Origin of the sequence: Ewingella sp. S1.OA.A_B6 (assembly GCF_049889095.1) — a bacterium.
In the GTDB taxonomy this organism is placed as follows: Bacteria; Pseudomonadota; Gammaproteobacteria; order Enterobacterales; family Enterobacteriaceae; genus Ewingella.
The window spans coordinates 171,782-402,467 of the sequence record NZ_JBLJFK010000001.1 but is presented as its reverse complement, the minus strand read 5'-3'; the positions used below and the strand labels follow the sequence as shown (position 1 = coordinate 402,467).

Here is a 230,686-nt window from a genome sequence, read left to right as displayed (position 1 = left end):
CCCTGTGATGAAAAAATGTTGTAAATAAAATAACCTGAATAATAACCCTAGACCCATCATAAAACTTTTGCAATGGCGACAGCCTTGCCACTGCCCGGTTTGAAAATGCGCCTTTCGGCTGTTAAGTTTATGGAGTAACGTCAACGTAATTGAACGGCTAAAAGCGACGAGGCGCGCAAACTCAACCCTTCAGACAACTCAACGAGGCGGTAACATGGGCAATCTGTTTTCCACGGCGCAAGCCAGAAAAGAAACCAGCTACAGACCGATCATTGGGGTAGTAATGTGCCAGAACACTATCGACGGAAATCCGGCACTCACGGTTCATGAGAAATATCTCGACGCCATTTTCAACGCCAATGCCTTACCCGTCTGTCTTCCTCACGAACTGGCTTCCCGCGAAGGAGCGATCAACGAGGTAGTGTCACGCCTCGACGGCATCTTCCTGACCGGTAGCCCGAGCAATATCGAACCCCATCTGTACGGTGAAGACGGCATTGAAGACCTCGCCGATCCCGGCCGCGACAAACTCAGCCTGGCATTAATCCGCGCCGCGCTCGATCAACGCATTCCACTTTTCGCCGCCTGTCGCGGAATGCAGGAGTTGGTCGTCGCCACCGGTGGTAGCCTGTATCGTAAGGTGCAGGAGCAACCTGGGTTTATGGATCATCGCGAAGACACTTCACTGCCGCACGACGCACAGTATGATTTGGTGCATAGGGTGAGTATCGAACCCGGCGGCTTGCTGGCTGAATTACTGCCAGACTATCAGCAGTTTCAGGTGAACTCCCTGCACGGTCAGGGCGCAAAATGTCTGGGCGCTGAACTGAATATTGAAGCACGCGCGCCAGACAATCTGGTCGAAGCGGTCAGTGTACGTAGCCACCCCTTCGCACTTGGCGTGCAGTGGCATCCGGAATGGCACAGCCTGACTGACGAGGTGTCGCGCCAGCTGTTCGAATCTTTTGTGGATGCCTGCCGTAAATATCACCACCACCTGGCTCCCCGCTAAGGGATCGGTCAGGGGTTTCCCCTGACAACCCCTTTCAACTTGAATACCTTGGGTTGCCACCCAAACCCACTTTAAATTCAATTTCAAGGTCGTGGGCTCGCCGCCCACACTGGCTTTTTAAATTCCACGTCAAGATCGTGGGCGCCGCGGCCCACACCGGCTTTTTAAATTCCACGTCAAGATCGTGGGCGCCGGCCCACACCGGCTTTTAAATTCCACGTCAAGATCGTGGGCGCCGGCCCACACCGGCTTTTAAATTCCACGTCAAGATCGTGGGTGCCGGCCCACACCGGCTTTTAAATTCCACGTCAAGATCGTGGGCGCCGGCCCACACCGGCTTTTAAATTCCACGTCAAGATCGTGGGCGCCGGCCCACACCGGGTTAAGGGCCATAAACGTGGCCCTTAACAATCCTGCGTTTTTACGCTGCAAGATCGAGACTTCGCAAGTCACAATGGCCGTGTTTCAGGTATCTCGGTGATAGCCGCAAACTTCGCCGCTGCGCGGTACTCTCCGTTCGGGCTTCAACCCGCGTAAACCCCACGCGGTTTTGCGCCTCTCCCTCGACGTCGTTTTGAATGCGGCCCCGGCATTTTAAAAAACAAAACAGATTTGGATTTGGATTTGGATTTTAAAAAAGTCTCGGCCGTATTCAAAATGTCACCGGCAAGTCGGTGGAGAGACAACATCTTCACCGTTGGCTCGAACACGCAGCCGGGGATCGCGGAGCGATGACATTTTACGGCTATCACTTCAGCCCCTGAAACACGGCCATTGTGACCAGCGCAGCAGCTGTTTTTAAAAGAGCTGGGGATTCTGAAGGGGTGTGGCGATAGACACTCCTTCAGGCCAGTTTGGGTGGCAACCCACGGTCTTGACCTTAGATTTGAAATTGAAATTAAAAGCCAGTTTGAGCGGCCGCTCAAAACTTCCCTGAACCGCATAAATGTTCAATACATTCCTATTGCTACTTTCTCGCTATCCATAGCAATAATCCTTCGTTTATATCCTTTTCAAAAAGGTTTGATATAGAACCACCACTTTAGTTCTAAAACCCTCACGGCGAACTTCAGTGACGTTCACTTGCTAATAAGAAAAAGGATACGTTGATGCATACCATTCGCCGTTTGAACGCGGTTTCCCGCGCTCTGGCTTTAGGCCTTTTAATTTCTACCACCAGCGCTGCATTTGCTGCCGAGGAGACGCCGGTTCAGGGCGGAACCTTGGTGTATCTGGAACAACAGGCACATACCAATTTATATCCACCCGCGGGTGGATTTTACCCCAATGGCGGCATACTCAACCAAATTACCGACAAGTTAACCTATCAGAATCCTCAGACGCTGGAGATTGAACCATGGATCGCCGAATCATGGAGCTTCAACAGCAACAAGACTGAATACACCTTCAAAATCCGTCCTGGTGTGACCTTCTCTGACGGTACGCCGCTGGACGCCAACGCCGTGGCGAAGAACATCGACACCTATGGCTTGGGCAATAAAGAGCACAACCTGCCTGTATCAGAAGTGATCAACAACTATGACCACAGTGAAGTCGTCGATCCGCTGACCGTGAAGTTCTTCTTTAAAAAACCTTCACCGGGATTCCTTCAGGGTACGGCCACCATCGGCTCAGGCCTGGTGTCATTAAGTACGTTGAACCGCAACTTTGACTCGCTGGGCGACGCCACCCACATCATCGGTTCGGGGCCGTTTGTCGTCAGCAGAGAGACGCTGGGACGCGAAGTCGATTTGACAGTGCGCAAAGATTACAACTGGGGACCGAAGCATCTCAAACAGCAGGGCCGAGCGAATCTGGATGGCATCAACGTGATTGTCACCAACGAAGACAGCGTACGCATTGGCGCGCTGCTGGCCGGTCAGGCGGACTTCATCCGTCAGGTACAGGCCTATGACGAGAAACAAGCCAAAGACCAAAATTTCCCGATTTACGCCGCGCCAACCAAAGGTGTAAACGACGGTATTGCCTTCCGTCCAGACAATGCGCTGGTGTCGGATCTCAAAGTCCGTCAGGCACTGCTGCACGCGACCAACGCCAAACAGGTTGTTGATACGCTGTTCTCGCCAAATTATCCGCAGGCCACCTCAGTCGTAGCGAAAACGGCTGCCGGATATACCGATTTAGCCAGCAAACTGACTTACGACCCTGCGCAGGCCAAAAAGCTGCTGGATGAAGCTGGCTGGAAAACCGGGGCAAATGGCATCCGCCAGAAGGACGGCAAAACACTGTCGCTGACGGTGTATGAATCCCTGCCGCAGCCGCAGAACAAAGAAGTGTTGCAACTGGTGTCGCAACAATGGAGTCAGGTGGGCGTCAAGCTCAACATTCTGGCCGGTGATGCAGGTAGCCGCATCGCAGACAACCTTGATCCGGAAAAAACTGCCGCTTACGTGGTTGAAGTGGGCCGTGCCGATCCGGACGTGATCAAAAGCGCCTTCTACCCAACCAACCGCGACGTTTTACTGCAAAAAGGCGGTTCCAGCAGCAAGGTGAAAAACTTCCGCGACGACAAACTTAACGATTTGCTGATTGCCGTTTCTGCCGAAGTGGATCCGCAAAAACGCCTTGCCCTGACGGCTGACGTGCAGAACTACCTGCTGGATCAGGCCTATGTGATCCCCATTTTCGAAGAGCCGCAGGTATTTGCCGGTGCGCCATACCTCAAAGGCATTAACTTTGAAGCGGTCGGCCGCCCGAGCTTCTATGGCGCATGGCTGGAAAAACATTAATCAGGCAGGAGTAAACCATGAGCCGATACTTTAGCGGACGCATCGGGCAGGCAATTTTGGTGTTGTGGGCAGCATTTACCGTCTCCTTTATCCTGTTGCAGGTGTTGCCCGGCGACGCCATCCTGATCAAGTTCCAGAACCCTGATATGGGGCTAAGCCCGACCCAAATCGCCGATATGCGCGCGGCCTACGGGGCAGATATGCCGATGTGGCAGCAGTATTTCCACACGCTGGGCAATTTCCTGCGTGGCGATTTAGGCTATTCAATTCAGGCGGGCGTGCCGGTAACAGAGTTGCTAAACAGTAACTTCACTCCGACGCTGCGTTTGGCGGTGCTCGGTTTTGTGCTGGCGACGGCGGTGGCCGTCGTTATCGCCTTCCTCTCCAGTCTGCTGCATTTCGGCTGGCTGAAATCACTGTTTCAGTCGCTGCCCTCGCTATTCATCTCCATTCCCACCTTCTGGCTGGGTATCGTGCTGATCCAGTTTTTCTCCTTCTACCTGCGCTGGATCCCGGTGATAAACCCCGGCGAATGGGTCGGGTTGATTCTGCCGATCGTCACGCTGGCGGTACCGATTTCAGCCCCGCTGGCGCAAATTCTGATCCGCAGTATTGATCAGGTGCAAACTCAGCCATTCGTCGCCGTGGCCCGTGCCAAAGGGGCATCGCGCAGCGGTGTATTGTGGCGGCACGTGGCGCGTAACGCCCTGCTTCCTGCATTGACCATCGCCGGTCTGCTGCTTGGCGAACTGATTGCAGGTGCGCTGATCACCGAGACAGTATTTGGCCTCAACGGTCTGGGCCAACTGACTCAGCAAGCGGTGAATAATCAGGACGTGGCAGTCTTACAGGCGATTGTGGTGATATCCGCTGCCGCCTTTGTCGCCATCAATTTGCTGGTTGATCTGGTGTTTCCTCTACTGGATCCGCGCCTTACGGGAGCGCATGCATGAGCAGTTTACCGATTGATCAACTTCAGACTGTTTCTGCGACCAAATCGACAACCAGAAGCAATCCGTTCACCCGTATTCAGCCTGGTCTGGCTCTGGCCTGGGCGGTGATGATCGTAGTGATTCTGTGGGCCATTGCGCCTGGTTTATTCACCTCTTACAGCGGCACGGAAGGCATTGCCGGGGCACAGCGTCTGGTACCGCAAGCCGGCCACTGGCTGGGGACCGACCAACTGGGACGCGATGTTTACGCCCGCATTGTCTACGGTGCATCGCATTCCCTCTCCGGCGCGCTGGTCGCTGTCGCCCTCGGGCTGGTGATCGGTACGGCGCTTGGTTTGTTCGCCGGTGCGGTCGGCGGCTTTGCCGATACCCTCGTCATGCGTATTGTCGACGTGCTGCTGTCGATCCCCGGCCTGCTGCTGTCGCTGTCGGTGATTATTTTGCTCGGCTTCGGCACGGTTCACGCGGCGATTGCGGTCGGGGTTACCTCGATTGCCAACTTCGCCCGCCTTGCCCGCTCGGAAGTCGTACTGGTGAGACACAGTGATTATGTCGAAGCGGCCTACGGCAGTGGCGGCACGTTTGCTGCCGTGCTGTGGCGACATATTTTACCTAATTCTCTGACGTCAGTGATTGCTTTTTCAGCCCTGCAATTTGGCAGCGCAATCCTGGCGATTTCCACCCTGAGCTTCCTCGGTTACGGCACCCCGCCACCCACGCCAGAATGGGGATTACTGATCGCCGAAGGCCGTAATTACATCTCCACCGCTTGGTGGCTTACCACCTTCCCCGGCATTGTCGTGGTGGCGGTGGTCCTTTCCGCCAACCGGATCAGTCAGTCATTTCGCAGGAGCCGCCGATGAGCTTGAATGTCAGCCTTAATCACACCGTTGCCGAACAGGTCGCACCGGTGTTGGCACTAGAAGATGTCTCCATTGCCTACAGCAGCGGCGCTCAACGTCAGTGCGTGGTGCACAACGTATCGTTCTCAGTTTATCCGGGTGAAGTGGTGGCGCTGGTCGGTGAGTCAGGCTCAGGCAAAACCACCACTGCGCAGGCGATTATTGGCCTGCTGGCGGAAAATGGACATCTGCAACAGGGGGCTATACGCCTCAACGGCACAGATATCAGTCAATGGTCGCAGCACCGTTTGGACGCTCTGCGCGGTGCACGTATCAGCCTGATCCCGCAGGATCCGACCAGTTCGCTTAACCCGGTGAAAACCATCGGTACGCAGGTCGCTGAAATTCTGAATATTCACCGTCGTTTGCCACGTAAACAGCGTGATGGGCGGGTGGTCGAACTGCTGGCTCGAGTCGGTTTATCACATCCGGAACTCCGGGCAAAACAGTTCCCACACGAGCTCTCCGGTGGCATGAAACAGCGGGTGCTGATCGCCATCGCCATTGCCCTGCAACCCGCTTTAATTATCGCCGACGAACCTACCAGCGCGCTGGATGTGACAGTGCAAAAACGCATTTTAGATTTGATTGATGAACTGCGGCATGAGTTCGGCACCGCCGTACTATTAATTACCCACGATCTGGCGGTCGCCGCAGAACGCGCTGACCGCCTGCTGGTCTTTCGCCATGGCAAAGTGCAGGAACAGGGCATCACGGCTGAGGTGCTGAGCGCACCGAAAAGCGACTATACCCGCCAGCTATTTGCCGATGTGCCTGCGTTGTCGGGTAAGCACCGCGCCAGTGTGAACAAGGCTTCTACTGAAAATGTGCTGCGCGTTGAAAACATCATCAAAGATTTCACCCTCGGCGGTAAAGGCAAACCGGCATTTCGCGCCGTTGATAATGTCTCTTTCAACATTGCACGCGGCACCACGCATTCGCTGGTCGGGGAATCCGGATCAGGGAAAACCACGCTGGCGCGCATTCTGCTTGGTTTTCAGCGACCGGATTCCGGCCACGTGTTTATTGGCGAACAGGATATCACCCAACTTAAAGGGGAAGCCCTGCGCCAGATGCGCCGTAAAATCCAGTTGGTCTATCAGAATCCTTTCGCTTCGCTGGACCCGTCACAAACGCTGTTTAGCGTGATTGAAGAACCGCTGCTTAATTTCGACCGCTTAAATACGGAGGCGCGCCGCCAGCGGGTCCATCGCATTGCCGGGCGCGTGGCTCTCCCGCTGGAGTTGCTGAGCCGCAAACCACGTGAACTTTCCGGCGGCCAGCGCCAGCGCGTAGCCCTGGCCCGCGCACTGATCCTCGAGCCGCAAGTGTTGGTGCTAGATGAAGCCACCTCGGCACTCGACGTCACGGTGCAGGCGCAAATTCTCAGTTTGCTGCAGGAGTTGCAGGATTCTCTCGGTTTGACTTACCTGTTTATTTCCCATGACCTCGCCACCGTCCGGCAGATTTCGCACAGCGTCTCGGTGCTTAACAGTGGACAGCAGGTGGATTCCGGCGACGTCGAATCAGTGTTTGCACGTCCGGGCAGCGATTACACCAAAGAATTGATTAATGCGATCCCCGGCGCTGGCCGCCATCACGTCGCATAACTGAAAGGTTTAAGGAATAGCTATGAGTGCTAAAAAACTGGGCTTTTTTACCCGCTTATTGGATAACACCAGCCCGCAGGAGCGTTACCGGCTGGCAACCGAACAGATTATTCACGCCGAGCAGCAGGGTTTTGACTCGGCCTGGGTCGCGCAGCACCATTTCCACGAGGCGGAAGGCGGCCTGCCCGCACCGCTGGTATTTCTGGCCCAGGTAGCGGCGCACACCCGCTTTATCCGTTTAGGCACCGGCGTTATTACGCTGGCGATGGAAAATGCCCTGCGCGTAGCCGAAGACACCGCCGTGCTGGATTTACTCTCCGGCGGTCGTTTGGAAATCGGCCTCGGCTCGGGTGGCACACCGACCTCTTTCCCGCCGTTCGGGTTGGAGAGCAGCGAGCGCGGGGCGGTATTTGGCGAGAATCTGCGCGTACTGCTACAGGCCTGGCGCGGCGAAGCGCTGGCCGGAACAGAGAATCGCTTATACCCGGGAGCACCACAGCTGACGAGTCGCATCTGGCAGGCAACATTTTCCGTTGAAGGCGGTACCCGTGCAGGCCTCGCTGGCGATGGCTTGATGCTGTCACGCACCCAACCACGCCCCGCCAGTACGCCAAACCTGACGCTGGCGGAGATTCAAAACCCGATTATTGATGCCTATCTGGCCGCACTTCCGGCCGGCATTGAGCCACGTATTCTGGGTTCGCGTACCGCGTTTGTGGCGGAAAATGGAAATGAAGCCCGACGACTGGCAGAAAAAGGCCTGCGTCGTCAGGCAGAAAACCACCGAGTCAGCGGCCAGACGGTGGATGGCGATACGCTCAATGACCATATCCGCGCCTTCGACGTGCATCTTGGTACACCTGAACAAGTCATTGCCTCATTGAAGCAGGACAGTGCGCTGGCACGGGTCACCGATCTGGCGTTCCAGGTGCACTCTATCGATCCGCCGCATCCCTATATTTTGCGCTCTATAGAGCTTATCGCCCGTGAAGTCGCACCAGCACTGGGCTGGATACGACGTACCCCAAAAATTGTGACATCCCTTCTGCCAGAACTGACTAAGGAAACGTTATGACCGCCAACACACAAGCCACCGATCTGCTGGATCAGCTGGCCGCTATTGAAGCCAATTCCGAACTGGCACAGGCGAGGACAACCCGCGATGCCGCAACGCGTTATACCCAGGGCAGTTACGACATAATTTTCAACGCAAATGACAACGTGGATTTTACGCTCACCGAACGCCTGCTGCTGGCCGAAAACGTCGCGCGCTGGCACGGGGATAACGTATTGGCATCGCATTACGCGGAGCGTTTATCAAGCGTCAACGGCGATGGCAACAGCGACAGATTGCAGACGGCATTCGACCACGCAGAGCGTCTGAGTTTTAAACCAGCCAGCGCCACGGCGGCCCATTTGCAAACTTTGCAGCTGGCAGGCTGGACGTTCGATGCCATCGTCACGCTGTCACAGCTGATTGCTTTTGTTAGCTATCAGACCCGCGTACTACGCAGTTATCGTTTGGTTGGCCGCCAGCCAGTAGAAAACGCCAGTGATAAACCAGCAGGTGCAGCTTTCTGGCGCACTGAGGGCAAAACTCACAGTGGCCGTTCTGCGCCAAAGGCATTCACGCAGGAAGAACTGGGTTGGGAGCCGTGGATCGCCGCAAAGAAATTGGCCCAGTTTGATACCGAACAACAGGCAATTCTGGCGCGCTTCGGTCACACAGATTCCGACTACTTCCGTTTGCTCGGGCGCAATCTACCGGTGCTCGAACAGCGCACGTTGACCGACAAAGGCATTTTCTACACCAGCAGTGGTTTACCGCGCAAAGAGCGTGAATTAGCGGCCACCGTTGCCAGCAAAATTAACGGCTGTATCTACTGCGCTTCCGTGCATGCGCGCAAAGCCGCCCAACTATCAAAACAGCCTGATGAGGTGCAAAAACTGATCGACACCCCGCCGGGCGGCATTCTGAGCCAAGGCCAGTCACCCCGCTGGCAGGCTGAAATCGACTTCGCCGCCGCACTCTCTGCCACACCGCCGACCGCCAGCGACACTCATATCGTCCGCTTGCGCGAACAGGGCCTGAGCACGCTGGAAATCGTCGACCTGGCGCAATCCGCCGCCTTCTTCGCCTGGGCTAACCGCCTGATGTTAACGTTGGGAGAACCGTTCAATGACTGAATTATCTATCAATGATCTGGCTACGCCCGAGCACGCCACCGCCGCTGTGACAACCCGCATTACACCGCATCTGGACCATGCAGTGGTCAATGTGGCAGGCAGGCTGGATCACGCCGAACAGCAGTTCCGCCGTCTGGGTTTTCAGCTCACACCGCGCGGACACCACTCGCTCGGATCGAGCAATCATCTGGCAATCTTCGGCGAGAATTATCTTGAGCTGCTGGGTTATGAAGTGGCAAACGAACATACCCGTAAAAACTTATGGCTTGCCCCGCTCGGTTTAACCGGACTGGTGTGGAATAGTGGTGAGGGCCGAGGAGGCGCTCGGCGTCGCCCTAGCGTTTGGGTTGCGGACCGAAAACGCTTCTTAAATGCAACGTCAAGATCAAGACCTTGGGTTGCCACCCAAACCGGCCTTAAGAGGCGCCTATCGCCGCGTAGGCGGTCCCTTTGCTACGGGTTCGAGCCATAAGTCTCGAACCTCTTGCTCAGCGCCATTTTTGAATGCGCCTGAGGATTTACAACAATAGAGAAGGTAGGGATGGGGTGCGGGTTTTGAATTTAGAAAAGTTTCGGCCGTGTTCAAAACGACGTCGAATAAGAGGTGAAAAACCGCGAGTGTGTTTCCGCGGGTTGTAACCCGCAATGAGAGCACCGCGCAGCGGCGGAGTTTGCGGCTATCATCTTGGCCCCTGAAACACGGCCATTGTGACCCGCGCAGCTGCTGTTTTTAAAAGAGCCTGGGAGTCCAGAGGGCGGCGGCGATAGGCCGCCTTCTGGTCGGTGTGGGCCGATGCCCACGGTTTTGAAGTTGAAGTTGAAGTTGAAGTTGAAGTTGAAGTTGAAGTTGAAGTTGAAGTTGAAAATTTTAAAGGGGCCTGGGGCCCCCCTCAACACTTCAAGGATTGAAAATAAGTTGCTTAAATCCCTGTGTATGTTAAAACTTTGTCACTGCACGCTGTAGACGGCTAAACGTCTATAACGCTATTCACACCAACCCAGATTATTTGCATAAGGCCAACCCCAGCGTGAACTCCTCAACCCTTGAGATGCGTAATATCTCAATTTCTTTTGCCGGATTCCCTGCCCTGCGCCAGGTGGATTTCACCCTGCAAGGCGGCTCGGTTCATGCTCTGGTGGGTGCCAATGGCGCGGGAAAGTCTACACTGATGGCCATGCTGTCGGGAACGCATGAGCATTACACCGGCCAGATAAGCATCGACGGTCAGCCAGTGACAGTGAAATTACCACATCAGGCGCGGGCGCTCGGGATCCATCTGGTGCAGCAAGAAGTCGATGTCGCACTAGTGCCGACGCTCAATGTGGCCGAAAACATCATGCTGGACTCGCTGGCAGAGCCGGGTCACCTGCATAACTGGTATGAAATTTACCATCATGCACAGCGTCTTACTGACCAGCTTGGGCTGAAAATCAATCTGCGCGCCCGTATCGAAAGCTGTACGCTGGCGGAAAAACAGCTCATTTTGCTGGCCCGTGCGCTGTCGCACAAATGTCGCTTCCTGATCCTTGATGAACCGACCGCCCCGCTCGATCAGGCCGAAAGCGAACGTCTGTTTGCTCTGGTGCGCAAGCTTAAAGCAGCAGGGATGGCGGTGGTGTTCATTTCGCACCGGATCCATGAACTGCGCAATGTCTGCGACCGCATGACCGTGCTGCGCGATGGACGGCTGGTCAGCGATGACAGTATGGACGGCCTGACCAACGAACACATTATCGAGAAAATGATTGGTCATCAGCTCGACGATATTTACCCGCCACGTCGCCCGCCGCACGGTCATGAAACCCTGCTGCGGATTCAGGGTATGCACGACAGGCACAAACTGCGCGATATTTCCCTGAGCCTGCATCGCGGGGAAATTCTCGGCATCGCCGGTCTGGCGGGTGCCGGAAAAACCGAACTCTGCAAGGCATTGTTTGGTGCCACGCCGAGTCAGGTGGAGTGCGGCGAACTCAACGGTCAGCCCTGGAAGCCGAAAGAGCCTTATCTGTCGGTTGAGCAAGGGTTGGCGCTGGTGCCGGAGGAGCGGCGCAAAGAGGGGATTTTTATCGACGAAGACATTCCGATGAACCTCAGCGTTACCGCCGATGACAGTTTTTCACGCTTTTCGCTATTCAATTCCCGTCAGGCACTGCGCTGGGCAAAAGATATTATTGGCCGTTTAGGTATTCGCACTTCCGGGCCAATGCAGAAACTGGCGCGGCTTTCTGGTGGCAATCAGCAGAAAGTCGCTATTGGTAAATGGCTACGCAGCGAGAGTCAGGTGTTAATTTTTGACGAACCGACCAAAGGCGTAGACATCAAGGCAAAGACGGATGTTTTCAGGCTAATTGACGGCCTCGCGCAACAGGGAAAAGGCATTATTTATGCTTCCGGTGAGTTCGCCGAACTGGTCGGTTTATGCGACCGCATTCTGGTGTTATGGGATGGCCGTATCGTGGCTGAACTTAACGCCGCCGACGTCGACGAAGAGACTTTATTAATGTATTCCACCGGAGGAACACCCGCGTGAGCAAAGCTGTTATTAACGATCAGAATGTCGCGGTGAATCAGCCATGGCGTCATCAGCTATTCGAATTTCTCTATAAATGGGGCATGTTACTCACCGTAGTGCTGCTGATTGCCGGTTTTGGGATCGCGTCGGACAACTTTTTAGAACCCTCAAATATCATTAATATTTTGCGCTCGATTGCCATCGTCACGGTGATCGCGATCGGCGTGTCCATTTCGCTTTCGGTGGGCGGTTTTGATTTGTCCGTCGGTTCGACCGCGTCACTGGCCAACGCGCTGGTGATTTCAATGTTCGTTTGGCACGGTTTTAATACCACTGAAGCCATTCTAATCACCCTGGCGCTCTGTACACTGGTCGGGCTGTTCAACGCCTTCTTGATCGTTATCCTGAAAATTCCTGACATGCTGGCGACACTCGCCAGTCTATTCGTTATTCAGGGTGCGGCGATGACCTACAGCTATGGCGGTTCGATTACCGAAAATATGATGCTGCCAAACGGCGATATGGCCGAAGGCACGGTGCCTGCGGTATTCAACCTGCTCGGTCAGGTGCCGGTAATTGTTATCGTAATGGCGGTGGTCACCGTGGTGGTGCAGCTGTTTATGTCGCTGACTAAGCATGGGCGGCGCATGTATGCCATTGGTGGCAACCCGCTGGCGGCGCGTCTGGCCGGGATCCGCACCGCACGCTATCGCGTAACGGCCTACGTTATCTCTTCTTTGCTGGCCGGTTCAGGCGGAATTTTGCTGGCATCGCGTATCGGCTCATCACAGGTGAATGCCGGTAGCGGATATCTGATGGACGCCGTCGCCGCAGCCTACATTGGCTTCTCGCTGGCCGGTTCCGGCAAACCGAATGCGCTCGGCACCCTGATTGGCGCGGTGATTTTGGGCGTACTGTCGAATGGTCTGGTCATGCTGTCCGTGCCGTACTACGCCATGGATATCATCAAAGGTCTGGTGCTCGCCATCGCGCTGGCGCTGACCTATATTCAGAAGCGGTAAGCACTTTTGCACTGCGCATTATCGCTGGAATGAAGGTCATACTCGGATACAACTGCGAGTAACTCGCAGTAAAAAAGACGCAGGATTGGAAAGGGGCGCATCTCTTGTACGCCCCTTTCGAGCAGTGTGTGGGCGGCGAGCCCATGACCTGCAGCTTATGATGTCAGCACATCATCAGAAACTATAATCAACCGCCATAAAGTAACGGCGTCCTTCTTCGTTATAGCTGTAATCATCACGGCTGAGATCTTTGTCGGTCAGGTTTAATACCCCGGCGCGGATCTTCACAGCTTTGTTTACGTTGTATGAACCACCGGTATTCCAGAGGGTGTAACCCGCAGGCGTGGTGCCATCGTTATTTACGGTGCGGGATCGCCCTTTTAGGTTGGCGGAAATATACAGGCCCCAGTCCTCTTGCAGTACCCAGTCCAGCGTTGCGTTGGCGGTGTGAAATGGCAGCGAGCTGAGCGGTTTGTTGCCGCCGTCGCTGAGATCACGCCCGTCGTTGTAGGTGTAATTCAGTTTCAGATCAACTTCCTTGCTCAGCGGCAACTTCAGCTCCGTTTCGAGACCACGGATGCGTGCTTTATTGACGTTGAAGTAGCGGAAAATTGGATTGCCCGCCGCATCAAAACCTACGAAGTTCTCGTAACTCGGTGCCTGCGCGCGATTGGCTGTGCGGTTAATATTGATCATGTCATCGATGTCATTCTGGAAAACAGTAGCGCTAGCAGTGACGTCTTCCAGCAGGCCCTCTTCCCCGGCGTAATAGAGGCCAAACTCCACATTTTCACTGGTTTCTGGCTCAAGATCCGGGCTGCCTATGACCTTGCAACTGCCACGGCAAGAACCGGTCTGCCAGTCCGGGCTGAGCTGCAACAGGGACGGTGCTTTGAATGCCGTCGCCCACCCTCCTTTAACCGTCACTGTGTCGGTAGCGTTGTAGACCAAATAAGCCCGCGGAGACCAGTTAACGCCGTAGTTCTCGTGGTCATCCATACGCACGCCAGTGGTCAGCGCCAGACTTTCAAAAATCCGCCATTCATCTTCCACAAACAGCGCGTATTGGTTGGTCTGCGTGCTGCTGCTGTTGACCAAATTAACGCTATCTTCCAGTTTGTCGTTGCGGTATTCACCGCCAAAGCTGAAAAGCTGGTTGTAGTCACCCAGCGGCACGACGATTTTCCCGTCAAGCGAGTTACTTTTCGAGGTAATGGCGCTGCCGTTTTTGTTCTCGATGTTTTCACCGTAGAAGCGCAATTCAGTATTGGCCCAGTCCCAGCGGCCATTATGGCCCAGCGAATAGTTTTCGCGCTCAATGCGGTTTTTATCCAACGTATCGGAATCACGATCCTGACGGTCAAGGCCATAGCCGAAGGTCATGTCCTGGTTGTCGGTCGGCGTCAGCGCAAATTCAACATTGCTATTGCGCGAGGTGTATCCCTCAATACGCGGCAGGCCAGTTTCGCTGCTGGATGACTGCGCCTGATCTTTTTCACGTTTGCCGAGGGCGCCATTAACTTTCACCCCGAGCAGGCCGTCGATTAGCGGGCCGCTGGTGAAAAAGTTACCGTTGTAGCTGTCACCGCGATCGCGATGTTCCTGCACAGTAGTATCTGCACTCAGGGTACCGTGCCAGGCGGTACCGATTTTCTTGGTGATGATGTTGACTACGCCACCCAGTGCATCAGAGCCATACAGAGACGACATCGGCCCGCGCACCACTTCGATACGCTCGATAGACTCAGTTGGGATCCAGCTCAGGTCAAAGTCATTATGCCGAAAAACTGCATTGCGCGAGTTAACGCGTTTGCCATCCACCAGAATCAGCGTATAGCCGCTGTCCAGACCACGGATACTGACGCCCTGCCGGTTGTCGCCTTCGCTGGTAAGCTGCACGCCCGGGACATTTTTCAATACTTCTTTGAGGTTTTGCACCGGCTGCCTGTCCAGATCCTTGCGGGTTATCACGCTGATACTGGCGGGTGCATCTTTGAGATTCTGTTCTACCGAAGAGGCAGTAACAACGATCTGATCTTCCTTCTCTTTTACGTCCCTGGCCTCCTCAGCAAATACTGGGAAAGCAGCGGTGAATAGCTGTGCGATAAGCCCGACTTTAAGCGCCGGTGTCAATGTAACCTTAACCATGATCTTCTCTCCATGAGATAAAAATAACAAACTGACTTGTTATTAAATTTTCTCACTGACCGGATAAAAGACGAGCGCATCCTGCCCGGATCAGTGGGACTGTTTTTAGTTTTAGGCTCACAAGTTGAAATACGTGGCCGCTACATTGGCGACCACGCTTTTTATAGCTGTATATCGTTGCTTATAAAAATGGGGCGGCACGACTTAAATAGAGGGGTCGCCGACCAGTCCGTCGATCAGTATTTGCGGCGTTCCCTGCGAGCAGCGTTCAATGCGCCCACGCACGCCATAGACGCGCGCCAGACTTTCCGGAGTGATCACCTCTGAAGGCTCCCCGTCAGCAATTAGATCACCCTGTTTGAGCATCAGCACGCGATCGCCGTGGCGCAGTGCGATGTTGATATCATGCACCACCACGACGGTGACAATATTGCGCTTCTGTGTTTCCTTACGCACCAGATCCATCACGTGAAACTGATAGTTCAGGTCGAGCGCCGACAAAGGTTCGTCGAGCAGCAGCAATGACGGTTGACGGATCAGCGACTGCGCCAGACCCACCAGTTGTTTCTGCCCGCCGGAGAGTTGGTCGAGGTAACTCAGTGCCAAATGTTCAATACCCAGCTGTTTCAGCAGTGTCATTACCTGTTCAGTAGTTTCGCGCTGTTTACTGTGGCTGCCGGAGGCGCGCTGGGCCACGATAATGGACTCCAGCACATGCAGATGCACGCCCGCAGGTAGCGACTGCGGCAGGTAAACGACCTGTTCGGCTCGACGGGCAAACGGCATGGGCATCAGGTCATGGCCATCGAGAAGCAACTGCCCTTCGGCACGGTTTAGCCCAGCCATAGAGCGTAATAACGTGGACTTTCCGCTGCCATTTGGCCCAAGCAGGACGGTAATTTTTCCGCGAGGCAACATCGGAACATTGAGATGCCGAATCACCGGGCGTTTCGGATATCCGGCGTTGAAATCACGAATTTGTAGGCCCTGCGTTGCCGCATTGAGATCGGGCTTGAACATCAGACACTCCCCCGATGGCGCAAAATAATGCTCAGGAAGAACGGCACGCCGACCAGCGATGTGACGATCCCCACCGGTATAATGACACCCGGCACCAGATTTTTCGAGGCCACGGACGCCATCGACAGCACCAGCGCACCAATCAATGCACTCGCTGGCAGGTAGAAACGGTGATCTTCACCAAACATCAGGCGGGCGATATGCGGTGCCACCAGACCGATAAAGCCAATCGGCCCAACAAAAGCGACCGCCAGTGCGGAAAGAATACTGATACGCAGCAAGGTCGCAAGGCGTAAACGGCGCACGTCGATACCAAAACTTATGGCGCGATCTTCGCCCAGGCGCAACGCGGTCAGCTTCCACGCGCTCATCATCGACCACGGCAGCAACACCAGGAACGCCAGCAGCATTACGCCAAGTTTGACCCACGACGCACGTGCCAGACTGCCCATGGTCCAGAACACCAGCCCCTGCAAGGTATCTTCAGTGGCAATAAACTGCATCAGCGATACCAGTGCGTTGAAGGTAAAGACCAGCGCAATACCGAACAACACCACACCGGAACTGGCGACACGCGTCCAGCGGGTGATGCCATCGAGCATTAATGCGGCCAGCAATGCAAAGATGAAAGCATTCGCGGAGATAAACCACTGATCCGGAACGCCCGGAATACCAATACCAAGCACAATCGCCAGCGCCGCACCAAAGGCCGCTGCCGAAGAGACGCCAAGAGTAAATGGCGAAGCCAGTGGATTATTGAGGATGGTTTGCATCTCTGCGCCAGCCAGGCCGAGCGACATACCGACGGCAATAGCCATCAACGCATAGGGTAAACGGATGTCCCAGACAATCACGCGAGTACCGGCATCGGCCGATGCGGCATCAAACAACGTTTGCCACAGTGTGCCAAGCGATAACCCCGACGGCCCCATAACGAAGTCGATGATCAATGAGATGACAATCGCCACCACCAGCACCAGCATAAGCAACAGACGGCGGCGGACAATACTCTGGTAGCGGCCCATCACGCTGTTGTCAGCCTGCGGGCTGCCAGTCAGTAGGGGATCAGTGGTTGTGCTCATGTGTCTCAACATCTCAGTAATTGATAAAACAAAACCTGCAACGGGTTACTGCACGTTTTCCGGGTTTTTGGCACCGATCCAGTAGGTGCCTGTCGATTCTACGGCCAGGAACTGTTTGTACATCTGTTTCTGGGTCTGCTCAGGGTCCAGATCGGTAAATTTCTGCGGGTAGAACCATTTGGCAAACGCCTGCACTGCCATGACGTTATATGGCGAATTGTAATAGTTGTGCCAGATGCCGTAGCTGCGGCCCTCTTCCAACGCTTTCAGGCTGGAAATCCCTTTACGCTGCAAAAGCGGCGTCAAGCTGGTTTGTGCCTGCTGTGGCGTAACCAGTGCGCCCAGCATCAGGCTGGTCGTCGGGTTGGCATCACCGGCTTTCTGCGGCGATGCTGCGCCGCTGACGATGTAAACATCAGGCTGCGAGGCAATCACCTTTTCCAGATTTACCTGACCCAGCGGCCCTGGCAACAGCGGTTTGGCAATGTTAATCCCACCGGCCAGATCGATAAAGTCTCCCATGTTACCTTTACCGGCCGACCGGCAGCACTCGTCTGCGGTTGAGGCGCGCATTTCGATAAATACCTTCGGCTTGTCCTGCTCAGGAATATCGCCGATCACATCGGTGACGCGTTTGATATTCTCCTGATAGAACGCAATGTAATCCCGAGCCGGTTTCTCGCGGTTCAGCACTTTGCCCAGTAACGCCATGCTCGGCAGGGTATTTTTCAGCGGTGAGGTACGGAAATCGACAAACACCACCGGCACACCGGCTTTCTGTAACTGTTCAACCAGGGCACTCTCTTTACCCGGCCCGTGGCCTGATAAACCGAAAATCGCCACTTGCGGCTTTAACGTCAACACTTTTTCCGGGCTGATACTGTCAGCACTGGTATTGCCGATCAAAGGAATTGCATCAATTTGCGGGAATTTTGCTTTATAGACGGCGTATGTTTGCGGGTCGAGTTTGCGTAAATCACCCTGCCAGCCGACAATGCGGTCGAAAGGCTTCTGCCCTTCCAGCAGTGATAACGCAAAGAATAACCGCCCCTCGCCGAGCACAATACGCTCTACATTATCCGGCACGGTGACAATACGGCCGGCGATATCCGTGACGGTCACGGCCTGAGCCGCGGCGCTTACCAGTCCTGCAACCACGCTCAGCGTGATTGCTGTTAAAAATTTGTTGCTGATTTTTCCCTGTATAATCATCTTCTTGTCATTCCTTTACGTTTCCCTGAAGAGGCATAAGAATAATTCAAACGATAATAATTATCAATGCGATACGCGAAAACGACCAAGGGTACAGGATGTCACGACGGGAACGAAACGATGTGGAGTAACAACCCGTTAAGGTCTATTACCAAAAAATTCATAAAAAAAGCGGAGGCTTAGCTCCGCTTATTCCGATTGATATCATCAGGGCCAGTGATTACATCCACAACCTCATCAGCGGCCAGCCCACCAACAGCAGCATTGAGATGTAGAGCACGCCCATGATCCCACCGAGACGCCAATAGTCTTTTGATTTGACGTAGCCGCAGCCATAAATAATCACTCCGGGTCCGGTCGCATAAGGTGTCAGGACGCCCATAATACCAATCGACAACACCAACAACATAGACAACTCAGCCATCGGCAAGCCCGGTAAGCCCATGGCCACCGCCAGAATGACCGGCATCATGGTGGCGGTATGCGCCGACAGGCTGGCGAACAAGTAATGGGAGAAATAGAACACCAGTACCAGCGCGACCACCGTCATATTCGGTGAGAAACCGCTGAGGTGATGGCTCATGGTGTCAGCAAACCATTTGATAAAACCTGAACGGGTCAGCCCGCTGGCCATCACCACCAGCGTGGCGAGATTGACCAACGTATTCCACGCGCTGGAGTATTTGGTGACATCTTTCCACGCCACTACGTGCAGGATCAGCATCAGCGACACGGCCAACAAGCCGACGGCGGTGGCGTCGATAAAGCTATTGCCGAATACCCACAAACAGAGACTGAACAGAACCAGCACAATCAACGTCAGCTCTTTTTTAGTCAGCGCGCCCATCTCTTTGAGCGCCCCTACAGCCCAGACTGACACCTCATTGCTTTTGGTCACGCCCGGTTTGTAAAGGATGTATGACAACCAAGGTGCCACCACCAGTAAAATCAAACCCACCGGCAGAAACGCCAGGAACCACTGCATCCAGCCAATGTGCACACCGGCAATTTTACTGACAAACTCTACGCCCAGAATGTTAGGTGCCGCGCCGGTAATGAACATCGAGGAACTGAGGCTGGTACTGATCACCATCATCCACATCAGATACCCGCCGATGCGGCGCGAAGAGGGATCATTTGGATAGGATTCAAACAGCGCAGGCAGATTTTTCACCACCGGAAAAACCGTGCCACCGGTACGCGCAGTATTAGAAGGCGTGAACGGTGCCAGCAGAATATCGATAATAACGATAGCGTAGCCGAGCGTCAGGGTACGTTTACCCATAAACTTAACCATAATCAATGCAATACGGCGGCCAAGCCCCGTGGCTTCATAGCCGAGTGCAAAAATAAATGCCCCGAATACCAGCCAGACTGTCGTACTGGAGAAACCAGCCAACCCCCATTTCAGCGCCTGTTTTCCGGCTTCGAAATTCGGATCAGCCAGCTCTTTGACATCAAACAGCACCCAGTTAGAGCCTATAACACACACCGTCATAGCGATGAAGCTGATCGCCGTCGCCGGGATAGGCTCGAGGATCATACCGACAATCATCGCGACGAAAATAGCAAAGTAACGCCATGCTTGTGGCGGCATACCGTCCGGCGTAGGGATGCATAGCAGAACAGCCAGCACCACCAGCGGCAGCATAGCTTTTCCGATGAATTCCTTTGAAATGACCATAAATGGTCTCCTGTGGATACGGGTTGAGGTGATAAATATCACCAGGGCTTGTTAATTATTTATTCCGGGAACTGCGCCAAAAACCAGGTAAGGATCAGCAGATCGGCGCTGCCTCCGGGACTGAGGTTGCGAGTGATACATTGTTGGTCGAAGCCCTGTAATAAAGGGGCTGCGCATCGCTGGCGGCACTCACGCAGTACCTCGCGGGCGCGGGCCTGTAACCAGGTCAGTCCGGCAATTCCCCCGCGCGACACCACATTGGTGTCAGCATTCAGACTCATCAGCAGTAGCAGCGTCTGGCTTAGGGCTTGATCCTGCCTTCTGCCCTGTGCCATCAGCCGCCGATAAAAAGGCAGGCTGAGTTCAAGCACCGTGACAAAGCCGGACTGTGCCTCTCCGCGCGCGCCGGTCAAACCATACAGATGAAACAGCCGCTGACCGGCGGTTTGCAGCAGCGGCGCAGGCAGGCGTGACAGCTCCTTTTCAACCATACCCTGACAAAAAAGGGCCACCTGGCGGCAAAGAGAAGTGGCCGTGATCGCCCTACTGAGGCCATGCAGACGCCCCAGAGCACAGCACAACAGCCCCATAGAAAATACCGTGCCTTTATGCGTATTCACTCCGCCAGTGGCCGTAAACATGTCACTTTCACAGCCCATGCCCAATGGCCGCAGACGGCGCAATATTTCAACCGCTGACTGCTGACAACTCGCCTCTCCTTCGGCAATAAACCGGGAGAACCAGGGCGTTATCGCTTCAGTGCTGCGATAAAAGTGCTGCAGAGTCATGTCCCGATGTGCACCGTTATTGGCACGATCCACCAACCCCGGTTTTGGGGTCAGATTGACTTCCTGCAGTAACGCCTGACGGGCCAGTTCTGCCCATTCAGCCTTCTCATTAACAGCCTGAATCCGCGTTTTATTTATCCGCTGCGGCATGAAACAACGCCTCCATCTGGCTGAGCAGTTGTGCCGTACTGTGTTTCTGTTCACGGCTACAGAGATTGGCGGGTTGTTGACAGATAAGGCAGCGGCGTGCTGGCAGGCCAAAATCCTGGCGCGACAAAATCGTTCCGCTGGCATCAAGCACGTCGATGTCCCACAGGCGCCCGAGCGGATGGTTATCTTCCAGCGCCAGCGTCGCCTGTTTGATCTCTTGCGCGGGAAAGTCGAGAGCGATCAGCCCTTCGCAACCGGTATCCTGTGGCAGGCAACGCCATGCCAGCCAAGACCATCCATGCTGTTGGCTGAGGGTTTCCAGCGCCTGCCAGGCGAGACAAAATAACTCCCGGCTGAGCACGGTGTCTTTCACCGCACCCGGGACCACCATCGTCAGGGAAATTAACGTACAGTGATGGCGCGCCAGCCATGCCCGCTGCCGGGTCTGACGAGATTCACGGCGGGTAAGAAGCTCCGACAAACTGACGGCGCGGCTGGCGGCCAATACAGGGGAGACAGCACGCATCGGCTACTCCTCAATCTGATGAATAACATCGATAACTGAGCCGTCGCGATAACGCACCACGGCCACCACACGGTCGGTAAAGGTCAGGGCTGCAGGTTCGCCACTGAGCAGGCGGGCCCGCTCATAAAGCCAGTCGATGGTGACGGTTTTGATCCCGGCCTGTTGCAGATTTTTGGTCAGATCCGGCCGCGCTGGGTTAACGGCGATACCGTGGTCAGTAACCAGAATATCGATGCTGGAACCCGGCGTTACGCAAGTTATAACCTGCTTAACCAGCGTAGGAATACGCCCGCGCACCAGCGGTGCCACGATGATAGCCAAACGCGCCGCGGCGGCGGTATCGCAATGACCGCCGGATGCCCCACGCAGTACCCCGTCAGAGCCGGTCAACACATTGACGTTAAAACCGGTGTCTATTTCCAGCGCGCTGAGCACCACCACGTCCAGTTGTTCTACCGACGCACCTTTCGAACCCAGATTGGCATACTGGTTGGCACTGATTTCGACATGGCCGGGATTACGGTCCAGTGATTCTGCGGCCTGACGGTCAAAGCTCTGCACGTCGAGCAGGCGTTCGATCAACCCTTTCTCATGCAAATCCACAATCGTCGCGGTAATGCCGCCGAGGGCAAAACCGGCGGTGATCCCCTGACGGCGCATACTATTTTCCAGAAAACGCGTCACCGCCAGCGATGCGCCGCCGGTGCCAGTTTGTAGTGAAAAACCCTGTCTGAAATAGCCGGAGGCGACGATCACGTCAGCAGCACGGCGGGCGATCAGGAGTTCGCGCGGATTAGTGGTCATACGGGTGGCGTCGGCGCCTATCTTTTCGGCATCACCGACTTTGTCCACCTGCACAATCAGATCAACACGGTCCTGCGCGATGCTGGCGACGTGCGGATAAGGCAGCAACTGTTCGGTCAGCAAGACCACCTGACGTGCGTACTGAGCGTCTACCTGCGCATAGCCGAGCGAACCGCAGCGCGCCGTGCCACTGTGGCCGTTGGCGTTGCCGAACATGTCACAGGCCGGGACCCCCAAAAAAGCGACGTCTATACTCAACTCACCGCTTTCGATCAGGTTGACCCGTCCGCCGTGGGAATGGATCTGCACTGGTGGTAATTCAGGTAGCGCACCGTGCGAGAGAGCTTCGGCTAACGGGCCACGCAGGCCGGAGGTGTAAATACAGCCAATCACGCCGTGACGAATATGTTCGATCAACGGCCCATGGCACTCACTTAGCGAGCTGGATGCCAGCGTAAGATTTTTAAAGCCCATGACGGCCAGCGTATCGACCACCTGATTAAGGGTTAAATCCCCGCCACGGAAAGCATGGTGAAATGAAATGGTCATGCCGTCCTGTAATCCACTGCGGCGGATAGCATTTTCAAGCGATGAACACAGTTTGTGGTCACGCGGTTTGGCTGCCTGAAGGTTGGGTTTGGAAACCGGCGCGAACGGGGTGAACGCCTCCGCTGAGGTTGCGCTGAACTGACTTAAGCGCTGTTGCCTTTGCATGTCATTACTCATCTTATTCATCCCTCAGGCCGGACAGTGCCGCCCGCTGCAATACCAGACGCGCCCGTTCAATCACCGGACTGTCGACCATTTTTCCATTCAGTGACACCACGCCGAGCCCTTCGGCTTCTGCGGCAGCGGCAGCGTCAACCACCGCCTGTGCGTGGTCTCTCTCAGCTAACGTCGGGGCATACAGGTTATGGAGCAGTTCGATCTGACGCGGATTGATCAGGGACTTGCCGTCAAAACCCAGCTGTTTGATATGTGCTGCTTCGTGAAGAAAACCTGCGTCATTGTTGGCTTGCGAGTAGACCGTATCAAAAGCCTGGATACCGGCAGCGCGGGCAGCCTGTAAAATAGAGCAGCGCGCGAACAGCAGTTCAGTCCCCTCCGGCGAGCGCTCAGTACGTAAATCACGCACGTAGTCTTCTGCACCGAGGGCAATACCTATGAGTCTGGCTGACGCATTGGCAATCTGGACCGCCTGAGTAATACCGCGCGCGGATTCGATCGCAGCCAGCATGCCGGTGCTGCCCAACGGCCGACCGCACTGCACCTCAATACGGGCAATTTCGGTTTCCATATCGCTGACGTCCTGCGCGGTGTCAGTTTTAGGCAGGCGCACAATGTCAGCGCCACCGCGAACGACGGCTTCGAGATCGGCCAGGCCATAAATGGAATCCAGTGCGTTAACCCGTACGATAGTTTCGGTTTCGCGATAAAGCGGATGTTGTAGGGCATGGAAAACCAGACGGCGGGCGGCGTCTTTTTCGCGCAGGATCACCGAGTCTTCGAGATCGAACATCACCGCATCAGCCTGATAAATGAACGCGTTACTCACCATCGCCGCGTTGGCTCCGGGCACGAACAACATACTGCGGCGCATTTTAAGTTTTTGTTGTGTCAATGTCGGCATCAGCATGCCTCCCACTGGTGAGGATTTTGATCGCTGGCGCGGATCAGCGCCGTCTCGAGACGAGCGCGCAACACACAATCCAGCGCACCTTTGTCATCCACCACCAGCGTGACAGTTTCAATCTGCAAATCCTTCAGGACCTCAGCAATGCGCAGGCGGATCTGCTGGCCGAATTGCTTCTCTACGGTGCTGCTCAGTTGCAGGTCGATGTGGGTGGCATTGGGTGCAACGCGCACCATGACATCGCTGGACTCCAGCGTGCCGGCAAGGGTTTCACGGATAATATTCATTGTTCACCTGTCTGGTTGACGGTTGCCATGGCCCGATCTGCGGATTTTCCAGCGCGCACGGCAAGGAGGTTTTCGAGGTAGTGGCTGGTTGCGGGGGGAACCAACTGGCGGATAGTATCGATGTCTGACTGCGCCAGTAATTTGCGCACCCACGAGGCAGAAATGGCGGTGCTCTCCCAGGTGAGGCGCAGTATCTCGACCAGTGCTATCGGCGGGCTTGCCAGCGTTTCGGTTTCCAGCCAGTAACGCATATCCTGATTATACTTAGCGGTCACCTCGCAAAAAGGTTCGGTGCCGACAAACCGGTGGGTAATTCCCAACGCAGGTGCCAAATACTGACGAAATATTTTTAGATCAATTTCGGTATAGCAATCATCCGCGACACCCTGATCCTTGATGAAATAACAGGGAAAGGTAGCCCGGGAGATCATATATTCTGAACCAGCATGCAGAGTGACATGGTTAATATCCGCAACACCCTGGCGTACTAATTCATAACGGTCTTCATAGGAGAAACGGGAGTTATTCTCTTTGACCAAAAAGACGTGTAGCCAATCGCACTCCTTAGCCGCCTGACGGACCAGATATTGATGGCCAAGCGTGAAGGGGTTAGCATTCATAACAATACAGCCAATACGTTTTCCAGGCTGGTAAAGCTGGCGTAATTCATTAGCATAACGACTTAAACGGCAGGCGCTATTTTCCATTAACACAACAATTTCTGGCACGCTGGCAATAGGATAAAAACCGCAGCGCTTAAATAACACCTGGTTTTGCGTTTTAGTGTAGATAAACAAATGACTATGATGGCGCTCATACGCCAGGTTAACCAGTTCGGTCGCCAGCTTCAGTGCCAGCCCCTCGCCGCGCACGCTCTCACTGATGGCTACACACTTGATAATGTTGCCCGCAATACCGCCGCAGGCCAGTAGCAGCCCATCACGGCGCAGGGTGATAAATATTTCGACCGTGGTATCTATATTTAAGCCATTAGCACGCAAGAAGGCCGTAATTTCTGCTATGCCGGCATGATTGGTACGCGTTACCTGACTGAATAGCCCATCCATGAATCACCTGATGATATTTTAATGCAACAAATCAGAAACAATATTTATTATAAATCCCAACAGAAGCCTATTTAATTAATGCTCAAACAAACCACAAAGGATAAAGATAAAATAAATCAGCTTTAGTAGTGCTGCATGTTAAACAAAAAAAATTGAAATTAATTGACCTATTTCACATTTAATTGAATGGGTAGAATAAATTTATTTTTGAAATTCTTTGTGGAGTTAATGGTTTTAATTACACGAACGGTGCCAATGGAGTTTATGGAGTTAATTAGTTTTAAATTCTTAAATAAAAAAGGCAGAGCCTAAGCCCTGCCTTATAAAATAACATGCAACCTTACTTATCAATATGTATCGGGAATTCCATTTCACTGTATTTCACCACTTTGGTCTTGCGAGTCAGCTTATAGCCGAACCAAATGATGAGGAATAACGGCAGACCGATGTAGGTTGCAGCCACTCCGTACCAGTCAATCGTGTCTTTCAGGAATGCCTGATAGTTCTGACCCAATGTGATGGTCAGACACAGCACAAAAGCAAAGATCGGTCCAAACGGAAAGAAACCGGATAAGTACGGCAGGGCTTTCAGGTCACGTCCCTGAGAAACATAACCACGGCGGAAACGATAATGACTGATCGCTATCCCCAGCCAGGCAATGAACCCCGTCATGCCTGAGGTATTGAGCAGCCACAGATAAACGGTCTGGTTGCCAAACATTGAGCTCAGGAAGCACAGTGCAGCGACCACGGTGGTCGCATACAGTGCGTTACGCGGCACACCACCTTTGGACAATTTAGCAAAAATGCGTGGCGCTTTACCTTCTGATGCCAGGGTATAGAGCATGCGGGTGGAGGCATACATACCCGAGTTACCGGCGGACAGTACCGCCGTCAGGATAACGGCATTCATGATCGCAGCCGCTGATAACAGACCCGCGTTACGGAACACCAACGTGAATGGACTGACGCTAATATCACCGACTTCGTTACGCAGTAGACTCGGATCGGTGTAGGGGATGATCAGGCTGATGACCAGAATCGCCAAAATATAGAACAGCAGGATCCGCCAGAATACCTGACGTATTGCACGGGGAATATTCTTGGCAGGATTTTCCGATTCACCCGCAGCCACACCGATCAGTTCCGTGCCCTGGAAAGAGAAACCGACGATCATCGCCACGCCAATCATTGAAGCAAAACCACCGGCAAAGGGCGCATCACCCATCGTCCAGTTGTGCCAGCCCGCCGTTTCACCGCCGCGCATAATACCCGTTATCATCAGTACGCCAACGGCGATAAAAATGATCACAGTGACCACTTTAATCATTGAGAACCAGTATTCGGCTTCGCCGAAACCGCGCACCGAAATATAGTTAAGCAGGAAGATCAGGCTCATGAACAGCGCGCTCCAGATCCACCCTGGGGTGTCCGGAAACCAGTAGTTCATCACCAGTTGCGCAGCGACCAGATCAACAGCAATTGTCACGGCCCAGTTGTACCAGTAGTTCCAGCCCAGTGCGAAACCAAAGCCCTCTTCCACGTATTTCGAACCGTAGGTTGAGAACGAGCCGGAGACTGGCATAAAGGCCGCCAGTTCGCCGAGGCTGGTCATCAGGAAGTAAACCATGATGCCGATTAGCGTGTAAGAGAGCAGTGCTCCCCCCGGACCTGCCTGGGAAATCGTAGCCCCCGAGGCAACAAATAAACCGGTACCAATAGAACCGCCAATAGCGATCATGGTTAGGTGGCGCGCTTTCAGCTCGCGGCGCAGTCCGCCCGGAGCTGGCTGCGAAGTTTTAGTCGATGATTGAGCCATTTTTGCCCTGTTTCCGCTGTCATATGGATTTTTACGCGCGGATTGTAACAAAAAGAGCTGGCCTGAATAGCATGAACCCCCTTTTATAAGACACCTTCATAATCGGCCACGGATCATTAGTAAAAGACGTTTATACCGATTCGCGGCAATACGTTAAGAACCTTGATAACGCGTTGGAAATATGTTTTTGCCGATGATAAATTAAGTATAGTTTGCGTAACAACGTTACCTGCGGCAAGTGGATCTCCACCAGCGCCCCGCTGCTAAGCTGCTCGGCGATCACCCGACGCGACAGGCAGCTGATACCGATACCATGGCGAACCGCGTGTTTAATCGCCTCCGAATTACCCAGTTCCATCACCAGATTGAAATCTGGCATTTGCGGTAAGAGCAAATGATCCAGCACCTCGCGGGTACCGGACCCACGCTCACGTAAGATCCACGGTGCCTGCGCCAGTATTTCCGGTGTCACGTTTTGGCCAGCCAATGGGTTATCCGGCGCGCAGAAAACCACCAGTTGGTCTTCAAGCCAGGGCTGAGTGACGAGTTCTGGCACGCTGCATGGGCCTTCGATAAGACCTAAATCCACACGAAATTCGGTTACAGCGTTAATCACGTCACGGGTGTTACCTACTTTCAGCTCCAGCGGCGTGGTGGGGAAATCCAGCCGGTAGTCAGCAATCATCCCAGGCAGCATATAGTTGCCGATGGTGCTGCTGGCACCGATACGCAGCGAACCATGGTCCTTGCTAAATAGCCGCTCAATCTCGCCAGCCTGCTCCAGCAGCGCCACTGCTTTGGGATACAACAGACGCCCATGCTCATTGATCACCAGCCGCTTACCCACACGGTCAAATAACTGTACGCCGAGTTGCCCTTCAACATCCGCCAGGGCTGCACTCACCGCAGATTGCGAGAGTGACAGCACGATCGATGCCTGGGTGGTTGAGCCGCTTTTCAGCACTTCGGCAAAAACTTCAAGTTGTCGCAATGTAATGTGCATCAGTAATGTGTCCGCCACACGTGCCATATCGCTCGTGTTTGTGTAGCCCAGAGTTAACGATAATCGCAGATTGCCCGATCGTCGCCATCCCTTTTATTTGAGTTAAGTGTAGCCCACTATCAGGACGCCTGACGCAGATTTGAAGCTGCTTACAGCGACTCTTTTAGGGGCGAGTCCCACAGATGAGATGAGTCATTCAGCCAGCACATTTGCAATTTGCAGTATAACGGGGGTATACCTCTTTTATAGATAGGTTATAAAGTTATAATCTATTTCGTTTTTATATAAGGCGGCGTTAGGCTTATCGGTAATGAAACCTCACCGAGGGCAAACAGCATGAATATCATGATAAAAGATCTCACTCGCTCACATTTTCTTAAGCCTGACGGGTTTGGACGGATTTTGCCGGGTTTACTCCTCACCGGCGCAGTGACGAGCGTTGCTATCTGGCTGAGTGAATTCCCGCAGCTAAGCCATCTGGGCCTCAGTGCACTGACGCTGGCGATCGTCATCGGTATGGTACTCGGTAATACGCTCTATCCGGCAGTACGTCCGCTGTGTCAGGACGGCGTGAATCTCGCCAAGCAGCGCCTGTTGCGCCTGGGCATTATTCTTTATGGCCTGCGCCTGACGTTTGCACAAATCGCTGATGTTGGCGCAACCGGCATTATAATCGACGCCCTGATGCTCAGCTCAACCTTCGCTCTCGCCTGCTGGCTGGGCAAAAATGTCTTCGGGTTGGACAGCGATACCGCCATGTTAATTGGCGCAGGCAGCAGTATTTGTGGTGCCGCTGCCGTGATGGCGACAGAACCGGTACTCGACGCAAAAACAGAGAAAGTGACAGTGGCCGTCGCCACGGTGGTGATCTTCGGTACCGCAGCCATCTTCCTTTATCCGTGGTTATGGCAGCTAAACCTGCAACATCAATGGATTAATTTCAGTGCCGTTCAATTTGGCATTTATACCGGCTCAACGGTGCACGAAGTCGCACAGGTAGTTGCCGCCGGTCAGGGTGTAAGCCCGGACGCAGAAAATGCGGCGGTGATTGCCAAGATGATCCGCGTGATGATGCTGGCACCTTTTCTGCTGCTGTTATCTGGCTGGAAGAGCCACAGGAATGCGCAGAAAACGCAAAACTCAGGCTTGCTGCGTAGCATCACCATCCCGTGGTTCGCTTTGCTGTTCATCGCGGTGGCGGCGTTCAACTCGCTGAATATTTTGCCACACAACTGGATCCCACCTCTTATCACGCTTGACACCCTATTGCTGGCAATGGCGATGACCGCCCTGGGCCTGACCACACATTTCAGCGCACTGCGTCAGGCCGGAGTGAAACCGATTCTGCTGGCTGCGATACTGTTTATCTGGCTGATCGTCGGTGGCGCGGGAATCAACGTGCTGCTACAGCATATATTGAGCTAACCTGTACCCGGGGGGACTTTTAACACTTCTCTGCTGCATACCCGCCCTCAAGACGCTATCATCCTGGGATAAAGCACCAACCGCAGAGGAGTGAACATGAAGTATATTGGAGCACATGTCAGCGCCGCAGGTGGGGTCGATCAGGCCGTCATCCGCGCACACCAACTGGAAGCCACGGCGTTCGCGCTGTTTACCAAGAACCAGCGCCAGTGGAAAGCCGCACCGCTGCCCGAGGATGTGATTGAAAAATTCAAAGTAGCCTGTGAAAAATATGGCTACAGCAGTAATCAAATCCTGCCACACGACAGCTATCTGATTAATCTGGGCCATCCGATTACCGAAGCGCTTGAGAAATCCCGCGAGGCATTTCTCGACGAGCTCCAACGTTGCGAACAGCTCGGTCTGTCGTTGCTGAACTTCCATCCCGGCAGCCATCTGATGCAAATCGATGAAGACAAATGTCTGGAGAAGATCTCTGAATCACTCAATATTGCGCTGAGCCAGACAGAAGGCGTGACCGCCGTTATCGAAAACACCGCGGGTCAGGGCAGTAATCTGGGGTTTCGCTTCGAGCACCTGGCAAAGATTATCGATGGCGTAGAAGATAAGAGTCGCGTCGGTGTCTGTATTGATACCTGCCACGCTTTCGCCGCCGGATATGACCTGCGCACTGAAGAAACCTGCATCGAAACCTTCCGTGAATTCGAAAAAATCGTGGGTTTTAAATACCTGCGCGGTATGCATCTCAACGATGCAAAAAGTGAGTTCAACAGCCGTGTCGACCGCCACCATAGTCTGGGCGAGGGCAACATTGGCAAAACAGTGTTCAGTTGGATGATGCGCGATACGCGATTCGACGGTATTCCGATGATCCTGGAAACCGTTGACCCGGAAATCTGGATTGATGAAATAGCCTGGCTGAAGTCGCAACAAAAAGCGCAGAGTGACGCTGCGGCATAAGTAAAATGTAAGCATAAAAAAAGGGCGCACATTGCGCCCTCAGATTGGCTGAAACTCGGTAATTACTGCGTTACAGTTTTAACGGCAACCACAGCGTCTGAACGTTTCAGAATCGCATAAGCGCCACCGGCCAGTACCGTACCCGCAATGATAGAGATCAGATAACCCAGAATCGGTGTAATTGCGCCCGGGATTAACAGGACGAACAGACCACCGTGCGGAGCCATCAGTTGTGCGTGGAAGGCCATCGACAGAGCACCCGTTACCGCGCCGCCAATGATACAGCAAGGCAGAACACGTATTGGATCACGCGCCGCGAATGGAATCGCACCTTCGGAAATAAAGCACAAACCCAGAACCAGCGCCGCTTTGCCCCCTTCACGTTCACTCTCTTCGAACTTATGACGCGCCAGCAGCGTTGACAGGCCCATCGCCAGCGGTGGAACCATACCGGCAGCCATGATGGCAGCCATAGGTCCGTAGACGGAAGAACTCAGCAGTGCCACGCCGAACGCGTAAGCCGCTTTGTTTACCGGGCCACCCATATCGGTACACATCATCGCACCAAGGATTGCGCCAAGCAGTACCGCATTCGCTGTCCCCATAGATTGCAACCAAGCAGTCAGACCCGCCATGATTTTAGCGACCGGTCCACCGACCACGTAAATCATCACCAGGCCGGTGATCAAACTCGCGACAAGCGGGATGATCAGGATCGGTTTCAGCGCTTCCATACTGCGCGGTAATTTCAGCTTGCCGCTGATGGCTTTCGCCACATAACCCGCCAGGAAACCAGCAATGATACCGCCAAGGAAACCAGCCCCCGTGCTGACAGCCAGCATACCGCCAATAAGACCCGGCGTCAGGCCAGGACGGTCAGCGATCGAGAAGGCAATGAAACCAGCCAGTATCGGAACCATCAACGCGAAGGCTGAAGCCCCACCGATTTGCATCAGGGCTGCGGCCAGTGTGCCTTTCACTTCAAATGCTTTGATACCGAACACGAACGAGAGCGCGATACACAAACCACCCGCCACCACCATTGGCAGCATATAAGATACGCCGGTCAGCAGGTGACGATATGGGCCTGCGCCGCCCGCGTCTTTCTTCTTCGTACCCGATGCAGCACCGGTTTTGGGCTCGAAAACTTCAGCTTCAACCAGCGCTTTGTCTAACTCTTGCTTGGTCTTTTTCAATGCCAGACCCGTAGATGTACGGTACATCGGCTTACCGGCAAACTTCGCTAAATCCACTTCAATATCAGCCGCCACAATCACCAGATCGGCCTGCGCGACTTCTTCTGGCGTGATGGCGTTACCTGCACCCACGGAACCGCGAGTTTCAACCTTCACCCACCAGCCGCGCTTTTTCGCTTCGGCTTCGATGGCTTCTGCCGCCATAAAGGTGTGCGCCACACCAGTCGGACACGCGGTGATCGCCACTATGCGTTTCGGACCTGCAGCAACCGGTGCAGAAACAGCAGCAACCGGGGCCACGTAAGACGTCGCGTCAGCAGCAGCATGTTGCAGGAAAACGGCCGGTTCACGGATAGCCAGCGCAACATCACCAATGAACACTTTTTTACCGGCCAGTGCGGATTCAGCAGGTACATTTTCACCCGCTATAATCACCAGTTCGGCTTCAGCGGCATTTTCTACCAGAGTATGTCCAGCGTTCGCCGCAGCAGCAGCGAGCATTTTTTTCGCCAGTTGGCTACGAGCCTGTCCCAACGAACTGTCTATCATCAGCAGCGTTTTCATTCTGCCTCCTGCGGTCAGTTAAAAGGTTTCAAATCGACACGGGCCATCATCGCCGCGAGTTGCGGACGATCGGTGACGCCGACATTGCTCTGGCTTACAGCCAAAGCAGCCACAGCGGTGGCCAGTCGTAAGGTGTGTTCGCTTGATTCACGCATCAGCAGGCCATAAATCAGCCCACCGACCATTGAATCGCCTGCACCAACGGTGCTGACCACTTCACAAGCGGGAGGTTTGGCAATCCATGCGCCGGACGCGTTAACCCAAAGTGCACCTTCGGCACCAAGAGAAATCACTACGTGAGCGATACCCTGATCGCGTAGTGCATGCGCTGCTTCCACTACATCACTTAACTGCGGTAATTTACGGCCAGCCCAAATTTCAAGCTCGCGGCGGTTAGGTTTGACTAACCATGGTGAAGCTTTCAGACCCGCCACCAGCGCTTCGCGGCTGCTGTCGAAAATGATGCACGGACACTGACTGCGCAGGCGGATCATCCAGTCGGTGAAAGCGTCAGGGTCAACGCCAGCTGGCAGGCTGCCACATACGGCAACCATATCGAACTGGCCAAGCCACGACAGTGAGTCGGTTACAAAACGTTCCCAATCTTGTGGCGTGACATTAAAACCGGAGAAATTGAAGTCGCTGACTTCGCCGTCTTTTTCGGTAAGTTTGACGTTGATACGGGTACGACCTGACACCACCTGAAAACGGTTAGCAATACCCAGATCGCTGAACAGATGCTGGAAACCATCCTGATTGTCTTTGCCAAGGAAGCCACCTACGGTGACGTCGATGCCTAAATCTTTCAGCACTTTAGCAACGTTGATGCCTTTACCTGCTGCGTGCAAACCGGCAGTCTGCACCAGATTCACTTCGCCGCGTTCGATTTCAGGACAGAAACCGACCAGATCATAGGCAGGATTTAAGGTAATTGTGGCGACTCTGCGGCTCATGCGCCCTCCCCAAGCCCTGCAGCAATGGTTTCGCCGATAGTTTTCAATGCCACTTCTGCTTCTTCTCCGGTCGCGGTGAAACGCAGGCGATGACCTTTCTTCACACCCAGCGCCACGACTTTCATCAGGCTGCGTCCGTTGGCCGGTTTACCACTGCCATCAAGGTTAGTCACGGTGATGTCGCTGTTGAACTGTTTGATCACGTTCACCAGCGCCGTGCCAGGACGCGCATGCAGGCCGTGTTCGTTTCTGATAACGAATTCAGCTGACAACACGTTTTCCTCTTCAGCGACGTCGCTGGTCAATAGTGCTAAAACGCCTACGGCATCAGCCGTCAGCAAGCGTTCAGCTTTCTGCGCGATCAGTAGGTCACTTAAGTAGTTCAGTATGTTAAGAGGCTCATCATCGGCCACAGAAATCGTCAACAGCGCGGCGACAGACTCTCCTTCGTGTTCGAAAGGATGCGTCGCACGGCTGAACGTTGCTGCGCTTTTCAGGTTGCCTTCAGTGCTGTCGCTGAGCCAGATGCCCTGCCCTAGGTTAAGTGGTTTACGGCTGATAACATCGCTCACAAACGCGGTATCTACCGCGCCAATCTGCTGCAGCCGGCCCGCGTTCAGCGCTTGTAAGGTCATCAGGTTGTCGGCGGCCACATCAACGTTGATCAGTTGGGTGTCGAAAATGAATTCGGCAGCATTCTTCTCGCCCATCAGCAGGCTGCGCAACTCTTCGGCTGAGTCAGTTTTCGCCATACGTGCTGACACGCTGTCATCGCTCAGGACGTGGGTCAGTTGACGCAACAAACCGAGGTGTTCGTCGGAACGTGCGGCAATACCGATAACAATATAGGCAGTTTGATCGTCGCCCCATTCAATCCCCTGTGGGAACTGGAAAACCTGCACGCCGGTATCCAGTACCAGATCGCGGGTATCGGTGGTGCCATGAGGGATAGCGATGCCATTACCGAGGTAAGTGGATGTCTGCAACTCGCGCTGCAACATACCGTCTACATAGCCTTCGCTGACACGGCCTGCCTGAGTCAATGCAGCGGCGACCTGACGAATGGCCTCCTCTTTATTGTTGGCGAGCGCACCGAGATGAATATCTTGCTGTGACAACTGGAACATAATTCTCCTCTCCTGCTGAATTTGAATCGTTTCAGCTTCACTGAGAAAAAAGGAGCGTTGTTCGATCGAGACGCTTGTCGGACAACGCTGAAACGTTTCAGGCAATTTTATTCCAGGCGATGTTTAAATCAAGAACTCCCTTCTTTGGCGTGACGATTTTATGATGTTACGCACAGTTTGCCTGGTAGAAACACATCTCTGAGCCTTTTTACCGGTAAAAGCTGAACATTAGCTGACGCGAAAATAATTCCTGTGAAAAAGCCAATTCCACCTGCGTCGCGCCCTGGGTTGCTGACCATTTTTTAACACAAGGTGCGATTTCATTGATGAGTATGGCAAATAAGCAGCTATTTACCTTTTTACTGATTAAAACGGGTTTTCGTTTTTTTTAAACAAGCGTAATATTTGCGCAAAATCCCTCCATCTTACTACCGGTTCAACAGCACAACATGTCGACATCCACCGCTTCCGCACGCCGTTTACCTGACGTCACTTCCACTGCGTTTCTAATCATTGCATTTCTTTCCGGCATTGCAGGCGCGCTACAAACGCCGACGCTAAGTCTGTTCCTGACCTCCGAAGTGCATGTCAGTCCCTTTATGGTGGGCATCTTTTTTACGGGCAGCGCGGTGATCGGCATTTTCGTCAGCCAGTTGCTGGCCAGTTGGTCAGATAAACGCGGTGACCGCAAAACGCTCATTCTCTATTGCTGCCTGCTTGGCGCCGCGGCCTGCGTGCTGTTTGCGTTCAACCGCAATTACTTCATCCTGCTATTTATTGGCGTGCTGCTCTCCAGCTTCGGTTCCACCGCCAACCCGCAACTCTTCGCGCTGGCACGTGAGCACGCAGACAAAACCGGCCGTGAAGCCGTGATGTTTAGCTCTATTCTACGTGCTCAGGTTTCACTGGCATGGGTGGTCGGCCCGCCGCTGGCGTTCGCACTCTCCATGGGTTTTGGATTCACATTCATGTACACCGCCGCAATGCTGGCATTTCTGCTGTGCGGACTCATGGTCTGGATGTTCCTGCCCTCCATGCCAAAAGCAACGCTAAAAACCACCGCCACCCTGGAAGCACCCCGCCGTAACCGTCGCGATACCCTGCTGCTGTTTATCGCCTGTACGCTGATGTGGGCGGCCAACGGTATTTACCTGATTAACATGCCACTTTATGTGGTGAATGAACTGAACCTGCCGGAAAAACTGGCGGGGATCCTGATAGGCAGCGCAGCCGGTCTTGAGATCCCCACCATGCTGATCGCCGGTTATCTGGCAAGGCAACTGGAGAAACGCTTTTTGATGCGTCTCGCCGTGGTCGCCGGTGTGGTTTTCTACGGGGGTATGCTGCTTATCACCGGGCCGATGGCGCTGATTGCTTTACAGCTGCTGAACGCCATTTTCATCGGCATTCTGGCGGGTATCGGTATGCTCTATTTTCAGGACTTGATGCCAGGACAGGCGGGAGCCGCTACTACGCTGTTCAGCAACTCAACGCGAGCGGGATGGATTTTAGCCGGGTCATCAGCCGGTCTGGTGGCGCAGTTCTGGAGTTATCATGCCGTGTTTTACGCGGCATTCGCCATGGTAGTCGGATCCGTATTTTGTATTTGGCGGGTAAAAAATGTCGATGAAAAACCGGCCGAAGCAGCAAACGCAGCGGCTTAAGGCGCGGTATCGATTTCCAGTTGCGTCAGATAAATCAGGGCATCATCACGGTGGTTGTGACACATCTCCCGGCTGGCCTGTAAGCTGGCGCAAACCTTCGGGCGCAGCGGCGACGTAAAAATGTTGCATAAGAAGTTATCTGCCAGGTGAATACAACGGGTATTCGCTGGCTTGCCGTTCGGCATTCCGGGGATCGGGCTGGAAATAGACGGCGCAATACAGCAGGCTCCGCAGTGGGTACGACAATCCATCAGTGACTCCCACAGGCGTTTGTGTATCCGTTAAAGCCAGTCACCAAAGTGCTTACGTGCAGCTTCACTATCATACTTGTCTTCACCTCGCCAATAGGCGGCAGCATCTGACCAATCGCTCTTACCATGATTAGGCCGTTCGAATGACGTGGGGGCGAGAACACCTAAGTGAGCAAGGATATCAATGATCACCTGTCGTTGCCCCTTTGAAGACTTCACGACAGAAGCCAGTCGCTTCTCCAGCGCACCCGCATAATCGTTCGGTTGACTTGACTCGATTATGGCGAAGATGGCTTTGAGGATGGCGATGTCCTCTTCAGTTGGGTCAGAAATATCGGTGCATTCCAGTTCCCGTAGGTCAAACCACGTGTAGATCAATTGACCGTGCCGCACTCCCCCCCACTTAATGCGCTCAAAATTGAGAACATTAAGATCCACATCCAGATATTGCTCACTGCCGATAGTGACGCCAGGCATGACATCACGACAAACCAGGCATGTATGGCTCTTACTGTGGAGAGTCCCGTCTGGGCAAAAACGCCTTCCACTGATCACTGGTGTATATTCATGATGGCTCATTCGGCAGGCGAGGTGATAAGAAGCAACGCCCGAACGCAACTCCAACCTTCTGGTGGAAAGACTGGAAACAAAGGCATGTGCCGCTTTAAGCGGAGGGATACACTTAGCCAACCCGAGAGTTTCACCCAGACACTCATTGTGAGTGAAGCTAACAGGATCGAACATCAACCCCTGAGACTTGGCGTACAAGAAGTCCTGAGGTTCGGTCTTTTTCTCAGAAAGCCAGCCGTCACTGCCCCAATAGGTTTTGAAAAGTATATTTTTGGCTTTTTTATCCATAATGGCTGCTACGAATATGAAGACTATTTATATATACAGTAGGTTCTGCACTGGATACGACAATCCATCAGTGCGCCTCCCGCAGGCGTTTGTGAAACGCGACAATAGCAGTAGCTTAGATGCGCCACCAGTGAAATATTCCCACATTGAAACTTATTGGTTACGCTGTTTTTTAATCCGCGTAACGCAAAAACGCAACCCGTTAACAAACGCCGCAACGGCGGGCTTTTCGTCACTCTTTTTTCGCGAGAGGCTTGCCTGAAATTGGCGGCGCGAGTAACGTGTCGCAAAATATTTTCTTTTCTTTTTGGACGGGTATTTATATGGCACGTGCTAATGAAATTAAACGCGGTTTTGTCGTTAACTACGACGGTAAGCTGCTGCTGGTAAAAGACATAGATGTTCAAAGCCCAAGCGCGCGCGGTGCCAGCACCTTGTATAAAATGCGTTTTGCTGACGTGCGTACTGGCGGCAAAGTGGAAGAACGTTTCAAAGGTGACGACATCCTCGATACCGTCAGCCTTACCCGCCGCCGGGTAAACTTCTCATATGTCGACGGCGATGAATATATCTTTATGGATGACGAAGACTTCACCCCGTACACCTTCAACAAAGCGCAAATTGAAGAAGAGCTGTTGTTCATCCCTGAAGAAGGTTTGCCAGGTATGCAAGTGCTCACGCTGGACAGCCAACTGTTGGCGTTAGAAATGCCACAGACTGTGGATCTGGAAATCGTTGAAACTGCACCGGGTATTAAAGGTGCATCCGCGAGCGCACGTAACAAGCCTGCCGTCATGACCACAGGTCTGAGCATCCAGGTACCGGAATACCTGAGCCAGGGCGACAAAATTCGCATTCATATTGCGGAACGCCGTTATATGGGCCGCGCAGACTAAAGACAATGCACCTGGGTTGATTAAGAGAGCGCTAAAGCGCTCTCTTCTTTTGTACCACGTATTCGTATAAAACTTTATCCAAACACCGCCACAACGTCCTCTCTTTCGATCTCCCTCACAAAAGTGCATTGAATCCGGACTAACCAATTTTCATTTCTGTCATATGACTTTACACTCAAAAACCTGTTTTATGATTGAAATGCCGCCAGCCAGTTCGCTTGCCGCACAAAAATCATGACAAACTCATTTTTGGCCTGACCAATTTTGGCTGTTCTAACGTTATGGAGTAGTGCATGAAAACTATCGCTACAGAGTCACTGCCTGCCGGTGTGCAATTACCGACTTACGACCGCAACCTGCTAAAAACCCGCATTGTTCACCTAGGTTTTGGCGCTTTTCACCGCGCGCATCAGGCATTGCTGACCGATCGCGTGCTAAACAAGCTGGGAGGCGACTGGGGGTTTTGTGAAATCAGCTTATTTGGTGACCCGACTCTGATTCAGTCCCTGCAGCGACAGAACCATCTGTTCACCGTGTTAGAGAAAGGTGCGGAAGGCAATCAGGCTATTGTGGTCGGCTCTGTCCGCGAGTCAATGCACGGCAGCGTTGATGGACTGGCGGCGGTCATAGAGAAAATGGCCGAACCACAGGTGGCCATTGTATCGCTGACGGTCACAGAGAAAGGCTATTGCATTGAGCCTGGCAGCGGCGAACTGGACCTGAACCATCCGCAAATCAAACAAGATTTAACCGGCGAGCATCCTCCATCCACGGCACCTGGCGTGCTGGTCGAAGCGCTGCGCATCCGCCATCAGAGGGGATTGCCAGGCTTTACCGTACTCTCATGTGACAACATTCCGGAAAATGGCCATGTGGTGAAAAAGGCCATTCTGGGTATGGCCAGAGCAAGATCGCCCGAGCTCGCTGACTGGATCAACAACAACGTCACCTTCCCGAGCACCATGGTTGACCGTATCGTCCCGGCAGCCACTGATGACACATTGCAGGAGATCACTGAGGCGCTGGGAGGGGTGACCGATCCCTGCGGTATCGCCTGCGAACCCTTCATTCAATGGGTGGTAGAGGATAATTTCGTCGCAGGACGCCCGGCGTGGGATGAGGTTGGCGCGCAACTGGTAGCCGATGTTTTACCGTTCGAGCAGATGAAACTGCGCATGCTTAACGGCAGCCATTCATTTTTGGCTTACCTCGGGTATCTGGCGGGTTATCAGTACATCAATGAATGTATGGAAGATAGCCATTACAAGCAGGCAGCGCATCGCCTGATGATCCTAGAGCAGGCACCGACGCTAAGCGTTGAAGGTGTTGACCTGAAAGCCTATGCCGACAGTCTTATCACCCGCTATTGCAATACTGCGCTCAAACACCGGACCTGGCAGATTGCCATGGACGGGACCATGAAGTTGCCGCAGCGCATGCTCGACTCCGTGCGTTGGCACCTCGACAACGGCGGGCCATTTGAGTGTCTGGTATTGGGCGTGGCCGGTTGGATGCGCTATATCAGCGGTATTGATGATTCGGGTTCGGCCATTGAAATCAAAGACCCGATGGCGAACCAGCTGGCAAAAATTGTCGCCTCTACCGAAGACGGCGAACAACGAGTCAATGCGCTGTTGGCATTAACATCAGTATTTGGTGAGGCGTTATCGCAGAACGCGAAAGCAGTGCAAGCAATTCAACAGGCGTATGCCAGTTTACAGAAATATGGCGCTAAACAGAGCGTCGCCAGACTGGTGGGATAAACACAAAGTTTGGTATATAAAACATTATATAAAGGCTGCCGCTGGCAGCCTTTATTCATTCAATTATTCAATACAGCCGGAACAGATTCAAACAGAAAACCGTCGAACGTTGGGTCTTCAGCATCGGAGACTTCCAGCAGCATCATTTTCACATTTTCCAGATGTTGCCACATAGCTTGCTTGGCAGCTTTGGGATCACGCCTTAGCACTGCCTGCAATATTTTCTGATGGTCCAGTAGCCACTGTTGATCGTGGCAATTTTTATCAACATGCTGCTGAATGCTCTGCCACATCGGGCTACGTTTACGCACCTGCCATAAATCCACTACCATATTCGCCAGCACGCTGTTCTGCGAAGCCTGAGCCAGCAACGTGTGGAATAACTCGTCAGCGGTTTCATCCATCTCACCACGCTCAATAAACCCACGTTCCTGCTCGATGGCATCGCGCATCTTCATAATATCGGTCTTAGTCGCCTGCATCGCCGCGAATGCTGCTACTTCGCTTTCCAGCAACTGCCTGGCCTGCAAAAGCTCGAACGGACCATAGCCGCTGTCCCCCAGAAAGATATTCGCTTCGGGCTGACGGGGAAGCACATAGACGCCAGAGCCCTTGCGCACATCAACGATTTTTTCCAGCTCCAGCATGATTAATGCTTCCCGCACCACGCTGCGGCTGACCGAAAAGGTTTCAGCAATATCCCGCTCGGGCGGCAGGCGGTCGCCGACCAGATAGTCACCCGCCTCAATCGCGCTGCGTAATTTTCCGCCGATCTCCTGATAAAGTCGCATAACATCGCCCTGAGAATAAGGAATTGGTCAGGCAAATAAAGCGCGGGATACCGTTACTCATTGCCGGAAACGAGGGGAAAGTATATCACGCGGCTTAGATGTTACTGCGGACAGGGGCTGGAAAGTGTCGATGGAGTCACCATTGGATAGACCAAATAAAGCAAGGTATCAGACCATTTATAGCGCAGAGAAACCGCCCTGCGCCATTGATTATAAAAATTACTTATTTAACATTACGTACTAATTATACGTGACAGTCATAATAGCCAGATGAGGATCGTTATTGACATGCCGAGTGGTTACTTGTCCTAAAGACATAGGCAACGAAAAGTCGGGTAGGTTACGGCTCACCATTACATGGTTTTGAACGATACCTATGCCACCTCTAAAGCATTGAGTTTTAACACCATTAAGGGTCGTAGTTAAGCTGCATGCGTCTTCTACAATCGCGCCATAGAAATGAAGGGTTCCCGATGATGGGGTTATGGCCGCCTGCGTCATCCCTGAGATAAAAAATCCAAAAAACAGGAGCATTACTAATCTGTTCATGGCTACCTCGTTATTGGTATCTACTCATCATTAACATTAGAGTAACTTTACTAAAAAACACGGAATTTTCTTGCAACGAAAATAAAATATCTTAAATAACATTAACGTTACGTGCGGTAGGTACATATGTAATCGGCACAAAAGTGGATTTTCTTAAGCACTGGGGGCATCTTATTGATCATATTTTTTGATATCTGGCCGTTAATTTATAAAAAATACAATATTTTCAATCATATAAGTTGCATATGATAAAAGGAGTTTTTGATGACCAACACCAATCTCATTACTGGTTTTCTCGGCAGCGGTAAAACCACGACCATTCTCCATTTGCTGGCGCAGAAGCCTGAAGGCGAAAAGTGGGCCGTATTGGTGAATGAATTCGGCGAAGTGGGTATTGATGGCGCCCTTCTGGCAAACAGCGGTGCAGTGATCAAAGAGATTCCCGGTGGCTGCATGTGCTGCGTAAACGGCCTTCCAATGCAGGTTGGCCTGAATATGTTATTACAAAAGGTCCGGCCAGATCGTCTGCTGATCGAACCCACCGGGCTGGGTCATCCTAAGCAAATTCTCTCTTTGCTGACCTCTGAGATTTATAACAACTGGCTGACGCTTAGTGCGTCACTCTGCTTGCTCGACGCTCGCAATCTCAGCGATCAGCGCACGATAGAGAATGAAAACTTCCGCGACCAGCTGGCAGCGGCTGATGTGATTGTGGCCAACAAGGCCGACACCTATTCAGAACAAGACCATCAGGCCCTGGACGCATGGCAAAACCAGTGGGCAGCAGGCCGGGAAATCGTGATCGCCTCACACGGCACTGTCGACGTAAATCTGCTGGACCGCCCGCGTCAGAATCAACGTCCTTTACCGGATGGTCGACACCACCATGCTCATGCCGCGCCGCGCGGGCTGGCAGCACTGAGTTTGCCGGAAAAGCAGCGATGGCGTCGGGCGCTAAATCAGGCGGGGGGTTATTCAAGCTGTGGATGGATTTTCGATGGGGAAACGGTATTCGATACCGTGGCGTTGCTAGACTGGGCACGTCTGGCACCGGTGGATCGCGTTAAAGGTGTGATGCGCATTAATGAAGGCACACTGCTGGTGAATCGCCAGGGGCAGGACCTGAGAATTGAAACGCGGCCTATCGCCCCACTGGACAGCCGGATTGAGCTTATTACCCGCGACGAAGCCCAATGGAACGCATTGCAATCTTCTTTGTTGAAGATTCGTTTAGGTTAGGCGGATTAATGTATCGCCCTTTCTACAATAGTTAACATCTGCTAAATAACAGGTTTATATCAATGTGGCGTCGCAACCTCCCCGCAATTATGCTGCTCAACGCATTGGGCATTGCCCTTTTTCTGTCATATTACCTGCCCGCTAACCACGGTTTTTGGTTTCCGATAGATGCTTCGATTTTTTTCTATTTCAATCGACAACTCGCCACCAGCGAAACGTTTTTGCACCTGGTTGCTATTACGAATAACCGTGCTTTCGACGGAATTTCACTGCTGGCAATGGGGCTGCTCTATTTCTCATTCTATATAAAGCGTGATACCGCTGAACGACGCCGCATGATTATTATTGGTGTTGTGATGTTGCTCACCGCAGTGGTACTTAACCAGTTGGGGCATCTGTTGCCCGTCAGCCATAAAAGCCCGTCGCTGAGCTTCCCCGGCGTCAACCGCGTGAGTCAGTTGATTGGTATTCCGACCAAAGATGCCTCGGCCGATAGCTTCCCCGGCGACCATGGGATGATGCTGATGGTATTCTGCTGTTTCATGCTGCGTTATCTGGGTAAAGGGGCGTTTTCGGTGGCAGTACTGATCACCCTTATCTTCTCATTGCCTCGGGTAATGATTGGGGCGCACTGGTTTACCGATATCGCGGTAGGCTCAATGTCCGTGGTGCTGGTGGGAGCCAGCTGGTGGCTGATGACACCAGCAAGTGATGTTGGGGTGAACTGGCTGGACCGGCATTTGCCGCAAATGCGTCGGCGCTGAGCCATTTTTATAAAAGTGTATATTTTTAACATCTATATTTAAACATTATGGCCCGAACTGTTTTTTTTCGCATTATCGGGCCATTTATAGAGTTTACGTTGTGTCAAAACATCGGCACTTTTTTGCCTCGGAGGCCCGTTTCAAGCGGTTTGATGCTAAATACGTACAAGTAACGCTCATCATTTATTACAATAACGCTAATATCACGTCACATCTCAATTTCATATAACAAATCCCATAAAAGCTCTCGCAATCCCCTATTCATTCCGGTAATCTCCAAAGCGTTTACACAGAAATGTGGCATAAACGGCTTGATCCCAGAAAAAGTGTGCGCTAAAGCACGTTTCCCTGACCAGGCGTTTGCTGCCTCTGTGTGCGGCAAGTAGTCTCGCTACGTTTGGCAATTTATAACGATTCAATCGTTAAGGACATCAAGGGATAACAACAACAATGGTCAAGTCTCAACCGTTTATGAGATATATCACGCGGATAATTCCCGCGATTGGCGCAGCAATTATTCTCACTGCGTGTAGTGGCACACATTCTTCGAACACAGTAAACGCGCAAACTGATATGCGTGCAGTAAATGACAAAAATGGTCTTCTACTGCAAGCCTCTCAGGATGAATTCGAAGCAATGGTTCGCAGCGTCAATGTAAAATCCAAAATTATGGATCAGTACGCTGACTGGAAAGGCGTTCGTTATCGGTTAGGTGGTGACAGCAAACGTGGTATCGATTGCTCAGCCTTCGTTCAGGTAACATTCCGCGAACAATTTGGTATGGACTTACCTCGTTCAACTTATGAACAGGAAGAAAAGGGCAAGAAGATCCAGCGCACTAAACTGCGTGCGGGTGATCTGGTTCTGTTCCGTGCAGGTTCAACAGGCCGTCACGTCGGTATTTATTTAGGTAACAATCAGTTTGTTCATGCTTCTACCAGCAATGGTGTGATGATTTCAAACATGAACGAGACCTACTGGAATACCCGTTTCCGTGAAGCAAGACGTGTTTTAGCAAGTGGCGAACATAGCTAACTAATACATGTACTTTTGTTGTCCTAAGCCAAGCGAATAAAAAACGTCATCCCAGGATGGCGTTTTTTTTGCCTTTTTATCCCCCTCTTCTTTCAAAAAAACCACCTAAGTTTAATTAATGACTGCTATTCACTACGCTGAGTTATACTTTGAATTCCGCAATATAATGAGTGAAGGTTGATGATATGGAATTGAAATCGGCTCTCACCCACGCCGTTTTACCCAGACGCAATTCTCTGATTAAAAGTCTTATCATCGCCACTCTGCTTTTTTTTGTTTTCAGCACAGCCACCCTCTACATTATTGCCTTAAAGAATGAACAACAGATGCAGCTTATCGGTGCACGTATGGCTCATTTCAGCAGCTTTTTTTTTCAAAACCTCACCAATACCATGAAGCGACTGAGCCAACTGCCGGACAAAAGCTGTAATGTTGCCGAAGACCAATTGAGCCGTGACGCAGCGATAACACTGGGCATACGTGATTTTCTGCTGGTCCGCGCAGGACAGATTTATTGTTCATCCGCCACGGGAAAAATGACTCTCGCCGTTGACGATCTCTTCCCGGGGTTGGACTGGCATAAGTCTTTCGATATTCGGCTGGAGCGAGGTACCCGCTTTGTCCCTAATCGACCTGTCATCGCCATCTGGTATGGTTCAGCAGGCAATGGCATCCTCTCGACAATAGAGCTGACGCTATCGCCCTACATGCTCTTTGTTAAACCCGAGGAAGGGTATCATGGCATTGCGCTGATCATTGGTGATAAAGCCCTGACATCTGACAACGCCAGGTTGATAGAAGTAAAGGACCTGTCTGGCTCTCATTATTCCGAAACCAAAATGGTTGACTATCCTTTAACCCTACGGCTTTACGCGCCTCAAATCACGATTGAAAACATCCTGTTTACGCTGCTGGCAACCTTGCTGTTAAGCCTGATGCTCGGCGCGCTAATCTATTTCACCCTGTTGAGCCGCCACAGCCCGGAACGTGAAATTATTCGCGGATTAAGGGATGGGCATTTTTTCGTTGAATATCAGCCCGTGATGGAAACCCAAAGTCTGAAAGTCGCCGGACTTGAAGCCCTGATGCGCTGGCAGCATCCGTTTGAAGGCCGCATACCCCCCGAAGTGTTCATCAGCTACGCTGAGTCACATGGCATGATTGCGCCCCTGACGCAGCGAATGATGCAGCTCGCGGCCGAAGATGCGCACCATCTCATGCAGGTGATGCCGTATAAATCCAAGTTCGGTATTAATATCTCCCCACACCACATGAATAAAATTAGTTTCCGCGACGATGTGATGAATTTTATCTTCGCCATGCCGGCAGACCATTTCCAGATCGTTTTTGAGATCACTGAACGCAGCATGATTGATAATGAAAGTGCCGTGCGGGAATTCAACTGGCTACGCCGTCAGGGGATAGAAATTGCCATCGATGATTTTGGAACCGGACACAGTGCACTGATTTACCTGCAGAAATTTACTCTGGATTATCTGAAGATCGACCGCGGATTTGTCATGTCTATCGACCAGAAAACCCTAATTGCGCCAGTGCTGGACACCGTTCTTAAGCTAACGGAGGAGCTGCAACTGAAAACGGTAGCCGAGGGCGTCGAAACGGTGCAGCAGGCAGAATATCTGCGCAAACACGGCGTCACCCTTATGCAGGGATATTTGTACAGTAAACCACTGTCGGTCGAAGATCTGATACGTTTTACACTGGAAGTCAATAATGGGGATCGGGTATTGGAAAAATGACCCATCACCGCACAGACCGCTGCTGCACAATGTTTCCGGCTACGCTTTTGTATTAACGCCTGTTTCATATTATGGTACAACAGCCGAAATCAGAGAAAAGAGCGCTACCGATAATTATTTCAGATACTTTATCTGCGCGTCCCTCATTATTATTTACCGGCATATTGCCGCGCAGCCAGCAAGCAGTTGCGACGAAACTCCGTCATTTTAGCAGGAGCCCTCCCAGGATGTTTTTGCGTCTTTTTATCGCTGCTTTACTGTCCATGCTGAGCCTGAATGCTCAGGCCGAGACCATTGAAAGCAGCTACGCTTTTGCAATTTTGGGTGAGCCTAAATACGTCTCCCACTTCACCAGTTTTGACTATGTCAACCCCGCGGCTCCCAAAGGCGGGGCAATCCGCCTTGCGGCTATCGGCACCTACGACAATTTCAATCGTTACGCGTCTCGCGGTAATGCGGCAGCACGTACCGATACCCTGTATGACAGCCTATTTACGACATCAAGTGATGAGATTGGCAGCTATTACCCACTGATTGCTGACTCAGCACGCTATGACAGTCAATTTCGCTGGGTAGAAGTGGATATCAACCCGCATGCCCGCTTTCATGACGACAGCCCGATCACCGCTAATGACGTAGCCTTTACCTTTAAAAAATTCATGACTGAAGGCGTTCCGCAATTTCGCGTGGTTTATAAAGGCGCCGAAGTGAAAGCTATCTCGCGCCTGACCGTCAGAATCGTTTTGCCACGTGCAGACAAGGACATGATGCTCGGCCTGCTGGGGCTGCCTATTTTGCCGCAAAAATTCTGGGAAAAGCATAAGTTCAACGAGCCTTTGCCGATACCGCCGTTAAGCAGCGGGCCTTACCGTATCAGTGACTACAAATTGGGACAGTACGTCACCTATTCGCGAGTGTCGGATTACTGGGCCGCCAACCTGCCGGTAAACCGCGGGCGATATAATTTCGACACCATCCGCTATGACTACTATCTTGACGACAATGTTGCTCTGGAGGCCTTCAAATCAGGCGCGTTCGATTTCCGAATGGAATCCTCGCCGAAAAATTGGACGGCACAGTATCAGGGCACTAACTTCAGCAAGAATTACATCGTAAAACAGGATCTGGAGAACCAGGCAGCGCAAGGTACACGCTGGCTGGCTTTCAATATTCAGCGGCCCCAGTTCAGTGATCGGCGAGTGCGGGAAGCCATTACGCTGGCGTTTGACTTTGACTGGATGAATAAAGCGCTTTATTACAGCGCTTATCAGCGTGCTGACAGCTATTTCCAAAACACTGACTATATGGCAAAGAATTACCCTAATTCGGCAGAACTGGCGTGGCTGGCGCCCCTAAAAGGTAAAGTGCCTGACGAAGTATTCAGTCAGCTGTATCAACCGCCCCATTCTGACGGTAGTGGTAATGACCGCACCAATCTACTTAAAGCCACCGACCTGCTGAAACAGGCCGGCTGGACAGTGCAGAACCAGCAACTGGTCAGTCAGACCACCGGCAAGCCATTCCTCTTTGAACTGCTGCTACCCAGTGGGGGCAATTCGCAATATGTCCTGCCCTTCCAGCACAATTTACAGCGGCTGGGTATCACCATGACGATCCGTGAAGTTGACAGCTCACAGTTTGTCCAACGTATGCGTCAGCGGGACTACGATATGCTGCCGACAGTTTATCCTGCCACACCTTACCCGAGCGCGGATTTGCAAATCGTCTGGAACAGTAAATATATCAACTCGTCCTATAACAAACCGGGCGTAAAAGACCCTGCCGTTGACCAGTTGACTGACCAAATTGCGGCCCACCAGGGGGAACCGGATACTCTGCTGGCGCTCGGCCATGCGCTGGACCGCGTACTGACCTGGAATCGCTATATGATCCCGATGTGGTACAGCAACCATGAACGCTATGCCTACTGGGACAAGTTCTCTATGCCCGCAATCCGACCGACCAATGGTCTGGAGCTGGATACCTGGTGGTATGACATGAACCGGGCAGCACGACTGCCGGCACAGCGTCGTTGAGGAGCCTGCCGTGACCCGTTATCTATTTCGACGCCTGCTGCTGGTGATCCCCACGCTCTGGGCCATCATCACCATTAACTTTTTCATCGTACAGATTGCCCCTGGCGGCCCGGTTGATCAGGCCATTGCCGCCATTGAAATGGGCCAGAACAGCGTTTTACCTGGCAGCGGAGGGGGGAGTGGCGCTGGCAAAGCCGCGCCCGGCGTTGCGCAAGTAGGCGACAGCCATTATCGCGGCGCTCGCGGGCTGGATCCGGAAGTCATTGCTGACATTACCCATCGGTTTGGTTTCGATAAACCGCTGCATGAGCGCTATGTCGATATGCTGTGGAGCTATATACGCTTTGATTTCGGCAACAGTCTGTTTCGGGGAGCTTCGGTGATGCAACTGGTGAAAAGTAGCCTGCCGGTGTCAGTCAGCCTTGGCCTGTGGAGTACGCTGATTATCTATCTGGTGTCGATCCCGCTCGGCATTCGCAAAGCAGTACAAAACGGCAGCACGTTCGATAACTGGAGCAGTACGCTGATCATCGTCGGTTATGCGGTGCCCGCCTTCCTGTTTGCCATCCTGCTTATCGTGCTGTTCACCGGTGGCAGTTATCTCGACTGGTTCCCCCTGCGCGGCCTGACCTCGGCCAATTTCGAGCAGTTGCCGTGGTATGCCAAAGTTACCGACTACCTGTGGCACATTACGCTACCGGTGCTGGCAACGGTGATTGGCGGATTCGCGACCCTGACTATGCTGACCAAAAACGCCTTTATAGATGAAGTCAGGAAACAGTATGTCGTGACCGCGCGAGCCAAAGGGCTGAGTGAGAAAAAGATCCTCTACCGACACGTCTTTCGCAACGCCATGCTGTTGGTGATCGCCGGTTTTCCGGCCACGTTTATTAGCATGTTCTTCACCGGTTCACTGCTTATCGAAGTGATGTTCTCGCTGCACGGGCTGGGTCTGCTGGGCTATGAAGCCATTGTGCAGCGCGACTTCCCGGTGATGTTCGGTACACTTTATATTTTCACCCTGATTGGCCTGCTGCTGAATATCATCAGTGATATCACCTACACGCTGGTCGACCCGCGTATCGACTTCGAGAGCCGCCAGTAATGACCATTAGCCCCCTGAATCAGGCCCGCTGGGCACGTTTTCGCGCCAATTCACGCGGTTTCTGGTCGCTGTGGATTTTCCTGCTGATGTTTATCCTGTCGCTACTATCAAATGTGATCGCCAACGAGAAACCGTTACTGGTGAACTATCAGGGTCATGTTTATGCCCCTTTCATGTTCAATTACAGCGAAACCACCTTTGGCGGCCAACTGGAGACCCCGGCAGACTATCAGGATCCCTTCGTTATTAAGCAGATTGAGCAACACGGTTGGGCTGTCTGGGCGCCCATTCGCCACAGTTTTAATTCGATCAATTTCAATACTCAGCGACCCTTCCCTTCGCCACCGTCCGTGCAGAACTGGCTGGGGACCGACAGCAATGGTCACGACGTGCTGGCTCAACTGCTGTATGGCCTGCGAATATCGCTGTTCTTCGGCATCCTGCTGACTCTACTCTCATCGCTGATAGGCGTGATAGCGGGCGCAACTCAAGGCTATTACGGTGGTCGGGTTGATCTGTTGGGGCAGCGCCTGATCGAGGTATGGTCAGGCATGCCAACGCTGTTTTTAATCATCATGCTCTCGAGCGTGGTACAGCCCAACTTCTGGTGGCTGCTGCTTATAAGCGTGTTCTCCGGCTGGATGATTTTGGTGGGCGTGGTGCGGGCCGAATTCCTGCGAACAAGAAATTTCGATTATATTCGTGCCGCGCAGGCCATGGGCGTCAGCGATCGCATGATCATGCTGCGTCATATGTTGCCGAATGCCATGGTAGCCACCCTGACTTACCTGCCTTTTATTCTCTGCGGCTCCATTACCACGCTGGCGTCACTGGATTTTCTTGGCTTCGGCCTGCCGCTAGGTTCACCGTCGCTTGGCAGTCTGTTGATGGAAGGCAAAAATAACCTGCAAGCCCCATGGCTGGGCATCAGTACCTTTGTTTTGTTAGCTTGTCTGCTCTCATTGCTGATTTTTATTGGTGAAGCGGTGCGTGATGCCTTCGACCCGGCTTCGCAGCCGCAAAACTTTTCCAGAAAGGCACGCTGAGATGACGACGTTACCGCTGTTGAGTATTCAGAATTTGAGCGTGGCCTTTCATCAGGGTAATACTCTGCACGAGGTCGTCAGCAACGTTTCGCTCAATATTGACGCGGGTGAAACGCTGGCACTGGTCGGTGAGTCCGGCTCAGGTAAGAGTGTTACCGCCCTCTCGGTGCTACAGCTACTGCCTGCGGTGAGTTATCCGCAGGGTGACATTCTTTTTGCCGGTCAGTCACTCCTGCAGGCCACAGAGAGCCAGCTGCTGAGCATTCGTGGCAACCAAATTTCGATGATTTTTCAGGAACCTATGCTGTCACTCAATCCGCTGCACAATATCGGGAAACAGTTGGCGGAAGTGCTATCACTGCACCGGGGAATGCGCCGTGAGGCCGCACACGGTGAAATCATTAGTTGCCTCGACCGCGTGGGGATCCGCAATGCGAAATCCCGGCTGGGCGATTTCCCGCATCAGCTCTCCGGGGGAGAGCGTCAGCGCGTCATGATTGCAATGGCCGTGCTGACACAGCCTAAATTGCTGATCGCCGATGAGCCCACGACGGCGCTGGATGTGTCGGTTCAGGCGCAAATTCTTAAACTGCTGGACGAGCTAAAGCAGGAACTGGGAATGGCGATGCTGTTTATTACCCATAACCTGAAAATTGTACGTCAGCTGGCAGATAATGTGGCGGTGATGCAACAGGGACGCGTGGTCGAACAGCAGCCACGCAGCGCGTTGTTTAGTCAGCCTCAGCACACTTATACCCGGCAGCTTTTACAGGCCGAGCCTCAGGGCCGCCCGCGTCCGCTGTCCCCACATCAACCGGTGCTGCTGGAAGTAAAGAACCTGAGCGTCAGCTTCGTTCAAAAACGCGGCCTGCTACGCCGGACCGTCAGTGAAAAAAAAGCGATCAGCCAACTTAGCTTCAGCCTGCGGCGTGGAGAAAGTCTCGGTGTGGTTGGCGAGTCGGGTTCCGGCAAAAGTACCACGGGTCTGGCACTGCTGCGCCTGTTGAGTTCGCAAGGTGAGATCCTGTTCGACGGCCAGCCGCTGCACCTCTTTAACCGCCGCCAAATACTGCCTTTTCGACGCCGGATTCAGGTGGTGTTTCAGGACCCTTTCTCAGCGCTCAACCCACGTTTTAACGTCACGCAAATCATCGCCGAAGGATTGTTGGTGCATCAGCAACTCAGTGAGCAACAGCGTGAGCAACGGGTCATTGAAGTGATGCAGGAAGTCGGGCTTGATCCGGCTACCCGCCACCGCTATCCGGGTGAGTTCTCCGGCGGCCAGCGCCAGCGTATTGCTATTGCGCGTGCGCTTATTCTGCAACCGGAACTGCTGATCCTCGATGAACCGACGTCGTCGCTGGATAAATCCGTGCAAGCACAAATTTTGGCGATCCTCAGCGATTTACAACAGCGCCTGGGATTATCCTATCTGTTTATCAGCCACGACCTGCAGGTGGTGCGCACACTGTGCCATCAACTGATTGTTTTACGCGAAGGGAAAGTGGTGGAACAAGGCGAATGTGAGGCAATTTTCAACGCACCTGCGCATGCCTATACCCAAGAGTTGCTGTCGCTGTCGGTATTAACAACCTGAGTGGGAGGAGTGGAACGTTAGAAGGGGTAAACCGCTGAAACCGTTTCAGCAATCGCCGCGCCGGTGTTTTTCAGGCGACACATGGTGGCGCTTTCATCATCACGCTTAACGAACAGGCAAGGCTCGCCGTCGCACTCTACCACGGCGCTTTCAACCTGAATTTCCTGCAGGCACTCGGTCAGCCGGTGCATCACCTGCCAGGCAACATCCCCTTCATGGCTCAATAATCTGAGTCCAATAAGGTTGCTGCCTTCTTCGCTGCCGGGCAGCGGAATCGGTTCAACTTTGATACCAGCAAAACCCGATAACCATCGGTAACTTTGCGGCAAACGATGTACTACCGAAAGTTGGACATTATTCACGTCAATCCCCAGATGATGATTTATTCCAACAAATAATTCACACAAAAACTACATACATACCAAGTTATAGTTGATTAGCACTGAATATGCTTGTGCGATGTCAAAAATTCTTAACATATTTGCAACTTTACAGCACGCAGTACAAGGCCAATCGCTTACTTTATGTCCGGCCCACCTTCCTTCTGCGAGCCAGATCTCATTTTTGGTTACTTGTAACCTTTTCCATCTCATATCTCAACCAATTTCACGCATTGGCGCTACTATTTGGGTCTTTTAAATTTACAATTTAAAAACAATTCAGCGCGAGCAGAAACATCATGATTTATATTAAATAATTATATATTAATTAGTTATGAGTAATCTCATGAAATATACTCAGCGGTTCCTGCTCTCTTGGTCGATAACAATAAACCTTTTTCCAACTCCTGCTGTTGCGTATAAATGGTTAAAATTGTGATCGGATGTTAAATAATTCGCACGATTTGTTTGCATACTTTCTCGCATTTAGGATTATCATCCGCACCGTTTTTAATGGTTTTCCCTTCCCGGGGCCACTTTGGCTCACACCCCAATACCAGCGAGATATGAGATGGACAACAATCCTTCACTTATTGAGAGCAATACAGCAGAAAATGGTACCGGTTTCAGTCGTCGTGACATGATTAAGGGCCTCACCTCTGCAATGGTCGCCACTAGCCTGCTCAGCTTCCCATTTTTATCGCAGGCGGAAAAAGAGCGCGCGACCACTTCCCCGGTTATTTTTGGCCAGTTCTATCTGGTCTCTCAGGCCGTTACCGAACATAAGAACCTGAGCGAAGGCGCATCAGCGCAAATATTCAATGCCTTCTTCCGCAGCCATCCGGACTTTCCGGTTCAGGTAAGCAAACTGCATGCGCTGGTCACGAACGATCAATCGGCCGCTCAGCTACAGGAAGTCGCAAAACAAAAAGGGTTAGGCGAACTACTGACCAGCATCGTCACCGCCTGGTATACCGGCACAGTAGGGCATGGTACCGATTCTATTTTAGTATCTTATAAAGACGCCCTGATGTATCGCCCAGTGAGCGACGGCCTGATTGTGCCGACTTACTGCGGCAACGGCCCATTATGGTTTACCGCCGCACCGCCTGCCGCCACGATGCCTGAATCGATGAATGCCGACCGGTTCGGCCCCGCGACACCCAAGACTGATGAGAGCAAAGCCTGATGAAAAAACCAGAATTTATGGCGAATGGTGATGCGTCCGCTGATGTGATTGTTGTCGGTTCCGGCGTGGTCGGCGGTATGATTGCCGATCAATTGGTCAGCCAGGGATATTCCGTATTGGTGCTGGAAGCCGGCTTGCGCATAGAACGCGCGCGCGCAGTGGAAAACTGGCGCAATATGCCCTTTGAGAACCGTGCAGGTTCTGATTATCAAGGGCTATATCCGCAGTCTGAAAATGCGCCTGCACCGCTCTACTTCCCAGAAAATAACTATGTGCATCTGACCGGCCCAAGCGCCAGCAGCTTCAAGCAAGGTTACCTGCGCACCGTCGGAGGTACGACCTGGCACTGGGCGGCTTCCTGCTGGCGGCATGTTCCTAATGATTTCAAAATGAAGACGCTGTACGGCGTGGGTCGCGATTGGCCTATCTCCTATGACGAGCTCGAACCCTATTATTGCCGCGCAGAAGAAGAGATCGGTGTTGCCGGGCCGAATGATCCCGCGCTGCAGTCACCCGTTGAACGCAGCAAACCCTACCCGATGGAACAAGTGCCTTACGGCTATGGCGATACGCGCTTCGCCGAAGTCGTTAACCCGCACGGTTACCGTTCGGTGCCGATCCCGCAGGGACGCAGTACCCGCCCGTGGAACGGACGCCCGACCTGCTGCGGCAATAACAACTGCCAGCCAATTTGCCCGATTGGCGCGATGTACAACGGCATTGCCCACGTAGAACGCGCCGAAAATAAAGGTGCCGTGGTACTGGCCGAAGCCGTGGTCTACAAAATTGACACCGATGCCAACAACAACGTCACCGCCGTTCACTGGCTCGACAATAAAAAGCAGTCACATAAAGCCACCGGTAAAGTGTTTGCGTTGGCCTGTAACGGCATCGAAACGCCGCGTCTGTTGCTGATGGCCGCTAACGACAAAAACCCGAACGGCATTGCCAACTCTTCGGATCACGTTGGCCGTAACATGATGGACCATTCCGGTTTCCACTGTACGTTCATCGCGCAGGAACCGCTGTGGATTGGCCGTGGTCCGGCGCAAAGCAGCTGCCTGGTTGGCCCGCGCGACGGTGAATTCCGCAAAGAGTACTCCGCCAACAAGATGATCCTCAACAACATCAACCGGGTTATTCCGGCCACCTCGAAGGCGCTAAAAATGGGTTTGGTGGGTAAAGCGTTGGATGAAGAGATCCGCCGCCGCACAATTTTTGGCGTAGATTTATCCATCAGCCTCGAACCGCTGCCCGACCCGAACAACCGACTAACGCTGAGCACCACCCGTAAAGATCCCCATGGCCTGCCGTGTCCGGATATTCATTACGACGTGGGAGACTATGTACGTAAAGGGGCCGAGGCAGCGCATAAACAACTGGAGCACATCGGTCAGCTGTTTATGGCCGATGAATTCAACATCACCACCAGCCTGAATGCCAACAACCATATTATGGGTGGCACCATTATGGGTAACGATCCGCAGGACTCCGTGGTTAATGGCAACTGCCGCACCCACGATCACCCCAATCTTTGGTTACCGGGCGGCGGAGCAATCCCCTCTTCCAGCGTGGTAAACAGCACGCTGACCATGGCGGCTCTGGGCCTGAAAGCCGCGGATGATATGGCCAAGAAACTGGCAGGTGACGCATGAGAAACCTGATGTTTAAAGGCGTCATTACCGCGCTGCTGAGCCTGATGCTTAGCGGTGTCACACTGGCCAGCGACAATCGGGCTGAGCTGGCACGCCAGGGCAAACAGGTGGCGACCGCCGCCGACTGTCAGGCCTGCCATACCCATCCCGAAGGTGGCCAGCCGTTTGCGGGAGGTTATGCGATCCATTCACCGATGGGCACGATTTTTACGACTAACATCACGCCGTCGAAAGCTTTTGGTATCGGTAATTACACCGAAGAGCAGTTTGCTCGCGCAGTACGCCAGGGCGTTCGCCCAGACGGAAAAAATCTCTATCCGGCGATGCCGTACACCTCATATAGTCATATGAGTGACCAGGACATCAACGCGATGTACGCCTATTTCCAGCAGGATGTTAAACCGGTTGAAACCCCGACTGAAGAGACTGCCTTGCCGTTCCCGTTCAATATGCGTATCGCAATGGCGGGCTGGAACATGATGTACCTCGACAGTGCGCCATTTAAGCCGGATGCCAGCAAAAGTGCCGAATGGAACCGTGGAGCCTATCTGGTTAACGGTGCCGGACACTGCGATACCTGTCATACGCCACGTAACCTGATGATGGGTTCGGTGAGTGACAAACCGCTGGCGGGCGGCATGGTCGGCCCGTGGTATGCGCCGAATATCAGTTCGGATCCGGTCAGCGGTATCGGTAACTGGTCACAGGCGCAACTGGTGGAATACCTGAAAACCGGCCGTACCGCTGGTAAAAACCAGGCTGCCGGCGGCATGGCGGAAGCGGTGCAAAACAGCCTCCAATACATGCCAAATGAAGATCTGAATGCCATTGCCTTCTACCTTAAAAACAGCCCACCGATGCGTGACCCCGCAGATACCCAGGCCGCCGATACCTTCGGCAAGCCGGTCAATGTCGAAGAAGGTTTACGCGGTACGCATCCAGCCAACGCCAACAACACCCTCGGCAGCGGTGCGGCGTTGTTCAGCGGCTATTGTGCCAGCTGTCACCAGCCGGACGGTTCGGGCAGCAAAAATCAAGCCTATCCGTCGCTCTACAACAACACGGCTACCGGCATGGGAAATGCGTCTAACCTCGTCTCCGCCATTCTCTACGGCGTGGACCGTCAGGTCGGTAATGAGCATGTGCTGATGCCGAAATTTGGTGAAGGCTCTTATGTCGGCCAGCTTGATGACCAGCAGATTGCCGATATCTCAAATTACGTGCTGAAGCATTACGGCAATGCGGCCATTCAGGTCGATGCCCACGACGTCGCGGTACTGCGCGCGGGCGGACCTGTGACCCTACTGGCCAAACTGCAACCCTATATGGCGCCTGCGATGGTGGCGGGAGTGGTTATTCTGCTGGTGTTGATTTTCTGGTTGGGCAGGAAGCGTAAAATCAAAACTGAATAATCTTTCGCTTAAGGTTATGCAATGTAAAACGGCCCAATGGGCCGTTTTACTATTTTTGATTCAAGACCTTATCCCCGCCCGACCAGTGGCATAGCGGTTGCCATCATTGTCATGCTTAATATATTGGCGTCGAGCGGTAAACCGGCCATATAGGCTATCGCCTCTCCGATACGTTCCACCGGGATCACCGGCTCTTCGGCAATGTCACCATTGGCCTGCACTCTGCCGGTTAACGCCTGATTACCCATATCGGTGGCTGCATTACCAATATCAATCTGCCCGCAGGCAATATTAAAGGCGCGGCCGTCCAGCGAGGTCGATTTGGTCAGGCCAGTAATGGCATGCTTGCTGGCAGTATAGGGCGCCGAGTGTGGACGCGGCGACTGCGCCGATACCGAACCGTTATTAATAATGCGCCCGCCCATCGGGCTTTGCTGCTTCATCAGAGCGACTGCCGCGCGAGTACATAAAAACGCACCGGTCAGGTTGGTATTGATAACGTCCAGCCAATCCTCCACCGCCAACTGTTCGATAGGCACATCTTTAGCGTTGGTTCCGGCATTGTTAAACAGCAGGTCCAGCCGACCAAAGGTGGCTTTGATATCGGCAAACAGTGCCTCTACCGACTGCGGGCTGGTGACATCCAATTGGCGCGCCACCGCCTGCCCTGAAGGAAACTGTGCCACGGCTTGCTCAAGTTTAGGCAGATTGCGTCCGGTAAGGATCACGGTGAAACCGCCTGCTGCCAGCGCCTTCGCCGCGCTCAATCCAATACCGCCACCGCCGCCGGTGATCAGTGCCACTTTGCTCATTTTCATTCCTTTTTATACGGCTGCCAGCATGCCGCCATCAATAAATAACAGATGGCCGTTAACGAAATCAGAGGCTTTAGATGATAGGTAAACCGCGCCGCCAATCAGCTCTTCCGGATTGCCCCAGCGCGCCGCCGGGGTGCGTTTGCACAACCAGTCGGAGAACTCTTTGTTGTCCACCAGCGCCTGTGTCATATCGGTTTTGAAATAACCAGGCGCGATGCCGTTAACCTGAATATTATAACGCGCCAACTCAACGCACATGCCGCGTGTCAGCATTTTCACCGCGCCTTTGGATGCGGCATAAGGCGTAATGGTGTCGCGTCCCAGTTCGCTTTGCATCGAACCGATATTAATGATTTTGCCGCGTTCGCGTTTCACCATATAGCGCGCCACCGCCTGCGACACTAAAAATACGGATTTCTGATTGACCGCGATGATGTCATCCCAGTCTTTTTCCGGAAACTCGGTAAATTTGTGACGACGCTGAATACCGGCGTTGTTGACCAGCACGTCAATCGCACCGATCTCCTTTTCGATATGATCAATGGCCTGATTCACCGCCTGGCTGTCGGTTACATCGAACGAGACCGGATGCACAATAAAACCTTCCGTCCGCAATGCTTCAGCGGCGCGATCGGTAGTGTCTGCTGATGTTCCGTTAACAATAATTTCCGCCCCATGCTGTGCCAGCCCTTTGGCCAGCAGGAAGCCCAGGCCGCGCGTGGAGCCGGTAACCAGAATTTTTTTGTTATCAAGGGAGAAGAGGTTTGTCATGATCAATGTCCATAGCAAAAAGTTACTTCACACTTAAGCGGTTTATCGGCGGCCAAACTGTGACGGAGATCACCCTACTCCGTGTTAACAAACTCTGTTACCACAAGCGTGATCCCTATCATTTTGCTAACATGTTTCCTGCATAACCATGCTTCACGCTCCATTATTCACACAGGACCTGCGCGGATGAGAAACCAACGCGTCACACTGCAAGATATCGCGTTACTCGCCGACGTGACCAAAATGACCGTCAGTCGTTTTTTGCGTACCCCGGAAAAGGTATCGCCGGAAACCCGCGAGCGTATTACCAAAGTCATGGAGGAAGTAGGTTATCCGCTGGAAGACGCCGAGCGTCCGCAGAAAACGCCCCGCATCGGTATTCTGGTCCCCTCGTTCAACAACCAGATTTTCTCGGATCTGCTGGCAGGCATTGAGTCCGTCACGTCTCAGCAGGGCTATCAGACGCTGGTGGTCAATTACGAATACAGCAAAGAGCGCGAAGAAGAACACATCATCAATTTGCTGACTTACTCGTTGGCAGGCCTGATCCTCACCGATTCAGTGCACACCCTGAAAGCCGATAAGTACCTTAATGCTGCCGCTATTCCAATCGCACAAGTGATGGATCTCGATGACACTCACGGACGCATTGCCGTTGGTTTCGATAACTTTCAGGCCGGTTATGACATGGCGACTACTCTGCTCGCCAGCGGCAAGCAACACGTGGTGTATTTTGGCTCGATGTCAGATGCCCGTGATAAGAAACGCTATCAGGGATACAGCCGGGCGATGCAGGAACGCCAGCTTGAACCGATGCACATCACGCCAAATAAAGTCTCTTCGGTCTCTATCGGCGCCGGTATGCTGGCGCTGGCCCGACAGCTCGATCCACAGGTCAACGCTGTGTTATGTACCAATGATGATATTGCGGTCGGCGTGTTACAAGAGTGCCTGAAGTCCGGCATCAGAGTTCCCGAAGAGATGGCGATTTCCGGCTTCCATGGTCTGGACATTGGGCTGGCCACCACGCCGCTATTAGCCAGCGTTATCACACCTCGTTATGAAATGGGCAAAGTCGCTGCCGAAATTATCCTCAAAAAAATCAAAAACCTGCCAACCATTGAGCGCGTTGATTTGCATTATCAGATTTCGATGGGCGGGACAATTTGAGCGTCACCTCGTCTTTATGGTTCATCAATACGCATCGGCGAATTGTGGTTTAGGATCACGTTACAAGTAACACCCTTTTTTAACATGATCCAACGTGATGCCGGTCACAAAATAGTTTCCTGAAAATGCTTTTATTAGAACATCGATTCTGAGAAGCAAACTTTGACAGGTAACGACAATGACCCAACAACAAAAATCACGCGTATTAATTCTGGCTCCGGTCATGGATAGCCTGACTGAAAAACTGCAACAGCAGTTTTCCGTAGATAAATATGTCGACCAACAGAATAAACCGACTTTTTTAGCCTCCAGCGGCCAAGGTATTCTCGGACTGGTGACGCGCGGTGATGTCGGTGTCGATAATAGCATTCTGGAGTGCTTACCCGATTTAAAGGTTATTTCCGTTTTTGGCGTCGGCACCGATGCTATTGATTTGTCCTACGCGGCCAAACATAATATTCAGGTTGAAATAACCAGTGGTGTATTAACTGATGACGTCGCTGATATGGCAATGGCTTTAATGCTCGCAACATCACGTCATGTTTGTCAGGCCGATAAATTTGTTCGTGAAGGAAAATGGCTGGAAGGCGGTTTCTCGCTATCGACCAAAATTAGCGGTAAGCGCTTGGGAATATTTGGTATGGGCCAGATTGGCCAGGCAATTGCCCGGCGCGCCAGCGGCTTTGATATGCACATCAGCTATGCCAGCAATAACGAAAAATCCGAACTGCCTTACCACTTCTACTCTGACGTTAAACAGCTCGCCGCACAGGTTGATGTGCTGGTTGTTGCTGTGTCTGGCGGACCGCAATCTGCCGGCGTTATTAATGAATCGGTATTTAACGTCATGCATGATAATGCTCTGATTATTAATATTTCCCGGGGTAGCGTGATCAATCAAAAGGATTTAATTACTGCATTGCAGAATAAGCACATCGGTGGTGCCGGGCTGGATGTATTTGCCGAAGAACCTCGGGTTCCCTGCGAATTAATCACTATGGAAAATGTGGTCTTACAACCGCATGTGGGTAGTGCCACCCATGAAACTCGTCAGGCAATGAGTGAAAAAGTATTGGCGAACTTACACAAACATTTGGATGAGTAATAAGCTTTAAACTTTCATTTTTTAATCCATTTTTTAAAAAATAATATAGATGTTTTATCAGTAATAATTTTTATTGGTAAATATTCCCTGTATATACCCAAAATAATTCGAGTTGCAGCAAGGTGGCAAACGAAGGAATCCCGATGAGCTTACTCAGGTAAGTGATTCGGGTGACTAAGTGCAGCCAACGCATCTGCAACTTGAAGTATGAAGGGGATAGTCGAGGTGTTAACAATGGATAATACAATCCCTAAAGCCCGCTGGTTACGCGTTATTACGCCAATATTGATTGCCTGTATTATCTCCTTTATGGACAGGGTTAATATCAGTTTCGCTATGCCTGGTGGAATGGACGCTGAATTAGGTATCACCTCGTCGATGGCCGGTCTGGCAGCGGGTATCTTCTTCATCGGGTATCTGTTTTTGCAAGTACCTGGCGGCAGTCTGGCGGTACACGGCAGCGGACGTAAGTTTATTGCCTGGTCTCTGGTAGCGTGGGCCGTCATTTCGGTGCTGACCGGTCTGGTGACCAATCAGTATCAATTACTGTTCCTGCGCTTCGCGCTGGGCGTGGCCGAAGGCGGGATGCTGCCGGTGGTGCTGACGATGGTCAGCAATTGGTTCCCGGACAAAGAGCGTGGCCGCGCCAACGCCTACGTACTTATGTTTGCGCCACTCGGCGGTATGATCACCGCCCCGCTGTCTGGGGTGATCCTGGACGCACTCGACTGGCGTTGGCTATTCATCATTGAGGGTCTGCTCTCGGTGGCCGTGATGGTGTTCTGGTGGTTTACCATCAGTGACCGCCCAGAAGAGGCCAAATGGTTATCTGACCGCGAACGTGATTATTTGGTCACCGAGCTGAACCGCGAGCGTGAGGCGCTGAGAGCCCTGGCACCGGTACAAAACGCGCCGCTGAAAGAGGTGTTCCGCAACAGCTCAATCAGAAAGTTGATCATCATTAACTTCTTCTACCAGACCGGAATTTACGGCTATACCCTGTGGCTACCGACCATCCTTAAAAACCTTACCGGCGGCGATATGAGTTCGGTCGGGATGCTGGCCATCATCCCTTACGTTGGCACGATGCTGGGGATCCTCGCGATGTCCGTGCTGTCGGATAAAACCGGCAAACGCCGTATGTTCATCGTGTTACCACTGTGCGGGTTCGCCGCCTGTCTTGCAGCCTCGGTGAGCGTCAGCCACAACATTATGGCGTCATACGGTTTCCTGGTCGGCGCGGGTTTCTTCCTGCAAGCTGCCACCAGCGCCTTCTGGACCATACCAAGCAAGATCACTACGCCGGAAGTGGCAGGTAGCGCACGCGGCGTGATCAACGGCCTGGGAAATTTGGGCGGCTTCTGTGGCCCGTATCTGGTCGGTGTACTGGTCAATTTCTACGGTCAGAGTACAGCGATTTATGCGCTGGTCGCATCACTGCTCATTGCCGCGCTGGTCACTACGTTATTACCGAAAGAGTGTGATATGGCCCTGATACCGGGCGCGAAAGCCAAAGCGATGGCCGATGAGTATGCAAGGGCGCGGAAAATGCGCAAAGCTGAGGGGATTAAAACACCGGTTATTGGTTAAGGTATCGTTCTCCCCCTTCTCAGGGGGAGAAACTAACAGATATCAGGCCGTTTCAGCCCTGACTTTCACCGGACGGCTGGCGTACAGAAACAATAAGACGGCGGCAATAACACAAAACGCCATCGACCCTACCATCGGCCAGGCGCTTTTGGCAGTAAACAGTGACAGTATGGAGCCAATCGCAGCACCGGTGCCAAAGCGGATTGTCCCCGCCAGAGAAGCCGCTGTTCCAGCCATATGCGGAAAGTCATCCATAATCACCGCCATCGCATTTGACGTCACCATGGCTATCACGCCAACGTAACCCGCCACGCCAAGCACCAGCGCCCAGAACGGCAACCCAAGGGCACACACCACCAGCAACCAGAAGCCCATAATCAACTGCACAACCAGCCCGAAACGGAACATCTTCACCGCGCCCATCCGGCGCACGTTACGGCTGTTGATCAGCGTAAGGATCACCAACGCAACAATATTCAGCGCAAAGTAAAAGCCGAAGTTCTGCGGTAATACGCCGTTTAGTTCGATATAGACAAACGGACCGGCGCTGAGAAAGGAGAACAATCCGGCGAAGGAGAAACCACTCGCCAACATATAACACAGCACGCGCTTATGGCGGAACAGCGAGGCAAAGTTGCCAATACTGGCGCGCAGATGGAATTTCTGTCGTTTCTCTTTGGGTAGCGTTTCTTTGATGTAAACGCCAACCAACACAGCAGCGATCAACGCCGCAATGGCCATCGCCCAAAAAATGGCATGCCAGCTGAAGGCGACCATCAGCATACCACCAAGCATCGGAGCCAGCAGCGGCGCGACGGTCATGACCAGCACCACAAAAGACATCATTCGTGAGAATTCATCTTTAGTGAACATATCGCGCATCAGGGCATTGATCACCACACTCGCCGCCGCCGCCGCTAAGCCATGCAGGAAACGCATATAGACCAGTTGCTCGACCGATTGTGCCAGTGCGCAGGCCGCGCCCGCGACCGCAAAGATCAGCACGCCCCAGAAGATAACCGGTTTACGCCCGAGGCTGTCCGCCATAGGCCCGTAAAACAGCTGCCCGACGGCAAAACCCAGCACATAGGCACTGAGCGTCATTTGCACGCTGCCCGCAGGCACGCCAAATTCCTGAGCAATCACTGGCATACTCGGCAGATACATATCGATAGCCAACGGCATCAGCATCGATATCAATCCGAGGATAAAGATCAAACCTATGTGAGATACCCGGTTCTCTTCCACTTGCACGTTCACCACCAAATGAATATCAGATAATGAGAAAACTAACGGCCTGGCATTTCAACGCTGGCAACTTCCTCTTCGGTCAGGCGACGGTATTCGCCTGGCTCCAGATCATCGTCCATGGTAATCCCACCGATGCGTTCACGGTGCAACGCAACAACGCGGTTGCCGACAGCGGCAAACATACGTTTCACCTGATGATAACGGCCTTCGCTGATAGTCAGGCGCACGACACACTCTTCGAGTTGCTCAAGTACGGCCGGTTTGGTCAAAGAATCTTCGTTATGCAGTTGTACCCCTGCGGTGAACTGTGCGGCGGTATCGTCAGCCAGCGGTTGCTCCAGGGTCACCAGATAGGTTTTTTCGCAATGATGTTTTGGCGAGGTAATACGGTGCGACCACTGACCGTCATCGGTCATCAGCACCAGACCGGTGGTGTCGATATCCAGACGCCCTGCCGCATGCAGTTTGTAGGCTACCGGCTCTTCGAGGAAATACAGCACGGTCGGATGATCGGGATCGTCAGTGGAACAGACATAGCCCTGAGGTTTATTGAGCATGAAGTAGCGCGGGCCATCAATTTGCTCCAACACGTTGCCGTCAAACTCCACGCGGTGCTGCGGTTCCAGTTTCAGCGAACCGGTTTTGATAATTTCACCATCTACCGTGACGCGTTTATTACGGAGTTCACGCAGCGCGATTGCACGGCTGACTCCCAGTTGCTGAGCTAAAAATTTATCGAGACGCATTGAATCTGCTTAACCTTTGATGGCGATCTGAGAGATCGCATTTCTGATAAAACACAACACCCCGCCGTACACCAAGGTAACTGGCAGGGTTGAGCGTGATTAATACCTGGCGGGGCAGACAAGGCTGCCTATAAGTGAACAGGCAGTATAGCCGCGCTTGGCGCATCATCATAGAAGCTTGTGACACAGATCGACAAAAGTGAGCCGGGTTTGATGATCGCCATCAACGCCAATTTTTGGCATACTTAACCCCTGTATTTATCAACAGTGAATATTGCCCGTGACTGCTTTCACCCTTCGCCCCTATCAGCAAGATGCCGTTGACGCTACGCTGCGCCATTTTCGTCAGCATGATGAACCGGCAGTGATCGTCCTGCCGACCGGCGCGGGAAAAAGCCTGGTGATCGCCGAGCTGGCACGTGTTGCCAGAGGCCGCGTGCTGGTGCTGGCGCATGTCAAAGAACTGGTGGCGCAGAATCACAGCAAATACCTCTCTTACGGGCTGGAAGCCGATATTTTCGCCGCCGGGCTGAATATCAAACAAAGCAGCGGCAAAGTGGTGTTTGGCAGCGTGCAGTCGGTTGCACCGAATCTTGCCGCCTTCGGCGGTGAGTTTTCCCTGCTGATCATCGACGAATGCCATCGCATTTCCGACGATGAAAACAGCCAATATCAGCAAATCATCAGCCATCTGCGCGCCACCAATCCGCGGCTTCGTCTGCTCGGCCTGACCGCCACCCCTTACCGACTGGGTAAAGGCTGGATTTATCAGTATCACCATCAGGGCATGGTCCGTGGCGATGCAGGCAGCCTGTTCCGCGACTGTATTTATGAGCTGCCGCTGCGTTACATGATCAAAAACGGCTTTCTGGTACCGCCGGAGCGTCTGGACATGCCGGTGGTGAGCTACGACTTCAGCCGCCTGCAGGCTAACAGCAACGGCCTGTTCAGTGAGGTCGATCTTAATGACGAACTGCGCCAGCAAAAACGCATTACTCCGCACATCATCAGCCAGATTGTTGAGTTTGCCGCCGACCGCAAAGGGGTGATGCTTTTCGCCTCTACGGTAGAGCACGCCGGTGAGATATTCGGCCTGCTGCCAAAAGGTCAGGCGGCGCTGATCAGCGCACAGACTCCGGCGCCAGAACGCGACCGGCTCATCGGTGAGTTTAAACAGCAGCAATTGCGCTTTCTGGTCAACGTCTCCGTGCTGACGACCGGTTTCGATGCGCCACACGTTGATCTTATTGCGATTTTGCGACCGACCGAGTCCGTCAGTTTGTATCAGCAGATTGTTGGGCGTGGGCTGCGCCTGTCACCCGGAAAAACCGACTGTCTGATCCTTGATTACGCCGGCAATCCACATGACATTTTCACTCCGGAAGTTGGCAGCCATAAACCGGGCAGCGACAATATACCGGTACAGGTCTTTTGCCCGGCCTGCGGTTTCGCCAATATTTTCTGGGGTAAAACCACTGAAGACGGCACGGTGATTGAACATTTTGGCCGCCGCTGTCAGGGCGTGCTGGAAGATGACGACGGTGAGCGTGAGCAGTGTGACTATCGCTTTCGCTTCAAAAACTGCCCTCACTGCGGCGCGGAGAATGACATCGCCGCACGGCGATGCCACCAGTGCCAGGAGATTCTGGTCGACCCAGACGATATGCTTAAAGCCGCACTGCAACTCAAAGATGCGTTGGTGCTGCGCTGTGGGGGCATGAATCTGGAAAACGGCCGAGATGATAAAGGCGAATGGCTCAAAATCACCTATTACGATGAAGACGGTGCGGATGTCTCAGAGCGTTTTCGCCTCAGCACGCCCGCCCAGCGAATGGCTTTTTTGCACAACTTCCTGCGCCCGCACCAGCGTGCGCCGGGCGTAGTGTTAGAATGGAAAACGGCTGCTGACGTGATAGCACAACAAATTCTGCTGCGGCATCCTGACTTTGTGGTCGCAAGGATAAAAGGCCAGTTCTGGCAAATTCGCGAGAAGGTATTTGATTATCAGGGGCGTTACCGCCGCGCCAATGCGCTGCGCGGTTGAACAAAAAATGACGTAATTGATTGCTGATACAGCCCCACTTCGGTATCATACCGCCCGCTTTCGCCTCGCGCGGGAGTAAATACCATCCACTGGGTCGCCTGTGATGGGATTAATTTTCTTATTAGAGAAAAAACAATGTTTACTATCAATGTAGAAGTACGCCCACAGGGTGAGCAGGGTAAGGGTGCGAGCCGCCGCCTGCGTTTAGAGAACAAATTCCCAGCTATCATTTATGGTGGCTCAGCTGCTCCAGTTTCTATCAAACTGGACCATGATTCTGTAAAGAACATGGAAGTTAAAGAAGAATTTTACTCTGAAGAAATTATTTTGGTTATCGACGGTACAGAAACCAAAGTTAAAGTTCAGGCAGTACAGCGTCACCCGTTCAAGCCAAAACTGGCTCACATCGACTTCGTTCGCGTTTAATCTGTTAGATTAAGCAACAATGAGTTGATGCGCATCGGGACGCCGTGCGTGAACAATAAAAAACGCCGCCTATGCGGCGTTTTTTATATTCTCCATGCTTGAAATTACTGCTGCGTTGGCTGCGCCCGCAAACCCGAATCACTGACCTGTGTCAGCTCATCGGGAATTTACTCACTTGCCGCCTGGCTTCAATTTCAATTATTTCGGCTATACCGGTTACTTATTTCCAGACCGGCGCTGCAGTTGGTCGCGCAAATTGGGCGGCGTGCCTTTAATCGTCAACGTATCCGTCGCCGGATCCCAAAAAATACGTTCACCCATCAGCATCGCATCAAAGTTAATACTCACACCGCCCCCGCTTCCTGCAAACTTAGTCAGCTGACGCAAGGTGCTGCGGTCAGCCGGGAAAGTGTCTTCCAACTGATAACCCTGTTCCTGAGTAAATTCTTTAAATTTCTTGTCATTCCACGGTGGCAGTTCTTCGGACAGATCATCGAGCGCGATCTCTTCGCCCGTCTGCAACTGCTCATTGCAATAAGTGTAAACCTGCTGACGGTAGTTCTGGCGTTCGTTTTTGTCGAGCTGAGCCTCGGCACAGAAATCGTCAACCGCCTGCAACAAGCCCCGGTTTTGAGCTTTGGTATCCAGACCTTCGGCTGCGCCAAGAAAATCCATAAAAAAGTCAGAGACTTTGCGCCCGACCCGACCTTTGAGAAAGGTTAAATAGCGCGTGGATTCAGGGCTGGTTTCCCACTCGGTCAAATCAATGCGCGCCACGATATCGGCATGGTTGATATCAAGGTAGTGAATGCTGCTGACATCCAGCTGTTCATTCACCCGCATGCTGCTGCGGCTGTTAAGCACGGCAATCAGCAAGTAATCTACTGCCAGGAAGCGGTAATGGCAGAACAGCACCACGCCGCCTTCGGCAAACGGATACTTCGACAATTCGTCGCGCAAACGTCCGGTGGCAGCACGGCTGAAACCGAGAAAATCCTCTTCGCCCTTACGGCAGTTACGTAGCGCCACGGCCAGTTCGCTGTCCTGATTAAATAACCCGTAAGCTTTGCTCTTGGCGCTGTAAACGCGATGCAACTCGGCCATCATCTCTTCAACCGCCGCATTCGGGGTTAACAGAGTATCGCGCAGCACAACATCAAGGGTCTGCTCGTCACGCTTATTCAACTGGTGCAGAGCAATCTGCTCGATATCCAGGCTCATGGGGTTTCTCCGGTTAGGAATTTGATGGAATTGGGATCGATATCCAATGCAATGGCGCGTATTCAAACATTGAATATGTGATGCTTGCAACCGCAAAGCCTTGCTTGCTGAAACACATACAAATACATCTCATCAATATCTCAACGCCCACCACGTTATAAAAATGCAGAAACTGATGCCACGATACGTTAAGATATTGCACTTTGTCAGGCTTTGAGCACATTAATCCATGCCACAATCATCTCGTTACAGTGACGAACACGTTGAACAGCTCCTTTCTGAACTGGTCAATGTACTGGAAAAACACCGCACCCCAACCGATCTTTCACTGATGGTTTTGGGTAATATGGTGACCAACTTAATCAATACCAGCGTCGCACCTGCGCAGCGAAAAGCCATTGGAGGCTCTTTTGCTAGTGCACTGCAAGCATCGATAAGAGAAGATAAAGCCCATTAATCCAACATTTGCCCAAAACCTCTCATGGTGACAAATAGTCCGCAATATCGCGAAAAAGTATCCCAGATGATCAGCTGGGGGCACTGGTTCGCCCTGTTTAATATTCTGCTCAGTCTTGGACTCGGCAGCCGCTATCTTTTTGTCTCTGACTGGCCCTCTTCGCTTGAAGGGCGACTTTACGCGCTGGTCAGTTGGCTTGGGCATTTCAGTTTTATCGGTTTCTCCACTTATCTGTTGATCATCTTTCCGCTGACCTTTGTGGTGATGTCACAACGTCTGTTGCGTTTCCTGTCGGCGATTTTAGCCACGGCCGGGCTGACGTTGTTATTGGTCGATACCGAAGTATTTACCCGCTTCCACCTGCACATTAATCCGGTAGTGTGGGAACTGGTGGTCAACCCAGGTCAGGGGGAGCTGGCCCGCGACTGGCAACTGATGTTTATTTGCGTGCCGGTGATTTTCTTAATCGAAATGTTATTTGGCACCTGGGCGTGGCAAAAGCTACGCAGTCTGAATCGCCGTAATTTCGCCAAACCGCTGGTTGCACTGTTTATTGTCAGCTTCTTTGCTTCACATCTGATGTACATTTGGGCAGATGCCAACTTCTATCGCCCAATCACCATGCAGCGCTCAAACCTGCCATTATCTTATCCGATGACTGCCCGTAAGTTCCTTGAGAAGCATGGTTTGCTCGATGCCCAGGCCTATCAAAACCGTCTGATTGAGCAAGGTAATCCGGAAGCGTTGTCGGTCGAGTATCCCCTCAATGACATCAATTTCCGCGACTCAGGCAGTGGCTATAACTTATTAATGATCGTGGTCGATGGCCTCCATGCTTCGACTGCGACTAAAGACATGCCTGCCCTGACCGAATTCGCCCGGCAGAATGTCAGTTTTAACCAGCATTACAGCTCAGGAAACCGCGTTGATACCGGCCTTTTCGGCCTGTTCTATGGAATATCGCCCACCTATATGGAAGGCATTATTGCAGCGCGTAAACCTTCTGTGTTGATGACATCACTGGCGAAGCAAGGCTACGAGTTTGGCCTGTTCTCGTCCGATGGGTTCAACAATCCGCTTTATCGTCAGGCTTTGCTGGCCGATTTCTCGTTGCCGGCGCCAAACAATCAGCCTGATTCGCCGGTTGCACAGCAGTGGCAGCAGTGGCTGAATGCACGTAGTGCGCGTCCGTGGTTCTCCTATGTCAGCCTGAATGGCGTCTCGGCTTCACTGCTGCGTGGAAATGAGGCGGTGCCAACGGGCAAAGCCTTCGTCGACCGTTACCAGCAAGGTGCAAAGCAAGTCGATCAGCAAATTGCGGAAATTTTACAGGGGTTGAAAGATCGCGGCGTTCTGGATAAAACAGTGGTGGTGATCACCGCTGCGCATGGTGTCGAGCTGAATGAAAATGGGACCTGGGGTTCAGGCAATACCATGAACCGCGATCAGATGCGGGTGCCGTTAGTGATCCACTGGCCAGGCACACCGACGCAGTCCATCAACAAACTGACCGACCACGAAGACGTGATGATAACCCTGATGCAGCGCATGTTACATGTCACCACCTCGCCTGCTGATTTCTCCCAGGGTGAAGACCTGTTTGCGGCCAAACGCAGGCATAACTGGATCTCCACCAGCAAAAACGGCACGTTAATCATCACCACGCCAACCCAGATATTACAGCTAGAAAGGAATGGGGATTACCGCGCCTATGACCTTGATGGCAAACGTATCAAGGATCAAAAACCGGATCTCGGACTGCTCTTACAGGTTCTGACCGATGAAAAACGGTTTATTGCTGATTAAACTACGGGTGATAGCGCGGCCAACCATAACCGCACTTTCATCCCGTAATAAGACGTCCAACCTGTCGTCGTGCTTACCACCCTGCCCTTGTCAATAATCACAAACGTTGGCGTAACGCCGATATCCCACTGCGCCGAAATATCGCCATTCGGATCATTAACCACGGATATATCAATACCTTTGGCCTTAAGATACCGCTCCAGTTGAGTACCATCGCCTGAGCGCAGCGCCACCGTCAGCACGTTTTCACCGTTAGCGGCCAACTTGCCGATATCAGGCGTGGTCATTTTGCACACGCCGCACCACGTCGCCCAAAAATAAACCAGCAGCGGCCGCTGCTGGCTTTTCTCGTTGAGGGTGACCGTGTGGCCATCCAATGTTTGCAGTGGCTGCTTACCAAAGTCAGCCGGTGCCTGCGGTGCCCGCAGGAAATCCATGCCCAACAGCACCGCCATCACAAGCAACACGCAGATAATCAGTTCGCGTGCCCAACGTTTAACTTTTGTCATTTTTTCGCCTTCGCAAGCTGCGCTTCCACCAACATATTGAGATCATCCCAAGAGATAGCACCCGCGATCAGCTGATCGCCAATAATAGTAGCAGGCGTACCTTGGATCCCCAGGACTTCCGCCACTTCAACATTGGTTTTCAGTTGTAAGTAACTTTCCGGCGTGACTTTCACCGGTGCCAACCCGACTTTGGCAATCGCAGCATCAATGCTTTCTTCATCCTGCGGTCCCTTTTTCGCCATCAGCCGCTGGTGCAACGCCATGAACTTGTCCGGCTGCTGCTCCCAAACCGTCAAGGCAGCTCGGCCTGCACTGATAGAACTCGCACCACGAAATGGCAGTAATTTAATGACCACCGCCACGTCGGGGTTTTCCTTCACTACTCGCTCCAGCAGTGGGTCAAACTGTTTGCAGTACGGACAGTTGTAATCAGTAAAAGATACCAGCGTCAACCGGGCATCTTTTGCCCCAAAGCGTGGACTAGCAGGATCGCTAAACAAAATCTGCTCGGGCGTCTGCGCCAGTAAAACCGGCGATACAACCATCATTAAAATCAGCATTAACGTTTTCATTGTTTATCTCCTTGGGCATTTTTCAGCCCCTGTAAAACAGCATCACGGGTCAGCAGCGGTGATAAGATTTCACCAGAGGTCATACCCGGACCATAAATTTGGTTAAAAGGAACCGCGATGCTGCCGCGCATTTGCAAGAACTTATCGATAGATTTCGACGGACGACTCCAGTCGCCGCGCAGTGCCACAACCTGTTGATCACTCAGTGCCTTTTGCACATCGTCGCGTAACAGTACGTTGAATTTATTAGCCTTACAGGTAACGCACCAGTCAGCGGTGACATCAATAAACACCACTTTATGTTCGGTTAGAGCATCCTTAATCGCTTGCTCGGAGAGGGGTTGCCAATTCACTGCATCCTGCAACGGCCTGCTGTTACCGCTGAAAAAGAACGCAGCTATCAGCATCAGCAGACCACCCAGCAGCATCCCGATACAGAGCACCACTGCCGTATTACGTCCGCCGTAGCGCCTCAATGACCCCACCACCAGTGCCAGCAGTATCATCAAAGCAATACCAATAACGGTTTCGATACTCAGATGGTTTTGCATCAGACTTAGCAACCACAGACAAGCCGCCAGCATCAGCACGCCCAGCGCTACACGCAGACGTAGCATCCAGCGTCCTGGTCGCGGCAGGCTCATTGCCAACCCCGGCCAGAGGGCAATTAACCACCACGGCAGGCTCATGCCAATACCCAACATAAGGAATAATCCCCATAGCACGGGTAACGGTGCGGCCAGCGCAAACGCCACCGCGGTACCAAGAAAGGGAGCTGAACACGGCGTTGCCAGTAAGGTGGCAAAAGCACCTTCGGCAAAATTACCCGCCAATCCGCTGCGTTTTTGCGTGGCAATTCGAGTGGTCATGCCAGAAGACAGATTGATTTCAAACAGTCCCAGTAAATTGGCCGTGAACAGCGCAGTCACCACCACCATCACCCCAATGAACCACGGGTTCTGAAACTGAATACCCCACCCGAGAGTTTGATCGGCATAACGCAGCACCGTCATCAGCAGTGCGAGGGCCAGAAACGAGGTGATAATACCTGCCGATGAGGCGAAGAACTGCATCCGCACGCTTTTTCGGTCACGCTGCTCAACCTGTAAAATACTCCCCAGTTTCATGCCTAATACCGGCATAACACAGGGCATCATATTGAGGATCAGCCCTCCTGCCAGCGCCATGAGTGCGACCTGCCAAAGAGCAATGCCGTCGCCAGTGCTGTCTGCGATTTGACCAATTGGCAGGGCTAACTGCTGCGCCATTCCGCGGTCTGCGAGTACCAGGCTCACCTCCTTTCCGCTAATGTCCCCCGCAACATCGCCCCACTCGTCAGTAACGGGTACGGTCACGGACAACTGCTCACCGTGCATTTTTATAAGCGGTTTACCAAAAGCACTGCCTTCCACCCCATCAATAAACAGTGCAGGACTTTGCCAGCCCTGCGCGCGGGTAGCTGAAATCAGTAAACTGCCCTGACGGTAAGCAGCAGAAGCGCTGTCAACTAATCCCTGTGTAATCGGAATCTGCCCCATAGCAATAGTGAACTGCTGCGAGAAATCGGTGGGATCCTGCACAGAAGAGAGGTCAAGACGGAAAGGAAAATCAGTAAGAATGCAGACGTTACTGCAGGTAGGCAGAGTCAGGGTACCGGACAAAGAAGCGGGAGACTTCCCCTGAATTACGATAGGGAAAGTTACGTCGTCGTGGTAACCCTGGGTGGTTAATCCAGCAACATCAAAACGGGACGGAGTGGGCCAGAACCACTGCGCTGACGTGGTGCCCTTTTGCCATTCGATGACGGGCGGCACCCCGCCTTCACCGGGCGAACGCCAGTAGGTTTTCCAGTTTTTTTCCAGACTGACAGAAAGCAGCAGTTGGGTTTCAGTATCCGACGGATATGCCTGAAAACGCACTTTAACGTGGGTATTATGTGGGCTTTGCACCCAGCCCGAATCAGCCGCGTGAAGCTGCGGCAACCAAAACAACAGGCAGGCAATGACCGCCCTGAAGGCACTTTGCATATATTTTCTCCAAAAATAAAAACTTCACATCCGAATCAATCACGGAGGTGTGTTTTTATTCACGGAAGATGCACAGTCTCAGATGTATCCGCAAGCGGGGAACAGGAACGACATCAGGCAGATATAGGCGGATAGCGGCCAGATTGCCCGCAGACAAAAATGCCAGTAATAACCCCAGGGCCAGCAACGCAAATTCAAGAATAACAGGAGGAACTGACAACAGGGATTTACTGCCCAACTCGCATGGCGTAGGGATTGCAGCGGCTTCAGAAGAGTTATCAGTGGTCAGTGAGGAGTCAGATTGCGTGATCATATCGGACTGCAGGGCTGTAGCCAACGCGTTCAGCCCGGCGATGCGCTGGGTCATACATGTCAGTATGACCAAAGCTGCCAGGCAGAAAAAAATCAGTGCGGAACGGCGTTGTTTATTCATTAGCCCTCATCATATCGGCCGCCATTCTAGCTTCCAACAAAAAATTAACAAACCCTCCGTGCTATGTATTACAGGAATTTACGTTCAAACTGTTGGAGCAATTGCTAATTTTACTGTATATTTAGCCAGTTAATTTTACTTGCAGCAAGCAAAAGCGGCTAACGCCGCTGTAACGTGAAGGGGATGAGTAATGCTGGTTGAACTGGTTTATGACAAACGAAATGTGGCAGGTGTCCCTGACGCCAGCGAAAAAATCAAGGCTGAGCTGACCAAGCGCGTCCATCGCCTGTATCCTGATGCTGAAGTCAAAGTAAAACCGATGCAGGCAAACGGCCTGAACACATCGGGTGCCAGCAAGCAGGATCGTTCACATCTCAATCAGATGCTGGAAGCGATGTTCGACGAAGCCGATGAATGGCTATCGGTTGAGTAAATCCTTTTCGCCGCTGCGGCGTGAAGGATGCAGAGCTGCTCAAAATTATTCGTGTTGCAGCAAGGCGGCAAGCTGCCGAATCCCGGTGAGCTGACATCGGTCAGTGATTCGGGTGAGAAAGCGCGGCCAACAACGCTGCGGCGCGAAGGATGCAGAGCATTTGTATTTGCTTACAAAGCGCAACTCAAATAAACATAACCCGGCAACCGCTTATTATAATATGGGCACGATACAAAATTCATTATCAATCAGAATGATGAGTGCCGGGTTTATGCTGCATTAATAAGCTTATTTACCGTCTGGTTCTTCGTTCTTTGGCAACATCAGCGTCAACGACTTGCGAAGCGACCATGCCCCCGAAAAAACCCAATGCACAACCTCATTTCTATTCCAAACGTTTTGCCCTGATTTGCCTGGGTATCGTCTGTTGCATGGTATTTCTGCTGGCTCGCGTGGGTTATTTGCAATTACTTAACCGCCCTATGCTGGAACGCCAGGCGGATCAACGCTCGCTGCGCTCCACGATCATTCCCGCCGATCGCGCGACCATCGCTGACCGCAACGGGCATCCACTGGCACTGAGCGTCGCGTCAAAAGATATTATCGCAGACCCCTTCCGCATCCTGCAGTTACACAGCGACCTTAACAGCCCGAAATGGCAGTATCTGGCCTCGGCGCTGAATATGCCGCTGTCACAACTACAGCAGACTATCACCAGCGACCCACAGCGCCGCTTTGTCTATCTTGGGCGCAAAGTGGAACAGGGTATCGCCAATGATATCGGTCAGTTGCATCTGGGCGGCGTCACCAGCCGACATGATGACAGCCGGTATTATCCAATGAGCGAGGCGGCAGCCAACCTGGTCGGTGTCGTAGGTACTGATAATGAAGGCCTGAACGGTATAGAGAAAGGTTTTAACTCGCTGCTGGAAGGCAAGCCGGGTATGCGAGAGTACCGTCAGGATGGTCATGGCAATGTGATTGGTATCCTGAAAGAGGTTCCACCACAACAACCTCCCACGATCAATCTGAGTATAGACAGCTATATGCAGTACGTGATGTATTCGCGCCTGAGCGCCGGTGTGATACAGAACCAGGCCGATTCTGGCGCAGCGGTGTTGGTGGACGTAAATACCGGCGAGATCCTCGGCATGGCCTCCTATCCATCCTACAATCCAAACAACTATGCTGGCGTGCAGCCCAAAGACATGCGCAACGTCGCGATCAGTGACAGCTTTGAGCCCGGCTCAACGGTGAAACCACTGGTGGTGATGGCCGGTCTGGCGCGCAAGATGATACGTCCTGACTCGGTGCTCGATACCCATCCCTACAGCGTCAACGGTCACCTGATTAAAGATGTCGGCCATTGGCCAGCCTTAACCATTACCGGCGTGCTACAGAAATCCAGTGACATTGCGGTGTCACATATCGCCCTGGCCATGCCTGCGCAGGTGTTGGTGCAGCTTTATCAGTCATTTGGCCTTGGCAAAACCACCGATCTCGGTATTGGTGGCGAGAGCAGCGGTTATTTTCCACTGCACCGTGAACGCTGGGCAGACATTGAACGCGCGACTTTCTCGTTCGGCTATGGGCTACGCGTCACGCCGCTGCAAATCGCCCGCGAATACGCCACTATCGGGGCGCTCGGTATTTATCGGCCCCTGTCGATCACCAAGGTTACTCCGCCTGTACTGGGTACCCGGGTGATGTCTCAGGATGTGGTGCAAACCGTGGTACATATGATGGAAAGCGATGCCCTGCCCGGTGGATCGGGCCTCAGCGCCGCCGTGCCCGGCTATCGTCTGGCGATCAAAACCGGTACGGCTGAAAAAATGGGCGCCAGTGGCAAATATGATGGCGGCTACATCAACTACACGGCCGGTGTTGCACCGGCCAGTAACCCACGTATCGCTCTGGTGGTTATGGTTAACAACCCGCAGGCAGGTAAACACTTTGGTGGTTCCGTTGCCGGTCCGATATTCGGCCAAATTATGGGGCAAGTACTCAACCATATGAACATCGCCCCGGACGCGCTGGTGCCTGAAACTCCTCCGGATACTGTTATCAAAAATGGACAGAAAACCAATCTAATCCGGCGCAGCGCAGCGGCAGGATAATTTTTCTCCCTGCATGCTAGATTTCTCGCGCTATTCTGGGTAACGTTTCACGGGTTTCGCCCGTAAGGGTGCTGCTGTGAGGAAGAGCTAAGGCTCTCAGAAAGAGATTATGAAGCGGATTTTTATCGTTTTTGTGGTGTTTATTATAGTATGCGCAGCCGTCATTGCATTGAATATGCAAGGAACCGGTCCCTGGTAACAGGATGGTATGAGATCTCAAGGAAGCTGATTTTGCCTACAGGTAAGCGATTCGTCATTCTGATCATCGGCATTCTTATCGGAATTGTCGTGCTCGACGATGTTATTGCCAGGCTTATTCACTGGATCTTGCTGCGTTAGTCAATAACCCATCGGGTGCAGTAAACGTGCTGCCCCACGGTGGGTAATAGCCTTACTGACCATCAACGCAAAATTCGAAGCCGTATGCCTTCGGTAATAATACGCTGCACATTACTCACCGTCTGTTCAAAGAATTCCGGATCATTGAGCGTTTTGCCGGTGATGGCTTCAACCTGCACACCGAAATCCGCGTAATGCTGCGTGGTCGCCCACAGCATAAAAATCAGCTGCATCGGGTCAACCGGTGCGATCAATTGATCTTTTATCCAGCCACGGATCACGTCTGATTTATCTTCCACCAACGTTTTCAAACTGCCGCCGAGTTCCTGTTTCAGGAGCGGTGCGCCCTGCACCATCTCCAGACAAAACAGACGCGAAGCCTGCGGGTGATCGCGCGAGACGCACAGCTTCAGTCGGATATATTCGCCGATGGCCTCCAGCGGATGTTGATCCGACTGTAAGGCTTTCAGCGGCGCCAACCAGATATCCAGCAGCCCTTTCAGCACCGCAATATACAGATCTTCTTTCGACGGAAAATAATACAACAGATTGGTTTTCGACACGTCGGCGCGCTCGGCCACCTGATCCAGGCTGGTGCCGTGAATGCCGTACAACGAAAAAAATTCCAGCGCCGCAGCCATGATATTGCCACGCTTGGCGGCGACGGCGCGCGAACGTCGCGTCGGGGCTTTTACTGTGGCTTTGCGGGTTTGACTTTCCCCGGCGACGGGCTGCGGATGTTCATCCATTGGCTTCACAATGTCTCCCTGAGACAAACGGCAAGGCGGAAATCATAACAAATGGAGGTTAAAGCGACTATCGCTATACGCCTGCAGGTTAAAAGCAACAACCCATCTAATACCACATAACCACAAAGGATTATAAATTTAACAAATTTGCACCAATTCCGTTCAACACTGCCTGATTAATGTGCAGTTAATTTTGACCAAATGGTCTGAAACAGACCGCCCACTCCACTTAAAATCAATGCACTCATCTAACATATTGATAAAAATAAACATTTCAAAACTGGCATCCCCTTTGCAATAGCCTCCTCGTTAGCAAATTTCAGCACGGTGCAATTCGGAACCCGCAGGACGCACTCAAGCCGCGCTGAGATTTTCGCCAGCCCTTTTGTTTTGAGTTTTTGTTTTGACTATCGGTCATGAGGTGAGCTATGAAAATCGGTGTCTTTATTCCTATCGGCAACAACGGTTGGTTGATTTCTGAAACTGCGCCGCAGTACCAGCCGACCTTCGAACTGAACAAAACCATCGTACAGAAAGCGGAGCACTATGATTTCGATTTCGCTCTGTCGATGATCAAACTGCGCGGCTTCGGTGGTAAAACAGAATTCTGGGAACACAATATGGAGTCGTTCACGCTGATGGCTGGCCTTGCCGCCGTGACCTCTCGCATTCAGCTCTACGCCACTGCCGCCACGCTGGTGATGCCACCGGCGATCGTTGCCCGCATGGCAGCGACCATAGACTCCATCTCCAATGGTCGTTTCGGCGTCAACGTCGTTACCGGCTGGCAGAAACCTGAATATGAGCAGATGGGCATGTGGCCAGGCGATGACTATTTCAGCCGCCGCTATGACTACCTGACCGAATACGTCAGCGTGCTGCGCGACCTGTGGGGCACAGGCCACTGCACGCTCGACGGCGAATTCTTCAAGATGGACGACTGCCGCGTCAGCCCACGCCCGCAGGCCGAGATGAAAGTGATCTGCGCCGGACAGAGCGACGCAGGCATGGCGTTCTCCGCCAAACACGCCGACTTTAACTTCTGCTTCGGCAAAGGCGTCAACACGCCGACCGCCTTCGCACCGACGGCTGCCCGTATGAAAACTGCCGCCGAAGCCGAAGGGCGCGACGTCTCTTCTTATGTATTGTTTATGATCATCGCAGATGAAAACGACGCCGCTGCCCGCGCTAAATGGGAGCTGTATAAATCCGGCGCCGATGCCGATGCGCTGGCCTGGCTCACCGACCAGAGCAGCAAAGACACTAAATCCGGAGCCGACACCAACGTTCGTCAGATGGCTGACCCGACGTCCGCCGTCAACATCAATATGGGCACATTAGTCGGTTCTTACGCCAACGTTGCCAAAATGCTCGACGAAATAGATACCGTGCCGGGCGCAGAAGGCATTCTGCTGACCTTCGACGATTTCGTGGAAGGTATCGAAAACTTTGGCCGCTTCATCCAGCCATTAATGAAAACCCGCCAGCACATCGCGACAGAACAGAAAGAGGTGGCGTGATGACCATGCTTCAAAAATCGAGAGCTGAGAAACCTAAAGCAGTTGAGAATCAAACTGTTGTCCGCCGTGAGCCGAAAAATGTTGGCAAGGAAACGATCCTTACCGCCCGTCCCGAAGCCATCGCCTTTACGCCGCAGCAAACCGCGCTGATCGTAGTGGATATGCAAAATGCCTACGCTTCACAAGGCGGTTATCTGGATCTGGCCGGTTTTGATGTCTCCGCCACTGCACCGGTGATCGCCAACATCAAAGTGGCGATTGCCGCCGCGCGCGCCGCCGGGATCAAAGTCATTTTCTTCCAGAACGGCTGGGACAATCAGTACGTCGAAGCCGGCGGCGCCGGGTCGCCGAACTTCCACAAATCTAACGCGCTGAAAACCATGCGTAAACGCCCTGAACTGATGGGAAAACTGCTGGCGAAAGGCGATTGGGATTATGACCTGGTGGATGAACTCCAGCCGCAGCCGGGCGATATCGTACTGCCAAAACCGCGCTACAGCGGCTTCTTCAACACCCAGCTCGACAGCCTGCTGCGCAGCTACGGCATCCATCATCTGGTATTCACCGGTATCGCCACCAACGTGTGCGTGGAATCCACGTTGCGTGACGGTTTCTTCCTCGAATATTTCGGCGTGGTGCTGGAAGACGCCACCCATCAGGCCGGCCCGGACTTCGCGCAAAAAGCAGCGATTTACAACATCGAAACCTTCTTCGGTTGGGTATCAGACGTGCGTAACTTTTGCGATGCGGTGGGTTATAAATCTGAACAAAACGCGGCCTGACTGCCAGCTTATAAGGAAAATAAAGTATGCCTAAAAGTGTAATTATTCCGGCCGGTACAGGCGTTCCGCTGGCACCCTTTGTTCCTGGCACGCTGGCCGACGGCGTGGTGTATGTCTCCGGTACGCTGCCTTTCGATAAAGACAATAACGTGGTGCATCTGGGCGACGCCGCCGAGCAAACCCGCCATGTGCTGGAGATCATCAAAAGCGTGATTGAAACCGCAGGTGGCACGATGGATGACGTCACCATGAACTCGATTTTCATCACAGACTGGGCGAATTATGCGGCGGTGAATTTGGTCTACGCGGAATATTTCCCCGGCGAAAAACCGGCGCGGTTCTGCATTCAGTGCGGGCTGGTCAAACCGGGGGCGCTGATCGAAATCGCGTCAATTGCCCATATCGGCAAGCCGTGAGGTAACGCTATGTATTACAAGGTTTCAGGTAAGAAAAATGCAGATGCCGAAACCGTGGTGCTCTCCTCCGGCCTCGGCGGTTCGGGCAGTTTCTGGCAGCCGCAGCTATTGATGCTGAACGAACACTTTCGCGTGGTGGTGTATGACCAGCACGGCACCGGCGTCAGCCAGGGCAGCGTGCCCGCCGGTTACCGGATGGAAGACATGGCGGACGAACTGGCCAGTCTGCTTAACGAGCTGGACATCAGCCGCTGTCATCTGGTCGGCCACGCGCTTGGTGGCATTATCGGCCTGCATCTTGCCCTGCGTTATCCGGCGCTGTTACAAAGCCTGGTGGTGATTAACGGCTGGACGAAGCTCGACAGCCAGACCCGCCGCTGCTTTGAGGTGCGCCAAAATCTGCTGCTCAACAGCGGCGTCGATGCCTACGTACAGGCGCAGCCACTGTTTCTGTATCCCGCCGACTGGCTTTCTGAAAACGAGACGTTATTGCAGGAAGAGCGCTTGCATCAGGTGACGCATTTTCAGGGGATGGAAAACCTGCTGCACCGCTTACAGGCACTGATGGCCTCTGACTTAACCGACAACCTCGGGCAGGTGCTCGCGCCAACGCTGGCGTTTAGCTGTAAAGACGATTTGCTGGTGCCCTGGTCGCGTTCTGCCGATCTCGCCGCCCGCTTGGCTAACAGCGAACACGCACAAATGCTGTACGGCGGCCATGCGATGAGCGTGACCGATCCCGATACATTTAACCCTATTTTACTGGACTGGCTGCAACGGCATTCATTGCAAAGCACCGCCACACCATCCAACAGCCTGTCCACGGAGGCATCATGGCCGAAGCATTAACCGCCAGCGCACTGGCAACTTTATTCACCGAAGCCCGCACTCATAACGGCTGGCAGGACAAACCGGTCACCAGCGAACAGCTGAAAATGATTTACCAACTGGCACGCATGGGGCCGACTTCAGCCAACTGTAGTCCGGCACGCATCGTGTTTATTCAGAGTGCTGAAGCTAGGGAAAAGCTGGCACCGGCGCTGTCCAGCGGCAACCTGAAAAAAACCATGACCGCGCCGGTAACCGCAATCATCGCCTGGGATCCGGAATTTTACGAACTGCTGCCCGAACTGTTCCCGTCCGGCGACGCTCGTTCGTGGTTCACCTCCAGCCCGCAGCTGGCGCACGATACCGCATTTCGCAATAGCAGTTTGCAGGCGGCGTACCTGATCCTGGCCTGCCGCTCTCTGGGGCTGGACACCGGTCCGATGTCAGGTTTCGACAATGCAAAAGTTGACGAAACCTTCCTGTCGGATACCGGCTGGAAATCTAATTTTCTGATTAACATCGGTTACGGCGACAGCAGCAAAGTCTATCCGCGCGCCCCGCGACTCGATTTCGACCGCGCCTGCCGCGTGCTGTAAGTCACTGACAGAACTCTGAGGACACGACTATGCAAACAACTCTGAACGCAGTCAATTCATCTGTGGCACCGCCCTCCACGCCCGCTGCCGTTGAAAAACAAGCCGCCGTTGAAAAACAAGAGTACCGCGATGCCATGGCGCACCTCGGTTCCGCCGTTAACATCATCACCACCGACGGTCCCGGCGGCCGCGCAGGATTTACTGCCTCGGCGGTATGCAGCGTCACCGATACTCCGCCAACGCTGCTGGTGTGCCTCAACCGCTCGGCCTCGGTGTATCCGGTGTTTAAGGAGAATCAGGTGCTGTGCGTGAACACGCTGGCGGATTGCCATGAGTCGCTGTCCAACTTATTCGGTGGAAAAACACCGATGGAACAACGTTTTGAAGCCGCCGAGTGGACACGTCTTACCACCGGCTCACCGATCCTCAACGACGCACTGGTGTCGTTTGACTGCAAAGTCACGCAAATCACCAGCGTCGGTACCCATGACATTCTTTTCTGTGAAGCCGTTGCGCTGCGACGCAACGATGAACGCCACGGACTGGTGTATTTCGACCGCCGCTATCACCCGCTGATGCGTCAGTCTGCCTGTTAATAATGCCCTTCAACGAGGTTAATAAGATGGCGAACACCTTTTTCCCACAATGGCGTAAAAGAGAAGGCAATTTAGATGGCGCAGTGATCGCACCGGACGAGCGGTTGCCGTTAGGGTCGACCGTGATCATGGGGCTACAACATACGGTGGCAATGTTTGGTGCCACCGTGTTGATGCCGTTGCTAATGGGCTTCGACGCCAACATGGCGATCCTGATGTCCGGCATCGGCACCCTGCTGTTCTTCCTGGTGGTCGGCGGGCGCGTACCCAGTTATCTCGGTTCCAGCGCGGCATTTGTCGGGCTGGTGATCGCGGTGACCGGCTACAGCGGCCACGGCGCCAACCCGAATATCGGCGTGGCGCTCGGCGGGATTATTGCCTGCGGCGTAGTGTATACGCTGATTGGATTTGTGGTGATGGCGGTCGGCACGCGCTGGATTGAGCGCCTGATGCCGCCGGTGGTGACCGGTGCGGTAGTGATGGCGATTGGTCTGAACCTCGCGCCCATCGCCATCAACAGCGTTTCGGCGTCATCGTTCGACAGTTGGATGGCGGTGGTGACCGTGCTGTGCATTGGTTCCGTCGCCGTCTTCACGCGCGGTCTGGTGCAGCGCCTGTTGCTGTTACTGGGTCTGATTGCGGCTTATCTGATTTACCTGGTGGTCGCCAACGGACTGGGATTCGGCGCACCGGTGAATTTCGCCGCCGTGGCACAGACACCCTGGTTCGGCGTGCCAACCATCACCACGCCAGTCTTCAGCGCTCATGCGATGCTGATGATTGCGCCGGTTGCAGTGATTCTGGTGGCTGAGAACCTCGGCCATATTAAAGCGGTTGCAGGCATGACCGGCAAAAACCTCGACCCGTACATGGGCCGCGCGTTTGTCGGCGACGGTTTGGCAACGTTACTTTCGGCTTCAGCAGGCGGCACCGGGGTCACCACCTACGCAGAAAACATCGGTGTGATGGCAGTCACCAAAATTTACTCAACGCTGATTTTCGTGGCGGCGGCGGTGGTTGCCATTGTGTTGGGCTTCTCGCCCAAATTTGGTGCACTCATTCACACCATTCCCGGACCGGTGCTCGGCGGCGCGTCGATTGTGGTGTTCGGATTAATCGCCGTTGCCGGGGCGCGCATCTGGGTACAAAACCAGGTGGATCTGGGGCTTAACGGCAATTTGATTATGGTGGCAGTCACGCTGGTTCTGGGCGCGGGCAACTTCACCCTGAGCCTAGGCGGCTTCAGCATGGGCGGCATCGGCACGGCAACGTTCGGTGCAATCTTGCTGAATGCCTTCCTGAGCCGCAGCAATCAGGAAAAAACCTTGCCGGTTCCCGAAACTGGCACAGAAGCTGCATTAAAAGATCACTGACGACCTCAGTTTCTCCTTAGCTCATCATCTTTGATGATCGCCAGCGGTTAGCCGGTCCACCCGTCCGGATTAGCCGCTGGTTTTTTTCTTTCTGACTTTCCCACTGATATACTCCATCAATAATGTATCCATTCAATCAACGCATTTTACCGTGGGCAAGTCAGCGAGCGATATTTCCACCTACACTAAAATGTAGGATACAGTGAGTTTTAATGAAATCCAGTGAGACGTTCAGAGATAAGGATCATGGGATTAACATTAATAAAAACAATGCACTGAGTTGTATTCTCGCCTGACTTGACTATAAAAAGGACAGTTTTTATGTTAGTAGCTCAGGACATTCATCTCACGATCGTCCGCGAACTCAGCAAATGGATTGAAGGCCACCTTGGGCGCGTCATCCATCTTGAAGAATTGGCTGAGTATTCAGGCTATTCACTTTGGCACATGCAAAAGCTGTTTAAAGAGTCTACCGGGATCTCGCTCGGTAAATATATCCGTGAGCGCCGTCTGGCCAGCGCGGTCTACCAGCTCAGCAGCAGCGATACTTCTATCTTTGATATCGCCATGGACTTCGGCTTTGGTTCGCAGTCACATTTCACCTACATGTTCCGCAAACGCTTCAATATCACGCCGTATGAATTCCGTCAGAATCCTGAGATCAAACTCGACGTTGCTCCGCCGCTGCACATTATCCATCAGAAATCAGCCTGATGCAGTTTAGAAGCCTAAATCGCTCAGCGAAGGAGCATCATCGGGCGGCACCATAACGGTCAAATGTGATCCCTCAACCAAACCATGCAGGTCTGGTTGATTATCATCGTTATTATAGACTTGTGCCGCACCTGCTGAACCTGCGACGAATAACCCAAGGACCAGCCGCTCAATTTCATTTTTAACTATTCTCGCAGTATACCGAGCACGCCACTGCCTGATGAATACGCGGTGAATTGAGATTTTTTAACCTACCCGATATGGCAGGCGTCATTCTCTGGATATAACCCTTATTCAGCCAAAAAGAAAATAACGCGACATCAGAGATAATGCTTGTGTGCATCAACATAGATAACAAATGTAAAAACAGTAATATTCTTAACCAAATTGGGGTGTAAAAACAAAGCACATATTGCTAAAAAATAAAAAAACATTTAAATCAAACGAATACCCGATAACAACACAGCACTAAGTGATAAGTAAAAATCCAGAACACTTCTATAATTCATTCCGCATCATCATTATTTGTTATCTTCATTCCAAAGTATTTGGGAACAACAGCCGGCCTTTTGGTCGGTTTTTTTTGCCTTTATCGCAATAATCACTTGCCGTGACATTACGTAAAAACATGTTCAAATCTCGATATCTATTGACTAAAACACCAACGATTAATAACAACCTGGTATTTTAGGCAACTGTCATGGCTATCCAAATTAATATAATCACAATCTAAAAATAAATGCGTTAATAACTGTCATAGAATAAAAAATTATCTTATGGCTGATAAACATACAGTTAATAACATTCATGCCGAGTGCCTCCTCCATAATCTCATTTTTGGTACAGTATTCGTCAGTGGCCGGCAAGATCCGTTAGTATAAGAGCAATCTCGCTGATGTTAATAAACTCAGCGGTTACAATAGCGTTAATGCACCACCTTCCACTCTCCAGATTCAAGGAACCTCATGCCACCACCGGATCAGTACGACAACCTCTCCAGAGCCAGAATGCTTCTGGCAACCCGCCGTTTTGTTAAACTCGACGAGTGGCTGTTATCGCTGATGCGTGGCTGGCAGAATCAAACTGACCTGCACAGTGACTACGGTCTGGTTGTGCATCCGGGTAGTTTGATCACCGGTGCTGATACCCACACCGTCGAGCCTCTGGAGATCCTTAACGACTGGATACAGCAATGTCCGCAGAGCTACCATGCGCAAATTTTGCTGGGAATGTACTGGCATGAACAAGCCTGGGTTATTCGCAATGGCAACGGCGTGGAAGCGGTTGAAGACAGTCAATGGCTGGGTGCACAACTTTGTTGCGACTATGCGGTACTGGCTTTTTTACGTGCGATTGAACTGCATCCGCGCCCTACCCACGCCTTCAGACACCTGATGAATCTGAGTGGCGGGTTCGGGGAACCCTACTGGCTACGCGCTCTTTTCGCCGGTCAGCAACCGCTTCCCCTGCATGAGAAATTCAATATTGCTGGCAGTGCCGTTTGGCGCGCGGGTGTGGTTTATTTGCACGCGCTGGGGGTTGAGCCTGCTACCCACTGGCCGCAATCCCTGCCTGCTGCGCTGCGAAACAGCCGTAAAGCGGGTGAAGAAGCGCTTGATTATTGGCTGCGTATGGCAATGTCAGTGCGCCATAGTGACGTAGGCTCCATGGAATCCTATCTGCTGTTCCATTCGGCGGCGTGGGATGGCGATGACCATCAGCAGATGGCGATTATTGACGGCCCGCTTTGTACTGAATTTAGCGAGCAAGAACGCAATCATTTCCGCGCCAATGCCTTAGCGGACGCGCTGTCCGGTGAAATTGCCGATCGCGGCTCCGAACAGGCGCAACAATTACAAGAGCGCCTGCAACATTTACTGGCGCAGCCGCTGGATGATACCGCCCGTATCCGTTTATTAGATCTCTATGGGACCTGCGACGCCTACTGGCAAGATAACGATCAGGCCGGTTTGGCTATTTATAGCCAGCTGTTGAACGTCTCACCGCACGCTATGCCAGGGCATTTCGCCGCAATGTTTATCTCCCGCGCCGTACTGGCTAATGGAGAACAACAAGGTATGGCGGTGCTGACCACCCTGCTTATCCGCGCTATCAATCAGCCCGATAACCCGGTGTTGCTGGCTTATGCGGCGACCGCGCTGCAATACGGCCTTTATGGTTTGCCGCAGCAACCTGAATTGAGCGCAAGTCTGATGGATCATGCCACGTCGCTGATGACTGAGCAAAACGCTAAAGATCTGATCATTATTGCGCACGACCTTGCCATCAATGATGACATGGAAGCCGTCCATTTCCTGCTGACTGAAATGGCCCGCAGGGGCAATGCCCTGCACAGTTATGAACTCTATTTCTTCTACCGCAATGGCTGGCATCAGGAGGTCCCTGAACATTTTCATCATGACGGCAACGCCATGGATTGCGTGCTCAGCGCGGCTCGTTCGGGACTCGTTCCGGCCATGTTCACCTGCGCCAATGCACTACGCGAAGGCATTGGTGGCGAAGCGGATTACCAGCAGGCAATGCAGTGGTATCAACGGGCCATCGACGCAGGTCACCCAGCAGCGGATTATTGGCGGGCCAGTTGTGCACTGGATGATGGCCCTGAGCAAGATAAGCGTATGGCCGCAGAAGAGTGGCTACCAGCGATTCTGCTCGACTCGCAGCACCCGCATCGCAGTGAGGCGGCTTACACCCTCGGTATGGCCTGGTTGACCGGCAGCGGTGTGAAAAAGAACCGCCATATCGCGGAGCAATTCATGGAGTTCGTGCTCGAGCTGGATCCGCAATCTGATGCAGCACGCCAGTCGCTGGAGGGGCTAAGAGGCTCACTGCGCGGTCGCATGAATCTGTGGCAGGACAAACGTAAAGCAGAAGATATAGACGCGGTAGCGAAATATCGCGCGCAGACGCAAAATCCGCAAGGCACAGCAGCACCGGAGAAAAAACTGCCGGAATGAGTCAGCCGGTCATTAATAAATTATCAGTGCCCCTCAAACGCATTGGCGTTTTAGCAAGGCGGCAAACGCGGGATCGGCGGATGAACCTCATCATTTATAAGGCCCATAATCCCGAATAGCTGATATACGCCAGCCATTCGGGTAGATAAGCACAGTTAACGCCTAACGCCGCGCAACGTCGAAAGCGAAGAGGATTTAGCGTTCCCGCAGCGACTCTCTAACCTTATTCAAAGGCTTAATCAGGTAATCCAGCACGGTTTTCTGGCCGGTTTTGATCTCAACGCTGGCAACCATTCCGGGGACTATCGGAAATTGACGTCCGCCTTTGTTGGTCAAAACAGCGTTGTCAGTGCGCACATAAACGCGGTAGTAGAATTGGTCGCGTTTAACTTCATCCTGCAAAGTGTCCGGCGACACGCTTTCGACCTGCCCTTCCAGATCACCATAAATCGATGAATCATAGGCGCTGATTTTCACCTTGGCTGGCAAACCCGGCCGGATGTAGGCGATATCACGCGGGTTGATACGGGTTTCAATCAGCAATTGGTCTTCAATTGGCACAATTTCCATCAGCTTGCCGCCAGGCTGTAGTACGCCGCCGACGGTACTGACCTGAATATCCTTCACGATACCGTGCACTGGAGAGAACAGTTCAGAACGGGTTACCTGATCCTCTTTACCAGCCATAACCTGCAATTTGGCATCGAGATCGCCGTTGTTCTTCACCTGCTCTTCACGGGCGCGAACCGCGTACTGATTAGTGGCATCGTCGATTTTTCCGCGCAACTCGCTAGCCTGGCGCTTGAGGAAAATCACCTCCACCTGCCCGGCAGCGCTGACGGTGGTGGAAGTCATACGATAAATAAAATCAATTATATTATTTTAAAAATTCAAACTTTACCTGTTTGCAAAACCTCGCCTACAAACCAAAATTTGACTTTAATTAGCTGACAAGCAAATAATTTAACTTAAGTAACATGTTGAAATATTATGAAAAATGCATAATGAGTAACTTATTCCACTCAATAAATTGATAAATTAAATTTACCAATGTCGTGACGAAGGCTCAACAAATCACATTTGAATCAATTTTCACTTTGCGATAAATAAGATTTTTGGTAATAACGCATTGATGAGGTTGCTGTTAAAATACGTCGCCTCAAAATGAAGGGAAAATCTCCCTGCTCTTACGCGGTATGTGATAAAACACCACCCCGTAATGACGTAGATTTTGTCATTTCATTGATATTCACCGATCGCTCAAACGGACGCCGAGATCATGACCAGCAACACCACCACGTCAGGCAAGGCGTCTGCCGTTTATCCCTCTCTTCCGGGACGTGCACAGCAATATGCTACGCGGATAATCTTCCTGCTTTCTGGTTTTGCTATGGCAGCCTGGGCCCCACTGGTTCCCTTTGTTAAGCTACGTCTGGATATCAACGATGGCACCCTTGGGCTCCTGCTGCTGTGTATCGGTGCAGGATCTACATTGTCAATGCCGCTGACCGGCTTTCTGACCGGTCGTCTGGGCTGTAAAACGGTGATACTACTGGCTTCGATCATTCTGTGTTTCGACTTACCGCTGCTGACGGTGATGAATTCGACGGCGAGTATGGCAGCAGTTTTAATGGTGTTTGGTGCAGCCATTGGCATGGTGGATGTCGCGATGAACGTTCATGCCGTAGTGGTAGAGAAAGCCAGTGGCAGGGCCATGATGTCCGGCTTTCACGGTTTCTTTAGCCTGGGCAGTATTTTCGGCGCTCTGATCGTCAGCACGTTGTTGTATATCGGCCTCACCCCTTTTCAATCGATTTTACTGGTCGTGGCGCTGGTCGCGGTGACACTGATCCCAACCAGTCCTCACTTCTGGCGACACACCCGTAATGGCAGCGATGCCCCGATGTTTGTCTTGCCACGCGGCTGGGTGATTTTCCTCGGCCTGCTCTGTTTTGTCATGTTTATGGCCGAAGGCTCGATGCTTGACTGGAGTGCGCTGTTCCTCGCGACTGAGCGTGGCGTGAGCACACTTCAGGCTGGAATAGGGTATGCGGTATTCTCGATTGCAATGACCGCAGGCCGCCTGACGGGTGACAGCATTATAAATGCCATGGGACGTTATAAAGTCCTGCTATTCGGCAGCCTGTGCGCCAGCCTTGGAATGGTATTGCTGGTGTGTATCGATAACTTGTGGATAGCAGGGCTGGGCTTCATCATGACCGGTTTTGGTTCCTCTAATCTGGTGCCGATCATGTTCAGCGCCGCAGGGAACCAGACAGCGATGCCGGCCAACCTGGCAATTGCTTCTGTGACAACGCTCGGTTATGCCGGTATTCTGGCAGGTCCGGCGCTAATTGGTTTTATCGCCCAACTAAGCAACCTGTCGGTTGCCTTAGGCTGCGTAGCCGCGTTGCTGTTGCTGGTGGCCACCAGCGCGCGCGCCGTGACCCGATAATTAAGGAAATGCGTCACCATTATGCCAAGTAAATATCTGTCGCTGACTTCAACCAATATCACACGTTTCTTCTGGTTGTTTATTTTGCTGCTGGCAATGGGCCTCAGCATGTATGGCTATAATTATACGAATGCGTATTTGAAAGATAAGCAACGAACGCTGCAAACTACAGCCGAACGTTTGCAAAAACGCATCGACAATTACCGCTACATGACCTATCAGATTTATGACAATTTCACCGGCGTAGCAATGCCCGCAGAGGCTATTTCAGCGCAGGAAGTCCGCCTTCGTCAGGACATGTATTACATCACCAAACCGCATAAGAAAAGCGATGCGCTGATTTTTGGCAACCATGACAGTTCAACGCTGGATCTCACCCTCAAGATCTCCAATTTCCTTGATGACCAATGGGGAGCAAAAACGCTGCCCTACTCAATGTATTATCTGAATGGTCAGGACAACAGCATGATCCTGATCACCACGCAACCACTGCAACAGCAAGACTCCCGGCTAAAAGAGAGCTACTTCACCAGCACTTTGCATGCGCGGCGGGCAGAGATGCTGCAGCAGGCCAATACATTGGATGAGCGCGAGAGCTACTCCAACTTACGTAAATCGCGCTTTTCCAATGACTATTTTTTCTCGCTGCGCACGACATTTAATAATCCCGGCCACCTGGCAACCGTGATTGCTTTTGATATGCCGATAAGCGACCTGATCCCGCGCTCAATGGCGCGAGATAATTTCCAGCTGAACAACAATAATGATGCCGTAAATGAAGGGGACCTTTCGCAGACCACCGACATCAGCAGCAGCATTGCGCTACAGGGATGGTCGGTGAATTTCGCCGCACCGCTGAGCAATTCCCCGCTAACGCTGAGCTACCGCGTCCCCCTATTAAGCCTGATTATGGATCTGTCGCGCAATAATTTCTGGCTGGCGCTGATCAACCTCTTGTTGCTGGGGCTGGCGATGGCCGGGATCTACTTCATCCGCCATCAGTACATCCGTCCAAGCGAAAATATGGCAGCGCAACTGCAAACTCAGCAGGCGCTTAATCAAGAGATTATCTCCAGCCTGCCGATTGGCCTGCTAGTCTATAACTTCAGCAATCATAGCGTGGTCATTAGTAACAAAATTGCCGACCAACTGCTGCCGCACCTCAGCCTGAATAAAATCGCTAACATGGCGGAACAACATCATGGCGTGATTCAGGCGACGGTGAATAACGAAGTGTATGAAATCCGCATGTTGCGGAGTCAAATCTCACCGGAAACCTATCTGTTCCTGCTGCACGATCAGGATAAAGAAGTGATGGTCAATAAGACGTTGCAGCAGGCGCGCCGCGAGTTCGATAAAAACCTGCAGGCTCGTAAGTTAATGCTGCACAATCTGGGCATTGAGCTCAATCAACCGCTGAATGAGCTCAATGGGCTGGTGCATGCTCTGACCGAGAATACGGATATCCAGGAGCGCCAAACGCTGCAAGGCCGTCTGCTTAATGAGTCACGTAATGCACTGACGCTGGTAGATAACATCACCCTACTCACCCGGCTGGAAACGCAGGACTGGCAACCGCTACAGCAGTCCTACGCATTATGTGCGCTGGTGGATGAGCTACTGCTTGAAGCGCTGCCGAAACTCAACCAAAAGGGTCTGGCGATACTGAACCATTTCCATCCTGAGCCGGAAGCAAACTTTGTCGGCGACGGTCAGGCACTGAAAAAAGTTCTGTCCCTGCTGATTGATTACGCGATTGTGACCACATCAGTGGGCAAGGTCACCCTGACTACAGAGCATGACGCAGAACAACCTGGCCAACTGATTTTCCACATTACTGACACCGGCAGTGGCATTTCAAAGGAGGAATTGAGCAATCTGAATTATCCTTTCCTGAGCCAAACCATGCTGGATCGATTTAACCATGGGTCTGGCCTGACCTTTTTCCTGTGCAATCAGTTGTGCAAGAAACTCGGGGGACAATTGGAGATCCGCAGTAAACTGGATATTGGCACGCGTTATACGGTGCGAATCAAACAGATCTTTGAAGAGAATGAACCTCAGGCAGCCCATGAAAAGCTGCTGGATGACGTAACACTGTTGCTGGATATCACGTCTGAAGAGGTGCGCGGTATTGTGACCCGCACAATGAACGCATATGGTGCGATATGTATTATCGCTGATGAGCGTCAGATCGCCCGCGAGTACGACGTTTTATTGACGGACAACCCGCAAAACAGCGGCCAGTATACGCTGTTGCTGACCAGCGATGAAACGGGTTTCCAGCAGCTTGAAAAGCATTACATTCGCGTCAACTACAACATCGGCAGTGCGCTGATTGACGCAACCTTACTGTTAATCGAACATCAATTTACTGAATCCGATGACAGTGTTAACACCGAAGGCTCCGGGGAGGACTCTCTCGACTTTTATGAAAAACAGCTCAAATCAAGTGATTACTATCAGCTGTTTGTCGAGACAGTACCGGAAGATCTTGAGAAACTGTATAATGAAAATCAACGTCGTGATTTTACATCACTTTCCCAGACCGCTCATCGCCTTAAGGGGGTGTTCGCTATGTTGAACCTGACCCCAGGCAAGCACTTGTGTGAAACGTTAGAACAACATATCGTCGCTGGCGACGTTTTGATGATCACTGATAACATTAATCACATTGATTCTTTTGTCTCCAGACTGCTGCAGCAAGGTAGCTAATCACATGAATAATATGAACGTAATTATTGCTGATGACCATCCTATTGTCCTGTTTGGGATCCGTAAATCACTCGAGCAAATTGAGTGGGTAAACGTAGTAGGTGAGTTTGAAGATTCGACCGCTCTGGTCAATAGTTTGAGCAAACTTGACGCCCACGTGTTGGTCACAGATTTGTCGATGCCGGGTGATAAATATGGCGATGGCATCACGCTTATTAAGTACATTAAACGCCACTATCCGCAACTGTCTATCATTGTGCTAACCATGAACAATAATCCGGCTATATTGAGTTCGGTGTTGGATTTAGACATAGAAGGCATTGTACTGAAACAGGGTGCGCCAACGGACTTGCCAAAAGCCCTGGCCGCTTTGCAAAAAGGCAAGAAATTCACGCCGGATAGCGTAGCGAAATTACTTGAGAAAATTAGTGCTAACGGTTACGGCGACAAACGCCTCTCTCCAAAAGAGAGTGAAGTTCTGCGCCTGTTCGCTGAAGGTTTCCTGGTGACTGAAATTGCCAGAAAACTCAACCGCAGTATCAAAACCATCAGTAGCCAGAAGAAGTCAGCCATGATGAAGTTGGGCGTAGAAAACGATATTGCACTGTTGAACTATCTCTCTTCCGTCAGCTCGCAACCGGTTGATCGGGGCTAAAAAACGCGTTTGGATTGGCAGGATTTTACGGGTTAAGTAGAAAGGCACCTAAGTAAAGGTGCCTTTTTTATTGACCACAGTTTAGTGATTATCCCGGCTACGCCGCACCACTTTGCTGTAATAGGCCAGCGTGTCGCGGAGCGTTTCCAGCGTGACCGGTTTTGACAGGCAATTATCCATTCCCGCCTCCAGGCAACGCTGACGCTGTTCGGCCAGCGCATTTGCCGTCACGCCAATCACCGGCAAAGTATAGCCCAGCTCGCGCAGCTTCTGGGTTAGACCGTAACCGTCGAGTTTTGGCATATTGACGTCACTGAGCACGATATCAACGGTGTGGACTTTAATCGCTTCGAGCGCATCCATCCCATCATTGGCTGTGACGACCTGGTAGCTCATCGAACTGAGCTGATCGGCCAGCAGACGACGGTTAATCGGGTGGTCGTCCACCACCAGCAGATGAATATCACTGTTGTCCTGAATTGCCGCTGATTCTTGCGCAGGCAATGATAATCCCCCCGCTTCTGCCGGATCGACCAGTTGATAGATACGGTTAAGCAACGCAGTAACTTCCAGCGGGGTTGAGGTGCTATAGATCCAATAGCCAGGCCGGGTTTCTACCGGCGGGCCAATATGGTCGATGGAAAATTCAATCTGTGCCGCCAGCTTATCTTCATGAATCAGCGAGGTGTCCGTTATCAGCACGTCACCCGACTGGCTGATATGCTCTTCGTCCCAGCGATGAACATTGGCGCCCTGATATCGTAACAACTGCATAAGATAGCTTTCCAGATGCGCATTGCGGATCTCAAGCCACAGCGTTTTACCCTGCCACAGATCAAGCGGCTGTTCAGACGGGAATATCGCGTCATACAGCGGAATTCGCACGGTGAACTGACTGCCCAGACCCGGCTCGGAATCGACCGAGATATCCCCGTCCATCAGGTTAATCAGCTTCTCACAGATTGCCAGCCCAAGTCCGGTTCCCTGGAAATGGCGCTGCACGCCGGTACCAACCTGGAAGAACGGATCAAACAGGCGGGTGATTTCTCGCTCAGGAATACCGCAGCCGGTATCGCGGATCTGGAATTCCATATAGTTCCCGCACGTCCGCGCATGCAGCACGATGCAGCCAGTGTCGGTAAATTTGATGGCATTATTAAGAATGTTAGACAGCACTTGTTGCAGGCGCACCGGATCGCCCTGGAATGACATCGGTACGTTATGCTCGATGAAGCAGTAGAGTCCAAGATGTTTTTTTACCACCAGCGGCAGATAATTACCCGCAACGTGGGTGATCATTTCACGACAGGAAAATGGCTGCGGTTCAATTTTGAGCTGTTCAGACTCTATTTTAGAGAAATCGAGAATATCGCTAATGATTTTCAGTAACAGTGCTGACGAGTTGTTCATCGCCGTCACCAGACGATCGACGCCCTGCGGCAGACCCTGAGTTTGCAGCAGATCCAGATTACCGATAATACCGTACAGCGGTGTACGCAGTTCATGGCTGACCGTGGCGAGAAACATCGATTTCGACTGACTGGCCTGCTCGGCGGCATTCGCCATCTCCTGCAAGGACTCTTCCATTTTGACCCGCGCACTGACATCAATGAGTACGCAAATCGCCACGTCCTCATTGCGATAACGCGAGTGAACAAAACTTAACTGGATATTGTTGTTATCTTTGGTGATCACATCGACAAGATTGACCTGCTGATCGCAAATAATGCGCGTGATGCGCTGGCGATCCTCTGCTGTCAGCATGTTGATATAGTTATGCGCCAGTTCGTTACTCAGAATATTCACGCCATCGCTGATGCGTAAAATTGAGATCCCAACCGGTGCCGAAGCCACGATTTTATGATTGAACTGCTCATGCTCTTCCAGGCGGAAAGCATTCTCTTCCGCGGGCAGGAACATTTTCCTCTCAAACACCCACGCCAGAATAAACAGCAGCAACGCTGAGAAAATATTAAGCAGCACCGCATTGAAGATAAGGATCTTAAAACGCTCAATCACGGTGTTAAACGGCAGGGAGTAGACCACGCTCAGGCCCGAAGACGACAACGGTTTTTTGTAGACCAGATCGTTATAGCCATTCATGTAACCAAAATAGTGAGGTTCTTCGGGGTAATGCCCCGGCAGGGAAGCGTGATGCCCACCTTCGGATAAACGTAGCAACGGTTGATTATCATCATCGAGCAGGGTCACGCCGGTATGCTGTGAACCCGCGGCCACCATATCTTCCAAACGCAATGTCTGCTGGATCCCCATCAAAGCTTCGAGTTTGTTGCCGACGTAAATCGGCGTCAGCATATAGAGATAACCCAGATCTTTATTCGGACCGGATGACACCCAGTACAGGCTGTTTTCCTTATCCTGATTTTTACCATTGCGGTATTTCAGAATCTTCTCATGCAGTGATTTGAGCCCTGTGCTGTTTTCGCGCTCAATTGGCACGCTGTTAAGGCCAAAATCCACCATGCACAGACTCTCGCCACCGATGAAAAAAACCCGATTAAGATCATAGGCATCGGTGAAATTATCTTTCCAATAGTGAATCATGTTACCGAGCGAATTCAGCGAATTGCGGTTGCTGCTATTGAGCTTGGAGCAGTCGGATTCGGAATAGAGTGGATGATAGGTTGGCGTGGTATTTTTGCTACTAATGACACCGTTGATGATGTCCAGGCCGGTCATGGAGTCATTGAGGCGTTTTTCAGCAATGTATTTGATATCCCGCATAATATCTTCGGAATTTCGGATATAACTCTGCGCCTGATCGTAGTTGAGGTTGTCCTCATCACGGATTTCAGACTCCTTGGTATGGAAAATATTGAGCACGTAGAACGTCGTTAGCAGTGCGCCAAGTGACCACAACATAAAGGCCAGAACCCGGAAGAGATAGCGGGAGATTCTGAGCGTTGTTCTAAACGAAGTAAGATATTTCAAGAGGCTACCATTAACATTGCGACGTCACCACGGCGGAAAACGGCCATCAGAATACACTATTGATTCAGAGACGATACCCAAAATCATTCGAGCCGTAGGAAGGCGGCAAGGGAGCGAATCCCGATGAGCTTACACCGGTAAGTGATTCGGGTGAGCGACAAATCTGCCAGGAGCAGATTTGAACGCTGCTTGCAGCGGCCCCTTTAGGGGCGAGTCCCAAGGATGGGGCGAGTAACGCAGCCAACGCACCTGCGGCTTGAAGGATGACGGGTATAAAAAGAAAGGGCATAACACGTTGCCATGCTATGCCCTGTTTCAACACTGCCGAAACTTATTCTTTCTCAGAATCCGTTTCATCAGAATCCGCTTCATCATCTTCAACAGATTCGTCGTCAGATTCTACTTCATCCGGCAGGTCGCTCGCCTGAGCGGCTTCCAGTTCACCCTCTTCGGTTGCGACGCCGTCGAGCTCTTCGTCTTCCACTGGCTCAGCCACGCGTTGCAGACCGACCACATTCTCACCTTCCGCAGTACGGATAAGCGTAACACCCTGGGTGTTACGGCCTACGGTACTGACTTCAGAAACACGAGTACGTACCAGCGTACCCGCATCGGTGATCATCATGATCTGATCGGCTTCATCCACCTGGATCGCGCCAACAACCGGACCGTTACGCTCGCTCACTTTGATCGAGATAACACCCTGTGTTGCACGGGACTTGGTTGGATACTCAGCCGATTCTGTGCGTTTGCCGTAACCGTTTTGCGTGACGGTCAGGATAGAACCTTCACCGCGAGGAACGATCAGTGATACCACGCTGTCGCCTGAACCCAGACGGATACCGCGAACACCGGTCGCCGTTCGGCCCATCTTACGCACCGCTTCTTCAGAGAAACGCACCACTTTACCGGCGGCGGAGAACAGCATGACTTCATCTTTACCGTCAGTCAGGTCAACACCAATCAGCTCATCACCCTCGTTGAGGTTGATGGCGATAATGCCAGCACTGCGCGGACGACTGAAATCGGTCAGTGCCGTTTTCTTCACTGTACCGCTAGCGGTTGCCATAAACACATGGCGACCTTCTTCGTACTCGCGTACTGGAAGAATGGCGGTAATACGTTCGTTTGGCTCAAGCGGCAACAGGTTGACGATTGGGCGGCCACGAGCTCCACGACTGGCTTCCGGCAGTTGGTAAACCTTCATCCAGTACAAACGACCACGGCTGGAGAACATCAGAATGGTATCGTGGGTGTTGGCCACCAGCAGGCGGTCGATGAAATCTTCTTCTTTGATGCGTGCTGCAGACTTACCTTTACCACCACGACGTTGCGCTTCGTAGTCGGTCAGGGGCTGGTATTTCACATAGCCCTGATGCGACAGCGTTACCACCACGTCTTCCTGATTGATCAGGTCTTCGATGTTGATGTCGGAGGTATTGGCAGTAATTTCAGTGCGACGTGGATCGGTGTATTGATCGCGGATCGCTTCCAGCTCTTCACGAATGACTTCCATCAGACGATCGGGGTTTTCCAGAATGAATATCAGCTCAGCGATTTGCGTCAGCAGCTCTTTATATTCATCCAGTAGCTTTTCGTGTTCAAGGCCGGTCAGTTTCTGCAAACGCAGATCCAGAATGGCTTGTGCCTGCTGTTCGGTCAGGAAGTATTTACCTTCGTGAATACCGAACTCAGGTTCCAGCCACTCAGGACGTGCAGCGTCATCACCGGCACTGGCCAGCATGGCCGCTACGTTGCCCAGATCCCATGAACGGGCAATCAGGCCAGCTTTCGCTTCAGCCGGAGATTGCGCAGCACGGATCAGTTCAATGATAGGGTCGATGTTAGCCAGAGCAATGGCCAGGGCTTCAAGGATATGGGCGCGGTCACGGGCTTTGCGCAGCTCAAAAATCGTACGGCGCGTCACCACTTCACGGCGGTGACGGACAAACGCGGACAGGATGTCTTTCAGGCCAAGAATTTTTGGCTGACCCTGATGCAGGGCCACCATATTGATACCAAACGTGGTCTGCAACTGAGTCAGGGAGTAGAGGTTGTTGAGAACCACTTCACCCACGGCGTCACGTTTGATTTCAATAACAATGCGCATACCGTCTTTATCAGACTCATCGCGCAGCGCACTGATGCCTTCAAGGCGTTTTTCCTTCACCAGCTCGGCGATCTTTTCGATCAGACGGGCTTTATTCACCTGATACGGGATTTCGTGAACAATGATGGTTTCGCGGCCAGTTTTGGCATCAGCTTCCACTTCCGCACGGGCGCGGAGCAGAATTTTGCCGCGACCGGTGCGGTAGGCTTCTTCAATGCCACGACGGCCATTGATGATGGCTGCCGTCGGGAAGTCTGGCCCCGGAATGTGTTCCATCAGCCCTTCAATGCTGATGTTTTCGTCTTCGATAAACGCCAGACAGCCGTTGATAACCTCAGTGAGGTTATGTGGCGGGATGTTGGTCGCCATACCGACGGCAATACCGGAAGAACCGTTAACCAACAGGTTAGGAATACGGGTTGGCATTACTGCAGGGATTTGCTCGGTGCCATCATAGTTCGGCACAAAGTCAACGGTATCTTTCTCTAAATCGGCCAACAGTTCGTGGGCGATTTTAGACATACGAATTTCGGTATAACGCATGGCAGCAGCGGAGTCGCCGTCTACCGAACCGAAGTTACCCTGCCCGTCCACCAACATGTAGCGAAGTGAAAAAGGCTGGGCCATACGTACGATGGTGTCATAAACCGCAGTATCACCGTGCGGGTGATATTTACCTATAACGTCACCAACCACACGGGCCGATTTCTTATAGGCTTTGTTCCAGTCGTTACCCAGAACATTCATTGCGTAAAGTACGCGGCGGTGCACCGGTTTTAAACCATCGCGCACATCTGGCAACGCACGTCCGACAATAACGGACATAGCGTAATCCAAATAAGAGTTTTTCAGCTCTTCTTCGATGCTTATCGGTGTGATTTCTCTGGCAAGGTCGCTCATGGAGCTGCTATCCCTCTACTGATTATTCATGGCCGCTGCCTACTTAGGCGTATGTAGCGCAAAGGTGTAAAACTATACCACAAAGCTGAGATCTGTGGAAAAGAACCTCCCTTTTTACCCGCTATTATCCAACGATAATCAAACCGTTGCCTCAGCCCCGAATAAAACGCCACCATTCGCTCAAACAGTGAGCAGAAATACAAAACTGAATCCCTTCACAAGGAATATGTATAATCTGGCTTAACGAGGATTAAGGAGTTCATCACACTCATGAATACTGCATCGAATGCCAACACACAGAATATTGACCACAATGAGATCGCCAAGTTTGAGGCTGTCGCCTCGCGCTGGTGGGACCTGGAAGGGGAATTCAAGCCGCTGCACCGCATCAATCCGCTGCGCCTGAACTATATTCTCGAACGTGCAGACGGCCTGTTTGAGAAGAACGTTCTCGACGTCGGCTGCGGCGGCGGCATTCTAAGCGAAAGCATGGCAATAGCGGGTGCCACCGTTACCGGGCTGGATATGGGCGGCGAGCCTTTACAGGTTGCTCGCCTGCATGCGCTGGAAAGTGGCGTGAAGGTGAATTACATCCAGGAATTCGTAGAAGCTCATGCCGACGCGCATCCACAGCAGTATGACGTGGTCACCTGTATGGAGATGCTCGAGCATGTACCGGATCCGGCTTCCGTGGTCGCTGCCTGCGCACGTTTGGTGAAACCCGGAGGTCACGTCTTTTTCTCGACCATCAACCGTAACAACAAAGCCTGGCTGATGGCTATTTTTGGTGCAGAATATGTGCTGAAAATGGTGCCCAAAGGCACCCATGACATCAAAAAATTCATCAAACCGTCTGAATTACTGGCAATGGTTGACCGTACTCCGCTGTGTGAGCGCCATATTATCGGTCTGCACTACAACCCGCTGACCGATCATTTCAAACTCGGGCCAAACGTCGACGTAAACTACATGGTCCATACGCAGTCGCCAGAGACAGAGGTACAATGACGAGAAGTACAATAACGTTATCGTCAACGAAGAAATTTCCTTCCGGGCGCAGAAAACCCTGCCCAGGGGCCAACTCAGCGCCCGGAAAGTCACTAAGATGTTATTTTTTAGCGCGTTGGCATAGCATAACTGCGCAACATGTTTTTTTGGAATAGTTACCTGCATCAATATAGCGTTTTTTTCTAACGTTTAAGAAATCGGCAGTCGATCAACATTTCAAAATATATAAGAAAATCGTATCGAAGTTATTGACACTCCAGCGTGCCAGCAACCACGTACGCTTCAGGCTTGCCCCCCAAATTTCTCCCCAACTTATCCACAAAATGAGCCGTTTTGTTCACTTGCAAAAGGGGCATTCAGTCACTATCTTGTCATCAGAAAATAACAAATCCACAATATATTGTGTTTATATCCTGACCAGCACACTACAGACGAGTGAAGTCCCTCTAATCTGAATTCGTGTCTGGTCAGACTGTTTATAGACATCTAAGGTACAGCTCCTCATGAATCAGAGTCTCCTTGTTACTAAACGCGATGGCAGTAAAGAACGCATCAACCTTGATAAAATTCACCGAGTCATAGACTGGGCAGCTGAAGGTCTGCAAAACGTCTCCGTTTCACAAGTTGAACTCCGATCCCATATCCAGTTTTATGAAGGTATTAAAACCAGCGATATTCATGAAACCATTATTAAAGCTGCCGCGGATTTGATCTCTAAAGATGCGCCGGATTATCAATATCTGGCCGCGCGTCTGGCGATTTTCCACCTGCGTAAAAAAGCCTACGGCCAGTTTGAACCACCGACCTTGATCGCACAGGTAACCCGCATGGTCGAGATGGGCAAATATGACAAGCATCTGCTGGAAGACTACACGGCCGAAGAGTTCGAGCAGATGGACAGTTATATCGATCACTGGCGCGACATGAATTTCTCTTATGCCGCGGTCAAACAGCTCGAAGGCAAATACCTGGCGCAGAACCGCGTCACCGGCGATATCTACGAGAGCGCACAGTTCCTGTACATTTTGGTCGCCGCCTGCCTGTTCTCCGGCTACCCGCGCGAAACGCGTCTGGACTACGTGAAGCGTTTCTACGATGCGATTTCCCTGTTCAAAATTTCCTTGCCTACGCCAATAATGTCTGGCGTGCGCACCCCGACGCGTCAGTTCAGCTCCTGCGTGCTGATCGAGTGCGGCGACAGCCTCGACTCAATCAACGCGACCTCCAGCGCTATTGTGAAGTACGTTTCCCAGCGTGCCGGCATAGGCATCAATGCTGGACGCATCCGTGCGCTGGGCAGCCCAATCCGCGGCGGTGAAGCTTTCCACACTGGCTGTATCCCGTTCTACAAACATTTCCAAACGGCGGTCAAATCCTGCTCTCAGGGCGGCGTGCGCGGCGGTGCAGCAACGCTGTTCTACCCGATGTGGCATCTGGAAGTAGAAAGCCTGCTGGTACTGAAGAACAACCGTGGGGTTGAAGGTAACCGCGTTCGTCATATGGACTACGGCGTGCAGATCAACAAACTGATGTATCAGCGGCTGGTGAAAGGCGGAGATATTACGTTGTTCAGCCCGTCTGACGTGCCTGGACTCTACGATGCATTCTTCGCCAATCAGGATGAATTCGAACGCCTGTACGTGCAATATGAGCAGGACAGCAACATCCGTAAGCAGAAAGTGAAAGCCGTTGAGCTGTTCTCACTGATGATGCAGGAACGTGCGTCTACGGGCCGTATCTATATTCAGCACGTTGACCACTGCAACACTCATAGCCCATTTGACCCAGCTATTGCACCGGTTCGCCAGTCCAACCTGTGTTTGGAAATCGCGCTGCCAACCAAACCACTGGATGATGTTAACGACGAAAACGGTGAAATTGCCCTGTGTACGCTGTCAGCATTTAACCTAGGTGCGATTGAAAGTCTTGACGATCTGGAAGAGCTGGCAACGCTCGCTGTGCGTGCCCTCGATGCCCTGCTCGACTATCAAGATTACCCGATCAAGGCCGCCAATCGCGGCGCAATGGGCCGCCGCACTTTGGGCATCGGCGTGATTAACTACGCTTATTATCTGGCGAAGAACGGTGTGCGCTACTCTGATGGCAGCGCCAACAACCTGACGCACAAGACCTTCGAAGCCATTCAGTACTACCTGCTGAAAGCCTCGAATAATCTGGCCAAAGAGCAAGGTGCCTGCCCGTGGTTCAACGAAACCACTTACGCGCAAGGCATCATGCCGATCGATACCTATAAAAAAGACCTCGATGCCATCTGTGATGAACCGCTGCACTATGACTGGGATGCACTGCGCATCGAGATCAAAACGCACGGTCTGCGTAACTCCACGCTGTCAGCGCTGATGCCGTCCGAGACTTCTTCGCAGATCTCCAACGCCACTAACGGCATCGAACCACCTCGCGGCCATATCAGCATCAAAGCGTCGAAAGACGGTATCCTGCGTCAGGTGGTACCTGAATATGAGCGTTTGAAAGATCAGTACGAACTGCTGTGGGATATGCCCAATAACGACGGTTACCTGCAACTGGTTGGCGTGATGCAGAAATTCATCGACCAGGCGATTTCGTCTAACACCAATTATGATCCGTCGCGCTTCCCGAACAGCAAAGTGCCGATGAAACAGCTACTGAAAGATCTGCTGACAGCCTACAAATTCGGCGTTAAAACCTTGTACTATCAGAACACCCGCGACGGTGCCGATGACGTACAAGAAGACATGAAGGCTGACGTAGCTGACGACTGCGAAAGCGGTGCCTGCAAAATCTAATCATCTGTTTTGATTTATCATTTTATATAAAGCCCCTTCACAGGGGCTTTTGTCCGAGGACAATATGGCTTATAGCACTTTCTCTCAGAACAAGAACAACCAGCTGCTGGAACCGATGTTTTTCGGCCAGTCTGTCAACGTGGCACGTTTCGATCAGCAAAAACACGAAATATTCGAAAAACTGATTGAAAAGCAGCTTTCCTTCTTCTGGCGTCCGGAAGAAATTGATGTGTCCCGTGACCGCATCGACTTTCAGGCGCTGCCGGATCATGAAAAGCATATTTTCCTCAGCAACCTGAAGTATCAGACATTACTGGACTCCATTCAGGGCCGCAGCCCGAACGTAGCACTGCTGCCGCTGATCTCCATCCCAGAGCTGGAAACCTGGGTTGAAACCTGGGCGTTTTCAGAGACTATTCACTCGCGCTCTTATACGCACATCATCCGCAATATCGTCAATGACCCATCAGTCGTGTTCGATGATATCGTCACCAACGAAGAGATCCTCAAACGCGCAAAAGACATCTCCGGCTACTACGACACCCTGATTGAGATGACCAGCTATTACCATCTGCTGGGTGTCGGTACGCATCAGGTTAATGGCAAAACCGTCGTCGTTGATCTGCATGAGCTAAAGAAAAAACTCTATATCTGCTTGATGAGCGTGAACGCCCTTGAGGCCGTGCGCTTCTACGTCAGCTTTGCCTGCTCCTTTGCGTTCGCAGAACGTGAATTGATGGAAGGCAACGCGAAGATCATCAAAATGATCGCCCGCGATGAAGCCTTACATCTGACCGGTACTCAGCACGCGCTGAACCTGTTACGTTCAGGCCAGGATGACCCTGAAATGGCCGAGATCGCCAAAGAGTGCGAACAGGAGTGTCATGACTTGTTCGTGCTGGCCGCGCAGCAGGAAAAGGAATGGGCAGAATATCTGTTCCGTGACGGCTCAATGATTGGTCTGAACAAAGATATCCTGTGTCAGTACGTGGAATACATCACTAACATCCGCATGCTGGCTGTTGGCTTAACCGCACCGTTTAAAACCCGCACTAACCCGATCCCGTGGATCAATGCCTGGTTGGTGTCGGACAACGTGCAGGTCGCCCCGCAGGAAGTAGAAGTCAGCTCTTATCTGGTCGGTCAGATTGATTCAGAGATGAATGCCGGCGACCTGAGCGATTTTGAGTTCTAAAATGTGCCAGCGTACAGTCACCCTTTCAGCAACTGGACAGCGACTTGCCTGCCTCGCCGGGCATCAAAATTTGCTGGAAGTGTTTGAACATCACGACGTAGACGTCGAGTATCAATGTCGGGAAGGTTATTGCGGGTCGTGCCGCATGCGGCTGGTCAGTGGAGAAGTCACTTACAGTGAGAAGCCGTTGGCGTTTATGTCGGAAGGCGACGTCCTTCCATGCTGTTGTTTGCCGGTTGGCGACATTGAAGTCGAGTTTTAGTGGGTTGCGGCCCACTTTCCGCTTAAGTCTTTAACTCTTTAAATTCAACATCAAGACCTTGAGCTGCCGCCCAAACCCGCCCAAGAGGAGGCGTAAACGCGCCTCCTCTTGGATCTCCTGCGTTTTTAAAAACAGCAGCTACGCAAGTTGGGATGGCCGTGTTTCAGACACTTCCGTTATAGCCGCAAACTCCGCCGCTGCGCGGTGCTCTCATTGCGGGTTACAACCCGCGCAAACACACTCGCGGTTTTCCACCTCTTATTCGACGTCGTTTTGAACGCGGCCTCAACATTTTGAAAAACAAATACAGGTTGGGTTTTGAATTTAAGAAAGCCTCGGCCGCGTTCAAAATGTCACCGGCAAGTCGGTGGCGAGACAACATCTTTACCGTTGGCTCAAGCCCGCAGCCGGGAATCGCGGAGCGATGACATTTTGCGGCTATCGCTATGGCCCCTGAAACACGGCCATTGTGACCGGCGCAGCTGCTGTTTTTAAAAGAGCCGGGGATTCTGAAGGGGCGCGGCGATAGGCGCCCTTTCAGGCCAGTTTGGGTGGCAACCCAAGGTCTTGAATTTGAATTTGAAATTAAAAAGCCGATCGCTATGCCTTAGCAACCGTCTCTAACCACGGATAGTCCGCCACCGGATCCCACCCGTTCAGATACCGCCGTAACATATCCATCCCCACCATCGCGATAGTCTCCTGCCGCAACGCCAACCCGTGCCGCGTCGCACTATACCGGATCGTTAACCCGCAAGTTCCTGATGGAGTATGTAGCGCCAGACTGAGCTGATCGCCTGATAATGCCCCGACGGCCAGCGCCAGTTGTGCGCCGCTGGTGTCGGCTAGTGTCTGCGCACGTGCTAATAAATGTTCGAGAGATTTTTCCAGCGAGGCATCGTCGCTGCGTGGCAAGAGTTCACCGTCAGCCAGCGGAACACCCGCGCTTTGCAGACGCCAGTTGAGCAGGCCGCCCGTAAAACTTTCACTGATCGCCAGATGAAAATTTTGCGCGAGCAGACGTTCTGCAAGACGGTCCGGCAAGCTACCGAAACCTTCAAAAATAGTGCTTTCACCGGCCACTTCACGTACGCGCTCAAAGGCTTTACGCATTGCAACTTCCTGAGAACGCGGCCCTGTCACTTTCAGTTCAATGATCGGCGACGAAGAACGGTAACCCATCGTCACGCCTTCCGGCAAAATCATGGCATCCAGATCCGTGGCCAGATCACTTTCGCCACGTCCAAACGTGGTCAGGCGCAGACACAGCGGTGCTTCGAGCGACGGGAATTTTTTGTGCAGACGCGGAACAATTTGCTGCTCCACCATGACTTTGAATTCAGAAGGCACGCCGGGCGTGAAGAAAATCTGGCAGCGGTTGAGGGTAATGCTGAATCCACAGGCCGTACCGACCGGGTTGTCCAGTACTTCGGCCCCTTCGGGAATTTGCGCCTGTTTACGGTTCGACTCGGCCATCGGACGACCTCGTCCGGCAAAGAACGCCTCCATCGTACGGATCCAGTCGGCATCTTCCACCAGCCTGACACCGCACGCGGTAGCCGCTGCCAGCGCGCTTAAATCATCGCTGGTAGGCCCCAGCCCGCCATTCACAATCAGCACATCGGCGATGTGACTGCGCTCTCTCATCACGCTGACCAGCTCTTCCAGGCTGTCGCCCACCGTTTCGCGGCTGGTCATCGGCAATCCTTCATCAAACAGATAACTTGCCAGCCAGGCGGCGTTGGAATCTACTATTTGACCGTGCAGAACTTCTTCACCGGTACTGAGCATCTCAACCCTAAGCATCGCTTTCTCCTCTTGTTTTGTCCCTTCACTGTAGAAAGGCTGCGGCCGAAAAACAATCGTATAGGCACAAAGTGATAGAACAGACGAAAAAAAAAGCCTGCTAAGCAGACTTTAAAAAATGGATCTCGCTATATCCCAAAATATTTCGCATTAGAGGAAGGCGGCAATCGAGGGAATCCTCAGGAGCTTACTCCAGTAAGTGACTGGGGTGAGCAAGAGCAGCCAACGCACCTATAATGTGAAAGATGCCGGGATATTAGAAGTTGATCGCGCCGCCAAGATACGCACCATCAGCGATCACGTTGTCACGATTTCCATCTTTACCATCCAGCGCCATGTAGCGGTAACCCACGCTCACGGTCACTAATGGAATGGCCGTCAAACGCACGCCCGCATTAGCTTCTTTGTAGTTGCCGATGCCGCTTGAGAGTGAATCTGGGGAATAGTAGTAGTCACCGTAGAGGGTGAACAATTTAGCGATTGGCAACTGCAAACCGCCGCCAAGAGCAGCAGCATAACCTTCGTCACCATCTTTAGGATTGGTGTACAGACCTTTGCCACCCACGGTCGCCATGAATGGACCTAATGGGATGTTATAGCCCAGGCCCAGGCCGGCAACATCACCGTCGTCATCGTTATGTGTCCAGTCGCCGGTCAGCGCCAGACCCGGCGAGGTAGTACCAAAACCTGCGCCCAGATGAGTGTAATGCTCACCAACTTCACCGTTGACACTGATGGCGCTGGCAGAGGCAGCAACCAACATCAGGCTGGCGGCAGCGCCAGCGACAAGTAATTTTTTCATTATCTTTCCTAAATAATTGCTATGCGGCGGTAAATCTTCCCTGCGGAGTCTAAAGCAATTTACCTCCATGCAACATCTTTTTGGCTCGTAAACTTATCCGTTAGGAGACGGTAAATTGTAAGCGTTATAGATTATTTTGATGGAAGCAATATCCTTGTACGACGTCAAAAGGCGGCTATGTGCGCAGACATGGCAGCCCTTCTTTTTACATCAACGGCTGATCAAATCGGCTGTTTTTCCAGCCATAGCTTTAATTGCTGGCGGGAGATCTTAATGCCGCCCTGCGCGACATCCTGCGGCAAGCGGTAGTAACGCACCGGTTGCTGGTAGCGCGCCAGTTTTCCCTGTAGCCACTCAGCCAGATGCTCGAAGGTTGCGTCGGGATGAGCGTCCACCAGTGCAACCGGCCGTTGACCAAATTCATCATCGTTCATCGGCAGCACGAAAACGCGTTCCACCTGCGGATGCGCCTGTAATACCCGCTCGATATCTTCCGGCTGAATCCCCTCACCGGCGCTGAAAAACAGATTATCCAGTCTGCCAGCGATATGCAGCTCATCGCCCTGCCACTTACCGCGGTCGCGGGTATGAAACCAACCGTCAGCATCGGTTAGTGGCCTTAACGCACCGTGCTTCCAGTAACCAGCCGCCAGGCTCGGCGTGCGGATCAGCACTTCGTCATCTTGCAGTCTTACCTCTCTACCAAGCAGCACATGGCCGACACCCCGCGAACCGTCAGCACGTTTAGCCGTCACGGTAGAGGCAGTTTCCGTCATGCCGTAGCCACACCAGCAGCGGATACCCACACGCTCAGCCTGTTCGGTCAGTTCGGGCGGAATATACGCGCCACCGAGCAGAACGTCCTGCAATTTTTCCGGCAACCGCGTTTGCTGTAGCAGACGCCAGAGCTGTGTCGGCACCAGCGAAGCATGGCTGCAATTTTCCAGCGCAGCCTCGACTGATTCTCCGTCAGCCAACACCAGCGAGGCACCGGCACTCAGCCAGCGCCAGATGATCCCTTGTCCTGAAACATGGAACAGTGGCAGAGAAAGCAGCCAACTGTCGCCCTGATAAAATGGAATGAACCCGAGTACACCGGCGGCACTAGCGAGATGCGCCTGTACGCTGTGTGCGGCAGCTTTCGGCAACCCACTGGAACCGGAGGTGAGCGTCAGCGTTGCCAGACGGGACGGCTGCCACGCGACAGCATTCGCTCTGGAACCGGCATAGCGAAGTTCAAGCGCAGGCAGATTAAGTTCAGCTGGCGTATCGTTGAGATCGAGAATACAACTGATATCCAGCGACGGCAGCAGTTCCGCGCACAGTGAAACGGGTAACTGCGGATTGAGCGGCAATAAGCGGGCGCCGGTTTGCAACAACGCCAGATAAACCAGTAAGGCATCACCGCTATTTTTACTACGCAGTACCACGCCAGTTCCTTCACTGACGCCCTGCTGAATAAACCCCGCCGCCAGCGAATCTATACGCTGTTGTAAATCGCGCCAGCACCATGCGATACCGCGTGATTTGAGCGCTATCGCGAACGGCGTTCGTTCCGCCCATACGCGCCAGGGCCAGTTATTCAGGCCTGCCATATCGGCTCCAGTTGATCTTCTGCTATCAGCGGCAGCGGTGAGTCAGGCCAGCGACGGACCAGCTGCGCCTGCATCAAATCCAACGTATCCAGACCCGGCACGGCGTCCGGCGTCAGCCATGCGGCCATGCGTGCCAGTTGATTCAGACCCAGGCTGGATTCAATACTGGAGCTGATCACCGCCACCAGTCCCGCGCGGTGTGACTGGGCAATCAGCTCACGGCAACGGGTCAGGCTGCCGGTTAAGGTCGGCTTGATAATGATGGCTGCCAGTCCCGGTTCGGCATGCACCTCAAAGCCTTTTTCGCGCACGCTTTCATCCCATGCAATAGCAATCCCCGTGTCGCGGGCAAACTCAAGCGACTGTTCGCGCGTAGTGCAAGGTTCTTCAATAAAGGCGATACGTGAACGCAGGTCCGGTGCCACATAACGGGCAAAGGCCGCCGCTTTAGCCGGTGCCCAGCTGCGGTTAGCATCCAGACGCAGGTGTAAATCAGGCAGCGCTTCCAGCAGCATGGTGACGTTCAGGCCATCCCCCACCGCTTCATATAGCCCGACTTTAACTTTCGCCACTTTCTCACCATGACCGTCGCGGGGCAATGCGCCAAGACGGGCATACAGCTCGTCGGGATCGCCATGACACAACGGCGCGCTGCGAATATTTGCCTCAGCGGGCAACAACCTGCGCAGTTCGGCATCGGCCATACTTAGACCAAAAGCCACCGACGGCAGTGCGCTGAATGCTGAAGCGACCGCACTGAGCGACGCTCCCTGTAACCACTGCGCCAGCGCATGCTGGGTAGCCTGCTGCGCTTGTTCCAGACTTTCCTGACTAAAACCCGGCAGCGGCGCTATTTCACCCCAGCCGGTTTGATCATCCAGCCACAGCTGCACCAGCAGCCCCTCGCGGGATTTCAGCCTCTGATTTCGCAACACCACGCCCGCCTCCATTGGCAGGCTGTACCGGTACACCGTGGCGCGGCGCATTACGGGTTACGCTTGAATTTGCTGAAGTCCGGCTGGCGTTTTTCGTTAAACGCGTTGCGGCCTTCCTGACCTTCTTCGGTCATATAGAACAGCATGGTGGCGTTACCGGCCAGTTCCTGTAAACCTGCCTGTCCGTCGCAGTCGGCATTGAGCGCCGCTTTCAGACAACGCAGCGCCATCGGGCTGTTTTCCAGCATTTCACGGCACCAGCGCACAGTTTCTTTTTCCAGATCAGCCAGCGGAACCACGCTGTTCACCAGCCCCATATCCAGTGCAGCAGCCGCATCATACTGACGGCAGAGGAACCAGATTTCGCGGGCCTTTTTCTGGCCAACGATGCGGGCCATATAAGAGGCCCCCCAGCCGCCGTCGAACGACCCCACTTTCGGGCCAGTCTGACCAAAAATGGCATTATCGGCAGCGATAGTCAGGTCACACATCATGTGCAGAACGTGGCCACCACCAATGGAATAACCGGCCACCATCGCCACTACCGGTTTTGGGCAAGTGCGAATCTGACGCTGGAAGTCGAGCACGTTGAGATGATGCACTCCGCTGGCATCCTGATAGCCGCCGTAGTCGCCGCGTACTTTCTGGTCGCCGCCCGCGCAGAAGGCTTTATCGCCTTCGCCGGTCAGGACAATTACGCCGATGTTATCGTCATGGCGTGCATCGTCCATCGCGCGGATCATCTCTTTCACGGTCAGCGGGCGGAAGGCGTTGCGTACCTGTGGGCGATTAATGGTGATCTTGGCGATACCATCCACGGATTTGTGATAACGGATATCTTCAAATTCGCCGGTAAAATCCAGCCATTCGACCGGTGCATAGAGCTGTTTTTCATCAGGATAGATCATGTTCTACTTCCTTTAAGACAGGTGAAGTAATCAGTGCCAGCACCTGACGGGCAAAATCCGCCGAATTGGCACGATGGGCGTTATGCCCGGCATTGGCGATGAATTGCAGCGGGAAGTTTGCCTGCTGCGCAAGAGTGATAAATTTGGAATCAAGGCTGCCACACAGCCAGACGACCGGTAGCGGCAAGCGTGAAATATGCTCGCGCAGGTCCGGCTGTACCGCTAGCGACGTAGCGCTGAGCATGGCGGCAAGCCGGGCTGGATTATTATTGAGCCGCAGTGCCACCAGTTGCTGGCGCTGTTCGTCGGTAAGATCGCTAAAGACCGGCTGGCGATACCAAAGTTGCAGCACCTGTTGCCAGGTTTGATGCAAGAACCGCGTCGCCCACAGATGGTCATGATGGCGGCGTTGCTGGCGGTCGCGCAGGCTTTTCAACCCCGGATGTGCGCCTTCTACCATCACACCGCACAGACCACGAGTATCACCGTGGGTGGCGTGATACAGGCTGATACGCCCGCCGAGGGAGTAGCCGATTAACCAGTGTTCGTGGATCTCCATTTGCTGCAACGTCGAGCTGAGTAACTGGCTGACATCGGCAAACCCGGCAGCCGTCACGTTGGCTGAAGCACCATGGCCGGGCAGGTCAACCAGCAGACAGGGCCAGCCAGCCAGCCAGGGCACCAGCGATTGCCAGTCTTCGCGACTGCCGAGCAGACCGTGCAGAAACACCAGCCAGGGTTTCCCGGTGATATGGCCATTCACCCGCTGACAGGATAGGATCATAAATCCCCCGCCTGCGTCACCAGTTCACGCAATATTTCAGCACCGTCGGTGGGGCTGACTTTCAGTTCAATCAGTTTCACGCCGCCATGCTGCCAGCAGTGATTCACCGCTTCGTTCAGCGCCGAAAGCGTCGTTGGACAGGCATAATTTAGCCCGAACATCGCCGCCGCATGACTGAATTCAACATTCTGCGGCATGCAGTAAAAGCGCTCACGTTCGGCCTCCGGTGTCGGTAACAGCGAGAAAATCTGCCCGCCGTTATTGTTAACCACGATGATAACCGTCGGGGCTGAACTTTGACGCATTAGCGCCAGCGCATTGAGGTCGTACAGTGCAGAGAGGTCGCCGATCAGCACCAACGTCGGTTTCCCCGTTGCGCGCTGCACTCCGGCGGCGGCAGAAATCAAACCATCTATACCGCTGGCGCCACGATTAGCAAACACCGGATACCCGGCAGGCAGTTGCGCCAGAGCGTCCACCAGCCGGACCACCAGGCTGTTGCCGAGGAACAACTGACCATGCTCCGGCAGCAGCGCCGGTAAATATCGGGCCACAGCGGCTTCACCGAAATGATCGACCAGGCGAGTCTGCACCTGGTCATCAACCTGACGTGAGAGCATTTCCAACGTTGAAGCCCAGTGGGCCTGCGGCTGCGCCGGGTGCAGTGTCAGCCAGTCGCCGACCGGCATCTGTAAACGCCGACCACGGTGCTGCGCGGGATCAAGACGTCCCGGTAGCGAATCTACCAACCAGTACTCTTCCGGCTGGCAGCTGGCCTGCCATTGCAACAAGCGTTTGCTGGTCAGGCTGGAGCCCAGTTGAACCACTAGTTGCGCCTGCTCCAGAACGCTGTGCGCCTGCGGATTCGACAGCCATAAATCTGCACAGGGCAGCGGATTGCCGGTTTGCGATTGCACATCGCTCAGCAGCGGCCAGCCGAGGCTTTGCGCCCACTGCGATAATTGCAGCCCTTCCTGCGCATTCATTCGCCCGGCGATAATCACTCCGCGTTTTTGCCGCCAGTATGACCAGTCATGCTGGGCAAGGTGCACTTGCGGCGCACAAGAGCGCAGCCATGGCTGAGTGCCCTGCCACCAGTCGCCCAGGCTTTGGGACCATTCGAGATAGTCATCTCCCTGCTCACCATACAGCGGCTCAGCAAAAGGACAGTTGATATGTAGCGCGCCATGACCCAGCGCTGAAACCCCGTTATCAATCGCGGAGACCAGCCAGCGGGCGCTAATGTCCGGCGTCGGACGCGGCAGGTTGAGGATTTGTTGTGCATGGCTGCTGAACATTTCTGGCTGGCGGATGGCCTGATTAGCTCCGCAGTCAATCAGTTCTGGCGGTCGGTCGGCGGTCAGCATAATCAGACGTTCGCCGGTCAGCCCGGCTTCAATAATAGCCGGATAGAGATTTGCCGCCGCTGTGCCTGACGTCACAATAACGGCCACCGGCTGACCGCTGGCCTTCGCCAGTCCCAGTGCCAAATGGCCCAGACCACGTTCGTCAAAGTGTGTATGGCAAATCAGGTGCGGGTTAGCCGCCGCCGCCAACGTGAGAGAAGTCGAACGTGAGCCGGGCGCAATACAGACGTGCTGTACCCGATGACGGCTCAACGCTTCCAGAATGAGCGTCGCCCAGCGGCGGTTAAAGATGGCGGTAGAAAGCGTCGATGACATGAGTGACTCCGGCAAAGCGGGCTTAACCAGCCCGGACGGCGGGCGCATAATTTTCGTCTGATGGAACGTTCTCAACGGACTGAACATTTCCATCCAGCAGGGTGCGTAACCCAGCAGCTTTGTTTTCGATCTCCTGCCATTCCTGTGCAGCGTCGGAACCAGCCACGATGCCTGCTCCGGCAAATAAATCCAACTGACTACCGTTCACCGCTGCAGAACGCAGCGCCACGGCAAATTCACTGCGGGCCAGACTAATGTATCCAGCAGATCCGGCATACCACTGGCGATTAAAGGGTTCATGTTGCGCAATAAAGTCACGGGCTTCCTGGCGCGGCAAGCCCGCCACCGCGGCGGTAGGTTGCAACCTTTGCAGGCAGTCAGCGTCATCTGCATGGATGAGTACAGCATGAATGCTGCGACGAAGATGCTGCACTTTACGCAAACGCAGAATCTCAGCGGACGTCACGTCTAATGAGTGCGCACCACCTTGTAAACGCTGACAGATATCATCAACCACCAGCATATTCTCTCGCTGGTTCTTGGCGTCTTTCAACAGCCATTGGCCCAGTTCCCTGGCTTTGTAATTGTCCGTTGCGCCAGCGACGGTGCCAGCCAGCGCTTCAGTAAAAAGCGCATGGTTGTCGCGCAAAAAAAGCCGCTCCGGGCTGGAGCCCAGAAATGCCTGTTGCGCCGTGAAGGCCAGCATAAAGTGGTAACAATGATGATTAACCGCGCGGCTGGCGGCTAAAAACGCGGCGGCATTCAGCGGCTGGCGAAGAACCAGCGTGGTTTTACGCGCCAGCACCACTTTGTCGAACTGCCCCTGCTCAATGCAGGCCAGTGCCGTGTGAATCATCTGTTTCCACTGTGGCTCTGCAGGCAGATGCTGATGCCGCAGCACATCAGAGGTCAGAGCGGGCAGAGGATGGCTGTTGGCCAGCGAACGCAGGAAGATCCGCATTTTCTGGGCTTCGTCACGTAAGGAGTCTGTACTGAAGAGGTTGCAAAGCAGGGTATATTCGTTGTCCCGGCGGTTGATCTCAATACGCGGCAAAAAGAGTGCATTAGCATCTGACTCGGTGCTCTCTGCGGTGATCGCATCCGCTCCGTGAAAGGTGTTTAGCCCCCAAATACGTAACTCAGGCAAGTGGGGATACTGTTGCAAGAAGGCCTGAGCGGCAGAAAGGTTGCCAAAGGCGCAGGCATCGCTACACAGGGCGGCCTCTTCATGTCCATCACGCTGCTGCCAATAGAGTTTCGGATAACTGCTTTGCGCGTTCAACCACTCCAACATGTCCGTTTCCGGTTGGTCTGCAAGTGTATAACTAAACTGCTGCAGGCCCGCCATATCAGGGAAATTCGCTGAGAGTGCGGCGTCCAACTGATCAAGAACTGCTGAAATCTGTTTCACCGTAACCTCAGGACGTATCCGATGGATTTGATGTTGGGCTGGAATGCCCTTCTGGATCAAAAAACGGGTTAAATCAAATACGAGTGAAGTATGCGGCGTTACGAAGATTTATAATATGCGACAGATCAAACCGAAGCGAAAGGCGATGAATATGAAGGGGAAGAAGGTATGAGCAGGTGTCACCGAAGGGAAGGGAAAACAAAACAGAGACAGCCTTGGCTGCCTCTGTGATAAACATTTAGCGACGCAACAAAAGACCCACCACTAAACCTACCGCAGCCCCCGCACCGACACCGTGCCATGGGTTATCACGTACGTACGTGTCAGTTTGTTCAGCGACCTGGCGCGCTTTCTTACAATAGGAATTCACACCGCCGTTAAGACGTGACTGTACCTCTTCCAACGCTTGCTGCGCACGGCTTTTAATTTCAATGTACTTTTGGTCAGCTTTATCACCTGAGGATTTAAGGACTTCCTCCAGCGTTTCAGAAAGCATTCTTAAATCATCATCCAACGAAGTTTGCTGTGGTTCAGTTTGGCGCGATTCAAATTGGTTAGACATGGTTATCTCCTTATTTGTGGTTATCACAATACCCATTAACCCTAGCGCAGATTTGCCCTGCGTGCAGCGCCAAAAAAGGGGAGATACGCTGCAACTGAGCTTTTAAGAACCTTCCGACCGCCGGGCCGGAGGAAATGGCGTGTCGTTATGTGGTTCTGTCAGCGTTTTGTGCAATTGTTTGGCTCGCCGTTCTGCCAACCATAGTCCGCTGTTTTTCATCGCGTACCCAAACAGCAGACCGACCAACAAAGACAACACCACCTGACGCCAATCTCCCTGCGCCGCAAAGGTCGCACAAGCACCGATAAAAGTACCGGGCACAAAAGCCAGCCACTGTTGCCACGCCTGGATGCACATCAGAAATGCCACTACGCCGGTGAGCATATACCCTAACAGAGTCCATTCAGGGCGCAGACTACTGCCAGCTATGATCACTTCAGCCCAGAATACCCCACTCAAACACGTCAGCGTACTGATAATCAGCCCGCGCAACCCGCCTTTTGGGCAAGCGAAATAGGCCGTGCAGCCAAGGAAACCCGCCCAACTTATCAGGCCAAGGCTGATAGCCACCCAGCCCCAAACGCCGGAAAGAATGCCGGTTGTAATGGCGATCATCACCAATACGTTCATGATGTGTGAACCTATACGAATTTGGACAAGCGCGCAGTTTACGCATTGGCGGGAAGAATGGAACGGCAGAGATCACAATATCGATGTAATTAACTTATGAACGTACATCAAAACGTGATTAACATCACATTTAGTCGTTTTTTTGCACAAAATACCGTCGTAAAAAAGCCGCTCACAGGAGCGGCTTTGGAGTTCAGTGTGACCCGTGCTTACAGCAGCGGTTGAGCCATCTGAACCAAGGTGATAAGCGGTTGTGGGTAGATGCCCAGCGCCAGCACCAGAATTGCGGAGATCAGCACCACCACACCACCAGCAGTCAATGCCCAGTTGTTCGGGGTATCGCGTACCAACGTTTCCGGCGCGCTGAGGAACAGACTCACGGTCACGCGCAGGTAGTAGTAAAGACCAATCGCAGACCCGACCACCACCGCACCAGTCAGCCACCACAAATGCGCGGTTACGCCAGTCGCAATCACGTAGAACTTACCGATAAAGCCAAGTGTCATCGGAATACCAGCCAGTGACAGCATCATCACGGTCATTACCGCAGACAGGATGGGCTTATGCCAGAACAGACCACGATAGGAGAACAGTGACTCTGCATCCGGGCCTTTATACGGGCTGGACATCAGGCTGACCACGCCGAACGCACCAAGGCTGCTGAACAGGTAACCGGCCAGATACACACCGACGGTTTCCATCGACAGCTGATGGGTTTGCACCGCAATCAGTGCGACCAACAGATAGCCGAGGTGGGCGATAGACGAGTAACCAAGCAGACGCTTAATATTGTTCTGGCTGATAGCCATCAGGTTACCGACCAGGATTGAGCAGAAGGCGATAATGCCCAGCACCGTACGGACAGCTTCGCTGTCAGCCACCGGCGCGTACATGAACAGACGCATGACCACGGCAAAGATAGCAATTTTGCTGGCGGTAGCCAGGAAGGTTGATACCGGCGCAGGCGCCCCCTGATAGACGTCTGGTGTCCACAAGTGGAAAGGCACCAGCGACAGCTTAAAGCCCAGACCGACAATCATCATGCCCAAGCCGGCCAGCAACAGCGGCTGATGCAGCATCACGCCATCGGCCAGATTTCTGCCGAGTGCCACGAAGCTTAGATCACCTGACTGTGCGTACAACAGCGCCATACCGAACAGCAGGAAAGATGACGCAGCCGCAGACAGCAGCATGTATTTGATGGCGGCTTCCAGCGAGCGTTTCTGCCGGTAGGCATAACCAATCAAACCAAACAGTGGCAACGAAATCAGTTCGATCCCGAGGAACATAGAGGCCAGATGGTTAGAGCACGCCAACAGAATGCCACCCATGGCCGCAATCAGCACCAGCAGGTAGAACTCTTCACGGTTGTCCGGATAACCAGCCAACCATGCGTAGGCAAACGTGCTGGTAGCGAGGCTGGCCAGTAGCACCAACCCAATGTAGAACATTGAGTAACCATCGATACGTAATAGCGGTGTGACGTCCTGCGGCCCGACTTGCCCCACGTAATACAGGGAAAGCAGGGCAACGTTAAGACCGACAACGGTCAATGTGGCATTAAGAAAATGGTCGCGTCGCCACGCAATGGACAGCATCACCACCACCACTGTCAATCCGACGATCATCAGCGGTAACAGTGCGATCAGATTTTGAAGTGTAAATGTCATGGCGAGTTACGGCCTTGTCGTTGAAATAGTGGAAACTGATGATCCGAACCAGTGTTGCACGTTGGACATCGCTGCGCTTGAGGTATCCAGGATTGGCTGCGGGTAAACACCCAACGCCACCAGCAATACCACCAGTAACAGAATGATCGACAGTTCACGTGCGGTCATGCCAGGTAACGGCTCGTCAGACTTCGCTTTACCGTAGTAAGCGCGTTGCATCATCACCAGCGAGTAAACCGAAGCAAATACCAAACCAAAGGTCGAGATGACAGTGATAACCGGAACAACCGGGAAGCTGCCAAACAGGATCATGAACTCACCGACGAAGTTACCGGTGCCTGGCATACCCAATGTAGCAACAGCGAAGAACAGCGACAGCGCAGGCAGGTATTTTATTCGCCCCCATAATCCGCCCATCTGGCGCATGTCCCGGGTGTGCAAGCGCTCATATAACTGGCCGCAAATGATGAACATACCGGCTGCGGACAGACCGTGTGCAATCATCTGAATCACTGCGCCTTGATACGCCAACTGGCTACCGGTGTAGATAGCAATCAGTACAAAGCCCATATGCGAAACGGAGGTGTAAGCAATCAGACGCTTGATATCAGTCTGCGCGAACGCCATCCACGCGCCGTAGAAAATACCAATCACACCCAGCCACATGGCAATCGGTGCGAATTCGTGCGAAGCGTTCGGGAACAGCGGCAGACAGAAACGCAACATCCCGTAGGCGGCGGTTTTCAGCAAGATACCCGCTAAGTCAACGGAACCTGCGGTCGGTGCCTGACTGTGCGCATCCGGCAACCAGCCGTGCAACGGTACCACCGGCATTTTCACCGCGAAGGCGATGAAGAAGCCCAGCATCAGCAGGTATTCAACGTTGCGCGACATTGGGGTTTTTAGCAGATCTTCGTAGTTGAAGGTCCACATTCCGGTCGCGTTGTAGTGCACAAACACCAAGCCAAGAATCGCAATCAGCATCACCAGACCGCTGGACTGCGTATAGATGAAGAACTTGGTTGCTGCACTGATACGCGTTTTACCGTCTGACGCTTTGTGACCCCACAAGGCAATCAGGAAGTACATCGGCACCAACATCATTTCCCAGAAGAAGAAGAACAGGAACAAGTCGATGGCAAGGAACACGCCGATCACGCCGCCGAGGATCCACAGCAAGTTCAGGTGGAAGAACCCCTGATACTTCTGGATCTCACGCCATGAGCAGAGGATAGCCAGTACGCCGAGCAAACCGGTCAGCACTACCATCAGCAGGGACAAACCGTCCAGTGCCAGATGGAAGCTGATACCAAAGCGAGGGATCCACGGCAGTGAAAATTCAGACTGCCATTGCGGAATACCCGCCGGGTTGATTAAAGAGTACCCCCCCTGCAACCACAGTTGCAGGGAAAGTGCTAAGGTCAGCCCCATCGAGAACAGAGCTATCCAACGCGGTACTTTGCTCCCGAAACGCTCAGTCTGCCAGCACAGCAGCCCGCCGATAAAGGGGATAAGAATTAGCCAAGGAAGTAGCATGGCGTTTTGTGTCCCTATTTTTTTCTAACGATTTATTCTTAAATAACCAGCAACAGTGCCAAAATGACCACTGCTCCCAAACCCATTGACGCGACATACCAGCGTGTCTGCCCATTTGCACTCAACGTCAACCCCCGGTTTCCCAGGCGGGAAAGCACGGCGGGTAAATTCATCATTGAATTGAGCGGATCACGCTGCAAGAGCTTAGCGATGGTCAGATACGGCTTGACGAAAATCATGTCATATAACCAGTCGAAGCCCCACGCGTGGAACCACCAGGTCGTGAAGAAGCGGCCAATGGCGCTTTTCCCGATACTGTTAACCAATGAGCGTTTGCCAAGATACAGGACAGCGGCCAGCAAAATGCCGACAATAGCCACAACGCCCGAGATGATTTCCAGGGTCAATACGCTGCCATGTGCCAGTTCAGTGGTGTCCGGCAAGACGCCTTTCAGCGGCGGCACAATCATCGCACCGATAAAGGTCGACAGAACCATCAGAACCAGCAATGGCAGATGGTGCGTGATGCCTTTACCCGCATGAGCTTTCTTTCCATCAAAAAGTTTTTCTTCGCCGTGGAACACGATGAAGATCATGCGGAAGGTATACAGGGATGTCATAAACGCGCCGATCAGACCGGCTATCATTAGATTGAGATGACCGTTTGCCAGTGCGCCCGCGAGGATTTCATCCTTACTGAAGAAGCCTGCGGTAATGATTGGCAAGGCAGACAAGGCTGCACCACCGACCAGGAAGCAGACATACACCAGCGGAATCGATTTACGCAGGCCACCCATTTTGAAGATATTCTGCTCGTGGTGACAAGCCAAAATGACCGAACCCGACGACAGGAACAACAGCGCTTTGAAGAACGCGTGGGTCATCAGATGGAAGATGGCCGCATCCCAGGCCTGAACGCCGAGCGCCAGGAACATGTAACCAATCTGGCTCATGGTCGAGTAAGCAAGGACACGTTTGATGTCGGTTTGCACCATCGCGGCAAAACCTGCCAGTACCAGCGTGACAGCACCGATTATGCCCACCAGATGCAGAACGTCAGGTGCCATGAGGAACAGGCCATGCGTACGTGCAATCAGGTAAACACCGGCGGTCACCATGGTCGCGGCGTGAATCAACGCAGAAACCGGAGTCGGACCGGCCATGGCATCTGCCAGCCAGGTCTGCAACGGAAGTTGTGCAGATTTACCCACTGCCCCACCGAGTAACATTAACGTTGCCCAAGTGATCGCTGTGTCGCCAACGGCCAGTTTCTGCGGTGCCAGCACCATCAGTTCACGGATATTCAGCGTACCCAGCTCGCGGTACAAAATGAACAGCGCAAAAGCCAGGAACACGTCACCAACACGGGTCACGATGAAGGCTTTCATCGCTGCCGAGCCGTTGGCCGGATGGGTGTAGTAGAAACCAATCAATAGGTAGCTGCACAGGCCCACACCTTCCCAACCGAGGTACATCAGCAACAGGTTGTCTGCCAGTACCAGAATCACCATGCTGGCGATAAACAGGTTGGTGTAAGCGAAGAAGCGTGAATACCCTTCCTCACCACGCATGTACCAGGAAGCGAACATGTGGATGAAAAAACCGACGCCGGTGACCACGGACAGCATGGTCATCGACAGCCCGTCAAGGGTCAGCGTAGCGGCGATGTTGAAGTCGCCCACCTGCATCCAGTTCCACAGGTTCTGGTTAAAGATTTCAACGCCAGCAGCACGCTGGGTCATGAAATCGAAGCCGACATAAACTGTCGTCAGCGCAGCCAGACCGATAGAACCTACGCCAACGGTAGCCGAAGTATTTTCAGACCAGCGACCGCGTGAGAAGGCCAACAAAACGAAGCCAATCAGCGGGAACAGAATTGTTAAATATAATAGGTTCATCCGCGCATCTCGCTGACAGTGTCGATATTCAGGGTGTGGCGACGGCGATAGAGTTGCAGCAGTAACGCCAGACCAATACTGGCCTCCGCCGCTGCCAGGCTGATTGCCAGGATATACATCACCTGACCGTCTGCCTGACCCCAATAGCTCCCGGCCACGATGAACGCCAGCGCCGCTGCGTTGATCATCACTTCCAGACTGATCAGCATAAACAGCAAGTTACGGCGGACAAGCAGCCCGGTCAGCCCCAAAACAAACAGAATTGCGGCCAGGATCAGGCCATGCTGTAGAGGGATCATGCTCTCTCCTCCGTTTTTCTTTTCGCCATTTCAGTGGTTGCTGGTGTATCACCAAACACTTCACCGGCTTTGTGTTCACGGCCAATATGGAAGGCCACCACTAAACCGGCCAGTAGCAACATCGATGCCAGTTCAACCGCCAGAACGTAAGGACCAAACAGCGCGATACCAACCGCTTTCGCGTCTACCATCGTACCTTTGATGCCGTGATCGTGGAGGCCAAGAATTGAGGTGATCATTACGCCCAGCAGCACTACCGCCAGAATCGAAGGACCGATCCAGGTAGAGGGCTTAAGCCACGCACGTTCCTGTTCTTCGACGTTGCCAAGGTTCAGCATCATCACCACGAACACGAACAGCACCATAATGGCACCGGCATACACGATGATCTCCAGCGCACCGGCGAAATACGCACCGAGCGAGAAGAACACCGCAGCGATCGCCAGAAGCGATACGATCAAATACAGCAGTGCGTGAACTGGGTTGGTATGCGTGATAACACGCAATGTCGCCAACACGGCCACCACAGCTGCAATATAAAATGCAAATTCCATGCTTGCGGCTCCTTAAGGCAACAGACCTTTGACGTTGATCGGCTTGGCTTCATTTTCAGCTTCGCCTTTCGACTTGCCGTCAACTGCCATACCGGCCATCCGGTAGAAGTTATATTCCGGATACTTACCCGGACCCGAGATCAGCAGATCTTCTTTTTCGTACACCAGATCCTGGCGCTTGAATTCACCCATTTCGAAGTCCGGCGTCAACTGAATGGCTGTTGTCGGGCAAGCTTCTTCGCACAGACCGCAGAAAATACAGCGTGAAAAGTTGATACGGAAAAACTCAGGATACCAACGACCGTCTTTATGCTCGGCTTTTTGCAGCGAGATACAGCCTACCGGGCAGGCTACCGCACACAGGTTACAGGCAACACAACGCTCTTCACCGTCCGGATCGCGCGTCAGCACGATGCGGCCACGGTAACGGGCCGGTACGTTTACTTTCTCTTCCGGGTACATCTGGGTTTCGCGCTTGGCGAAGGCGTGCAGGCCTATCATCCACAAGCTGCGAACCTGAGTGCCGAACCCGACAACTATGTCTTTCAATGTCATGGTTAAATCACCCCTTATTGCGCGTTGTACAAGATGACCGCAGCGGTCGCCAGCAGGTTAATCAAGGTCAGCGGCAGGCAAACTTTCCAGCCGAATGACATCACCTGGTCATAGCGCGGACGCGGCAGAGCAGCACGGATCAAAATGAACATCACCATGAAGAACGCAGTTTTCAGCGCAAACCAGATAACCGGCGGCAGGAACGGACCCTGCCAGCCACCGAAGAACAAGGTGACAATAAGCGCAGAGACAGTGACGATACCGATGTATTCGCCCACGAAGAACAGACCGAATTTCATACCGGAATATTCAATGTGGTAACCATCTGCCAGTTCTTGTTCAGCTTCCGGTTGGTCAAACGGGTGACGGTGACACACCGCTACGCCGGCTATCGCAAAGGTCAAAAAGCCGAAGAACTGGGGAATGATATTCCACATGTGCGACTGAGAATTGACGATATCCTGCATGTTGAACGAGCCAGCTTGCGCTACCACGCCCATCAGCGACAGACCAAGGAATACTTCGTAGCTCAGGGTCTGGGCAGACGCACGCATAGCACCTAACAGCGAGTACTTGTTGTTACTTGACCAGCCAGCGAACAGTACGGCATAAACAGTGAGGCCAGCCATCATCAGGAAAAACAAAATACCGATATTCAGGTCAGCCGCGAACCAGGTCGGCGTGACCGGCACGATAGCGAAGGCGATCAGCATAGAGCTGAAGGCTATCATCGGCGCGAGGGTGAAAATCGCGCGGTCGGTGAACTTCGGTACCCAATCCTCTTTGAAGAACATTTTGATCATGTCAGCAACCAGCTGCAGCGAGCCGCCCCAGCCGACACGGTTTGGCCCGTAACGGTTCTGGAACAGTGCCAGCAAGCGGCGTTCACCGAAACTCATGAACGCGCCACAGGTCACGACGACTAACAGGATCACTACGGCTTTGAGCACGGCGATAAGCGTCGCGATCACTTCAGGTGTAAACCAGCTCATCGCGCTGCCTCCCGCAGATTTTCAACCGTTGCGCCGACCAGAACCGGAGGAATACCCGGCAAGCCCAGTGGCAGACCAATCTGTCCCTGACTTAAGGTTTCACTCAGACGTACCGGCAAACTCAGTGTCTGACCGCCACAGGTAAATTCTACCTGGGAACCCGCATTCACCCCTAACTGCGCGGCATCCGCCGGGTTCACCATCACATAAGGCTGCGGCATACGCTGCTGGATAACGCTCGCTCGCTGGCTCATCTCTTCGCTGCCGAACAGATGATAGTACGGAGCAACACGCCACTGATTGGCTGATGCGCTAAAGACCGCTGGAATGTCGGAGAAGTAATCCAACGTCCCCTCGCCTGCTTCGATCATGCGCACACCCGGATCACCATGACGCAGACTGCCACCGACTTCGCTCTGGAACTTGTTCCAGGCTTGTGGTGAGTTCCAGCCAGGCGCCCAGGCAAACGGCACCTGATTACGATCGGCTAACGGGTTGTTGTTCCCTTCCATTGAGAAGGCAAACATGGTGTCTTTATCTTGCGGCTGACGGGGTTCATGCACGCTGATGTCAGCGCGCATCGCAGTACGACCACTCGAGCGATGGGGTGAACGGGCCAGTTTCTGACCACGAATACGGAAGCTCGCATTAGGTGCTGCTTCAAGCATTCCTTTCAGCTGTGGCAGTGCTTCAACGCAGGCTTCGATCACGTGGTCAAGCTGCGTCCAGTCGACGTGGCGGCTGTTGAGCGTTGAGTGCAGCGAGTGCATCCAACGCCAGCTTTCTAACATCGCAACGGTAGTGTCGAAATATGCCGGGTCATAAACCTGGAAGAAGCGCTGGGCGCGGCCTTCCTGATTCACCAGCGTACCGTCACTTTCTGCGAAGCTCGCTGCAGGCAGGATCAGGCTGGCCTTATCCATGATGCGGGTGCGCTGATGATCAAGAACCAGCAGGTTTTGAACTTTGTTCAGTGCTGCTTCGACTTGCGCTTCAGGTGCGTGACGGTAAAGGTCATTTTCCATCACGATGGCACTGTCTGCACCGCCGTTGACTAACAATTCAAGTGCAGCGTCCAGCGTACCGCCACCAATCATCGACAAACCAATACTGTTGGCCGCTGAAGCAACGAAGGTAATTCCCACGTCACTGCCGCGCGCTTTCAGTGCTTTCGCTATGTTAGCGGCTGCGGCGATAATGGCGTCACTGCCCGCGTTGCTGCCAGTAATGATCAGAGGTTTACGCGCATCGGTTAAGGCCTGCACGATGACGTCAATTTTCTTGTCGAGACCTGCGGCTAAATCGGTAACCGCCGGTGCTGAATTATCCAATGCATGGGCGATGGCGAAGCCGAAACGGGCCTGATCATCTACCGGTGCGCGGTAATTGTAGGCGGCGATATCGTCAAGACGGGTGTTATCGACGTTCGTCATGAATAGCGGATGTTTAGCGTGCTGTCCGATATTTTGGATGGCAGCAATCTGCCAGTCAGCAACGCGCTGAGCCGCAGCCATGGCGCGGGCTTTGCCTTTTACGGCCTGACGGACGGAGAGCGCAATGCGCGCGCCGGTCTGCGTCAGATCTTCGCCCAGAATAAGCACCGCGTCATACTCTTCGATTTCCCGCAGCGCTGGCGTATGCACGCCACTGTTGCGCAGAACGTTGAGCATCAGCTCAAGGCGGCCCTGCTCGGCAGCATTGATACCGGTGTAGAAGTTGTCAGCACCGACCAGCTCACGCAACGCAAAGTTGCTTTCGAGACTGGCGCGTGGTGAACCGATACCGATGGTTTTCTGTGCCTGACGCATAATGTCTGCTGCGCCCTGCATCGCCTGTTCCGCGTTCAGTTCGATCCAGTCGTTACCACGCAGCTGTTGTGGTTTCTTCGGACGATCTTTCGCGTTGACATAGCCATAACCGAAACGGCCACGGTCACACAGGAAGTAGTGGTTCACTGTGCCGTTGTAGCGGTTTTCAATCCGGCGCAGTTCGCCATAACGTTCACCCGGGCTGGTGTTACAGCCAACGGAACATTGCTGACAGATGCTTGGCGCAAACTGCATGTCCCATTTACGGTTGTAGCGTTCGGAGTGCGTTTTGTCGGTGAACACGCCTGTCGGACAAACTTCCACCAGGTTACCGGAGAACTCGCTTTCCAGCGGGCCATCTTCCGGGCGACCGAAGTAGACGTTGTCGTGCGCGCCATACACACCCAGATCGGTGCCGTCCGCGTAATCCTTGTAGTAACGGACACAACGGTAGCAGGCGATACAGCGGTTCATTTCATGAGAGATGAACGGACCGAGATCCTGGTTGTTATGCGTGCGCTTGGTGAAGCGGTAACGACGTGTGCTATGACCGGTCATGACCGTCATATCTTGCAGGTGGCAGTTTCCGCCCTCTTCACACACCGGACAGTCGTGCGGATGGTTAGTCATCAACCACTCGACCACACTTTCACGGAACTCTTTGGCTTCGCCGTCATTGATGGAAATAAAAGTTCCATCAGACGCCGGTGTCATACATGACATCACCAAACGACCGCGCGTGTCTTCCGCGTTTTGGTATTGCTTAACCGCACATTGGCGGCAAGCGCCGACGCTTCCCAGCGCCGGATGCCAGCAAAAATAAGGAATATCGAGGCCAAGAGAGAGGCAAGCCTGCAACAGGTTGTCCGCTCCATTTACATCGTATTCTTTGCCGTCTACATGAATCGTAGCCATAGTCAGCATGCTTCCACGTGGCCCACCTACAGCGGGCATTAATCAAAAATTCTGTATCCCTTGGTCTTTCACCCTACAGCGTTGTTAGCTCCGCGTGCTCACCCCAGTCACTTACCGAGGTAAGCTCCGGGGGATTTCCCCGCTTGCTGCCTAGCTGTAAGACGAAATACTTCGGGCTATAGTTGCTACCAGCGTTGTTTTAGCAGGTTATTTGGCTGAATACCGCCAATCGCCCGCACGTTGTTGTAGTGCTGTTTTGCGATGCCAGCTTCAAACTCGTCCCGGAAATATTTAATCGCACTCTGCAAAGGTTCCGCGGCACCTGGTGCATGTGCGCAGAAGGTTTTGCCCGGACCCAATTGGCGGCAAAGTTGCTCAAGAGTTTCAATATCTCCTGGCTGACCTTCACCACGCTCCAGCGCGCGCAGGATCTTCACGCTCCACGGTAGGCCATCACGGCAAGGTGTGCACCAGCCGCAAGACTCGCGTGAGAAGAACTCTTCCATATTGCGGACCAGCGACACCATACCTATTTCATGGTCAACAGCCATCGCCAGCGCAGTACCCATACGGCTACCGGCTTTACCGATGCTTTCGAAGTCCATTGGCAGGTCGAGGTGATCGCCGGTCAGGAAGTCTGTCCCTGCCCCACCCGGTTGCCATGCCTTGAACTTCAGACCATCACGCATGCCACCGGCGTAATCTTCCAGGATTTCACGGGCAGTGATACCAAACGGCAATTCCCAGACACCCGGGTTTTTCACCCGACCGGAGAAGCCCATCATTTTGGTACCGGCATCGTTGCTTTTGCCTGCGGAAATGCCTTTGTACCAGTCCACGCCATACTCAATAATCGCCGGTACGTTGCACAAGGTTTCGACGTTGTTTACGCAGGTCGGTTTACCCCATACACCCGATGATGCTGGGAACGGTGGTTTTGAACGAGGGTTAGCGCGACGGCCTTCAAGCGAGTTGATCAGTGCAGTTTCTTCACCGCAGATATAACGCCCTGCACCGGTATGAACGATCAATTCGAAGTCAAAACCGGAACCGAGGATATTTTTACCTAACAGGCCCACTGCTTTGGCTTCTTCAATGGCTTTACGCAGATTGACGGCGGCTTCGATATATTCGCCACGCAAGAAAATATAGCCACGGTAGGCTTTCAGGGCGAATGCCGCGATCAGCATCCCCTCCACCAGCAAATGGGGCATTTGCTCCATCAGCAAGCGGTCTTTATAAGTCCCTGGTTCCATCTCATCGGCGTTGCATAGCAGATAGCGGATGTTCATGCTTTCGTCTTTCGGCATCAGGCTCCACTTCAAACCGGTGGAGAAACCTGCGCCGCCGCGACCTTTCAGGCCCGCGTCTTTGACCAAAGAGACCACGTCGTCCTGCGCCATACCTTTCAGGGCTTTCTCGGCACCGGCGTAGCCATTTTTACTACGGTATTCGTCGAGGAAAACCGGCTGCTGGTCTTCGCGCATGCGCCAGGTCAGCGGATGCATCTCTGGCGTACGGTCGATCTGTTTTGGCGTAAACCCCTGGAATGTCATGAGTAACGCTCCAATAATTCACTGATTTGCTCCGGCTTAAGGTAGCTGTGCGTGTCCTCGTCGATCATCATCGTCGGGCTCTTGTCACAGTTACCCAGGCAGCAGGTCGGTAGCAGAGTAAAGCGACCGTCTTCGGTAGTTTCACCCGGCTTAATGTGCAGCTTTTCTTCAATCGCCGCTTGAATTCCCTGATAACCGGTGATGTGACACACCACACTGTCACAGTAACGGATCACATGACGGCCTACCGGCTGGCGGAAGATCTGGCTATAAAATGTCGCCACGCCTTCTACATCACTGGCAGGAATACTGAGGATTTCAGCGATGGCATAAATCGCGCCATCCGGAACCCAGCCACGGTGTTTTTGCACAATTTTCAGCGCTTCGATAGACACCGCTCGGGCATCTTCGTAGTGATGTTTTTCATGCTCAATGGCTCCGCGCTCAGCATCATTGAACTCAAACGCAGGCTGCGCGTTTGGCTCTGAAACGTTGATGTACTGAAGCTCTGAATTGTTCATGGAATTAGTCATCGTTAGCGGTCCACATCTGACATTACGAAATCGATACTGCCCAGATAGACGATTAAGTCTGAAACCAGGCTGCCACGGATAACTGATGGGATCTGCTGCAAATGCGGATAACTTGGCGTACGGATACGGGTGCGGTAGCTCATGGTGCTGCCGTCACTCGTCAGGTAGTAGCTGTTTATCCCTTTGGTGGCTTCAACCATCTGGAAAGATTCTTGCGCAGGCATGACCGGGCCCCACGACACTTGCAGGAAGTGAGTAATTAGGGTTTCGATATGTTGCAGCGTGCGCTCTTTCGGTGGCGGCGTTGTCAGCGGGTGATCGGCTTTGAACGGGCCTTCCGGCATATTTTTGTAACACTGTTCCAAAATGCGCAGGCTCTGACGAAGCTCTTCCACTTTCAACATCACGCGGGAGTAGCAGTCACTGACACCATCGCCGACCGGCACTTCAAAATCGAAGTTTTCATAACCGGAATACGGACGCCATTTACGCACATCAAACGGAATACCCGTTGCGCGCAAACCGGCGCCGGTAGTGCCCCACGCCAGCGCATCATCCGCATTGTAGGCGGCTACACCTTTGGAACGGCCAATCAGAATAGTGTTTTTCAGCGCGGCTTTAACATAAGAGTCTAAACGAGCTGGCATCCAGTCCAGGAATTCACGCAGCAGACGTTCCCAACCTTTCGGCAGGTCGTGGGCCACGCCACCGATACGGAACCACGCCGGATGCATACGGAAACCGGTGATCGCTTCAACCAGATCGTAGATTTTCTGACGGTCAGTAAAAGCGAAGAACACGGGAGTCATCGCACCGACGTCCTGAATGAACGTACTGATATAAAGCAAATGGCTGTTAATGCGGAACAGTTCGGAGAGCATCACGCGGATGGTGTTAACGCGATCGCCTACGGTGATACCGGCCAGCTTTTCAACAGCCAACACGTAAGGCATTTCATTAACGCAACCGCCAAGATATTCGATACGGTCAGTGTACGGAATGTAGCTGTGCCATGACTGGCGCTCACCCATTTTTTCCGCACCGCGGTGGTGGTAGCCAACATCGGGTACGCAGTCGACAATCTCTTCGCCATCGAGCTGCAGAATGATACGGAACGCACCGTGTGCAGAGGGGTGGTTTGGACCAAGGTTGAGGAACATGAAGTCTTCATTTTCGGTCCCGCGCTTCATGCCCCAATCTTCCGGCTTGAAGGTCAGCGACTCCATCTCCAGATCTTCTTTCTGCCTGGTCAGCTCGAAGGGATCGAATTCGGTCGCACGCGCTGGATAATCTTTACGCAGCGGATGTCCTTCCCAAGTCTGCGGCATCATAATGCGCGTCAGATGCGGGTGGCCATCGAAGGTAATACCAAACATTTCCCAGGTTTCACGCTCATACCAGTTGGCATTCGGGAACACCTTGGTGATGGTTGGCAGATGCAGGTCGTTTTCCGCCAACGCAACTTTGATCATGATGTCGCGGTTACGCTCAACAGAAAGTAGATGGTAGAAAACGGAAAAATCCGCGGCCGGTAAACCGTCGCGGTGAGTACGTAACCGCTCATCCATACCATGCAGGTCGAACAGCATTACGTAAGGTTTTGGCTGTTTGCGTAAGAAAGTGATCGCTTCAAGTATCTGTTCGCGCTTGAACCATACCACGGGAATTCCGGTACGGGTCGCTTGAACAGTAAAGGCCTCTGGCCCAAAACGGTTACGCAATTCGCCGATGACCGGATCATCAAGATGATCGCGGGTCTGCCATGCTGGCTGAGCGGTGTCTTGCGTCGTCAAATCTGTCATTTTATTTTCACCACACTAAATGGTCATTTATGCCGTAAGGGGGATCCCTTCGCCCTCAGGGTTGACTCTCAGACCGCAGTGTTAAATCTCGTCAGGAGACTTCAGATTCGTCACAGCGATACGCTCTGCGCGTTTACGCTCTTTCTCAGACTGCATATTCGCGCGGTAAACACCCTGATCACCAACAACCCACGACAGCGGGCGGCGTTCTTTACCAATGGACTCTTGCAGCAGTAACAGGGCCTGCATGTAAGCTTCCGGACGCGGTGGGCAACCTGGGATATAAACATCAACTGGCAGGAATTTATCCACACCTTGTACTACGGAATAGATGTCATACATGCCGCCTGAGTTTGCGCAGGCACCCATGGAGATCACCCATTTCGGCTCAAGCATCTGGTCATACAAACGCTGGATAACCGGCGCCATTTTGGTAAAACAGGTCCCGGCAACCACCATGAAATCAGCCTGACGCGGAGAGGCACGCAGAACTTCAGCACCAAAGCGCGCGACATCGTGAACCGCAGTAAACGAGGTCACCATTTCAACATAGCAACAAGAAAGACCAAAGTTATATGGCCAAAGGGAATTTTTGCGACCCCAGTTCACCATCCCATGCATCGCCTCTTCGAGGTTCCCCATAAAGACGCTGCGTTTAACCTGCTCCTGAAGAGGATCGCCAACGATCTCTTGTGTTTGCAGGGGGTACCGGTCGTTCTCACCGTCCGGGTCTATGCGGGTGAGCGTATAGTCCATCTTAATGCCTCGCTATTACTTACTGCGGATGACTGTTGGTGTTAATCGCTGGGCTCGGTTTTACAGGTCCTTTCGAACGTGTTGGTGTCCAGTCTAGTGCGCCAATACGCACCAGATAAAACAGACCGGCTAACAGGACTAAAATGAAAATGGTGGCTTCAACGAACCCGGTCCAGCCGCTTTCACGGATAGAGGTTGACCATGCATACAGATACAGGGCTTCTACGTCGAAAATAACGAAAAACATCGCTACCAGATAGAATTTGGCGGAAAGACGCATGCGGGCGGTACCCACTGATGCGATACCAGATTCAAAAGGTGTGTTTTTGTATCGCGCCCTGGCTCTACCGCCCAGAAACGCTGCACCCAGTAACATGAGGCAACAAAGACCCATTGCGACGATCAGAAATACCGCGAACGCCCAGTGTTGAGCGATAACTTCAGTGGCTGTTGACATACTCTTTGCTTACTCATCAAAAGCGGCGCTATAGCATCTGCTCTTTGACGGCAGCTTGCGCACCACATCGATTCAAGGGAAGGATTAATAACCACACCGTATCACTGCCTATAACTATAAACGGCTTAAGCCAGTGATTTACTGTGGGCTTTTTACCCCTTTCTATAACCTTTTGTCAACTTAGACAAAGGCATCTCCACATTAATTTACATGCGCATCATTTTATTAACATATCATGCGACCGCTGCGTGCTAAATCGTGTCAGTGAATAGTCTGATAGAACAAGGGCATGTTTTCAGGATTTAATGCTTCAGGCTAAACAATACCATTTCCTCGTGAAGAAACGGTTACTCCACGGACTAAACAAGGGTATTTTTTTGATCCAAGACACAGTTTGATGGTGTCTGGTGCTAAAAAACACCACGATGTGACAACTTTTTTTTGCATATTTCGATGAAGTGGAGTTTTTGATGGGTTCGAGACTCAGTAAGTAAATCACAAAGCGCTCTTTATGAGGATGATCTGTCTTGTAAAAAGAACACTTTTTGCGACAGTTAATAGAAGAGAATGTGAGGGAATGGCTGTGAAGAGACCGCAAAATGGAGGCTATACTTCAAAAATAACCTAAAAACTTCATTTACCCGACTTAGCATACCCACTAATGAGGATGAATCTTTACTCCCGGTCTTCACATTCCTGGAAGACCGGGAGTAAAGTGGACTTACATGACGAACTTAAGCTTTGGGATTGGCGACGATGATCTTATTGTCATCTACTGCAGGACGTTGAGCATAAGAACTTAATGAATACGGGTCGTTACCCTGTTCAACAGCATTAAAAATCGCCATTGCCAATTCATTTTTACAATGTGCATTCTTATACAAAACATACTGCGTGTCCGGCAGGCGTGGCAAACCGTCCTGTTCGCCCAAAACACGCAATTCAGGGCTCATCATCTCAATCGGCCGCGCGGTCACACCCAGTCCGGCTCTAACAGCAGCACGGATAGCCGACAGCGTGGAGGCAACATAAGCAATACGCCATGGAATGCCCGCCTGATTAAGGTAATCGATTGCCATAGATCGGTAAGGACTCGGTTCATCGAGCAAAACCAACGGCACGCTATCACCAGATGGATAAGCAAAATCAGCCGAGCAGTACCATAAAGTCGGCGATGTGCGTAAGACTATATGTGGATGATCCGTCGTGGTCATGGTGGTGATCGCCAAGTCCACTTCCTCACTTTCCAACATAGGCAGCATGAACGGACTGCGCTTAACCCTGACATCAATAGAGAGTTTTGGGTACACAGAGGTTACGCGGCTTAAGAGGAACGGAAGAATTGTATCTGCGGTATCATCTGAGGCCCCGATTGTTATGCCTCCCTGCACATTGCTATACATAAGCGATGTGCAGGCTTCGTCATTAAAACGCAGAATTTTCCGCGCATATCCTAATAGCTGAATACCGTGTTCAGTCAATAGTTTATTACGTCCATGTCTGGCAAACAGCTCTTTCCCTACCAGTTGTTCAAGACGCTGCATTTGTTGACTGACTGCGGATTGAGTGCGACATACAGCAGCAGCTGCTGCTGCAAACGTATTCAAATCAGCAACGGCAACAAACGTTCTCAGCAGATCAAGGTCAAGATTGAGAATTGGACGATTTGCATTTGTCATAGTTTTTCTTCACTTTTAAAATCTAATAACAAGCTACCCTGATTAATGCGGCAAAGTACCCGCTAAATGCAGAATACCAGATATGGCACGCACTCACTCATTAGATGATAAGAAATGAGAAATATTTCCGCAATATTATTCAAATTATAGGGATTTTTCCCTCGTTATGTACTAAGTACCTTAATATTGTCGTCTTAAATAACTAAATTTGATTAGAATTACTGATTTGAAAACTTTATCCATTAACGATGCTTAGTAAAAACGGATCCGCTGCCAACAAGTGCTGAACACCGAAATTTCTGTTAAATACGAATAAAACATAAGGTTTGTTAATTAATTACTCTTGCGATTTGAGCTATTAATGAATTTTTCATTGAGTCAGTTAGAAGACCAGCTAAAAAACTCCTTCATTACGCTAATGTATTCTTCGTAACTTTATACATTTATTGATATTTTAAAAAAAAGTTACAATAAAATATATTGATTAGTCAGGTTTACAAATTTATGGGGAAGATTTATGTAGTACTACTCCACTCTGTTAATTTATCCAGTAAATCATAAAGAATCGGCATAAACACGTTAGGATATATTTTATGCACTAAGCATAATCTTAAGAATCTACCTGACCTCTTGTTATAAGTTTTCCTTATCACCCTTCAGATTAGATAATTTATATTCTACGTAAGTGAAGCAAAAAGGTCATATCTGCTAAGCCAACCGCTAATAATCCCGTAACCAAATGGTTGTTTATGCTAAAAAATAATTTTAATTTAGTCCATTAAACTAAAAAAAATGCATCAACCCAGACAGCGCATCACGTTCTATGCTGCATGTAATGTTTTGCACTAAAGCCAGATGTGCCCCTTCAAAAGCCGGGCGGGTGGGAGTAAATTGTGCTCTTCGCTTTGCTCCGCGGCCATCATGTGCCAGGGAGGAACAAGCTTTACAGAAAAGGCTCACATCACATGTCCCCGATTGAAAAATCCCGCAAACTGGACAACGTCTGCTACGACATTCGCGGCCCGGTTCTCAAAGAAGCAAAACGTCTGGAAGAAGAAGGTAATAAGGTCCTCAAACTGAATATCGGCAATCCCGCGCCATTTGGGTTTGATGCACCTGATGAAATTCTTGTTGATGTTATCCGTAACTTACCGACAGCCCAGGGTTATTGTGACTCAAAAGGCCTTTTCTCTGCCCGCAAAGCTATCATGCAACATTATCAGGCGCGTGATATGCGTGATATTACCGTTGAAGATATCTACATAGGCAACGGTGTTTCAGAACTGATCGTGCAGTCCATGCAGGCGCTGCTAAACACCGGCGATGAAATGCTGGTTCCTGCGCCTGACTACCCTTTATGGACTGCAGCGGTATCACTCTCCGGGGGTAACGCCGTCCATTATCTGTGTGATGAAGGGGCTGACTGGTTCCCGGACCTTGATGATATTCGGGCAAAAATCTCCCCGCGGACCCGCGGTATAGTGATCATCAACCCTAATAACCCGACCGGTGCGGTATATAGCAAAGCGTTGCTGATGGAGATCGTCGAGATCGCCAGAGAACATGATTTGATCATCTTCTCAGATGAAATCTACGACAAAATTTTGTACGACGATGCCGAACATATTTCCATCGCAGCGCTGGCACCGGACTTGCTGACAGTCACTTTCAACGGCCTGTCAAAAACTTACCGTGTGGCCGGCTTTCGTCAGGGATGGATGGTTCTCAACGGGCCGAAAAAGCACGCAAAAGGCTACATTGAGGGGCTAGAGATGCTGGCTTCGATGCGTTTATGTGCCAATGTCCCTATGCAGCATGCCATTCAGACGGCACTTGGTGGCTATCAGAGCATCAGCGAGTTTATACAACCGGGCGGACGTCTGCTCGAGCAGCGTGACAAAGCCTGGGAACTGATCAATCAAATCCCAGGTGTCTCATGCGTTAAACCACGCGGCGCGCTGTATATGTTCCCGCGTATCGACGCCAAGCGCTTTAACATTCATGATGACCAAAAATTGGTACTCGATCTGTTGTTACAGCAAAAAGTTCTTCTGGTTCAGGGCACAGCATTTAACTGGCCATATCCGGATCACGTGCGTATCGTCACCCTGCCGCGCGTCGATGAACTGGAAATGGCCGTCAATAAACTCGGCCGCTTCCTCGAAACCTACCGCCAGTAAGCATTTTAAAAACGCGCCACTCTTCAACGTTACCTGATACGTAACGGCAGCATGAAGAATGGCGCGTATCTATTTACATAACCCTTTGCATAACACTGCCCCACTGCACACAATAGAACCTCATTCGCTGTTGTTGCTGAGAGACCTATGAGCCAAAGCCATTTTTTTGCCTACTTATCCCGCTTGAAACTGATTGGCCGCTGGCCGCTGATGCGCAATGTACGTACCGAAAATGTGTCTGAACACAGTTTGCAGGTCGCCTTTGTAGCCCACGCGCTGGCCGTGATTAAAAACCGAAAGTTCGGCGGCCAGTTGAATGCAGAACGCGTGGCATTGCTGGCGATGTACCATGACGCCAGTGAAGTGTTGACCGGCGATATGCCCACGCCGATTAAGTATTACAATCCGCAGATTGCACATGAATACAAAAAGATAGAGAAAATTGCCCAGCAGAAGATGATCGAAATGCTGCCAGAAGAGCTTCAGGCTGATTTCCGCTCGCTGATTGATGAACATTATTACAGCGATCAGGAGAAACTGACGGTGAAGCAGGCTGATTCGCTTTGCGCCTATCTGAAGTGCCTCGAGGAGCTGTCAGCAGGAAATACCGAATTCACTCTGGCGAAGGCGCGACTGGAAAAAACCCTCGCATTGCGCCAAAGCCCGGAAATGGACTACTTCATGGAAGTCTTCATTCCAAGCTTCAGCCTGTCACTGGACGAAATCAGCCAGGATTCGCCACTCTAAAGTACCTCAGAATGGGAACAGAACCGGCACCAGCAGGATACTAACGACCATCACCATCAGAGTGAAAGGCGCACCAATCCGCACAAAATCGCCGAAACGGTAATTCCCCGGCACCATCACCAGCGTATTCACAGGCGATGAAACCGGGGTCATGAAGGCCGCTGAGGCGGCAATGGCGACGATCATAGTAAAGGGATAAGGCGATAATTCCATCTGGTGTGCCGTGGCGATGGCGATAGGAGCCATCAGAACCGCAGTGGCCGTATTCGAAATAAACAAGCCAGTGATCGCGCACAATATAAACAAGCTGAGTAGCATGATGTGTGGACCATACCCACCGCTGATGTCCATTAGTCCCTGAACGATTAACGCGATCCCACCGGTTTTCTGCAGCGCCAGCGCGAACGGCATCATGCCGACAATCAGCAGTAAACTTGGCCAGTGAATTGACTTATAGGCCCCTTCCATCGTGACGCAACGGAATTTCCCCATTAGCAGGCAAGCAACGATTGCCGCAATGGCATTGGGTACCTCTTCGGTAAGCATCAGTGCGACCATTAGCGCCAGGCAGAAGAGCGCATGCGGCGCCTGGCTAACTGCCGGCGCGACATCATCAACCTCCGCCGGCAGATTTAATACGATAAAATCATGCATCTGCTGTTGCAACTGACGGATAAGTTTCCAGTCGCCTATTACCAGCAGCATATCGCCAAGTTGCAACTCCTCATCAACCAGCTTACCCTCCAGCGCCTCGCCCTGACGGCGTATCCCTACAACGTTCAGCCCATAGCGTGACCGGAAGACCACCTGACGCAGGCTTTTACCTAGCAGCTCGGAATCAGGGATCAACGACACTTCGGCCATGCCGACGTCGCGGGACTGTTCGGAGAAATATTCGCCGCGCAGTACCATCGGCTCAAGCTGTTCATCGACGCAGAACTGACGAATGGAGATGTCACTGTCCGACATGTCTATCAGCAAGACATCGCGGGCCCGAAGTTCAGTGCTGCCGGTAGCGCTGACCATAACCCGACGAAACTTGCGCCAGCGTTCGATACCCACCACATTGGCACCATATCGCGAGCGTAAATGCAGGTCATCAAGCGCTTTGCCTGCCAGCGGCGAACCGGGACGTATTGCCATTCGGCGTGCCCTGCCAGTAAGGCGGTAATCTCGAATCAGATCTCGAAAAGTGCGCCGCTGCCAGGTCTCTTTTTTCTCGGCACCGCTTTCAGATGAGAGCCACCTCCGCGCCACTAACATATAACCGATGCCCATGACCAGGACTACCAGACCTATTGGCGTCACGCCAAAAAATCCAAACCCATCAAATCCTTCACGCAGCAACTCACTGTTCACTACCATATTCGGCGGCGTGGCGACCAGCGTCATCATGCCGCTGATAAGACCAGCAAAGCTCATCGGCATCATCAGCCGCGCCGGGGCGGTTTTCATCTTCGCAGAGACAGTCAGTACTATCGGGATAAAAATGGCCACCACGCCGGTAGAACTCATAAAAGCACCCAGTCCGGCAACGGTCAGCATCAGCAAAACCAACATGCGGGTTTCACTGTTACCGGCGACTTTCATCAACCATTCGCCAACCTGCCAGGCAACGCCGGTGCGTACCAGGCCATGGCCGACCACAAACAGTGCAGCTATCAGGATCACGTTCGGGTCACTGAATCCTGCCATGGCTTCATTCAGCGTCAGCGTTCCACTCATCACAAAAGCGATAATCACCAATAGGGCGACCACGTCCATGCGCAGTTTATTGCTGGCGAAAAGCACCATCGCTATCGCCAGCAGCATCAGTACCCAAATCAGTTCACTGGTCAAAACAAGGCTCCCTTTGTAATGAGAAGGCAAAAGCGATAAAAGCAGGTAGTAGAGGTGTGTAAAAGAATGCCATAAAAAAACCCCGCTAATGCGGGGTCTATGTCAACGAAACTGCTGTTTTAAGCAGCATACAGTCAATTAGCGCAGGCTCACGCAGACAGTCTGTTCGTTCGCTTCAACCAGCAAGACTTCCAGCGTAGTCAGGATCATATCAACCCGATCCATCCCCGGCGTATCGGATGGCGCATTCACGGCTATCACTTTGCAACCCGCGGCAAGCCCGGACATAACACCTGCGGCAGCATCCTCGACGACCACGCAATCCTGTGGCGCCAGATCTAATCGTTCCGCACCCAGCAGATAGGCATCAGGCTGGGGTTTACCCCGTTTCACCTGCTCCGCAGTAATGAACACTGCCGGTTTTGGCAAATGAGCAGCGGCGTGACGCGCATGCGCTACCGGAACGGAGCCTGAGGTCACAATCGCCCATGGGATATTCTGGCGGTTCAGTTCACTCAGCAACACATGCGCCCCCGGAAGCGCGGTGACGCCCTCGGTATCAGTCGCTTCAATCTGTTCAAGTTTCAGAAACTCACGCTGAATCATCTCTTCAGTTTCGCCCGGCATAAAATGACGTAACGACGTTATCGCCTGCTTTCCGTGAATAAACGCCAGTACTTCTTGTGGAGCAATCCCACGACTCAGCGCCCAACTGATCCACGCGCGTTCTACCGCGGGCAGTGAGTCAACTAATGTTCCATCAAGATCGAACAAGAACCCTTTGCAAAGCACAGGCGACTCCTTTTAAGTCTCAGGCATTAATAATCTGTGCGATCTCAACTGCACTCAAATGATACTGACGAGGACATGCCAGCCAGATGGCCAGCATGCGCTGATACTTTTCCCACATCTTGGTTTGCGAGTTAAAACCGTGCGTTCCGGAATCAAAATCGGTGTAGCGCCCTTCCGTATTTACCATGAAACGTACGTAGCTGAGATAGCGGGATTCAGTGGCGGCATCAAAGCCGAGAAAATCCAGGCGGCGGCGATCCACACCTTGGGTATCTTTCATATTGGCCCATGAAACCTGCATCGCGTGGTGCATTTCCATAATATTGATAACGATACGGCAGGTCTCTTCTGACAACTCACCAAAGTCACGATCGAGTTCACGCATCTGCAAACCAAAACCGCGTTCGATCACGGTTTGTAGTCGACGATAACGGTCAGCACTGTTTGGATCCAGCATCGTCATCATTTTATATTGATTGGATAAAATCAGGCGTTGAGCGTTTGTCATTTCCATCGTAAAACTCCTCGTATCTGCATAATGACCAAAGCATGTCACAGGGCAAACTTGTGCGAAATCGCAAGCTGACCATTCTTTGATTTGAACCCATAAATTGAGTTGAAATGCATTTAATTACGAAGCTTCAATGGGCATGACAAATCAGCATTGAGTCAACGGATGCTGCTGCATCCGTTAAATATCGTCCAGGAAGGTTTTGTCCAACTGCTTGAAAGCACGTTTCAACACGTCGGCCAGCGACTGATAAGTAGGTGTTCCTTCTATGGGTGCCAGCGCCTGTCCAGCCTCCACCAATTTCTGACGCACATCATGGAACCAGCCAAGTAAAGTGGGGGGTAATGGCGTAAGCGATCTGCGTCCTAACCACCAGAGCCCCTGCATCGGCAGGCTACAGGCAAAGATAGATGTGGCTGCCGCAGGCCCAAGTTGGCCTCCAAGGGCAATCTGCCAGGTTAATGTGAATACAGCCAAGGGCGGCATAAAGCGCACAGCAAAACGCGTCGCCGTCGAGATGCGATTCTCAGGAAAGACAGGCGCCAGGCGCTTATCGGACGGCCATGTTTTCATATAATGCTGTCCGCGCTGGAAAACCTGAAACCAACTGACAGAACCTGATGGCTTACTGGTCATAGTGCACCTCAACTTCACCTATAAAAATTAAAAAATAGTTTTAAATAACAAACGCGATTTTAACACGATTAAATATATTTTGTTTTTGCCGGCACCAATCGGTATCCTGTGCCAGCAAAATTTTGGCTTTTGAACAGCAGCCGCAACCAGTCTGATAGCGGTTTGAAGGCCCATAACCGGTTTTTACAGAGGACTGGTAACATATTGCCGCTGCAAAGGGTGTTTTGTAACTAAATATAGTCTTATTTGTTAGTATTTTTACAAATAAACAACACTAACAAATAACATTATGAAGAACAGATAACAGGTACATTGTGTACGGTCGCCAGGGTAGCTTTGGTTCTATAAAAGCCCTGCGTTCACTGAGGTCAGTTATTCTTCAGCTTTTTCATTGTTATGCTGGTTTTGGTTGTCTGGCATGATACGAATCATAATTATCAGACTCATTATGCGCTACGCTTGGTGTCATCCTGACGGTTTATTAACCATGCGTATTGTTTATTTCTTATACAACACCAACTATCAATAGGTACTTCCATGTCGAGTAAGCTTGTTCTGGTTCTTAACTGTGGCAGTTCTTCCCTTAAGTTCGCCATCATTGATGCAGTGAACGGCGAAGAGTACATTTCAGGTTTGGCGGAATGTTTCCACCTGCCGGAAGCCCGCCTGAAGTGGAAAATGGACGGCAAGAAAGAAGAAGCCGCTTTAGGTGCTGGTGCTGCGCACAGTGAAGCGCTCAAATACATCGTTAACAACATCCTGTCGCAAAAACCTGAACTGTCTGCCGAACTGGTTGCCATAGGCCACCGCATCGTTCACGGCGGCGAAAAACTGACCAAATCAATGCTCATTGACGACGCAGTAATTCAGGGTATCAAAGAATCCATCCCGTTTGCACCACTGCATAACCCTGCACACCTGATCGGCATCGCTGAAGCGTTGAAATCCTTCCCGAAACTGGCTGATAAAAATGTAGCAGTCTTTGACACGGCATTCCATCAGACGATGCCGGAAGAATCATATCTCTACGCACTCCCGTACAGCCTATATCGCGATCATCACATCCGTCGTTATGGCGCACACGGCACCAGCCACTTCTACGTGACGCAGGAAGCCGCCAAAATGCTCAACAAACCCGTGGAAGAAGTGAACCTGATCACTTGCCATCTGGGTAACGGCGGTTCTGTTAGCGCCATCCGTAACGGTAAATGCGTGGATACTTCCATGGGCCTCACCCCACTGGAAGGTTTGGTGATGGGCACCCGCAGCGGTGACATCGACCCGGCTATCATCTTCCATCTGCATGACGCACTGGGCATGAGTGTTGATCAAATCAACAAACTGCTGACCAAAGAGTCTGGTTTGCTGGGTCTGACTGAAGTCACCAGCGACTGCCGTTATGTTGAAGATAACTATACAACCAAAGAAGATGCCAAGCGCGCAATGGACGTCTTCTGCCATCGTCTGGCGAAATATATCGGTTCTTACACCGCACTGATGGAGGGTCGTCTTGATGCAGTGGTCTTCACCGGCGGCATCGGTGAAAACGCGGCAATGGTGCGCGAATTGACCCTGAACAAACTGGCTCTGCTGGGCTTCGAAGTCGATCACGAACGAAATCTGTCCGCTCGTTTCGGTAAATCCGGCGCCATAAATAAAGAAGGCACTCGTCCCGCGCTGGTTATCACGACCAACGAAGAGCTGGTTATCGCTCAAGATGCGGCCCGTCTGACCGCATAATATTGCATTACACTGCCAGCATCTGCTGGCAGTGTTTTACATAACAATTTTTCATAACAGGCGAGCGTAGCCGGTCCGGAAGCAGCCAGCGTTAAGTACTTGTCGTAACCTATTCCAATGCAATGTTACGAAACCGCGCAGACCTTCCCCACTGCTTGATACATCGTCTGGTAAACCAGAGAGGTTTTAGCCGTGTCCCGTACAATTATGTTGATTCCTACAGGCACCAGCGTCGGTCTGACCAGCGTCAGTCTTGGTGTGATCCGTGCCATGGAACAGAAAGGCGTTAGCCTGAGCATCTTTAAGCCTATCGCGCAACCGCGCACTGGCGGCGATGCACCCGATCAGACCACTACCATCATCCGCGCCAACTCCAGCGTTCCGGCGGCTGAACCGCTGAAAATGAGCCACGTGGAAACATTGCTGGGTTCTAACCAGCAAGACGTGCTGATGGAAGAGATCATTGCGCGTTATCACGAAAATACCAAAGACGCCGAAGTCGTGCTGGTTGAAGGTTTAGTGCCAACGCGTAAACATGAGTTTGCCAACGCGCTGAACTATGAAATTGCCAAAACTCTCAATGCTGAAATCGTGTTTGTTATCGCGCTCGGTAATGACTCACCGGCCCAGTTGAAAGAACGTATCGAACTGGCGAGCAGCAGCTTCGGCGGCAGCAAAAACAAAAACATCACCGGCGTTATTATCAATAAATTGAACGCACCGGTGGATGAGCAAGGCCGTACTCGTCCGGATCTATCAGAGATCTTTGATGATTCCACCAAAGCCAGCGTGGCCAACGTTGACCCAAGCCAACTGTTTGCTAACAGTCCGCTTCCGGTGCTGGGCTGCATTCCATGGAGCTTTGAGCTGATTGCAACCCGCGCCATCGATATGGCGAAACACCTGAATGCCCGCATTATCAATGAAGGCGACCTACAAACCCGCCGTGTGAAATCTGTCACCTTCTGTGCGCGCAGCATCCCGCACATGCTGGAACACTTCCGCCCCGGCTCACTGCTGGTTACCTCTGCAGACCGTCCGGACGTGTTGGTTTCAGCCTGTCTTGCCGCGATGAACGGCGTTGAAATTGGCGCAATTCTGTTGACCGGCGGTTACGACATTGATGAGCGCATCAACACGCTGTGTGAACGCGCCTTTAAAACCGGCCTGCCGGTGTTTATGGTTGAAACCAATACCTGGCAGACCTCACTCAGCCTGCAAAGCTTCAATCTGGAAGTCCCTGCGGACGACCACCAGCGCGTTGAGAAACTGCAACAATATGTGGCCTCACACATCAACAGCGACTGGATCAACTCTCTGAGCGCGCATTCAGAGCGTTCACGTCGCCTCTCTCCGCCAGCGTTCCGCTATCAGCTGACTGAACTGGCGCGCAGTGCTAACAAACGCATCGTACTGCCGGAAGGCGACGAACCGCGTACGGTGAAAGCGGCGTCATTGTGTGCTGAACGTGGTATTGCCGAGTGCGTGCTGCTGGGCAACCCGGACGAGATCCAACGCGTCGCTGCCGCTCAGGGCATTGAACTGGGTAAAGGCATTCAGATTGTTGACCCGGTCGTCGTGCGCGAAGAGTACGTTGCCCGTCTGGTCGAACTGCGTAAAAGCAAAGGCATGACCGAAGTGGTCGCCCGCGAGCAGTTGGAAGACAATGTCGTGCTCGCCACCCTGATGCTGGAAAAAGGCGAAGTTGACGGTCTGGTTTCTGGCGCGGTTCACACCACCGCAAACACCATTCGCCCAGCATTGCAGTTGATCAAAACTGCGCCGGGAAGCTCACTGGTTTCTTCTGTGTTCTTCATGCTGCTGCCAGACCAGGTTCTGGTTTACGGTGACTGCGCGATTAACCCGGACCCAACGGCTGAACAGTTGTCTGAAATCGCTATTCAATCTGCCGATTCTGCCGCCGCCTTTGGTATCGAACCGCGCGTCGCGATGATCTCGTACTCAACTGGCGACTCAGGTGCCGGTAGTGACGTTGAGAAAGTACGTGAAGCCACCCGACTGGCGCAGGAAAAACGTCCCGATCTTATCATTGACGGTCCGTTGCAGTACGACGCCGCGATTATGGCTGACGTTGCGAAATCCAAAGCACCGAACTCTCCGGTTGCGGGCCAGGCTACCGTGTTCATCTTCCCTGACCTGAACACCGGTAACACCACGTATAAAGCGGTTCAGCGTTCAGCGGATCTCGTCTCCATCGGGCCGATGCTGCAAGGCATGCGTAAGCCTGTGAATGACCTGTCACGTGGTGCACTGGTTGACGATATCGTCTACACCGTAGCCCTAACGGCGATCCAGTCTGCGCAGGCAGAAGCCGCAGCTAAAGCGTAATCTGTATTTCTGTTATGCAAAACGCCGACATGATGTCGGCGTTTTCTTTTCAGGCATGTAACCCGGAAAGCGTTAAAGGACTGACTCACTCGATTACTCTTCGCTGACCACTTTCTCAACCGCAGGTTTTTTACCCAGGTAGTTGTAAGCGACGAGTGCGGCGAAGATGGCAACAATCAGCACCATAATGGCCTCTTTCGACATAAAGCGTGCCAGATTGCCGAGCATAATGCCGATGACGCCGAAGTCCGCGTCAGAGAAGGTGGCGTTGGCGAAGCCCAGCGCGCCGAGTACCGGCAGCAACAGAACCGGCAGGAAGGTGATCAAAAGACCGTTAGCAAATGCACCAACCATGGCACCCCGGCGTCCTCCTGTAGCATTACCGAACACGCCCGCGGTAGCACCGGTGAAGAAGTGCGGCACGACACCTGGCAAAATCAGTACCATATGCATTTGGCCTAACAGGAACAGCCCGACCAGACCGCCGAGGAAACTGAACAGGAAACCGATCAGCACGGCATTAGGGGCATACGGATACACCACCGGGCAGTCCAGCGCAGGACGGGCGTTAGGCACCAGTTTCTCGGAGAAACCCACGAACGCTGGTACGATTTCAGCCAAAATCAGACGCACCCCCTGCAAGATAATAAATACACCTGCCGCAAAGGTAATTGCCATGATGATGGAGTACACCAGATAGTTCTGGCCCGCGCTGTAGGTTTGCTCAACAAAGATCTGACCGGCAAACACCGCCATAATCAAATAAATGATGATCATAGTCAGCGAAATGGAAATGGAACTGTCACGCAGGAAACTGAGGTTTTTCGGCAGATTCATCTCTTCCGTTGAGCGTGAACCTTTACCCACTTTGCTGCCGATCCAGCCAGCAAGCACGTAACCGATCGTGCCGAAATGGCCGAATGCCACATCATCACTGCCGGTAATTTTACGCATATACCGCTGAGCCAGCGCCGGGAAGAACGCCATAATAAGACCAAGCGTCAATGACCCAGTGAAGACTAACGCCACGTCTTCAAAACCTGCGACGGTCAGGATCACGCTGATCATACATGCCATGTAAAACGTATGATGGCCGGTTAAGAAAACATATTTCAAACGGGTGAAGCGAGCGACGATCAGGTTGGCCACCATACCGAAAGCCATGATTAACGCCGTCGGTGCACCGAATTTCTCCAGCGCAATAGAAACAATCGCTTCGTTATTCGGAATGATCCCCTGAATATTAAACGCATGTTCAAACATACCGCCTAAAGGGTTCAGTGCACCGACTAATACCGTCGCGCCTCCCGCCAGCACTAAAAATCCGAGTATGGTTTTTACAGTACCTTTGACCACATCAGAAAAATTTTTCTTTTGAGCCACCAAACCGATCAGAGCAATGAGCCCGACCAGAATCGAAGGCACTTTTAATATATCAACGACAAACTTGAGCGTTTCCTGGATAAACATATCCACCTCGTATTCTCCCCGCCATACTTCGAATTGCTAATTTGCTCTCGCAATCAAAATTACTTAAGGGATATATTAGTTTTATTAGTAAGGTTTTATTCAGCGCGGTTCAGGACACTGGGTATTTTGCGAAGTGGGCAACTAACTTAGTTTCCAGCTCATTGATATCAACAATGTTTGTAATGACGACTAACTGGTTTTCTGGAATATTGGCGCTGGCAGCAATATCTTTTGCCATCACGAACAGGTCAGCCTCACTGGGGATAGCCGAGGAAAGATCGGAATGCTCAACGTCAGCCTGAATGTTCAATTTTTTCAGCACTTTCTTGATATTCATTTCCACCATAAAGCTACTGCCTAAACCAGACCCGCAAATTGCCATGATTTTCATATTATTACCTGTTTTTTAAAAGTTTATAGAGTCGCGCATCAGAATAACTTTTGATGTATATTCCGGTTAACCGCTTCCCTGTTTAACTGACGCTATTCCATTGACTGATTCAGAAAGTTAGAATTTTGAGATAATATCCTGAATAGTTCTAATATTTTTTGCCTGATGTATTTTTTGCATCTCTTCTTCGTTTGAAAATAATTCCGCCAGTTCAGAAATCAATTCAATATGACTATGTTTATCGGGTGCGGCGAGCATCACCACGGTATAAACCGGATCATTATCTACTGAATTAAATTTAACGCCGTGTGGCAGAGTCAGCAACGATAAACCTAACGCGTTTGCGCCCTCTTCCGGCCGTGCGTGTGGCATGGCAATTCCCGGCGCCAGTACATAATACGGACCTAGTTTTTCATGCTGGGCAAAAATCGCCTGCACGTAGTCCGGCGCGATGATGCCTTTTTTCAACAACGGTGCAGCACTGGCCTGCACCGCATCTCGCCAGTCAGTGATGTCATGCCTGATATGAATATTTTCTGTTGTCAGCCAATTATTAAGCATTGCTACTCCTGACTATTCTTGTTCTGAGAATGTATTTTGATACGTCATCAGGCCCATCAGTTTGCCTCATCGTGAAGTAAAAACCGTCCCCTAACCTGTTAACGATCCAGACTCTACTAACCGATAGCGTTAACATCTGTGATACATATCACAAAGATAGCGCTACCAAAAACCTATTACTGGGTTCTGTGATAGCGCTATCAAAAATAGTCACGCTGCAGTATCGCCTGCCACACCCCACTGGAAATAAGGATATACTTTGACTGCGAATTGCCGATAATTCATCGCCTCGCCGCTGTTTTAGCTATTACTGTGCGCACAGTGCGCAATTGGATGCGCAATTGAGAGTCAGGATCAGGAATGTCGATTAACAAAAAACGACGCAGTACAGGAAGAGTAACGCTGGCCGATGTTGCATTGTTGGCGGGAGTCGGCAGCATGACTGTATCCCGGGCGTTGCGAACGCCCGAGCAGGTATCAGACAAACTGCGGGAGAAAATCGAAGAAGCCGTCAGCCAATTGGGGTATCTACCCAATCAAGCCGCCAGTTCACTGGCTTCAGCTTCGTCTTATACCATTGCGATGATTGTGCCAAGCTTGTCCGAATCAGGCTGTGCTGAAATGTTTGCCGGGTTACAGAAGATCCTGCAACCCGCAGGCTATCAAATCATGCTGGCCGAATCGCAGCACCGGATGGAGCGCGAAGAAAAGTTGCTGGAAACATTTCTATCGTACAACCTGGCAGCGGCAATTTTACTCAGCGTTGAGCACTCGCCTAACGTGCGCAACTGGCTGGACAATGCCTCAATACCCGTTTTGGAAATCGGTGCGCTGACCGAATCCCCCATCGACATGAACATTGGCATCGATAATGTTGAAGCGATGTATCAGCTGACTAAAACGGTGATTGATAAAGGCTATCAAAACATCGGTATGCTATGCGCCAATCAAGAACAGTGGATTTTCCAACAGCACCTGCAAGGCTGGCACAAAGCCATGCTGCGGTCGCACCGGTCGGTACACCGGGTCATTAACTCGGCTGAGCTGGCCAGTTTCTCAACCGGTGCGCGCCAGCTACCAGAGTTATTGCTTGCCTGGCCCGAACTGGATGCACTGGTGTGTGTGTCTGATGAGCTCGCCTGTGGCGTACTGTATGAATGCCAGCGTAGGCGCATCAAAGTACCAGACGATCTCGCCGTGGTAGGCTTTGGCAATGGCGACGTCAGTCGCGTCTGCCAGCCTCCGCTTACCACGATGGCCATTCCTCACAAAGAGATCGGCACGCGTGCGGCACAAGCTTTGCTGGCAAGAATTCACGATGAAGAGTGGGAGGAGGTGACGATTGCATCGTCATTGTGCCGACGAGACAGTTGCTGAGCGACAGCATTTTGAAAAAATCAGAACAGCGGGCGGCCTGAGCCACCCTCTGTTATTTTAGATCACAGGTCTATTTTAGATCACACTTCGCCAGGTTTTTTGTGTTCTTCACGGACGCCCATGGAAAAGGACGCGCTTTCAACCGGCAGAGGATCGCCAGGTAATATAGGTTCTTCACGCACCAGAGGCTTACCGTGTTCTTTCTCGTTATTACGCGTCATCCAAAGCGACAGCGCTTTAAGTGAGTCTGGGGTAAATTCGTCACAGCGTGCGGTGATCTCTTCCGGCGTCATCCAGCGGACTTCATCAATCTCTTCCTCCTGCAAAGCAAAAGGACCGTGCGATACGCAGCTAAATAGCGCACCCCACACGCGGCACTTATTCGGCTCTTCGAAATAGAACGTGCCATGTTCGGCAAAAGGCACACCCGCAATTCCCAGCTCCTCTTCCGCTTCACGACGCGCAGAGTCCAACACCACTTCGCCACGTTGCACTACACCACCCGCCGTGGCATCTAACCAACCGGGGAAGAAATCCTTGGTCTCGGTGCGCCGTTGCACCAGGATATTACCCATACCATCATGTACCACAATGTAGCTGGCACGATGGCGCAGGCATTGAGCTCGCATCTGCTGACGACTGGCCTGGGCAATAACCTCGTTTTCTTCATTGACGATATCAACCCACTCGCCGGTCTCGGTGTTCTGCTCTTGTTCCGCCATCCTATGAAACCTTCTCTTTGAGCGCAGGCTTTTGCGCAATTAATTGTTGTTCTGCCGGGAGAAAATTTATCACTTTTTCAAGACTGTCTATCGGTAAAAAAGCGCATGTTCGATGATTCTATCTGTCTCTATGGGTGGGCTTCAATAGCAACCGATGCGTTATCTCAATGTTAACCCTATGTCACCCATCAGGGGAAACCATCAGACTAGTCTCACTGTAATAATGGTGCTTAACGATTATGTTAACCTAAGGTCGTTTGATTTATGGCGGATAGAACCAAAAACTGCATAAAACTCCAATTTTCAATAAATTAAATGCATCCAGCCCTACCGATTGGGGGTCACATACCGACGGACAGAGAATTAAATAACGCAGGAGGCAATATGATTGATCTTTATTTCGCACCAACACCTAACGGTCACAAAATCACGCTCTTCCTTGAAGAAACCGGACTACCCTACCGTCTTCATCGTATTGATATCAGAACCGGTGATCAATTCAAACCCGAGTTTTTAGCTATCTCCCCTAACAACAAAATTCCGGCCATTGTTGACCACCAGCCAGTCGATGGAGGAGCCCCGATCAGCGTGTTTGAATCAGGTGCCATTTTGCAATATTTGGCAGAGAAAACCGGCAAACTGCTTAGTCTGGAATTGCGTGAACGCACCCTGACGCTGGAGTGGCTCTTCTGGCAAATGGCTGGGTTCGGTCCGATGCTGGGTCAGAATCACCACTTCAATCATTACGCCCCGCAGCCTGTGCCTTATGCCATCGAACGCTATCAGCAGGAGACCAAACGCTTGTACCGCGTCCTGAATACCCAGCTCGAGAAAAATGCCTACATAGCCGGAGAGAATTACAGTATTGCGGACATCGCTACCTATCCGTGGGTCGTCTCTCACGAACGCCAACGCATCGATCTGGCAGACTTCCCTGCCGTACGTAACTGGTTCGAACGCATCAAAAATCGCCCTGCGACTGAAAAAGCCTACGCTATCGCTGAACAAATATAAGCATCTCAGCTACTGACCTTCGCCGGAGATTTCTTGAGATGAGCGTACTTCTTCAAAATAAATACTGTGAGATGTGCTCTATATCGCGTGTTAAGCCGGTGGAGTCATCTATGCTGAAAAGAAGCGTTAGCGCATGCATTCAAACAGTTAAGGAGCCAGCCTATGCAAATCTTGATAACCGGCGCTACCGGTCTTATCGGACGCAGACTCACCGAACGCCTTCTTGGCCAGTCGCACCAGATCACCGCGCTGACCCGAACACCTGAAAGAGCCGCTAAAATCCTCGGTCCCGAAGTGCTACTGTGGAAAACGCTTGAGGATAAAACCTCGCTCGATGGCTTTGACGCCGTGATCAACCTCGCGGGAGAACCCATTGCCGACAAACGCTGGACCAAAGAGCAGAAACAGAAATTATGCGACAGCCGCTGGAAAGTAACCGAACAGCTGGCAACGCTGATCAATGCCAGCCAGAACCCGCCGCTGGTGTTTGTGTCCGGTTCAGCAGTGGGTTATTACGGCGATCAGGGACAAGCTTTGGTACCGGAGGACGAACCGCCTAACAAGCAGTTTACCTGGCAGCTTTGTGCCCGCTGGGAAGCGCTGGCATTGGCTGCTGAAAGTGACCGCACCCGCGTGTGCCTGCTGCGTACCGGTGTCGTACTGGCGAAGAAAGGCGGCGCGCTGGCAAAAATGGTTCTGCCATTTCGTGCGGGTCTCGGTGGTCCTTTAGGTAACGGCCAGCAGTATATGCCGTGGATCCATATCGACGACATGGTAAATGGCATCATTTTCCTGCTGATGCACGAAACGCTTAGCGGTCCCTTCAACATGGTTTCCCCCTACCCGGCACGTAACGAACAATTCAGCGCCCTGCTCGGCGAAGTCCTGCATCGTCCGGCCTTTATGCGCGTTCCTGCGGGGGTCGTTAGGCTATTGATGGGCGAATCAGCCGTTCTGGTGCTCGGCGGACAGCGGGCCGTACCACAACGGTTGGAAGATGCCGGGTTTGTATACAGTCATCAGGAGTTGAAAGAAGCACTGGAGGATGTACTCGAAGGGTGAACAGCGCGGTCTTTTATCCCGCTGAGTAAACTGCCCAAATCGGCTTTTATCTCTTCTCTTTTGATTTACATAGCCGCGAAGACGCAGTCAACAATAGAACCGCTTAAGATTTTTAGTCTGACGCCATACCGCGCGTCAGACTAAAGAATGGCAGAATAAAACCAGCAGATCACATTAGTTCCAGCGTTTATCTGCCCAGCTTTTTTGCTGCCATGGCGTGAGGAACGTCCAGGCCACAAAGCGGCTGATCTTATTGCCCTGCGTCATTTCAACGGTACGCACGTCGGTGGCTTCCAGTTCTTCCAGCGCCTCGTAAAGCAGTGGCAGCGTGGTTTTCTTCGAAATCAGAACGGTGAACCACAGGCAATTATTGCGTTTTTCAGCACTCTCTTCTGCCATACGCACGACGAAGGACTCTTCACCCCCTTCGCACCATAACTCGTTGTGCTGGCCGCCGAAGTTCAGTTCAGATTTGCCGGTACGGCGATCGATACCCAGATTCTGGCGCTTGCGTTGGCTGCTGCCTGCCGCTTCTTCCGCAGAACCGTGGAATGGCGGATTACACAGCACCGCATCATAACGCTCGTCGTGACGGATAATCGTGTCGAAAATACGCGGCGGTTTAGCCTGTAAACGGAAACGCACCTGGTTGGTCAACAGTGGATTGGTGGCAACAATCTTCTTCGCAGCTGCCATCGAAGTGGCATCAATCTCACTGGCGGTGAAGCGCCAACCATATTCGCGCAGGCCGATGATCGGATAAATGCAGTTAGCCCCTACGCCGATATCCAGAATGGCAATGTCTTTGCCTTTGGGGATTTCGCCCTGATTACTCCCAGCCAGTAAGTCGGCCAAATGGTGGACATAGTCCGCGCGGCCCGGAATTGGTGGGCAGAGGTAATCGGCCGGGATTTCCCAGTTTTCAATCTGATAGAAATGACGCAGCAAAGCGCGGTTCAACGCTTTGACCGCCTGAGGATCGGCAAAATCCACCGACAGATCGCCCCATTTGTTCTCAGAGACGAACGGCTCAAGCTCAGGACTGCTGATGATCAGGGCCGGGAAGTCATAGCGGCTGCGGTGGCGGTTGCGCGGATGCAGGCCGCTTTTTTCTTGCGGGAAGATTTTCTTGTTTTCCACCTGAATGACTCTCCGGAGTGTATTTATGAAAAAAATAATTTTGTAAATCGTATGGGATGATGAAACGACAGGCTTTACCAATGATAACCCGCCTGCCGTAATTTCTGGCGCGTAAGATAACACAAACCGCCCACCTCTGCCGGACACTGACTGGCAGAGGTGTAGAAAAACGGTTAACGTGCTAACCAACACGCCGCCTATCACGCCACAGAGGAACCCTATGAGCATAAAAGAACGTTATTATTATGAACCTTCCGCTGGCCACGGCCTGCCGCATGACCCGTTTAACGCCATCGTCGGTCCGCGCCCTATTGGTTGGATAGCCTCACGCAATACCGCAGGCCAGCGTAACCTCGCGCCCTACAGTTTCTTCAACGCATTTAATTATCATCCACCCATTATCGGTTTCGCCAGTTCCGGCTGGAAAGACAGTGTGGCAAACATCGTGGAAACCGGCGAATTCGTCTGGAACCTCACCACCCGTACGTTGCTGGAAAAAATGAACCAGAGCTCAGCCGCCCTGCCACACGGCAGCGATGAATTTGAATTTTCCGGTCTGACACCTCGCCCGGGCCGCATCGTCGCCGCAGATTGCGTCGCGGAAAGTCCGGTTAACTTCGAGTGCAAACTCACGCAGTGCATTCAGTTGCAAAGTGCCGCCGGAGAGAAAATCGATACCTGGCTGGTTCTCGGCGAAGTCGTCGCGGTACACATCGCACCGGATTTACTGATTGATGGGATTTACCAGACAGCTCTGGCTGAACCGGTGCTACGCGCTGGGGGTCCGACGGCCTACTACGGTATCTCAGAAGAGAATCGATTTGATCTCATTCGTCCTGATGTCCGCTAAGTATCGCCTTAAAAAAGGCGCAGGGATCGCCCCGCGCCCATTTCCATAACGGCGGTTACTTGCCTAAATACGTCTGCTCAACAAAATCGGCAAAATCCTGACACATCGCCTCATCGCCATCATTGCTGTCAGCCAATATGCGGTTGCCGTCCACCACGCGTATATGTACGTTGAGGTCAAAATCGGCCGCCCGCTGTTCACGCTTCGCCGCCTGTTTGATGGTTTCCTGTGCCTCCTCCCACGCGACGGCCACCGTCTGGTTACACACCTGCGCCAGATAATCCGGGTTGAAGCCTTCGCCGGTCAGGCTGCGCAAAGTATCGTCATGGCTAATGCTGTTGCCCGGCGACCAATAATGTTTCGCCAGATCCGGGCCGATAGCCGGGTTATCCGTCAGGTAACCATCGCGTTTCAGGAAGAAGGCGCGGGTCTGTTCCACCGCCATCAGTGCCAGCAGATAGCCCTGATAGGAGCAGGCGGAATCCATCGACAACAAATGAGGGATGGCCAACGTCGGGCGCGGGCTGCCGGTGACACCCAAAATGTGCGTTTCGACGTCGCGGGCCAGCGCCAGCATGGCTTCTGGGGTGCGTTTCTCATCAGGCCATTGATAAAGCTGCCATTCAAAATAAGGCACCAGTAAAATATGGCGTTCATTGAATGCACGCATCGGCTGACGGGCAACAATACTGTCGTGGATCAGCGTATCCGGCACCGGCTCGCCCTGGGCATTTTTGGCATAACGCTTCAACCAGTCTGCATCATCCAGCAGGCTGTCGCAGAACATCGACTGCGTTTCCGCATAAGCCATTGAGGTCGGCGGGAACTCCTGCGAAAAACAAGGGGCATTTTGTCGAACATTAGCAAAATGCGCCGCATGCCCCCCTTCGTGGAACAGAGTATTCAACCCGCTGGACCCACTGCCTACCTGATCCGGTTTCGCCAGACTGGTGAAATTGATCACACCGGGAACCCATTGACCCTGATCATAAAATGCCGGCACCGGGCTGTGCATAAAGCCGTTCTCATACTTGCCCTCGCGCACCAGCAAATCGAGCTGCATATCCGCTCCGTTGAAGCCAATGTTCAGGCGTTTGAAACTGTCGAGCCAGCGGCGCAGTGAATCGGCAAACGGAAAGTAAGGATCGAGCTGGCGGGTCACGTCGCCTGCGCTGGCAAAACGGATATTCCACGGCAGCAATGCCGCATCCCCCTCCCGCGCCACCAGTTGATTGAGGCTGCGCACATTGCCTTCACGGGTCTGCTCTTCGAAGCGGTCAAGAATGGCGAACAGTTGTTCCGGCGTCATACGCTCAGTTTTGTTCACCTTGTAATCGAAATAGTTACGGAAGCCTAACTGACGCGCAAAGCGATTGCGCAGTCCGATGAGCTCTGGTAAGCCGCTGTGCAGCAGCCACTCTTCCTGTTCCCGCAGGGCAATCTGCGAACTGCGGCGGTAAGATTCATTTTCATTAGTCGCCTGATTGGTCAGCAGCTCACCCAACGAGGCGTTAACGCGCTCTCCTTTGGCATTGATATGGGTCAGACGATGCTGTTTACGTTTGGCGTACAGGGCAGACTCTGCCTGAATAATCTCATCCAGTAGCGCTTGTGCTTTGGGGTCTTCGATCGCATTGCAGTTAAAGAAACGATACCAGCCTTGCAGGCCGTGCAGCAGCGTTTTACCTGTGTCGTCGAGGGTCTGTTTTTCCAATCCTGCAATCAATTCACGCAGTTCACTCAGACGGGAAGGTTCGGAAATAAAACGTTTATAGGCGGTTTCGGCTGCTGAGAATTCAGCCGACACATTCTCATCGCCGGTGCCCATATAATTTTGCCAGAACAAGTTTTCTTTGGCTTTGTGGACGTTGAGGTAATCGTGATTCAGGGCGTTAAAATAGTCTTGAGGCTTTTGCATGCAGTCTTCTCTACTGAAAGTTAACGAGATTATGCATTGAGTGTAAAGTGAGGTAGCGGTTCTGTCGATGTAACAAAACCGCTTAATGTGCTGACGAGGTAATCCGCAGGAAAATTAGTTTTTCTTCACAAACTCGGATTTCAGTTTCATCTGCCCAAAACCATCAATTTTACAATCGATGTTGTGGTCGCCTTCGCATAAACGGATACCTTTTACTTTGGTGCCAATCTTCAGCATCGAAGAGCTGCCTTTAACTTTCAGGTCTTTAATGACAGTAACTGAATCGCCATCCACCAGCACATTACCGTTAGCATCGACCACCACCAGCGCGTCATCCTGAGCTTCGGAATCGCCTTCCAGTGACCAGACATGTCCACATTCAGGACAATTCAGCATCGCACCATCCTGCCAGGTGAATTCAGAACTACAGCTTGGGCATTTAGGTAACTGTTCCATGTACAAACCTCGTTAAATTGTTTTTAAAAAAATTAATTAAATCAGGGTATAAAGTTTTAATACTGGGTATTTTACCTTTTAATACGCAGTTTTGATAGGTAGCGACCTAATTTCGCTTTTCAATTCAAAATATAATTCAACTTCAACTTCAACTTCAACTTCAACTTCAACTTCAAGACCTTGGGTTGCCACCCAAACCTGCCTTTACATTCAATTTCAAGGTCCAGACCTTGGGTTGCCACCCAAACAGGCCTCAAGGGTGGCTTATCGCCACCACCCTTGAGAATCCCGGGCTCTTTTAAAAACAGCAGCTGCGCGGGTCACAATGGCCGTGTTTCAGGTATCACAGCGACAGCCGCAAAATGCCGCCACTTAGGCGGTACCCTCACTTCAGGTTCGGACCTGCTCGCAATAAACCCGCTCACAGTTTCTCACCGTTCGTTCGGCGTCATTTTTGAATGCGGCCCAAACTTTTTAAAACCGCACTGGGTTTGCTCCTTCACCTCTCACGAGGGGAAGGCGGGGATGGGGTGTGGGTTTGGAATGTTGAAGAAGCCTCGGCCGCGTTCAAAACGACGTCGAATAAGAGGTGGAAAACCGCGCGGTAGTTTGCGCGGGTTGTAACCCGCAATGAGAAAACCGCGCAGCGGCGGAGTTTGCGGCTATCGCGTTGGTGCCTGAAACACGTCCATCCTGATTCAGCGATAGCGCGCAGTGAAAGAGCCGGAGATTCTAAAGAGGAGCGGCGATAGGCGCCTCTTTAGGCCAGTTTGGGTGGCAACCCAAGGTCTTGATGTTGAATTTAAAAAGCGAGTTCGGAACGCATTCCGAAACTCGCCGGTGTGGGCCGATGCCCACGACCTTGAACTTGAATTGAAATTGAATTTGAAATTGAAATTGAAATTTTACTCAGGCTTTTCCAAAAGCCTAAAACACCTGCTCCACGAGCATCCGCGCTTGCGCAATATCTGGCGAGATCTCAGCCGCCACCAGGCAACAAATCAACTGATTAATGATCGCCTCCGGGATAGCCCGTTGCCCGGTCAGACACTCTTGGGTGAAGGCCACGGTGGCGGCAACGTCTTTTGATGCAGGTAGATCGACGTTCTCGAACTCCCGCTTATCTGCGAGGGTCTCCTGCGCACCGTTGGCGATCAGATAGACTGGCGGGCTGCGCAGCGGGTTGGCGTAGACTTCGCCTTCTGTCCCTTGCGAAAGCAAAGCACGTCCATCGACCTGGCTGAAGAACGACGAGACTTTCTGAATATATTCAGGGTGCGACACGCTGGACAGACGCAGCGATGCTTGTCCGGCAAAAGGCGTGATCAGTTTTGCCAGCGTATGACTGCTGTTGCGCACACCCATTTCCCAGCGTAGCGCAAGCTGCCTGTCTATCGGTGCACAGAGCACCGATATCGGAACGAACACCGGCACACGACCTTCATCAAGCTGCTGTTGTGCCTGCTCTTGGTTTTGCACCGCCCCGACGCCCAGCGAGCGGAAGATCTCAGCGCTGGTGATCCGCGTAGGGTCTTCATCCACGCCGTGAACCAGCACCGGAAGGCCAAGTTTACAGAGCAACATCGCCAACAGTGGCGTCAGGTTGGCCTGCTTACGAGCCCCATTATAAGTGGGGATCACCACCGGCATCGGGCGTTCTGCCGGGGCCTGAAGCCGCATCACCTGCTCCTCCATCGCCTGATAAAACCCCAGCATTTCCTCTTCAGACTCACCTTTAATGCGCAGGGCAATCAGCAGAGCACCGAGCTGCAAATCAGGCACCGCACCCGCCAGCATGTCACGGTAGAGCGCCAGCGCCTGGTCACGATCCAGATCGCGGGCGTGGTTCTTCCCGCGCCCCACTTCTTTGATAAACTTGGTGTAGTCCATTGCCCCGCCATTAATCAATATCGAATACTGCCAGCATAACTCAGCTGCCCACCAGGGAAAACGGCCTGCACGGGCTCATTTATGCGAATTGGCCTTAGCCATGCTTTTCGCCAGCCTGCTTTGTGGGCCTTGATGTTCACGCAAGCCCTGAATGACACCGCTGACATCTTCCGTCGTGCGGTTCTGGCTCAGTTTCCACTTACCTTCTGTCTTGCGCGCTATCAACTCGATGCCGACGATACCTTTAAGCTGCGCAGCAATGAAGTTTTCCGGCGCGTCACTGACTGACCACGGCTCGCGCTGCCCGCCCTCATGCACCGTAGTGAGTTCATGCAGCAAGGTGAGCAGCCAGTCACTGCTGTCGATAAGGGTCGCCTCGCCGCTCACTTGCACGGTGATGTAATTCCAGGTCGGCACCGTTTTCCCACCATTGTGTTTTTTCGACGGATACCATGACGGCGAGATATAGCCCTCTTCGCCCTGAAACACCACCATGCACTGACCGTCAACCGCCAGAGATTTCCACTGCGCATTGGCGCGCGAGAGGTGCGCGCGCAGGATCAGTTGCCCTGCGGCATCGATGTCGACTAAAAAAGGAACAGGATTGGCTTCGAAGCCGTCAGGCCCGTGGGTGATCAGCAATCCCAGTGGATACTGGCGGATAAGCTCCGCCTGCGCCTGGGTATCGTCTTGTTTAAATACAGCGGGTAAATACATCGGGGTCGTTCCTCGTTCGTCCTTTATCTGAGGTTTATTGATAATGGACGAACGAGGCTGAGTAAAGAGTCAAAAGAAGGTAACTTCATGCATACAGTTCGAAAATTTACTTTGCCTTACGGCGGCGCTTCACAGTCTTGGTGACACTTTTGAGCGGATCGGGGCGTTTTACTGAACCCGGCTCTGGCATTTCCCGGTGCTCAATAGGGAATATTGGCAACGCCGCCAGCAGGCGTGAACCGTAATTTTTAGTGATTAACCGACGGTCATAAATCACGATTTCGCCACGGCATTCATGACTGCGGATCAGCCGCCCAACTTGCTGTATCAGGTTGAACGACGCACTCGGCAGGCTTTGCACTTCGAACGGATAACGTTTCAGCGTTTTCAGCCATTCACCTTCGGTCAGGATGACCGGGCTGTCGATGGGTGGAAAAGCGATTTTGTGAATGTGAACCTGCGTCAGCAGATCGCCTTTTAGATCCAGCCCTTCGGCAAAAGATTGCAGGCCAATCAACACACTGGTACTGCCCGCGCCTACCCGTCTGCGATGCTCTTCTACCAGCCGGTAACGCGGCTGATCGCCCTGCACCAATAGCATCAGGCGCAAATCAGGCAGCAGGCTGACGAACTGTTGCAGCGCCCGGTTACTGGCGAACAGCACCAGTTGGCCTCTATGCTGTCCTTTTGCCAGTTCGGCGCGGAAGAAATCAGCCATTTCAGCCAGATGCGCCGCTTCGTTAGCCATCAGCGGTTCATTTTTCATCTGAGGAATAACCAGTTTCCCCTGTTCGATATGATTGAACGGTGAGTCTAAACTAACAAAGCGGTCACCGGCTTTCTCATTCAGACCGCTCATCTCCTGCAGGCGGGAAAAACTGTTGAGCGAACGCAGCGTGGCGGAGGTGATAACCACATGCGGCACCTTGCGCCACAGCAGTTTCTCCAGCTGTTCACTGACGCGGATGCCCACGCAGTGGAAAATCAGATGGCTCTGGTTATCGACATAGCGGCGCGTGACCCATTTGCCGATCGGCGCATTGGAGGCTTTCTCCATCGCCGCCAGCTTCCACAGTTTGCTCATGGTTTCGAGGTAACCTTGCATGCGGCTCATGTGCAGAATGGCGCGGTGCAGACGCATAATGTCGTGCTTGCCGGTCTTTTCGCTCAGATCGTTAACCATGTACTCCGCCAGGCTACGCAGGCCGTCGGTCAGTTTGAAAAGGCGGGCACAGAGTTCGGTAAGTTCCGGTGGCAGGGCGCCCATTTCAAAACGATATTCCGCTTCCGGCACATCCGGCGGCAGAAACTGACTCACCTGCTGCTCTATCAACAACAACAGCTCGCGCATTTCGCCACAGTGCGAGTGCAGACGTTCAGCATGAGTCAGCGACGGCGGATTTTTCGGCGTAAACAGCGCCAGGCACTGTTCAATCTGGCGGACAAAATTATCAAGTTGCAGATGATTCCACACCGCGCCGATCTCCGCCTCGACTTCAAGTGCATCACGGGCCACGTCGGGCAGATGATGACCTTCATCCAGCACCAGCAATAAATCTTTTGCCGGCGGAAGCACAGATTCTGACTCCAGAGCAGCCATCACCAGCGCGTGGTTGGTCACCACCACATCGGCGCTTTCAATTTCTTTGCGCGCCACGAAGTATGGACAGTCTTTGAAGTAATGGCAGTTGCGCCCGAGGCAGTTGGCTTTATCAGTGCTGATTTTGGCCCACAGCGGATCCTGAATGGTCAACTTATAGTGATCGCGCAGACCGTCCCACTCGTAGCGGGCCAGTGCGGTTTCCAGCGTTTTCGACAGTTTCTGCTCTTCACCGCTCGAAGGGGCCAGTTCCTCCCCCAGAAAAAGACCGAGATCGCCCTGCGCATTCTCATTGCTGATCATCGACAGGTTGCGCGGGCAGACATATCGGCCACGGCCAAAAGCGCCTGTGAATTTTAAATCTGGAATGATCTTCTTCAGCAACGGTAAATCTTTGCTGAAAATCTGATCTTGCAACGCCACGTTGGCGGTACTGACAATCAGCGGTTTCTCCTCCTCGCGGCTGACAGCAATGCCGGGGATCAAATAAGACAGCGTTTTGCCGACGCCGGTCGGTGCCTCAATCGCCAAATGGCGTGCGGAATCACCGGAGAATGCCTTCGCAACCTCAGCAATCATCTGACGCTGCGGTGCGCGTGAAATAAAGTCAGGGATTTGCTGTTGCAGGGCTTTGTACCACTGGCTTATCTGATCTTTAACTGCGGGGGAAAGCGCCATTCATCTCTTATAAATTTTGTTTTTGAGGAGCATCTGGCGTTCATTGTCACACAGACCGGCCTGCGACGCAGCCCGAAATCGTTGTGACTGAATCAAATCGCATCATTCATTTATCAAATAAAAAGAAAGTTCATTTCTAATTGTCATAAATTGATCACATATGTACGGTAAAAAACCCTCGCTGAGAAAATTTCGAGCTCATACGAAATGCACAGCAAAATGATGAATAGCGTCTTTCTACAAGACTTCATATAAAGCTTTCCAACCAAAGCTTTTAATAAAGAATGCAGGGTAAAAATTCATGAAACGTAATATTCTGGCACTTTTAATTCCTGGTCTGTTGATTGCATCAGGCGCACATGCAGCAGAAGTTTATAATAAAGACGGCAACAAACTTGATCTGTACGGGAAAGTAAAAGGTCTGCATTATTTCACTGATGCTCCCGGCAATGATGGTGACCAGAGTTATGTGCGTTTCGGTTTTAAAGGTCAGACGCAAATTAACGATCTGATCACCGGTTACGGTCAGTGGGAATATAACGTCCAGGCAAACCACGCAGAGTCAGACAGTAAAACGCCAAGCACCACCGGCACCAAAACCCGTCTGGGCTTTGCGGGTCTGAAATTCGGTCAGTACGGTTCATTCGATTACGGCCGTAACTACGGCGCACTGTATGACGTCGAAGCCTGGACCGATATGTTCCCTGAGTTCGGTGGCGACGGCTACACCAAGGCTGACCGCTTCATGACGGGCCGTACCAACGGTGTGGCTACTTACCGTAACCGCGGCTTCTTCGGTCTGGTTGATGGCCTGAATGTGGCTGCTCAGTACCAGGGTAAAAACGAAGATGACGGGCGTAGTAACAGCACGGCGAACGGCGACGGCTATGCTCTTTCTACCACGTACGCTCTGGGTGATACCGGCGTGAGCGTCGGTGGCGCTTATGCATCATCTGACCGTACTACCGGCCAAAGCACCTCGGCCTACGGTAAAGGTGATAAAGCTGACGCCTGGACTGGCGGCATGAAATATGATGCCAACGGTGTTTATTTAGCCGCTATGTATGCTGAAACTCGCAACATGATCGCCATCACCGTCCCTGCTGGCATTACAGGCGCACCGGCTGGAAGCGGTTTTGCTAATAAAACGCAGACGGTTGAAGCGGTGGCACAGTATCAGTTCGACTTCGGTCTGCGCCCTTCCCTGGGTTATGTACAGACCAAAGGCAAAGATATCGAAGGTATCGGCGATGTTGACCTGGTTAAATACTTCGACGTTGGCGCAACCTATTATTTCAACAAAAATATGTCAACCTATATAGATTATAAAATCAACCAATTGGGCGACAATAACAAACTGGGTCTGAATAACGACGACGTTACTGCTGTTGGTTTGGTTTATCAGTTCTGATTTAAGTAAAATAAACACCTCATTGTTATTTTGTGTCTTTGATTATTTAGCCGGACTCACCCTCCGGCTTTTTTCTTTTTGTCCTTTCCCTGCATCTTTTTCCATTCTTTCGGCATATGTCTCTTAACTGGCCTTTTCCCCTTTCGTAGTTTGCTGAATCTGCTAAAGTTTTATACCTGTCATACTTCAAGTTGCAGAGGCGTTGGCTGCGTTTACTCACCCGAATCACTTACTTTAGTAAGCTCATCAGGATTCTCTCACTTGCCGCCTTCCTGCAACTCGAACTATCTTGGGTATAGACATTTTTATGATTGAGCATTTTTCCTTACATTAAAAAGGTGATAGTGAATGAATAAGATGACGCTTTGTACCACCAGTGCATTAATCATGCTGGCTCTGACAGGTTGTGCGCAGCAAAAAACAGATGCTCAACAAAAGCTTAACGATCAATCTGTGATGGCGCTGAACTGGTTCCAGCAGTCTGGTGAGTACCAGGCGCTAACCTATCAGGCATTCAATATGGCCACTGTGGCGTTTGATAATGCCAAGCCTCTCGACGGTAAACCCAAAGCCGTAGTCGTTGATCTCGACGAAACGATGATCGACAACAGCGCCTACAGCGCATGGCAGGTGAAAGCCAACCAGCCGTTCGACAGCAAAACCTGGTCTGAATGGACTTCGGCCAAGCAGGCTCTGGCAGTTCCGGGCGCGGTTAATTTTGCTAATTATGTGAATTCACACGGCGGCACAATGTTCTACGTGTCTAACCGCAAAACCAGCGAATATGCCGCTACCATGGAAAACCTCAACCACCTCGGCTTCACCGGCGTAAATGAAAAAACCCTGTTATTGAGCAGCAATACGTCCAATAAACAGACACGCTTCGATTCAATTAAAGCAGCTGGTTACAATATTGTTCTCTACGCCGGAGACAATCTGAATGATTTTGGCTCGGCCACTTATCACAAAGACAATACCCAGCGCCGCGCCTTCGTAAACCAGAACCACAGCCAGTTCGGCACGCAGTACATCGTATTGCCAAACCCGCTGTACGGTGACTGGGAGAGTGGCCTCGCGGCGGAGTACAACAAGCTGACGCCGGAGCAAAAACTTAAGGTTCGTGAGAGTAACCTACAGGCATGGAGTGGGAAATAAGGTTTTAAGCGCTTTAAAAAGCTAAGCAAACTTTTTAAGGTCAAGGTCAAGGTCGTGGGCACCGGCCCACTCCGGGGTAAGGGGATTGAAACGAATCCCCTTACCAATCCCGCGTTTTATTCACTCCATTGCTACGCAAGTCACAATGGCCGTGTTTCAGGTACTTCCGTTATAGCCGCAAAATACCGCCGCATTGCGGTTCCTTCATTTCGGGTTCGGACCAGCTCGAAAAAACACTCTCGCCGTTTCTCATCGTTCACTCGACGTCGTTTTGAACGCGTCCCACTCTTTTTTAAAACCGAACTGGGTTTGCTCCTTCCCCTCTCACGAGGGGAAGGCCGGGATGGGGTGTAGCTTCAGGTACTGGATCGCCTGCCAACCCCCTCCCAACCTCCCCCTTGGCAGGGGGAGGAGCTAAATCACAGCATGGTCTGAACCTTCCACCTCTAACTAGGCGGCATTTTTGAATGCGGCCGGAGCATCTAGGTCAAATACGTGTCTGGGTTTTTACTTTATCTTTGCCATTAACATCTAAATTTTTCGCAAAACAGACGGCTTCTGTTTTGCCTTTATACTGGCCGTAGTTCTCAATCTCCTGATAACCGCGAGCTAGATAAAAACCCACAGCCCGCCTATTTACGCGCCGGGTTTCCAGCCAGATTTGCTGATATCCCAACTGACAGGCATGAAACTCAAGATGATGCAGTATTGAGGTTCCTAACCCTGGATACTCAGGTTGGGCATACATCCGCTTCAGCTCTGCAACACCGCTTTCAAGCTTACGCAGCGCACCACATCCCACAGCAATACCCTTGTTATCACGGGCGATCACAAAACAGGATCCCACCTCATTCATTTCCTGCGCTGAAAAAGATGAGACACCGCTGTCGCCAGTGATTTGCTGTAAACAGTCAGAGAGAAAATCTAATAAACGTGTAGCATCTTTACTGGCAATATCCGCCAATTCGATCTTGAATTCTCCTGACACGTATTACTCCAGAACCTTAAACATCACAGTCGTTGACTCCAGCTCACCAGCGGTGGACATCGCATAGTGGGGAATTCGCCCCGAAATCTCATACCCCAGCGAAGTGTAAAGCCCTTCGGCTGCGCCACCGGAAATGGTGTCCAGTACCAACAGCGTTTTACCTGCGCCACGCGCCATCGCCTCGATGGCAGTCATCAATGAACGGGCGATGCCCAGACGGCGGGCTTGAGGGTGAACCATTAGTTTATTCACATCAGCACGGTGAATACCGTTGGCAGGCTGGCTGACGGCAAGTTGCACTGTGCCCACAATCTTGCCGTTCAGCCGCGCCACCAGCAAACGGCGCTCTCCTGAACGGAATGCAGGAATGAGTTTCTGCCAAAACACCAGCGCCTGCGGGTGTCCGAAAGGCGGAATAAAACCGATACTCGCCCCCTGCGCTACCGCCTGATCCAGCGTTTCAGCCAGTTGATTCAGGTCATCGGCGCTGAGTTCGCCATCAAACACTTCGGTCACAACCACTTCATTTTTTTTCGACATGCTGCTTATCCTTGGGATCAATGACTTGAGTGAATAGTTACGGCGGAATCAGGGCCGGGAGATGGCGATAACGTAATGCGCGTCGTTCGACCCAGGAACGTGAAATGATGACGGGCCGAACAGGTGGAAGCGCAGGCTGTCACCCTTTTCCAGCCGGAAATGGCGCTGATCGAGTGTCAGTTCCAGCACGCCATCAAGCAGCCAGATATGTTGCTCCAGGCCAGCCACCGGCGGTGAATCATAGGAGATTGTCGCACCGGCTTTAAGCTTCCCAGCCATCAGTTCGGCACGAAAGCCGTGAGCCGGCGGAGAAACCGAACGTCTTTCGAAACCTGTTTCCGTATCCCGCCATACCGACTGCTGCCCGTGGCGGATAAGCTCTGGCGGGTTATCCTCCAGCGCCATCAACAGGCGGGAAGTGGTTAACCCATAAGCTGCGCTGAGTTTGCCGAGCAGTGAGGCGGTCGGGCTGTTCTCCCCGCGCTCAATGCGTGAAAGCGTCGCCCGGCTGATACCGGTCTGCGCCGACAACACGTCCAGCGACCATCCCTGGTTTATCCGCAAACCCGCCAGTCTTTCCGCCAACCGCATGTCATCATTTATATGTTCGTCTTCCAAGGGTTCCCACTCCAAATCAAATCTCAATAAAGAGAACTTATTCCGTATTTGAGAATAAAACAACAGGATTTTGATCGTAAAACCGCCAGCCCATCCATCACCTAAAAACCCTCTATTCCATTTTTGACCTTCAAAATGTCCAGGCCGCATTCAAAAATGACGCCGAGCAAACGGTGAGCGAGTTTATTGCGAGCGGGCCCGAACCAGAAATGAGCACACCGCCTAAGCGACGCCCTTTGTTCGGTGTGGCCGACGCCCACGACCTTGAAGTTGAGGTTGAAGTTGAAGTTGAATCTAAAACGACCTCTGACCGCCGCCCCTAACTTGTACAAGAACAATAAACTTGTACAAGTTTATTCATACCAGCTAGAGTAAACATTAACGATATGAATATTTCGGAAAACTTATGTCCCAGTACAGCATCGGAGAGGTAGCCCGCATTTGTGGTATCAATCCCGTCACCCTGCGCGCATGGCAGCGCCGCTATGGCCTGCTTAAACCTCAGCGCAGCGAAGGCGGACACCGGCTGTTTGATGACAGCGACCTCGACACCATCCGCATCATTTTGTCGTGGATCAATCGTGGCGTGCCGGTCGGACAGGTAAAAGCCCTGCTGGAGGGTAAAGTTGAAGCTGTACCGAGTGGTTGGTCGCAGTCGGAGCATCGCCTGCTGGCCGCATTGCAAAATAGCAGTATGCATAAAGTCCGTCAGTTGCTCAGCGAACTGGGCCGCGATTACCCGGCGACTGCGCTGGTCAATAACGTGTTGCGTCCGCTGCGCGCCCGGCTCAGCTCGGGTGGCCCGTCATTGATGCTGCTGCGCAATTTGCTGGACGGCATCCTGATTGAACACGCCGTGATGTGCCTGAATGCAGCGCGTAAAAAACCCGGTGTGCGGGTGGTGCTGTTGGGATGGGGCCAGATGGACAACACTGAGCTCTGGCTTGAAGCCATTATTCGCAGTGGAGAAGAAGGTGTGCAAATTGACGTGCTGCCGCAACCGCTTGAAGAACCACATTTAGATAATATTCGCGCGCACCAGATTCTCTTGTGGTCCGAAGGGCGCCTGACGCGCTTGCAGAAAAATAAATTGGCACAGTGGTACGCGCAGGGTCTACCGATCGGCCTGCTAGGAAGCGCTGCGCTACTGACTGAATCATCCCTCCGTTCGGGAGAAGACCATGACCTACAGCACTGCTGATCTCGACAACTCAATGGAGACTCTTGAGCGACTGGCTGATTTTTATCGTCATCTCGATGACAGTCAGCTGCCTCGGTTATCGCAAATTTATCATCCGCAGATTGAATTTATTGACCCCGTCGGTCAGCACAACGGCGTGGATGCGTTGGAACATTATTTCCGGCAGTTGCTCAAAAGCGTGAACTATTGCCGGTTTGATGTTCAGCACATACAGCGGTATGGCAGCGAAGCCACGCTGTTATGGCGTATGGATTATTCCCATCCTTCGCTTAAAAAGGGGCAAGACCTGTCCCTGGATGGTATCAGCTATTTGCGACAGGCCAGCGGCATGATTATTTACCAGCGCGATTATTACGATATGGGTGCCATGTTGTACGAGCACGTTCCGCTGCTGGGAACGGCAGTCAAAGCCTTGAAGGCGAGGTTAACATCATGAGTCATGTATTGATCACCGGTGCCAGTTCCGGCATCGGCAAGCAATTGGCGCTAGACTATGCCGCCGATGGTTGGAAAGTCACCGCCTGCGGGCGTGATCCTGCCAAACTTGAGGCCCTGAGCATCGCCAACCCGACCATCAACACCCTGACTTTCGATATGACCGACCTGGCGCTAACCCGTGAGTCACTGGCATGGGTTCAGGCTGATGTCATTATTTTATGCGCCGGAACCTGTGAATATCTGGACAACGGCGTGGTGGATGCCGAGAAAGTGTTGCGGGTAATGAACACCAATGTGATTGGCCCTATCAACTGCCTTGACGCGTTACTGCCGGGTTTGCAAACCGGCGCACGGGTGGTGTTGGTCGGGTCGACCGCTTCACTGGTGCCGTTACCACGGGCGGAAGCCTATGGCGCATCCAAAGCTGCGTTAGCCTATTTCGCACGCTCTTTGGCGCTTGACCTGGCTCCGCGTGGGATCCGCGTTTCATTTGTGATGCCCGGCTTTGTTAAAACGCCGCTGACAGAGCGCAATGATTTCCCGATGCCGATGATGGTCACCGTCGAGAAAGCCTCTAAATATATCCGTGATGGGCTGGCACGCGGCGCAAGTGAAATTGCGTTCCCACCGCTGTTTGCCCTGTTACTAAAAACGATCGCCCTGCTGCCTCTGGCATTGCAGAAACGACTGACCCAACGGTTGGTGAGGTAACCGTATTATGAAGATTGCCATTATCGGCAGCGGTATTTCCGGCCTGAGCTGCGCCTGGATGTTATCCCGCCAATCGCCCGACGGCACCATCACCGTGTTTGAAGCTGGCGAAACCCTCGGCGGCCATACGGCAACGGTAGATATTTCCCTTGATGGACGCGACTACGCCATCGATACCGGATTTATTGTCTACAACTCGAGAACTTACCCGCACTTCATCGCCCTGCTCAAAGAGTTAGGTTTGCAGGGGCAGCCGACCGAGATGAGCTTTTCGGTACGTAATCCACAAAGTGGAATGGAGTATAACGGCCATACGCTGAATACGCTTTTTGCCCAGCGCCGCAACTTTTTCAAACCAAAATTCTGGCGTTTCCTGCGCGAGATTTTACGTTTCAATGCCCTGTGTAAACAGCGTCTGCAGAGCCCAAACAATGATGAAATGACGCTTGGCAATCTGCTGGAGCAGAATCATTTTTCTGAGTTCTTCACCCTACACTATGTGCTGCCAATGGGCGCGGCTATCTGGTCATCTTCGCTGGGAGAGATGAGTGAGTTTCCCCTGTCGATGTTTTTGCGATTCTTCGACAATCACGGCCTGCTCGACGTCGCTAACCGCCCGCAGTGGATGGTAGTACCCGGCGGCTCGCGGGAGTACATCCGCCAGATGCAGAAAAAACTCCCCGCCAGCGTTGAATTACTTACCTCAACACCGGTACAAAACGTGCTCCGTGACGCAGGTGGGGTGACATTACAGACTTCACGTGGTGCCGAGCATTTCGATCAGGTGATTTTCGCCTGCCATTCGGATCAGGCGCTGGCGCTGCTGGGCAGGAACGCCAGCGACGACGAAAAAGAGATTCTCGGCGCACTACCCTATCAGTCCAATGAGGTGATTCTGCACACCGATACCCGCCATCTGCCACAGCAGAGACGGGCGTGGGCCAGCTGGAATTATCTGTTGCCGGTCGAAGATCCGCAGGTCCGTGAACGCCAGGCTAACGTCACCTACAACATGAATATTTTGCAAGGTCTGGATTCACCGCATACCTTCTGTGTGTCACTGAACCCAACCACACCGGTGGACGAGAGCAAAATCCTGTTCCGCACGCATTACATGCACCCGGTGCTTAACCTCGCCAGCCACCGTGCTCAACGGCAACGCGGCAGGATCAACGGCCATCACCATAGTTGGTTCTGCGGTGCTTACTGGTACAACGGCTTTCATGAAGACGGCGTCAACAGCGCCCGCGACGTCGTAGAGCAATTACTGAAAAATGCCGCTCATCTGCGTCAACCTGAGACTGAACAGGGGATGCCATGAACAGTACGTTGTACGTCGGCGGGGTACGTCATCGCCGGTTCACGCCGGTGGAACACCATTTCGACTATGCGATTTTTATGCCTCTCATCGATCTCGATGAGCTGGATCAGTTGCATCAGGTCGGGATCCGGCTGGAGAAGTTTTCCGCCGCCAGCTTCCGGCGCAGCGATTATCTGGGGGGAGGTGACATCAAAACCAAAGCGCAGGATCGTATTGCCGAGCTTACCGGCGACCGGCTAACCGGCCGGGTGATGCTGTTATGCCAGCTGCGTTATTTCGGTCTCTATTTCAATCCTGTCAATTTTTACTACCTTTATGACAGCGACGACGTATTACGCTGGATGTTAACCGAGGTGCGCAATACACCATGGAACGAACGCCACACTTACGCGGTACTGCCAGATGGCAGCCAGCCGGTCGCTAAAGCGTTTCATGTTTCCCCCTTCAACCCGATGGACATGGTGTATCACTGGCAGTTGACACCACCCGGTAAACAGTTGCGTGTTCATATAGAGAACCACCGCAAAACGCGAGAGTTCGATGCCACGCTGACGCTTAAAGCCCAGCCCCTGACCCGCCAGACCTTGCGCAAGCAACTCTGCCGACTGCCTTTGATGACCGTTAAAACTGCCGTCACCATTTACTGGCAGGCGGTCAAACTGTGGCTCAAACGCGCGCCTATTTATCCTCACCCTCCAGTTGATAAGGACTGACGATGAGCAATCCAGATATACAGCTTGCCCGTGAAAGCGCAGGAAGCCGACGCAGTAAAGCGGCCCGCAGCGTAATTCTCAGCGTTCTGAAGCAACTGCGCGGTGCCGGTTTAACCCTTCTGGAACCAGGAGCAGAACCCCTGTTTTTCGGCGACGAAAGCGCGCCCTTACAAGGTGTGATTGAGATCCAGCAGCAGCGAGCCTACCGGCGCGTGCTATTTGGCGGCAGCATTGCGGCAGGTGAAAGTTTTATTGATGGTGATTGGACGACTCCTAACCTGACCGTCGTACTGCAATTGCTGGCCGAAAACCTCGGACTGGTGGATAAAATCGAATCGCGTCTGAGCTGGCTGAGCGCGCCGGTCAATGGTCTGATCCACCTGTTCCGCAGCAACAGTCGTAAACAGGCGCGCAAGAATATCTCGGCGCATTATGACCTCGGCAACGACTTCTATCAGGGCTTCCTCGACAGCCAGATGCTCTACTCCTCGGCTTGGTATCAGGAACCACAGATGACGCTCGAGCAGGCTCAGGAAGCCAAAATGCGCCGCCTGTGCGAACAGTTACAACTGCGCGACGGGGATCATCTGCTGGAAATCGGGACTGGCTGGGGCGCAATGGCGGAATTCGCTGCGCGCGAATATGGCTGTAAAGTCACCACCACCACCATATCCCGCGAACAATATGATTTTGCCGTGCGCCGGATTGAGAACGCGGGACTAAGCGATCGGGTAACGGTGCTGTTTGAAGACTATCGCGCACTGCGCGGCCAGTACGACAAACTGGTGTCTATCGAGATGATAGAAGCGGTCGGTAAGCGCTATTTACCAACCTTCTTCAAACGCTGTAATGCGCTGTTAAAACCGCAAGGGCGCATGGCGATTCAGGCCATTACCATTGCCGATCAGCGCTATAGATATTACAGCCGCAATGTGGACTTCATTCAGCGCTATGTTTTCCCCGGCGGTTTTCTGCCCTCGATCACGGCCATGAGCGAGACGATGACACGTCACACCGGTCTGGTGGTACGCGACCTGTTTGATATGGGTTCCGACTACGCTCGCACACTGCATGAATGGCGCGAGCGCGTCATCCGCTACTGGAACCAGCAAGCGTCACCCGATAGCGATGACCGCTTCAAACGGCTTTGGCTGTTTTATCTGTGCTACTGCGAGGCTGGTTTCCGGGCGCGCACCATAAGTACCGTGCAACTGACCGCAGAGAGACGCGGATGAAACCCCTGCGCTTCTGGTTACTGACGCTGGGCTTCGATGCCTGGTGGACTCTGGCCGTTTGGGGGCGTGAACGAGTGATACTGCTGTTATTGACCAGCAGTTTTTTGATGTTGGCGTTTACACCATCACGGCGTCGTCTTTGGGTTGTGGTGGCCTGCATGCTGGGCATTATCATGGATTCACTGTGGTGCATTCTCGGCCTGTTTGAATTCGCCAACTCACCGGGCTTGCCGCCGTGGATGATGGCACTGTGGCTGGGGTTCAGTGCCTGGTGGCTGTGGTTGCTGGGAAATGTACGACTGACTTGGTACTGGCTTGTCCCACTTGGGGCAATCAGCGGGCCATTGGCTTATTACATTGGAATGCGGCTCGGCGCGATGAACCTGCTCGCCTCGCCGTCTTACGTGTGGCTGCTGCTGGCAGTAGGTTGGGCAATCTTCCTGCCGCTGATCAGTCTGCCGGTATTACTCAACAGGAATACGCAACGGAGGACATGATGAAACGTATTGCTATGGCCACGCTGGCCCTGATGTTTTCATGCGCTACTTTCGCGTCGACGCCCTGGGACCATTGGCAGCGGGTCGGTCGCGCCACGTTAAACTGGGGACCGTTTGAGGTTTATCACTCCGCATTACTGACGCCCGATGGCAAATATCAGGCGCAGAAATGGCCGCAGGCGCTGGCGATTGACTACCTGCGCAGCATTGACCGGCAGGAACTGACCAAAGCGACCGAAGAACAATGGCAGGCGCTGGGACTGGCAAACACCGCACAGAAAAATGGCTGGCTGAACGCGGTGGAAAGCACCTGGCCGGACGTCAGAGAGGGAAGTGAGATCGTATTCCTGGCCGATGAACGCGGTGGGCAGTTCTACGGCCGCCAACCTGACAGCGTGATGATCAATCCGATTGGCAAACCCTTCAGCCCGGAATTTCGCGATGCGTTTCTGGCGATCTGGTTGTCGCCAAAAACACAATATCCTGATTTACGCAGCAAGCTTATTGGCGCTTCGGCGTCAGATTAACGTTCATCCGACAGGAGGTTTTATGACGGCTTCACACTCTTTTCTGCGCAAAATATTTCTCGGGCTGATGGCGGCCAGCGTGCTGTTACTCAGCAGTTGCAGTGCCGATATCAAAGACTATGCAAAGACGCAACCAACGCTGGATATCTTCAGTTATTTCAAAGGTGACAGCGTGGCCTACGGCATGGTGCAGGATTATACCAACAAGCAAACCCGGCGTTTTTCGGTGAAGATTCGCGGTGATGTGGTGGGCGATACGCTGACCTTGCATGAAGATTTTATTTATAACGACGGCGAGAAACAAACTCGCATTTGGCACATCCGCAAACTGGCAGACGGGACATACACCGGCACAGCAGGTGACATTATCGGCACCGCCACCGGTAAATCCGCGGGCAACGCGTTTAACTGGAATTACGTGATGGACGTGAAATCAGGCGACAGCACCTACCGTCTGACGTTCGATGATTGGATCTATCAGCAGGACGAACAGCACCTGTTTAACGCAACATCGCTGAAGAAATTCGGTGTCGAAGTCGCAAAAGTGACATTATTCTTCGAGAAACAGTAGTGGGCTGAGCGGCCCACATACGCTTTTAAATCTTTAAATTCAAATTCAAGGTCAAGACCTTGGACTGCCGCCCAAACCCGCCCAAAAGGAGGCGTAAACGCGCCTCCTCTTGGAACTCCTGCGTTTTTTAAAAACAGCAGCTGCGCAGGTCACAATGGCCGTGTTTCAGATGCCATGGTGATAGCCGCAAAATGTCCGCCCTACAGGCTTCCCGGCTGCGGGTTCAAGCCAACGGTAAAGATGTTGTCTCTCCACCGACTTGCCGGTGACATTTTGAATGCGGCCGAGGCTTCTTCAAGAAAACCACACCCCATCCCGACCTTCACCTCGTGAGAGGGGAAGGAGCAAACCGAGTGCTGTTTTAAGAGCTAAGGCCGCATTCAAAAATGGCGCTGAGCCAGAGGTGAAAAACCGCGTGTCTTTTTACGCGGGTTGTAACCCGCAGCGAAGGCACCGCCTAAGCGGCGACATTTTGCGGCTATAGCCGTGGTAACTGAAACACGGCCATCCCGATTCAGCGAAGCGCGCAGTTAAAAAAGCTCGGATTCCAAAGGCCCGAGCGACTGCGGGCCTTTGGTCGGTGTGGGCCGACGCCCACGACCTTGAAGTTGTTGTTGAAGTTGAAGTTGAAGTTGAAGTTGAAGTTGAAGTTGAAGTTGAAATTAAATTGGAAAGCAGCCTTAAACAGCAGCCTAAAGACTACCAGTCAGTCTTGACCTCCTGAAGAGAAGCCGGTTTTCTTCCAAAAACAAACTTCCCTAAGGTCACCAATAGTACAGCGCAAAGGATAACCCCTAACGCGATCCATTCGACCGGCGAGAGCGATTCACCGGCGAAGCTGATCCCAAGTAGCACCGCGACTATTGGATTGACGTAGGCATAGCTGGTGGCAATAGCCGGGCGGACGGTTTTCAGCAGGTACATATAAGCACTGATGGCAATCATTGAACCGAACACCATCAGGTAAGCAAGCGCCAGAAAACCGCTGAATGAGGGCATGGCCGTCAGATGCTCGCCGGTGATACGGCTGGCGACCAGCAAAACCACACCGGCCACAATCATTTCAGCCGCCCCGGCCATCAGGCCCACCGGCAGCGGGAGGCGGGAACTCCATACCGAACCGAACGCCCAGCTCAGTGAAGCCAGCAGAATCAGCAATGCACCCCAGGGATTACCGCCAAGATTGCTGCCAGTATTGAGCAGCACAATACCAAACAGGCCGATGCCGACACCGGTCCACTCCATCCGGCTGTTCGGCATACCCCATAAACGGCTGAAGCACAGGGTAAACAGTGGTACCGTCGCGACCATTACCGCAGCAATACCTGATGGTACCTGCATATGTTCCGCCACGGTGACCAGTCCGTTGCCCACCGCCAACAGTAAAATACCGACCGCACCGGCGGCCAGCCACTGCTTCAGAGATGGAAATTTGTGTCCGCGCAGCAGCAAAAAAGCAAACATAACACAACCCGCCACAAAGAAACGCAGCCCGGCCATCATCAGCGGTGGCCAGCTTTCAACGCCAACACGGATGACAAAATAGGTAGAACCCCAGATAAAATAGAGTGCAAACAGCGCAGCGATCAACGGCAAGAAAGAGCGGGCGGCGGAACGGGTCATGATGACGACACTTTTAAGCAAAAATTCGAAGGAAAACAGTTAACGCTATTGCTTATCAAACCGGCAAGGGAATCTGTGCTATTGCATCAAAATGTTGCTAAATAGTTTCACGACATGTCGATTTACCCTTTAATTATTATCAAACCGCGCGACTTACCGCCGCCCCTTTAGAGGTATGGAATGAGTATGCAGCTTGAAGGATGATGGCTGGGCGCATGAATAGACTGTTGCAGGAACCAGCAAACAACTTATAATTCCGCATAATATTTGAAGAGGTTCTATGATGAATAGTTTCGGCAAAAAATGTCTTATCGCCCTGTTCGGCCTGATGGCTATCGGTGCTGTCGGCGGTGTGATGGTGGCGGGTTATGCGGTTGTGATCCAAGATAACGAAGCACCCGATACCAGCGCAGCTCCTGCTGTCGCCCCAGCGCCGACGGCTCAACACGCGTCCTGACGGCGCGTTTTTTAACGTCCCCCCCCGCCTTTTTCGCACCGCACGATCACTCCTGCGGTGGATCCCTCTGCCAGCCTTGTAAATAGCGGCTCCAGCGCTCAAACGCCATATCAACGATGATCGCCAGTAGCGCCACAATGATCGCACCCTGCAACACATAGGCCGTATTAAACCCACTCAGACCAATGATGATCGGTGAACCGAGACTTTGCGTACCCACCGTCGAGGCGATAGCCGCCGTGCCAATATTGATAATCACCGAGGTGCGGATCCCGGCAACAATCACCGGTGCCGCCAACGGCATCTCTACTTTAGTGAGGACTTGCCAGCGGCTCATGCCGACGCCCTGTGCAATCTCTCGCGCCGAAGCGGGTACCGATTCGATGCCCGCAATAGTGCCCTGTAAAATCGGCAGTAAACCGTAAAGTACCAGCGCGATGATGGCGGGTTTTTCGCTAAAGCCCATGACGGGTACCGCTACTGCCAACACCGCGACCGGCGGAAAAGTCTGTCCCATCGCGACGATGGTTTCCACCAGCGAACGGAACTCTTCGCCCGCTGGACGGGTGACGCCCACGCCCGCTGCCACGCCAATCATTACGGCGATAAAGCTTGAGATACCCACCAGTATCAGGTGCGCCTGCACCAGTGATGCGAAGCTTTCCTGCTGGTATACCGGCCGGTCCAGCGCCGGAAACATCCAGTGAAACAGGCCGCCGAGCGAGGTCATGCCGCACACCAGCGCGATCAGCAGCAGCGTAACCCACGGCAGCGGATCTTTCAGCCAGCGCAGCGTCATGCGTCACTCCTTTCGGCAATTAAATCCCTGAAATGCAGCACACCCAGCGGCTGACCGGACTCATCGATGACCGGCAATCGTTCAGTGTGACGCGCCACAAACACCGACAGCGCCTCGCGTAGCGTCATCGATGCCGTTACAGGTACGTGATTTCCAGCCAGCCGTTCTCCGCGTCGGGTGCGTTCACCCACCAGCCCAAGCGACAATAGTTTGATACCCATATCACTGCGGCCAAAGAAGTCGCGTACGAACGGCGTCGCTGGCTTGGTCAGCATGTCCAGCGGCGTTCCCTGCTGGATAACCTGCCCTTCGTTTAACAAGACGATACGGTCCGCCAGACTCAGCGCTTCGTCAATATCATGAGTGACCAGCACAATAGTACGGTTAGTCAGTTGATGAATACGCGCCACTTCCTGTTGCAGCGTGGCGCGAGTGACCGGATCCAGCGCGCCAAAGGGTTCGTCCATTAGCAGCACTTCCGGGTCGGAGGCTAGCGCCCGTGCCACACCGACACGCTGCTGTTGTCCACCGGACAGCTGATGCGGATAACGTTGGCGAAACTGCGCCGGATCCAAATGCAGCAACTCCATCAACGCCGTAACGCGGTCGCGGATTTTGGCTTTCGGCCATTTCAGTAACTGCGGCACGGTGGCGATGTTCTCTTCCACGGTCCAGTGAGGAAACAGGCCAATCGACTGAATCGCATAACCCATCCGCCGGCGCAGATCCTGTACGCGAAATTTTTCTATCGGCTCTCCGGCAAAAGTAATTTGCCCCTGATCGTGCTCCACCAGCCGGTTAATCATCTTCAGCGTGGTGGACTTTCCCGAACCGGACGTACCAATCAGCACCGTAAACTCACCTTTGGCCATCTCAAGCGTCAGGTCGCGGACAACCGCTTTACCGGCAAAGTGTTTGCTTACCTGCTTGAAATGAATCATCTGCGTGAGGTTTCCAACATTGAGACTAAAAATTTAAAGATGCCATCAACAATCACCGCCATCAGCACCACCGGGATCACCCCCAGCAACACCAGATCCAGCGCGCTGCTGAGCAGCCCCTGGAACATGATGGCACCAAGGCCGCCTGCGCCGATCAGCGCAGCCACCACCGCCATGCCGACAGTTTGCACCGCTACGATACGCACGCCGGTGAGGATCACCGGTAAGGCGATCGGCATCTGGATTTTATACAACACCTGCATCCGGTTCATGCCCATCCCGCGGGCAGACTCAATTACGCCTGACGGGACCGAATCCAGACCGGCAATCACGCTGCGCACCAGTGGCAGCAGCGAGTAGAGCACCAGCGCAATGATGGCTGGTGCCAGTCCAATACCGCTGATACCGTGATCCGCCAGCCACGGAATAGCTTTCGCTAACCCGGCCAACGGAGCCAGCAACAGGCCAAACAGAGCAATCGACGGCACGGTCTGAATGATATTGAGCACTGAGATAATAGGCGTCTGCCAGCGCATCGAACGGTGACAAACTATTCCCAGCGGCAGTCCAAGCATTACCGCTGGCACCAGCGTGCCGAACAGAATGCCAAGATGCTGCCACAGTGCATCATTAAACACATCCGACCGGTTGTCATACTCTTTAAGCAGCGACAGTTCGCCAAGGTGGCCACTGCCAAGCAGGCCAACCACCGGCAGAATCAGTTGTACATTCAGCAAAATCCGCCAGGTATGATTTAGCGTGAAGCGAGAGATGGCATCAGAGGCAATCAGCAGAGACAGCGCCGCACAGGCCCAGAATCCGCCACCGAGCGAAGTACGCGCCAGACTCTCCTCGTCACCGCCCGTCAGCGTAACGGCGGTATGCCCGGCGAGCGCAGTCAGGCCAAACAGCAGCACTTCAGCCAGCAGCATGACGATGAACATATTGCGGCGCGAAGAGGAGCAAAATGAAAACAGCAGCAGAAACAGCACCGGCACCAGTAATAGTGCGCCCGTCCCGTTCAGCAGGCTGGCGAGAGAAATGCCCTGCCCTGACACCAAGCGATTGGGTGCAAGGCTCAGAAATGCCAGACCCGATCCGGAGGCGACTAGCAGGATAACCAACGTTAATAACACGCGGTTCTTAATAAAGTCCTGGGTCAAAAAAATCCACCTGAAGCTAAAAAAATGTACCTGCGCAATCAGCCTGAGCGGCCTGAGTCATCGTTTTGCCGTCATGGCCGCGCTTATTTTTTCACAAAGCCCTTTTCCTGCAGATATTTCGCCGCCACTTTCTTCGCATCCATGCCACCTACGGCAATTTTAGCGTTGAGTTTTTGTAGCGTCGGGCCATCCAGCGAGTCAAATACCGGCTTGAGCAGTTCAGGAATGTTCGGATGCGCTTTCAGCACGGATTCGCGGGCGATCGGCGCAGGGGCATAAATCGGCTGAACGCCTTTAGGATCGCCCAACGTTTGCAAACCCAGTGCCGCCACCGGGCCGTCGGTGCCGTAGGCCATGGCTGCATTGACGCCGGAGGTTTTCTCCGCCGCCGCTTTAATCGTCACCGCAGTATCACCACCTGCCAGCGACAGCAGCTGGTTCTGCTTCAACTTGAAACCGTAAGCATTTTCAAACGCCGGTAAGGCATCCGGGCGTTCGATAAATTCAGCCGAGGCCGCCAGCTTGAAATCACCGCCACCGTTTATCCACTTGCCAAGATCTTCCAGGGTTTGCAGATGGTTAGCCTTGGCCACATCCTGACGCACGGCGATGGTCCAGGTGTTATTGGCAGGTGAAGCATCCAGCCAGACAATTTTGTTCTGGTCGTAATCAAGCTTTTTCACTTTTTCATAACCCGCTTGGGCATCTTTCCATACCGGATCTTTTTCATCAGAGAAAAAGAATGCGCCGTTACCGGTGTATTCCGGATAGATATCAATCTCACCGGCGGTGATCGCCCCACGCAGTACCTTGGTGTTCCCCAGTTGCAGCTTGTTGGTGGTCTTGATGCCGTTGGCTTCGAGAACCTGAATGATCAGGTTACCGAGCAGTGACCCTTCGGTATCAATTTTCGACCCGACACGCACCGCACCATCAGCGGCCTGCACACTGAAACTTAAGGCGGACATCAGCACCAGCGTCGCCGCAGCTGCTATTCCACGCATACGTCCTGTTATAAAAACCATGTTATTTCCTCTAATCGGGTTATCCGTCATGATTCAATTCGTTAAAAACTGTGTTTGATCAAGAATAGACCAATTTTTACGGCGGACTTGAGCCAACGTTAGAGATATTGTCTTGCCACCGACTAGAACTTAACCCCCCCTCCCGACATTCCCCTCGTGAGAGGGGAAGGAGCAGACCCAGTGCGATTTTAAAAGTGTGGGCCGCGCTCAAAAATGGCGCTGAGCAAGAGGTGAAAAACCGCGTGTCTTTTTACGCGGGTTGTAACCCGCTGGGAAGGAACCGCGTAGCGGCGACATTTTGCGGCTATAACAACGGTGGCTGAAACACGGCTATCCCAACCTGCGCAGCTGCTGTTTTTAAAAAGCGGGGATTCCAAAGGGTCGAGTGACCCTTTGGTCGGTGTGGGCCGACGCCCACGACCTTGAATTTGAATTTGAATTTGAATTTGAATTTGAATTTGAATTTGAATTCAAAAACTAAATTACCGATTCCCTCGGCGTAAACACATGCCTTGCGCCCTGCTCAATCATCGCGGCGACCAGGTCAAAACCGCCATTGGGCCGCGAGAGTGCCAGTTCACGTTCGGCGCTGAAAATCGGGCTAATCCAGAACAGGTTAACCGGGTCACCAAAGTTGTACGGCAGAGAGACTTTGCTCGACGGTGAACAAAGCGCCGAGGAAACGACGTGACCTTCATAGCCCAACGGCGCCATCGGCGAAATCAGCGTATGTCCTTCCCCAAGCCAGCTTAGTGTGGTCCATGGCAGTTGCGCGTAACCGGATAGCGCACTGGCCATCTGCACCGCATTCTCTTCATTCACATACTCTTTGCCAACGGCAAACGCCAGCTCAATACGCCGGTGTTCACGGGCTTCATCATTGAAAACAATATCGATTTGCGGCATCGGTCGGATGCTCATGCCGAGGGTGAAAAAGTAATAATTATCATCATCTTCATGCTGGGAAATCGCCATTGGCGGCCAGCTACCCTGATCGATGCCATAATATTTCACCGACGACCCAAAGCGATTTTCATAGCTGGCGAGGAATTTTCGCTGAATATTCACCCACGGGCTTTGATCTTCCTGCTGCCAGTCACGCCAGAATTGACGGGTTTTATCAGCCAGTTCGTATTGGGTGTTAGTCGATGCAGAGCCCAGAGGAAAGGTCAGCGGGTTCTGTTTAATGCAACCAGCCGAATAGCATACGGCGTGATCAATATACAGGCTCCAGCCGGGAATAACCGCCAGCAACAAGCCCTGATACCAAAGTGCAGCACCGTCATCACTTTCATTCCACAGGATCTGAATATGGGCAGGATCTAGCGGCGCTTCGGCTTCAAGACTGCGGCAATACTGCGCGGCCAGCATCGGTGCCTGACCATTATCCATGGCGTGTTGATCGTCTTGCAAAGGGGCAGGAGAAAGATTGCGGATCCAACAGGCTCGCATGCGCGGAAAACGGTCACGTAAATCTTCACGGGCGTAAATATAGAAATAAGACACGCGGTCATCCTGCTCGACCAACGCGGTCAGTGTTTGTTTGTCGTTACTCACTTCAACGAGAATATCTGACTGGCGCATATGACCTCGGCAATATAGGAAGCTTATTATTCCCTGTTATGGTCAGTGTAGAACGTATAAGCCAGCCCGATAACGGGCAATATTCCCAAAAATCCTCGATAAATCATCAAAACGCGCGCTTTTTTCTCAAAATAGCACCGTTAGCGGCAGTAAAGCCGAAACAGCTGCGCTATATGTGCCGCCATCGGCGTCAGTGTGGTATCACGTCGCTGAATGAGGTAAAAGGTCGCGGTCGGCAGCGGCAGATCGAGAGCCAGCGCCACCAAACTCTGGCCAATCACCGGATCGTTAATGACATCCACCGATAAAACGCTGAGAAAATCGGTTTTGGCGATCAGGCTGGTGCAGGACATAAACGTCTCGCAAATCACGCTGATATTCGGTTCGGCGTCCATGTCACTGAACACTTCGCTGAGCAGTTTGTAGTAACTGCCACGCGGCGTTGGCAGCGTCCAGTCGCAGTGCAACAGCTCCTGCATCGAACGCGCGTTTTGCATCGGGTGCCCACGCCTGGCGACCACGCGGTACTCTTTATCCATAAGCTTTTCATATAACAGTTCGTTATCAAAGGGGCCCTGATAATAAGTATTCACCGTGAAATCGAGCTCGCCCTGACGCAGTTCCGGGATCATCGACACCAGTTGCCCCTCAGCAATACGCACCTTCACGTTGGGGAATTCGCGGTGAAAACGGTCGATCACCTCCGGCATGATAGTGCGGGCAATACTTGCCCCCACACCGATATTCACCCTTCCGCTGGTGCCGCCGAGGCGCTGAGTAATGTCTTCCTGCGCCACCCGCAGCTCTTCCAGAATCAGGCTAGCACGCTTAAAAAACGCGTCGCCACAGTCAGTTAGCGTCACGCCCTGACGGCGGCGGACAAATAATCTCGCCCCAAGAGTCTCTTCCAGCTCTTTAATCGATTTGGTCAGCGCGGGCTGTGACAGATTCATCATCCGGCTGGTGGCGCGAATGCTGCCCTGACGCGCCACAGACACAAACGCCCGCAGCTGATGCATTTTAATTTGTGATGGCATGAGTTTCTTTGATAACCCCTGATTATCACTAAGAAGATTTTGGCATCTTATATGCCCTGAATGCTTTATGTACATTGAAAATCATATAAGGCCGGTCGAGCCCCTTCCAGATTTAGGTTTCCTCCTTTCTGCATCCCCCGCAGAAAGCCTGCATATCTGTAAAAAAAGAGAGTCCGTGATGGTAAATGAGATTTCTGAACGCGTTGAAAAATTGTTCCCTACCCTGCAAACACAACGTCGTGACCTGCACAAATACGCCGAATCTGGCTGGCTGGAATTTCGCACCTCCACGCTGGTCGCTGACCGGCTGGAAAAGCTCGGTTACTCGCTGAAGCTGGGTAAAGAGGTGATCGACGCCGATTCGCGTATGGGTCTTCCCTCCACGGCCGTGCTGGCCGAGCAGGAACAGCGTGCGCTGGAACAGGGAGCGATTGCCCGCTGGATGCCGCATTTCTCCGGCGGTTTCACCGGCATTGTCGCCACGCTGAACACCGGACGCCCCGGCCCGGTGATGGGATTTCGGGTAGACATGGACGCGCTGGATTTGTTCGAAGTACTCGAAGAGGAACATCGTCCGTTCCGCGAAGGGTTTGCCTCAACCAATGACGGCATGATGCACGCCTGCGGCCACGACGGGCACACCACCATCGGGCTGGGTCTGGCGGAAGTGCTGATGCAGATGCGCGACCAGTTGTGCGGCATCATCAAGCTAATTTTCCAGCCAGCCGAAGAAGGCACACGTGGTGCGAAATCGATGGTTGAGGCGGGCGTGGTCGATGACGTGGATTTCTTCACGGCGGTACATATCGGTACCGGCGTTCCGGCCAATCACCTTGTGTGCGGCAACGACACGTTTATGGCAACCACCAAGCTCGACGTACAGTTCACCGGCGTGGCGTCACACGCGGGTGGTAAGCCGGAAGAAGGCCGCAACGCCCTGCTGGCGGCGGCACAGGCCACGCTCGGCTTACATGCAATCCCGCGCCACAGCGGTGGCAGTTCGCGGGTGAACGTCGGCGTATTGCAAGCGGGCACCGGTCGTAATGTCATCGCATCCGGCGCAATGATGAAAGTCGAGACGCGTGGATCCACCAATGAGGTTAACGAATTCATTTATCAGCAGGCGCTGAAAGTAATTTCCGGCGCGGCTGAAATGCACCAAGTGGAATTCAATATCAAACTGATGGGAGCGGCGCAAAGCAGCACACCGACACCGGCCTGGGTGAATTACATCCACCGACAGGCAGAAAAGCTCGGTGAGTTCGACGCCATCATTGACCGCCAGGAGGGCGCAGCGGGTTCTGAAGACGCCACCTATATGATGGAACGTGTCAAAGCGCGCGGCGGCGAAGCCTCTTATGTGATTTTCGGCACCGATCTCAGTGCAGGGCATCACAATGAACGGTTTGATTTCGATGAAAAAGTGATGGCTCAGGGCATTAAAATGCTGGCCGCGCTGGCGTTAAACATCGCTGAATTCGAAGGAGAGAAATGATGGCAGAGCAGCATATCGTTAACTTCATCAACGACTTTATTGATAACCAGCAGCCCGCTCTGGCTGAAATCAGCGACGCTATCTGGGACACTCCTGAAACGCGCTTCGCCGAATCATTCTCTTCGGCATTGCTGGCCGACAAACTGGAAGCCAGCGGGTTTATGCTCGAGCGCGGCGTGGGCGGCATGGGGACGGCATTTATCGCCAGCTTCGGCAGCGGCAAACCGGTGATCGCCCTGCTCGGCGAATTCGATGCACTGGCAGGCCTTAGCCAAAAAGCCGGATGCAACACACCACAAGCGCTGGTGGAAAACGGTAACGGCCACGGCTGCGGCCATAACCTGCTTGGCACCGCAGCGCTCGGTGGCGCACTGGCGGTAAAAGCCTGGATGGAGCACGAAAAAATTCAGGGCACGGTGCGCTTTTATGGCTGTCCAGGCGAAGAAGGCGGTTCCGGCAAAACCTTTATGGTGCGTGAAGGCTTATTTGATGATGTCGATGCCGCGCTCACGTGGCATCCGGAAACCTACAGCGGCATGTTCAGCAACCAGACGTTGGCTAACATTCAGGCGTCGTTCAGCTTTAAAGGCGTGTCCTCACACGCCGCTGCTGCGCCGCACCTGGGCCGCAGCGCGCTGGATGCCCTGACGCTGATGAACACCGGTGCAAACTTCCTGCGCGAGCACATTATTCAGGAAGCACGCCTGCATTACGCCATCACTAACGCGGGCGGCATTTCACCTAATGTAGTGCAGGCCGATGCCGAAGTGCTGTATCTGGTGCGCGCACCGCAGATGGATCAGGCGCAGGCGATTTTCGACCGCGTGGTGGATATCGCCAAAGGTGCCGCGCTGATGACCGGCACCACCATGTCGATGCGTTTCGATAAGGCCTGCTCTAATTACGTGCCGAACCGCACGCTGGAAAGCGCGATGTACCAGTACGTGCAGGCTTTTGGTACACCGCATTACACCCCCGAAGAGCAGGCATTTGCGGCATCGATTCACGCCACGCTGACCGAACAGGATATCGATAATAATCTGCTGAATATTTCCCGCACCAGCGACGCAGAAGGCGTGAAATTTGCCGAGACGCTGCGCCATTCACCACTGACCGACGCCGTCGCGCCCTACGGACCGAATAACAACATTTTGTACGGTTCGACCGACGTCGGTGACGTCAGCTGGCTGGTGCCGACGGCGCAGTGTTTCAGCCCTTGCTTCGCCGTCGGTTCGCCGCTGCACACCTGGCAAATCGTCTCGCAGGGGCGCACATCCATCGCGCACAAAGGCATGTGCCTGGCGGCAAAAGTGATGTCCTCCACCGCCATCGCGCTGTTCACTCAACCGGATTTACTGGCTGCCTGCCAGAAAGAGCGCGACGCGTTGCGCGCCCGTCGTCCGTATCACTGCCCTATCCCGACCGGTGTGAAACCTTCGCCGCTGAAATAAATCTTTGATGAGTAAACCGCTCATCTGCGCCCCGTTCCGGCGCGGATGAGCGGAATAAATATAAAAAAGTAAACACAACAGAGGGTAAAAGATGAGTGTTGATGCGCAGGATCCCGGCCAAAGCCCGGGGGGATTTCTTCAGTGGGTTGAGCGTGTGGGGAATAAAATTCCCAATCCGTTTTTGCTGTTTGTTTATCTGATTGCGGTGCTGATGATCGCCAGTGCGGTGATCTCATGGCTGAATATCGCGGCGGTGAACCCGAGTAACGGTGAAATTATTCACGTTAAAAATTTGCTCAGCGTGGAAGGTGTTCAGTGGATTTTGCCGAACGTCATCAAGAACTTCAGCGGCTTTACTCCGCTGGGATCGATTCTGGCGCTGGTGATTGGCGCAGGTCTGGCCGAGCGCGTCGGGCTGTTGCAAAGCCTGATGTACAAAATGGCATCCAAAGTGAATGCCCGCTACGCCAGCTATATGGTGATTTTCATCGCCTTCTTCAGCCATATTTCATCGGATGCCGCGCTGGTGGTGATGCCGCCGCTGGGCGCGCTGATTTTTCTGGCGGTCGGACGTCATCCGGTGGCCGGACTGCTGGCGGCGATAGCCGGCGTCGGCTGTGGTTTTACCGCCAACCTGCTGATCGTCACCACCGACGTACTGCTTTCCGGCCTGAGTACCGAGGCGGCAAAAGCAATTAACCCGGCGATTCAGGTCAGCGTGATCGATAACTGGTACTTTATGGCGGCTTCGGTGATTGTACTAACCGTCGTCGGCGCACTCCTCACTGACAAATTCGTCGAGCCGCGTCTGCCGGTGTACCGCGGTGAGCGCAATGAAGAGATGAAAAAACTGACGCCGCTACAAAACCGCGGGCTGATGGCAAGCGGCATTGCAGCGCTGGTGTTCATCGGGCTGGTGGCATTGATGGTGGTGCCCGAAGCCGCGCCGCTGCGTAATCCGAAAACCGGCAGCATCATCCCTTCACCGTTTATTCAGGGCATAGTACCGCTGATTATTCTGTTCTTCTTCGTGATTTCTATCCCCTACGGCATGGTGACCAAACAGATACGCAGTGCCAACGACGTGCCGGATTTGCTGATTGACCCGATGAAATCGATGGCAGGTTTTATCGTGATGATATTTCCGCTCTCCCAGTTTGTGGCGTTTTTTAACTGGAGCAATATGGGGAAGTTTATGGCGATCGGGCTGACGGATGTGCTGGAAAATCTCGGCATGACCGGTATTCCGGCGTTCCTCGGGCTGATATTTCTGTCAGCATTACTGTGCATGTTTATCGCCAGCGGCTCGGCGATTTGGTCGATCCTCGCGCCGATTTTTGTGCCGATGTTTATGCTGCTCGGCTTCCATCCAGCGTTCGCGCAGATCGTCTTCCGCGTCGCCGATTCCTCGGTGATCCCGCTGGCACCGATGTCACCGTTTGTGCCGCTGTTCCTCGGATTCCTCCAGCGATATAACAAAGAGGCGAAACTCGGCACCTATTATTCGCTGGTGCTGCCGTATCCGATTGTATTCTTCGTGGTGTGGCTGCTGATGCTGGTGGGCTGGTATCTGCTTGGCTTGCCTATCGGGCCGGGCGTTTATCCGCATATCTAGTACGTAGTACGCTGTAGCAAAACATAAAGTAAAAACGCCAGGTCGAGCTATTGGAAAATAGCCATTACCTGGCGTTGCGTTTTACGTCTTCAGGGACGTAATGGAACTCGATGTAAACTTAATGCGCGAGCGGTTTCTCAGCAGTCGCTTTATTCAGCTCAGGCCACAGGACCAGGACCAGATCAATCAGGCGGTGAAGCTGTTCAGCGCTGGCGCCATCACGTGCCTGTACGGACATACCCTGAATGGTACAGGCGATATATTTGGCTAACAGTGCGCTATCAGTACTCTTCGGCACTTCATCCGTAAGTTTCTTCTTCTCAAAATACTCAAACAAGGTGCGTTCCTGAGAAAGATGCCGGCCACGCAGCATCTCTGCAATGTCCTGAGAGGAAGAGGACATACCTGAAGAGGCGCTGATCATGAAGCAACCGCTTGGAGTATCGCAGTCGGTAAACAACTCCGCCGTAGTACGCAGATACTGTTCTATAGCCTGCTCGACGGACAAATCTGTTCTGCTTAGCAGACAGAAACTCTTTTCGTAAAAGGTTGCCAGATAGTGTTCAACGGCTGCGCGAAATAACCCTTCTTTATTACCAAATTCTGCATACAGAGTAGGCGCTTTCGCACCGGTAGCTTCGACCAAATCCGCTAATGAGGTGGCCTCGTAGCCATGACGCCAGAATAAATTCAGGGCCTTGCTCAGAGCAGTTCCACGATCGAACTGTTTTGGGCGACCGCGACATTTCCGGACCAAAGCCGTCTGTTCAGTGCTCATACACCCTCCCTCCATCACCCCAGTGGGTCTGGTTGCTTATTAATGTAACGATCATTATTAAAAATAGTTGCGCACAAGTCCAGTAGAGATTATTATTTAATTATCGAGCGATAAGTAAATAGCTCCCATCAGCAAGTCATACGCTATAATCAGCAAAGAATCTCAGGACACACATCATGCGCAATCTCAAAATCCTTCTGGCAGTCATGGCGCTAAGCGCTGTCCCGGTTGCTAATGTTGCCGCACAGCAGGTTATCATGATGCCAACCCAGAGTCAGGAAGTCGCCATGGTCAATGTGACCGGAGACAGCAACTTTTGTCACCCTGGTCGCTTTGCTAACGGCAAGTCTTCCCAGCAACGTATTCCGACTTCACCGGCAATGCCACCTGCTCCAGCGGGTTCAGCCAATCATCCTCCTGTTTACTACTAAGAGGTTTGATCTGAACCTTGCTCCAGCCAGGCGAGTAACGAGGCGACATAATGTTGCCTTATCTTTCTCTGCTTATGTCACTCGCGAGACACCGTATCGTTTTTAACACCCTCAGCCGATCAAACCAACCTTTAAGTTATCACTCATTAAATAATCATTTATGACAACCAATAGATACCCCGCAATTTCCTTATCAATAAGTGAACAGCCTCACTACTCACCAAATTTAAGAAATCAATCACTACCAACCATCTTTAATGTGATCTGAGTCACAGCACGATTAGTTAACGATTACTAAAAAAACATCTTGCACAGGAATCGATCAGTCGCTAACATTAACTTATCGAACGTTAACTAATAACGTTGACCGAATCCCAAACAGACTTATCCAGATTAACGAACAGGAACTGACATCATGAAAAACGTAAAAATGACGCTCGCAGCACTTGCATTGGCCGCCGTATCTTTCTCTCCAATGGCAGCAACTCTGGTTGATTCAGCACCCGCTAACCAACAGAAAATCGGTGTTATCAGTGCCAATTCAAGTAATAACCTTTCCAGTCTGCAACGTGAGCTGAATGCTAAAGCTACCGAAGCTGGCGCAAGCTCATACCGCATTATCGGTGCATCCGGTGATAACTACCTGCACGGTACTGCTGAACTGTACAAATAACAGTTGTGCGGGTTAAACCAACAACCGCACAATTAGTTAACGATTAATAAATAAATATATTGCACTGAATGTGATCCAAGTCTAAGATTTAATTATCGAACGTTAAACAAAGTGTTTAACCGACTTATCACCTGCTGATGCGCAGAATAACAAAGAACACAAAAGGTATTTATCATGAAAAACATCGCAATGACATTTGCAGCAATCGCCCTGGCTACCGCCTCATTCACTACTCTGGCAGCAACAGAGGTTCAGTCTGCACCCGCTAGTTCACAGGCTATTGGTGTGGTAAGCGCGCAAGCAGGCTCTAACCTGAGCAGTCTGGAAAACAAACTGGCGGCAAAAGCTGAAGCCAATGGTGCAAGTTCATACCGCATCATCTCGGCTTCCGGCGACAACCGTCTGTACGGTACTGCTGAGCTATACAAATAAGTACTGAGTATTAGAGCAGTATGCAGAAGAGGCGGCGTTTGCCGCCTTTTTCGTGCCTGCCATTTATATTCCGTATTCTTTCGCTACTCCTCGCGCTACTCCTCGAAAAAACACACTCTCCTGCTTTTATCTCGCAGCCAATCTAACCGGCAAACGCGTCAGACGGATCATCAAATAAAAAGGCAGGAGAAATTCTCTGCCCTTCGATTTCACTATGGCTAAATATCAGTGCGCAGCGCTTTTTAGCTGGCTGTCTTGTTGATGTTGTTCGAGCGCCAGTTCGACAAGTTTGGTGATCAATTCGCTGTAACCCAGACCGCTGGCGGCCCATAATTTAGGGTACATGCTGATATTGGTGAACCCTGGCAACGTATTAATTTCATTAATTATCACATCACCCTGCGCGGTAAGAAACACGTCTACCCGCGCCATACCACGGCACTCCAGCACGTCAAAGGCCTGTAAAGCAATGGCGCGAATGCGGTCATGGATTTCCTGCGGTAAATCCGCCGGAACGGCAACCGATGCACCCTGCTCATTGATATACTTGGTGTCGTAAGAGTAGAACTCATCATGCAGGATCACTTCTCCACACACGCTGGCCTGCGGGTGGGTATTGCCCAACACAGCGCACTCAATTTCGCGACCAACAATGGCGGACTCCACCAGCACTTTGTGGTCGAAATCGAAGGCCAGGTCTACAGCTGTGATATATCCGGCTTCGTCAGTGACTTTACTGACTCCCACGGAAGATCCCTGATTGGCCGGTTTGATAAACAACGGCAAGCCAAGCGACTGGGAGACAGTTTCAAAAGTATGCCGCTGGCGATTACTGCGCGTCAGGCTGACAAAAGGGGCAACATTCAAGCCGGCGTCACGTAGCAGACGTTTGGTCACGTCCTTATCCATGCTGACCGCAGAACCCAATACGCCCGACCCGACAAAAGGCATATTCGCCATGCGCAGTAAACCCTGCAACGAACCATCTTCCCCCAGCGTGCCGTGAACAATAGGGAAAATAACGTCCAGTTGTGAAAGCGCACTGGCACTGCCGGTTTCAATCAGCTGGTTTTCAGTTTGACCGGGGATCAGCGCGACCTGATTATTCGAACGGTTCAGGGCAATCAGCGACGGGTTTTCAGCATTGATTAAATAGTTACTGGCATCATTAATGTGCCACTCCCCCTTTTTATCGATCCCCAGCAGCGTGACATCAAAGCGACTCTTATCAATGGCATCGACGATGTTTTTTGCCGACTGCAATGACACTTCATGCTCTGCAGACTTGCCGCCAAAAATGATACCTACGCGTAATTTACTCATCCACGACTCCTCGAAATCAATATTCTGCACAGTGGCAACACTGACCGCTCAGTTGAACGATCAGTCCACAACAAAAAGTTTTGCGCCTTTAACGGTGGAAGACTGGTGCGCTTCGGCATCATCGGCCACCTGATAACTCATACCCGGCGTCAGAGTGAAAATTCGCCCATTATCCAACCGGGTTTGCAATTCGCCTTCCAGACAGAAAAGCACGTGGCCTTTACTGCACCAGTGGTCAGCCAGATATCCCGCCGAATACTCAACAATACGCACACGAACCTCACCAAAATGCTGGGTACGCCACAAGGCCAGACCCGTTTCACCTGCATGTTCCGTCGGCACGATCTGGCTCCAGTCGGTGGTGCAGAAAGGGATATCTACAAGCTTCATGCGTTTATCTGCTTTTGTAAAAGGGAAAAGAAATCCAGCATAAAAGTGAGCATGGTATTTATCAATCACTGTTCCCTGATCACCTGACGATTTGTAGAAATAGTGGGTAAATAGGAGGTTGCAAGCCGGAAGATGAAAAGTTGAGTAAAGCCGATTTATCTGAGCATTGCGCTCCAGGTCAGACGTGGTGCGGGCTAAGCCAATATGCTTAAAAACAGTCAAACGGGTGTGTTGCGAAAGATGACTATGAGACAAATGTCTCATTTCTTCGACTAGGCTTATTGCATACGTTCAAAACAAGGAGCACTCCATGCCTTATCAAACAATCAATCCGTTCAACAACAAGCTTATCAAAGAATATCAAACACATAATGACCAGCAAGTTGAGCAGACACTGGATGCAGCACATGCCCTTTATAAGTCAGACTGGGGTCAGGGCGACATGCAGCAGCGCTTGAAAGTCTTGCATAAACTGTCGGATCTGATGTCATCCCGCGTGGAAGAACTGGCAGAAATCGTCAGTGTCGAAATGGGCAAGCTGATTGAGCAGAGCCGCGGCGAAGTGAAGCTGTGTGCTGATATAGCAAAATATTACGCCGACAACGCAGAAGCGTTCCTCAAACCTGTGCCGTACAAATCGAGCCTGGGTGAAGCTTGGGTGGAGCACAGTCCGATTGGTGTGATCATGGCCGTTGAGCCGTGGAACTTCCCTTTCTACCAGTTAATGCGCGTGCTGGCACCGAATCTCGCCGCCGGTAACAGCGTTATCGTCAAGCATGCCAGCATCGTTCCACACTGTGCGGAAACCTTTGAGAAGCTGGTGACCGAAGCAGGTGGGCCAAAAGGGGCTTATACCAACCTGTTTATCTCGCAGGATCAGGTCGCCAATATCATCGAAGATGACCGTGTGCAGGGCGTGGCACTGACCGGTTCTGAAAAAGCCGGTGCTATTGTGGCTGCAAAGGCTGCCAGTAAACTGAAGAAATCAACGCTGGAACTGGGCGGTAATGACATTTTCGCCGTACTGGAAGATGCTGATATCGACCACGCGGCCAAAGCAGGGGCGCAGGCCCGTGTCTCTAATGCCGGACAGGTTTGTACGGCCGCCAAGCGCTTTATTATTCATGAAAAAGTCGCCGATGAATTCCTGAAGAAATTCACTGAACACTTTAAAGCGCTAAAAATCGGCGACCCGTTAGATGCCGGCACTACGCTTGGCCCGCTCTCTTCCGCTGATGCGCTGAAAACGCTGGCCAAACAGGTTGATCAGGCGGTTAAAAATGGCGCCAAGCTGCACTTCGGTGGTAAAAAAGTAGAGAACAACCCGGGTAACTTCTTTGAAGCGACCATTTTGACCCACATCACCCGTGATAATCCGGCCTATTTCGAAGAGTTCTTCGGCCCGGTGGCGCAGGTTTACGTGGTTAAAAACGATGAAGAGTTGGTCAAACTGGCCAATGACTCAAACTATGGTCTGGGTGGTGCACTGTTCACCAAAGACATGGACCGCGCGCGTAAACTGGCGACTAAAATTGAAACTGGCATGTTGTATGTTAACTCTCCGACCGACACTGCGCCGGAGCTGCCATTTGGTGGTGTGAAACGTTCAGGTTTTGGCCGTGAGCTGTCAGATCTGGGTATCAAAGAGTTTGTGAATCAGAAACTCGTTGTACTGACCGCTAAGTCTTAATTTCTCTCTCCTCACCTCTTCCCTCTCAGTAACCTGAGAGGGAAATCAAATTCCCGCCCTCTTTCCAACGTGTCACACCCGAAGCCTTGACCCATGACAAAGCACATCGTGCCTCATTCTCTCTATAATCGTGGCCGTTTGTCTTCCCACGGGTAACTCAACATGGCTTATGAACTCAATCTGGACTGGCAAGAATTTTTAGAACAATACTGGCAAAAACGACCGGTGATATTAAGAAAGGCGTTCATTGATTTTATTGACCCCATTACACCTGACGAACTGGCCGGGTTAGCAATGGAGACTGAAGTAGACAGCCGTCTGGTCAGTCATACGAATGGCCAATGGCAGGCCAGCAACGGGCCTTTTGAACACTTTGATGGTCTGGGTGATACCGGTTGGTCACTGCTTGCGCAGGCGGTAAACCACTGGCATGCTCCCTCTGCGGAACTGGTGCGCCCTTTCCGCGTATTGCCCGATTGGCGTTTAGACGATCTCATGATCTCCTATTCAGTGCCGGGCGGCGGCGTTGGGCCTCATATCGATCAGTATGACGTATTTATCATTCAGGGTATGGGCAGCCGTCGCTGGCGTGTCGGCGATAAATTGCCGCTAAAACAGTTCTGTCCACATCCGGCCTTGTTACACGTTGAGCCATTTACGCCCATTATTGATGAAGACCTTGAACCAGGTGACATTTTATATATTCCGCCGGGTTTCCCGCACGATGGGTTTACCCATACCGAGGCCTTCAACTATTCGGTGGGTTTTCGCGGCCCTAACAGTCGGGACTTAATCAGCAGCTTTGCTGACTATGCGCTGGAAAAGGATCTTGGCAGCGAACACTATAGCGATCCTGACTTAACGCTGCGCGACCATGTGGGTAAAGTTGAAGAGTATGAGCTGGAACGTGTACGCGGCATGATGCATGAGCTGATTGACCAGCCAGAAGATTTCAAGCAGTGGTTTGGCCGTTTTGCGACCACGCCGCGACATGAGCTGGACATTGCGCCTGCAGAGCCACCTTATGAGGCACAGGAAATCGCCGATGCCCTTATGCAAGGTGACAATCTGACTCGCTTAAGCGGTCTGCGCGTACTGAACGTTGGCGAACGCTTCTTCGTTAACAGTGAACCACTGGAAACATTCCACCATGACGCAGCGGATGCGCTGTGCCGTTTCACCCTAATAGGACGTAAAGAGCTGGGCGATGCAGTGCAAGACTCCGCTTTCATGGCTGTACTCACCGACCTTGTGAACCAAGGTTACTGGTATTTCGACCAATAAAATCGCCGTTTAACGACGCCAATAATAACAAAAGGCAGCCTCCATTAAAGATGGGCTGCCTTTTTTGTCCACGAAAGGAACGGTTATTGTGGACGATAAAGCTGAACGGGGGCTTTCGGTTTGCGCGGCGGCTCAAAGAGATCGATATCTTCACCATGAATATATTTAGCCCGCAGAATAGCGGAAATCTTATCCATTGCCATCACGATCACCACTAAAATCAGGGTGATAAACATCACCACATCCCAGTTCCATAATCTCATATTCTCGGCATACACCAAACCAATCCCTCCGGCACCGACAAAGCCCAACACCGCAGCAGAACGGGTATTGGACTCAATCTGATACAGCGAAAGTGCGAGGAAGGTTGGGAAAGATTGCGTGAAGATGCCGAAGCGATGTGTTTGTAGCGACGAAGCGCCCAGTGCCCGCAGACCACGGCTTGGCGAACGTTCTACGGCTTCATGACCTTCCGCGTAAAGCTTACCCAGCAACCCCAGATCCTGCATAATAATTGCCAGCACACCGGCCAGAGGCCCCATACCAACGGCGCGCACGAAAATCAGCCCCCAGATCGCCATATCCAACCCACGCAGTACGTCCAGCAGGCGGCGAACCACCAGCGATATTGGACGAAGCAGCGGCGTAGACATTACATTGCGCGCGGCCAGAAAAGAGAGCGGCAGCGCAAGAAATGTAGCGGTGATCGTTCCGGCAAACACTATTGCCAGCGTAATGGCGATCTGCTCAAAGTAGTACATCAACGGCCACTGAGAGAAATTATGCCAGACAAACATGCGCATAAAATAGCGGACTATTTGACCTGCGCCGCGTACAACGGCTTCCCATGGAATGCCGTAAAAAGTGAAAAAACAGATATAATACAGTGTGATAAGCACAGTAAAAAGACCGAGGTAGCGCAGATAACGGCGCTGGGCGGAAAACAGCTGTGGGTTATCGCGCTTGATACCGGCAATTGCCGACGGTGCCAGTGCTTCAGTCAGCATCAGAAGGTGCCCTCTACTGCGCGTTTACGCAATTTTCCTGATAAGAAGTCCATGACGGAAACCACCAGGATAATCAGCAGCAACGTCATGCTGACCTGGTCGTAACGGTCGAGTTTGATCGATGTCATCAGCTCCTGGCCGATACCGCCCGCCCCCACCAGCCCGAGAATGGTGGACTGGCGAAAGTTAACTTCAAGACGCATAAAACTGTACGAGAGGAAAATAGGTTTGACCTGCGGCCATATGGCGAAGCGCATACGTTGCAGACGCCCAGCTCCGCAGGATTTCAGGCCGCGCACCGGTTTGTCCGATGCGGTTTCAATCGATTCGTAAAACAACTTTGTCAGGCTGCCGACGGTATGCAATGTCAGGGCAATAAAGCCCGGTATCGCGCCGATACCAAACGCCATGACACACATTACCGCCCACGCCAGTTCCGGCATGGTGCGCAAAAAAGCCACAAAAGTACGGATGCTAAATTTCAACCATTTTGGCGAGTCAGTATTACTGGCGGCCATAAACGCCAGCAGGGTCGCCAGCGCTGTCGATAAGATAGTAGAAGAGAGCGCCAGTTGAATGGTTTCCCAGATCAACGGCAGCTGAATATTGAGACGGTAGCCCCAATAGGCCAACGAACCTTGAGTATGCGCATCGGCAAACAGCAAGGACCAGTGTAATACCGGCACCGTTTCACCGATATAATCAAAGAAATGCGGTGCAGAAAGAAATACCGTTTTCAAATTAAGCTCAGAAATATTACCTGACCATAAATAAAGTACCAGCATCAGCCCTGACCAGATCAACGCTTCACGCTTTTGCTTACCGCGTATTTGCTGATAATAACGATTGAAGTCTTTATTCAAAATGGATATTCCGGTTTTTATCTGGAAATTTTCACATATACGATAGGCGTTATTGTCGCAGGAAATTTGGATGCGGCCAGCGCACAGGACCCGGAGCGTACATGAAGTACGTGAGGAGTCCGAGCACTGCCCGCATTCAAAGTGACAAGTAAAATAGCCTATTAGCGGCTGCCCTTAGTGAGCTCTCGCTTCATATCTATGATCTGTTGATACTCAGCCAGCGTGGTATCGCCAATATGCATTTTACCGCCAGCAGCTTTAATCCAGCAAGCGTGATCGTCTTTATCCAGTTTCTTAATAGCGGCGACCAACTTGGTTTTGAATTCTGGTGGTAAATCACTGCGAACTAAAATCGGACCATTTGGAATTAACGGCGATTCCCAAATAATACGAATTTTCTTCATCAGATCAGGTTGATCCATACGGATCATGCGGTTGAAAGCACCGGAGGTATATCCTGTTGCGCGATCACCAATCATGGAAGTCCAGGTCACTGCACCGTCAAACTGGCCATTCAGCACACCGAGAATGTCCTGCTCATGGCCGCCGGAGAAGGTCACGCTGGAGAAGAAATTGTTGTATTTATTGTCAGTATTGCCGCCAAACTCTTTCTTGAAGGCCTGGTTCGGGATCAAATAGCCTGATGTGGAGTCAGGATCAGCAAAACCAAATGCCTTGCCTTTCAGGTCAGACAACTTTTTGTACGGACTTTCGGTTTTCACCACCACCACAGAGTGGTAACCACGAGACTGGTCGGTGTCATCAATTGTGATGCCGACGATATCCACGGCTTTCGGATTATTAATATAAACCGAGGCGAATGCGGACGGTGACATGCTTAATACCATGTCCAACTTCCCACCGATTAAGCCCTGAATAACGCCGGAGTAATCAGAGGAGTTACGCAGTTTGGTATCGACATTTAATTCTTTATCGAAGAAATCTTTTACGCACTGATTATCGCCGATTTGTTGAGTAGCATTCTGCCCACCCAAAATACCCAAATTAAGTTCCTTGGGTGCATCTTCTGCCATTGTGTGCATCGCGGTCAATGAACCTGCCACCAATACCGCCAGACGTAATAAGTTCTTCATTTAATATATGACCTTGTGTAGAAGGAGATAAAGTTGAGATAAATAAAAATAAAAAATCGTAAAAAAACATGTTTCACTGTTTATTTATTGTGCTTCGCCATCCTCCCCATATAACTGATGAAGAATGTCATCATTTAATTGGTCAGGGTGACCGTCAAATATTATCTGCCCTTTGGCAATACCAATCACCCGCGTACAAAAGTCTTTAACCAGTTCAACTGAATGTAAATTCACCATCACGGCGATATTTTCTTCACTGACTTTTTTAAGCGCATTCATAATACGTAAGGTATTTTTCGGGTCCAGCGAGGCCACCGGTTCATCGGCCAGCAGTATTTTCGGGTTCTGCATCAATGCGCGGCAAATCGCTACACGCTGCATCTGGCCGCCGGAGAGATTCTCAGCACGCTGAAGCGCATGCGGCAGCATATGCAACCATTCGAGCAGCGAGATCGCACGAGCGCGGTCTTCGTCGTCAAACTGGTTAAAAAAGGATTTTAACGTCGAGGTTTGGCTCAGGCGGCCAAGCAACACATTGGTCAACACGTCAAGACGCGGAACCAGGCAGAAGTCCTGGAAAATCATGCCGCAACCCGCGCGCCAGCGGCGCAGAGCCTTACCGGTCAGACCGGCCAGTTGTTGCTGCTCGCCGTTTTCATAGCGGCAAACCACGCTGCCCTCTGACAAGGGAATAGTGCCGTTGAGCACGTGCAGCAACGTCGATTTTCCTGCGCCAGAGCGGCCAATCACGGCAACAAACTCGCCGGCATGCAGGTCAAAGCTGATGTCGTCAAGTACGCGCTGACCGGATTTATAGGATTTCACCAACCCTTTTACGTCGAGCACTTTGTTCTGCTGCTGTGGCCGGGCCTGAGGATATTCAGCCTGTGCCAGCTTAAGTTGAGCTTGCGCCATGATGCTGTCTCTCGGTTGCTTACAGATTATGGTAGTCATTAAGCGCGAGTTTTATGACACATTGATGATGCTTTAATGGCCTTCCGGTGACGTTAAACTTCCCCTGACAGCATTTAAGTCTATGATTATTTCTGGTGCCAATTGCGCTCAAGCGAAAAACGGAAGGAGAAGAAATGAGCATTCATCAGGACAATCAGGGGCTGATTTCGCGTCTGAAAGAGATTGCCGGTAGCCGTCACGTCTTAACAGGCGACAGTAATACGGAACGTTACCGTAAAGGCTTTCGCTCGGGCGGCGGTAAAGCGCTGGCTGTCGTGTTCCCGCAGACCCTGTTGCAACAATGGCAACTGCTGAAAGCCTGCGTCGACGCCGACAAAATTGTCATCATGCAAGCCGCTAATACTGGCCTTACCGAGGGTTCCACACCCAGCGGTGACGACTATGACCGTGACATTGTGATTTTCAGCACCCTGAAGCTCGACCATATTGAACTGCTCGACGGCGGCAATCAGGTGATTGGTTTCCCTGGCAGCACCCTATATAAACTGGAGAAAATCCTCAAACCCTATGGCCGCGAACCCCATTCGGTGATCGGTTCTTCGTGTATCGGTGCCTCGGTGGTCGGCGGAATTTGTAATAACTCCGGCGGTTCGTTGGTGAAACGCGGCCCGGCTTATACCGAGATGGCGCTGTATGCGCAAATCGACGCTCAGGGTGAGCTACAGCTGATTAACCATCTGGGGATCGCCCTGGGTGATACACCGGAACAGATACTGACGCGGTTGGAACAGGGTAATTTCACAGCAGAAGAGATCAGCCACGACCAGCGTAGGGCCTCTGACCATGACTACGCAGAACGGGTACGTGATGTCGAAGCGGATACGCCATCGCGTTTTAATGCCGACCAGCGCCGCCTGTTCGAAGCCTCCGGTTGTGCGGGCAAACTGGCCGTATTCGCCGTGCGCCTCGATACCTTCCCGGCCGAGAGCCAGCAGCAAGTATTTTATATCGGTACCAACAGTACCGCCGTGTTGACCGAATTGCGCCGGCAGATCCTGCGTGATTTCAAAAACCTGCCCGTCGCTGGCGAATACATGCACCGCGACATTTTCGACATCGCCGAAGTCTATGGCAAAGACACGTTCATGATGATCGATAAACTCGGCACCGACAAAATGCCGGACATGTTCAGCGCCAAAGGTAAGTTTGATGCCCACGTCAGCAAAGTGCCGTTCCTGCCCAAAAACTTTAGCGACCGGGTGATGCAGTGTATCAGCAAGGCCCTGCCCAACCATCTGCCACCGCGGATGAAACAATACCGCGACCGCTATGAACATCATCTGCTATTGAAAATGTCCGGTGCAGGAATCGACGAGGCACAGACCTTCCTTAGCCAATTCTTCAGTGAGAATGAGGGCGACTTCTTCGTATGCACCGATGATGAAGGCAAGAAAGCCTTCCTCCACCGCTTCGCCGCCGCCGGTGCCGCCGTGCGTTATCACGCAGTACACGAAAAAGAGGTGGAAGATATTCTGGCACTGGATATCGCACTGCGCCGCAACGACACTGACTGGTTCGAAACCCTGCCGCCGGAAATCGATAATCAACTGGTAGCAAAACTCTATTACGGCCACTTTATGTGCCACGTTTTCCATCAGGATTACATCGTCAGAAAAGGGGCTGACAGTAAAAAACTCAAACACCAGATGCTGGAAATCCTCGACGCCAAAGGGGCCGAGTATCCTGCCGAGCATAACGTCGGGCATCTGTACTTGGCGAAACCGCATCTGAAAGCCTTCTATCAGCAAGCCGACCCAACCAACAGTTTTAACCCGGGGATTGGGAAAACCAGTAAATTAAAAAACTGGCAAGGTTAATTTGGATTTTTGACCGGGAATTCAGCAATAGATCAGTAAAAACGGCTACGGTACTTTTATAAACCGGGGCCGTTTCTGCGCTCACTGACATCCGGCGTCACCTGATGAAAAAGCAATTGCCAGCCAGTACGTTCAGTCAGTGTCCAGCATGATGAGCGCAACGCTGCGTGTGAAGTTCCGGCTTCACTGCGCACCATCGTTCTATATGTCAAGATCACACATCCGGCGTTAACGGTTTGCAGATGAAAATCGGAGGCCATTATTTGCGACGCCGCTGTTTCAGTGGTCAGCGCGGCAATGGTTTCTTGCCGATCAACGAGAATACCTGACCGGGTGATCTCCATGAAATCCTGGTGCAGTACTTTTTCCAGCCACTGCCTGTTAGCGCGTTTAGCGTCATGAAGACTGCATTCAAGGTCTTTGATTTCATTTAAATGCATAGGTATTTCTCTCGATTCAGTTTCCACATGTCACAGATATAACCTAAACCCATGGAGGTCTTTCTTGAACAGACGAGCTATTGTGATCAAGGAGTATCGTTCTTCCTACCCAACCCCTATTTCATTAACGAAAGACGACATCGCGATTATCAGCCATTGCGATCTTGAATGGCGTGGCTGGGTATGGATCCAGCTCGCTTCAGGAGATGCGGGCTGGGCACCTCAACAAATATTCTCTCCTGTGTCTCCAAACCACGTCATCTGTATGGAAAATTACACGGCGCATGAGCTATCTGTTATTACCAACGAAATCCTCATGGTGGAAAGATCACTTAATGGATGGTACTGGGCGATCAAGGGCTGTGGAGAAGCTGGTTGGGTGCCACAAGAATATATAGAGCTGATCTAATAATTCCAACAGGTGACTTTGCTCATATTAGTCATCAGTATCAGACACCTGATAAAAAATAAAGTGCATCGGCAAGTTTCTGTCTGGCATCACTTTCTCTTCGTACTGCCCGTGGGTTAGTGAGGAAATAGCCGAACGCCAAAAGTTAAGTGCAGAGATATTTTCAAGTAAAACACGTGTCTGCCAGAGCCCTGGTAGCCCGGTCACCGCGAGGCGAAATGCTTCCTTTCCGACTCCCCGTCCTTTGAATTTGCGTAATACGAAAAATTGATCAATATCGAAACGATCGAGATTATCCGGATAGCGACGTAACAGGCAGAAACCCGCTAACTCTTCATCACTATAAATTAGCCAAGGCCAGTGATATTCATCTGACCAATAAGGGTCCAACAAAGTCAGACTGTATCCATAGCGGCCATCATTCCCGCAAGGCCACCGGCCCGACTCGGACAGGTCGTAAACGTAGTAAGTAAACAAGTTCTCGATGATGTGACGATGTTCTTTGGCAGATTTAAGTTGCACGGATCCCATGACTCTTCCTCGACAAGCCCTTTTATTACCCAACGTTTTTACATTGGGACTTAATACACTATAAAGCCTTGATAAAATTTACGCCGCCCTCTCTTTACACCGACAAAAAAGGCCGCTTTCGCGGCCTTCGTTATATCAAAACACTTTTAGCACAGTTACTTAGCGTCTGGCAGTGCGTAAGCGATGATGTAGTCGCCCAGTTTGGTGCCGAACGAACCGTGACCACCGGCTGCAATGACCACGTACTGTTTGCCATTCACCGAGTAAGTCATTGGCGTTGCCTGGCCGCCAGCGGGCAGACGGGCTTCCCACAATTTGTCGCCGTTGCTCATGTTGAACGCGCGCAGGTAGTTGTCTGCGGTTGCCGCGATGAAGAACACGTTACCGGCGGTGGAGATCGGTGCACCCAGCATTGGCATACCCATTTTAAACGGTAACGGAAGCGGTGAGCTATCGCGCACGGTGCCGATACGTTTTTTCCACACGATGTCGTTGGTTTTCAGATCAACGCCGGAGATATAACCCCATGAAGGCTGTTTACATGGCAAGCCCAACGGGGACAGGAACGCGTTCAGCGTTACGGCGTATGGCACGCCGTACTGATGCTGGATACCAGACTCAGTACCGGAACCCCCCTTATCGTTAGCGTCAGGCTCAATCGGGTTGCCCGGTCCGCGTGGGATCAGTTTAGATACAAACGGCAGCGCAATCGGGTTAGCGATAGCTACCTGACGGTCGGTATCTACAGAGATACCGCCCCACTCGAACATGCCGAGGTTACCCGGGAATACCAAGGTGCCCTGCTCGGATGGTGGTGTGAACGTGCCTTCATAACGCAGTTGGTGGAACATCACACGACAAATCAGCTGGTCGTAGATTGTGGCCCCCCACATGTCTTTGCCAGTCAGTTTGGCTTCCGGACGGAAAGTCAGTTTGGAGAATGGCTGAGTCGGAGACACGTGGTCACCCTTTGCTGCGCCTTGTGGAACCGGCTTCTCAGGGGCATCAACAATCAGTTTACCGTCACGGCGGTCCAGCACGAAGATGTTACCGGTTTTAGTCGGTACATAAATCGCAGGCACTTTATTGCCGGTCTTGTCGGTGATATCAGCCAGCGTTGGCTGCGCCGGAACGTCCATATCCCACAGATCGTGGTGAACGGTCTGATAGAACCAGGCAAGTTTACCGGTAGTCGCATTGAGCGCCAGCACGCCGCTCGCATAACGTTCCATATCCGGTGTGCGGTTGCCGCCCCAGATGTCCGGTGTCGCTACACCGATTGGCAGGTAAACCAGATCCAATTTGTCATCATAAGACGCAGGCGCCCATGAGTTCGGTGAGTTTGGCGTGAAGTGCTCGCCATCGGCTGGCAGTTTGTTCGGCTCAGCCGCACCCGGATCGAAGGCCCACAGCAATTTACCGCTCTCAACGTCGAAACCACGGATCACACCGGAAGGCTCGCGAGTCGAGAAGTTATCGGTAACCGCTCCGGCAACAATGATCACCGATTTAGTGATGATGGGCGGTGACGTCGGCTCATAGTGACCCGGCGTTGCATTAGGCATGTTGTTTTGCAGATTCAGCTCACCGTTGTTACCGAATGCCGGGCAACGTGCGCCGGTTTCAGCATCCAGCGCGAACAGACGGCCGTCGTTGACAGGCAGAATGATGCGGCGTGAACACACTGCCGGAGCTGCGCCATTCGCTTGCGTCCCTTGCGCAGCAGATGTTGTCTCATGATAAGACACACCGCGGCAGGTGACGTGCTGGAAGGTCGGATTCGAATTGAGCTGTGGATCAAATTTCCACTTCTCTTTGCCGGTCGCAGCGTCCAGAGCAAACAGCTGCTGGTGTGGCGTACACAGGTACAACATGTCGCCGATTTTAATTGGCGTCACTTCGTCAGTGATTTCACCCGGATCGCTGGCTCTTTTCAGATCACCGGTACGGAAAGTCCATGCCACGTGGAGTTTGCTGACGTTTTGATCGTTGATCTGGCTCAGCGGCGAGTAGCGGGTACCGGCCTGAGTGCGGCCATAGGCAGGCCAGTCGCCGTCAGGGATACCGGAATCAGAGGTTGCAGGCGCTGAATCTGCTGCTTTAATCGTACCGTTGATCACCTGCGGGTCGTTGAAGATAGAGTAGCCCAGCACGATCACAGTGAAGAGCAGCGACAACGACAACGCACCGCGTGCGAAACCGTTTTTAGTCGCCATCTGGCGGTAAACGAACGGTAATACGATCCACAGACCGAGGAAGAAGGTGACGTCGAGACGCGGCGTTAGCGCCCAAAAATCAGTACCCACTTCCCATACTGCCCAGACCGTGGTGCATAACAGGAACACGGCGTACAGCAATAATGCCGAAGCGCAGCGGCGATACAGCAGCCACGCAGTCACCAGCAAAACCACACCGGCAATAATGTAATAAAGAGAACCACCTTGACTCGCCAGCCAGACACCGCCGGCCAAAAGATAAATCCCGCTTAACGCGGCGAACAAAGCGGTAATTATGACGACGATGCGTGATAACGAGGCTTTCGTTTCCATAGTTGATGACCTTACTGATTTTTATAATTGTCAATTTAGGATGAGCTAAATCTTCAAGAGCATCCGGCTCTCACCGGGTGTCATTCCTTGCGAACGCTGCCAGGCTTTAACAAATGCAAATGTTTTGGCAACACCGCGTGGTTCATAGAAATAAAACGTTACTGGAAGCTATAAGAAAGCGTAGCTCCTCCTCCATAGTTCCTGCCAGGTGCGGGCTCGAAATAGCGATCGTTGCCTTCATTAACGATCACAGAACCGACGTAATGTCGGTCGAACAGGTTGTCGACGCGGGTGAACAGGTCGAGCGTCACTTTGTCCCAGTTGAAGCGGTAACCCGCGTTCACGCTGGCGACAGTATAAGACGGGGCTTGCTGGCTGTTTTCATCGTTGACTTCAATGTCGCCCATATAACGGACATCGGCTCCCGCGTGCCAGCCATCAACCGGCGCCCACTCTAATGAAGCGTAGCCCATGTTACGAGCAATACCCGGAAGGCGGTTGCCCGCTGGCGTGCAGTCGCCTGAACCGCAGGTCTCGTTACGATAAGTCGCGTCGAGTAACGTCCAGGCCATTTTTACTCGCCAGTTTTCTTCAATCTGTTGATCTAAAGACAATTCCAGCCCACGACGACGGGTTTTTCCCGCGTTGGTATAGCTCGAGCGGCCACCGATGCTCTGTGCGACGATCAGCTCATCGTCGGTATCGGTCTGGAATACCGCCGCAGTGATTAAACCGTTGCCGACACGCCACTTGCTGCCAAGCTCGACGGTGTTGCTGGTCGAGGGCTGCAGACCAAGATTCAGGCCGGATTTACCGTCGGTACGGTAAGAAAGCTCGTTAATGGTTGGCGTTTCAAAACCGCGCCCCGCAGAGATGTAAGTGTTCAGCGCGGGTGTCACCGCATAGTTTAGGGACGCCATCGGCAGCAGTTTGTGATAACGGCGCGAACCGCTGTCATCCGGATTACTGCCGGTAATATAGTGATCCTGCGAGTCGAAGTTGACGGTGCTGTAACGCGCCCCCACGTCCAGCGTCCAGCGAGGCGTCAGGTTCCAGGTCGTTTGCAGATACGGGTCGAGATTCCACATGACGTTCTGTTCGTTACGGCGCTCATCGCCTTTGACGCCCAGATCGCCCTGATCATTGAAGTTCTCATAGCCGAAACGGCGCTCAGTCATGGTTTCATAATCCAGACCGCCGGTGACCGCGAACGGCACCGAACCGAGCTGATCTTGATGTTTCCAACGGGTATCGACACCGGAGTATTTACGCTCCAGCACGATCACCCCACCTGCACTCAGCGTATTCTTTTGCGCAGTGGCCGGTATGGTCTGGTATTGCGTGGTATGGCGCTCGCCATGATAGGTCATCAGACTGAACTCGTCGTTCTCGCTCATCTGACGCTGATAGCGCAGCCCGACCTGCGTCTGGTCGAGGCTCTTACGTGCGTTGTACTGATCGGCGCGTGTAGCCTGCGTCGGGTCGTCATGCCATTCGGCTTCTGTCAGGCCACCCGGATCGTTGGCATCAATGGACACGCTGTTGAACATCAGCGTCAGGGTGCTGGCGTCATCAATACGTACGTCCAGTTTACCGTTGCCGAGATTTTTCTGCGTACCGCTATGGTCGCGGTAACCGTCAGTGGTGAAACGGGAACCGGAAATGAGATAGTTCACATCACCCGCATGGGTACCGTCGCCGGTCGCGCCGCTGGCTTTTACGCTATTGCGGAAAGAACCATAACTGCCGAAATAGGTACCGGCTTCAAGCGTGGTCGGCTGCGAACCGCTTTGCGTATCGACATTGACCACGCCGCCGGAGGCGTTGCCGTATAACGCCGAGAACGGCCCGCGCAGCACTTCAATACGCTCGACAGAATTCAGGTCGATATTCGACGTCTGCCCTTGCCCATCGGGCATGGTGGCCGGAATACCATCGACATAAATGCGCACGCCACGCACGCCGTACATCGAACGGCTGCCGAATCCGCGCACCGAGAGTTGTAAATCCTGCGCATAGTTCTGGCGGTTTTGCACCTGCAAGCCCGGCACGCTGCCCAAACTTTCTGACAGGTTGACCTGTGCTTTGCTGTTGCGGAAATCCTCACCGTCGATCACGCTGACCGCCGCCGGGGTATCCAGTTCGGACAGGCCGCTGACGCCTTGTTTTTTGATGATCATTAATGAAGACGAATCAGAGGAGTCCACCGAGTTACCTTTCGGCATATCGGTTGCTGACAGCGCGTAACTGACTGAGACAGGACTAAAAAATGACAAGAAGGTGATGATAAAAGCAGAGGTTTTGGCGTTCACTTTAGGCGTTCTTTTGTTTTTAGCTAAAAACGCGAATTGACGGGCCGAACTAAAATACGACGCGCATCTCATTTTTAGACATATAGAGTAGACACAAACCCATCAATCTGATGGAGAATCCAGAAGGCGCTCACTATAGTTTTTTTCCTCTCGTTAGTATATACGCAACTTTACAAACATAAGTTTTTAACAAAATACCGCACGCAGAGTCCATTGAAGGGCTGCAATCTGCAATCAATGTCGTTTTCGTATAGTTTCAACGCTATTTAGTCGTTGTCGTCACTGCGGCATTTATTTCCCAGGCTGGCGTCCGGTGTATGCAGTTAAACTCTCCGGCTCCAGGCGATCATATGGGAAAGCGCATATACCACCCCCCCCAAAAAAGCGGCGGGAGTGAGGCTGTCCAACAGATGTCCAGGTTGTGCTTCGGAGTACATCATGAACCCCATCACCGTAAGACTCATCATGGCACTAGGCGCGTGGAAGCATCGGGCGAAACGTTCTTTTTTCGCTTTGTAGGCGGTAAACTCTTTGGCGGTGCGTTCCAGGGCGTTGCTCAGCCTTTCACAGTCATCATAATTGTTGCGGGACTCCTCCGCTAACTGGCTGTTTTCATCTTCCAGTTCAGCGATCTGTTTTCTCAATTTCGCCGTTTCATTCTTCGCAGACAGCCCTTCATACTCTTCGAGTTTAAGACTCGCACGAAGCCGCGTGATTTTACGGTTAGCCTCTGAGGTAAGTTCTTTCTGCTGCCCGAGCAGTGCGTAGTTGCCATCCGCCCTGCGGTTTGATGCGTGACGTTTATCTTCTTCCTCACGCACCCGGTAGTTAGAATCGGTTTCCACCTGGTTTAAACGCTGTTGCAGGGCGTCACGTGTTGCGGCCAGTGCGACCATCTGGCTGCCGATGTAGGTAATCAAATCATTCGCCGCGTCCAGCTCAACAGAATTTGAATTCCCCGCTGTCCGCTGGCGTGTGCGAATCAATGCCAGCTCTTCGACATACTGCTTTTTCTGTATTTCTGACTGTCGTTGCAGCGCTGCAATCCGCGAATTCAGGCGGATAACCTCCGTTTTCATCCGTTCAACGTCTTCTGCATTGCTGGTGCTGACTTTACTGCGTGTAACGGCGAGTTCGTTAGTCAGGCTGCGGATCTGCCTTTCCAATGTGGCCAGCTTTTCGAGCGTTACGGCGGAGTCCTTATAGATCGTTTTTGTCTTAGCTTTTGCGCTGCTCTCAGCGTCAGGACGAATGAAGCTGACACCTTTGAGCGCATTTTCCACTTCACGGGCGATGGAGAGTTTATCCATCGTCTTCATCCTATTGCAGGCGCTGGCCAAAAAACTGGCTGCTTCGTGACCGTTAGTGGTTCCAAATGCTTGTTTGATAAGGCTCTGTATAACGCTCATTTTTTAGTCGCGCTCACTCACAATAAATATTTAGGACACGCCTGATGCAGGCCTGATGTGCATCAAAATCAAATGACGCTTTGTATCAAATAGATTTTCTTTTTTCGGATTAATCTTAAGCGCGAGTATAAGCGGATTCGTTGCGCTTGCGCATGACAGACCGCACTTTTTTGTTTAGTCAGAATCGCAGATTTTAGACAGTAGGGTGCAGAAAGAAAGCCGGAGTCAGGTTACCCTATTCCGGCTCTCTTTGTAGATGTGATGAAGGAGACTGTGCCCTTAGTGGAACTGAAGGTAGGCCACATGCGTTTGCAGATACTCCTGCAGACCATGTTTGCCATCAGCACCGCCCACGCCTGATTTTCGCCAGCCTGCGTGGAAGCCCTGCATGGCCTCAAAGTTTTCGCGGTTGATATAGGTTTCACCGAACTTCAGCTGTTTCAGCGCTTTCATGGCGGTATTGATGTTCCGGGTATAGATAGAAGACGTCAGGCCGTATTCGCTGTCGTTGGCCATTGCGATGGCTTCATCCAGTGTTTTGAATGTCGCAACCGGCAATACCGGACCAAATACTTCTTCGTGCATGATCGGCATATCCTGCGTCACATCCACCAGCAACGTCGGCGGATAGAAGAAGCCGGTGCCACTTGCACGCTTACCGCCCAGCAGCACTTTCGCCCCCTGCGATATGGCTTTCTCCACCTTGTCTTCCACCCGCTGTAAGGCAGCAGCGCTGATCAGCGGCCCCATATCCAGCTCTTTTTTCTCAGCGGTATTGCCGAAGGTTATCTGTTTCATCGCTGCACTGATGCGCGAGATAAACGCGTCATATACCCCTTCCTGCACGTAAACGCGTTCGGCGCAGTTACACACCTGACCGGTATTGATAATGCGCGAACTGACGATGGCTTTAACCGCCAGATCTAAATCGGCATCGTCCATCACAATTGCCGGGGCTTTACCCCCGAGCTCCAATGAAACCTTGGTGACGTTCTGCGCGGCAGCGGTCATGGTGGCAATCCCGGCAGCGACGCTACCGGTCAGGCTGACCATGCCGACTTTGGGGTTGCCTGCCAGTTCCTGCCCGACGGTTGGACCGTAGCCGGTGACGATGTTCAGTACGCCTTTTGGCAGACCGATTTTATGAATGATTTCAGCGAAGATCACTGCGTTGTTCGGCGTAATTTCGCTGGGTTTGATGACAATGGTGTTGCCGGTGATTAACGCCGGTGCGGCTTTACGCGCAATAAGGAAGAACGGGAAGTTCCACGGTAAAATGCCGGTGGTGACGCCAATGGCTTTGCGGAACACGAAAATATTTTCGTTAGGGCGGTCACTCTGAATAATTTCACCTTCATAACGGCGCGCCCATTCAGCCATATAGTCGAGGTAATCCGCAGTGAACAACACCTCGGTCTGTGCCAGTCCGTAGGTTTTTCCGCCTTCGGCAATGATGGTGTCAGTCAGTTCAGCTTCGCGCTCGCGAATACCAGCGGCAATTTTATGCAGCCACACGCCGCGTTCAACCGCGGGTAATGCTTCCCAGCCCGGCTGCGCTGCTTCGGCTGCATCAATGGCTTTTTTGGCATCTTCCACCGAGCCTGCCGGGATCTGAGAAATTAGCTGTTCTGTTGCCGGATTCATAACGTCAATCCACTTCCCACCGGTGTTTTCAACAAACTCACCGTTGATGTACATACGTTTCTGAACTGTGCCCATGTAAGAAGTCTCCAAAATGCGGATGGTTGTGATGAATGAATTGTTAATTAAAAAGGTGTTTTTTGTGAATTCTTAGCAGCCTGTTCTATCCACCGGACTTTTACCTTTCCGTGGTTGCCATTTAATTTTGAGAAATGGCAAAAATGTCATGCCCGGACCGCCCGACTTAACATTTTTGTAAGTTGCGATATAGAGAGGGGGAATAAGCCAAATCGCCTGAGCGAAAATATGGCTACTGGCTACTAAGTAAGATTGTTACTTCCGACATCTCATTAACATTATTGCAATATCTCAGTTACCACTGATACGGTCATCTGGCTGAAACGGTGACCGGCAAACCGCTTTTGAACAAAACCCTTACTTCCCTACTCAATCCTGCATGATAGTTGGCTTTATGCCCTATTTCAGGGCGTATTTCTCTGATCAAAATCCTGCGTTTTGTTGCCCGTTTGGCCTATCGAAAAAAAAGATTGTTATCAATTTGTGAGGTTGTTCTCTTGGATCTTTGTCCCTTTGCCATTGTTGACTTAGAACTGGCACTCGCGGAAAGGCTAGCTTGTCAGCAACTCCCTAGAGTCATGAGCATGCGCCTGGCGCGTCGGCAATTTTTGGTCGTTAAACTTTTTGCAGATTTTGCGAATAGCATATGGAGTACAGAGAATGAAATTAAAATACGTACTGAGCCTTACCCTGATGGCGAGCAGCATTCTGCTGGCGGGCGCGGCATCGGCAGAAGTGAAAATTGCATTGGTGGCGAAATCGCTGGGCAATGGGTTCTTTGAAGCAGCCAACGTGGGTGCGCAGCAGGCCGCCAAAGAGCTGGGCGATGTAAAAGTGATTTACACCGGCCCGACCACCACCACGGCCGAAGCACAGATCGAAGTGCTGAACGGTCTTATTGCACAGGGCGTGGATGCGATCGCCGTCTCCGCCAATGACCCGGACGCGCTGGTCCCGGTGCTGAAAAAAGCCATGCAGCGCGGCATTAAAGTGGTGTCATGGGATTCCGGCGTGGCGCAGGCGGGCCGCCAGATCCATCTCAATCCGTCTAACAATGCGCTGATTGGCGAAACCAATATCAAGCTGGCTGCCGATGCCCTGAAAGCCCTGAACGTCGAAAAAGGCGACGTGGCCATTCTGAGCGCCACACCGACCTCGACCAACCAAAATCTGTGGATCGCTGAGATGAAAAAGGTGCTGCCAAAGTACCCTTCTGTGAATCTGGTGACGGTGGCTTATGGTGATGATTTATCAGATAAAAGCTACCGTGAAACTGTCGGACTGCTGAAATCTTATCCAAATCTGAAAGTGATTATTTCCCCGTCGTCGGTCGGTATCGTGGCGGCGGCGCAGGCGGTGAAAGATCAGGGTAAAATCGGCAAAGTTTACGTGACCGGTCTGGGTCTGCCGTCTGAAATGGCGGGCGCGGTAAAATCCGGCGCGACCAAAAGTTTTGCCATCTGGAACCCGATTGATCTCGGCTATGCCGCTACCTATCTGGCCTACGATTTGGTCAAAGGCACGGCAACCAAAACCGAAGCCAGTATGGGCCGGTTAGGCAAAGTGAAGCTCGATGCTGATGGCAGCGGCGCGATGGCTGAACCCTTTATTTACGATGCCAGTAACATCGATAAATTCTCTAAAATATTCTGATCCTGAATGCGGCTAAACGGGCTTCCGCTCGGCCGTCTCTGGTCATTACGGAGAGAAGCGTTATGTCAGATACCACTCCGCTTTTGTCCTTAAAGGGCATCAGCAAAGTCTTTCCGGGCATCAGGGCGTTGAATAACGTGCATGTGGATTTGTATCCGGGAAAAGTCACTGCCCTGATTGGCGAAAACGGCGCGGGTAAATCAACGCTGGTGAAAGTCATGACCGGTATTTATCAGCCGGAAGAAGGCGAACTGCACTATAAATCCATCCCGATCAAACTGCCCAATCCTGAATCGGCGCATAAGGTCGGCATCACCGCGATTCATCAGGAAACCGTGCTGTTTGACGAACTTTCTGTTACCGAGAATATTTTTGTCGGCCACTACGTGTACAGCGGCATGTTTAAACGCCTGAACTGGCCGGCGATGCATCAACAGGCGCGCGACATTCTGACCCGTCTGGAAGTCAATATTGATCCCCATGCCACGCTCAAAGAGCTGAGTATTGCGCAGCGTCATATGGTGGCGATTGCCCGCGCGCTGTCGTTCAATGCGCAGGTCGTTATCCTCGACGAGCCTACCGCTGCGCTGTCTCAGCATGAAATCAGTGAGTTTTATCAGATCGTCGAACGCCTGAAAGTTGAGGGCAAAGCCATCCTGTTTATTTCACATAAGTTTGACGAGATTTTCGCCATTTCCGATTACTACACCGTGCTGCGTGACGGCAGTTATGTCAGCTCCGGCAAAATCAGCGACATCAGCGAGCAGCAAATGGTCACTATGATGGTCGGTCGTGAAGTCAGTCAGGCATATCCGAAAGTGAGCGGTGAACCGGGCGAAATCCTGTTGCAGGTACAGAACCTCAGCCACCCAACCGAATTCGCGGGCATTAATTTCTCGCTGCGCAAAGGCGAGATCCTCGGCTTCTACGGGCTGGTTGGCGCAGGCCGTACCGAACTGATGCAGGCACTGTTTGGCGTCACGCAGCCCAGCGGCGGCAAAGTATTGATTAACGGCAAAGAACAACATTTCTCGCGACCTTCGCAGGCGATACGTGCCGGGATTGTGTACGTGCCGGAAGAGCGGCAGAAACAAGGTGCCATTATTGATTTGTCGATCAGCCAGAATATCAGCCTGCCGCAGCTCAGCCAGCTCAATCCGCGCGGCGTACTGAACGACAAAAAAGAGTGGGCGCTGGCCGATGACTACGCCAAACGGTTGCAGGTGAAAGCCTCAAGCTGGAAACAGACAGTCGGGACGCTCTCGGGCGGCAATCAACAGAAAGTGGTGATCGCCAAATGGCTGGCGACCAAACCGGACATTATCATTCTCGACGAGCCAACCAAAGGTATCGATATTGGCTCAAAAGCGGCAGTGCATCAGTTTATGTCCGAACTGGTCGGGCGCGGGCTGGCGGTGATTATGGTGTCGTCCGAGTTGCCGGAAGTGATGGGCATGGCTGACCGGATCATCGTGATGCATGAAGGCCTGATGGTGGCGGAGTTCAACGCAGGTGACGCCAGCGCAGAAATGATTGTCAGCGCCGCCAGCGGTGTATGCGGGGAGGCAGCATGATCAAGAACCTGCTGAAGCGCCGCGAGCTGTTGCTGGCGGTAGTGATTATTCTGATGGTGCTGGGCGTCAGCGCGCGCGCGCCAGAGTTTGTCGGTATCGGTAATCTGCTGGAGATGTTTAACGACACCTCGATTCTGATCATCCTGGCGCTGGGTCAGATGATGGTGTTGCTGACCAAAGGGATTGATTTGTCGATGGCTGCCAATCTGGCACTGACCGGCATGATCGTTGCACTGATCAATTTCCATCACCCTGATATCCCGGTGTGGTCGCTGGTATTGCTGGCGACACTGCTCGGGCTGATGATGGGCGCGATTAACGGACTGCTGGTGTGGAAAGTCGGCATCCCACCGATTGTCGTCACGCTTGGCACCATGAGCATTTATCGCGGCATTATTTTTCTGCTCTCCAATGGCGGCTGGATCAATGCTCATCAGATGAGCCCGGACTTTCTCAGCCTGCCGCGTGCAACCTTTATCGGCCTGCCGCTGCTCGGCTGGTGCGCTATTGCCGCCCTGACTCTGGTGGCTTATTTCCTGCGCTACAGTCGCACCGGACGTGCCTTCTATACCGCAGGCGGCAACGCAACGGCGGCGTACTACACCGGTATCAACGCCGGCAAAATGCAGTTCGTCAGCTTCGGTCTCTCCGGCGCGCTGGCTGGTTTCTGCGGTTATCTGTGGATTTCGCGCTTCGCCGTGGCCTACGTAGACGTCGCCAACGGCTTTGAATTGCAGATTATCGCAGCATGCGTCATCGGCGGGATCAGCACTATGGGCGGCATCGGTTCAGTCGTCGGCTGTCTGCTCGGTGCGCTGTTCCTGGGTGTCATCAATAATGCACTGCCGGTGATCGAAGTGTCGCCGTTCTGGCAGATGGCCATTTCCGGCGGCGTGATCGTGATTGCGGTGATCCTCAACGAACGTGCCAATAAACGCAAAGGACGGCTGATTTTACGCCGCTCTCTTTCCGTCCATCTTGTGCGACCTGAAAACGGGGCAAGACCATGAATAAGACCTTAACGTCAACGTCGCGTACTGCAATGCAGAAAAGCGAGCCAATGACAGTCACGCCCTTGTTGCGCCGCCTGATGTGCTGGGAAGGATTTTTGCTGGTCGTGACGCTGCTGGTATTTGTGATAAGCGCCTTCGCCTCGCCGTACTTCCTGAATATCTGGAATCTGTCGGACGCGACGTTCAACTTCACCGAGAAAGCCATCATCGTATTGCCAATGGCCATGCTGATTATCGCCCGTGAAATCGATTTGTCAGTTGCGTCTACAATGGCGCTGAGTTCGACGTTCATGGGCTTCTGCGCACAGGCTGGCTTGCCGACGCCGGCGCTGGTCGGCGTTGGGCTGAGCGTCGGGTTGCTGTGCGGGCTGGTAAACGGGCTGCTGGTTACGCGTCTGAATCTTTCTTCCATCGTCATTACTATCGGCACCATGAGCCTGTTTCGTGGCATGACCTATGTGCTACTGGGCGATAAATCGCTGAACCAATATCCGTCCAGTTTCGCCTGGTTCGGACAAGGATATGTGTGGGGCCCGCTGTCGTTTGAATTCGCGCTGTTCCTGGTACTCGGCGCGGTATTTTATTTCTTGCTGCACAAAACCAACTTTGGTCGCCGCACTTACGCCATCGGCAATAATCCGGTCGCCGCGTGGTATTCGGGCATCAACGTCAAACGTCACAACTTGACGCTATTCGTGCTGGTCGGCGTGATGTCCGGTCTGGCGGGCGTGCTGCTGACCTCGCGTCTGGGCAGTACGCGTCCGACGCTGGCACTCGGCTGGGAGCTAAGCGTGATCACCATGGCCGTGCTGGGCGGCGTCAGCGTGCTCGGCGGTTCTGGCAGCATGACCGGCGTTATTATCGCGGCGTTTCTGATGGGCCTGCTGACCTTCGGCCTCAGTCTGCTCAACGTGCCGGGCATCGTGATGTCGGTAATTGTTGGCGCTATGCTGATCGTGGTGATTTCACTGCCAATACTGTACCGGAGGGTTTTGGCTCGAGGAAAATAGATCAGCGAAAATGAGATCCCCGCCCGCAGGCGGGGGAATTGAATCAGAAGTGCATCAGAATAGTTTCGTTCCGTAGCCCCACATCAACACGGTCAGAGCCAGCAGCAACTCCAACACCAGAACACCCATCGCCAGGGTTGAACTCGAGAACAGAAAACCTTCGCGCGGGTCAATATTGAGAAAGTTAGGAATGCCGAGATACAGCAGATAACCGCTGTAGCACAGGCCGATTAACCCGACAAACAGACACAGCCAGACCATCGGATAGAGCGCGACGATGCCGCTCAGAAACATCGGGGTCGCCACATATCCGGCGAACACGATGCAGCTATTGAGCGTCGGGCGGCTGTCGTAACGGCGCGCCATCCAGTAAATGACCCGTCCCATCAGCGCCACGGCGCCCAGCATCATAGCGTAAAAAATTACGGCAATGTAGGCGGCGCTGAACAGGGAGACCAGCAGGTTCTGACCATCACCAAAATTCCATCCCAGCTGGGTAGTACCGATGAAAGAGCACACCACCGGGATCAGTGCCAGTAATAACACGTGATGATAATAAAGATGTGAGACGGTTTCCTGCTCGCGTTGGATCCGTTGCAGTTCAGAACCAGGATGGGACATCAGTCCCCAGACATGATTGACCATAGTACACCCCCATGAACGCCGAAAGCCGCCAGCGGCGCGGGTGAAATGTCCTTCCGGGATGCCAGGGACAGCAAGTGTCGAGGGGCAAAGAAGGTGGCGGCCTGAATTAATTATAGTCTGCAACCGGCGATGTGCTTATTTATGATCAAAACTGCAACATTTATCCCTCAGCCACAAAAATAACTTCACCGCGGTTAGCACCCATCCTGTGAGAGCAATCCTGTTTGTTCTCTTTGCCTTCATTTCTTGAATGATTTACCCCACCCTGTGCCTATAATGCTGAACATTATATAAGCTGTGATTATCGCCCTATCACCTTCGGAGCCACTTTGCATATAGCCTGTTTACATACTGCCGACAGCAATATCGCGATTTTTAATGCCATGGCCGACCAACTGGGCCTGACACCTGACCGGCTGTCTCATCACTTGCGCCCCGATCTGCTGCTTGCGGCCGCTCATGCCGGTGGACTGACTGCCGACATTGAGCAGCAAACCGTTGCAGCGCTGCTGGGGCTGGCACAAACGGCCGATCTCGTATTACTGACCTGTTCAACCCTGGGACCGGCCGCCGCTGTCGCCAGCGCCCAGGCTTCGGTGCCGGTATGGCGTGTTGATCAGGCTCTGGCCACGCAGGCGATGTCTCGTGCCGGTAAAACACAGGTGCTTTATGCAGTGAACACCACGCTGGAACCGACGCAAAAACTGTTTGAACAGGTTAGCCATCATCCGCAGGCGCAAGTGGAATTCAGTCTGGTTGAAGGGGCATGGGAAAAATTTATTGCCGGGGATATCGCCGGATATTTGCAGAACGTTGCCGCCGCCGCTGACCGCGCATTCCAGCAAGGTGTCGACCGGGTAGCGCTGGCGCAGGCTTCAATGTCAGGTGCAGCCGAATTAACGCAATTTGGTGTGCCGCTCACCAGCCCGCGCTGCGGGTTGCGTGTGGCCATTGAACATCTGCGGAAAAGACAATTTGAGGAAGGCTAAACGCAAAATCTACAATCTTGCCTATACTGAGCGAAGGATATCATCGGCTTACAGATGATCATCATCGACAACACACTCTTGAGGGATAGAGCATGAAAATTATATTGTGGGTCATCGCCATTATTTTTATCGTCGGCTTACTGACACTGACCGGCGTATTCAAACTGATCTTCTAACCGGCTGTTCTGCCCTACATGAGATTTAGCTGATAAAAAAACCGCCCCAGCGTTAGCTGCCGGCGGTTTTTTACGCTAATGCGCAGTAATGATGTGATAAGTTTCTGAATTACAGGGTATTTATAGGAGACGGCTAAACCGCAGGTCACGGGTTCATCCCTGTAGGATTTACCATTAAAAATCAACATCCTATTCCACTTTCATCTCTCCTTCTGTTCCATTATGGGATATATTGGCAGCACAATCGTAAAATTATCTCTTTATAACAGGCAAAATCGGCAATGGCTCTGATCCCAAAAAACTACGCGCGGCTGGAAAGCGGCTACCGTGAGAAAGCACTAAAAATCTATCCGTGGGTATGTGGACGCTGCACGCGGGAGTTTGTTTATTCAAATCTACGCGAATTAACGGTTCACCATATCGATCACGACCACACCAATAACCCGGAAGATGGCAGTAACTGGGAGATGTTGTGTCTGTTTTGCCATGACCACGAACACTCGAAGTACACTGAAGCTGACCTGTACGGCACCAACGTTGTGGCGGGGGAAGACGCGCAAAAAGATGTTGCAGCAGCAACCTATAATCCGTTTGCCGATTTAAAGTCGATACTTAATAAGAAGAAATAATGTTAGAAATGTCCGCTTCTGGCACAAAACTGTCTAAGATTATCGATACCTTTATTGCGCCGCCGTGCCATGACGAGATCGAGAATATCTATCAGGACGATCATCTGGTGCTTATCAATAAACCCACCGGGCTGCTCAGTCTCTCGGGGAAAAATCCGCAAAATCTCGATTCAGTGCATCATCGGCTGGTACAGATATTTCCCGGCTGCACCCTGGTCCACCGCCTTGATTTCGGTACGTCCGGTCTGATGGTGATTGCCCGCAATAAGGCTATCAATGCCGCTCTCTGCCAACAGTTCAGCCAGCGCGCAGTGACCAAAGTGTATAGCGCACTGCTCTGCGGACATCTTGAGCACAACGAAGGGGTGATAGACGCAGCGATAGCCAAAGATCCGGCACTGTTCCCACTGATGTCGATTTGCGCAATCCACGGCAAACCCGCTCGCTCCGGCTATCGGGTCGTTGAGCGCTTTTATCATGAGTTGGAAGACGGGACGTTGCTGCCATTGACGCGGGTACAGCTAACCCCGGAAACCGGGCGCACTCATCAGCTCCGCATCCACTGTCAGCATTTGGGACACCCTATTTTGGGCTGTGACCTGTATGGCGGTCTCCTGCTGCCAGGTACCGAGCAGACACCGCGGCTGATGCTGCACGCCAGTGAACTGCATTTTGTTCATCCCATCAGCGAAGAATGGATCAAAACCCGCAGTGCCAGCCCTTTCTGAACACGTTAATTACCACATCAAATCATCAGGCACTTTAAAATCGGCATACGGATCTTCTTCATCCTGCTCTTCCTGACTAAGCGCACTGTTTAATACAATACTGTTCGCATCTCGCTGCGCAATTTTATCGGCTACGCTCGCGGGAATAATAGCGTATTGGCTTTCGGCACTGCTACCAACAACCAAACGAGCAATGGCGAGACGACCACTAATCAGTTGAGCTTGAGTGCTCTTATCCACCACGACTCTTTTAATTAAATTATTATCGGTGAAGTTAAAATCAATATCGCCTTTTGAAATAACGATTCTGTTCATTTCAATAAGGTTCTTCACCTGAGCTTTATATTCTTTAGATAAAGCCGCTTGTTTTTGTTGTTCGCTCAGCTGCTTATCGCGCTCAAGTTGTACTTTTTTATTTTCTTCCACCGCCTCCCTTGCCTCACGAGATTGAGCGCGTGATTTTTTAGCCGTTCTTTGGACTTTGGCCATTTTTGTACTGCTCACTAATCCCGCTTTGAGCATCTGCTCTTGTAAGGTGAGTTTTGTCATCTTCGTTTCTAAGCCCGTTGAATAATTTCTGGGATTATACCTGTAATTCTTGAGGCTGTACCAGGTTGCAGGACCTGATCACTGTGTGTCTTAAATTTGGAGGGGTTGATCAGAGGCTGGCATCACCTGCTCTCAGGTTTAGACAAACGCTCAGTTAATAATGCCTGCTACTGGCACAAGGCTGACTAATTACTCAATTTATTCCGTTCACTGATGATGCGGTCGCAAGTCGTGGATACTAAGGTTAGTTACGAGCGACATAGCGAAGATGGCAACAATGACGTCTAAAGGTATTCCCGAAAATGCCGATAACAATCTAAAGCATCTTTCCAAGCTATGACTAATTATTTTTTTATTGTATTGAGCAGGAGAACAAAATGGATGTATCGCAAATTACGTCACTGGCTACCAGCCTTGATAGTCAGGATCTCAGCAGTAAGGTGAACACCCTCCTACTAAAAAAGACACTGGATAACCAACAATCAACGGCATCCAGTCTCCTCGAATCAATCCCACAGTTGCCCGCTAACCCGGCGATCGGACGGAATATCAATACCACCGCATGAACGGAAGTTTGACCTACTCTCCAGTGGTGAACACGCCGTGATCTTAGCAGTCTTCGCTCATGGCACTAATCCGTTGGAGTAACAGCTCCGGTCAGCGATGAGCGAGAATCAGACAGTACTAATATATCTATGTGTTAATTAATGAGAAGCAGATCACAATCGCAACGCATTGAAAGCGCGTATTTAAAGGCTAACCACTTCTGTGTACGGGATATTCTCAGGCAGACCTGAGTACGATTACGGCGTATCGACATACTTTATCAGTGACATTCCTGAAGACACAATCAGCAGGATCGCCAAGTTCCAGGCAATCGCCAGCAAGCATGTCAAATGTGCTGTTCCCTTCTTCAAAAGTCAGCCTGCCTTCAAGTACCCATATAAGCTGGCGTCTGGAAAGATATGCGATAGCAGGCATGGGCACCGCAGTGTTAGCAGGAAGCTCGATGCTGATCAGGTCTACAGGCATCTGCCCCGGTGAAATGTGGCGACGGAGATAGCCGGTTTCTGGATCCTGCCAAACAGCCTGATGTTCATGTCTGACGAGCTGACCCGTTCGCACCTCAGTCTGGGCAAGGAGTTGTGACATCGTCATATCAAATGAGCCTGATAATCGGGCCAGAAGGATGGCGGTCGGGCTGCTCTTTCCCCGTTCAATTTTGTGGATCATTGCCCGTGAGACACCCGAGTTTTCGGCTAACACTGTCAGTGACCAACCGCGTTTTTCCCTTTCCGCCTTTACTTTCTGACCTATTCGGGCATTCAGACCATCTTCTTTAGTAGACATTTCATCTAACATAATGGATAACTACAATAGTAAACATTTTGTCTACTTTAGTGACTATTCGAAGGGGTGTCTACCATGCATATACGTAGTGCTACAGAAAGCGATGCTAAGACCATTGCGGAAATCTATAATGATGCCGTGCTTAACACGACGGCTATCTGGAATGACAAAATGGTTGATGTATTCAACCGCATAACGTGGATGAGAGACCGCCAAGATGCAGGCTTCCCTGTCATCGTGGCGACAGATGAAAAAGACGCCGTGCTGGGATATGCCTCTTACGGTGACTGGCGCACCTGGGACGGATACCGTCATACCATAGAACACTCCGTTTACGTTCATAAAAATTCACGAGGTAATGGTGCAGGCGCTGCACTGATGCGGGAGCTTATCCGACTTGCTGCAGCACAGGAGAAACACGTCATGGTGGCAGGTATTGAATCCGAAAACGCAGTATCAATCGCACTGCATAAAAAACTGGGGTTCTCTGAGGCTGGCCGGATGTCAGAAGTCGGAACCAAGTTTGGCCGCTGGCTTGATCTGACCTTTATGCAACTGTGTCTGGACGAGCGGAAATCACCCTAAAACGCGTTGATGAAGATGTACTCCCGAACATCAGACTGATGGCACTATCTTCAGAATCTCAAGCTGACCACATCTCAGGAAAGTGCCGGTAATGGGAAATCCGATGAAATATGCCTGCTTATTGAATTATTCTTGCGGTCTTCGCCGCGAAGTCGGCTCTGTGGTGCATCGCGTTGTGAAAGGGGCATGTTGCTCCAGTTACATGCTCCGCTTAAATTAACCTTCTGCGATATTTGTCATGTCCATTGTTGGCACTGATTGGTCTGTCGGATTTGCTCAAAACGTGTCTTCCGAAACGGTCAGGTCGGGTATCAGTCAGTACAGATTAATCGTCGGCCTGCTCGATATCAGGCTGAGTACGATGCTGATCCTTGCTCTTACGGTAGGTTTTGGCGATTTGCGGCACAGGAACCGATTTACCGGTTTCCATCCAGGTACGCAGCCGGTTGGCGTCCGCGAACGCGGTAAATTTACCAAAGGCATCCATCACTACCAGTGTCACCGGTTTGCCGTTGATGGTGGCACGCATCGCAAGGCAGTGGCCTGCATCATCGGTATACCCGGTTTTGGTCAGCTGAATTTTCCAGCTCGGGTTCATGATTAAATGGTTGGTATTACGGAAAGGCAACGCATAGGCCGGATGGCTGAAGACCGCCGTTTTTTCTGCGGTGGTGCTCAGTTCACCAATCAGCGGATATTTTTGCGAAGCCAACAGCAGGCGGGTGAGATCACGCGCCGTAGAAACGTTGCGTGGCGACAGTCCGGTTGGCTCGGCATAGCGGGTATTGGTCATACCCAGCTGTTTGGCCTTGGCGTTCATTGCGCGGATAAAGGCCTCATAACCACCGGGATAATGCGCAGCCAGGCTGGCAGCAGCGCGGTTTTCAGATGACATCAGAGCCAGCTGTATCATCTGACGACGGGTAATTTCACTGTTTACTTTGACGCGGGAAAAGACGCCACGCATTTCGCCGGTGTTATGAATATCAACCGAAATCACTTCATCCAGCGGCAGTTTGGCATCCAGCGTGACCATCGCGGTCATCAGTTTAGTCAGTGAGGCAATCGGCCGCACCTGATCGGGATTTCGGGAATAAATCACTTCGTGGGTTTTAAGATCAACCACCATGGCACTGCCGGAAGCAATTTGCACCATAGGTGCGTCAACCGACGCATGTTTTTCGCCAGCCATGACAGAAGAGGCAGACAGCATGCCTGCGTTTATGGCCAACAGGCTCAGAATCAAAAGACGGATTTTCACATGCATTGCTCTGTATTTAAAAAGGTTGTCATCATTAACTCACCGGAACTGCCGGGGATTATAAGGGAGGTGAAGCAAGATGACACCCGGATTTTATGCAGGCATTTGTCACAAAGTCTGTCACAAATGCCCTAAGAGCATGGGCTGGCGAGTAAGTGAACGCTTGCGAGGGGGTCTCAGTATGAAGGAAAAGCCGCTGCGGATATTGCGCAACGTCTTTCCAGGATGGTGTTGAAAAATCTATTCACTTACCTCAACCTGATAACCAATCGCCTGCCCAAACGAAAGCTCAAGCGTGTTGCCGTCGGGGTCCGAGAGATAAGCCCAGTAACCGACAGGCGCACCGGAATCCACCGGTTCTTTCCGCAAGATCCCGTCAGCCCGCGCGGCATCGAGGCGCGAATCCATAATGGCCTTTGACCCGCAAGCAACACCTAAGTGGCCAAAAGGCCCCAACGGTGTGTCTTGCAGGGTGGTGGATTGGACCAGCACGATGGCGAAATTACGGGTCAGATCAGAGAGCCAGGCCACGGCATTAACGTCGCCAGTGTCCGCCAGTTTGCGGTGATGGATCACTTTCATATCAGCGTATTTTTGATAGAAAGCGACACTGACATCGAGGTTTTTTACGGTAAATGCGACGTGAGTTAAGCCAATGTCTTTGTTATCCATGATATTTCTCCGTTGTGTTGATTTAATTTTCATCAAGCACGCGCGCGCGGAGAAGCCAGGGAAAACGGTCAGCGGTTAATACGTTCTGAGATAGTTTTCGATGTTTTCAACGCGCGTACTTCATTGAACATTTCTGTCGCTTCTTCGTACTCTTTGCGCAAATATCCCAGCCACTGTTTGATGCGTGCGACATGGTACAAACCGGTGTCACCCTGCTTTTCCAGATGCGTATATTTTTGTAGCAGGATCATCACATCAGCCCACGGCATCCGGGGTTCGTTGTATTTCACCACGCGGCTGAGGTTCGGAATATTCAATGCGCCGCGGCCGATCATCACCGAGTCACACCCCGTCACTTTCATACACGCCTGCGCACTGGCGTAGTTCCAAATCTCACCGTTAGCGATCACCGGAATAGTCAGCCGTTGGCGGATGTCCGCTATTGCCTGCCAGTTAATACGTTCGGCTTTATAACCGTCTTCCTTAGTACGTCCATGCACGGTTAATTCTGTCGCACCGGCCTGCTGTACCGCATCGGCAATTTCAAAGCTCTGCGCCAGAGAATCCCAGCCGAGACGGACTTTCACCGTGACCGGCAACTCAGCAGGAACCGCCTCACGCATGGCTTTGGCACCCTGATAAATCAGCTCGGGATCTTTTAGCAATGTCGCGCCACCACCGCTGCCGTTCACCGTATTCGACGGGCAACCGCAGTTAAGATCAACGCCGTACGAGCCGAGTTTCACTGCCAGCGCGGCATTTTCTGCCAGCCATTGCGGATATTGCCCCAATAACTGGATGCGAACCCGGGTGCCGGAAGGCGTGCGGCTATGGTTAAGTAATTCAGGACAGCGACGATAGAAGGATTTGGCGGGAAGCAGCATGTCGACCACGCGCAAAAACTCGGTGATGCATAAGTCGTAATCATTCACTTCGGTCAGAAGTTCTCTGACCAAAGGATCCAGTACGCCTTCCATCGGAGCCAGTAATACACGCATGACGTTCACCCTTAAAAAATGACGGGCAATAATACGGGTGAACGCCCTGCTATAGCAATATGCCCTCCATACTTCAAGCCGCTGCTACATTGGCTGTAATTCAAATTATTTTGGGTATACAAGAACTTCAGGATGAGAAATACGGCGTTTTTTCACCGAACGCCAGGCGGTGAAAACGCCCAGCCCGGACGGGATGATGAAGAACAAGAACAGCCAGAACGCAGCATTACTGGCAGCATCAGGCTGAGCGCTGTTAACACCGGCAAGGTTAGCGATGGTTCCGGCCAGTGCGGCCCCCAGCGCAGCGGCGAAAGATTGCACCAGCGTAATAGAGGCACCGGCGGTCTCTTTCTCTTGGGCGTCGGCCTGCTGTAATACGCGGGTCAGCAGATGAGGCCAGCCAAGGCCGATGCCGAAGCCGGCCAGTGTCAGACCCAATATGATGCCACTCAGATTGAACCACGGCGGGCCGAAAACCACCGGAACCGACGCCAGTAAGAGTAGCAGTCCTGCCGCCAGAATGGCCGGGCCGGAGACGATCGACTGATTGACACGGCGACCCGTCCAGCCCGCGCTGGTCATTTCACTCAGCGTCCAGCCGGCGGCTGCGGCTGCGGTAATGTAGCCTGCAGCGAGCGGTGTCTGCCCGTGCAGGTGTTGCAACATATAAGGTACGTAGATTTCACACCCAAGGCCGATCATCAGCAGTGCCATCGTCATGTACAACCAGCACAGCGGTGAGGAGAGTGATAACGAATTGCGCGGCAGCAGGCGAACCTTAGCCGTGAATTCCCGCTGACGCAGCAGCAGCATCATCAGAATAGCCACCACAATACCGCCGAGATTCACCCAGCCGTGGGCTGATAAACTCCCGGCCGACACCACCAGCACAGATCCGGTCAGCAGAGCCAGTTGAATGAACGGGAGCGGTTCTGCCGCCTGCGGTTTCACTTGCTGCGCCGGTAAAGTGCGCCAAACCAATACGCCGAATAGCAAGGTCACCGGCACCAGTAGTCCGAAGGCGTAACGCCAGGCATGCAGTTCAGCAAAGATGCCACCAATCGCCGGACCAACTAACGTCGCGATACCCCACATGGCAGAGATCAGCGCCATGGCACGCGGCCACAGCGACTCTTTAAACACCAGATTGATCATGGCGTAGGAGAGTGCAAACAGGAATCCCCCGCCTAACCCCTGAATCGCTCGTCCCAACAGTAGAATCTGCATGCTGGGTGCCACGGCGCACAGTGCCGAACCGATCATAAAGATACCGGTCGCAGTCAGATAGCTACCGCGTGGCCCGGCTTCACGCATCAGGCGTGCCGACAAAGCAGCACCGAGGATCGAACTGACCACAAACAGCGTCATGTTCCAGGCATACCACGTTAGACCGCCAATATCCTGCACGACCGAGGGCAAGATAGTGATCACGATATAGCTGTTGGTCGCATACAGCGCGACGCCAGCGCTGAGTGCAACCGCACTGCCCCGGTTCTCTGCGCTGAATAATCCGCTCCAGCCGCTCTGATTCTCTGTCATGTATCGTCCCTTACTATTGTTTGATCACGGACCTGGTTGTGGTGCGTCGTGAATGTGCTAACATTAAACAAGAAATATCTTGGAATACTAATTCATACCGTAATCTAGAACCTGAGGAGACAATATGTCAAGTGATGACTTGGAAAATTCAGGTGACATGCATCAAAATGTGATGAAACAAAGCGTAGCAGAGCGCCTGCTGCTGCTGCTCAAAACACGGGGAGAATTACAGACCAGTGACGCCGGTAACATTCTCGGCACCACCGGTGAAGCAGCGCGCCAGCAGTTCGTCAAGCTGGCAAAAGAGGGACTGGTTGAGGCGAAGTCAGTTTCACAGGGCGTTGGCCGTCCGGCACAGTTCTGGCAACTCACCGCCAGCGGCCACGCTCGTTTTCCAGATGCCCACGCTGACCTGACCGTACAGCTGCTCACGCTGATCCGCTCATCATTAGGTGAGAAGGCGCTGGATAAACTGATCTCCGGCCGCGAAGAACAGACCCGTAACGCCTATCAGCAGGCGATGGCCGGTGCAACGACGCTGGAGGAACGCTTGAGGCGGCTGACGGCAATCCGCACCCGCGAAGGCTATATGGCGGACTGGCAACAGGAAGAGGATGGCAGCTTTCTGCTGATCGAAAACCACTGCCCAATTTGCGCTGCAGCGGCCACCTGCCAGGGATTTTGTCGTGCAGAGCGAGAGGTGTTCAGCGCCACGCTTGAGGCCAACGTCGAACGTACCGAGCATATTCTGCAAGGCGCACGCCGCTGCGCTTACCGTATCTGGTTATAAATAACAGCCAAAAAAAACCGCCTGCAGCAAACGCTGAGGCGGTTTTTTCATTCAGGTCAAAGCTTACGGCTTGCGGCCGCCAGCCGGAGGACCTGAACGACGCTGACCGGCATTGGCTGCGCGGGCAGGACGAGCAGCCGGACGGCCTTCGCCTGAACCACGGTTTTCCCCACCGCCGTTGCCGCTGCGTTGGCCACTGCCTGCTGAGCGCGGTGCGCTTGAGCGAGGAGCACCTGAACCAGAGCGCTGACCTCCACCCTGACGCGGAGCACCACGACCGCCGCCACCACTGCCCTGACGACCATTGATGATCGGCTCAGCTCTAATGGTTGGATCCGGCTCGTAGCCTTCCAGCGCGATACGTGGAACTTCACGCTTGAGCAAACGCTCAATATCACGCAGCAATTTGTGTTCATCAACGCAGACCAGTGAGATCGCTTCACCGGTTGATTCTGCACGGCCAGTACGGCCGATACGGTGAACGTAATCTTCAGGCACGTTCGGCAACTCGTAGTTCACTACGTGTGGCAACTGATCGATATCCAGACCACGGGCCGCGATGTCGGTTGCAACCAGCACGCGAACGCCGCCGTCTTTGAAGTCGGCCAGTGCACGGGTACGTGCGCCCTGACTTTTGTTACCGTGAATCGCGGAGGCGGTGATGCCATCCTTATTCAGCTGCTCTGCCAGATGGTTTGCGCCGTGTTTAGTACGGGTAAATACCAGCACCTGTCTCCAGTCGCCTTCGCCAATCATCTGAGACAGCAGTTCTCTTTTGCGTTTTTTATCAACAAAATGCACGCTTTGTTCGATCTGCTCTGACGCGGTATTACGACGCGCCACTTCGACGGAAGCCGGGTTAGTCAGCAACTTGCTGGCCAGACCTTTGATCTCATCGGAGAAGGTAGCAGAGAACAACAGGTTCTGGCGCTTAGCTGGCAGTTTAGCCAGAACGCGACGGATGTCGTGGATGAAGCCCATATCCAGCATGCGATCAGCTTCGTCCAGCACCAGAATTTCAACTTTGGATAAATCCACCGCGTTCTGATGTTCTAAGTCCAGAAGACGACCAGGGGTCGCGATCAGCACATCTACGCCTGCGCGTAGTTTCATCATCTGCGGGTTAATGCTTACGCCGCCAAATACGACCAAAGAACGCAGGGTCAGGTATTTGCTGTAAGACGCGACGTTTTCGCCAATCTGCGCCGCCAGTTCACGCGTCGGGGTCAGGATCAGCGCACGAACAGGGCGACGTCCTTTGAATTGCGCGTTGGAATGGCTGAGCATGTTTAGCAGTGGCAATGTAAAACCAGCGGTTTTACCGGTACCGGTTTGCGCACTTGCCATCAGGTCACGGCCTTGCAGAACAACAGGGATAGCCTGGCTCTGAATAGGCGTAGGTACACGATAGCCCTGTTCTTCAACAGCACGCAAAATTTCGGCACTTAAGCCGAGAGAATCAAATGACATATAAGGAAAAGCTCCAGTCCACTCTAACCCGAACGGGGTTCGGTGCAGTTTCAAGAGTGGATGATCAGACGAGGCAAATGAGGCATTACCACGAGGATTCGGCACAAACTGCAGTGCGCCAGTTCCAGCGATTTTAACACAAGACTGACCGCTGCGTGAAATTATATAAAAATGGAGGCGTAACAGGGAGTTTGCCGCGAGGGTATAAGGCATTAACTATTGTTTTTTCAATAGCTACGGCATTTTATACCGTGATAGCCAAAATGGCTGATTCAGGATAGCAAATTACCACAGTGAACTTCACTTACCACTTTTTGCCGTCCCTTGCGTCATCTGGCTTGCTATGCTTGCCAAAGTTAATACTCTTTTATTAAGGCAATCCCTCAGCACCATGGAAACCTGGAAACTCAATCTAATCTCCGTCTGGCTGGGCTGTTTTTTCACCGGCATGGCAATGAGCGAAATCCTACCCTTCCTGCCTCTTTATATCGAACAACTCGGCGTCACTTCCCACGCCTCACTCAGTTTGTGGTCAGGTCTGGTATTCAGCGGTTCGTTTCTGGTGTCAGCAGTGGTCGCGCCCTTATGGGGCAGCCTTGCTGATCGCAAAGGGCGTAAGCTGATGCTGCTGCGCGCCGCGCTCGGTATGGCGATTGTTATGATGTTGCAGGGGTTTGCCACCAATGTCTGGCAGTTGTTCATCCTGCGCACCCTGATGGGGCTAACATCAGGCTATATTCCCAATGCCATGGCGCTGGTTGCATCGCAGGTGCCGCGTAATAAAAGCGGCTGGGCGTTGGGCACACTCTCGACCGGGCAGGTTTCCGGGGTGATCATAGGCCCATTGCTGGGCGGTTTTATGGCCGACCATCTCGGGCTGCGCACGGTATTTTTCGTTACCAGCGGCATGCTGTTTATCAGCTTTCTGATCACCTTCTTCCTGATTAAAGAGCGAGTGGTGCCGATCACCAAGGCCAACCGCCTCAGCGGTAAAGCCGTGTTCACTGCCCTGCCCTATCCGTGGCTGATCCTTAGCCTGTTCGTCACCACCATGATGATTCAGCTGGCGAACGGGTCGATAAGCCCGATCCTCACGCTGTTTATTCGCGAACTGTCACCAGACACCAGCAATATTGCCTTTATCAGCGGAGTTATCGCTGCCGTGCCCGGCGTGTCGGCACTGATGTCAGCACCAAAACTTGGCAAGCTCGGTGACCGAATCGGCGCGCATCGGATCCTCATCGCTGCGCTGATATTTTGTTTTGTGCTGTTCTGCCTGATGGCCACCATCAGCTCCGCGACTCAGCTCGGTATTTTGCGGTTTATGCTCGGATTCGGCGACGGCGCGCTTATGCCTGCCGTTCAGGCGCTGCTGGTGAAATACAGCAGTGACCAGACGACTGGACGCATCTTCGGTTACAACCAGTCATTTATGTATATGGGAAATGTGATCGGCCCGCTGCTAGGCTCCAGCATCTCCGCCATGATGGGCTTTCGCTGGGTATTCCTCGTGACCGCAGTTCTGGTGTTGTTTAATACCGCCCAGGTATGGTGGAGTTTCCGGCGTGTGCCGACACGCCAGTCGCGGTTTTAATTTCAAATTTCTTAAGTTCAATTTCAAGGTCAATTTCAAGGTCAATTTCAAGGTCGTGGGCGTCGGCCCACACCGACCAAAGGCCCGCAGGCGCTCGGGCCCTTGGAATCCGAGCTTTTTTAAAACAGCAGCTTCGCGGGTCATAATGGCCGTGTTTCAGATGCCACAGCGATAGCCGCAAAATGTCAGCCCTCCGGGCTGCGGGTTTGAGGCAACGGAAGAGACGTTGTCTCGCCACCGACTTGCCGGTGACATTTTGAATGCGGCCTAAGCTTCTTCAAAATTCTAAACCCAAACCCAAATTCACATTCAAAACCAGACTGGTATTGGTTTTAAAAAAGTATGAGCCGCATTCAAAAATGGCGCTGAGCAAGAGGTGAAAAACCGCGAGTCTTTTTACGCGGGTTGTAACCCGCAGCGAACGAAGGCACCGCCTAAGCGGCGACATTTTGCGGCTATAACGGAAATGCCTGAAACACGGCCATTGTGACTCGCGCAGCTGCGGTGTTACAGCAGCAAAAAACGCAGGATTCCAAAGGAGGTTCGTTTAAACCTCCTTTGGGCCAGTGTGGGCGGCGAGCCCACGACCTTGACGTTGAAATTGAATTGAAAAACCAATTCGGATCGTAATCCGAACGCATCGTGTGTGGGCCGACGCCCACGACCTTGAAGCTGAAGTTGAAGCTGAATTCAAAAGCAGTACTGGGCTGCCACCCAAAAAGAAAGGGACACTTTTCAGCGCCCCTCACCTATGCAATCAAAAACCTTAACGGCGGTTGCCAAAGATGCGTAAAAGCATCAGGAACAGGTTGATGAAGTCTAAATATAACGTCAGTGCACCAACAATCGAGTATTTACGGAAGTTGTCTTTGTCATTGACCGACAACTGCTCACCCATGTTTTTCAGCTTCTGGGTGTCATAGGCAGTCAGACCGACGAAGACCACCACACCAATGTAGGTCACAGCCCACATCAGCGCCGAGCTTTTAAGCCAGATGTTAACCAAGGAAGCCAGCACAATACCGATCAGCGCCATGAACAACAGGCTGCCCATACGGCTGAGATCGCGCTTAGTGGTGTAACCGTAAACACTCATTGCACCAAACATCCCACCGGCAACCACGAAGGTACTGGCGATAGATGAGCCGGTATAGACAATGAAAATGCTGGAAAGCGTCAACCCCGTCAGAGCCGAATACAACATAAACAGCCCAGTGGCGACAGTACCGCTCAGGCGGTTAACCATACCGGAAATCACAAATACCAGCGCCAACTGCGCAATAATCAAACCAAAGAACGTGATCTGGCTGGAGAAGATGAAGCCGAGGATCGCAGGGGATCGCGAAGCATACCAGGCAACGAAAGCGGTGAGTAACAAGCCACAGGTCATCCAACCATAGACCTGCGCCATATAAGCCTGAATGCCGGTGTTAGCACGTTCAACAATCGAGCCATTACTGCGTGGATATCGATCCATGATGATTACCTCTTGCATGGAGGACAAAAATTAGGCCCTAAAAACAGGCCGCCTGTTGAATAACATTATCATAAATCCGGCAGATTGCGCGGTTGCTAAGCGTAAGCTTTAGTTGCAGTTTACCAACGATTTACCGCGTCCTGGTCGCTGTGGCGGGCATCGACCCAGCGTTCGCCCTGATCCGTCGCTTCGCGCTTCCAGAAAGGCGCACGGGTTTTCAGGTGATCCATGATGAATTCGGTGGCATCAAACGCCATGCCACGGTGTGCGCTGGTGACGCCGACAAACACAATTTCATCGCCAGGATACATCGCGCCGATACGGTGATACACCGAGACCCGCTGTAACGGCCAACGTTGACGGGCCTCAGCCACAATCTCCGCCAGTGCTTTTTCGGTCATGCCGGGATAGTGTTCAAGCGTCAAAGCGCTGACATTATCACCGAGGTTATGATTGCGTACTTTGCCGGTGAATGTCACCACAGCGCCATCGGCGTCAGACTGCGCCAGCCATTGGTATTCGTCGCCGACCTTAAACGGCGCGGCATTGACCACAATTTTAGTCATATCCATATCAGCCTCCGGTCACCGGCGGGAAGAAAGCCACTTCATCGCCAGCTTTCAGCACGTGAGCAGTGTCGACCAGCGTTTGATTGACCGCCACCAGCAATTTCCCCGACTCCAGGGCCAGCGCCCAGCGGTCACCGCGTGCGCACAGCGCCTGACGTAACGCTTCCACCGTGCTGAATTCAGCGGACAGTTGCAGTGAGTTCACCCCAATCAGTTCACGCACCTGCGCAAAGAATAAAATCTCTATCATGAGACAGCCTTAAAGTCGCCGGATTTGCCACCTGATTTTTCCAGCAAGCGGATAGGACCTATTAGCATGTCTTTTTGTACGGCTTTGCACATGTCATAAATAGTCAGCGCGGCAACTGACGCCGCAGTCAGCGCTTCCATCTCGACACCGGTTTTACCGCTTAGACGGCAGCGTGATTCAATACGCACGCGGTTATGTTCCGGCTCGGCCTGCAGATTGACCTCCACTTTGGTCAGCAGCAGCGGATGGCACAGCGGGATCAGATCCCAGGTCTTTTTCGCTGCCTGAATACCGGCGATACGTGCAGTAGCGAACACGTCACCTTTGTGATGGTTGCCGTTGACGATCATCGCCAGCGTCGCCGCCGCCATGGTGACAAAGGCTTCAGCGCGAGCTTCGCGCACGGTTTCAGCTTTGCCGGAGACGTCCACCATATGGGCATCACCGGAAGCATTAATATGAGTAAAAGTAGACATAGCAGGCTTATTTTTTGACGTGTGGAGTGAAATTACATGGGCCGTTGCGGGCGTCGAGTTGCGCTTCGATGATGTGTTCCCAGGCTGTCTGGCAGGCACGGGTGGAACCGGGCATCACAAAAATCACTGTTTGGTTGGCCATGCCAGCCAGCGCCCGCGACTGGATCGTCGAGGTGCCGATTTCTTCAAACGACACCATGCGAAACAACTCCCCGTAGCCTTCGATTTCACGGTCAAACAGCGGTTTGAGTGCTTCGGGCGTATTGTCGTGCTGTGTAAAACCGGTGCCACCGTTGATAAGAATCACCTGGATGGCGTCATCGGCAATCCAGTTGGAAACCATGGCGCGAATTTTATACAAATTATCTTTTACGATCGCCCGGGCAGCAATGCGATGCCCGGCCTCTTCCGCCGCTTCTTTCAGATAGTGTCCGGAAGTATCTTCGGCTTCACTACGGCTGTCAGATACCGTAAGAATTGCCAAAGTAAGGGGAAGAAAATCTTTGCTGGCCTTGCTCATCTTGTACTCCTTGAACGTGCCTCAACCACCGCCTATTGCCAGTTGGCGGCGAGCGCGTTAACCACCAATAAACGATAAATTCTGCGTCAGTCCGGTGTTGCCCTCATGCAGGAAATGCGTCTGCTTTTTATGCCGCAGACCGCCCTGAATTCTGTCCACCAGATCATCCTGCTGCGCATCGTCAGCCAGCAAATCGCGCAACGGGATACCGTCTTCACCGAACAGGCATAAATGCAGGTTACCCGTGGCCGATACGCGCAGACGGTTGCAGCTGGCGCAGAAGTCTTTTTCGTAAGGCATGATAAGCCCGATTTCACCGACATAATCAGGGTGACTGAACACTTGCGCGGGGCCATCGCTGCGGGCACGAGCCTGCAACTGCCAGCCCTGAAGGACCAGTTGTTGACGTAATACTTCGCCGGAAACGTGGTGATTGCGGAACAGATCGCCACCGTCACCGGTTTCCATTAATTCAATAAAGCGTAGCTGGATTGGACGGGTTTTGATCCACGCGAGGAAAGTATTCAGGCTGGCATGATTGACGTCGCGCATCAGCACGGCGTTGACCTTAACTTTGCTGAATCCCGCCTCAAAAGCCGCGTCAATGCCGCTCATCACGTCCTGAAATTTATCCTGACCGGTGATGGCGTGAAACTGGCGTGCATCGAGGCTATCGACGCTGACGTTAATGGCGGTCAGCCCGGCATCGCGCCATTTGGCCACGTCGCGTGCCATGCGGTAACCATTGGTGGTCACGGCCAGCGTTTTGATGGTGGGGTTTTCACGCACAGCAGCGATGATGTCGCAAAAATCGCGGCGCAACGAGGGTTCTCCGCCGGTAAGACGCACTTTTTCCGTTCCTAAATAAGCGAACGCGCGGCTAATGCGACGAATTTCGTCCAGAGACAAAAAACTTTTATTGCTGTGCCCATGCGGTTTGTAACCGTCAGGCAGGCAATAGGTGCAACGAAAGTTGCACACGTCAGTAATAGACAGCCGCAAGTAATAAAACTTGCGAGCAAAAGCATCGGTCAGTTGAAGCACCTTAACACCTTTCCAAATACGGGAGATGCAGGCATTTCTGCCTCGCACCCTGGTGGCTAAGCCACGGCCAGGAAACCTTATCGTTTTTCAGGGCGAGATGATTAACACTATCCGCAGTGGAAAAACGACTTAGGCTTCAGGGCTAGGAGTTTGATTTTTTCGGCGGCCATTGCCAGCGAAAAAACACGGGTTACAGTGGTCATTCTAACGCCGTAAAAGGCATATCAACAAGGCGGTTTTCGTTATGAAATTTGATATATAACGATTTTTAGCCTCCGTCACGCAGCAGTTCGCAGCATAAACCCGTTTTTTTTATCAGTGATTCTGCATATTTTCAGGCATCTGAGAGATAACATCTTGTTGCATAATTAGGTAAAATCCCAAGATATAACTATTAGTTAATATCCAAGATGAATTAATACCCAAAATCATTTAATTAATACCAAAGTAATTCGAATTGCAGGAAGGCGACGGCGAGCAGCCAATATATCTGTGGTTCGAAGTATGATGGGTACAAGGAAATTTATGCGCAATCGCACGTTAGCCGACCTCGACCGCGTGGTGGCATTAGGCGGAGGACATGGGCTGGGCCGGGTGATGTCCGCCCTCTCCACTCTCGGTTCACGCCTGACCGGTATCGTCACCACCACCGACAATGGCGGCTCAACCGGTCGCATCCGCAGTTCCGAAGGCGGCATCGCCTGGGGCGATACACGCAACTGTCTTAACCAGTTGATCACGGAGCCGAGCGTCGCGTCGGCAATGTTTGAGTACCGCTTCAGTGGCCAGGGTGAACTCGCTGGGCACAATCTCGGCAACCTGATGCTACGTGCTCTTGATCATCTTAGCGTGCGCCCGCTGGAAGCCATTAATCTGGTTCGCAGCCTGCTGAAAGTTGACGCCGAACTGATCCCGATGTCAGAACAGCCGGTCGATCTGGCGGCGCTGGATGCCAACGGCGAGTGGGTTCATGGCGAAGTGAATGTGGATAAGCTGGCACAAATCCCGCGCGAGCTGAAGTTGATACCGCAGGTCATGGCGACCCGCGAAGCAATCCTCGCCATCAAGGAAGCCGACCTGGTGCTGATCGGCCCCGGCAGTTTCTACACCAGCCTGATGCCACTGCTGCTGATGAAAGATTTGACGCAAGCACTGCGCCGCAGCCGGGCGCACATTGTTTACATCGGCAATCTGGGGAAAGAGTTGAGCGTAGCAGCCGCGTCTCTGACGCTGCACGACAAGCTGTCGCTGATTGAACAGCAGATCGGGCTACGCGCCGTTGATGCCGCTATCGTCGGGCCTAAAG

202 protein-coding genes, 2 pseudogenes and 1 riboswitch (1 of these 205 only partly in view) are annotated in these 230,686 nt (G+C 52.4%); of the genes and pseudogenes, 95 read left to right on the top strand and 109 right to left on the bottom strand.

Going from position 1 to position 230,686, the window contains the following annotated elements; all coding sequences use genetic code 11:
* The first annotated feature begins 214 nt into the window (after positions 1-214).
* The 10 genes and pseudogenes from puuD to ACMV8I_RS01815 all read left to right on the top strand — a co-directional run bounded on the left by puuD (position 215) and on the right by ACMV8I_RS01815 (position 12,949).
* The gene (puuD, locus tag ACMV8I_RS01860; protein ID WP_498863525.1) at positions 215-1,012 is read left to right on the top strand and encodes a gamma-glutamyl-gamma-aminobutyrate hydrolase; all 798 of its coding nucleotides are present in this window, start codon (positions 215-217) and stop codon (positions 1,010-1,012) included.
* A gap of 1,109 nt (positions 1,013-2,121) precedes the next feature.
* Complete coding sequence (locus ACMV8I_RS01855) at positions 2,122-3,762, top strand: TIGR04028 family ABC transporter substrate-binding protein (protein WP_498863524.1); 1,641 nt, start codon at positions 2,122-2,124, stop codon at positions 3,760-3,762.
* Between the two features lie 17 nt (positions 3,763-3,779).
* A complete protein-coding gene (locus ACMV8I_RS01850) occupies positions 3,780-4,715 on the top strand; it encodes an ABC transporter permease (RefSeq protein WP_498863523.1) in 936 nt (311 codons plus the stop codon).
* Positions 4,712-5,578: an ABC transporter permease gene (locus tag ACMV8I_RS01845; RefSeq protein ID WP_498863522.1), complete on the top strand. Its 867-nt coding sequence runs from the start codon at positions 4,712-4,714 to the stop codon at positions 5,576-5,578. The genes ACMV8I_RS01850 and ACMV8I_RS01845 overlap by 4 nt, the downstream gene beginning before the upstream one ends.
* Positions 5,575-7,227 carry a dipeptide ABC transporter ATP-binding protein gene (locus ACMV8I_RS01840; protein WP_498863521.1) on the top strand — a complete coding sequence of 551 codons (1,653 nt, stop codon included), beginning with the start codon at positions 5,575-5,577 and terminating at the stop codon, positions 7,225-7,227. Before ACMV8I_RS01845 ends, ACMV8I_RS01840 begins: the two co-directional genes overlap by 4 nt.
* A 22-nt stretch (positions 7,228-7,249) precedes the next feature.
* Entirely contained in the window at positions 7,250-8,302 is a 1,053-nt protein-coding gene (locus tag ACMV8I_RS01835) for a putative FMN-dependent luciferase-like monooxygenase (RefSeq protein ID WP_498863520.1), read from the top strand.
* Complete coding sequence (locus ACMV8I_RS01830) at positions 8,299-9,414, top strand: alkylhydroperoxidase domain protein (protein WP_498863519.1); 1,116 nt, start codon at positions 8,299-8,301, stop codon at positions 9,412-9,414. Before ACMV8I_RS01835 ends, ACMV8I_RS01830 begins: the two co-directional genes overlap by 4 nt.
* A gap of 46 nt (positions 9,415-9,460) precedes the next feature.
* A pseudogene (locus ACMV8I_RS01825) lies at positions 9,461-9,718 on the top strand (VOC family protein); the annotation flags it as partial.
* Positions 9,719-10,463: 745 nt separating this feature from the next.
* A complete protein-coding gene (locus ACMV8I_RS01820; RefSeq protein ID WP_498864693.1) occupies positions 10,464-11,945 on the top strand; it encodes a sugar ABC transporter ATP-binding protein in 1,482 nt (493 codons plus the stop codon).
* A gap of 11 nt (positions 11,946-11,956) precedes the next feature.
* Positions 11,957-12,949, top strand: coding sequence for an ABC transporter permease (locus tag ACMV8I_RS01815; RefSeq protein ID WP_498864692.1), 993 nt, complete (start codon positions 11,957-11,959; stop codon positions 12,947-12,949).
* A 174-nt stretch (positions 12,950-13,123) separates the two neighbouring features.
* Here ACMV8I_RS01815 and cirA read toward each other — a convergent pair whose 3' ends face one another.
* The 13 genes from cirA to yieE all read right to left on the bottom strand — a co-directional run bounded on the left by cirA (position 13,124) and on the right by yieE (position 28,172).
* On the bottom strand, positions 13,124-15,097 hold the full coding sequence (gene cirA, locus ACMV8I_RS01810; protein WP_498863518.1) for a catecholate siderophore receptor CirA: 1,974 nt from the start codon (positions 15,095-15,097) through the stop codon (positions 13,124-13,126).
* Between the two features lie 204 nt (positions 15,098-15,301).
* Positions 15,302-16,117: an ABC transporter ATP-binding protein gene (locus tag ACMV8I_RS01805; protein WP_498863517.1), complete on the bottom strand. Its 816-nt coding sequence runs from the start codon at positions 16,115-16,117 to the stop codon at positions 15,302-15,304.
* Positions 16,117-17,199, bottom strand: coding sequence for a FecCD family ABC transporter permease (locus ACMV8I_RS01800; RefSeq protein WP_498863516.1), 1,083 nt, complete (start codon positions 17,197-17,199; stop codon positions 16,117-16,119). Before ACMV8I_RS01800 ends, ACMV8I_RS01805 begins: the two co-directional genes overlap by 1 nt.
* A 45-nt stretch (positions 17,200-17,244) precedes the next feature.
* On the bottom strand, positions 17,245-18,411 hold the full coding sequence (locus ACMV8I_RS01795) for an ABC transporter substrate-binding protein (RefSeq protein ID WP_498863515.1): 1,167 nt from the start codon (positions 18,409-18,411) through the stop codon (positions 17,245-17,247).
* Between the two features lie 220 nt (positions 18,412-18,631).
* The gene (locus ACMV8I_RS01790; protein ID WP_498863514.1) at positions 18,632-20,095 is read right to left on the bottom strand and encodes an anion permease; all 1,464 of its coding nucleotides are present in this window, start codon (positions 20,093-20,095) and stop codon (positions 18,632-18,634) included.
* A gap of 59 nt (positions 20,096-20,154) precedes the next feature.
* A complete protein-coding gene (gene citG, locus ACMV8I_RS01785; RefSeq protein WP_498863513.1) occupies positions 20,155-21,033 on the bottom strand; it encodes a triphosphoribosyl-dephospho-CoA synthase CitG in 879 nt (292 codons plus the stop codon).
* On the bottom strand, positions 21,014-21,559 hold the full coding sequence (citX, locus tag ACMV8I_RS01780; protein ID WP_498863512.1) for a citrate lyase holo-[acyl-carrier protein] synthase: 546 nt from the start codon (positions 21,557-21,559) through the stop codon (positions 21,014-21,016). The genes citG and citX overlap by 20 nt, the downstream gene beginning before the upstream one ends.
* Positions 21,560-21,562: 3 nt before the next feature.
* Positions 21,563-23,089, bottom strand: coding sequence for a citrate lyase subunit alpha (gene citF, locus ACMV8I_RS01775; RefSeq protein ID WP_498863511.1), 1,527 nt, complete (start codon positions 23,087-23,089; stop codon positions 21,563-21,565).
* Position 23,090: 1 nt separating this feature from the next.
* A complete protein-coding gene (locus ACMV8I_RS01770; RefSeq protein ID WP_498863510.1) occupies positions 23,091-23,993 on the bottom strand; it encodes an aldolase/citrate lyase family protein in 903 nt (300 codons plus the stop codon).
* Entirely contained in the window at positions 23,993-24,283 is a 291-nt protein-coding gene (gene citD / locus ACMV8I_RS01765) for a citrate lyase acyl carrier protein (RefSeq protein WP_498863509.1), read from the bottom strand. Before citD ends, ACMV8I_RS01770 begins: the two co-directional genes overlap by 1 nt.
* Positions 24,280-25,350 (bottom strand): [citrate (pro-3S)-lyase] ligase, encoded by a 1,071-nt coding sequence (gene citC, locus ACMV8I_RS01760; protein WP_498863508.1) that lies wholly within the window; start codon positions 25,348-25,350, stop codon positions 24,280-24,282. The genes citD and citC overlap by 4 nt, the downstream gene beginning before the upstream one ends.
* Positions 25,351-25,690: 340 nt before the next feature.
* Positions 25,691-27,169 (bottom strand): amino acid permease, encoded by a 1,479-nt coding sequence (locus tag ACMV8I_RS01755; RefSeq protein WP_498863507.1) that lies wholly within the window; start codon positions 27,167-27,169, stop codon positions 25,691-25,693.
* Positions 27,170-27,299: 130 nt separating this feature from the next.
* Positions 27,300-28,172 carry a DNA-binding transcriptional regulator YeiE gene (yieE, locus tag ACMV8I_RS01750; protein WP_498864691.1) on the bottom strand — a complete coding sequence of 291 codons (873 nt, stop codon included), beginning with the start codon at positions 28,170-28,172 and terminating at the stop codon, positions 27,300-27,302.
* A 336-nt stretch (positions 28,173-28,508) separates the two neighbouring features.
* Between yieE and ACMV8I_RS01745 the strand changes: the two genes are divergently transcribed.
* Positions 28,509-29,597 (top strand): YeiH family protein, encoded by a 1,089-nt coding sequence (locus tag ACMV8I_RS01745; protein WP_498863506.1) that lies wholly within the window; start codon positions 28,509-28,511, stop codon positions 29,595-29,597.
* A 96-nt stretch (positions 29,598-29,693) separates the two neighbouring features.
* Positions 29,694-30,557: a deoxyribonuclease IV gene (gene nfo, locus ACMV8I_RS01740; protein WP_498863505.1), complete on the top strand. Its 864-nt coding sequence runs from the start codon at positions 29,694-29,696 to the stop codon at positions 30,555-30,557.
* A gap of 62 nt (positions 30,558-30,619) precedes the next feature.
* Here the strand turns inward: nfo and fruA are convergent, their stop codons facing one another.
* Genes fruA through fruB form a run of 3 tightly spaced genes read right to left on the bottom strand, consistent with a single transcriptional unit; the run spans position 30,620 to position 34,397 of the window.
* On the bottom strand, positions 30,620-32,317 hold the full coding sequence (fruA, locus tag ACMV8I_RS01735; protein ID WP_498863504.1) for a PTS fructose transporter subunit IIBC: 1,698 nt from the start codon (positions 32,315-32,317) through the stop codon (positions 30,620-30,622).
* 14 nt (positions 32,318-32,331) lie between these two features.
* Positions 32,332-33,270 carry a 1-phosphofructokinase gene (fruK, locus tag ACMV8I_RS01730; RefSeq protein ID WP_498863503.1) on the bottom strand — a complete coding sequence of 313 codons (939 nt, stop codon included), beginning with the start codon at positions 33,268-33,270 and terminating at the stop codon, positions 32,332-32,334.
* Complete coding sequence (gene fruB / locus ACMV8I_RS01725; RefSeq protein ID WP_498863502.1) at positions 33,267-34,397, bottom strand: fused PTS fructose transporter subunit IIA/HPr protein; 1,131 nt, start codon at positions 34,395-34,397, stop codon at positions 33,267-33,269. The genes fruK and fruB overlap by 4 nt, the downstream gene beginning before the upstream one ends.
* Before the next feature lie 449 nt (positions 34,398-34,846).
* Here fruB and ACMV8I_RS01720 point away from each other — a divergent pair, with 449 nt between their 5' ends.
* Positions 34,847-36,061 (top strand): sugar efflux transporter, encoded by a 1,215-nt coding sequence (locus tag ACMV8I_RS01720; protein ID WP_498863501.1) that lies wholly within the window; start codon positions 34,847-34,849, stop codon positions 36,059-36,061.
* Here ACMV8I_RS01720 and ACMV8I_RS01715 read toward each other — a convergent pair.
* Together ACMV8I_RS01715 and ACMV8I_RS01710 are read right to left on the bottom strand one after the other, a co-directional pair.
* Positions 36,058-36,312 (bottom strand): YkgJ family cysteine cluster protein, encoded by a 255-nt coding sequence (locus ACMV8I_RS01715; RefSeq protein WP_498863500.1) that lies wholly within the window; start codon positions 36,310-36,312, stop codon positions 36,058-36,060. The genes ACMV8I_RS01720 and ACMV8I_RS01715 overlap by 4 nt on opposite strands.
* A 30-nt stretch (positions 36,313-36,342) precedes the next feature.
* Entirely contained in the window at positions 36,343-37,170 is an 828-nt protein-coding gene (locus ACMV8I_RS01710) for a hypothetical protein (RefSeq protein WP_498863499.1), read from the bottom strand.
* A 323-nt stretch (positions 37,171-37,493) separates the two neighbouring features.
* Here ACMV8I_RS01710 and yeiP point away from each other — a divergent pair, with 323 nt between their 5' ends.
* Positions 37,494-38,066 carry an elongation factor P-like protein YeiP gene (yeiP, locus tag ACMV8I_RS01705; RefSeq protein ID WP_498863498.1) on the top strand — a complete coding sequence of 191 codons (573 nt, stop codon included), beginning with the start codon at positions 37,494-37,496 and terminating at the stop codon, positions 38,064-38,066.
* Between the two features lie 293 nt (positions 38,067-38,359).
* Positions 38,360-39,829: a mannitol dehydrogenase family protein gene (locus tag ACMV8I_RS01700; protein ID WP_498863497.1), complete on the top strand. Its 1,470-nt coding sequence runs from the start codon at positions 38,360-38,362 to the stop codon at positions 39,827-39,829.
* Between the two features lie 59 nt (positions 39,830-39,888).
* Here ACMV8I_RS01700 and ACMV8I_RS01695 read toward each other — a convergent pair whose 3' ends face one another.
* Both ACMV8I_RS01695 and ACMV8I_RS01690 read right to left on the bottom strand, forming a co-directional pair.
* On the bottom strand, positions 39,889-40,620 hold the full coding sequence (locus tag ACMV8I_RS01695) for an FCD domain-containing protein (RefSeq protein WP_498863496.1): 732 nt from the start codon (positions 40,618-40,620) through the stop codon (positions 39,889-39,891).
* A gap of 240 nt (positions 40,621-40,860) precedes the next feature.
* Complete coding sequence (locus ACMV8I_RS01690) at positions 40,861-41,121, bottom strand: YmdA family protein (protein WP_498864690.1); 261 nt, start codon at positions 41,119-41,121, stop codon at positions 40,861-40,863.
* Positions 41,122-41,433: 312 nt separating this feature from the next.
* Here ACMV8I_RS01690 and ACMV8I_RS01685 point away from each other — a divergent pair, with 312 nt between their 5' ends.
* The 8 genes from ACMV8I_RS01685 to yejF all read left to right on the top strand — a co-directional run bounded on the left by ACMV8I_RS01685 (position 41,434) and on the right by yejF (position 51,751).
* Positions 41,434-42,408, top strand: a complete 975-nt coding sequence (locus ACMV8I_RS01685; RefSeq protein ID WP_498863495.1) for a CobW family GTP-binding protein — start codon at positions 41,434-41,436, stop codon at positions 42,406-42,408.
* 62 nt (positions 42,409-42,470) lie between these two features.
* Entirely contained in the window at positions 42,471-43,172 is a 702-nt protein-coding gene (locus ACMV8I_RS01680) for a phosphatase PAP2 family protein (RefSeq protein WP_498863494.1), read from the top strand.
* Positions 43,173-43,622: 450 nt separating this feature from the next.
* On the top strand, positions 43,623-44,207 hold the full coding sequence (gene mepS / locus ACMV8I_RS01675; protein ID WP_498863493.1) for a bifunctional murein DD-endopeptidase/murein LD-carboxypeptidase: 585 nt from the start codon (positions 43,623-43,625) through the stop codon (positions 44,205-44,207).
* Positions 44,208-44,392: 185 nt separating this feature from the next.
* Positions 44,393-45,967 (top strand): cyclic di-3',5'-guanosine monophosphate phosphodiesterase PdeN, encoded by a 1,575-nt coding sequence (gene pdeN / locus ACMV8I_RS01670; protein ID WP_498863492.1) that lies wholly within the window; start codon positions 44,393-44,395, stop codon positions 45,965-45,967.
* Between the two features lie 227 nt (positions 45,968-46,194).
* A complete protein-coding gene (locus tag ACMV8I_RS01665) occupies positions 46,195-48,003 on the top strand; it encodes an extracellular solute-binding protein (RefSeq protein ID WP_498863491.1) in 1,809 nt (602 codons plus the stop codon).
* Positions 48,004-48,013: 10 nt separating this feature from the next.
* Complete coding sequence (locus ACMV8I_RS01660; protein ID WP_498863490.1) at positions 48,014-49,108, top strand: microcin C ABC transporter permease YejB; 1,095 nt, start codon at positions 48,014-48,016, stop codon at positions 49,106-49,108.
* Positions 49,108-50,154 carry an ABC transporter permease gene (locus tag ACMV8I_RS01655; protein WP_498863489.1) on the top strand — a complete coding sequence of 349 codons (1,047 nt, stop codon included), beginning with the start codon at positions 49,108-49,110 and terminating at the stop codon, positions 50,152-50,154. Before ACMV8I_RS01660 ends, ACMV8I_RS01655 begins: the two co-directional genes overlap by 1 nt.
* Position 50,155: 1 nt before the next feature.
* Positions 50,156-51,751: a microcin C ABC transporter ATP-binding protein YejF gene (yejF, locus tag ACMV8I_RS01650; protein ID WP_498863488.1), complete on the top strand. Its 1,596-nt coding sequence runs from the start codon at positions 50,156-50,158 to the stop codon at positions 51,749-51,751.
* A 17-nt stretch (positions 51,752-51,768) separates the two neighbouring features.
* Here the strand turns inward: yejF and ACMV8I_RS01645 are convergent, their stop codons facing one another.
* Complete coding sequence (locus ACMV8I_RS01645; RefSeq protein ID WP_498863487.1) at positions 51,769-52,113, bottom strand: YejG family protein; 345 nt, start codon at positions 52,111-52,113, stop codon at positions 51,769-51,771.
* Between the two features lie 589 nt (positions 52,114-52,702).
* Between ACMV8I_RS01645 and ACMV8I_RS01640 the strand changes: the two genes are divergently transcribed.
* Genes ACMV8I_RS01640 through ACMV8I_RS01630 form a run of 3 tightly spaced genes read left to right on the top strand, consistent with a single transcriptional unit; the run spans position 52,703 to position 56,387 of the window.
* On the top strand, positions 52,703-53,320 hold the full coding sequence (locus tag ACMV8I_RS01640; protein WP_498863486.1) for a sorbitol dehydrogenase family protein: 618 nt from the start codon (positions 52,703-52,705) through the stop codon (positions 53,318-53,320).
* The gene (locus tag ACMV8I_RS01635; protein WP_498863485.1) at positions 53,320-54,975 is read left to right on the top strand and encodes a GMC family oxidoreductase; all 1,656 of its coding nucleotides are present in this window, start codon (positions 53,320-53,322) and stop codon (positions 54,973-54,975) included. The genes ACMV8I_RS01640 and ACMV8I_RS01635 overlap by 1 nt, the downstream gene beginning before the upstream one ends.
* An 8-nt stretch (positions 54,976-54,983) precedes the next feature.
* Positions 54,984-56,387 carry a c-type cytochrome gene (locus ACMV8I_RS01630; protein ID WP_498863484.1) on the top strand — a complete coding sequence of 468 codons (1,404 nt, stop codon included), beginning with the start codon at positions 54,984-54,986 and terminating at the stop codon, positions 56,385-56,387.
* A gap of 68 nt (positions 56,388-56,455) precedes the next feature.
* On the opposite strand, the gene ACMV8I_RS01625 is transcribed toward ACMV8I_RS01630, so the two are convergent.
* The gene (locus tag ACMV8I_RS01625) at positions 56,456-57,199 is read right to left on the bottom strand and encodes an SDR family oxidoreductase (RefSeq protein WP_498863483.1); all 744 of its coding nucleotides are present in this window, start codon (positions 57,197-57,199) and stop codon (positions 56,456-56,458) included.
* 12 nt (positions 57,200-57,211) lie between these two features.
* Complete coding sequence (gene idnO, locus ACMV8I_RS01620; RefSeq protein WP_498863482.1) at positions 57,212-57,976, bottom strand: gluconate 5-dehydrogenase; 765 nt, start codon at positions 57,974-57,976, stop codon at positions 57,212-57,214.
* Positions 57,977-58,162: 186 nt separating this feature from the next.
* Here idnO and ACMV8I_RS01615 point away from each other — a divergent pair, with 186 nt between their 5' ends.
* From ACMV8I_RS01615 to ACMV8I_RS01605, 3 genes are all read left to right on the top strand, one after another.
* On the top strand, positions 58,163-59,146 hold the full coding sequence (locus tag ACMV8I_RS01615) for a LacI family DNA-binding transcriptional regulator (RefSeq protein ID WP_498863481.1): 984 nt from the start codon (positions 58,163-58,165) through the stop codon (positions 59,144-59,146).
* 178 nt (positions 59,147-59,324) lie between these two features.
* A complete protein-coding gene (locus ACMV8I_RS01610; RefSeq protein ID WP_498863480.1) occupies positions 59,325-60,251 on the top strand; it encodes a 2-hydroxyacid dehydrogenase in 927 nt (308 codons plus the stop codon).
* A gap of 234 nt (positions 60,252-60,485) precedes the next feature.
* Complete coding sequence (locus ACMV8I_RS01605) at positions 60,486-61,841, top strand: MFS transporter (RefSeq protein ID WP_498863479.1); 1,356 nt, start codon at positions 60,486-60,488, stop codon at positions 61,839-61,841.
* 42 nt (positions 61,842-61,883) lie between these two features.
* On the opposite strand, the gene ACMV8I_RS01600 is transcribed toward ACMV8I_RS01605, so the two are convergent.
* Positions 61,884-63,089, bottom strand: coding sequence for a Bcr/CflA family multidrug efflux MFS transporter (locus ACMV8I_RS01600; RefSeq protein ID WP_498864689.1), 1,206 nt, complete (start codon positions 63,087-63,089; stop codon positions 61,884-61,886).
* A 41-nt stretch (positions 63,090-63,130) separates the two neighbouring features.
* Positions 63,131-63,838: a 16S rRNA pseudouridine(516) synthase RsuA gene (gene rsuA / locus ACMV8I_RS01595; protein ID WP_498863478.1), complete on the bottom strand. Its 708-nt coding sequence runs from the start codon at positions 63,836-63,838 to the stop codon at positions 63,131-63,133.
* Positions 63,839-64,118: 280 nt separating this feature from the next.
* Here rsuA and radD point away from each other — a divergent pair, with 280 nt between their 5' ends.
* Together radD and rplY are read left to right on the top strand one after the other, a co-directional pair.
* A complete protein-coding gene (gene radD, locus ACMV8I_RS01590; protein ID WP_498863477.1) occupies positions 64,119-65,882 on the top strand; it encodes a DNA repair helicase RadD in 1,764 nt (587 codons plus the stop codon).
* Between the two features lie 135 nt (positions 65,883-66,017).
* On the top strand, positions 66,018-66,308 hold the full coding sequence (gene rplY / locus ACMV8I_RS01585; protein WP_498863476.1) for a 50S ribosomal protein L25: 291 nt from the start codon (positions 66,018-66,020) through the stop codon (positions 66,306-66,308).
* Positions 66,309-66,524: 216 nt separating this feature from the next.
* Here rplY and yejK read toward each other — a convergent pair whose 3' ends face one another.
* On the bottom strand, positions 66,525-67,529 hold the full coding sequence (gene yejK, locus ACMV8I_RS01580) for a nucleoid-associated protein YejK (protein ID WP_498863475.1): 1,005 nt from the start codon (positions 67,527-67,529) through the stop codon (positions 66,525-66,527).
* Positions 67,530-67,758: 229 nt separating this feature from the next.
* Between yejK and ACMV8I_RS01575 the strand changes: the two genes are divergently transcribed.
* Together ACMV8I_RS01575 and yejM are read left to right on the top strand one after the other, a co-directional pair.
* Entirely contained in the window at positions 67,759-67,986 is a 228-nt protein-coding gene (locus ACMV8I_RS01575) for a YejL family protein (protein ID WP_188469975.1), read from the top strand.
* Positions 67,987-68,010: 24 nt separating this feature from the next.
* Positions 68,011-69,792, top strand: a complete 1,782-nt coding sequence (gene yejM, locus ACMV8I_RS01570; RefSeq protein ID WP_498863474.1) for an LPS biosynthesis-modulating metalloenzyme YejM — start codon at positions 68,011-68,013, stop codon at positions 69,790-69,792.
* Here yejM and ACMV8I_RS01565 read toward each other — a convergent pair.
* Genes ACMV8I_RS01565 through ACMV8I_RS01550 form a run of 4 tightly spaced genes read right to left on the bottom strand, consistent with a single transcriptional unit; the run spans position 69,789 to position 73,333 of the window.
* Complete coding sequence (locus ACMV8I_RS01565) at positions 69,789-70,301, bottom strand: protein disulfide oxidoreductase (RefSeq protein ID WP_498863473.1); 513 nt, start codon at positions 70,299-70,301, stop codon at positions 69,789-69,791. The genes yejM and ACMV8I_RS01565 overlap by 4 nt on opposite strands.
* Positions 70,298-70,873: a DsbA family protein gene (locus ACMV8I_RS01560; protein ID WP_498863472.1), complete on the bottom strand. Its 576-nt coding sequence runs from the start codon at positions 70,871-70,873 to the stop codon at positions 70,298-70,300. The genes ACMV8I_RS01565 and ACMV8I_RS01560 overlap by 4 nt, the downstream gene beginning before the upstream one ends.
* On the bottom strand, positions 70,870-72,900 hold the full coding sequence (locus ACMV8I_RS01555) for a protein-disulfide reductase DsbD family protein (RefSeq protein WP_498863471.1): 2,031 nt from the start codon (positions 72,898-72,900) through the stop codon (positions 70,870-70,872). Before ACMV8I_RS01555 ends, ACMV8I_RS01560 begins: the two co-directional genes overlap by 4 nt.
* Before the next feature lie 55 nt (positions 72,901-72,955).
* Complete coding sequence (locus ACMV8I_RS01550; RefSeq protein ID WP_498863470.1) at positions 72,956-73,333, bottom strand: copper resistance protein; 378 nt, start codon at positions 73,331-73,333, stop codon at positions 72,956-72,958.
* A gap of 190 nt (positions 73,334-73,523) precedes the next feature.
* On the opposite strand from ACMV8I_RS01550, the gene ACMV8I_RS01545 reads away from it, so the two are divergent.
* Positions 73,524-73,766, top strand: a complete 243-nt coding sequence (locus ACMV8I_RS01545; RefSeq protein ID WP_498863469.1) for a DinI family protein — start codon at positions 73,524-73,526, stop codon at positions 73,764-73,766.
* 350 nt (positions 73,767-74,116) lie between these two features.
* A complete protein-coding gene (locus ACMV8I_RS01540; protein WP_498863468.1) occupies positions 74,117-75,883 on the top strand; it encodes a penicillin-binding transpeptidase domain-containing protein in 1,767 nt (588 codons plus the stop codon).
* Positions 75,884-76,284: 401 nt separating this feature from the next.
* On the opposite strand, the gene rutR is transcribed toward ACMV8I_RS01540, so the two are convergent.
* A complete protein-coding gene (rutR, locus tag ACMV8I_RS01535) occupies positions 76,285-76,971 on the bottom strand; it encodes an HTH-type transcriptional regulator RutR (protein ID WP_498864688.1) in 687 nt (228 codons plus the stop codon).
* A gap of 428 nt (positions 76,972-77,399) precedes the next feature.
* On the opposite strand from rutR, the gene rutA reads away from it, so the two are divergent.
* The 9 genes from rutA (at position 77,400) to ACMV8I_RS01490 (ending at position 86,774) form a co-directional block, all read left to right on the top strand.
* Positions 77,400-78,491 carry a pyrimidine utilization protein A gene (gene rutA / locus ACMV8I_RS01530; RefSeq protein WP_498863467.1) on the top strand — a complete coding sequence of 364 codons (1,092 nt, stop codon included), beginning with the start codon at positions 77,400-77,402 and terminating at the stop codon, positions 78,489-78,491.
* A 5-nt stretch (positions 78,492-78,496) separates the two neighbouring features.
* Complete coding sequence (gene rutB, locus ACMV8I_RS01525; RefSeq protein ID WP_498864687.1) at positions 78,497-79,273, top strand: pyrimidine utilization protein B; 777 nt, start codon at positions 78,497-78,499, stop codon at positions 79,271-79,273.
* Positions 79,274-79,299: 26 nt separating this feature from the next.
* Positions 79,300-79,689: a pyrimidine utilization protein C gene (gene rutC / locus ACMV8I_RS01520; RefSeq protein ID WP_498863466.1), complete on the top strand. Its 390-nt coding sequence runs from the start codon at positions 79,300-79,302 to the stop codon at positions 79,687-79,689.
* A gap of 9 nt (positions 79,690-79,698) precedes the next feature.
* A complete protein-coding gene (gene rutD / locus ACMV8I_RS01515) occupies positions 79,699-80,538 on the top strand; it encodes a pyrimidine utilization protein D (RefSeq protein WP_498863465.1) in 840 nt (279 codons plus the stop codon).
* A complete protein-coding gene (locus tag ACMV8I_RS01510; protein WP_498863464.1) occupies positions 80,523-81,113 on the top strand; it encodes a malonic semialdehyde reductase in 591 nt (196 codons plus the stop codon). Before rutD ends, ACMV8I_RS01510 begins: the two co-directional genes overlap by 16 nt.
* Positions 81,114-81,142: 29 nt before the next feature.
* Positions 81,143-81,709 carry an NADH-dependent FMN reductase RutF gene (gene rutF, locus ACMV8I_RS01505; RefSeq protein WP_498863463.1) on the top strand — a complete coding sequence of 189 codons (567 nt, stop codon included), beginning with the start codon at positions 81,143-81,145 and terminating at the stop codon, positions 81,707-81,709.
* A gap of 26 nt (positions 81,710-81,735) precedes the next feature.
* Entirely contained in the window at positions 81,736-83,082 is a 1,347-nt protein-coding gene (gene rutG / locus ACMV8I_RS01500) for a pyrimidine utilization transport protein G (protein ID WP_498863462.1), read from the top strand.
* Positions 83,083-83,403: 321 nt separating this feature from the next.
* Entirely contained in the window at positions 83,404-83,796 is a 393-nt protein-coding gene (locus ACMV8I_RS01495; protein ID WP_498863461.1) for a helix-turn-helix domain-containing protein, read from the top strand.
* Between the two features lie 965 nt (positions 83,797-84,761).
* Positions 84,762-86,774, top strand: a complete 2,013-nt coding sequence (locus tag ACMV8I_RS01490; RefSeq protein ID WP_498863460.1) for a DUF4034 domain-containing protein — start codon at positions 84,762-84,764, stop codon at positions 86,772-86,774.
* Between the two features lie 195 nt (positions 86,775-86,969).
* Here ACMV8I_RS01490 and ACMV8I_RS01485 read toward each other — a convergent pair.
* Positions 86,970-87,608: pseudogene (locus ACMV8I_RS01485) on the bottom strand (beta-barrel domain-containing protein); the annotation flags it as partial.
* 445 nt (positions 87,609-88,053) lie between these two features.
* On the opposite strand from ACMV8I_RS01485, the gene ACMV8I_RS01480 reads away from it, so the two are divergent.
* Genes ACMV8I_RS01480 through rcsB form a run of 3 tightly spaced genes read left to right on the top strand, consistent with a single transcriptional unit; the run spans position 88,054 to position 92,599 of the window.
* Positions 88,054-89,229, top strand: coding sequence for an MFS transporter (locus ACMV8I_RS01480; protein ID WP_498863459.1), 1,176 nt, complete (start codon positions 88,054-88,056; stop codon positions 89,227-89,229).
* 21 nt (positions 89,230-89,250) lie between these two features.
* Positions 89,251-91,944, top strand: coding sequence for a phosphotransferase RcsD (gene rcsD, locus ACMV8I_RS01475; RefSeq protein WP_498863458.1), 2,694 nt, complete (start codon positions 89,251-89,253; stop codon positions 91,942-91,944).
* A 4-nt stretch (positions 91,945-91,948) separates the two neighbouring features.
* A complete protein-coding gene (gene rcsB / locus ACMV8I_RS01470) occupies positions 91,949-92,599 on the top strand; it encodes a response regulator transcription factor RcsB (RefSeq protein WP_498863457.1) in 651 nt (216 codons plus the stop codon).
* 81 nt (positions 92,600-92,680) lie between these two features.
* Here rcsB and rcsC read toward each other — a convergent pair whose 3' ends face one another.
* Positions 92,681-95,551 carry a two-component system sensor histidine kinase RcsC gene (gene rcsC / locus ACMV8I_RS01465; RefSeq protein ID WP_498863456.1) on the bottom strand — a complete coding sequence of 957 codons (2,871 nt, stop codon included), beginning with the start codon at positions 95,549-95,551 and terminating at the stop codon, positions 92,681-92,683.
* 331 nt (positions 95,552-95,882) lie between these two features.
* Entirely contained in the window at positions 95,883-98,561 is a 2,679-nt protein-coding gene (gene gyrA, locus ACMV8I_RS01460) for a DNA topoisomerase (ATP-hydrolyzing) subunit A (protein WP_498863455.1), read from the bottom strand.
* A gap of 270 nt (positions 98,562-98,831) precedes the next feature.
* On the opposite strand from gyrA, the gene ubiG reads away from it, so the two are divergent.
* The 4 genes from ubiG to yfaE all read left to right on the top strand — a co-directional run bounded on the left by ubiG (position 98,832) and on the right by yfaE (position 103,812).
* The gene (ubiG, locus tag ACMV8I_RS01455; RefSeq protein ID WP_498863454.1) at positions 98,832-99,569 is read left to right on the top strand and encodes a bifunctional 2-polyprenyl-6-hydroxyphenol methylase/3-demethylubiquinol 3-O-methyltransferase UbiG; all 738 of its coding nucleotides are present in this window, start codon (positions 98,832-98,834) and stop codon (positions 99,567-99,569) included.
* A gap of 503 nt (positions 99,570-100,072) precedes the next feature.
* The gene (gene nrdA, locus ACMV8I_RS01450; protein WP_498863453.1) at positions 100,073-102,355 is read left to right on the top strand and encodes a class 1a ribonucleoside-diphosphate reductase subunit alpha; all 2,283 of its coding nucleotides are present in this window, start codon (positions 100,073-100,075) and stop codon (positions 102,353-102,355) included.
* Between the two features lie 64 nt (positions 102,356-102,419).
* Positions 102,420-103,550, top strand: coding sequence for a class Ia ribonucleoside-diphosphate reductase subunit beta (nrdB, locus tag ACMV8I_RS01445; RefSeq protein ID WP_498863452.1), 1,131 nt, complete (start codon positions 102,420-102,422; stop codon positions 103,548-103,550).
* 1 nt (position 103,551) lies between these two features.
* Positions 103,552-103,812 (top strand): class I ribonucleotide reductase maintenance protein YfaE, encoded by a 261-nt coding sequence (gene yfaE / locus ACMV8I_RS01440; RefSeq protein WP_497233709.1) that lies wholly within the window; start codon positions 103,552-103,554, stop codon positions 103,810-103,812.
* 600 nt (positions 103,813-104,412) lie between these two features.
* On the opposite strand, the gene ACMV8I_RS01435 is transcribed toward yfaE, so the two are convergent.
* From ACMV8I_RS01435 to lrhA, 24 genes are all read right to left on the bottom strand, one after another.
* Positions 104,413-105,618, bottom strand: a complete 1,206-nt coding sequence (locus ACMV8I_RS01435) for a nicotinamide mononucleotide deamidase-related protein YfaY (protein ID WP_498863451.1) — start codon at positions 105,616-105,618, stop codon at positions 104,413-104,415.
* Positions 105,619-105,874: 256 nt separating this feature from the next.
* Positions 105,875-106,420 carry a YfaZ family outer membrane protein gene (locus ACMV8I_RS01430; RefSeq protein ID WP_498863450.1) on the bottom strand — a complete coding sequence of 182 codons (546 nt, stop codon included), beginning with the start codon at positions 106,418-106,420 and terminating at the stop codon, positions 105,875-105,877.
* 221 nt (positions 106,421-106,641) lie between these two features.
* A complete protein-coding gene (gene menE, locus ACMV8I_RS01425; RefSeq protein ID WP_498863449.1) occupies positions 106,642-108,015 on the bottom strand; it encodes an o-succinylbenzoate--CoA ligase in 1,374 nt (457 codons plus the stop codon).
* Positions 108,003-109,001, bottom strand: coding sequence for an o-succinylbenzoate synthase (gene menC, locus ACMV8I_RS01420; protein WP_498863448.1), 999 nt, complete (start codon positions 108,999-109,001; stop codon positions 108,003-108,005). The genes menE and menC overlap by 13 nt, the downstream gene beginning before the upstream one ends.
* The gene (gene menB, locus ACMV8I_RS01415; RefSeq protein WP_498863447.1) at positions 109,001-109,858 is read right to left on the bottom strand and encodes a 1,4-dihydroxy-2-naphthoyl-CoA synthase; all 858 of its coding nucleotides are present in this window, start codon (positions 109,856-109,858) and stop codon (positions 109,001-109,003) included. The genes menC and menB overlap by 1 nt, the downstream gene beginning before the upstream one ends.
* Positions 109,845-110,642: a 2-succinyl-6-hydroxy-2,4-cyclohexadiene-1-carboxylate synthase gene (menH, locus tag ACMV8I_RS01410; RefSeq protein ID WP_498863446.1), complete on the bottom strand. Its 798-nt coding sequence runs from the start codon at positions 110,640-110,642 to the stop codon at positions 109,845-109,847. The genes menB and menH overlap by 14 nt, the downstream gene beginning before the upstream one ends.
* Complete coding sequence (gene menD, locus ACMV8I_RS01405; RefSeq protein ID WP_498863445.1) at positions 110,639-112,324, bottom strand: 2-succinyl-5-enolpyruvyl-6-hydroxy-3-cyclohexene-1-carboxylic-acid synthase; 1,686 nt, start codon at positions 112,322-112,324, stop codon at positions 110,639-110,641. Before menD ends, menH begins: the two co-directional genes overlap by 4 nt.
* A 22-nt stretch (positions 112,325-112,346) precedes the next feature.
* On the bottom strand, positions 112,347-113,735 hold the full coding sequence (gene menF, locus ACMV8I_RS01400; protein WP_498863444.1) for an isochorismate synthase MenF: 1,389 nt from the start codon (positions 113,733-113,735) through the stop codon (positions 112,347-112,349).
* A 238-nt stretch (positions 113,736-113,973) separates the two neighbouring features.
* The gene (locus ACMV8I_RS01395; protein WP_498863443.1) at positions 113,974-114,297 is read right to left on the bottom strand and encodes an ElaB/YgaM/YqjD family protein; all 324 of its coding nucleotides are present in this window, start codon (positions 114,295-114,297) and stop codon (positions 113,974-113,976) included.
* 102 nt (positions 114,298-114,399) lie between these two features.
* Positions 114,400-114,927, bottom strand: a complete 528-nt coding sequence (locus ACMV8I_RS01390) for a DUF1097 domain-containing protein (RefSeq protein WP_498863442.1) — start codon at positions 114,925-114,927, stop codon at positions 114,400-114,402.
* Between the two features lie 209 nt (positions 114,928-115,136).
* Positions 115,137-116,597 carry an NADH-quinone oxidoreductase subunit NuoN gene (gene nuoN, locus ACMV8I_RS01385; protein WP_498863441.1) on the bottom strand — a complete coding sequence of 487 codons (1,461 nt, stop codon included), beginning with the start codon at positions 116,595-116,597 and terminating at the stop codon, positions 115,137-115,139.
* Positions 116,598-116,603: 6 nt separating this feature from the next.
* Positions 116,604-118,133: an NADH-quinone oxidoreductase subunit M gene (gene nuoM / locus ACMV8I_RS01380; protein WP_498863440.1), complete on the bottom strand. Its 1,530-nt coding sequence runs from the start codon at positions 118,131-118,133 to the stop codon at positions 116,604-116,606.
* A gap of 38 nt (positions 118,134-118,171) precedes the next feature.
* Complete coding sequence (nuoL, locus tag ACMV8I_RS01375; RefSeq protein WP_498863439.1) at positions 118,172-120,031, bottom strand: NADH-quinone oxidoreductase subunit L; 1,860 nt, start codon at positions 120,029-120,031, stop codon at positions 118,172-118,174.
* Positions 120,028-120,330, bottom strand: coding sequence for an NADH-quinone oxidoreductase subunit NuoK (gene nuoK, locus ACMV8I_RS01370; RefSeq protein ID WP_004936014.1), 303 nt, complete (start codon positions 120,328-120,330; stop codon positions 120,028-120,030). Before nuoK ends, nuoL begins: the two co-directional genes overlap by 4 nt.
* Positions 120,327-120,884, bottom strand: a complete 558-nt coding sequence (nuoJ, locus tag ACMV8I_RS01365) for an NADH-quinone oxidoreductase subunit J (protein ID WP_498863438.1) — start codon at positions 120,882-120,884, stop codon at positions 120,327-120,329. Before nuoJ ends, nuoK begins: the two co-directional genes overlap by 4 nt.
* A 12-nt stretch (positions 120,885-120,896) precedes the next feature.
* Positions 120,897-121,439, bottom strand: a complete 543-nt coding sequence (nuoI, locus tag ACMV8I_RS01360) for an NADH-quinone oxidoreductase subunit NuoI (RefSeq protein ID WP_188469902.1) — start codon at positions 121,437-121,439, stop codon at positions 120,897-120,899.
* Positions 121,440-121,453: 14 nt separating this feature from the next.
* The gene (gene nuoH / locus ACMV8I_RS01355; protein ID WP_498863437.1) at positions 121,454-122,431 is read right to left on the bottom strand and encodes an NADH-quinone oxidoreductase subunit NuoH; all 978 of its coding nucleotides are present in this window, start codon (positions 122,429-122,431) and stop codon (positions 121,454-121,456) included.
* Complete coding sequence (gene nuoG, locus ACMV8I_RS01350) at positions 122,428-125,154, bottom strand: NADH-quinone oxidoreductase subunit NuoG (protein WP_498863436.1); 2,727 nt, start codon at positions 125,152-125,154, stop codon at positions 122,428-122,430. Before nuoG ends, nuoH begins: the two co-directional genes overlap by 4 nt.
* Positions 125,155-125,339: 185 nt before the next feature.
* Positions 125,340-126,710: an NADH-quinone oxidoreductase subunit NuoF gene (gene nuoF / locus ACMV8I_RS01345; protein WP_498863435.1), complete on the bottom strand. Its 1,371-nt coding sequence runs from the start codon at positions 126,708-126,710 to the stop codon at positions 125,340-125,342.
* A complete protein-coding gene (gene nuoE / locus ACMV8I_RS01340; protein ID WP_498864686.1) occupies positions 126,707-127,231 on the bottom strand; it encodes an NADH-quinone oxidoreductase subunit NuoE in 525 nt (174 codons plus the stop codon). Before nuoE ends, nuoF begins: the two co-directional genes overlap by 4 nt.
* A gap of 14 nt (positions 127,232-127,245) precedes the next feature.
* Positions 127,246-129,045 (bottom strand): NADH-quinone oxidoreductase subunit C/D, encoded by a 1,800-nt coding sequence (nuoC, locus tag ACMV8I_RS01335; RefSeq protein ID WP_498863434.1) that lies wholly within the window; start codon positions 129,043-129,045, stop codon positions 127,246-127,248.
* 81 nt (positions 129,046-129,126) lie between these two features.
* The gene (locus tag ACMV8I_RS01330; protein ID WP_498863433.1) at positions 129,127-129,801 is read right to left on the bottom strand and encodes a NuoB/complex I 20 kDa subunit family protein; all 675 of its coding nucleotides are present in this window, start codon (positions 129,799-129,801) and stop codon (positions 129,127-129,129) included.
* 19 nt (positions 129,802-129,820) lie between these two features.
* A complete protein-coding gene (locus ACMV8I_RS01325; RefSeq protein WP_188469891.1) occupies positions 129,821-130,258 on the bottom strand; it encodes an NADH-quinone oxidoreductase subunit A in 438 nt (145 codons plus the stop codon).
* Positions 130,259-130,992: 734 nt separating this feature from the next.
* Positions 130,993-131,937 carry a transcriptional regulator LrhA gene (lrhA, locus tag ACMV8I_RS01320; protein ID WP_498863432.1) on the bottom strand — a complete coding sequence of 315 codons (945 nt, stop codon included), beginning with the start codon at positions 131,935-131,937 and terminating at the stop codon, positions 130,993-130,995.
* Between the two features lie 965 nt (positions 131,938-132,902).
* Between lrhA and ACMV8I_RS01315 the strand changes: the two genes are divergently transcribed.
* Together ACMV8I_RS01315 and yfbR are read left to right on the top strand one after the other, a co-directional pair.
* Entirely contained in the window at positions 132,903-134,117 is a 1,215-nt protein-coding gene (locus tag ACMV8I_RS01315) for a pyridoxal phosphate-dependent aminotransferase (RefSeq protein WP_498863431.1), read from the top strand.
* 147 nt (positions 134,118-134,264) lie between these two features.
* Positions 134,265-134,864 carry a 5'-deoxynucleotidase gene (gene yfbR, locus ACMV8I_RS01310; protein WP_498863430.1) on the top strand — a complete coding sequence of 200 codons (600 nt, stop codon included), beginning with the start codon at positions 134,265-134,267 and terminating at the stop codon, positions 134,862-134,864.
* 6 nt (positions 134,865-134,870) lie between these two features.
* On the opposite strand, the gene ACMV8I_RS01305 is transcribed toward yfbR, so the two are convergent.
* The 4 genes from ACMV8I_RS01305 to yfbV form a co-directional block, all read right to left on the bottom strand.
* Positions 134,871-136,703 carry an SLC13 family permease gene (locus ACMV8I_RS01305; RefSeq protein WP_498863429.1) on the bottom strand — a complete coding sequence of 611 codons (1,833 nt, stop codon included), beginning with the start codon at positions 136,701-136,703 and terminating at the stop codon, positions 134,871-134,873.
* Positions 136,704-136,841: 138 nt separating this feature from the next.
* Positions 136,842-137,495 (bottom strand): sugar phosphatase, encoded by a 654-nt coding sequence (locus ACMV8I_RS01300; RefSeq protein ID WP_498863428.1) that lies wholly within the window; start codon positions 137,493-137,495, stop codon positions 136,842-136,844.
* 19 nt (positions 137,496-137,514) lie between these two features.
* Complete coding sequence (locus tag ACMV8I_RS01295; protein ID WP_498863427.1) at positions 137,515-138,009, bottom strand: YfbU family protein; 495 nt, start codon at positions 138,007-138,009, stop codon at positions 137,515-137,517.
* A gap of 177 nt (positions 138,010-138,186) precedes the next feature.
* Entirely contained in the window at positions 138,187-138,642 is a 456-nt protein-coding gene (yfbV, locus tag ACMV8I_RS01290) for a terminus macrodomain insulation protein YfbV (protein WP_188469878.1), read from the bottom strand.
* Positions 138,643-139,179: 537 nt separating this feature from the next.
* Between yfbV and ackA the strand changes: the two genes are divergently transcribed.
* Positions 139,180-140,382, top strand: a complete 1,203-nt coding sequence (gene ackA / locus ACMV8I_RS01285) for an acetate kinase (protein WP_498863426.1) — start codon at positions 139,180-139,182, stop codon at positions 140,380-140,382.
* A 207-nt stretch (positions 140,383-140,589) separates the two neighbouring features.
* Positions 140,590-142,731, top strand: coding sequence for a phosphate acetyltransferase (gene pta, locus ACMV8I_RS01280; RefSeq protein WP_498864685.1), 2,142 nt, complete (start codon positions 140,590-140,592; stop codon positions 142,729-142,731).
* Positions 142,732-142,824: 93 nt separating this feature from the next.
* Here the strand turns inward: pta and ACMV8I_RS01275 are convergent, their stop codons facing one another.
* From ACMV8I_RS01275 to ACMV8I_RS01265, 3 genes are all read right to left on the bottom strand, one after another.
* The gene (locus ACMV8I_RS01275) at positions 142,825-144,201 is read right to left on the bottom strand and encodes a PTS ascorbate transporter subunit IIC (RefSeq protein WP_498864684.1); all 1,377 of its coding nucleotides are present in this window, start codon (positions 144,199-144,201) and stop codon (positions 142,825-142,827) included.
* A 109-nt stretch (positions 144,202-144,310) separates the two neighbouring features.
* Positions 144,311-144,592 (bottom strand): PTS sugar transporter subunit IIB, encoded by a 282-nt coding sequence (locus tag ACMV8I_RS01270; RefSeq protein ID WP_498863425.1) that lies wholly within the window; start codon positions 144,590-144,592, stop codon positions 144,311-144,313.
* 117 nt (positions 144,593-144,709) lie between these two features.
* Positions 144,710-145,153: a PTS sugar transporter subunit IIA gene (locus ACMV8I_RS01265; RefSeq protein ID WP_498863424.1), complete on the bottom strand. Its 444-nt coding sequence runs from the start codon at positions 145,151-145,153 to the stop codon at positions 144,710-144,712.
* A 360-nt stretch (positions 145,154-145,513) separates the two neighbouring features.
* Between ACMV8I_RS01265 and ACMV8I_RS01260 the strand changes: the two genes are divergently transcribed.
* Entirely contained in the window at positions 145,514-146,530 is a 1,017-nt protein-coding gene (locus tag ACMV8I_RS01260) for a LacI family DNA-binding transcriptional regulator (RefSeq protein ID WP_498863423.1), read from the top strand.
* 80 nt (positions 146,531-146,610) lie between these two features.
* On the opposite strand, the gene yfcD is transcribed toward ACMV8I_RS01260, so the two are convergent.
* Positions 146,611-147,252: an NUDIX hydrolase YfcD gene (gene yfcD / locus ACMV8I_RS01255; protein ID WP_498863422.1), complete on the bottom strand. Its 642-nt coding sequence runs from the start codon at positions 147,250-147,252 to the stop codon at positions 146,611-146,613.
* Positions 147,253-147,636: 384 nt separating this feature from the next.
* Here yfcD and yfcG point away from each other — a divergent pair, with 384 nt between their 5' ends.
* Both yfcG and ACMV8I_RS01245 read left to right on the top strand, forming a co-directional pair.
* Entirely contained in the window at positions 147,637-148,266 is a 630-nt protein-coding gene (gene yfcG / locus ACMV8I_RS01250; RefSeq protein ID WP_498863421.1) for a GSH-dependent disulfide bond oxidoreductase, read from the top strand.
* A 162-nt stretch (positions 148,267-148,428) separates the two neighbouring features.
* On the top strand, positions 148,429-149,328 hold the full coding sequence (locus ACMV8I_RS01245) for a TIGR01777 family oxidoreductase (protein ID WP_498863420.1): 900 nt from the start codon (positions 148,429-148,431) through the stop codon (positions 149,326-149,328).
* Between the two features lie 174 nt (positions 149,329-149,502).
* Here the strand turns inward: ACMV8I_RS01245 and rlmF are convergent, their stop codons facing one another.
* Positions 149,503-150,468 carry a 23S rRNA (adenine(1618)-N(6))-methyltransferase RlmF gene (gene rlmF, locus ACMV8I_RS01240; protein WP_498863419.1) on the bottom strand — a complete coding sequence of 322 codons (966 nt, stop codon included), beginning with the start codon at positions 150,466-150,468 and terminating at the stop codon, positions 149,503-149,505.
* Between the two features lie 220 nt (positions 150,469-150,688).
* Between rlmF and ACMV8I_RS01235 the strand changes: the two genes are divergently transcribed.
* Complete coding sequence (locus tag ACMV8I_RS01235) at positions 150,689-151,318, top strand: flavin reductase family protein (RefSeq protein WP_498863418.1); 630 nt, start codon at positions 150,689-150,691, stop codon at positions 151,316-151,318.
* A 55-nt stretch (positions 151,319-151,373) separates the two neighbouring features.
* Here the strand turns inward: ACMV8I_RS01235 and ACMV8I_RS01230 are convergent, their stop codons facing one another.
* The 5 genes from ACMV8I_RS01230 to dinG form a co-directional block, all read right to left on the bottom strand.
* Complete coding sequence (locus ACMV8I_RS01230; RefSeq protein WP_498863417.1) at positions 151,374-153,236, bottom strand: M3 family metallopeptidase; 1,863 nt, start codon at positions 153,234-153,236, stop codon at positions 151,374-151,376.
* Between the two features lie 114 nt (positions 153,237-153,350).
* Complete coding sequence (locus ACMV8I_RS01225) at positions 153,351-153,692, bottom strand: zinc ribbon domain-containing protein YjdM (protein ID WP_498863416.1); 342 nt, start codon at positions 153,690-153,692, stop codon at positions 153,351-153,353.
* Between the two features lie 927 nt (positions 153,693-154,619).
* Positions 154,620-155,582 carry a DNA-binding protein YbiB gene (gene ybiB, locus ACMV8I_RS01220; RefSeq protein WP_498863415.1) on the bottom strand — a complete coding sequence of 321 codons (963 nt, stop codon included), beginning with the start codon at positions 155,580-155,582 and terminating at the stop codon, positions 154,620-154,622.
* A 75-nt stretch (positions 155,583-155,657) separates the two neighbouring features.
* The gene (locus ACMV8I_RS01215; RefSeq protein ID WP_498863414.1) at positions 155,658-156,299 is read right to left on the bottom strand and encodes an FMN-binding negative transcriptional regulator; all 642 of its coding nucleotides are present in this window, start codon (positions 156,297-156,299) and stop codon (positions 155,658-155,660) included.
* Between the two features lie 106 nt (positions 156,300-156,405).
* The gene (gene dinG / locus ACMV8I_RS01210; protein ID WP_498863413.1) at positions 156,406-158,577 is read right to left on the bottom strand and encodes an ATP-dependent DNA helicase DinG; all 2,172 of its coding nucleotides are present in this window, start codon (positions 158,575-158,577) and stop codon (positions 156,406-156,408) included.
* 301 nt (positions 158,578-158,878) lie between these two features.
* Here dinG and ompC point away from each other — a divergent pair, with 301 nt between their 5' ends.
* Both ompC and ACMV8I_RS01200 read left to right on the top strand, forming a co-directional pair.
* Positions 158,879-159,988 carry a porin OmpC gene (gene ompC / locus ACMV8I_RS01205; protein WP_498863412.1) on the top strand — a complete coding sequence of 370 codons (1,110 nt, stop codon included), beginning with the start codon at positions 158,879-158,881 and terminating at the stop codon, positions 159,986-159,988.
* A gap of 348 nt (positions 159,989-160,336) precedes the next feature.
* Entirely contained in the window at positions 160,337-161,143 is an 807-nt protein-coding gene (locus ACMV8I_RS01200) for a 5'-nucleotidase, lipoprotein e(P4) family (RefSeq protein ID WP_498863411.1), read from the top strand.
* A 487-nt stretch (positions 161,144-161,630) separates the two neighbouring features.
* On the opposite strand, the gene ACMV8I_RS01195 is transcribed toward ACMV8I_RS01200, so the two are convergent.
* Genes ACMV8I_RS01195 through ACMV8I_RS01185 form a run of 3 tightly spaced genes read right to left on the bottom strand, consistent with a single transcriptional unit; the run spans position 161,631 to position 163,262 of the window.
* Entirely contained in the window at positions 161,631-162,131 is a 501-nt protein-coding gene (locus ACMV8I_RS01195; RefSeq protein ID WP_498863410.1) for a GNAT family N-acetyltransferase, read from the bottom strand.
* Positions 162,132-162,134: 3 nt separating this feature from the next.
* Positions 162,135-162,671: a GNAT family N-acetyltransferase gene (locus tag ACMV8I_RS01190; RefSeq protein WP_498863409.1), complete on the bottom strand. Its 537-nt coding sequence runs from the start codon at positions 162,669-162,671 to the stop codon at positions 162,135-162,137.
* A gap of 48 nt (positions 162,672-162,719) precedes the next feature.
* Positions 162,720-163,262, bottom strand: a complete 543-nt coding sequence (locus ACMV8I_RS01185) for a helix-turn-helix domain-containing protein (RefSeq protein WP_498864683.1) — start codon at positions 163,260-163,262, stop codon at positions 162,720-162,722.
* 433 nt (positions 163,263-163,695) lie between these two features.
* On the opposite strand from ACMV8I_RS01185, the gene ACMV8I_RS01180 reads away from it, so the two are divergent.
* The 10 genes from ACMV8I_RS01180 (at position 163,696) to ACMV8I_RS01135 (ending at position 171,227) form a co-directional block, all read left to right on the top strand.
* Complete coding sequence (locus ACMV8I_RS01180) at positions 163,696-164,490, top strand: MerR family transcriptional regulator (RefSeq protein ID WP_498863408.1); 795 nt, start codon at positions 163,696-163,698, stop codon at positions 164,488-164,490.
* Positions 164,471-164,926 (top strand): nuclear transport factor 2 family protein, encoded by a 456-nt coding sequence (locus ACMV8I_RS01175; protein WP_498863407.1) that lies wholly within the window; start codon positions 164,471-164,473, stop codon positions 164,924-164,926. Before ACMV8I_RS01180 ends, ACMV8I_RS01175 begins: the two co-directional genes overlap by 20 nt.
* Positions 164,923-165,639 (top strand): SDR family NAD(P)-dependent oxidoreductase, encoded by a 717-nt coding sequence (locus ACMV8I_RS01170; RefSeq protein ID WP_498863406.1) that lies wholly within the window; start codon positions 164,923-164,925, stop codon positions 165,637-165,639. Before ACMV8I_RS01175 ends, ACMV8I_RS01170 begins: the two co-directional genes overlap by 4 nt.
* A 7-nt stretch (positions 165,640-165,646) precedes the next feature.
* Positions 165,647-166,960: an NAD(P)/FAD-dependent oxidoreductase gene (locus ACMV8I_RS01165; protein ID WP_498863405.1), complete on the top strand. Its 1,314-nt coding sequence runs from the start codon at positions 165,647-165,649 to the stop codon at positions 166,958-166,960.
* Positions 166,957-167,673, top strand: coding sequence for a DUF1365 domain-containing protein (locus ACMV8I_RS01160; RefSeq protein ID WP_498863404.1), 717 nt, complete (start codon positions 166,957-166,959; stop codon positions 167,671-167,673). The genes ACMV8I_RS01165 and ACMV8I_RS01160 overlap by 4 nt, the downstream gene beginning before the upstream one ends.
* Before the next feature lie 2 nt (positions 167,674-167,675).
* The gene (locus ACMV8I_RS01155; protein ID WP_498863403.1) at positions 167,676-168,908 is read left to right on the top strand and encodes a class I SAM-dependent methyltransferase; all 1,233 of its coding nucleotides are present in this window, start codon (positions 167,676-167,678) and stop codon (positions 168,906-168,908) included.
* Positions 168,905-169,405 (top strand): DUF2878 domain-containing protein, encoded by a 501-nt coding sequence (locus ACMV8I_RS01150; RefSeq protein WP_498863402.1) that lies wholly within the window; start codon positions 168,905-168,907, stop codon positions 169,403-169,405. Before ACMV8I_RS01155 ends, ACMV8I_RS01150 begins: the two co-directional genes overlap by 4 nt.
* Positions 169,405-169,932 (top strand): chalcone isomerase family protein, encoded by a 528-nt coding sequence (locus tag ACMV8I_RS01145; protein ID WP_498863401.1) that lies wholly within the window; start codon positions 169,405-169,407, stop codon positions 169,930-169,932. The genes ACMV8I_RS01150 and ACMV8I_RS01145 overlap by 1 nt, the downstream gene beginning before the upstream one ends.
* Positions 169,933-169,954: 22 nt before the next feature.
* Entirely contained in the window at positions 169,955-170,503 is a 549-nt protein-coding gene (locus tag ACMV8I_RS01140) for a DUF3833 domain-containing protein (protein ID WP_498863400.1), read from the top strand.
* 580 nt (positions 170,504-171,083) lie between these two features.
* Positions 171,084-171,227, top strand: coding sequence for a hypothetical protein (locus tag ACMV8I_RS01135; protein WP_498863399.1), 144 nt, complete (start codon positions 171,084-171,086; stop codon positions 171,225-171,227).
* On the opposite strand, the gene yedA is transcribed toward ACMV8I_RS01135, so the two are convergent.
* Positions 171,203-172,126 (bottom strand): drug/metabolite exporter YedA, encoded by a 924-nt coding sequence (yedA, locus tag ACMV8I_RS01130; protein ID WP_498863398.1) that lies wholly within the window; start codon positions 172,124-172,126, stop codon positions 171,203-171,205. The two genes, ACMV8I_RS01135 and yedA, sit on opposite strands and share 25 nt — an antisense overlap.
* 280 nt (positions 172,127-172,406) lie before the next feature.
* On the opposite strand from yedA, the gene ACMV8I_RS01125 reads away from it, so the two are divergent.
* Entirely contained in the window at positions 172,407-172,583 is a 177-nt protein-coding gene (locus tag ACMV8I_RS01125; protein WP_498863397.1) for a YohO family small membrane protein, read from the top strand.
* A gap of 46 nt (positions 172,584-172,629) precedes the next feature.
* On the opposite strand, the gene ACMV8I_RS01120 is transcribed toward ACMV8I_RS01125, so the two are convergent.
* The 6 genes from ACMV8I_RS01120 to ACMV8I_RS01095 all read right to left on the bottom strand — a co-directional run bounded on the left by ACMV8I_RS01120 (position 172,630) and on the right by ACMV8I_RS01095 (position 179,132).
* Positions 172,630-173,382 carry an ABC transporter permease gene (locus tag ACMV8I_RS01120; protein ID WP_498863396.1) on the bottom strand — a complete coding sequence of 251 codons (753 nt, stop codon included), beginning with the start codon at positions 173,380-173,382 and terminating at the stop codon, positions 172,630-172,632.
* Complete coding sequence (locus ACMV8I_RS01115) at positions 173,379-174,323, bottom strand: ABC transporter ATP-binding protein (protein ID WP_498863395.1); 945 nt, start codon at positions 174,321-174,323, stop codon at positions 173,379-173,381. The genes ACMV8I_RS01120 and ACMV8I_RS01115 overlap by 4 nt, the downstream gene beginning before the upstream one ends.
* On the bottom strand, positions 174,320-175,486 hold the full coding sequence (locus tag ACMV8I_RS01110) for an ABC transporter permease (protein ID WP_498863394.1): 1,167 nt from the start codon (positions 175,484-175,486) through the stop codon (positions 174,320-174,322). The genes ACMV8I_RS01115 and ACMV8I_RS01110 overlap by 4 nt, the downstream gene beginning before the upstream one ends.
* Before the next feature lie 83 nt (positions 175,487-175,569).
* Entirely contained in the window at positions 175,570-176,511 is a 942-nt protein-coding gene (osmF, locus tag ACMV8I_RS01105) for a glycine betaine ABC transporter substrate-binding protein OsmF (RefSeq protein ID WP_498863393.1), read from the bottom strand.
* Positions 176,512-176,988: 477 nt separating this feature from the next.
* Positions 176,989-178,095 (bottom strand): suppressor of fused domain protein, encoded by a 1,107-nt coding sequence (locus ACMV8I_RS01100; RefSeq protein WP_498863392.1) that lies wholly within the window; start codon positions 178,093-178,095, stop codon positions 176,989-176,991.
* Positions 178,096-178,235: 140 nt separating this feature from the next.
* A complete protein-coding gene (locus ACMV8I_RS01095; RefSeq protein ID WP_498863391.1) occupies positions 178,236-179,132 on the bottom strand; it encodes a LysR family transcriptional regulator in 897 nt (298 codons plus the stop codon).
* A gap of 178 nt (positions 179,133-179,310) precedes the next feature.
* Between ACMV8I_RS01095 and ACMV8I_RS01090 the strand changes: the two genes are divergently transcribed.
* The 3 genes from ACMV8I_RS01090 to abgT all read left to right on the top strand — a co-directional run bounded on the left by ACMV8I_RS01090 (position 179,311) and on the right by abgT (position 183,693).
* Positions 179,311-180,627: an amidohydrolase gene (locus ACMV8I_RS01090; RefSeq protein WP_498863390.1), complete on the top strand. Its 1,317-nt coding sequence runs from the start codon at positions 179,311-179,313 to the stop codon at positions 180,625-180,627.
* The gene (locus ACMV8I_RS01085; protein WP_498863389.1) at positions 180,627-182,078 is read left to right on the top strand and encodes a M20 family metallopeptidase; all 1,452 of its coding nucleotides are present in this window, start codon (positions 180,627-180,629) and stop codon (positions 182,076-182,078) included. Before ACMV8I_RS01090 ends, ACMV8I_RS01085 begins: the two co-directional genes overlap by 1 nt.
* Positions 182,079-182,169: 91 nt before the next feature.
* Entirely contained in the window at positions 182,170-183,693 is a 1,524-nt protein-coding gene (gene abgT, locus ACMV8I_RS01080) for a p-aminobenzoyl-glutamate transporter (RefSeq protein ID WP_498863388.1), read from the top strand.
* 118 nt (positions 183,694-183,811) lie between these two features.
* Here abgT and ACMV8I_RS01075 read toward each other — a convergent pair whose 3' ends face one another.
* Positions 183,812-184,471, bottom strand: coding sequence for a TetR/AcrR family transcriptional regulator (locus ACMV8I_RS01075; RefSeq protein WP_498863387.1), 660 nt, complete (start codon positions 184,469-184,471; stop codon positions 183,812-183,814).
* Between the two features lie 176 nt (positions 184,472-184,647).
* Here ACMV8I_RS01075 and ACMV8I_RS01070 point away from each other — a divergent pair, with 176 nt between their 5' ends.
* From ACMV8I_RS01070 to bhsA (ACMV8I_RS01060), 3 genes are all read left to right on the top strand, one after another.
* Positions 184,648-184,902, top strand: coding sequence for a hypothetical protein (locus ACMV8I_RS01070; protein WP_498863386.1), 255 nt, complete (start codon positions 184,648-184,650; stop codon positions 184,900-184,902).
* A gap of 415 nt (positions 184,903-185,317) precedes the next feature.
* Positions 185,318-185,575 (top strand): multiple stress resistance protein BhsA, encoded by a 258-nt coding sequence (bhsA, locus tag ACMV8I_RS01065; RefSeq protein ID WP_498863385.1) that lies wholly within the window; start codon positions 185,318-185,320, stop codon positions 185,573-185,575.
* A gap of 174 nt (positions 185,576-185,749) precedes the next feature.
* Positions 185,750-186,007, top strand: coding sequence for a multiple stress resistance protein BhsA (bhsA, locus tag ACMV8I_RS01060; RefSeq protein ID WP_498863384.1), 258 nt, complete (start codon positions 185,750-185,752; stop codon positions 186,005-186,007).
* A gap of 225 nt (positions 186,008-186,232) precedes the next feature.
* Here the strand turns inward: bhsA (ACMV8I_RS01060) and ddlA are convergent, their stop codons facing one another.
* Positions 186,233-187,330 (bottom strand): D-alanine--D-alanine ligase, encoded by a 1,098-nt coding sequence (ddlA, locus tag ACMV8I_RS01055; RefSeq protein ID WP_498863383.1) that lies wholly within the window; start codon positions 187,328-187,330, stop codon positions 186,233-186,235.
* 60 nt (positions 187,331-187,390) lie between these two features.
* Positions 187,391-187,720, bottom strand: a complete 330-nt coding sequence (locus tag ACMV8I_RS01050) for a DHCW motif cupin fold protein (protein WP_498863382.1) — start codon at positions 187,718-187,720, stop codon at positions 187,391-187,393.
* 310 nt (positions 187,721-188,030) lie between these two features.
* Here ACMV8I_RS01050 and ACMV8I_RS01045 point away from each other — a divergent pair, with 310 nt between their 5' ends.
* Together ACMV8I_RS01045 and ACMV8I_RS01040 are read left to right on the top strand one after the other, a co-directional pair.
* Positions 188,031-189,410 (top strand): NAD-dependent succinate-semialdehyde dehydrogenase, encoded by a 1,380-nt coding sequence (locus ACMV8I_RS01045; protein WP_498863381.1) that lies wholly within the window; start codon positions 188,031-188,033, stop codon positions 189,408-189,410.
* 162 nt (positions 189,411-189,572) lie between these two features.
* Positions 189,573-190,694 (top strand): ribosomal protein uL16 3-hydroxylase, encoded by a 1,122-nt coding sequence (locus ACMV8I_RS01040; RefSeq protein ID WP_498863380.1) that lies wholly within the window; start codon positions 189,573-189,575, stop codon positions 190,692-190,694.
* 83 nt (positions 190,695-190,777) lie between these two features.
* On the opposite strand, the gene phnE (ACMV8I_RS01035) is transcribed toward ACMV8I_RS01040, so the two are convergent.
* From phnE (ACMV8I_RS01035) to phnC, 4 genes are all read right to left on the bottom strand, one after another.
* Positions 190,778-191,701, bottom strand: coding sequence for a phosphonate ABC transporter, permease protein PhnE (gene phnE, locus ACMV8I_RS01035; RefSeq protein WP_498863379.1), 924 nt, complete (start codon positions 191,699-191,701; stop codon positions 190,778-190,780).
* On the bottom strand, positions 191,701-192,564 hold the full coding sequence (gene phnE, locus ACMV8I_RS01030) for a phosphonate ABC transporter, permease protein PhnE (protein ID WP_498863378.1): 864 nt from the start codon (positions 192,562-192,564) through the stop codon (positions 191,701-191,703). The genes phnE (ACMV8I_RS01035) and phnE (ACMV8I_RS01030) overlap by 1 nt, the downstream gene beginning before the upstream one ends.
* A gap of 161 nt (positions 192,565-192,725) precedes the next feature.
* Positions 192,726-193,658, bottom strand: a complete 933-nt coding sequence (gene phnD, locus ACMV8I_RS01025) for a phosphonate ABC transporter substrate-binding protein (protein WP_498863377.1) — start codon at positions 193,656-193,658, stop codon at positions 192,726-192,728.
* Positions 193,659-193,742: 84 nt separating this feature from the next.
* The gene (phnC, locus tag ACMV8I_RS01020) at positions 193,743-194,573 is read right to left on the bottom strand and encodes a phosphonate ABC transporter ATP-binding protein (protein WP_498863376.1); all 831 of its coding nucleotides are present in this window, start codon (positions 194,571-194,573) and stop codon (positions 193,743-193,745) included.
* A 173-nt stretch (positions 194,574-194,746) separates the two neighbouring features.
* Between phnC and dld the strand changes: the two genes are divergently transcribed.
* Positions 194,747-196,450, top strand: coding sequence for a D-lactate dehydrogenase (gene dld / locus ACMV8I_RS01015; RefSeq protein WP_498863375.1), 1,704 nt, complete (start codon positions 194,747-194,749; stop codon positions 196,448-196,450).
* A 56-nt stretch (positions 196,451-196,506) separates the two neighbouring features.
* Here dld and ACMV8I_RS01010 read toward each other — a convergent pair whose 3' ends face one another.
* The gene (locus ACMV8I_RS01010; RefSeq protein ID WP_498863374.1) at positions 196,507-196,890 is read right to left on the bottom strand and encodes a nuclear transport factor 2 family protein; all 384 of its coding nucleotides are present in this window, start codon (positions 196,888-196,890) and stop codon (positions 196,507-196,509) included.
* 64 nt (positions 196,891-196,954) lie between these two features.
* Between ACMV8I_RS01010 and ACMV8I_RS01005 the strand changes: the two genes are divergently transcribed.
* Entirely contained in the window at positions 196,955-197,299 is a 345-nt protein-coding gene (locus ACMV8I_RS01005) for an SH3 domain-containing protein (protein ID WP_498863373.1), read from the top strand.
* A 27-nt stretch (positions 197,300-197,326) separates the two neighbouring features.
* On the opposite strand, the gene ACMV8I_RS01000 is transcribed toward ACMV8I_RS01005, so the two are convergent.
* The 5 genes from ACMV8I_RS01000 to aldA all read right to left on the bottom strand — a co-directional run bounded on the left by ACMV8I_RS01000 (position 197,327) and on the right by aldA (position 205,819).
* Positions 197,327-197,830 carry a GNAT family N-acetyltransferase gene (locus ACMV8I_RS01000; protein WP_498863372.1) on the bottom strand — a complete coding sequence of 168 codons (504 nt, stop codon included), beginning with the start codon at positions 197,828-197,830 and terminating at the stop codon, positions 197,327-197,329.
* Between the two features lie 155 nt (positions 197,831-197,985).
* A complete protein-coding gene (locus ACMV8I_RS00995) occupies positions 197,986-200,379 on the bottom strand; it encodes a glucose/quinate/shikimate family membrane-bound PQQ-dependent dehydrogenase (protein WP_498863371.1) in 2,394 nt (797 codons plus the stop codon).
* A gap of 158 nt (positions 200,380-200,537) precedes the next feature.
* A complete protein-coding gene (gene pqqU, locus ACMV8I_RS00990) occupies positions 200,538-202,763 on the bottom strand; it encodes a TonB-dependent receptor PqqU (RefSeq protein WP_498863370.1) in 2,226 nt (741 codons plus the stop codon).
* Between the two features lie 251 nt (positions 202,764-203,014).
* Positions 203,015-204,001: a hypothetical protein gene (locus tag ACMV8I_RS00985; RefSeq protein ID WP_498863369.1), complete on the bottom strand. Its 987-nt coding sequence runs from the start codon at positions 203,999-204,001 to the stop codon at positions 203,015-203,017.
* 378 nt (positions 204,002-204,379) lie between these two features.
* On the bottom strand, positions 204,380-205,819 hold the full coding sequence (gene aldA / locus ACMV8I_RS00980) for an aldehyde dehydrogenase (RefSeq protein WP_498863368.1): 1,440 nt from the start codon (positions 205,817-205,819) through the stop codon (positions 204,380-204,382).
* A gap of 660 nt (positions 205,820-206,479) precedes the next feature.
* Here aldA and rhaS point away from each other — a divergent pair.
* The 4 genes from rhaS (at position 206,480) to ACMV8I_RS00960 (ending at position 211,069) form a co-directional block, all read left to right on the top strand.
* Positions 206,480-207,472 carry a rhamnose ABC transporter substrate-binding protein gene (gene rhaS / locus ACMV8I_RS00975; protein ID WP_498863367.1) on the top strand — a complete coding sequence of 331 codons (993 nt, stop codon included), beginning with the start codon at positions 206,480-206,482 and terminating at the stop codon, positions 207,470-207,472.
* A 62-nt stretch (positions 207,473-207,534) separates the two neighbouring features.
* Positions 207,535-209,046: a sugar ABC transporter ATP-binding protein gene (locus tag ACMV8I_RS00970; protein WP_498863366.1), complete on the top strand. Its 1,512-nt coding sequence runs from the start codon at positions 207,535-207,537 to the stop codon at positions 209,044-209,046.
* A complete protein-coding gene (locus tag ACMV8I_RS00965) occupies positions 209,043-210,056 on the top strand; it encodes an ABC transporter permease (protein WP_498863365.1) in 1,014 nt (337 codons plus the stop codon). Before ACMV8I_RS00970 ends, ACMV8I_RS00965 begins: the two co-directional genes overlap by 4 nt.
* Positions 210,057-210,088: 32 nt before the next feature.
* Positions 210,089-211,069, top strand: coding sequence for an ABC transporter permease (locus ACMV8I_RS00960; RefSeq protein WP_498864682.1), 981 nt, complete (start codon positions 210,089-210,091; stop codon positions 211,067-211,069).
* A gap of 54 nt (positions 211,070-211,123) precedes the next feature.
* Here the strand turns inward: ACMV8I_RS00960 and ACMV8I_RS00955 are convergent, their stop codons facing one another.
* The gene (locus ACMV8I_RS00955; RefSeq protein WP_498863364.1) at positions 211,124-211,714 is read right to left on the bottom strand and encodes a Yip1 family protein; all 591 of its coding nucleotides are present in this window, start codon (positions 211,712-211,714) and stop codon (positions 211,124-211,126) included.
* Between the two features lie 329 nt (positions 211,715-212,043).
* Between ACMV8I_RS00955 and ACMV8I_RS00950 the strand changes: the two genes are divergently transcribed.
* The 4 genes from ACMV8I_RS00950 to ACMV8I_RS00935 all read left to right on the top strand — a co-directional run bounded on the left by ACMV8I_RS00950 (position 212,044) and on the right by ACMV8I_RS00935 (position 214,236).
* The gene (locus ACMV8I_RS00950; RefSeq protein ID WP_498863363.1) at positions 212,044-212,703 is read left to right on the top strand and encodes an aspartate/glutamate racemase family protein; all 660 of its coding nucleotides are present in this window, start codon (positions 212,044-212,046) and stop codon (positions 212,701-212,703) included.
* A 92-nt stretch (positions 212,704-212,795) separates the two neighbouring features.
* Entirely contained in the window at positions 212,796-212,879 is an 84-nt protein-coding gene (locus ACMV8I_RS00945) for a small membrane protein YohP (protein WP_085982494.1), read from the top strand.
* 281 nt (positions 212,880-213,160) lie between these two features.
* Complete coding sequence (gene yajD, locus ACMV8I_RS00940; RefSeq protein WP_498863362.1) at positions 213,161-213,508, top strand: HNH nuclease YajD; 348 nt, start codon at positions 213,161-213,163, stop codon at positions 213,506-213,508.
* 29 nt (positions 213,509-213,537) lie between these two features.
* Complete coding sequence (locus tag ACMV8I_RS00935) at positions 213,538-214,236, top strand: RluA family pseudouridine synthase (protein ID WP_498864681.1); 699 nt, start codon at positions 213,538-213,540, stop codon at positions 214,234-214,236.
* Positions 214,237-214,245: 9 nt separating this feature from the next.
* Here the strand turns inward: ACMV8I_RS00935 and ACMV8I_RS00930 are convergent, their stop codons facing one another.
* On the bottom strand, positions 214,246-214,785 hold the full coding sequence (locus ACMV8I_RS00930) for a DUF2058 domain-containing protein (RefSeq protein WP_498863361.1): 540 nt from the start codon (positions 214,783-214,785) through the stop codon (positions 214,246-214,248).
* 377 nt (positions 214,786-215,162) lie between these two features.
* Here ACMV8I_RS00930 and ACMV8I_RS00925 point away from each other — a divergent pair, with 377 nt between their 5' ends.
* On the top strand, positions 215,163-215,351 hold the full coding sequence (locus ACMV8I_RS00925) for a YjfB family protein (RefSeq protein ID WP_498863360.1): 189 nt from the start codon (positions 215,163-215,165) through the stop codon (positions 215,349-215,351).
* A 217-nt stretch (positions 215,352-215,568) separates the two neighbouring features.
* On the opposite strand, the gene ACMV8I_RS00920 is transcribed toward ACMV8I_RS00925, so the two are convergent.
* Complete coding sequence (locus ACMV8I_RS00920) at positions 215,569-216,147, bottom strand: helix-turn-helix domain-containing protein (RefSeq protein ID WP_498863359.1); 579 nt, start codon at positions 216,145-216,147, stop codon at positions 215,569-215,571.
* Between the two features lie 63 nt (positions 216,148-216,210).
* Here ACMV8I_RS00920 and ACMV8I_RS00915 point away from each other — a divergent pair, with 63 nt between their 5' ends.
* On the top strand, positions 216,211-216,720 hold the full coding sequence (locus ACMV8I_RS00915; protein WP_498863358.1) for a GNAT family N-acetyltransferase: 510 nt from the start codon (positions 216,211-216,213) through the stop codon (positions 216,718-216,720).
* A 325-nt stretch (positions 216,721-217,045) separates the two neighbouring features.
* Here the strand turns inward: ACMV8I_RS00915 and pbpG are convergent, their stop codons facing one another.
* From pbpG to ACMV8I_RS00895, 4 genes are all read right to left on the bottom strand, one after another.
* A complete protein-coding gene (pbpG, locus tag ACMV8I_RS00910) occupies positions 217,046-217,987 on the bottom strand; it encodes a D-alanyl-D-alanine endopeptidase (RefSeq protein ID WP_498863357.1) in 942 nt (313 codons plus the stop codon).
* A 234-nt stretch (positions 217,988-218,221) separates the two neighbouring features.
* Positions 218,222-218,653: a VOC family protein gene (locus tag ACMV8I_RS00905; RefSeq protein ID WP_498863356.1), complete on the bottom strand. Its 432-nt coding sequence runs from the start codon at positions 218,651-218,653 to the stop codon at positions 218,222-218,224.
* 68 nt (positions 218,654-218,721) lie between these two features.
* Positions 218,722-219,651, bottom strand: a complete 930-nt coding sequence (gene dusC / locus ACMV8I_RS00900) for a tRNA dihydrouridine(16) synthase DusC (RefSeq protein ID WP_498863355.1) — start codon at positions 219,649-219,651, stop codon at positions 218,722-218,724.
* A 105-nt stretch (positions 219,652-219,756) separates the two neighbouring features.
* Positions 219,757-221,190: an MFS transporter gene (locus tag ACMV8I_RS00895; protein ID WP_498863354.1), complete on the bottom strand. Its 1,434-nt coding sequence runs from the start codon at positions 221,188-221,190 to the stop codon at positions 219,757-219,759.
* 124 nt (positions 221,191-221,314) lie between these two features.
* On the opposite strand from ACMV8I_RS00895, the gene ACMV8I_RS00890 reads away from it, so the two are divergent.
* Entirely contained in the window at positions 221,315-221,980 is a 666-nt protein-coding gene (locus ACMV8I_RS00890; protein WP_498863353.1) for a helix-turn-helix transcriptional regulator, read from the top strand.
* 63 nt (positions 221,981-222,043) lie between these two features.
* Here ACMV8I_RS00890 and rhlE read toward each other — a convergent pair whose 3' ends face one another.
* Entirely contained in the window at positions 222,044-223,450 is a 1,407-nt protein-coding gene (gene rhlE, locus ACMV8I_RS00885; RefSeq protein ID WP_498863352.1) for an ATP-dependent RNA helicase RhlE, read from the bottom strand.
* 391 nt (positions 223,451-223,841) lie between these two features.
* Here rhlE and ACMV8I_RS00880 point away from each other — a divergent pair, with 391 nt between their 5' ends.
* Complete coding sequence (locus tag ACMV8I_RS00880; protein ID WP_498863351.1) at positions 223,842-225,044, top strand: multidrug efflux MFS transporter; 1,203 nt, start codon at positions 223,842-223,844, stop codon at positions 225,042-225,044.
* 766 nt (positions 225,045-225,810) lie between these two features.
* Here the strand turns inward: ACMV8I_RS00880 and ACMV8I_RS00875 are convergent.
* The 6 genes from ACMV8I_RS00875 to moaA all read right to left on the bottom strand — a co-directional run bounded on the left by ACMV8I_RS00875 (position 225,811) and on the right by moaA (position 229,380).
* Complete coding sequence (locus ACMV8I_RS00875) at positions 225,811-226,521, bottom strand: Bax inhibitor-1/YccA family protein (RefSeq protein WP_498863350.1); 711 nt, start codon at positions 226,519-226,521, stop codon at positions 225,811-225,813.
* Between the two features lie 119 nt (positions 226,522-226,640).
* Positions 226,641-227,093: a molybdopterin synthase catalytic subunit MoaE gene (gene moaE, locus ACMV8I_RS00870; protein WP_498863349.1), complete on the bottom strand. Its 453-nt coding sequence runs from the start codon at positions 227,091-227,093 to the stop codon at positions 226,641-226,643.
* Position 227,094: 1 nt separating this feature from the next.
* Positions 227,095-227,340, bottom strand: coding sequence for a molybdopterin synthase sulfur carrier subunit (gene moaD, locus ACMV8I_RS00865; protein ID WP_498863348.1), 246 nt, complete (start codon positions 227,338-227,340; stop codon positions 227,095-227,097).
* On the bottom strand, positions 227,337-227,816 hold the full coding sequence (moaC, locus tag ACMV8I_RS00860) for a cyclic pyranopterin monophosphate synthase MoaC (protein ID WP_498863347.1): 480 nt from the start codon (positions 227,814-227,816) through the stop codon (positions 227,337-227,339). The genes moaD and moaC overlap by 4 nt, the downstream gene beginning before the upstream one ends.
* A 7-nt stretch (positions 227,817-227,823) precedes the next feature.
* Positions 227,824-228,336: a molybdenum cofactor biosynthesis protein B gene (moaB, locus tag ACMV8I_RS00855; RefSeq protein WP_498863346.1), complete on the bottom strand. Its 513-nt coding sequence runs from the start codon at positions 228,334-228,336 to the stop codon at positions 227,824-227,826.
* A gap of 57 nt (positions 228,337-228,393) precedes the next feature.
* Complete coding sequence (moaA, locus tag ACMV8I_RS00850; protein WP_498863345.1) at positions 228,394-229,380, bottom strand: GTP 3',8-cyclase MoaA; 987 nt, start codon at positions 229,378-229,380, stop codon at positions 228,394-228,396.
* Positions 229,370-229,541, bottom strand: a riboswitch (molybdenum cofactor riboswitch). It overlaps the preceding gene by 11 nt.
* A gap of 364 nt (positions 229,542-229,905) precedes the next feature.
* Here moaA and yvcK point away from each other — a divergent pair.
* Positions 229,906-230,686: the 5' portion of a uridine diphosphate-N-acetylglucosamine-binding protein YvcK gene (gene yvcK, locus ACMV8I_RS00845; protein ID WP_498863344.1), read on the top strand. Its footprint extends 128 nt past the window's final position; the window shows 781 of its 909 coding nt (coding positions 1-781); its start codon is at positions 229,906-229,908; the stop codon falls past the right edge of the window.

Excerpts from the sequence above, each read along its gene's own strand:
- puuD (WP_498863525.1), top strand. The coding sequence starts at position 215 with ATGGGCAATCTGTTTTCCACGGCGCAAGCCAGAAAAGAAACCAGCTAC.
- ACMV8I_RS01855 (WP_498863524.1), top strand. The coding sequence starts at position 2,122 with ATGCATACCATTCGCCGTTTGAACGCGGTTTCCCGCGCTCTGGCTTTA.
- ACMV8I_RS01850 (WP_498863523.1), top strand. The coding sequence starts at position 3,780 with ATGAGCCGATACTTTAGCGGACGCATCGGGCAGGCAATTTTGGTGTTG.
- ACMV8I_RS01845 (WP_498863522.1), top strand. The coding sequence starts at position 4,712 with ATGAGCAGTTTACCGATTGATCAACTTCAGACTGTTTCTGCGACCAAA.
- ACMV8I_RS01840 (WP_498863521.1), top strand. The coding sequence starts at position 5,575 with ATGAGCTTGAATGTCAGCCTTAATCACACCGTTGCCGAACAGGTCGCA.
- ACMV8I_RS01835 (WP_498863520.1), top strand. The coding sequence starts at position 7,250 with ATGAGTGCTAAAAAACTGGGCTTTTTTACCCGCTTATTGGATAACACC.
- ACMV8I_RS01830 (WP_498863519.1), top strand. The coding sequence starts at position 8,299 with ATGACCGCCAACACACAAGCCACCGATCTGCTGGATCAGCTGGCCGCT.
- ACMV8I_RS01820 (WP_498864693.1), top strand. The coding sequence starts at position 10,464 with ATGCGTAATATCTCAATTTCTTTTGCCGGATTCCCTGCCCTGCGCCAG.
- cirA (WP_498863518.1), bottom strand. The coding sequence starts at position 15,097 with ATGGTTAAGGTTACATTGACACCGGCGCTTAAAGTCGGGCTTATCGCA.
- ACMV8I_RS01805 (WP_498863517.1), bottom strand. The coding sequence starts at position 16,117 with ATGTTCAAGCCCGATCTCAATGCGGCAACGCAGGGCCTACAAATTCGT.
- ACMV8I_RS01800 (WP_498863516.1), bottom strand. The coding sequence starts at position 17,199 with ATGAGCACAACCACTGATCCCCTACTGACTGGCAGCCCGCAGGCTGAC.
- ACMV8I_RS01795 (WP_498863515.1), bottom strand. The coding sequence starts at position 18,411 with ATGATTATACAGGGAAAAATCAGCAACAAATTTTTAACAGCAATCACG.
- ACMV8I_RS01790 (WP_498863514.1), bottom strand. The coding sequence starts at position 20,095 with ATGGTCATTTCAAAGGAATTCATCGGAAAAGCTATGCTGCCGCTGGTG.
- citG (WP_498863513.1), bottom strand. The coding sequence starts at position 21,033 with ATGCCGCAGCGGATAAATAAAACGCGGATTCAGGCTGTTAATGAGAAG.
- citX (WP_498863512.1), bottom strand. The coding sequence starts at position 21,559 with ATGCGTGCTGTCTCCCCTGTATTGGCCGCCAGCCGCGCCGTCAGTTTG.
- citF (WP_498863511.1), bottom strand. The coding sequence starts at position 23,089 with ATGAGTAATGACATGCAAAGGCAACAGCGCTTAAGTCAGTTCAGCGCA.
- ACMV8I_RS01770 (WP_498863510.1), bottom strand. The coding sequence starts at position 23,993 with ATGCCGACATTGACACAACAAAAACTTAAAATGCGCCGCAGTATGTTG.
- citD (WP_498863509.1), bottom strand. The coding sequence starts at position 24,283 with ATGAATATTATCCGTGAAACCCTTGCCGGCACGCTGGAGTCCAGCGAT.
- citC (WP_498863508.1), bottom strand. The coding sequence starts at position 25,350 with ATGGATGGGCTATTCAGTCAGGTAACGCGTACCAATCATGCCGGCATA.
- ACMV8I_RS01755 (WP_498863507.1), bottom strand. The coding sequence starts at position 27,169 with ATGGCTCAATCATCGACTAAAACTTCGCAGCCAGCTCCGGGCGGACTG.
- yieE (WP_498864691.1), bottom strand. The coding sequence starts at position 28,172 with ATGCACATTACATTGCGACAACTTGAAGTTTTTGCCGAAGTGCTGAAA.
- ACMV8I_RS01745 (WP_498863506.1), top strand. The coding sequence starts at position 28,509 with ATGAATATCATGATAAAAGATCTCACTCGCTCACATTTTCTTAAGCCT.
- nfo (WP_498863505.1), top strand. The coding sequence starts at position 29,694 with ATGAAGTATATTGGAGCACATGTCAGCGCCGCAGGTGGGGTCGATCAG.
- fruA (WP_498863504.1), bottom strand. The coding sequence starts at position 32,317 with ATGAAAACGCTGCTGATGATAGACAGTTCGTTGGGACAGGCTCGTAGC.
- fruK (WP_498863503.1), bottom strand. The coding sequence starts at position 33,270 with ATGAGCCGCAGAGTCGCCACAATTACCTTAAATCCTGCCTATGATCTG.
- fruB (WP_498863502.1), bottom strand. The coding sequence starts at position 34,397 with ATGTTCCAGTTGTCACAGCAAGATATTCATCTCGGTGCGCTCGCCAAC.
- ACMV8I_RS01720 (WP_498863501.1), top strand. The coding sequence starts at position 34,847 with ATGTCGACATCCACCGCTTCCGCACGCCGTTTACCTGACGTCACTTCC.
- ACMV8I_RS01715 (WP_498863500.1), bottom strand. The coding sequence starts at position 36,312 with ATGGATTGTCGTACCCACTGCGGAGCCTGCTGTATTGCGCCGTCTATT.
- ACMV8I_RS01710 (WP_498863499.1), bottom strand. The coding sequence starts at position 37,170 with ATGGATAAAAAAGCCAAAAATATACTTTTCAAAACCTATTGGGGCAGT.
- yeiP (WP_498863498.1), top strand. The coding sequence starts at position 37,494 with ATGGCACGTGCTAATGAAATTAAACGCGGTTTTGTCGTTAACTACGAC.
- ACMV8I_RS01700 (WP_498863497.1), top strand. The coding sequence starts at position 38,360 with ATGAAAACTATCGCTACAGAGTCACTGCCTGCCGGTGTGCAATTACCG.
- ACMV8I_RS01695 (WP_498863496.1), bottom strand. The coding sequence starts at position 40,620 with ATGCGACTTTATCAGGAGATCGGCGGAAAATTACGCAGCGCGATTGAG.
- ACMV8I_RS01690 (WP_498864690.1), bottom strand. The coding sequence starts at position 41,121 with ATGACGCAGGCGGCCATAACCCCATCATCGGGAACCCTTCATTTCTAT.
- ACMV8I_RS01685 (WP_498863495.1), top strand. The coding sequence starts at position 41,434 with ATGACCAACACCAATCTCATTACTGGTTTTCTCGGCAGCGGTAAAACC.
- ACMV8I_RS01680 (WP_498863494.1), top strand. The coding sequence starts at position 42,471 with ATGTGGCGTCGCAACCTCCCCGCAATTATGCTGCTCAACGCATTGGGC.
- mepS (WP_498863493.1), top strand. The coding sequence starts at position 43,623 with ATGGTCAAGTCTCAACCGTTTATGAGATATATCACGCGGATAATTCCC.
- pdeN (WP_498863492.1), top strand. The coding sequence starts at position 44,393 with ATGGAATTGAAATCGGCTCTCACCCACGCCGTTTTACCCAGACGCAAT.
- ACMV8I_RS01665 (WP_498863491.1), top strand. The coding sequence starts at position 46,195 with ATGTTTTTGCGTCTTTTTATCGCTGCTTTACTGTCCATGCTGAGCCTG.
- ACMV8I_RS01655 (WP_498863489.1), top strand. The coding sequence starts at position 49,108 with ATGACCATTAGCCCCCTGAATCAGGCCCGCTGGGCACGTTTTCGCGCC.
- yejF (WP_498863488.1), top strand. The coding sequence starts at position 50,156 with ATGACGACGTTACCGCTGTTGAGTATTCAGAATTTGAGCGTGGCCTTT.
- ACMV8I_RS01640 (WP_498863486.1), top strand. The coding sequence starts at position 52,703 with ATGGACAACAATCCTTCACTTATTGAGAGCAATACAGCAGAAAATGGT.
- ACMV8I_RS01635 (WP_498863485.1), top strand. The coding sequence starts at position 53,320 with ATGAAAAAACCAGAATTTATGGCGAATGGTGATGCGTCCGCTGATGTG.
- ACMV8I_RS01630 (WP_498863484.1), top strand. The coding sequence starts at position 54,984 with ATGTTTAAAGGCGTCATTACCGCGCTGCTGAGCCTGATGCTTAGCGGT.
- ACMV8I_RS01625 (WP_498863483.1), bottom strand. The coding sequence starts at position 57,199 with ATGAGCAAAGTGGCACTGATCACCGGCGGCGGTGGCGGTATTGGATTG.
- idnO (WP_498863482.1), bottom strand. The coding sequence starts at position 57,976 with ATGACAAACCTCTTCTCCCTTGATAACAAAAAAATTCTGGTTACCGGC.
- ACMV8I_RS01615 (WP_498863481.1), top strand. The coding sequence starts at position 58,163 with ATGAGAAACCAACGCGTCACACTGCAAGATATCGCGTTACTCGCCGAC.
- ACMV8I_RS01610 (WP_498863480.1), top strand. The coding sequence starts at position 59,325 with ATGACCCAACAACAAAAATCACGCGTATTAATTCTGGCTCCGGTCATG.
- ACMV8I_RS01605 (WP_498863479.1), top strand. The coding sequence starts at position 60,486 with ATGGATAATACAATCCCTAAAGCCCGCTGGTTACGCGTTATTACGCCA.
- rsuA (WP_498863478.1), bottom strand. The coding sequence starts at position 63,838 with ATGCGTCTCGATAAATTTTTAGCTCAGCAACTGGGAGTCAGCCGTGCA.
- rplY (WP_498863476.1), top strand. The coding sequence starts at position 66,018 with ATGTTTACTATCAATGTAGAAGTACGCCCACAGGGTGAGCAGGGTAAG.
- yejK (WP_498863475.1), bottom strand. The coding sequence starts at position 67,529 with ATGAGCCTGGATATCGAGCAGATTGCTCTGCACCAGTTGAATAAGCGT.
- ACMV8I_RS01575 (WP_188469975.1), top strand. The coding sequence starts at position 67,759 with ATGCCACAATCATCTCGTTACAGTGACGAACACGTTGAACAGCTCCTT.
- yejM (WP_498863474.1), top strand. The coding sequence starts at position 68,011 with ATGGTGACAAATAGTCCGCAATATCGCGAAAAAGTATCCCAGATGATC.
- ACMV8I_RS01565 (WP_498863473.1), bottom strand. The coding sequence starts at position 70,301 with ATGACAAAAGTTAAACGTTGGGCACGCGAACTGATTATCTGCGTGTTG.
- ACMV8I_RS01560 (WP_498863472.1), bottom strand. The coding sequence starts at position 70,873 with ATGAAAACGTTAATGCTGATTTTAATGATGGTTGTATCGCCGGTTTTA.
- ACMV8I_RS01555 (WP_498863471.1), bottom strand. The coding sequence starts at position 72,900 with ATGCAAAGTGCCTTCAGGGCGGTCATTGCCTGCCTGTTGTTTTGGTTG.
- ACMV8I_RS01550 (WP_498863470.1), bottom strand. The coding sequence starts at position 73,333 with ATGAATAAACAACGCCGTTCCGCACTGATTTTTTTCTGCCTGGCAGCT.
- ACMV8I_RS01545 (WP_498863469.1), top strand. The coding sequence starts at position 73,524 with ATGCTGGTTGAACTGGTTTATGACAAACGAAATGTGGCAGGTGTCCCT.
- ACMV8I_RS01540 (WP_498863468.1), top strand. The coding sequence starts at position 74,117 with ATGCCCCCGAAAAAACCCAATGCACAACCTCATTTCTATTCCAAACGT.
- rutR (WP_498864688.1), bottom strand. The coding sequence starts at position 76,971 with ATGGATGAACATCCGCAGCCCGTCGCCGGGGAAAGTCAAACCCGCAAA.
- rutA (WP_498863467.1), top strand. The coding sequence starts at position 77,400 with ATGAAAATCGGTGTCTTTATTCCTATCGGCAACAACGGTTGGTTGATT.
- rutB (WP_498864687.1), top strand. The coding sequence starts at position 78,497 with ATGCTTCAAAAATCGAGAGCTGAGAAACCTAAAGCAGTTGAGAATCAA.
- rutC (WP_498863466.1), top strand. The coding sequence starts at position 79,300 with ATGCCTAAAAGTGTAATTATTCCGGCCGGTACAGGCGTTCCGCTGGCA.
- rutD (WP_498863465.1), top strand. The coding sequence starts at position 79,699 with ATGTATTACAAGGTTTCAGGTAAGAAAAATGCAGATGCCGAAACCGTG.
- ACMV8I_RS01510 (WP_498863464.1), top strand. The coding sequence starts at position 80,523 with ATGGCCGAAGCATTAACCGCCAGCGCACTGGCAACTTTATTCACCGAA.
- rutF (WP_498863463.1), top strand. The coding sequence starts at position 81,143 with ATGCAAACAACTCTGAACGCAGTCAATTCATCTGTGGCACCGCCCTCC.
- rutG (WP_498863462.1), top strand. The coding sequence starts at position 81,736 with ATGGCGAACACCTTTTTCCCACAATGGCGTAAAAGAGAAGGCAATTTA.
- ACMV8I_RS01495 (WP_498863461.1), top strand. The coding sequence starts at position 83,404 with ATGTTAGTAGCTCAGGACATTCATCTCACGATCGTCCGCGAACTCAGC.
- ACMV8I_RS01490 (WP_498863460.1), top strand. The coding sequence starts at position 84,762 with ATGCCACCACCGGATCAGTACGACAACCTCTCCAGAGCCAGAATGCTT.
- ACMV8I_RS01480 (WP_498863459.1), top strand. The coding sequence starts at position 88,054 with ATGACCAGCAACACCACCACGTCAGGCAAGGCGTCTGCCGTTTATCCC.
- rcsD (WP_498863458.1), top strand. The coding sequence starts at position 89,251 with ATGCCAAGTAAATATCTGTCGCTGACTTCAACCAATATCACACGTTTC.
- rcsB (WP_498863457.1), top strand. The coding sequence starts at position 91,949 with ATGAATAATATGAACGTAATTATTGCTGATGACCATCCTATTGTCCTG.
- gyrA (WP_498863455.1), bottom strand. The coding sequence starts at position 98,561 with ATGAGCGACCTTGCCAGAGAAATCACACCGATAAGCATCGAAGAAGAG.
- ubiG (WP_498863454.1), top strand. The coding sequence starts at position 98,832 with ATGAATACTGCATCGAATGCCAACACACAGAATATTGACCACAATGAG.
- nrdA (WP_498863453.1), top strand. The coding sequence starts at position 100,073 with ATGAATCAGAGTCTCCTTGTTACTAAACGCGATGGCAGTAAAGAACGC.
- nrdB (WP_498863452.1), top strand. The coding sequence starts at position 102,420 with ATGGCTTATAGCACTTTCTCTCAGAACAAGAACAACCAGCTGCTGGAA.
- yfaE (WP_497233709.1), top strand. The coding sequence starts at position 103,552 with ATGTGCCAGCGTACAGTCACCCTTTCAGCAACTGGACAGCGACTTGCC.
- ACMV8I_RS01435 (WP_498863451.1), bottom strand. The coding sequence starts at position 105,618 with ATGCTTAGGGTTGAGATGCTCAGTACCGGTGAAGAAGTTCTGCACGGT.
- ACMV8I_RS01430 (WP_498863450.1), bottom strand. The coding sequence starts at position 106,420 with ATGAAAAAATTACTTGTCGCTGGCGCTGCCGCCAGCCTGATGTTGGTT.
- menE (WP_498863449.1), bottom strand. The coding sequence starts at position 108,015 with ATGGCAGGCCTGAATAACTGGCCCTGGCGCGTATGGGCGGAACGAACG.
- menC (WP_498863448.1), bottom strand. The coding sequence starts at position 109,001 with ATGCGCCGCGCCACGGTGTACCGGTACAGCCTGCCAATGGAGGCGGGC.
- menB (WP_498863447.1), bottom strand. The coding sequence starts at position 109,858 with ATGATCTATCCTGATGAAAAACAGCTCTATGCACCGGTCGAATGGCTG.
- menH (WP_498863446.1), bottom strand. The coding sequence starts at position 110,642 with ATGATCCTATCCTGTCAGCGGGTGAATGGCCATATCACCGGGAAACCC.
- menD (WP_498863445.1), bottom strand. The coding sequence starts at position 112,324 with ATGTCATCGACGCTTTCTACCGCCATCTTTAACCGCCGCTGGGCGACG.
- ACMV8I_RS01395 (WP_498863443.1), bottom strand. The coding sequence starts at position 114,297 with ATGTCTAACCAATTTGAATCGCGCCAAACTGAACCACAGCAAACTTCG.
- ACMV8I_RS01390 (WP_498863442.1), bottom strand. The coding sequence starts at position 114,927 with ATGAACGTATTGGTGATGATCGCCATTACAACCGGCATTCTTTCCGGC.
- nuoN (WP_498863441.1), bottom strand. The coding sequence starts at position 116,597 with ATGACATTTACACTTCAAAATCTGATCGCACTGTTACCGCTGATGATC.
- nuoM (WP_498863440.1), bottom strand. The coding sequence starts at position 118,133 with ATGCTACTTCCTTGGCTAATTCTTATCCCCTTTATCGGCGGGCTGCTG.
- nuoL (WP_498863439.1), bottom strand. The coding sequence starts at position 120,031 with ATGAACCTATTATATTTAACAATTCTGTTCCCGCTGATTGGCTTCGTT.
- nuoK (WP_004936014.1), bottom strand. The coding sequence starts at position 120,330 with ATGATCCCTCTACAGCATGGCCTGATCCTGGCCGCAATTCTGTTTGTT.
- nuoJ (WP_498863438.1), bottom strand. The coding sequence starts at position 120,884 with ATGGAATTTGCATTTTATATTGCAGCTGTGGTGGCCGTGTTGGCGACA.
- nuoI (WP_188469902.1), bottom strand. The coding sequence starts at position 121,439 with ATGACATTGAAAGACATAGTTGTCGGGTTCGGCACTCAGGTTCGCAGC.
- nuoH (WP_498863437.1), bottom strand. The coding sequence starts at position 122,431 with ATGAGCTGGTTTACACCTGAAGTGATCGCGACGCTTATCGCCGTGCTC.
- nuoG (WP_498863436.1), bottom strand. The coding sequence starts at position 125,154 with ATGGCTACGATTCATGTAGACGGCAAAGAATACGATGTAAATGGAGCG.
- nuoF (WP_498863435.1), bottom strand. The coding sequence starts at position 126,710 with ATGACATTCCAGGGGTTTACGCCAAAACAGATCGACCGTACGCCAGAG.
- nuoE (WP_498864686.1), bottom strand. The coding sequence starts at position 127,231 with ATGAACAATTCAGAGCTTCAGTACATCAACGTTTCAGAGCCAAACGCG.
- nuoC (WP_498863434.1), bottom strand. The coding sequence starts at position 129,045 with ATGACAGATTTGACGACGCAAGACACCGCTCAGCCAGCATGGCAGACC.
- ACMV8I_RS01330 (WP_498863433.1), bottom strand. The coding sequence starts at position 129,801 with ATGGACTATACGCTCACCCGCATAGACCCGGACGGTGAGAACGACCGG.
- ACMV8I_RS01325 (WP_188469891.1), bottom strand. The coding sequence starts at position 130,258 with ATGTCAACAGCCACTGAAGTTATCGCTCAACACTGGGCGTTCGCGGTA.
- lrhA (WP_498863432.1), bottom strand. The coding sequence starts at position 131,937 with ATGACAAATGCAAATCGTCCAATTCTCAATCTTGACCTTGATCTGCTG.
- ACMV8I_RS01315 (WP_498863431.1), top strand. The coding sequence starts at position 132,903 with ATGTCCCCGATTGAAAAATCCCGCAAACTGGACAACGTCTGCTACGAC.
- yfbR (WP_498863430.1), top strand. The coding sequence starts at position 134,265 with ATGAGCCAAAGCCATTTTTTTGCCTACTTATCCCGCTTGAAACTGATT.
- ACMV8I_RS01295 (WP_498863427.1), bottom strand. The coding sequence starts at position 138,009 with ATGGAAATGACAAACGCTCAACGCCTGATTTTATCCAATCAATATAAA.
- yfbV (WP_188469878.1), bottom strand. The coding sequence starts at position 138,642 with ATGACCAGTAAGCCATCAGGTTCTGTCAGTTGGTTTCAGGTTTTCCAG.
- ackA (WP_498863426.1), top strand. The coding sequence starts at position 139,180 with ATGTCGAGTAAGCTTGTTCTGGTTCTTAACTGTGGCAGTTCTTCCCTT.
- pta (WP_498864685.1), top strand. The coding sequence starts at position 140,590 with ATGTTGATTCCTACAGGCACCAGCGTCGGTCTGACCAGCGTCAGTCTT.
- ACMV8I_RS01275 (WP_498864684.1), bottom strand. The coding sequence starts at position 144,201 with ATGTTTATCCAGGAAACGCTCAAGTTTGTCGTTGATATATTAAAAGTG.
- ACMV8I_RS01270 (WP_498863425.1), bottom strand. The coding sequence starts at position 144,592 with ATGAAAATCATGGCAATTTGCGGGTCTGGTTTAGGCAGTAGCTTTATG.
- ACMV8I_RS01265 (WP_498863424.1), bottom strand. The coding sequence starts at position 145,153 with ATGCTTAATAATTGGCTGACAACAGAAAATATTCATATCAGGCATGAC.
- ACMV8I_RS01260 (WP_498863423.1), top strand. The coding sequence starts at position 145,514 with ATGTCGATTAACAAAAAACGACGCAGTACAGGAAGAGTAACGCTGGCC.
- yfcD (WP_498863422.1), bottom strand. The coding sequence starts at position 147,252 with ATGGCGGAACAAGAGCAGAACACCGAGACCGGCGAGTGGGTTGATATC.
- yfcG (WP_498863421.1), top strand. The coding sequence starts at position 147,637 with ATGATTGATCTTTATTTCGCACCAACACCTAACGGTCACAAAATCACG.
- ACMV8I_RS01245 (WP_498863420.1), top strand. The coding sequence starts at position 148,429 with ATGCAAATCTTGATAACCGGCGCTACCGGTCTTATCGGACGCAGACTC.
- ACMV8I_RS01235 (WP_498863418.1), top strand. The coding sequence starts at position 150,689 with ATGAGCATAAAAGAACGTTATTATTATGAACCTTCCGCTGGCCACGGC.
- ACMV8I_RS01230 (WP_498863417.1), bottom strand. The coding sequence starts at position 153,236 with ATGCAAAAGCCTCAAGACTATTTTAACGCCCTGAATCACGATTACCTC.
- ACMV8I_RS01225 (WP_498863416.1), bottom strand. The coding sequence starts at position 153,692 with ATGGAACAGTTACCTAAATGCCCAAGCTGTAGTTCTGAATTCACCTGG.
- ybiB (WP_498863415.1), bottom strand. The coding sequence starts at position 155,582 with ATGGACTACACCAAGTTTATCAAAGAAGTGGGGCGCGGGAAGAACCAC.
- ACMV8I_RS01215 (WP_498863414.1), bottom strand. The coding sequence starts at position 156,299 with ATGTATTTACCCGCTGTATTTAAACAAGACGATACCCAGGCGCAGGCG.
- dinG (WP_498863413.1), bottom strand. The coding sequence starts at position 158,577 with ATGGCGCTTTCCCCCGCAGTTAAAGATCAGATAAGCCAGTGGTACAAA.
- ompC (WP_498863412.1), top strand. The coding sequence starts at position 158,879 with ATGAAACGTAATATTCTGGCACTTTTAATTCCTGGTCTGTTGATTGCA.
- ACMV8I_RS01200 (WP_498863411.1), top strand. The coding sequence starts at position 160,337 with ATGAATAAGATGACGCTTTGTACCACCAGTGCATTAATCATGCTGGCT.
- ACMV8I_RS01190 (WP_498863409.1), bottom strand. The coding sequence starts at position 162,671 with ATGTCGAAAAAAAATGAAGTGGTTGTGACCGAAGTGTTTGATGGCGAA.
- ACMV8I_RS01185 (WP_498864683.1), bottom strand. The coding sequence starts at position 163,262 with ATGCGGTTGGCGGAAAGACTGGCGGGTTTGCGGATAAACCAGGGATGG.
- ACMV8I_RS01180 (WP_498863408.1), top strand. The coding sequence starts at position 163,696 with ATGTCCCAGTACAGCATCGGAGAGGTAGCCCGCATTTGTGGTATCAAT.
- ACMV8I_RS01175 (WP_498863407.1), top strand. The coding sequence starts at position 164,471 with ATGACCTACAGCACTGCTGATCTCGACAACTCAATGGAGACTCTTGAG.
- ACMV8I_RS01170 (WP_498863406.1), top strand. The coding sequence starts at position 164,923 with ATGAGTCATGTATTGATCACCGGTGCCAGTTCCGGCATCGGCAAGCAA.
- ACMV8I_RS01165 (WP_498863405.1), top strand. The coding sequence starts at position 165,647 with ATGAAGATTGCCATTATCGGCAGCGGTATTTCCGGCCTGAGCTGCGCC.
- ACMV8I_RS01160 (WP_498863404.1), top strand. The coding sequence starts at position 166,957 with ATGAACAGTACGTTGTACGTCGGCGGGGTACGTCATCGCCGGTTCACG.
- ACMV8I_RS01155 (WP_498863403.1), top strand. The coding sequence starts at position 167,676 with ATGAGCAATCCAGATATACAGCTTGCCCGTGAAAGCGCAGGAAGCCGA.
- ACMV8I_RS01150 (WP_498863402.1), top strand. The coding sequence starts at position 168,905 with ATGAAACCCCTGCGCTTCTGGTTACTGACGCTGGGCTTCGATGCCTGG.
- ACMV8I_RS01145 (WP_498863401.1), top strand. The coding sequence starts at position 169,405 with ATGAAACGTATTGCTATGGCCACGCTGGCCCTGATGTTTTCATGCGCT.
- ACMV8I_RS01140 (WP_498863400.1), top strand. The coding sequence starts at position 169,955 with ATGACGGCTTCACACTCTTTTCTGCGCAAAATATTTCTCGGGCTGATG.
- yedA (WP_498863398.1), bottom strand. The coding sequence starts at position 172,126 with ATGACCCGTTCCGCCGCCCGCTCTTTCTTGCCGTTGATCGCTGCGCTG.
- ACMV8I_RS01125 (WP_498863397.1), top strand. The coding sequence starts at position 172,407 with ATGATGAATAGTTTCGGCAAAAAATGTCTTATCGCCCTGTTCGGCCTG.
- ACMV8I_RS01120 (WP_498863396.1), bottom strand. The coding sequence starts at position 173,382 with ATGACGCTGCGCTGGCTGAAAGATCCGCTGCCGTGGGTTACGCTGCTG.
- ACMV8I_RS01115 (WP_498863395.1), bottom strand. The coding sequence starts at position 174,323 with ATGATTCATTTCAAGCAGGTAAGCAAACACTTTGCCGGTAAAGCGGTT.
- osmF (WP_498863393.1), bottom strand. The coding sequence starts at position 176,511 with ATGGTTTTTATAACAGGACGTATGCGTGGAATAGCAGCTGCGGCGACG.
- ACMV8I_RS01100 (WP_498863392.1), bottom strand. The coding sequence starts at position 178,095 with ATGCGCCAGTCAGATATTCTCGTTGAAGTGAGTAACGACAAACAAACA.
- ACMV8I_RS01095 (WP_498863391.1), bottom strand. The coding sequence starts at position 179,132 with ATGCCATCACAAATTAAAATGCATCAGCTGCGGGCGTTTGTGTCTGTG.
- ACMV8I_RS01090 (WP_498863390.1), top strand. The coding sequence starts at position 179,311 with ATGGTAAATGAGATTTCTGAACGCGTTGAAAAATTGTTCCCTACCCTG.
- ACMV8I_RS01085 (WP_498863389.1), top strand. The coding sequence starts at position 180,627 with ATGGCAGAGCAGCATATCGTTAACTTCATCAACGACTTTATTGATAAC.
- abgT (WP_498863388.1), top strand. The coding sequence starts at position 182,170 with ATGAGTGTTGATGCGCAGGATCCCGGCCAAAGCCCGGGGGGATTTCTT.
- ACMV8I_RS01075 (WP_498863387.1), bottom strand. The coding sequence starts at position 184,471 with ATGAGCACTGAACAGACGGCTTTGGTCCGGAAATGTCGCGGTCGCCCA.
- ACMV8I_RS01070 (WP_498863386.1), top strand. The coding sequence starts at position 184,648 with ATGCGCAATCTCAAAATCCTTCTGGCAGTCATGGCGCTAAGCGCTGTC.
- bhsA (WP_498863385.1), top strand. The coding sequence starts at position 185,318 with ATGAAAAACGTAAAAATGACGCTCGCAGCACTTGCATTGGCCGCCGTA.
- bhsA (WP_498863384.1), top strand. The coding sequence starts at position 185,750 with ATGAAAAACATCGCAATGACATTTGCAGCAATCGCCCTGGCTACCGCC.
- ddlA (WP_498863383.1), bottom strand. The coding sequence starts at position 187,330 with ATGAGTAAATTACGCGTAGGTATCATTTTTGGCGGCAAGTCTGCAGAG.
- ACMV8I_RS01050 (WP_498863382.1), bottom strand. The coding sequence starts at position 187,720 with ATGAAGCTTGTAGATATCCCTTTCTGCACCACCGACTGGAGCCAGATC.
- ACMV8I_RS01045 (WP_498863381.1), top strand. The coding sequence starts at position 188,031 with ATGCCTTATCAAACAATCAATCCGTTCAACAACAAGCTTATCAAAGAA.
- ACMV8I_RS01040 (WP_498863380.1), top strand. The coding sequence starts at position 189,573 with ATGGCTTATGAACTCAATCTGGACTGGCAAGAATTTTTAGAACAATAC.
- phnE (WP_498863379.1), bottom strand. The coding sequence starts at position 191,701 with ATGCTGACTGAAGCACTGGCACCGTCGGCAATTGCCGGTATCAAGCGC.
- phnD (WP_498863377.1), bottom strand. The coding sequence starts at position 193,658 with ATGAAGAACTTATTACGTCTGGCGGTATTGGTGGCAGGTTCATTGACC.
- phnC (WP_498863376.1), bottom strand. The coding sequence starts at position 194,573 with ATGGCGCAAGCTCAACTTAAGCTGGCACAGGCTGAATATCCTCAGGCC.
- dld (WP_498863375.1), top strand. The coding sequence starts at position 194,747 with ATGAGCATTCATCAGGACAATCAGGGGCTGATTTCGCGTCTGAAAGAG.
- ACMV8I_RS01010 (WP_498863374.1), bottom strand. The coding sequence starts at position 196,890 with ATGCATTTAAATGAAATCAAAGACCTTGAATGCAGTCTTCATGACGCT.
- ACMV8I_RS01000 (WP_498863372.1), bottom strand. The coding sequence starts at position 197,830 with ATGGGATCCGTGCAACTTAAATCTGCCAAAGAACATCGTCACATCATC.
- ACMV8I_RS00995 (WP_498863371.1), bottom strand. The coding sequence starts at position 200,379 with ATGGAAACGAAAGCCTCGTTATCACGCATCGTCGTCATAATTACCGCT.
- pqqU (WP_498863370.1), bottom strand. The coding sequence starts at position 202,763 with ATGAGATGCGCGTCGTATTTTAGTTCGGCCCGTCAATTCGCGTTTTTA.
- ACMV8I_RS00985 (WP_498863369.1), bottom strand. The coding sequence starts at position 204,001 with ATGGATAAACTCTCCATCGCCCGTGAAGTGGAAAATGCGCTCAAAGGT.
- aldA (WP_498863368.1), bottom strand. The coding sequence starts at position 205,819 with ATGGGCACAGTTCAGAAACGTATGTACATCAACGGTGAGTTTGTTGAA.
- rhaS (WP_498863367.1), top strand. The coding sequence starts at position 206,480 with ATGAAATTAAAATACGTACTGAGCCTTACCCTGATGGCGAGCAGCATT.
- ACMV8I_RS00970 (WP_498863366.1), top strand. The coding sequence starts at position 207,535 with ATGTCAGATACCACTCCGCTTTTGTCCTTAAAGGGCATCAGCAAAGTC.
- ACMV8I_RS00965 (WP_498863365.1), top strand. The coding sequence starts at position 209,043 with ATGATCAAGAACCTGCTGAAGCGCCGCGAGCTGTTGCTGGCGGTAGTG.
- ACMV8I_RS00960 (WP_498864682.1), top strand. The coding sequence starts at position 210,089 with ATGCAGAAAAGCGAGCCAATGACAGTCACGCCCTTGTTGCGCCGCCTG.
- ACMV8I_RS00955 (WP_498863364.1), bottom strand. The coding sequence starts at position 211,714 with ATGGTCAATCATGTCTGGGGACTGATGTCCCATCCTGGTTCTGAACTG.
- ACMV8I_RS00945 (WP_085982494.1), top strand. The coding sequence starts at position 212,796 with ATGAAAATTATATTGTGGGTCATCGCCATTATTTTTATCGTCGGCTTA.
- yajD (WP_498863362.1), top strand. The coding sequence starts at position 213,161 with ATGGCTCTGATCCCAAAAAACTACGCGCGGCTGGAAAGCGGCTACCGT.
- ACMV8I_RS00930 (WP_498863361.1), bottom strand. The coding sequence starts at position 214,785 with ATGACAAAACTCACCTTACAAGAGCAGATGCTCAAAGCGGGATTAGTG.
- ACMV8I_RS00925 (WP_498863360.1), top strand. The coding sequence starts at position 215,163 with ATGGATGTATCGCAAATTACGTCACTGGCTACCAGCCTTGATAGTCAG.
- ACMV8I_RS00920 (WP_498863359.1), bottom strand. The coding sequence starts at position 216,147 with ATGTTAGATGAAATGTCTACTAAAGAAGATGGTCTGAATGCCCGAATA.
- ACMV8I_RS00915 (WP_498863358.1), top strand. The coding sequence starts at position 216,211 with ATGCATATACGTAGTGCTACAGAAAGCGATGCTAAGACCATTGCGGAA.
- pbpG (WP_498863357.1), bottom strand. The coding sequence starts at position 217,987 with ATGCATGTGAAAATCCGTCTTTTGATTCTGAGCCTGTTGGCCATAAAC.
- ACMV8I_RS00905 (WP_498863356.1), bottom strand. The coding sequence starts at position 218,653 with ATGGATAACAAAGACATTGGCTTAACTCACGTCGCATTTACCGTAAAA.
- dusC (WP_498863355.1), bottom strand. The coding sequence starts at position 219,651 with ATGCGTGTATTACTGGCTCCGATGGAAGGCGTACTGGATCCTTTGGTC.
- ACMV8I_RS00895 (WP_498863354.1), bottom strand. The coding sequence starts at position 221,190 with ATGACAGAGAATCAGAGCGGCTGGAGCGGATTATTCAGCGCAGAGAAC.
- ACMV8I_RS00890 (WP_498863353.1), top strand. The coding sequence starts at position 221,315 with ATGTCAAGTGATGACTTGGAAAATTCAGGTGACATGCATCAAAATGTG.
- rhlE (WP_498863352.1), bottom strand. The coding sequence starts at position 223,450 with ATGTCATTTGATTCTCTCGGCTTAAGTGCCGAAATTTTGCGTGCTGTT.
- ACMV8I_RS00880 (WP_498863351.1), top strand. The coding sequence starts at position 223,842 with ATGGAAACCTGGAAACTCAATCTAATCTCCGTCTGGCTGGGCTGTTTT.
- ACMV8I_RS00875 (WP_498863350.1), bottom strand. The coding sequence starts at position 226,521 with ATGGATCGATATCCACGCAGTAATGGCTCGATTGTTGAACGTGCTAAC.
- moaE (WP_498863349.1), bottom strand. The coding sequence starts at position 227,093 with ATGGATATGACTAAAATTGTGGTCAATGCCGCGCCGTTTAAGGTCGGC.
- moaD (WP_498863348.1), bottom strand. The coding sequence starts at position 227,340 with ATGATAGAGATTTTATTCTTTGCGCAGGTGCGTGAACTGATTGGGGTG.
- moaC (WP_498863347.1), bottom strand. The coding sequence starts at position 227,816 with ATGTCTACTTTTACTCATATTAATGCTTCCGGTGATGCCCATATGGTG.
- moaB (WP_498863346.1), bottom strand. The coding sequence starts at position 228,336 with ATGAGCAAGGCCAGCAAAGATTTTCTTCCCCTTACTTTGGCAATTCTT.